Raw genomic sequence first — 230686 nt, forward strand, 5'->3', positions numbered from 1 at the left:
TCTGGTCCGCAATCATCCGGACCGAGGCCGCCTGATCTTGAGGATCTGCTGCGCAAGGGGCAGGACCGCCTGCAGTCGATGCTGCCCGGCGGCTTCGTCAGCGGCATGGGTATCGCGCTCGTGCTTGCCGTGGCGCTCGTGATCTGGGGTCTGTCCGGTTTCTTCCGCGTGCAGTCCGAAGAGCTCGGTGTCGTGCTGCGCTTCGGCAAGCATGTCCGCACCGTGCAGCCCGGCCTGAACTATCATCTGCCTTATCCGATCGAGACCGTGCTGTTGCCGAAGGCGCTGCGTGTATCGACCCTGTCGGTCGGCATGTCGATCCTGGAAGACACCGGTCGCCGCGGCCGCACCATCCGCGATGTGCCGGAAGAAAGCCTGATGCTGACCGGCGACGAGAACATCGTCGATGTCGACTTCACCGTGTTGTGGCGCATCAAGCCCGACGGTGTCGGCAACTTCCTGTTCAACATCCAGAACCCCGAAGGCACCGTCAAAGCGGTCGCCGAAAGCGTGATGCGTGAAGTTGTTGGCCGCGCCAACATTCAGCCGATCCTCACCGGCGCACGCACCACCACCGAAACCCAAGTGCAGGAACTGATGCAGAAGACGCTCGACGGCTATAGCGCCGGCGTCCTGATCCAGCAGGTCCAGCTGCAGAAGGTCGATCCGCCGGCACAGGTGATCGATGCGTTCCGTGACGTGCAGGCGGCGCAGGCCGACGCCCAGCGTCTGCAGAACGAAGCCCAGACCTATACCAACCGCGTTGTGCCAGATGCGCGCGGTCGCGCCGCGCAGATCCTGCAGGTCGCTGAAGGCTATCGCGAACAGGCGATCGCCGAAGCCAAGGGCCAGAGCGCGCGCTTCCTCAAAGTGTATGACGAGTACAAGAAGGCGCCGGACGTAACCCGTCAGCGTATCTATCTCGAAACCATGGAGCGGATCTTCGGCGGTGCCGAGAAGCTGGTCTATGACGGCGGCCAGGGCGCCGGTGCGTCGCAAGGCGTCGTGCCTTACCTTCCCTTGAATGAACTGACGCCGCGGCGTCAGCCTCCGGCGCCATCTGGTCAGCCTCAGCAGAGCGGGAGCACCCGATGAAAACCGGCATCTCAGGTATCGTTGCACTGATTGTAGTGCTGGTGCTGGTCATCGTGGGCTTCGGCTCGATCTATACGGTGCGCCAGACTGAACAGGCCCTTGTGGTGCGACTCGGCGAGCCCGTTCGCGTGGTCACCGAACCCGGTCTGAACTTCAAGATCCCGTTCATCGACAGCGTGATCTCGATCGACAAGCGTATCCTCGATCTGGAAAACCCGGCTCAGGAAATCATCGCCAACGACCAGCGTCGTCTGGTGGTCGATGCCTTCGCTCGCTACAAGATCAAGAATGCCCTGCGCTTCTACCAGAGCATCGGCTCGATCCAGGCTGCGAACATCCAGCTCACCACGCTGCTCAACGCGGCCATGCGCCGTGTGCTCGGCGAGGTCACCTTCATCCAGATCGTGCGCGACGAGCGCGAGAACCTGATGAACAAGATCCGCGAGCAGCTCGACAAGGAAGCCGACGGTTACGGCATCTCCGTCGTCGACGTTCGTATCCGCCGCGCCGATCTGCCGGAGGCGAACAGCCAGGCGGTGTATCAGCGGATGCAGACCGAGCGTCAGCGGGAAGCTGCTGAATTCCGCGCCGGCGGTGGCCAGAAGGCGCAGGAGATTCGCTCCAAGGCCGATCGTGAAGCAACGGTGATCATCGCCGATGCGAATTCGACGGCTGAACAAACCCGCGGTGCGGGCGACGGCGAGCGCAACCGTCTGTTTGCCGAATCCTACGGCCAGGATCCGGAGTTCTTCGCGTTCTACCGCTCGATGACGGCTTACGAGAACGGATTGAAGAGCAACGACACCCGCTTCCTGCTGCGGCCGGATTCGGAGTTCTTCCGCTTCTTCGCCAATCCGTCGGGAAAGCCTCCCGCGGTAAAGCCGCAGTAACAGCGTCACCGGTTAAGCTTACGCAGATACCTGTTTTGCGTTCGCTGCCACTCTGATCTAAAGGATGAGGCGCGCCATCGTGGCGCGCCTCATTTGTTTTCAGAAAAGCGCCAAGAAAACTGCCAAGAAACTGCGGCCAGGGTGCGAACGTTCGGGAGTTGAAGTCGGATGAGGTCCATAGCGTTTGCCGACTTCCTCATCGGCATCGGAATCCTGTTCGTATTCGAAGGCATCCTGTTCCTGGCATTTCCCGGATGGATGCGCCGCGCGATGAAGAGCGCGCTGCAAAGCCCTGACAATATCCTGCGCATCGCCGGTCTGGTCTCGGCCGTCGGCGGCCTGATCCTGATCTGGGCGATCCGGCGCTAGCGGCGGCTCATAATCTCTCCGGGCGTCCGAAAAAGCTCTTCCCGATCAACGCGATCGTGCACGTTTACGTCCGCATTCCGCCGCAATCCACGTCCCAGATGGGCCAGCCGGATGGCCCGCGCGAAGGCTTGCGCGATGTCGCCGTTCGGGCGCACTCTCAGCCAAATTTGCCGACTCTCTTTTGGAGACGTTTCCGACATGTCCATCGCTCATCCCTCTCTGAGCTCCGTTTCGCGCCGTGCACCGTATAGCGGCCTGCGTCCGCTCCTGACGGCGCTTTGTTTTGGCGCCGCGGTCGCCACGTTTTCCGCGCCCGCCTCGGCCCGCGGGCCGGATGGGATCGCCGACGTTGCCGAGAAGGTGATCGATTCCGTGGTCAATATCTCGACCACCTCGACTGTCGAGGCGAAGAACAGCGACAAGGGGGAGGGCGGTGGCCGCGGGGCGATGCCGCAACTGCCGCCAGGCTCGCCGTTCGAGGAGTTCTTCGATGACTTCTTCAAGAACCGCGGCGGGCGCCCCGGCGGCGACAAGAATGGCGGCCTGCAGCCGCGCAAGACCAATTCGCTGGGCTCCGGTTTCATCATCGACACCTCGGGCGTCGTGGTCACGAACAACCATGTCATCGATGGTGCCGACGAGATCACCGTCATCATGAATGACGGCACCAAGATCAAGGCGGAGCTGGTCGGCGTCGACAAGAAGACCGATCTGGCGGTGCTGAAGTTCACACCGGTGAAGCCGGTGGTTGCCGTGAAGTTCGGCGACAGTGAAAAGCTGCGGCTTGGCGAGTGGGTGATCGCCATCGGCAATCCGTTTTCGCTCGGTGGCAGCGTCACTGCGGGCATCGTCTCGGCGCGTAACCGCGAGATCAGCAACAACAGCCCCTATGACAGCTACATCCAGACCGACGCCTCGATCAATCGCGGCAATTCGGGCGGTCCGCTGTTCAACCTCGAGGGCGAAGTGGTCGGCGTGAATACGCTGATCATCTCGCCCACCGGCGGCTCCATCGGCCTCGGCTTCGCCGTGCCGTCGAAGACCGTGGTCGGCGTCATCGAGCAGCTGCGCGAATACAAGGAAGTCCGCCGCGGCTGGCTCGGCGTGCGCATCCAGCCGGTCACCGACGAGATCGCCGAGAGCCTGAACATCAAGCCGGCGCGCGGCGCGCTGATTGCCGGCGTCGACGACAAGGGCCCGGCCAAGCCTGCCGGCCTTGAGCCCGGCGATGTGGTGATCAAGTTCGACGGCCGTGATGTCAAGGAACCGAAGGACCTGTCGCGCATCGTTGCCGGCACCGCCGTCGGCAAGGCCGTCAATGTGCTGATCATTCGCAAGGGCAAGGAAGAGACCAAGCAGGTCACCCTCGGCCGTCTCGAGGATGACAAGCCGGTGCAGGCCTCGATCAAGGCCACGCCGGAAGCCGAGAAGCCGGCGACGCAGAAGGCGCTGGGCCTCGACCTCACCGGTCTCAGCAAGGATCTGCGCACCAAGTACAAGATCAAGGACAGCGTGAAGGGTGTGATCGTGACCGGCGTCGATGCCGGCTCCGACGCCGCCGAGAAGCGCCTGGCCGCCGGCGACGTCATCGTCGAGGTCGCGCAGGAAGCGGTTACCAATGCTGCCGACGTCAAGAAGCGCGTCGATGCCTTGAAGAAGGACGGCAAGAAGTCGGTGCTGCTGCTGGTGTCGAATGCCGAAGGCGAGCTGCGCTTTGTGGCGCTGAGCGTGCAGTAGGGCCCTTTCTTCTCCCTCCCTCAAGCGCGGCGAAGCCGCGCGCAGCGGGGAGGGTGGCGCGTTTGAGAGCGAAGCGAACAAACGTGACGGGTGGGGTGCCCCACGTGAGGGCGTCGCTCGTGGCACCCCCACCCCGGCCTCCACTTCGTCGATGCTGCGCATCGCCTCGTTCGGCCGACCCTCCCCGCCTAGCGAAGCTTCGCTTCGCGCGGGGGGGAGGGATGCCACAAACGCCTGCGCGTCATTCACAGATTCAACTGTCAAACAGCCACTGCTCTCCAGACATGCGTCATCGCCCCCATTGTTTGCGGCGCGGGGGCGCCGTCGTCGCTTGCATTCCCGCCCTCTTGCGAGAGGGCGTGCGGAACGCCGGGTGCCCGTTGCACCCTTGGGCCTGATGCGAATGCGGTCTTCCGCAATCTAGGGTGCATCAGGACTTTCGGAGGCGCCGAGCAAGTGCCCGACGTTCCGCCTGCGGTGTTTTTTCGGTTGCTTGCACATCTGCCATGGCGAACGGTCCCATCACCAAAATTAATGTCCCAGGGCGGAGGGACAGGGTAGCCGCAAAGCACTTGGCCGAACGCGTTTCGATTTGGTCGTCCGTCACACTGTCCAGGGGTTTGTCCATCCGAAGATCGGCCGTCTCCTTGCCAGTGGCAGTGCTGGCGCAGATCCGTCCTGCCCGAAGACAGACGTCCCTCGTGAACCGCGTAACGCCGCATCTCCGGCGTCCACCGCATCCTGCCCCGCGAACGTGACGATCGCGATCGCCCCTCTCGGTGGGGCAGGACAGAGGGGAATATAAACCTGACGGGGGTGTTGTCAACGTCGGATAGGAAAAAATGTTTGGCGTCGGCCTGTTGCCCTCACGAAAGCGGGGAGCCCAGTAAACGCCGGCGTTGCGCTTCGTCACGATGGCCTGCGTTTACTGGGTCGCCCGATCAAGTCGGGCGACGACAATTAGAGTTTGCGGCTGAAGCCACCAGAACACGTCGAGATTCCCCGCCACTCCAACTGGAGTGGCGGGGAATCTCGTCATGGGATGAACACTCCGGGAATCTTATTTTTAGGCGGGCGGCTCAGTGACCGGTTCCTTCTCGGGATAGCGCTGTTTGATCAACCAGTCGGCGGTCAGCAGCACCGCGAATGTCGCAAGTAGCAGCAGAACCAGCGTGCGAAGCGATATTGCCTGCTGCCTGTAAGCTTGCTGGAGAACGAGAAACATCGTCAGCCATGCGCCCGCATAGATGCTTCGCCAGCCGGTATGGAGAAGTTGGCGTGCGGAAAGCGGCCTGTCGGCCAGGAACGTCCGCACGCATTCCATTAGGGGCACGAGAATCCAAATCAAAGCGAAGAGCGGAACGAGACCCGATAAATCCAACGGCGGCATGATGACCGGTGCTTTCGTAACTGAAGACCGGTCGTTTGACGCTGCGGCTGCCGCAGTGGTTCAATTTACGTTTAGACTTTGGCCGTGCCTACGCGGTCACAAACGTGCTGCGCTTGTAGCCCTGCGCATACAGTAGCGCGGTGAGATCGCCGTGGTCGATCCGGGCTGCTGCCGATGCAGCCACGGCCGGCTTGGCGTGATAGGCGACGCCGAGGCCTGCATCCTGGATCATGGCGAGATCGTTGGCGCCGTCGCCGACGGCCATGGTGTCGAGATTGTCGAGATCGAAGGACTCGCGCAGCTCGACCAGCGTTGCGAGTTTCGCGGCCTTGCCGAGGATCGGCTCCGCGACGGTGCCTGTCAGCTTGCCATCCGCGACATGCAACACGTTGGCGCGGTTTTCCTGAAAGCCGACGAGCTTGGCGACCTTGGCTGTGAACAGCGTGAAGCCGCCGGAGACGAGGCAGGTATAGGCGCCATTGGCGCGCATGGTCTGCACCAGTTCGCGGCCGCCGGGTGTCAGCGTGATGTGCGAGGCCAGCACTTCGTCGACGACGCTAATGTTGAGATCCTTCAGGAGCGCGACGCGTTCGCGCAGCGCCGGCTCGAATTCGATCTCGCCGCGCATGGCGCGTTCGGTAATCGCAGCCACATGGGCCTTGAGGCCAGCGAAATCCGCGAGCTCGTCGATACATTCCTGGCCGATCATGGTGGAATCCATGTCGGCGAGAAAAAGCTTCTTGCGCCGGTCGCTGACAGGCTGCACGACAACGTCGATGGGCATGTCGCCGCGGGCTGCGCGCAGGCGGTCGCCGAGCGCGAGGATGTTGTGGTCGCTGGCAAACATGATATCTGCGGCGACGCCGTCGCTCAGCCAGTGCGCCTCGGTGTCACCCGGCAGAAGTGCGCGCAGACCGTCGACCACCGTGCTATCGAGAGCGGGATTGGCGGGGTTGCAGATCAGGGTCGCAACGAGAGACATGACGTGAGTTCCAGTCCGGACAACAGAGCGCTGCTTATCGCAGGGCCGACCGCCAGCGGCAAGTCGGCGCTGGCGCTGGCCGTGGCGCGCGCGCAAAACGGCGTGGTCATCAATACCGATAGCATGCAGGTCTATCGCGACCTGCGCGTGCTGACGGCGCGGCCGACGGTCGAGGAAGAAGCGCAGGCGTCGCACCGGCTCTATGGCACGGTCGATGCCGCGGTGAATTTCTCCGCCGGCGCCTGGGTGGAGGAGGCGGCGCGGGTGCTTGCCGAGGTGCGGACGCAAGGCAAACTGCCGATCTTCATCGGCGGCTCCGGACTATACTTCAAGGCGCTGACGCGCGGGCTCTCGGCCGTACCGCCCGTCGCCGCCGAGGTGCGCGACGATGTCCGCGCGCGTCTGGAAAGGGATGGGCCGGAGGCGCTGCATGCGCAGCTCGCTTTGGTTGATCCGGTCTCCGCCGCGCGGCTCAATCTGCGCGACCGCACGCGCGTCGCCCGCGCGCTGGAAGTCGTGGAGGCGACGGGACGTTCGCTGACCGACTGGCACAGCGAGGGCCTGCCGCCGCTGCTGCCGCCGGAGGGCGTGACCGCGCTGTTTCTGGCGCCCAAGCGCGACGAGCTTTATGCGCGGATCGATGCGCGGTTCGGGCGCATGCTGGACGAGGGCGCGCTGGACGAAGTCGCTGCCCTCGCGGCGCGCGGTCTCGATCCGCTGTTGCCCGCGATGAAGGCCCATGGCGTGCCCGCACTGATCCGGCATATCCGCGGCGAAATCTCGCGCGAGGAAGCTGCGGAGATCGGCCGCGCCGATACCCGGCACTATGCCAAGCGGCAGTTCACGTGGTTTCGGCATCAACTGCCGGAGTTCGCGTGGATGACGGTGGAGGAGGCGGGGACGAGCTTGGCCAGAGCTCTTGGCAGTTGACCCATAGGGTGGTACAATAGCTCATCTGGGAGGCTCTGAATGATCGTCGGGTTTCGCGATGATTGGTTGCGGGCCTTCTTCGTGGACGATGTCCATTCTCGCAACATTCCGGCGGACCTTGAAAGCCGGCTGTTTCGCAAGCTTCAGATGATCGACGATGCGACCACCGATCAGGATCTGCGCGTACCGCCGAGCAATCATTTCGAAAAGCTGCGCGGCAAACTTGGCGGCTTGCACTCGATCCGCGTCAACAACCAATGGCGGCTGATCTTCCGCTGGGATAGCAGCCGCGGCGAAGCGTCGGATCTTTATCTCGACGATCACAGCTATCGATGAGGTGACTCATGCTGATGACCAAACGCAAGCCGGCCACTGTCGGTGAAATCCTGGTCGAGGAATTCATGCAGCCGCTTGGCCTGACACAAGGGACATTGGCAAAGGCGATGGGTGTCCAGCGCAAGCATGTGAACGAGTTGTGCAACGATCGCCGTAACGTGACCGCGGCGACCGCGCTCATTCTCGCGCGCGTCTTCGGCAACAGCCCGGACTTCTGGCTGAACGTGCAGCGCCGCGGCGATCTTTGGGAGGCGATGAACTCGCCGCAGGAACTGGCGCGGATCGAACGTGCGACGCCTCTGGTGAAGGCGGCTTAGGCCTGCAAACTAACACTCCGTCATGGCCGGGCAGCGCGAAGCGAGCTTCGCTAGATGTCCCGGCCATCCACGTCTTCGCTTGCGGCCAAAGGCGTGGATACCCGGCATTCGCCGGGCATGACGATGGAGGGGGCGGGTGACCCGTACGTCGGCACGCATATCTGCCCGCCCGTTTTTTCCGCTCGCCGAATGCCAAAGACCCGGCTAGGCTCCAAAATCAGCGCGATCACAGCAACTTCCCTTGACATCCCCCGTTTGCTGGCTATGTTCCGCGCAAGTTATGAAAAGTCGGACCGATCCTGTGCGCAACAAAGTTACAAATCTCCTTATTATCGTGGTACCCTGGCGCACCGCCGGGGGTAGCTGACGGCTACCCACGAACCGAGCGGTGTGCACAGGGTCCTGAACGGGCCCTTTTTTATTGTCTGAACTTCAAGCTTTCCGAACCCAGCGACCATCCAGACCAAGCCGCGCCGCAGAGCGCATCCGGAGCGAACCATGAGCGACAGCAAGCCTCACGATCCCAATCAGATGACCGGCGCAGCGATGATCGTGCGCGCGCTTGCGGATCATGGCGTCAAGCACATCTTCGGCTATCCCGGCGGGGCGGTGCTGCCGATCTATGACGAGATCTACCAGCAGTCCGAGGTCGAGCACATTCTGGTCCGCCACGAGCAGGGCGCCGGCCATGCCGCGGAAGGCTATGCGCGCTCCACCGGCCTGCCGGGCGTCGTGCTGGTGACTTCGGGTCCGGGCGCCACCAATATGGTGACGCCGCTGGCCGACGCGCTGATGGATTCGATCCCGCTGGTCTGCATCACCGGACAGGTCCCGACGCATCTCATTGGTAACGACGCGTTCCAGGAATGCGACACCGTCGGCATCACGCGGCCCTGCACCAAGCACAACTGGCTGGTCCGCGACGTCAACGATCTCGCCAAGGTGCTGCATGAAGCCTTCTATGTTGCGACCACCGGCCGTCCTGGCCCGGTCGTCGTCGACGTTCCGAAGGACGTGCAGTTCGCCACCGGCACCTATCATCCACCGCGCAAGTCGGACGTTCACATCTCCTACGCACCGCGCGTGAAGGGTGATGCCAATGCGATCCGCAAGGCGGTGTCGATGCTGGCGGGTGCCAAGAAGCCGATCATCTATTCCGGCGGCGGCGTCATCAATTCCGGCCTCGCGGCATCCAAGCTGCTGCGCGAGCTGGTCGAGGTCACCGGTTTCCCGATCACCTCGACGCTGATGGGCCTCGGCGCCTATCCGGCATCCGGCCCGAACTGGCTGGGCATGCTGGGCATGCACGGCACTTATGAAGCCAACATGGCAATGCATGACTGCGACGTCATGCTGTGCGTCGGCGCGCGCTTCGACGACCGCATCACCGGCCGCACCGATGCGTTCTCGCCGAATTCGAAGAAGATCCATATCGACATCGATCCGTCGTCGATCAACAAGAACATCCGCGTCGATATCCCGATCATCGGCGATTGCGGAAACGTGCTCGGCGACATCTTGCAGGTGTTCAAATCCGAGGCGAAGAAGCCGGACACCAAGGATTGGTGGAAGACCATCGCCACCTGGCGCGCGCGCAATTCGCTGGCCTACAAGAAGAACGACGATGTGATCCTGCCGCAATATGCGATCCAGCGTCTGTTCGAGGCGACGCGCGGCCACGACACCTACATCACCACCGAAGTCGGCCAGCATCAGATGTGGGCGGCGCAGTTCTTCGGCTTCGAAGAGCCGCATCGCTGGATGACGTCCGGCGGTTTGGGCACCATGGGCTACGGCCTGCCGGCGGCGCTCGGCGTGCAGGTCGCGCATCCGGATTCGCTGGTCATCGATATCGGCGGCGACGCCTCGGTGCAGATGACGATGCAGGAAATGTCGGCGGCGGTTCAGCACGAATTGCCGATCAAGATCTTCATCCTGAACAACCAGTATATGGGCATGGTTCGCCAGTGGCAGCAGCTGCTGCATGGCAACCGGCTGTCGCATTCGTACTCGGAAGCGCTGCCTGATTTCGTCAAGCTGGCGGAAGCCTATGGCGGCGTCGGATTCCAGTGCAGCAAGCCCAGCGATCTCGACGGCGCGCTGCAGGAAATGATCAAGGTGAAGAAGCCGGTGCTGTTCGACTGCCGCGTCGCGGCGCTGGAGAACTGCTTCCCGATGATCCCGTCCGGCAAGGCGCATAACGAAATGCTGCTGCCGCTGGAAGCGAATGATGAAGCCACCGCTGCGGCCTTCGCCGGCGGCAAGGCGCTGGTGTGATGCAGATAACACAGGCCCTCATCCTGAGGAGCCGCACTCTTGTGCGGCGTCTCGAAGGATGAGTGTCCAAGCTCATGGTTCGAGACGCGCGAAGCCGCGCTCCTCACCATGAGGGATGTAACATCGTGGCGAAAGCCAAACGAGACTTCGACAGGAAACGACAATGGAACAGCCTGCCTCCGCCTATTTCATGGAAGAGCGTCACGATCCCAACGAGACGCATACGCTGACGGTGCTCGTCGCCAATGAGCCCGGCGTGCTCGCGCGCGTCATCGGTCTTTTCTCCGGCCGCGGCTACAACATCGAAAGTCTCACGGTGTCCGAGACCGAGAGCCACAAGCACGTCTCGCGCATCACCATCGTTACCACGGGCACGCCGATGGTGATCACGCAGATCAAGCATCAGCTCGATCGCATGATCCCGGTGCATCGCGTCGTCGACATGACGCTGACCGGCCGCTCCATCGAGCGTGAGCTCGCGATGGTGAAGCTGCGCGGCACCGGCGAGCATCGCGTCGAGGCGCTGCGCCTCGCCGAAGCGTTCCGCGCCCGTGTGATCGATGCGACCATTGAGAGCTTCGTGTTCGAGATCACCGGCAATACCGGCAAGATCAACCAGTTCATCGACCTGATGCGGCCGCTTGGCCTCGTCGAGATCTCGCGCACCGGCGTTGCCGCCATCAGCCGCGGACCGGAGGGGATGTAGCCTCCACGCATCGCAGTCATGAAACCTCTCGACATCGCGTTGGCCGTCGCAGTGGCCGTGATCTGGGGCGTCGGCTTCGTGCTGACCCGGATGGCGGTCGACGAGATGTCGTCGACGCTGCTCACCACGCTGCGCTTCTGCATTACGGCGCTGCCGTGCCTGTTCCTGCCGAAGCCGAAGCTGTCATGGCTGCTGATCGTCGCCACAAGCTGGCTGCTGGTGGCGCAATTTCTGGCGCAGACCTATGGCATGGCGCATGGCGTGCCGGCGGGGTTGACCTCGGTGATCGTGCAGAGCCAGGCGCTGTTCACGGTGGGGGCTGCAGCGCTGTTCCTGCGCGAATTGCCGACCCGGCAGCAGGTCGCGGGTATCGCCATCGCCATGGGCGGGCTGCTGATGATCTGCTTCACGGTCGGCTATGACTTCAGCGTGTTCCCCTTCATGGTGCTGATGACTGCGCCGGTGAGCTTTGCATTCTCCAATCTGCTGCTGCGGCGCGCGCAGGGTGTGCCGATGCTCGACCTGTTCGCCTGGATCAGCCTCGTTGCCCTGCTGCCGTTGCTGGTGGTGCTGTTCAGTGTCGATGGCGCAAGCACGACCTGGCGATCGCTGACGCATGTCTCGCTGAAGGCCTTCGCCTGTGTGTTGTTCCTCGCGCTGGTCGGCACCACGCTGGGCTACTGGATCTGGGGCCGACTGCTGCGTGACTATTCCGCGGCGCAGGTCGTGCCGTTCGCGCTGCTGGTGCCCTTCATCGGGGCGGCTGCGTCGAGCGTCACATTCGGCGAACAGTTTGGATCACTGCGGCTCGCTGGCATGATCGTCGTTGTCTGCGGCATTGCCGTGATGCTGCTGTCGAAGCGCCCACCCACGCTTGTCGAGGTGGTTTGAGGTCATGTCGCAACAACTCTTGTTCGCCTTTATCGTGTTCGCCATCGTGATGTTCTTCACGCCCGGCCCGAACAACATCATGCTGCTCGCGTCGGGGCTCAATTTCGGCTTTCGTCGCACGCTGCCGCATGTCTTCGGCGTCACCGTCGGCTTTGCCTTCATGGTCGCCGTCACGGGCCTCGGATTGGGGGCGGTCTTCACCTCCTATCCGGTGCTGCACACCGTCCTGAAATATGCCGGCGCCGCGTATCTCGTTTATCTCGCCTTTGCGATCGGGATGTCGGGTCCGCCCAACCCGGGTGACGACGAACGGCGCCGGCCGATGACGTTTTTCGGCGCAGCGCTGTTTCAATGGGTCAACGTCAAGGGCTGGGTGATGGTGATCGGCACCATCACCGCTTATGCGGCGATTGCGAACTATCCCTGGAACATCCTGCTGCAGGTCGCCCTGTCGCTGCTGCTCGGGTTCGTCTCCTGCGTCACTTGGGTGCTGTGCGGCACCTCGCTGCAATCGCTGGTAAAATCGCCTGGCGCGGTCCGGGCGTTCAATATCGTCATGGGGCTGCTGCTGCTGGCGTCCCTGTATCCGGTGCTGGTCGAGCTATGAGCCTGACGCGCAGCGTAAAATCACCGCCGCGGGCTTGTCTCGCGGCACCCGTCGCCCTAGAAACCGGCGGCAATTCATGGTCATCCACCACGCGGTGGTGACCCGTTCGAACGGGCAGCTTTGAAATATAGTTGCTGAAGAGAGGAAATACCCATGCGAGTTTATTACGATCGCGACGCCGACCTGAACCTGATCAAGGGCAAGAAGGTCTGCATCGTCGGCTATGGCAGCCAGGGCCATGCCCATGCGCTGAACCTCAAGGACAGCGGCGTCAAGGACGTCGTGATCGCGCTGCGCAAGGGCTCGGCCACCGCGAAGAAGGCGGAAGCCGCCGGCTTCAAGGTGATGGAAGTCGCCGAGGCTGCCAAGTGGGCTGACCTGATGATGATGCTCACCCCCGACGAATTGCAGGGCGACATCTATCGCGACCACATGCACGACAACATGAAGAAGGGCGCAGCGCTCGTCTTCGCACACGGCCTCAACGTGCACTTCAACCTGCTCGACCCGCGTGAAGACTTGGACGTGTTGATGATCGCGCCGAAGGGCCCCGGCCACACCGTGCGTTCGGAATATCAGCGCGGCGGCGGCGTGCCCTGCCTGATCGCCGTTCACAAGGACGTCTCGGGCAATGCCCATGACCTCGGCCTCAGCTACGCTTCGGCAGTGGGCGGCGGCCGCGCCGGCATCATCGAGACCTCGTTCAAGGAAGAGTGCGAAACCGATCTGTTCGGCGAGCAGGCCGTTCTTTGCGGCGGCACCGTCGAGCTGATCCGCGCCGGCTTCGAGACGCTGGTGGAAGCCGGTTACGCACCGGAAATGGCTTACTTCGAGTGCCTGCACGAACTGAAGCTGATCGTCGACCTGATCTATGAAGGCGGCATCGCCAACATGAACTACTCGATCTCCAACACGGCCGAATACGGCGAATACGTCACCGGCCCGCGCATCGTCACCTCGGAAACCAAGGCCGAGATGAAGCGCGTGCTCACCGACATTCAGTCCGGCAAGTTCGCCCGCGACTGGATGCTGGAAAACAAGGTCAACCAGGCCTCGTTTAAGGCAACCCGCCAGCGCAACAATGCGCATCCGATCGAGGACGTGGGCGCCAAGCTCCGCGACATGATGCCGTGGATCAAGGAAAAGGCGCTGGTCGACAAGACCAAGAACTAAGCGCTTTTCAAATCGCAGCTACCAACGGGACCGCGGCAACGCGGTCCCGTTTTAGTTTGCAGGCACTGATATGCGCGCCTGGCGCCGTTTCAGCACCGCCGCAGCGATCCTGAGCGCCATCACCACAATCAACGGCATCAGGAACCAGACATAGTTCGGCATCTGCGGAATGCGCATGCCGAAGCTCACCATGAACTGGAACCAGAGATAATAGATGCCGGTCGTATGCAGGATGCGCCATGCGCGCGGGCCGATGGCGGCCGCCGAGCGGTCGAATGACGTTGCCGCCATCGCGATGATGAAGGCGTAGCCAATGCCGCCGAAGATGTAGGAGGCGGGCGTCGTTGCTGCTGCATAGTCAGCGGGCGCCATCACGGCGAAGCAGACGATGGCGACGGCGTGGATGGCGTGAGATGCCGCAAAAGTGAGCCCAAGATAGCGGCGGTTGCGCCGCAGCCAGCGCGTACCGGATGTCGGCCAGAGCAGGGCGAGCGCGGATGCTGCGAAAGCGAGGCAGAAGAACAGCAACGAGCTGCGCGCGGTGAAGCGGATCACCATCCTGATGCCATCGACCTCGAAGCCGCGCATGCCGGCGATCCAGACGCTGAGCGCGATCAGTACAAGCGTCAGTATGGCGAGCAGCCGCCAGCCTTCGAACCAGTTGCGACGATCCAGTGTCATGACGTTCCCCTGTATTGCCATATGTAATCACTAGTTACATTCGGGGCAGGCGATCCAGTCAATTGTGTAATCAGTGATTACATTCACGATACGGTGATGCTATGCTGGCGCATGTCCAAGTCCGCAAAGCCGCCGTCCAGATCGGCATCGAAGCTGCCTGCGCGAAAACGAGCCGCCCGGCCATCGGTCGTGCCACGTGCCGCGAAGGGGCGAACGGCAACATCGCCGAAGACCTATCATCACGGCGATCTGCGCCGTGTGCTGATTGCGGCAGCGCTTGAACTGGCCGAGGAAGGTGGCGCGGATGCCGTCAGCGTGCGCGAGGCCGCGCGGCGCGCCGGCGTATCGCCGGGAGCGCCGTTCCGGCACTTCCCCAGCCGCAATGACCTTATGAGCGCGGTGGCGGAAGAGGCACAGCGCCGCTTTCGAGTCTCGATCGCCGCGGTCATCGCCGGCACGTCCGCCGACGATCCGCTGGCGCGGTTTCGCGCCTTTGGCATGGCCTATATGCGCTGGGCGATGACAAACCCGGCGCATTTCGAAGTGATCTCGAGCGGCAAGTATTTTTCCCACGACCAGTCGGAAGCGTTACGCGAGGACAATGATGAGCTGATCGCCATGACCGAGCAATTGCTAATGGATGCCCTGGCGCAGGGACAACTGCGCTCCTCCGATCTGCGCGTGATAAAGATTGCCGGCCGTGCCTTGGTCTATGGGTTTGCCCGCATGAAGATCGACGAGCATTTTCCACGCTGGGGTGTCGCGGATGCCGAGGCGGATCAGATGGCAGAGGCGATCATCACGCTGTTCGTTGATGGAATCGCAAGGCCTGTCTGAACAGCGATTCCGTTCGAATCTTTTCGGCTTCGCCTGGACGACGCGCGCGCATTTCGCTTGCAGCCGCGACAAGAGCGCGCCGATCGTCAAAAACCAATGAGGCGGCGATCCGCAATTCTCGTTGTGACCGCGGCGATGCGGTCTCGTTCTCGGCCAAATTCACGTGCCATCACATCTCAGGTGCTTTTCATGCGATCCATCGTCATCACCGGCGTCTCCACGGGCATCGGCCACGCCACGGCGAAGCTTCTGCTCGCGCGCGGCTTTCGCGTGTTCGGTAGCGTGCGCAGGCAGGCCGATGCCGAGCGGTTGCAAGCCGAGTTCGGCGCGAATTTCATCCCGCTCCTGTTTGACGTCTCGGATGAGGCCGCTGTGTTGGCCGCCGCTGCGCAGGTTCGCGCCGCGCTGAATGGCGAGACGCTTGCAGGCCTCGTCAACAATGCCGGCGTGGCCGTGCCGGGCGCACTGCTCGACCTGTCGGTCGACGAGTTTCGCCAGCAGATCGAGATCAATGTGATGGGCCCGGTGATCGTCACCAAGGCCTTCGCGCCGCTGCTTGGCGCCGATCCGGCGATGACGGGCACGCCCGGGCGCATCGTGATGATGAGTTCGGTGTCTGGCCAGTTCGGCAATCCGCTGCTGTCGCCCTATAGCGCGTCAAAATTCGCACTGGAGGGGCTGGCCGAGAGCCTGCGGCGCGAATTCATGCTGTTCGGTATCGACGTGCTGGTGATCGCGCCGGGGGCCGTGCGCACGCCGATCTGGGACAAGGCCGAGGCGATCGATATGGCGCGCTTCGATGCGTCGCCGTTTTTGCCGGCGTTAACGAAGCTGCGCGAGATGCTGATGAAGCTGGCGAAGAACGGGCTGCCACCGGAGCGGATCGGCGAGCTGGTCTACCGGGCACTGACCGCATCCCGGCCGAAGCTGCGCGTGGTGGCGTCGCCGCAGCCGGTGCAGACGTGGATCGCTGGTTGGCTGCCGCGACGCTGGCTGGACGTGATCATGGCGAAGCAGTTGGGGCTGCGGCCCAAATAGCGGGGCCATTTGTAGTCTCGACAGGGCCGCTAAAATTGGCTAACTGGTACTACCAGATTGGTAGGGTCAGCTATGCTCGCTACGGTCAGCACCGAAACCTCCGACGCCGTTCGGAAAACGCTCGAATTCGTCCGGTATCACCGGCTCGCGAAGGGCGACCGGCTGCCGTCGGAGCGGGATCTGTCGGAGCGGTTCGGGGTGACGCGCGGCTCGGTCCGCGAGGCGCTGGCGGTGCTCGATGCCATGCGCATCACCGAGCGGAAGCCCAAATCAGGGATCTATCTGCGCAACGCGCTGGAAGACAGCGGGCTCGATGCGCTGGTGCTGCAGGCGGATTTGGGCGTGACCTTCGATACGCAGGTGACGCGCGATGCGGTCGAAGCGCGGATCATCTGCGAGGAGCAGGCGTTCCGGCTGGCCTGCCAGCGCCGGACCGATGCCGATCTCGCAAAGCTGCACGGACTGCTGGATACCTATGCGGTGCTGGCCACCAACGGCTGCAACATGGCCGACGAGGACGTCGAGTTTCATCTTGCCGTGGCGGGCGCCAGCCAGAACCGCATTCTCGTGCGCACGATTACGCCCCTGATGCTGATGAGCACGCGCGGGCGTCGCCGTTACTTCGAATCCGCGGCGTTGCGCCAGCGCTCGCTCGACGATCACCGCGCTTTCGTCGCGGCCATCGAAGCGCGCGACGAAATCGCTGTCACCGCGCTCGTTCATCGCCATGTGCAGATCGCTGCCGCCGACATTGAGGCGCTGGCTGATCACGCCCCGATCGACCCGCAGGAGCAGGAGATCGCAAACACCAACACCTGACGAGCCGTTCAACAATCCCGACAAACGGGAAGGCTCGGATCGAATACGGCAACGGCCGTCACTTATGGAAACGCAAAAAGAAGGACAGAAAATGCGTATCACGATGACTTCCAGGGCCGCGCCAGCGGCCGCCAGCATCATGGCTGCGTTCGCAGCTGCGATTGCACTGGCCGCGAGCCCGGCACTGGCGCAGAAGACATACGGCCCCGGTGCCAGCGACACCGAAATCAAGATCGGCAACACGGTGCCCTATAGCGGCCCGGCCTCAGCCTACGGCATTCTCGGCAAGGCCTACGGCGCCTATTTCAAGAAGATTAACGATGAGGGCGGCATCAACGGCCGCAAGATCGTCTTCATCTCCTATGACGACGCCTATTCGCCGCCGAAGACCGTGGAGCAGACCCGCAAGCTGGTCGAGAGCGACGAGGTGATGGCGATCGTCGGCAATGTCGGCACCGCCGCGAATGCCGCGATCCAGAAATACGTCAATGCCAAGAAGACGCCGCAACTGTTTCTCGCGACCGGTGCCACCCGCTGGAACGATCCGAAGCAGTTTCCATGGACCATGGGCTGGCTGCCGAGCTACCACGCCGAAGCTGCGGCCTATGCGAAGTATCTTCTGAAGGAGAAGCCGGATGCCAAGATCGGCGTGCTCTATCAGAATGACGATTTCGGCAAGGACTATCTGAAGGGACTGAAGGAAGGTTTCGGCGACAAGGCGGCGTCAAGGATCGTGGCTGAAGCGAGCTACGAGGTTTCCGAGCCGACCATCGACTCGCAGATCGTCAAGCTGAAGGCCGCCGGCGTCGATACGCTGTTCTCCTTTGCTGTCGGAAAATTCGCCGCACAGTCGATCAAGAAAGTCGCCGAGCTCGGCTGGAAGCCGCTGCACATCGTGCCGAATGCGAGTTCGTCGGTGGGCAGCGTGATCCGTCCGGCAGGCTTCGAGAATGCGCAGGACGTTTTGTCCGCGACCTTCGCCAAGGATCCGACCGATCCGCAGTGGAAGGACGATCCGGGCATGCAGAAGTTCTACGCCTATGTCGAGAAGTACATTCCGGAAGGCAAGGCGATGGAGAGCACCGTGCTGTCCGGCTACAGCATCGCCCAGACCATGGTCGAGGCGCTGAAGCAGTGCGGCGACGATCTCACCCATGAGAACCTGATGAAGCAGGCGGCCAACCTCAAGAACGTGCAGCTCGACGGGTTGCTGCCAGGGGTGACCGTCAACACCAGCCCGACCGACTTCTCGCCCATCGACCAGTTCCAGATGATGAGCTTCAAGGGCGAGCGCTGGCAGCGCTTCGGCGAGATCATCAAGGGCGAGACGCCGACCGCGGTGCGGTAGACGAGGTCATCAAGGGCGAGTTTGCCGCGACGGCTGAGCGCTGACATCCAAAACTCCGTCGTGCCCGGCCTTGTGCCGGGCATCTACGCCTTGGCCAAGAAAGAAGACGTGGATGGCCGGGACAAGCCCGGCCATGACGCGTTTATCTTTCATCTTTCCGGAGCACGTCCGCCCCGGACCGGCACCACCTGCGTCGAAAGGTTCATTGTCCGTTCATGACGTCTGTATTACGATTTTGTGACATTCCGCAGGGTCCGGGCGCGGCGTGAGCCGGCTGGCCGTTGCCAGACAGGGCAGTTGTCTTGCCGGGTGTTCGCAGGCAAGTCATGCTGCCGTCGCCGATCTCAGTCTCTCCGGCGCAAGCCGGCCGCCGCTTCAAGGAGCGATTGGCGGCCGCTTGGCAGTATGTTCGGCAGTGGCCGCTGCGCACGGCGCTGATCGCTGCGATCCATACGCTCGGGATCTATGTTCTCGCCTCGGTCGAATATGGCCCGTTCGCCATCACGCTGGCGCTGTTCACCTGGGGTTTGCTGAATTTCCTGTTCCTCGCGCTGTTCAAGCGGCCGGGGATCAGCGCGGTGCTGTCGCTGCTGCTGGTCACGACGCTGATCGTGCTGTCGCAGTTCAAGTTCGGCATCACGCAGCTCACGCTGACCTTCCTGGATTTCCTGATCATCGATCGCGACACGATCTCGTTCCTGCATTCGATCTTCCCGCAGCTGCGGACCTGGCTCCTTATCGCCGCTGCCGTCGCGCTCCCGATCCTGTGGCTGATCTGGCGCGCCGATCCGTTCCGCCTGCGCCGCCGCAGTGCGCTGGCCGGTGCGGGTGTCTGCCTGGCGGGGATCGTCGGCCTGTCGGCAGCCAATCCTGAAAAGCCATGGGAGCCGTTCCAGGGCGTCAATCACATTTCCAATCTGGCGCGCTCGGGCGTGGTTTCGGTGTCGCATCTGACGGCAACCGGCTGGATCGAGGCGGACTCCAAGAGCCTCGTGAGTTCGGCGCAGGCCTCGCCGATGACCACCTGCGAGCCGGGCGTGAAGCGGCCGAACATCGTGATGGTGCTGGACGAGTCGTCATTCGACATCTCGGCGGCGCCGGGCATCAAGGTGCCGGCCGGCTATCACGATAACTTCAAGTCGGCGGATGGCCAGCAGCGCGCGCTGATCACCGAATCCAGCGGCGGTCCGACCTGGTACACCGAGTTCAATATCTTCACCGGGCTGTCGGCGCGCTCCTTCGGTGCGCTGAAGTTCTATGTCACCCGCATTGCCGCCGGGAAGATCTCGCGCGGCCTGCCGCAGGCGCTGCAGCGCTGCGGCTACAAGACCTTCTCGCTGTATCCGACCTACGGCAATTTCCTCAGCGCCCGCAGTTTCCAAGAGGGCGCGGGCATCGACGGCTTCATCGACATGGCGGCGATGGGCGTCAGCGAGGACATGCAGCCCGACAGGTTCTATTTCGACCAGGCCAGGGATCTCATCGCGCGCGAGAGCAAGACCGACCAGCCGGTCTTCGTGTTGGTCTATCTCACTGCCAATCATTTCCCGTGGACCACGACCTATCGCGACGACCTGACGCCCGCCGGCTGGCAGGCGCCGGGCAATACGGCGGAGGTGGATGAGTATATCCGCCGCCAGGCCATGACGGCTGCGGACTACAAGGCCTTCGTCGCGCAGCTCCAGAAGGACCATCCGACCGAGCCGTTCCTGCTGGTGCGGTTCGGCGACCATCAGCCCGCGATCGCGCAGAAACTGCTCGAACCCGATCTGCCGCAGCCGAAGCGCGCCGACCGGATCATGACGCATGATGTCAGATACTACACGACCTATTACGCCATCGACGCGCTGAACTACCGCCCCGAACTGACATCGGCACTGTCGACACTGGATGCTGCCTATCTGCCTGTGATGGTGCAGGAGGCCGCACGCGTCCCGCTCGATCCGTCCTTTGTCGAGCAGAAGAAGATCATGCTTCGCTGCAAGGGCGTGTTCTACGGCTGCAAGGGCGGCGATGAAGCCAGCCGATTCAATCGGTGGCTGATTGATGCGGGGCTGATCAAAGATCTCTGACCCGGCCGGTTGCAGCAGTGAGGGCAGGGTGTCTGTCCATCCCGTTCAGGCCAAGGTCATTGCCCGTTCATGACGATTACATTACAAATTAATGACATATCGCAGTTTCCGGCTGCGACATGCGCCCTCTGGCCGTCGCCAGCCCAGGCCTGAGGCCTCGCCGGTGGTGTTGCGTGCCGCTATGGCGCCTCCGCTCAATCCAGTACCCAGCGTCTCGCCAACTGCTGTCGCCGCGCCGACCAGCATGTGGCGGCTGTTGGCCGTGGCTGCGCCGCATTTTGGCGCGCTGCTGGTAATGGTCCAGACCGAGACCGATCTGGTGGGCCGGATCGGCTTCGTGCTGGCCTGGGCCATCCTCAACTTCTTCTGGATTGCGCTCTTGCGCCGCCCCGCGCTGTCGGGAGCGCTGTCGCTGACCCTGGTCGTCATCTTGGTGCTGCTGTCGCGGTTGAAGCACGACGTGGTGCAGATGACCGCGAACTTCGTCGACCTGATGGTGATCGATCGCGATACCGCGGCCTTCCTGTTCACGATCTTTCCGAACCTGCGCTGGTCCGCCATTGGCGCCGCCGTGGTGGTGGTGCCGCTGATGTATGCGCTGTGGTGGCTCGATCCGTTCCGCATTCGACGGCTGCCGGCGCTGGCCGCGCTGACGGCTTGCCTCGCCGCTTTGACGGGATATGCGTTGGCTTGGCCCGATGAAGCCTGGCGCGGCTATTACGATGATGGCTATCTGTCGAAATTCGCGCGCTCCGGCGTCACCGCCGTGTCGGACTTCAGCAGCTACGGTTTCATGGAGTCCGACGCGGTCATCACCGAGCGGCTGAAGTTGCCGCTGGAGGATTCCTGCCATCCGGCGGGGCGTCGTCCGCATATCATCATGGTGCATGACGAGTCGTCCTTCGACATCCGTCAGGCCGCCGGCGTGAAGACGCCGAAAGGCTATGGCAGCCACTTCAATTCATGGGATGGCAAGGCGCGCAAATTTCTCGCCGAGAGCAATGGCGGGCCGAGCTGGTTCACCGAATACAACGTGCTGGCCGGGCTGTCGTCGCGCTCGTTCGGGCCGTTCTCCTATTTCGTCACGCGGATCGCTTCGGGCCGCGTCGAGCGCGGATTACCACTGGCGCTGCGCCGCTGCGGCTATAGCACCATCTCGCTCTATCCGGCCTTTGGCGCCTTCATGAGCGCGCGCAGCTTCCAGACCACTACTGGCGTCGAGCGCTTCTATGATGCCAAGGATCTTGGCGCCAAGGGCGTCGAGCCCGACAGCTTTTTCTACGATTCAGCGGCGCGCCTGATGGCCGAGCAGCCGCCGACCAATCCGCTGTTCATGTTCGTCTATCTCGCCGCTAATCACTTTCCGTGGGAGACCAAATTTCGCCCCGACATGACGCCGGGCTGGCGTGCGCCCGGCAATGTGCCGGTGGTTGATGAATATCTGCGCCGGCAAGCGATGAGCGTCGATCACTATAGCGCGTTCGTCGCGAAGCTGAAGAAGCAGTTTCCAGCGCAACCGTTCCTGATCGTACGCTATGGCGATCATCAGCCGGAATTCGCGCCGGGCATTCTCGATCCCAACATGGATGAAGCGGGCCTCGGCAAGAAGCTGCAGAGTTACGACCCGCGCTACTACGCGACCTACTACGCCATCGACGCGATCAATTTCGAACCGGTGAAGAGCGCGACGGTGATGGACACGATCGACGGGCCGTATCTGCCGCTGGTCATTCAGGAGGCCGCGGGGATTCCGCTGGACTCGTCCTTCGAGGAGCAAAAGAAGATCATGCTTCGCTGCAAGGGACTGTTTTACGCCTGCAAGGACGGCGCGGAAGCGCGACGATTCAATCGCCTGCTGATCGATGCGGGGATGATCAAGAATTTGTAGTCTCTCTTTCTTCCCCTCTCCCCCGCGAAGCGAAGCTTCGCAAGGTGGGAGAGGGTGGATCGACCGCTCTAGCGAAGCTTTGCTTCGCGCGGGCGGTCGAGACGGGAGGGGGGCGCCACGCGCGGCGCACCTTGCGGCTACCCCTCTCCCGCCTTCGCTTCGCTCAGGCACCCTCTCCCGCAAGGGGAGAGGGGAAGAAGAACACTCTACTTCGTCCCCATCTTCTCCCACATCCACCGCGCCACGCTCTCCGGCGAACTCGTCGCATCATTGCCTGCCGCGCGCAGGTTTGCCTCGCGCATCAGCGGTAGATCGATCCTGCCAAGCAACGGCTGCAACGCGCTGCGCAGCTTCTCATCGTCCGCGCGTTTCGGCGCCAGCAGCATGATCGCGTCATAGGGAGGGATGGCGTGTTTGGGATCGGCGAGCACCACGAGATCGTATTTCGCGATCAGCCCGTCACTGGTGTAGCCGGCGATGACATCGACCTCGCCGGAGGCGACGGCGGCATACATGAAGTCCGGCTGCATGGTGCGCTGGGCCTTGAATGACAGGCCATAGGCTGCCTTCAGCCCCGCCCATTCCGGCCGCGAGAAGAATTCGTAATCGCCGGCGATGGTCATGGTGGCGCTCAGCGCCGCGAGATCGGCCGCGGTCTTGATCCCGAGCGCTCGCGCCTTCACACGCGGCATTACCAGCGCATAAGCATTGGCGAAACCGAGTTCGCCGAACAGCGTGATGCCCTGCTTGGCAAGCGTCGTCTTCAGCTCGGTCAGCAGTTGCTCGCGCGGCAGGATCTCGGTGCGGTGAAACTGGTTGGCCCACAGCGTGCCCGAATAGTCGATGTAGACATCGATATCGCCGGAGGCCAGCGCATCGTAGATCACGCTGGAGCCGAGACCCTGCCGCGTCGTGGCGGGCAGGCCGGCCGCTTGCAGCCGCTGCGACATCAGCGCGGCCAGCACATATTGTTCGGTGAAGGTCTTGGCGCCGACCACGATGCGTGTGCCGGAGCGGGCGAATGACGGCGCGAGTGTGACGATCACCAGCGCCGCGATACCGAGCACGCCGATGGCGGTGCGGATGCGGCTGCGCAGACGGATGCCGGTCTCGATCAACGCCAGCAACTGATCGACGGCCAGCGCAAGCACCGCGGCGGCGACGCAGCCGAAGATCACCAGCACCCAGTTCTGTGTCTGCAAGCCTGCAAAGATGTAGTTGCCGAGCGAGGTCTGGCCGATCGGCGTCGACAGCGTCGCAGTGCCGATTACCCACACCGCCGAGGTGCGGATGCCGGCCATCATGACGGGGAGAGCGAGCGGCAGTTCGACCATGGTCAGCGATTGCCGCGGCGTCATGCCGACGCCTTGCGCTGCCTCGGTCAATGCGGGATCGACGCCGTTCAATCCGGTGATGGTGTTGCGCAGCACCGGCAGCATCGAATACAGCGCCAGCGCCAGCACCGCGGGCAGAAAGCCGAAGGCCGAGAAGCCGACGCCGAGATATTGCAGCGACAGCGCCGCAAGCGCTAGCAATAGGGGATAGAACAAAGCCAGCAGTGCCAGGCCCGGCACTGTCTGCACGATGCTGGCGATGCCGAGCAGGGCGCCGCGCAGCACCGGCCGATGTCGCGCGACGATCGCGAGCGGCAGGCTGATGACGAGGCCGAGCGCCAGTGCGGCAAGGCTGACGCGCACGTGGCTGCCGAGATAATCCGGCAGATGCCCAAGCGCGTCGCTCCAGCGCGGATCGGTGAACAGGCTCATGTCGCGCCGCCTTGGGGCGCCGCACTATCCTTCGGCAGCAGTATCTGAAGTCGTTCTGCTTGCCGGCGCGGTGTGCCCAGCAACTCGCCGACATAGGGATCGTTGCTTTCGGATAACTGAGTGGGCGTGCCCTCCGCGAGCAGTTTGCCGGAGCGCATCACCGCGATCCGGTCCGCGAGCAGGATCGCCTCCGTCATGTCATGGGTGATCATGATGGTGGTGAGGCCGAGCTTGTGATGCAGCGCGCGGTAGTCATCGCCAAGCGCATCGCGGGTCAGCGGATCGAGCGCGCCGAACGGTTCATCCATCAGCACGATGCGCGGCTTCGCGGCGAGGGCACGCGCGACGCCGACGCGCTGGCGCTGGCCGCCGGAGAGTTCGTGCGGGAAACGGTCGCGATGCTGCTTGCGGTCGAGGCGCACGAGATCGAGCAATTCATCGACGCGATCCGCGATGTCTCTGGCGGGCGTGCCCAGCAGTCTGGGCGTGATGCCGATATTGTCGGCTATGCTCATATGCGGAAACAACCCGCCGCTTTGGAACACATAGCCGATGCGCCGGCGCAGTTCGATGGGATCGACCTGCGCGACGTCCTCGCCAGCGATGGTGATGAGTCCCGCGTCCGGCGCGATCAACCGGTTGGCCAGTCGCATCAGTGTGGTCTTGCCGGAGCCGGAGCCGCCGACCACCGCGAGGAACTCGCCTTCGGCAACATCGAGCGAAACGTCATCGACGGCTTTGATGGCCCCGCCGTCGAAGCTCTTGCTGATATGGGAGAAGCGGATGAGGGGACTCATGCGCCGGATATCTTACGCGGTGCGTCGTCGCTTACCCTCCCCTGGAGGGGGAGGGTCGCCACGTGCGAAGCACGTGGCGGGGTGGGGTGAATGGGAAGCTCCATGGATGAACATGTCACCCCACCCCGGACAACGCGACCGCTGCTGCGCATCGTTCGCGTCGCCCGACCCTCCCCCTCCAGGGGAGGGTGAAGATGGGGCGCCGTCGATGTACCGAGTTCTGAAATCATCGCTGCAAAGCTATCATGCAGCATCTGGCCCACCAACCCGGCCCCACCGTTGAATTGTCCGTCTCGCAGCGCTAAGCCAGTGCCGGAACAAAAACACTTTGGGGGACGCGCGTGCAGGCAGGTGGGACCGCGGCATCGATGGCGGTGGCGCTTGATGACGCGACGGTGGCGTTCGGTATTGCCGACAATCGCATCTATACGGCGGTGGAGAAGGCGATACTCCGGGTCGCGGATGGCGAATTTGTTGCCATCGTCGGGCCGACCGGCTGTGGCAAATCCACATTGCTCAATGTCGCTGCCGGGCTGCTGGCGCCAGCCTCAGGTGCTGTCCGGATTTTCGGTCAGCCGCTGGGCGGACTGAACGCACATGCCGGCTACCTGTTTCAGGCCGATGCGCTGTTTCCCTGGAAGACCGCCCTCGACAATGTCGCCATCGGACTGGAGATCGCAGGTGTCGTGCGCGACGAGGCGTTGTCGCGGGCGCAGGACTGGTTGACCTCGGTGGGTCTCGGCGCCTTCGCCGGGCGCTATCCGCATATGCTGTCGGGCGGCCAGCGCAAGCGCATCGGTCTTGCGCAGGTGCTGATCCGCAATCCGAAAATCCTGCTGATGGACGAGCCGTTCGGGCCGCTTGACGCACAGACCCGGCAGGTGATGGGCAACCTATTGCTGGATCTGTGGAGCAGGGACCGCAAGGCGGTGCTGTTTGTCACGCACGATCTCGAAGAGGCAATCGCGCTGGCCGACCGCGTCGTCATCATGTCGGCGGGGCCGGGCTCGCGCATCATCGGCGACTGGAAGGTGCCGCTGCCGCGGCCGCGCGATATTTTCGAAGTGCGGCTCGACAAGGAATTTCACGCGCTTCATCGCGAGATCTGGAGCGTGCTGAAGGACGAGGTGATGAAGGGCTATGCGCAGTCCGCTGGTATGGGAGCCGCGTCATGACGCGTCCCGTGCTGCTGCTGTGTCAGGTGCTCGTCGCCGTGGTCGTCATCGGGCTGTGGCACCTGCTCACCACCGTGCCGGTGTTCGGCCGCATCCTGCTGCCGCCGTTCTTCTTCTCCAACCCCTGGGATGTCGGCAGCCAGATTGTTAGCTGGTTCGCTAGCGGGATCATCTGGAAGCATCTCGGCATCACACTGCTGGAATCCGTGCTAGCCTTCGTCATTGGCTCGACGCTGGGCGTGCTGATCGGCTTCTGGTTCGCGCGCCAGCCGCGGCTCGCCGCCATCTTCGATCCCTATGTGAAGATGGCCAATGCGCTTCCGCGCGTGGTGCTGGCGCCGATCTTCGCACTGTGGCTCGGGCTCGGCATCTGGTCGAAAGTCGCGCTCGGCGTCACGCTGGTGTTCTTCATCGTGTTCTTCAACGTCTATCAGGGCGTCAAGGAAGTCTCGCCCACGGTGCTCGCCAATGGCCGCATGCTGGGCATGAGCGAGCGGCAGTTGATGCGCCATGTGTTCTGGCCGTCGGCACTGTCGTGGATGTTTTCGTCGCTGCACACCGCGGTGGGTTTTGCCGTCGTCGGCGCCGTGGTCGGCGAATATCTCGGCTCCGCGGCGGGGCTTGGCTATGTCATCCAGCAGGCGGAGGGCACATTCGATGTGGCCGGCGTGTTCGCGGGCATGTTTGTGCTATCGGCCTTTGTGATCGCCATCGATATTCTCGTGACGATGGTCGAGAAGCGCTTGCTGGTGTGGAAGCCGGTGGCGAGCGAAGGGCGGAGCTGAGACGATTCCCCCGCCCCGCAAGCGGGGCGAGGTTAAGCAGAGCCCGTGGCTTATGGCAGCGGCTTGGTGTCGTCCGGCGCCTGCGGCGGGGTCTTGATGGCGATGGCGCGGAACGGCTTGCCGTCCGGCTTGGTGCCGCCATGGGGCGTGCCCTTCGGGATGATGATGAGGTCGCCGGCCTTGACCTGAACTTCCTTGTCGCCCAGCCACACGGTCCCGGTACCTTCCAGGATATACTGGATCTCGTTGGTGTTGGGATGCATGTGCTTCACCACATTGCCGTCCTGCACCGAGATGGTCGCGCCGTCGGCCTGCATGAACATCTTGGAGCGGAAGCCGGTGGGCGAGGCCGGGCCGAGTGCATCGCCGACGAGTTCGGGGACGTGGATGACCTGGGCGGTGATGTTTTCCGCAGCCTGTGCCGGCGTGATGCCCTCGGGCACGAGATGCGTGATGAGACAACCGGCGGCGAAGGCGGCCGTGATGGAGAGTGTTGCGGTGATGCGCTTCATGAACGTTCCCCCTGGATGACAATGATTTGCCGCGCGGATGCTATGTCGCGGGACGTGGGTTGACCAGTGCCGGCTTTCCAACCGGCAGAGGCTCCTCTATCCTCCGCGCCTGATAGCAGCGGAGGAAATAATGACAACAAACATAAAAACCGGCTTGAACCGTTTATTCCCCACACGTCTTTTCCTTGCGGGTCTTCTGTCGCTGTTTCTCGTTCATCCCGCTGCAGCGCAAACCAAGGTGACCATCGCCATCGGCGGCGGGGCGTGCCTGTGCTATCTGCCGACCGTGCTGGCCAAGCAGCTTGGCGAATACGAGAAAGCGGGTCTCGCCGTCGAACTGGTCGATCTCAAGGGCGGCTCCGATGCGTTGAAAGCCGTGCTCGGCGGCAGCGCCGATGTGGTGTCCGGCTATTTCGATCATTGCGTCAATCTCGCCGCCAAGAAGCAGGAGCTGCAATCCTTCGTCGTCTACGACCGCTATCCCGGTCTCGTGCTGGTGGTGTCGCCGAAGCACACCGGCAAGATCACGTCGATCAAGGATCTCGCCGGCAAGAAAGTCGGCGTCAGTGCGCCGGGCTCGTCGACAGACTTCTTCCTGAAGTATCAGCTCAAGAAAAACGGCCTCGATCCGGCCGGCACGGCGGTGATCGGCGTCGGCCTTGGCGCGACCGCGGTGGCGGCGATGGAGCAGGGCCAGATCGAAGCCGCGGTGATGCTCGATCCTGCCGTCACCGTGCTGCAGGGCAGCCACAAAGACCTCACGATTCTCAGCGATACCCGCACGCAGAAGGACACGCTTGCGGTGTTCTCCGGCGAATATCCCGGCGGCGCGCTCTATTCGACGACGGCCTGGGTCAAGGCTCATGAGAAAGAAGTGCAGGGGCTGACCAACGCGATCATGAATACGCTGAAATGGATTCACAGCCATACGCCGGAAGAGATCATGGCGAAGATGCCCGAAGGCATTGTCGGCAAGGACAAGGAGCTCTATCTCGCGGCGCTGAAGAACACGCTCCCGATGTATTCGGAGACGGGGCTGATGGATCCGAAGGGCGCAGCTGCCGTGCTCGCCGTGTTCAGCGAAGGCTCGCCTGAGGTGGCCAAGGCCAATATCGATGTCAGCAAGACCTACACCAATAAATATGTCGAGCAGTTCGCCAAAACGATGGGGACGAATGCGAAGTAGGTTCTGCGCATGATGACGCCGGTCATTCACCGCGTCACGCAACTCGACCTCACACGCAGTGATTGGCAGTGGCCGTTCGCGCGTGAGCGGCGGGACGAGATCGACGCTCACTTCGCAGGCAAGCGCACCGAGAAGCCGCAACTATTCAATGGGCGCGTGTTGCTGGCGCGCAATGCGCAGTTCACCGGCGAGCGGTTTCGCGCGGACTATTTCGAGACCGATTTTGCGAGCTTCTTGGCGTGGCGGGATTGGCGTTGTCCCGATCCGGATGTGTTCAACGGCTTTGGCATGGGCGCGCTGCGCGCCAGCGACGGCGCCTTCGTGCTCGGCGAGATGGGGCAACATACATCCAATGCCGGACGCATCTATTTTGCGGCGGGCACGCCTGATCTGGACGACCTGCGCGGCGATGTGGTCGATATCGCGGGCAGTGTGACGCGTGAAGTCGAGGAAGAGCTCGGCCTGACAGAAGCCGATTACCGCGCCGACGCTGGCTGGTCCTGCGTCGTGACGGACTTCTCGGTGGCGATGATGCGTCTTCTCGATGCGGATCAGCCGGGTGAGGCGCTGCGCAGCATCATCGAGGCCAATCTTGCCGGTCAGGCATCGCCTGAGCTCAGCGGAATTCATCTGGTGCGCAGCGAAGCCGACTTCACCCCGACGATGCCACTGTTTGTGACAGCGTTTATGACAGCGCAACTGACGCCAGCGGTGTGATCTGCTGGTATTGCCGGGATCGGCGCGCTACGCTTGCAATCCCCTGTCCCGGAGTTGCCGATCTCATGTCTGCCAAGCCAGTTGTGTCCGCGTTGAAGTCCTATATCGAGCCGTATCGGGTCGACGGTTCGAAAGCTTTCCACCTCAAGGCGCATGACACCAATGGCAGCGGCGGACTGCACAAGGAAACCGGCAAGAAGATCATCGAGGCCAACCGCCGCCGGCTGCAGGAGCTGCAGGAAAAGCTCTATGCGCAGGATCGCTGGTCGCTGCTGCTGATCTTCCAGGGCATGGACGCCGCCGGCAAGGACAGCGCCATCGAGAGCGTGTTCGACGGCATCAATCCGCAGGGCTGCGAGGTGCATTCGTTCAAGACGCCGTCGTCGAACGAACTCGATCACGATTTCATGTGGCGCCACACCATCGCGCTGCCGCAGCGCGGTCGTATCGGCATCTTCAATCGCTCCTATTACGAGGAATGTCTTGTGGTGCGTGTGCATCCGGAGATTCTCGCCAAGCAGAAGATCCCGGCGGAGCTGGTGACGAAGGATATCTGGCGCGAGCGCTTCGAGGACATCACCGCTTTCGAGAAATACCTCGCGCGCAACGGCACCGTGGTGCTGAAATTCTTTCTCAACGTCTCCAAGGAAGAGCAGCGCGAGCGCTTCCTCGATCGTCTCGAGCAGCCGGCCAAGAACTGGAAGTTCTCATCGGCCGATATCGCCGAGCGCGCGCTGTGGGACAAGTATCAGGAGGCCTATGAGGACCTGATCAAGCATACGTCCTGCGAGGAAGCGCCATGGCATGTGGTGCCGGCGGATCGCAAATGGTTCTCGCGCGTGGTGATCGGCTCGGCCATCGTCAACGCGCTGGAGAAACTGGACCTGCACTTTCCGACCGTGGACGGCGAGGCGAAGAAGGACTTTACGCTGATCCGCGAGGCGCTGGAGAAAGAAGGGCCGCCGCGGGAAGGCAAGCCTGTGGTGAAGAAGGTCGCTAAAAAGAAGGTGGCCAAGAAGAAAGCGGCGAAGAAAACGTGATATTTTCTGGCTGTCATCCCCGCGAAGGCGGGATCCATGCACGCCGAAGAGGCCGTTCGTACGTTGTCGTCGCGACTTTGCCGTTTTGATTGGTTCGACCGTGGCTATGGGTCCCCGCCTTCGCGGGGAGGACAGCTACGGCGGGCTAGTTTAACTCAGCTTCAATTCCTTCAGCACCTTTGCCACCTTCTCTTGCGCCGCATCCGTCAGCGGCAGCACCGGGCGTGGTGGCTTCGCATCCGTCAGCCCCATCTGCTCCGCAGCCGCATACATTACGCGCAGGCTGGAAAACTGCTTGAACAGATCCCACAGCGGCTGCATCGCGCCGTTGAGGCGGCGCGCTTCGTCGGCATTGCCGGCCTGCGCTGCGCGGGTGATGGCCAGACAACTCTTTGGAAACAGGCCCGCCGCCACGCAATACCAGGCGTCGCCGCCGGCCAGCAGTGTCTCCATCGAATTCCAGTCACCGGCGTAGCCGACCGAAAAGCCTGATGGCACGGCGGCACGCATCTGCTTCAGGTGATCTGCCGCGAAGCTGGCTTCGGGGGAGGTGCCCTTCACCGCGACGACGCCGGGAATACGCGCGATGCGGCCGACGAGGTCGGGCGTGAACTTGAAATGCGTGGTGGCGAAGTTGTCGTAGATCACGATCGGCAGTTTGCTTGTCTCGGCAACCGTCCGGAAGTGCTCGAACACCTCATCCTCGGTGAGCGGCGTATAGGACACCGGGGCGAGCAGGCCTGCGGCGGCGCCGGCCGCCTTGGCATCGCGGGCGAGTTCGATCGTCTCGTCGGTGCGGAGCGCGCCGATGCCGACCAGCACGGGGACGCGGCCGTTCACCTCCGCAACGGCGGCTTCAGTGGCACGCCGACGCTCGTCGCGGGAGAGGAACGGGTAAGAACCGGTGCTGCCCAGGAGGCCAATGGAATCGACCTTGGCCGCCGCCAGCGGCGCCACCAGCCGCCGTAGCGCGGGCGTATCGACCCTGCCATTCGTATTCATCGGCGTGATCGGGAAAGCGGATAATCCCCTGGCGAAAGTCATCGTCCTGTCCTCGCAATTGCCGTTCGGTCTTAGGGCAAAAGGGTGGCTGCGAAAACGTCCAGTTGGGGATGTTCTGGCTAGGCCAGTCGGCCACGCGCCCGAGCGCCTCCCAGGAGGATTTAGGTCAGTCTTCCTGACCCTCTTAGCCGTTGCAGGGCCCCGCATTTGTCGTCTAGAACGACCTCAGGCCCTCGTCGGCAACGAACCATCAAGGGTTTTCCTTGAGACTGGTTTCGGCCGAGGATGTGGGCCTGAAGGTGTGGCAATGCTGATTCGCAGCGACATGGTTGGAGTTTCCGGGGGAGTGGCTGTTGCCGCTGGTCCCGACGCGATTCCGGCTGCGCTGCGCTCGAACCTCCTTCTTGGCGGGCTGCTTCTGCTTATCTGCCCCTGAGCGCCGTCTGGGCCGTTTGGCCTGGGTACTCAGGGGATCATGACATTCAGAACCATCGGCTCCCTCTGGCGCCCAGACAGATGCGCCCCGACCTAAGGAATATCTCATGACTTCGACCACCCCGTCCGTTCAGGACAAGTCCGACAAGGACCGCGTCATCATTTTCGACACCACCTTGCGCGACGGCGAGCAGTGCCCCGGCGCCACCATGACCTTCGAGGAAAAGCTGGAGATCGCCGCGATGCTCGACACTATGGGTGTCGACGTCATCGAGGCCGGCTTCCCGATCGCTTCCGACGGCGACTTCGAAGCCGTCAACGAGATTGCCAAGCGCACCAAGAATGCCGTGGTCTGCGGCCTGTCCCGCGCCGGCCAGAAGGATATCGACCGCTGCGCCGAGGCGATCCGCCCGGCCAAGCGCGGCCGCATCCATTCCTTCCTGTCCACCTCGCCGGTGCACATGAAGTACAAGCTGCAGATGGAGCCCGACGCGGTCCATGATCTGGTGATCTCGTCAGTGACCCGTGCCCGCAACCATACCGACGACGTCGAGTGGTCGTCGGAAGACGGCACCCGCACCGAATTCGACTTCCTGTGCCGCTGCGTCGAGTCGGCGATCAAGGCTGGTGCGACCACGATCAACATCCCCGACACCGTCGGCTATTCGGTGCCCGAGGAATATTACGACCTGTTCAAGCGCGTGCGCGAGAACGTGCCGAATTCCGACAAGGCGATCTTCTCGGTTCACTGCCACAACGACCTCGGCATGGCCGTCGCCAATTCGATGGCCGGCATCCGCGGCGGTGCGCGGCAGATCGAATGCACCATCAATGGCATCGGCGAGCGTGCCGGCAATGCTGCGCTGGAAGAGATCGTGATGGCGATGAAGGTGCGCAATGACAAATTGCCGTACTGGAATAACATCGACACCACGATGCTGATGCGCGCCTCGAAGGAAGTCTCCGCCGCAACCTCGTTCCCGGTGCAGTACAACAAGGCGATCGTCGGGCGTAACGCCTTCGCCCATGAGAGCGGCATCCATCAGGACGGCATGTTGAAGAACGCGCAGACCTACGAGATCATGCTGCCGGAGACGGTGGGCGTGAAGCAGACCTCGCTGGTGATGGGCAAGCATTCCGGCCGCCATGCCTTCATCCACAAGCTGGAGGAGATGGGCTACAAGCTGGGTCAGAACCAGTTGGAAGACGCCTTCGTGCGCTTCAAGGCGTTGGCCGACCGCAAGAAGGACATCTACGACGAAGATCTGGAAGCGCTGGTCGATCAGGAAATGACCGCCGCCCATGATCGCATCAAGCTGGTGTCGCTGACGGTGATCGCCGGCACCCACGGTCCGCAGCGCGCGACCATGAAGCTGAACATCGACGGCGTGGTGAAGATCGAGGAGGCCGAGGGCAATGGTCCGGTCGATGCGGTGTTCAACTGCATCAAGGCGCTGGTGCCGCATGAGGCCAAGCTGGAACTGTATCAGGTCCACGCCGTCACCGAAGGCACCGACGCGCAGGCGGAAGTGTCGGTGCGTCTGGCCCATGAAGGCCGATCGATGACCTCGCGTGCGGCCGATCCGGACACGCTGGTCGCTTCGGCCAAGGCCTATCTCGGTGGGTTGAACAAGATCGTCATGAAGCGCGCGCGCGACATGCCGGCGCCGGTTGCAGCCGCGAGCTGATCTCGGATAACCTCTCCCCGCTCTGCGCGGGGAGAGGTCGCGCGGTCTTACGCGCGGGTGAGGGGCGGTTCGTTGTCCTCTCATCCCTCACTTACTGACGGGTCGCACCCGCACGATTCCCCACGCTGTTAGGCCATTGCCTCGCCCCTCACCCCGCCCCTCTCCCCGTGCAGAACGGGGAGAGGGAGCAGGCGCTCCGCGTTTTGCGTTGCAGCATCGATTTCATGTTGTACCCCTGCGAAGGGGCAATGGCGTTTGCGCATTGATCTCTATATTGCTGCAACTGGCATACAAGCGGGAGCCGCTCAATGAGCTCCCACGTCATACGGGGAGAAACACATGCGCAAATTGATTTTCGCAGCAGCATCGGTTGCCGCGCTTGCATTGATAGGACCGGCCGCCGCGCAGGCGCCTATCATCATCAAATTCAGCCATGTCGTCGCGCCGAACACGCCGAAGGGCCTCGCTGCGGAGAAGTTCAAGGAACTCGCCGAGAAATACACCGACGGCAAGGTCAAGGTCGAAGTCTATCCGAACTCGCAGCTCTACAAGGACAAGGAAGAGCTGGAAGCCTTGCAGCTCGGCGCGGTGCAAATGCTGGCGCCGTCGAACTCGAAGTTCGGGCCGATCGGCGTCAAGGAGTTCGAGGTTTTCGATCTCCCCTACATCCTTCCGGACCTCGCCACCCTGCGCAAGGTGACTGACGGCCCGCTTGGCGCGCGGCTGCTCAAGCTGCTGGATTCCAAAGGCATGACCGGCCTTGCCTATTGGGACAACGGCTTCAAGCAGATGACCGCGAACAAGAAGTTGCTCACTCCCGCGGACTACAAAGGCATGAAATTCCGCATTCAGTCGTCAAAGGTGTTGGAAGCTCAATTCCGCACGCTTGGCGCGATTCCGCAGGTGATGGCGTTCTCGGAAGTGTACCAGGCGCTGCAGACGGGCGTGGTCGATGGTCAGGAGAATACGCCGTCGAACATCTACACCCAGAAAATGCATGAGGTGCAGAAGTACACTACGCTGACCAACCACGGTTACATCGGTTACGTTGTGGTGGTGAACAAGAAATTCTGGGATGGCATTCCGGCGGATACTCGCGGCCTTCTGGAAAAGGCCATGAAGGAAGCCACCGCCTATGGCAACGGCCAGTCGGCGAAGGAAAACGACGACGCACTCGCCGAGATGAAGAAGAGCGGCAAGACCGAATTTGTTACACTGACGCCGGAGCAGGATGCCGGCATGCGCAAGGCGGTGGAGTCGGTTTATACCGATGTGGCAGGCCGGGTAGGCAAGCCACTGATCGACGAATTTCTCAAGGAAACGCGCGGCGCCACCAATTAGGATTGACGATGTGAGCTTCCGCGCCCTCGGGTGCGGAAGCCACTGACGCCCCGGGGGCCGCAGTTGCCTGACTGCGGAATGGGGTTAGCGCAAGGTCACGCCGCGATCAGATCAATTGCCGGTTGACCCGCACTGGGGGACTAAATGTTTCTTCGCATCCTCGATCGGCTTGAGGAACTGCTGATCATGACATTGATCGCGGCCGCGACCGTGATCATTTTCATTGCAGTGGCACATCGCTACCTCGTCGGCATCCCGTTCTTCTATCCGTTTTTGTTTCCGATCCACCTGTCGTGGGCGCAGGAGCTGTGCATCTTGATGTTCGTGTGGATGGCGAAGTTCGGCGCCGCCTACGGCGTGCGGACCGGCATCCATGTCGGCGTCGATGTGTTGGTGAACCAACTCGACCCGCCCTGGCGCAAGACGGTGGTGATGTTCGGTCTGCTCTGCGGCGCGCTCTTCACATTTGTGGTCGGCAGCATGGGCGCGAAATTCGTCTACGGGCTGATGTACACCGATCAGGTGACGCCCGATCTCGAACTGCCAAGCTGGATCATCTATCTCTGTGTTCCGCTCGGCTCCTATCTGATGTGCTTCCGCTTCCTGCAGGTTGCTCGCAAGTTCTGGCGCACCGGCGAACTCCCACATCATGACGAGACCGACGTGGAGGGGATCGATCCCGAAGCCGCCGCCGCCAGCGCCGCGAGGATCATCCGATGATCGCTGCCATTATTTTCGGACTACTCGTTGTGCTGATGCTGACGGGCATGCCGATCTCGATCGCGCTCGGTCTCACGGTGCTGACGTTCCTGTTTTTCATGACCAACGTGCCGATCGAATCCGTCGCGCTGAAGCTGTTTACCGGCATCGAGAAGTTCGAGATCATGGCGATCCCGTTCTTCATCCTCGCCGGAAACTTCCTCACGCATGGCGGCGTCGCGCGGCGAATGATCGAATTCGCACGAACAATGATCGGCCATTGGGCCGGCGGACTGGGCATTGCAGCCACGATGGCCGCTGCGCTGTTTTCAGCGGTGTCGGGGTCGTCGCCGGCGACTGTGGTGGCGATCGGCTCGATCATGCTGCCGGCCATGCTGTCGGTCGGTTACCCGAAGCGCTTTGCTGCTGGCGTCATCGTTACCGGCGGTGCGCTCGGCAACCTGATTCCGCCCTCAATCATCATGGTGATCTACGCCGTATCGACCAGCGGCGCGGTTTACTTCGGCCCCGCCGGCGAGAAGGTCTCTTCCGCCTCGGTCGGACAATTGTTCATGGCCGGAATGGTACCGGGTGTGATCCTTGCCATCATGCTCTCCGCCACCACCTGGTATCGCGCGTGGAAGAACAACTATCCGCGCATACCCAAGGCAACCTGGGCCGAGAGCTGGCACGCCTTTCGGGAATCAGCTTGGGGCATTTCGCTGATCGTTATCGTGCTGGGAGGCATCTATCTCGGCTGGTTCACGCCGACGGAAGCCGCCGCCATGAGCGCCGTCTACGCCTTCCTGATCGAGATGTTCATCTACAAGGACATGAAGTGGAAGGACGTGCCCAAGGTTCTTCTGATCTCGGCCAGCATGAGCGCGATGATCCTCTACATCGTTACCAACGCGGTGCTGTTCTCGTTCCTGATGACCAGCGAGCAGATCCCGCAGGCGATGTCGAACTGGATCACGAACAGCGGAATCAACTGGATCACCTTCCTGCTGGTGGTGAACCTGCTGCTGCTGCTCGCGGGCAATGTGATGGAGCCGTCCTCGATCGTTCTGATCATGGCGCCGATCCTTTATCCGATCGCAGTCAAGCTCGGCATTCATCCGGTGCACTTCGGCATCATCATCGTGGTCAATATGGAAATCGGCATGTGTCATCCGCCGGTGGGACTCAATCTCTACGTCGCCTCCGGTATCGCGAAGATGGGGATCACCGAACTCTCCATTGCCGTGCTGCCGTGGCTGATCACGCTGCTGATCTTCCTCGGCCTCATCACCTACATTCCGGAACTCTCGCTGTGGCTGCCGCGATTGCTCGGGATGCTGTGACAAAAGAATTCTGAAGTGTGTTCCATCGTGAATACATATTCAGAAATCGAACACATCCGGAAAACATATGGCCAAAGCGTAAGTTGAAGGTCCGGCATCGCAGGATCATCTTCGGGTAACTTTCCAAAGGAGGTTGCCATGAAGAAGATCTTGCTCGCTGGTGCCGCTGTTGCCGTGATCGCCGGTTCTACCGCGGTCTATGCCCAGCACCGTCCATGGATGCATCATCACGTCCGGATGAATCCGGAAGACCGCGCTGCGTTCGCCGATGCGCGCATCGCTGCCGTGAAGGCCGGGCTCAAGCTGACGCCGGATCAGGAGAAGATGTGGCCGGCGGTGGAGAGCGCGGTGCGCGATTTCGCCAAGCTGCGCATCGACCGCGCCAATGCGCGCATGGAAGAGCGCAAGAACCGCGACGACGACGCGAAGCGGGCCGACACGCCGGACAATCCGGTCGCCCGCCTACAGCAGCGCGCCGGCGACATGGCCACCACGGCCGCCGCGCTGAAGAAAATCGCCGATGCCGCCGACCCGCTCTACAAGACCCTCGACGACGGCCAGAAGCGCCGACTGGCGGTGCTGACCCATATGGACCGTCGCTTTGGCGGCGGGGAGGGCGGCTGGCGTCATCGCGGCCCGCGGCCGGGCTATGAGCGCGGCAGCTTCGAAGGCGAGGGATTCGGCCCTCCCGGCTTCGATCGCCCGCGTTTCGGCGATGACGACGATCGCGGTCCCGGCGACAGATTCGAGCGCAACCCCGCGCCGGGCGCCGAGCGGCTCTGATCCGGAGCAGTTTTCCACGGTCGCAACAACGAAGAAGCCGCTGAAATCCAGCGGCTTTTTCGCATTTTTGCGATTGCGAAAAACGGTGCAATTTTTGTGACAGCGTCGCTGGACATCCCCGGATCGCTTTGCTAAACGACGCCGTCCCCACGGGGATATCCGGATCTGGATCCGGGCGCATAGCTCAGTTGGTAGAGCAGGTGACTCTTAATCACCGGGTCCTAGGTTCGAGCCCTAGTGCGCCCACCAAAAAATCTCAACAAATCAGATTGTTAGAATTTCGGTGGTCAGTCATTCCGACCGGACGTCGTCTGTCATTCTGACGGGTCACCTGCTTTTGGTCTTTCGCTGAGCCATCCATCAGCCTGACGGCCAAGCCACGAAGAAACGTCGAAAACCCGTTGAGCCTCCTCCGCGCGCTGCAGCGGTCTTTCCGGAGGTCTTTGCGAACCCGAGCCAAACCGCGGACCGAATTTTTCTATTGGTCCCGAGCCCTCTGCGGGAAGTGGCCAGGTGGAACCGCCGGGATGCGTGCACGTTCCTACATGTGGAGAAACAGCATTCTGGTGCCGTCGTGCGGCGCGCTTTGCATTCAAGTCCAATCACCAAGCAGCAAATGGGAGTTTGTCGATGCTCAGCGCCTTCATCAACGGAAAAGATATCAAAACCGGTACCGTGATTTCTGTCGTCGCCAAATCGGTGGCGCCGGGAGAAACGCTTGCGCTCGAATACCCAAACAAAAGTCGGGTGTCAGGTAAGGTGATCTCAGCTTCGCACAGCGAGCTCGAATTGGAGATCAATTCGGAGGCCTGGCGGCTGCGTCCACACGCCCCGAGCGACAGCACCATCCACAATGACCTGTCCGATAAGGATGCATCATTCTGGACGGTCCAGGCGAAGCTCTAGACTATTCGTCCTGGCCGGTTTGCGACCTCAGCGGCCCGGTTTGAAAACCGCGGTGGCCGAATTTAAGAAACGTTAGGGGCAGACGGGCCACTATCTGCAGATGAAGCTCTTTTTGTGGTTTTGCGCGGGGTCGGCGGCCGGGATTCTGGCGACGGTAATCTTGTGTCTAGCGCTCGTGCTGGGCGTCAGTCAGTTCGGAATACCCAACGATCATCCTGTGGTGAAGTACATGATCCATGGCATCGCAACGATATGCTGGGTGTTGGGAATAGGCGCCGGCCTGTATTTTCATTTTCGGCACCGATCTGGTTTTAGGCTTCCCAAGCAGTAAGGCAGCCTCAGTGGGCGGCTCTTTCATTTTGGCGACCTGGGGGCGGATCGATGGATAGTCTCAAAGCCCACGCGCGGTTCGTTTAGGATCTTCGCTAGAGGATCGTGTTTCGGAGTCGTCCGAGGGGATGCCGTCGGTTTGTGCCGGCGCTCGGCGACCATGGCGCGCTCGGCATTGGCCGCGCGCGAACCGTGCTCTTCAACAAAGCCGATCCTGGGTTCGTCGAGCAGCTTGGACTGCCATGCTTTTGTATTCGTCATCTCGCCACTCTACCCGATGGCGTGCGCCCGCAAAAGCCCGCGGGCGAGGGCGGGTGGAGACCGCACGCGCAACGCCGCCCTGGGCGGAGTATGATCGCCCCGGCGACGTTGGCTCAACACTGGGCCCTCAAATCCCCAGTTCAAATTGGTACGATGGACGTGGCTGAAAGGTTCAAGGGAGCCAGAGAAAAAACGCCCGAGGGTATCGAGCGGGTTCTGGCGGTCTGCGGTTCGGCGATATGCCGCCAGGCGTCGAAGGCCCTACCAACGAAATGAAAACCCGCCGAGCTGCGCCGGCGGGTCTCTTCTGCCTACTGGCGATACGGCTCGTCAGGGAGTGCTCCGGGCGACCCGCGGCGTCGCGGCGGGCGCAGTGGTCTTGGTTTTTTGGATTGCCTGACTGACCGGTAATTGTAGCACGATTGCCTTCTGCCCGGGCCTCAGGTCTGTGACGAGGACAATCCTGCCATTTGAGAATTCCAGCGCGTCGTGGTGATTGTGATACTGGCCCAACTCAATTTGGCGGAAACGGGCTAGCCGATCGTTCACGTTGCGGCGAAACACCCATCCGTCGACTCGGACGTTTTCTTCAAAAGCGATCTCGGTGCCAGGGCGAAGGCAGACCGCAACGTTTGGATCGTCGAAGCTTGCGAACCCTTTAGTTGTCGTCGAAGGAAATCTTGTCGATACCAACCTATCCGCCACCTCTGCGGGACGGTTAGCGACCGCGTGCAGGCTGTAATCACACATGGATGCGCTCCTATGGACGGCCACCCAGCAAATGCTGCAACATCCGTGAACCCCGTTGGTTGCAGCGCGGGGCAAAAAAAGCTGCCGGCCTAGGCGTAACCTCATTCTGACCGCGCCAAAATCCCAAGCCTAACGTCCAGATGGGCGCGTCCAGGATCGCTTCGGCCTCCGACTGCCGCCTTCATGCGTCTGGTCGAAGCGCTGCGCTATCGTTCGTGAGTATGGAGCAGGGGCCGCCGTATCATTGCGCGGTCACGGATACGCACGTCCGCGAAGTCCGGCAGGGTCGTGCGTTCGTTGCCGGGCGTCGATCTCGGATTGAGGTCGATTAGCTGTAGAAGATACCGCCATCCACGTTGAGTGCCTGGCCCGTCACGAAGGCGGAATCGTCGGAGGCGAAGAATGCGACGGGGCCGACGACGTCTTCCGGCTCGCCGAGCCGATGCAGGTCGGTGATCTTCTCGAAATAGGTGACCCGCTCCGGATCGCGCAGGTTGTTGCGGCCCATCTCGGTGAGGATGATGCCGGGGCATACGGCATTCACCGTGACGCCATGGCCGCCGAATTCCATCGACGAGACCCGCGTGAAGCCCACCACAGCGGATTTCGACGCGGCATAATGCGACTGGCCGGGGCCGCCGGTGCGCGCGGCCAGCGAGGCGATGTTGATGATGCGCCCGTATTTGCGCTCCTTCATGTGGACGACCATCGCCTGGGTCATCTGGAACACGCCGCGGACGTTCACGGCGAAGGTCTGGTCCCAGTGTTCGGGCGTGGTTTCTTCGATGGTCGCGAGACGCAGGATGCCGGCATTGTTGACGAGAACATCGACATGGCCGAGACCCGCGACCGCTTCCGCAACCGAGCGCTGGCAATCCTCGAGCTTGCTGACATCTGCCAGCACCGGAATGCACTTGCCGCCGAGCTTCTTCACATCCGTGACGGTCTCCAGCAGCGTGCTCTCCTGCGACGCGATGTCCGTCAGAGCGAGATTGTAGCCGCGCTTGGCGAGGCCAAGGGCGATGGCACGTCCGATTCCGCGGCTGGCGCCGGTGACGATGGCATGTCTGGTCATGTGATGTTCCTGCTTCTATGAAAGCTGTCGATGGATGGATTAGGCGCGTGCGCCGCGGACGGGCAGCGTGTTCATCGCCTTGACCGTCTCCTCGAAGGACACGAGATTGGCGCCGGAACCGAGCCCCGTCGCCACGATGGCGGCCGTGGCTGTCGCCAGTTTTGCGCAGTCCAGCAGGTCCCAGTCGCGGACCAGGCCGGCGATGAAGCCGCCGGTATAGGAATCGCCGCAGCCGGAGGTGTCGCGCACCGTCACCTCGAAGGCCGGTACCGTGAACTGCCGCCCGTCGCGCGTCATGATGAAAGAGCCGTGTTCGCCGAGCGAGATCGCGCAGGCACCGGCGCCCTTGCCGATGAAATACTGCGCGCAGGCCGCGGGATCGTCGGTGCCGACCAGTGCGTGGGTCTCGTCGATGCTCGGCATGAAGAAGTCCGTATAGGGCATCAGCGGTTCGACCAGTGCCAGCGTCTCGCCGCGTGCCTGGATGAGATCGACGGTGGTGATGCAGCCGGCCGCCTTGGCATCGCGCAGCAGCGCCACCGTCGGCTCGCCGTCCATCGCCAGCAGCGAGCCGACGCCGCCAAGATGCAGCACCTTGCTGCGGCAGGCGGCTTTCTGCGCTTCGGGCGAAATCTTCCAGCGCGCGGAGGCGCCGCGCGCATGTAGCACCGGGCGCGAGCCATCCGGACGGATCGGCAGGATGGTGGCGGAGGTCGGCACGCCGGCCATCCGCTCCATCACCGAAATATCGATGCCCTCGCGCTCCATCGCATTCAGCACCCAGTCGGCCTTCTCGTCGGCGCCGACCGCACCGACGGCGAGCGCCTTCAGCCCGAGGCGCGCGCAGGGCACCACGGTGCCACCCGCGGTGCCGGCGACCGTGAGCCGGATCTCATCGATCAGCGCGCGGCCGCCGCCGGCCGGGATTTCAGTGACGGGGACGCCGAGGATGTCCAGGATGTAGGTGCCGCAGACGCTGACGTCGTGGGGATGGGCCATGTGGCAAGTCTCGCAATTGTTGGTGCTGGTTTGTTAGGTCGAGGTTTTCGGCGTGCCGTCGCTGTCGCGCAGGCCGTATTGTCCCCATCGCTTCAGGATGCTGTCGATCTCGGCATCCGGCAGCAGCGGCGGCGTGCCGAGTTGCAAGCAGCCGTGATACTGCTTGGCGAGCACCTCGACCTCCACTGCAAGCCACATCGCCTTGCGCAGATTGGGGCCGATGGCGATCAGCCCGTGATGGGCGAGCAGGCAGGCGCGGCGATGGCGCAGCGCCTCCAGTGCCGCTTGCGACAGTTCCGCGGTGCCATATTGCGCATAGGGCGCGCAGGGGATGTCGTTGCCGCCGGCCGCCGCGATCATGTAGTGGATTGCGGGAATGCTGCGGTTCATGATCGCGATGATCGTGCAGAAGATCGGATGCGCGTGCACGACGGCATTCGTTTCGGGCTTGGCCTTGAGTATGTCGAGGTGGAAACGCCATTCCGTCGAGGGCACGCGGCCAGCCGGCGCCGTCCACGAGCCATCCCATTTCATCGCGACGATGTCTTCCGGCCGCATGCTGTCATAGGGAACACCGGACGGCGTCAGCAGGATGCCGTCCCCGGTGCGGACGCTGATATTGCCGGACGTGCCCTGATTGATACCGGCAGCCGACATTTCGTGGCAGGCATCGATGATGGCCTGTCGGGTTGCGACGTCTGCAGCGCTTGGATGCGTCATGGCCTGTTTCCTCGAAAGTCGTCGCTGCGGCTCTTACCGGCCGCTGCGGGCGATCGTTATATCGGTGCGAGGCGGGTCAGCGCCCCATGGCGAAGAATTCGTCGTTCGGCCGCATGCTGGTGACATTCGCCAACCGGTTCGACATGCCGAAGAAGGCGGCGATGGCAGCGATATCCCAGACGTCGTCCTCCGTGAAGTCGTGGCGCTTCAGCGCCTCGATATCGGCATCGCCGACCTCGTAAGCCTGCATCGAGACCTTCATGGCGAAATCGAGCATCGCGCGCTGCCGCGGCGTGATGTCGGCCTTGCGATAGTTCACCGCGATCTGGTCGGCAATCAGCGGGTTCTTGGCGCGGATGCGCAGGATGGCGCCATGCGCCACCACGCAATACTGGCACTGGTTGGCATTGCTGGTGGCCACCACGATCATCTCGCGCTCGGCCTTGGTGATTGGGCCTGGCTTGTCCATCAGCGCATCATGATAGGCGAAGAAGGCGCGGAATTCGTCGGGCCGGTGCGCCAGCGTCAGGAACACGTTGGGCACGAAGCCGGACTTTTCCTGCACCGCGAGGATGCGCGTGCGGATGTCCTCCGGCAGGCTGGAGATTTCGGGGACGGGGAAGCGGCTGATGGCTGAGGTGGTCATGGTTTCTGTTTCCTCTCAGGCGGTCGCGAGTGCAACCAGTCTGTCCTGGTATTCTTCAAAAGCGTCGCGTTGATCTGCAATATGGGGTTCGGCGCGGACCAGGCATGTATGCGCCGAGCAGCCCTGCCCGAATTGCGAGGTGCCGATGTCGAGCGTCAGCACGTTCGGATTGCCGGCGACTTCAAGACCAGTCTCGGCGCGCGGGGTGAACCAGGCGCCGGTCGGCAGCACCAGCACGCCGGAGCGCACGCTGTCGGTGACGTCAGCAGTGGCAAGACAGGCGCCGCGTGCATTCCAGATGCGGATGGTCTGTCCGTCGCTGATGCCGCGCGCCGCGGCGTCGTCGGGATGCAGCCGTGCCTGTTCGCGGCCGTTGCGCTTGTTGGCCACGCTGGCGACGCCGGTTTCGATCTGGCTGTGCAGCCGGCCGGCCGGTTGATGCGAGATCATGTGCAAGTCGGACGCATCGCTGCCGCTGCCGAGCCATTCCGCCGGCTCAACCCAGGCCGGATGCGACGGACAATCGGCATAACCGAGCCGGGCAAGGGTCTTGCTGCCGAGCACAATCTTGCCGCTTTCGGTCTTGAGCGCATGCGCCTCGGGATCGATGCGGAAATCGGCGAGGAAAGTGTGGTCGGCGCGCACCGGGCAGCGCGCATAGCCGTCGTGCCAGAATGTTTCGAAGTCGGGCATGTCGAAGCCGAGCCGCTCGGAAGCGTCCTGCCGGCTCGCCTCGTAGAGATGACGAACCCAGCCCATTTCGTCGCGGCCTTCGTTGAAGCGGTCGGCAACGCCGAGCTTGCCGGCAATGCGGTCGAAAATCTCGAAGTCGGGCAGCGAGTCTCCGACCGGCTTGATGGCCTGCTTCATCGCGATGATGAAGTCGGAGCGCCTGTTGCCGGCAAGGTCGTTGCGTTCGATCGATGTGGTCGCCGGTAGCACGATATCGGCGCGCTGTGCCGTCGCTGTGAACATCGGATCCTGGACGATGATGGTCTCGGGTCGCGTCCAGGCTTCGGACAGCCGGTTGAGATCCTGATGGTGATGATAGGGATTGCCGCCGGCCCAGTAGACCAGCCTTGTGTCCGGATAGATTCGCGTCTCGCCCTCATAGGTGAAGGTCGCGCCGGGATTGAGCAGCATGTCGCTGATGCGCGCCACAGGGATGAAACTGTCGATCGCGCGCGTCAATTGCGAGATGGCCGGTGACTTGCCGAGATTGAAGGGCGAGCCGACGCCGCCCAGCGAGGCATAGCCGTAGCCGACACCGCCGCCCGGCAGCCCGATCTGGCCGACGATGGAGGCGAGGCCGAGCGCGGCCCAGAACGGCTGCTCGCCATGATGCGCGCGCTGCAGGCTCCAGCTCACGGTGAGCATGCTGCGGGTATCGACGAGGCGTCGCGCCAGCTGGCGGATGCCATCGGCATCGAGCCCGCAGATCTCCGCGGCCCAGGCTGCATCCTTGCGGATGCCATCCGACGAGCCGTCGAGATAGCCGAGCAGTTGCTCGGCGCCGCTGGTGCAGCGATCAAGGAAATCCCGGGCGTGCCGGCCTGCCTTCACGATCTCGCCGGCGAGGCCCAGCATCAGCGCGGTGTCAGTGTTCGGGCGGATCGGCCACCATTCGGCATCGACCCAATCCGGCATATCGTCCTTCAGCGGCGAGACGTGAACGATGCGGATGCCGCGCTCGGCGATTTTCCTGAGATAGGATTCGAGGCGGTGGGTGCCGATGCCACCGGCCTCGGTCTGCGCAGTGCGCGGCGATAGCGCGCCGAACACCACCAGCGTGTCGGTGTGTGCGGCTATGGTGTCGAGCGTATTGGCCTGGCCGTCGCAAGCATCCGAGCTTCCCAGCGTATGGCGCAGGATCACCGGGCCTGCAGCAATGGAATACGTATCCACATGCCGGGTGAAGCCGCCGACCAGATTGAGCATGCGCTTGAGCAAAGACGACGCATGATGCAGGCGGCCCGAATTGGTCCAGCCATAGGAGCCCGCGAAGATCGACGCATTGCCGTGGGTGTTGGAGACGCGACAGATTTCGTCGGCCACCAGCGTGGTCGCCTCATCCCAGCTGACGGGCACGAACTTCTCCGCGCCGCGCTTGCGCCGATCGCTGTGCTCGCGCTTGTCGAGCCAGCCGGAGCGCACCATCGGACGCAGAACGCGGCGTTCAGGATTGGCCCATTCCGGCACCGAATGGATGATCGGCGAGGGGGCGGGATCATGGGCGAACGGCTCGATGCCCACGATCTGTTCGTCCTGCACGAGGATCGTATAGGCGCCCCAGTGACTGCAATGCGGGATCCGCTTGATCTCACTCACGCATCGTCTCCGTGTCGTTGCTCGCCGGTCCTGTCAGGATGCATGGGACAGCGGCCGTTCGATCTCGCGCCGCATCTGCGCGGCGAAGTCCGGATAGGTTTCGGCAACCTCGTCGTAAACACGCCCGCGCAGCAAAGCCAGCGTCTGCGGATCCGGCAGCGCGGTCTGTTCCGGCTGGCTTTCATGGGTGAACTGGAAGCCGGTGGCGTCCTTGATACCTGCGAGGTCGTGTCGGGGATGGATGCTCTGCAGGTCGAAGCCCGCACGCGTCTTGTCGAAGCGGAACAGCGCCTTGCTGGTCAACAGCGCGATCGGGCCGCCACTGCGGTAAACGCCATCGTCGCTGACCCCGGGCGTGCTGATGAAATCCACCTTCTCGACCAGAGCGCGCGGCGTGTGCTCCTCGCGAAACAAGATCACGCGCGGCACGACGTAATAAAGATAGGCCGATCCGAACGAGCCGGGCCATCGCACTGGCGTCTGCGGATAGTCGCCGGTGCCCACCAGATTGACATTGCCGCGGCCGTCGATCTGGCCGCCTCCGAGGAAGAAGGCATCGATGCGGCCCTGGCCAGCGCAATCGAACAGTTCGGCCGAGCCGTTGGTGAAGAAATTGTGCTCCACCGATCCGAGGATCGAGATGCGCGGGCCTTTCTCGCCGGCCTGCTGCTTTAGCGCTCGCAGCAGCATGGCGCCGGCCGCGGGGATCGGTGAGGATGCACCGACAGCGACATGCCGGACGCCGTCGAGCAGTTTGGCGATGGTGCAGATCAGGATTTCGCGCGGGTGAACCTCGCTCATCATGCGGGTTCCATCTGTGCGTTCGTCATGTAGTCGGCAAAACCCTCGGCGCTGCGCGCGGCGCGCGCATAGCGCAGGATCTCGGCCGTGTCGGTCGGATACTCGCCCCACAGGCCGTAGGGCCAAGCGCCCTTCGGCGCGACGGCGACTTCGGTGACATAGAGCGCCGGCAGCACGCCCGCTGCGCTCATTTCGCTGGCGAGCAGGCTTTCGTCAACGATGCGCTCGACAGTGACAAGCGTGGTGGCCGATGCATAGGCCATCGCGGCGAGTTCGCGGCGTCGCCCAATCCACACATTGCCGAATCGGTCGGCCATCGGTGCGTGGAAGATCGTGATGTCGGGCTTGATCGCGGGGATGAGCACGATGGGATCGCCGCCATCCGCCAGCGGATTGTCGATGACGCGCCAGTCGCTGCGGTGGTGCAGCAGGTCGCTGCCGATCAGCCCGCGCATCGGCATGAATGGGCTGCCTTTCTGCGCGGCCATCAGGCCGGCATGGATAGCGGGGCAGGTGGCGTCCTTCAATGCGATCGCGCCGTCCTTGACGGCTGCGTTGAAGCGCGGCGCGCCGCCGGCTTCGCCGAGCGATACGGCGCTGGTCTCGACCGACCGAACCAGACCGGCGCCGACGAGTTGGTCCACCTGAAGGCCACCGGTCGGCACGCAGACGAGATCGAGATTGCGTGTGTTGCGTTCAATGATCGGGCGCGTCATCGCCATCGAGACGCCGGCATAATCCACCGGCAGCGCCAGCCGGACTCCCGGCTCCACATACTTCGCCAACGCGCGAAGATCGCTTACCACAATTCGCCTCCCGATTTTATTGTTCTATATTGTAGAACATAGTTCTAAATAAAGTTAGTCGCGCCGCGCCGCGGCTGTCAATCCGTTTGTGTCGCGAAGCGCTTTGCCAATAGGGGAAAATGCAAACCCGTCGGTAAGTCGATGATGACCGACGCGTCGTCGCATCGCGCATTCACTTGACAAGACGATGCGTCACGCCAACAATAATTGGAATAACGTCTCATAATATAGAACGACCAGGGAGGTTGATGATGGCTGAGCCATTGGCGCTGCGCGTGGGACATTCCGGCGCGGGTGTTCCGGCGTCGCAGTCGGGCGGCGCAAGCGAGCGTCAGGTCATCGGTTCGCGCATCGCAGTTCGCGATGCCGAGAAACGGTACGGCCAGTTCCATGCCGTCAATCGTATCAATCTCGATATCGAACCCGGCGAATTCATCACGCTGCTCGGCCCGTCCGGCAGCGGCAAGACCACATTGCTGAACCTGCTGGCCGGTTTCCAGAGCCTCGACGGCGGCGAGATTCTCGTGGACGGCAGGCCGGTGCACAACGTGCCCACGCATAAACGCGGATTCGGCATGGTGTTCCAGAGCTATGCGCTGTTTCCCAACATGACGGTGACACAGAATGTCGCGTTCCCGCTGCGCATGGCCGGCGTTGATCGCGCCACCACCGAGCGGCGCGTCGCCGAGACGCTGGAAATCATGCGCCTGTCGGATCATGCGAACAAATCGCCGTCGGAAATGTCCGGCGGACAGCAGCAACGCGTCGCGATTGCGCGCGCCATTGTGATGCGGCCGAAGGTCGTGCTGATGGACGAGCCGCTCAGCGCGCTCGACCGTCGGCTGCGCGAATCGATCCAGATCGAGATACGCGATCTGCATCAGACGATCGGCAGCACGATCCTGTTCGTGACGCATGATCAGGGCGAAGCGCTTACCATGAGCGATCGCATTGCGGTGCTGGATGCCGGCAGGATCGTGCAGATCGGCCGCCCGCTCGAGATCTATCGTCACCCGTCCAATCGTTTTGTGGCGTCGTTTGTCGGCGAGAGCAATCTGATCGAAGCCGAGATCATGCAGAAGCGCGGCACCACAGTGACGCTGAAGAACCGCGCCGGCTATGTGTTCGATGCCGAGAGCCGCGACGCCATCGATGTCGGTCGTGTCACCGTGCTGGTGCGGCCCGAGCGCATCGCGATTGCCAATGAGCCTGTGGCGAATTCGACGCCGGTGGCCGTGATATCGGCGATCTTCCTCGGCGAGATCCTGCGCATCGAGGCGCAGATGGACGGCGGCGACACCCTGCTGATCCGCTGTACCGATACCGCAAGGCGGCGGCTGCCCGATGTCGGCGATCGCCTGCATGTGAGCTGGGGTCCGGAAGACTGCTGGGTGCTGACATGACGACGATCTCGCTGTCCGATGAGCCGAGGCATCAGGCGAGCTCTAGCCTGGCCATGAAGCTCAAGAACCCCGCGCTGCTGCTGTTGCCCGCGGTCGCTTTCCTGTCGTTCATATATCTGCTGCCGCTGATTGATCTCATTCGCATCAGCATCAGCGGGCCAAGCTGGCTGACCTATTTCCAGCGCGTCTTTGCGGTGCCGCTATATTGGGAATCGCTGGTCCGGACCATGCAGATCTCGGTCACGGTCGCATTCCTGTGCCTGTTGTTCGGCTATCCCACCGCATTGCTGATCCATCGCACCCGCGGCATCACCCGCGCGCTGATCGCCACCGCGATCGTGCTGCCATACTTCATCGCGATCCTGATCCGCACCTATGCCTGGATGGTGCTGCTCGGCCGCAACGGCCCGGTCAACAAGTTCCTGGTGTCGATCGGTATCCTGAGCGAGCCGGTTCAGCTCTTGTTTCACCGGGGCACCGTGTTAATGGGCATGACGGCGGTGCTGCTGCCGCTGATGGTGCTGACTATCTATTCAAGCGTGTCGCGGCTCGATCCCGGCCTGACGCGCGCGGCGYTGGCCAGCGGTGCCGGGCCTATCGCCGTGTTCTGGCGGGTTCTGCTGCCGCTGACGCTGCCCGGCATCGGCGCCGGCTTCCTGCTGGTTTTCGTGGCCGCGATCGGCTTCTTCATCACGCCGACGCTGCTCGGTGGCCCGGGCGACCAGATGTTCGCCATGCATATCACGCAGCAGGCGGACTCGGTGACGTCGGAAGGCTTCCTGCAGGCGCTGGGCGTCGTGCTGTTGTTGATCACGCTGCTGGTGGTCGCTATCGCCGGACGTTTCCTTGGCCTGGAATTCATCTGGGGCGGCCGCAAGCTCACCGAGACGACAGCAGGGAAGGCCGCGTCAGCGGCGGCGTCCGCCACCGCACGTCGCAGCTTCGGCAGCGCATTCGCTGACGCCATCGGCTGGCCGCTGCTCCGGCTGTTCGGCATGCTGCCGGCCAGTTGCGGCACATGGACGGTCCGGCTGATGGGTGGCGTGGTGGTCGCGCTGCTGATCCTGCCCATCATCGTGGTCATGATCATCTCGTTCAGCAGCGCCAGCTATCTGACCTTCCCGCCACCGGGCTTCTCGCTGCGCTGGTATGAGCAGTTCTTCTCCGACACCAACTGGATGCGCGCGTTCTGGACATCCGCGCTGATCGCGGCAGTCTCGGCCTTCATTGCGGTCGGTCTCGGTACATGCGCGGCGCTCGGCATCGTCAGGGGTAATGTGCGCGGCAAATCCGCGATCATGCTACTGCTGGTCAGCCCGATCATCGTGCCGCCGGTCGTGCTCGGCTTGTCGCTCTACACGCTGTTCTTGAAGTTCGATCTGGTCGGCTCGGTGTTCGGCCTTGCGGCGGCCCATGCCATCGGCGGTTTGCCGATCGTGGTGGTGATCCTGTCTGCTGCGCTGCAGGGCGTGGAATCGCGGCTCGAACAGGCCGCCTCGGTCCATGGCGCGTCGTCACTCACGGTGCTGCGGCTGGTGACGTTGCCGGCGATTGCGCCGGGCCTTGCGGCTGCGACCTTCTTTGCGTTCCTGCATTCGTTCGACGAATTGGTGCTGACCCTGTTCCTGTCGAGCGCGCAGCTGAAGACGCTTCCGTTGATGCTATGGGGCGACATCAATTACCGGCTCAATCCGGTACTGGCTGTCGTGTCCACGCTCGAAGTGCTGCTGGTCGTGGGAGGACTGTTCCTCGCGCGGCCGGTGCTCGCAACGTCGCAAAAAGCGACCTGATGACAAACGATCAAACAGGAGGAAACACACTATGCTGGGAATGAAACGTTTCAGGCTGCCGGCCTTGGCTTCGGCGGCGTTCATCGCCATGGGTACGGGTCTGGCCGTTGCCCAGACCAACGTCGTCATCATGCAGGATCCGGGCGGCGGCTATGGCGATGCGCTGCGCAAGGTGATGTACGATCCGTTCGAGAAGGAAACCGGCATCAAGGTCGTCACCGTGCAGGAAGCGCGCAGCGGTCCGCGCATCAAGGCGCAGGCCGAAGCTGGCAAGGCGCAGTGGGATCTGACCTTCATCTTCGATCAGGAAACCAAGCTGCTCGGCGACTGCTGCCTGGCTGACATCGACTATTCCAAGCTGTCGGAATCCGCGCAGAAGACCCTGGCGGCGATGCCGGACTATCTGAAGCGCAAGAAGGGCGTCGCGCTGCAGGTGATCGGCGTCGGCCTCGTCTACAACAAGGACAAGTTTAAGGGCGATAAGGCACCGCAGAACTGGGCCGACTTCTGGGACGTGAAGAAGTTTCCGGGGCGCCGTTGCATGCCAGCGTGGCCGCGCTTCACCTTCGAGGCCGCGCTGATGGCCGACGGTGTCGACAAGAGCAAGCTTTATCCGATCGACATGGAGCGTGCGCTCAAGAAGATCAAGGAGATCAAGCCGCACATCGTCAAATGGTGGACCACCGCCGCGCAGCCGCCGCAGCTGATCCTCGATGGTGAAGCCGACATGTGCCAAGCCTATACGGGGTCGATGAGCAAACTGGCGCTGGAAGGCGCTCCGATTGATCTCACCTTCAATCAGGGCTTCGTCTATTACGACTTCTTCTCGATTCCGAAGGGCGCGCCGAACTATGACAACGCGCTCAAGCTGCTGTCCTGGCGTCTCGACCCCAAGCGCGCCGCCCAGCTGACCTCCACGTTCCCGGTCGCGCTTCCTTCGAAGGTCGTGTTCGATGCTGCGACGGACAAGAACGTCGCGCGCTATTGGGCGAACAATCCAGAGAACGTCTCCAAAGCGATCGAATGGAGCCCGGACTTCTGGGGCGCGCCATCGCCCGCGGGCAATTCGACCAATGAAGAATATGCGCAGGAAAAGCTGAACGCACTGCTTGCCCAGTAAATCGCGCCATACAACAATGAGACCGGCGGCGGCCCAGCGCCGCCGGTCTGTTCGCAATAGAGAACTACCTCATATCGGCTGCTTGGATGGATAAGGCATTTATCAAGGGACTGAGGCTCCTCGAGGCGCTCGCGATGAGCGAGCAGCCGCGCGGGGTCACCGATCTCGCCAATGAGCTGAAGTTCACCAAGAGCAATGTGCATCGACTACTGGCGACGCTGCAATCGCAGGGCTTCGTTCGCCAGATTCCGCCGCACAGCACCTACGAGCTCACAACCAAGCTATGGGTGCTTGGCAACCACGTCATTCAGCGCATGGATCTCATCCGTATCGCACGCCCGGCGATGACGGCGCTGGCCGAAGTCACCGGAGAGACCGTTCATCTGTCGGTGCTCGAGGGTACCGACGTTGTCTATGTGGACAAGATTGAAAGCGCGCATCATATCCGCGCGCATACCAGCGTTGGCATGCGTGCGCCCGCATTCACCATGGCAACCGGGAAGGCGATGCTCGCGCAAATGCCGGACGAATATCTGGAGAACTTTCGCCCGCATCTCAGGCGTTATACGGATACGACGCGAACGACCATCGAGGAGTTGCGCGAAGACATCCATGCGGCACGGGCACAAGGTTACTCGTCAGTGCTGCATGGCGAATGGCGGGAAGGTATAGCCGCCTGCGCTTGCGCCATCGTTGGACGCTCCGGTGAACTCGTCGGAGCCATCGGCATGTCTGGCCCGGACATCCGGGTCAAGCGAAAGCAGATCAAGGAATACGCTGTTCACGTGATGGAAGCGGCGCGCGCCATCGGCCTGGCACTCGGCCATGTTCGTGCGATGTGAACAATGGCTGCCCATTCGAAGTCCGTGATACCGCATCGATGCTTCGGTTTGGACGCCTGAATCACGTCTAAGCCGATGCCTTCAATCGGCAAAAAACGGAAGACCGTACTTGCGAGATTACCCCGTAAGCGGACATATCCGGACATGTCAAAATCGACCCGAATGACCCACACCAGACATGGGCTGTTTCGATCTCCTGGGCACCGGCGCGCGCGGTCGCAGGAGCGCGGCGAGCACAGGGACGTCACCCGCGACGCCGCGAAATAACTGGTAGTACTCTCGCAAACCGTCGCGTTCGCTGTGAAAGCGAAAGTTGATCGACTGCCGCTATTGCGTGGTGGCCTTGGCTGAGCATCGTCGGCCACGGCCATCACCAGTGATCAACAAGGTGTCCGCTGCACGCGTTTTGCATGTCCTGCTTCGAAGTCGCTGGCGTCGAATCTACTTTCAATGGCGACAACTGAATCGCCACGATTTCGCCTCCGAGCGATCGGCCAATCTCGCAACGTCACGCAATGATTCTCGCGAGGCATTTGGGATGAATGATTTGATCCTCTGGAACGAGCTAACGCGCCGCGAACAGCGAATTATGAACAAGCTGTTCGGCGGCGGATCAGCCTATGGTGATGGTCCGATAGAAACAGTCAACCTCATGCGGCTCGGTCTGATCACCGAAAGCGGATTAACCTCGGCCGGCCTCGAGTTATTCATTGCTGCTTTCAAAGCGCAACGAGACGTCTGTCGGGCGAACTGATTGCGCGCAGAGCATCGCGTTCCGGTCCGGGCCTCATAACGTCGGATGTTTTTTTATTCGATCTTTGCAAATCAAGAGCCAGGCTTGAGCTGTCCGTTCGGCGTAGAGCGTGAGATCTCAAGCTCTTCCTCGTTCATGTCTGCCGACACATCAGCGAAAAGGGGGGTGCTCAAATAGCGCTCGCCGGTATCGGGAAGCATGCAGAGAATATTTGCCCCTTTCTCTGCCTCGGCTGCAACCTTGAGCGCGCCCGCAAAGGTTGCGCCTGAGGTAATACCCACAAAGATGCCCTCTTTGGTAGCAAGGTCCTTGCTGCAGCGAATGGCATCCGGACCGGAGATCGCTAAGATGCGATCGATGACCTTCATTGCGACGGCATCGTCGGTGAGTTTTGGGATGAAATCCGGCGTCCAGCCTTGCATCGGATGGGGCTTGAATGTCGGATGCGGAGCGGCCGGAGTTCCATCTGAGTTTCGCGACTGCGGGGTGCCACTGGCCAACAACTGCGCATCCTCTGGCTCGCAAACCACTATCTTCGTTTCGGGACGCTCCTCTGCGAGCACCCGCGCGACGCCCTTTAACGTTCCGCCCGTTCCATAGCCCGTGATCCAATAATCCAACCGTTCTCCGGAGAAATCGTCGAGTATCTCACGCGCTGTCGTACGCGAATGAATATCGGGATTGGCTTCATTCTCAAACTGCCTAGTCATGTACCAGCCATGCGCCCTGGCGAGCTCGATGGTCTTGTTGATCATGCCTACGGCGCGCTCAGCCGCGGGAGTTACGATGACCTTCGCTCCAAGGAACCGCATGAGCTTACGCCGCTCGACGCTAAATGGCTCTGCCATGGTGATCACAAGCGGGTATCCCTTGGCGGCGCAGACCATGGCAAGACCAATGCCCGTATTTCCACTTGTCGCCTCTATGACCGTCTGACCAGGCTTGAGCTCTCCGGATTTTTCGGCCGCCTCGATTACTCCGAGAGCCAATCGGTCCTTCACTGAACTAAGCGGGTTGAAGGCTTCAATTTTTACGAAGAGATTCACGCCTTCCGGCGCCAGACGATTGATCCGCACTACCGGCGTATTACCGATCGTTTCGACGATACTTTGATATTTCCGTCCCATGATGCATTTCCCGACATTGCGTTGTTTGCGACGGCTCCAATTGCCATGCATTGCGTCGAAGCTGCCCTCGGTTATTGGGGACAATCATTGGGCGCGCAAGAGTTAGCTTTCAGGGCGTACCCGACTTCACCGCCCGTCCTGATTGATCGTAGCGCGGCAAATGGACCTGTTTTGAACATTGTACCTAGCGGAACAGCCACCGCCTATGCTTTGGTAGAGGCAGATAGTTTTTCACCGAGCCAGGGAGCGTTTTTTGCCCGGCGAGCGCGTGGAACGGCGACTGGCGGCTGTGCTGGCGGCGGATGTCGCCGGCTATAGCCGGTTGATGGGTCATGCCGAGGAGCGCACGCTTGCGGAGCTAAAGACGTTTCGAAAGACGCTTGTCGATCCCAGGATCGCCACGCACTGCGGTCGCATCGTCAAGACCACTGGCGATGGCATGCTGGTCGAATTCGCCAGTGCTGTCGATGCAGCGCGCTGTTCGGTGGAAATCCAACAAGAGATGGCTCAACAAAACGCCGCCGTTCCGCCGGAACTCAGGATTGAATTTCGCATCGGCATACACGTTGGGGACATCATCATCGACGACAACGATATTTTCGGGGATGGTGTCAACATCGCAGCCCGTCTTGAGGGAATTGCCGAGCCAGGCGGCATCTGCATCTCCGATGATGCACACAGGCAAATTCGCGGCAAGCTCGACGTCGCCTTCGACGACATCGGCGAGCAGACTTTAAAGAATATTGCCGAGCCAATGCGCGTATGGCTCATACGGCTTGCCCGCGAGAGCGCTCCTGCGATCCCGTCAAATTCGTCTGCGAAACAAGTTCGAGATCTAGCGCTACCTGACAAACCGTCCATCGTCGTCCTGCCGTTCGACAACATGTCCGCGGAGGCGGGGCAGGATTACCTTGCTGATGGTATCGTCGAGGCAATTACCGCAGCTCTTTCGTGCATTCGCTCTTTTTTCGTCATCGCCCGTAGCTCAGCGTTCACCTATAAGGGCCGCGCGATAAATGCGCGCAACGTTGGTAAGGAGTTGGGCGTTGCTTATTTGCTTGAGGGTAGCGTGCAGAAAGTCGGCAATCGCCTCCGCATTATCGTTCAGCTAATCGAAACCGAGGGAGGGGCACACGTTTGGAGCTCACGCTTTGACGGCGCAGTCGACGAGTTCTTTGACCTCGAAGACCGAATAACGGAGCAGGTGGCAGGCGCTCTACAGCCCTCCATCCGCATTGCCGAGATTGAGCGGTCGCGACGCAAACGGCCGCAAGACCTGAGCAGCTATGACTATACTATGAGAGCGATGCCTCATGTCTGGGCGTTGGAGAAGGAAGAAAGCGCTAAAGCGATTGAACTCCTCGAAAAGGCGCTCGCGATTGATCCCGAATATCCCCTAGCTTTGTCGCTTGCTGGTTGGTGCCACGCCCAGCGCTCGGTCTATAACTGGGCGGACGACATCGTTGGAAGCCAGGCAATGGCGCGATCGCTCGCCGAGCGGGCAGCAGAGATGAGTGGCGATGACCCTATCATTCTGGCGGTACTCGGCGCAGTGCACACATTTGTACGCAACCATGGAACCGCGCGTATACTGCTTGAGCGAGCCGTCAGCCTCGACCCCAACGCTGCATGGGCCTGGAGTAGGCTCGGATGGCTAGAGAACTATGCCGATCAGCCTCAGAAGGCGATTGACAATTTCGAGCGCGCTCTGCGCCTGAGCCCGATTGATCCAATGAATTTCAACAACTATGTAGGAATAGCCTCTGCGCATGAAGTAGCGCAAGAATACGACAAGGCTGCCGCGTTCTATAGGCGCGCCCTCGAAGAACGGCCAAACGCTAGTTGGATTTATCGCAATTTGGCGTCGGTCCTGTCGGGAGCCGGCCGGGTCGGCGAAGCTAAACAAGCATTCGAGGAGTTGATGCTTACTTACCCCGATCTGACGATTTCAAAATTCAAACAGGCAATGGTGTTTTCGCCTGCTGTTCTGAACCGTATGGCAGAAAACCTCCGAAAGCTCGGGTTGCCTGACTAGGACGACCGGAGAGAGCCGGCCGGCATCGATACCTTTCCGAGCACATCTCGATGAGTTGACTTCCGCTTGTGGCACTTTCGGACCTGAGGCGATGTCCGACCTGAGTCCGTTATCGGCACTTAAGCGGACGTCCGCCGTCCGCTCCAAGTTTATGGGTTCACGCCCTAGTGAGGCATCCGCATCGTTGTCGCCTGATCGCTCGCCTCGTGTTGCTCAAGGCGATCGGCTTCCTGGCGGTATGCGTGCGATGCTTCGACAAGTCGCGTGACGGTGACGGCATCCATAATGGTCTTTGCCAACCGTTCGGCACGGATCGCTTGTTCTCTGAGATACTGAACCCTGGTCATCTGTTGCCCTCACACTTGCTGATACAAGTTGAGTCAATTTTGATCGTTCCCAGCCTGTCCCCTGATGCTTAACGGACCGTAAGCGGCGCTGGATTCGCAGTGAAGATTGTCCTGATTGTGGTAAACGCGGCGGCGTCGACCCTAATACTCCCGCGCAAACGGACATTCACGTTAAGCCCGAACATTTCGYCTGAGGTGGTAGGCCTGTAAATCGCCTTCACCCTCGTTATTCGCGCCGTTGCTATCCCCGGTTCAAACGGGGAGATCGCAATGTCGGAGAATGCAGGCGTCGCCAAGCGGCTGGAGAAATTTCCGGCGTTCGACGGCTTCCGGGGGATTGGCGTGGTGGTGTTTACCCAATCACGCGTTTGCTGCTACGCGAACGGGCCAAGACCGGCCGCATCTCCTTTCAAGGACTTCTATATGCGCCGGGCGCTGCGCATCTTCCCGGTCTATTACCTCGCGGTGCTCGTCTGCTACTTCATCTTCAGATTGGGTCCGGCGCATACGCTGAGCCTTCTGACCTACACGTTCAATTTCTATCATCCACTGCATGCGGTGCCGAACCCGCTGGAACACACCTGGTCATTGTCGGTGGAGGAGCGTTTCCGCTGGCCGCATCAGTTGCAACCGAGGCGCGAAGCCGTCGTGATCGGCCTCGGTGACGTGCGCGTGGTGATGGGTGTCGTCGGATCGGGACGGGCGAAGCCGGTTTGCCGGGACCATGTAGCGAAGGGCAAGTCTTGACGAAGAAGGGCAAGACTTGACGAAGCGTCGCGGCTGCTTCTCATTGGCTGGCAGCACGGCGATAGTCCATGCCTGCTTGGAGGTCTCGCCCGATGATCACGCTCTATCACTGCGCCCGCGCGCGCTCGTTCCGCCCGCTATGGACGCTTGAAGAGCTCGGGCTGCCCTATGAGCTGAAGATGCTGCCGTTCCCGCCGCGTGTCTTTGCGAAGGAATATCTCGGCATCAATCCGCTCGGCACCATCCCGCTGATGCTCGATGGCGAGACCCGGATGACGGAATCGGCGGCGATCGCGCAATATCTCGTCACCAAACATGGCCCGACGCCGCTGGCCGTCGGCATTGACGAGCCGGACTACGGCGCGTTCCTGAACTGGCTGCATTTCGGCGAGGCCACGCTGACCTTCCCGCAGGCGCTGGTGCTGCGTTATTCGAAGCTCGAGCCGGAGGAGCGCCGTCATCCGCAGGTGGTCGAGGACTATTCGAAGTTCTTTCTTGGACGGTTGCGTATGATCGAGACCATCACCACCGGCAAAGACTATGTCTGCGCCGGCCGTTTCACCGCCGCGGACGTTTCCGTCGGCTATGCACTGCTGCTGGCCAATCGCCTCGGGCTTGCATCGCAATTCGGGCCGAGCGTCACAGCCTATTGGGCGCGCTTGCAGCAGCGCGAGGGCTACCTGAGTGCGGTTGAGTCCGAGAACCGCGCCGGCGACGCGCTGGGTTTGGCGCGCCGCTTCTAAGTCGCTATACCGACCGAACCATATTCAAAACGAGCGAGCAGACCGATGGCCAATGATAGCGTAATCTTGGAGAAGAAGGGCGCCGCACTCTGGATCACCATCAACCGGCCGGAGAAGCGCAATGCCATGAATGGCGATGTCATCGCCGGCATCGCCAACGGCTATCGCACCGCCCACGAGGATGCGGGTGTACGGGTGATCGTTCTGACCGGCGCGGGCGAGAAGGCGTTCTGCGCCGGCGCTGATCTGGCGAATGCGGGTGCGGCCTTCTCGATGGATTTCTCCAAGCCCAATGGCGATCTCGCCGATCTCATGCGGCTGTCGCAAAATGCCACCAAGCCCGCCATTGCGCGCGTTAACGGCGTCTGCATGGCCGGTGGCATGGGTTTGCTCTGCATGACCGACATGGCGGTGGCCGCGGACAACGTGATCTTCGGTTTGCCCGAGGTGAAGGTCGGCGTGTTTCCCATGCAGGTGCTGGCGCTGCTGCAGTCCATTGCGCCACGCCGCCTGGTCAATGAATGGTGTATCACCGGCGAGTCGTTCGACGCGCAGACCGCGCTTGGCGCTGGCCTGCTGAATCACGTGGTGCCGGCGGCCGAGCTCGACAGCAAGGTCGACTGGCTGATCGCGCGCATCACCGACAAGTCGCCGACCGCGATCCGCCGCGGCAAATATGCGATGCGCGCCATCGCCGCGATGTCGTTCGACGAGAGCATCGCCTATACCGAAAGCCAGATCGCGCTCCTGTCGATGACTGAGGATGCGAAAGAAGGCCTCAAGGCCTTTGGCGAGAAGCGCAAGCCGGTGTGGCCGGGTAAATAGGGTGCTTCACGCCGTGCGTTTCAGCCGGTGCAGCGTTACTTCCGGCGGGCAATTCAGCCGCACCGGGAGCAGACTGGTGCCGACGCCGACGGACGTATAGCCGACCATGCCCTCATGGCGCCACGCACCGTTGCCCATATGACGCGGCAACACGGCCTCCAGCTTGATGGCGTAGCCGCCGGGCAGGCAGAGCTGGCCGCCATGGGTGTGGCCGCTCAGCATCAGATCGAAATTGTGCTCGGCCGCCTCGGCATAGGTCTCCGGCGTGTGCGACAGCAGGATCGAGAAGGCGTCCGTCGGAATTTGCGATGCGACTTTGGGGATATCGTCAGCAAGGTAGAAATGCGGATCGTCGACACCTGCGAGATAGATCCTCTCGTCGCCGCGAGCGATCGTCTCGCATTCGTTGAACATCATGCGGATGCCCATGGCTTCCAGCGCCGGCGTCATGCGGATGCTGTCGTGATTGCCGAGAACGCCATAGACGGGATCGCGCAGCCTCGCGCGGAGTTCGCCGACACCTTCGGTGGCGCGCTGATATGGCCCATAGGTCTTGCCGCGATAGTCGCCCGTCAGCACACAGATGTCGTAATCAAGATCGCCGACGAAGGAGATCAGGTGGCGCAGCGCAGCCTCGCTGAGATCGACGTGGAGATCGCTGATATGCAGGATCGTGAAGCCGTCGAACGCGGCGGGCAGGCGTGGTGAGGCGACGATATTCTCGCGCACCAACACGCGGTTGGCCTCGCGGCGGGCGCGGCCATAGAGGCCGGCGAGTTGCAGCACGGTGCGGACGATCGGTGGTGCGGTGAGCCAGTTCTCCAGATTGAAGAACAAGCGGCCCTGGCCGAACAGCTGGTGATCGCGATGGGTCTCGATCTCCAGCCGTGCCTTCACATGCGCATCCCCGATACGGTCGATCAGCGGGCGCAGCGCGCTGTCGTCGATCGGGGGATGCGGTGGCTGAGTCAACGTCGATCTAGCCGGTCGAGGCCTTGAGGCCGGCCGCCTCGATGCCCGCGACGGCTGCGATCTCGTCATTGTCCGATGTATCGCCGGAGATGCCGATGGCACCGAGCAGGCTGCCCGATGCGTCATGAATGAGAACGCCGCCCGGCACCGGGATCAGCGCGCCGCGCGCCATGGTATTCACGGCATCGATGAAGAACGGCTGTTCCTCGGCACGCTTGAGCAAAGCCCTCGAGCCGAGCCCCATGGCCAATGCGCCATAGGCTTTTCCGTGGGCGACTTCGCCGCGCATCAGGCTGGTGCCATCCTGCGCGATGGTGGCCTTCACGCAGCCGCGAGCGTCGAGCACCGTGATGACCGTGGGCTTGAGCTTCATCTCGATCACCTTGGCGAGAGCGCCATCGATGATCTTGCGGGCTGTATCGAGGGTGAGGTCGGCCATATCGGTTGTTTCCTAGTTGAGCGTGGAAGAATGGACGTTTGTTGTCGCGCCGTCGAGGCTCATGGCCAGCACGCGCGCGACATGCAGCGCATGGCGTGAGGCGCCGTCAGCGATCTGGTGCCGGCAGGATGTGCCGTCGGCGACGATCAGCGTATCGGCGTCGGCCTTGCGCACGGCGGGTAACAAGGACGCTTCGGCCATCTGAATCGAGACGTCATAGGTGTCGGCACCATAGCCGAACGCGCCCGCCATGCCGCAGCAACTGGATTCGATGGTCTCGACCTTCAGATCCGGGATCAGGCGCAAGGCCTGTTCGACCGGCTTGAACGCACCGAACGACTTTTGATGGCAATGGCCATGCACTATCGCTTTCGGCGCGATCGGCTTCAGCGGCAGTTGCAGCCGGCCGGCCTCGGCTTCGCGGACCAGGAATTCCTCGAACAGCATGGCGTGCGCGCTGACGCTCCTGGCCGTATCGTCGGAACGTAGCGACAGCAATTCATCGCGTAGCGTCAGCAGGCAACTCGGCTCCAGCCCGACGATGGGGACGCCGCGTGCCGCGAAGGGCGCATAGGTGGCGACGAGACGGTCGAGTTCGGCGCGGGCCTGATCGACAAGGCCTGCCGAAAGGAAGGTACGGCCGCAGCACAGGGCACGACTGCTGCGATCCACCGGCTTCGGCAGATGCACGCGATAGCCACCGGCGGTGAGCACGCGCAGTGCGTCGTCGAGGTTCTCGCGCTCATAAGCGCGGTTGAAGGTGTCGGCGAACAGCACGACCTCGCGGCCATCGCCGGGGCCGACGGCTTCGGCGTCCCTGTGAAACACGTCGCTGCGCCATTCCGGCAGGCTGCGTTTGGCGCTGATGCCCGCATAGCGTTCCAGCAGGTTGCGCAGCAACGGGCTCTTGTTGCGCAAATTCGCCAGCGGTGCGGCGCGTGCGGCCAGGGCAGCATAGCGCGGCAGATAGCCGACAAGGCGATCACGCAACGTGAGACCATGCTTCGTGGCGCGCGCGGCCAGAACCTCGATCTTCATCTTGGCCATATCGACGCCGGTTGGGCATTCATGGCGGCAGGCCTTGCACGACACGCAAAGTTTCATCGTGTCGGCCATGGCATCCGACGTCAGCGCATCCGGGCCAAGCTGGCCGGAGATTGCCAGCCGCAGTGTGTTGGCACGGCCGCGGGTGACGTCTTTCTCGTTGCGCGTCGCGCGATAGGACGGGCACATCACGCCGCCCTCTAACTTCCGGCATGTGCCATTGTTGTTGCACATTTCGATGGCGCCCTGGAAACCGCCGCCGGCGCCGGGCCAGGCGGACCAGTCGAGAGCAGTCTTGAGCTCGCCGACGCGATAATCCGGCGTGTAACGAAACAGCGAACGATCATCCATCTTGGGCGGATCGACGATCTTGCCGGGATTGAGGACGTTCTGCGGATCGAAGCGATGCTTCACTTCGGCAAAGTCGCTGATGATCCGCTCGCCGAACATTTCGGCGTGGAATTCCGAACGCACGAGTCCGTCGCCGTGCTCGCCGGAATGCGAGCCCTTGTATTCCCGGACCATCGCGAAGGCTTCTTCGGCGATGGCGCGCATCGCCTTGACGTCCTTGTCGAGCTTCAGGTTCAGCACCGGGCGGACATGCAGGCAGCCTTCCGAGGCGTGTGCATACATGGTGCCGGTGGTGTCGTGCTTCCTGAAGATCGCGGACAGGCGCTCGGTATAGTCGGCCAGATGCGGCAGCGGCACCGCGCAGTCCTCGATAAAGGAGACCGGCTTGCCGTCCTGCTTCATCGACATCATGACATTGAGGCCGGCCGCGCGAAACTCGGCGATGCCAGCCTGAAGCGCTGGCTCGGTGACGTCGACCACACCGCCCCATTTGCGCGGCGGGTTATTCCAGCCAAAGCCGAGATCGCCCATTAATGCGCCCAGCTCTTTCAGCTTGGCGGCATTGGCGGCCTGATCCGCTTCGGCGAACTCCACGATCAGGAGCGCATCGGGATCGCCGCGCACCGCGCTCTTGATGATCGGCTGGAACATCGCGATGTCGCGGCCGAGTGCGATCATGGTGCGGTCGACCAGTTCGACGGCGATGGGCTTGAGCTTGACCAGATGCTGGGTCGCATCCATCGCTTCATAGAAGCTGCCGAAGTGACAGACACCGAGCGCCTTGCTGCCGATGAGCGGCCACAGCTTGAGTTCGACCTGCGTGGTGAAGGCGAGGGTGCCTTCGGAGCCCACGAGGAGATGCGCCATGTTGTTGGCGGTGTTGCGCGGCGTGAGCGCATCGAGATTGTAACCGCCGACGCGGCGCTGCACCTGCGGGAAGCGCTCCGCGATTTCGGTCGCCTCGCGTTCGCCGAGCGCCAGCATGTCGCGAAACAGGGCAGGCGCATCGTCCCTGGAACTTACTTCGCCGAAATGCAGCAGGTTGCCGTCCGCCAGCGCAGCATCCATCGCGATAGTATTGTCACGCATGGTGCCGTAGCGCAGCGAGCGACCGCCGCATGAATTGTTGCCAGCCATGCCGCCGATGGTGGCGCGGGAGGCGGTGGATACATCGACCGGAAACCACAGCCCGTGTTTCTTGAGCTGCCGGTTGAGATCGTCCAGCACGATGCCGGGCTCGACGATGCAGGTGCGGTTCTCGACGTCGAGCGAGATGAGCTTGTTGAGATGCTTGGAGAGGTCGATAACGATGCCGTCATTGACGGTCTGGCCGCATTGCGAGGTACCGCCGCCGCGCGGCGTAACGATACGGCCATCGTCGCGACAGATCGCCAGCGCGCGCAGCGCCTCGTCGATGGTGCGCGGAACGACCACACCGAACGGTACGATCTGGTAGAACGAGGCATCGGTGGCATAACGGCCGCGATTGAATGGGTCGAAGAACACATCGCCGGAGACTTCACGCGCGAGCTTTGCGGCCAGCGCGCTGTCTGCAGCCGTGCTTCGAATGATTGCCGCCTTCGCCATGGATTCCCGCCTTGTCCCTCTATCGTCCTGTCTTGCATCCGGATTCCGGCTTGGCAACCCGGCGGTGCCGCGCTCCGGCAGTCGCAACAAGGAGATACGGGAGGGATAAGAAATCCTCATGGCTGCCCCACGTTTTTCTTCGGCGCTCTGGTATACCAGACGCGGGACAAGCCGTTTGAAAGGTGCTATCCGGGCGTTTCAATAAAAATGGACTCCCTGGGAAGGACGAGACATGACCGTGCACACCGGAAGGCATTTCCTGCAGATTCCTGGCCCGACCAACGTACCCGACCGGGTGCTGCGGGCGATGGATATGCCCACGCTGGACCATCGCGGTCCCGAATTCGCCGAGCTCGGCCTCCACGTCATTGCTGCGATGCAGCGTGTATTCCGGACCAAGCAGCCGGTGATCATATATCCCTCCTCGGGCACCGGCGCCTGGGAAGCCGCCATCGTCAATACGCTGTCGCCGGGCGACAAGGTGCTGATGGCCGAGACCGGCCAGTTCGCCACGCTGTGGCGGGGTCTCGCCGAGAAGTTCAAGCTCGATATCGATTTCGTGCCGGGCGACTGGCGCCACGGCGCCGATCTCGCCGAGATCGAGAAGCGTCTCGCTGCCGACAAGTCGCACGCCATCAAGGCCGTGATGATCGTGCATAACGAGACTTCGACCGGTTGCGTCACCCATCCGCAGGATGTCCGCAAGCTGCTCGATCGCGTGAAGCATCCGGCACTGCTGATGGTGGACACCGTGTCGGGCCTCGGCTCGCTCGAATATGAACATGACGCCTGGGGCATCGACGTCTCCGTCGCCGGTTCACAGAAGGGCCTGATGCTGCCGCCGGGTCTCGGCTTCAACGCCGTGTCCGACAAGGCGCTGGCGGCCTCCAAGGCCAACAGTTCGTTCCGGTCCTATTGGGACTGGGAGGAGATCATCGCCGCCAACAAGCTCGGCTCCTGGCCCTATACGCCCGCGACCAATCTGCTCTATGCGCTGAAGGAAGGCGTGGCGATGCTGGAGGAAGAGGGGCTTGATAACGTGTTCGCGCGCCACAAGCGCCACGGCGCCGCCGCCCGCGCCGCCGTCAAGGCCTGGGGCCTCGAGACGGTTTCCATCGAGTCGCATGATCACTCGCCGGCACTGACCGCTGTGCTGATGCCGGACGGGCATGACGCCGACGTGTTCCGCAAGGTGGTGCTCGAAAACTTCGACATGTCGCTCGGCACTGGTCTCAACAAGTGGAAGGGCAAGATCTTCCGCATCGGCCATATCGGCCACTTCAACGACCTGATGCTGATGGGCACGTTGTCCGGCGTCGAGATGGGTCTCGAACTCGCCAAGGTCCCGCACCGCGCTGGCGGCGTGATGGCAGCGATGGATGTGCTGACCGGAAAAAGCGTAGTGCCGATGACCAAGGCGGCGGTGGCTTGAGGCCAGCGAATTCCCGTCTTTGAGGCCTAACAATCTACTGGAGGCTGGAGCATAATCGCTCCAGCCTTTTCAACATGTTGCGGCGGAATGCTGCACCAGAGGACGAATCATATGAACGCGCCAACGCCCGCCGCTGAAGACCTGCTGTATTCCGTCGAGAACGGGATCGCGAAGATCACTTTCAATCGCCCGCAGGCGCGCAATGCCATGCTGTTCTCGATGTATGAGCGGATGGCGGAGATCTGTCAGGCGGCCAATGAGGACCGCTCGATCAAGGCGATCATCCTGACCGGCGCCGGCGACAAGGCTTTTGCCTCGGGCACCGACATCTCGCAATTCCGCGAATTCAAGACGGCCCAGGATGCGCTCGATTACGAAGCGAGGATCGACCGCGTGCTCACCGCGCTGGAGACCTGCCGGGTGCCGACCATCGCCGCGATCGCCGGTGCCTGCACCGGGGGCGGCGCCGGCATTGCCGCCTGCTGCGACCTGCGCATCGGTACGGCTGCCACGCGCATGGGCTTCCCGATTGCCCGCACCCTCGGCAACTGCCTGTCGATGTCCAATATCAGCCGCGTGATGGCGCTGGTCGGACCGGCCCGCACCAAGGACATGATCTTCACCGCCCGCCTCATCGAGGCTGATGAGGCGCTGGCGTTGGGTCTGATCAACGAGATCGTGCCCGATGTCGAGACGCTGCAGCGCCGTGCGCTGGAACTCGCGCAACTGGTGGCCAGCCATGCGCCGATCACCCTCGAAGTGACCAAGGAAGCCGTGCGCCGGCTGCGCCCGACCCTGACCCGCGAGGAGGGCAAGGATCTCGTGCTCAAGGCCTATATGAGCGAGGATTTCCGCGAGGGCATGGATGCCTTCCTGAACAAGCGCAAGCCGAAGTGGCAGGGGAAATAACGGGCGGGCGGCGGTCTCGGGCGATCGCCTCATTCCGCCGCCCGGCAGCTAAACAGGGTGCCGGCCCCTGACCAAAGTCGGCCTTCGCATGCGCGGGACATGCTTGAAGTCACGGTCAATACCCCGCACAATAGAACCAACGAAAAGTGGCGGGCAGCCAACGTCCGCGTCTACAGGGAAGAAACCAATGTCCAAGTCGATCAGGGCCACAGCTGCGCTTGCAGCCGTGCTCGCCAGCGCGCCCATCCTCTCATTGGCCACGTCGCCGGCCACGGCCTGGGAGCCCACGAAGCCCGTCGAAATCGTGGTTGCAGCGGGCGCCGGTGGCGCATCCGACCAGATGGCGCGCATGATGCAGGCTGCGATCCAGAAGAACAATCTGATGAAGGCGCCGGTGGTGGTGTCGCTCAAGGGTGGCGCATCCGGTGCGGAAGCGCTGATCTACATGAAGTCCAGCGAGGGCGACGCCAACAAGGTGCTGATCGCCTATTCGCTGATCTACATGCTGCCGCTGTCCGCCAAGATTCCGTTCAACTGGCGCGACCTCACACCGGTGTCCGTCGTCGCGATGGACCAGTTCGTGCTGTGGGACAATGCGGGTGGCGCCAAGACGGTGAAGGAATTCATCGCGGCGGCCAAGGCTGCATCGTCGCCGTTCAAGATGGGCGGCACCGGATCCAAGCGTGAAGACCATGTGCTGACCGTGTTCATGGAAAAGCAGACCGGCGCCAAGTTTTCCTATCTGCCCTACAAGTCGGGCGGCGAGGCGGCGACGCAGCTGGTCGGCAATCACACCGAAGCCAACGTCAATAACCCCAGCGAGAATCTCGAAGTCTGGCGCGCCGGCCAGGTGCGCGCGCTCTGCGTGTTCGACAAGGAACGCATCTCCTACAAGACCAAGGTCACCGAGACGCAGTCGTGGAACGACATCCCGACCTGCAAGGAAGAGGGCCTCGACGTGCAGTATCTGATGCTGCGCGCCATGTTCCTGCCCGGCAAGGTGACGCCCGAGCAGCAGGCTTTCTATGTCGACCTGTTCGAGAAGGTGACCAAGACGGCCGAATACAAGGACTACATGGAGAAGCAGGCGCTGAAGCCGATCTTCCTGAAGGGGCCGGAGATGCTCAAGTTCCTCGAAGAGGACGATGCGCTCAACAAGTCGCTGATGACCGAAGCGGGATTCGTGGCGAAGTAAGCCAATGACTGTCATGCCCCGCGAAAGCGGGGCATCCAGTAAACATCGACAGCGAGAAAGCCACTGACGGCTCCGCATACTGGATCACCCGCTTTCGCGGGTGATGACAAGTTTCTTTGATGTACGAGTGTGCATCCTTTCTCCATCCTCAGAAACCTTGCCCATGTCCAACACCGACCTCGAAATCATCGTCGAAGATCCGACCGCTCCGGAGGACGACTCGCCCTCCGTCGTCAGCACGCGCACCGTCGAGATCATCGTCTCGCTGGTCCTGCTGGCACTGGCCATCGTGCTTGGCTTTGACAACTGGCGCACCGGCATCGCTTGGGATTCCACCGGGCCTCAGCCCGGCTATTTCCCGTTCTATCTCTCGGTCATTCTCGGCGGCGCCAGCCTTTACGGGCTGATCACGACGTTCTTCGCCCGCAGTGGCGGTTCCGACACTTTCGTCACCCGCGCACAATTGCGGCGCGTGGCGCTGGTGTTCATTCCCACCGCACTGTTTTGTCTCGCCACGCAGTTTCTCGGCATCTATGTCGCGAGTTTCGTGCTGATCGCCGGCTTCATGCGCATGGTCGGCAAGATCGCGCTGTGGAAGTCGCTGCTCACCGCCTTCGTGTTCACCGCGATCATGTTCGTCACCTTCGATGTCGCCTTCGACGTCATCATGCCGAAGGGGCCGATCGAATCGGCTCTCGGTCGCTAGGACTACTGAAATGGAAGCGTTCGGACTGTTGATGCACGGCTTCGCCGTGCTGATGACCTGGAAGATCATCTCGCTGATGGTCGTCGGTCTCGTGCTCGGCATTTTTGTCGGCGTGCTGCCGGGCCTCGGCGGCCCCAACGGCGTCGCCATTCTGTTGCCGCTGACCTTCACCATGGATCCGACCTCGGCCATCGTGATGCTGTCCTGCATCTATTGGGGCGCGCTGTTCGGCGGCGCCATCACCTCGATCCTGTTCAATATCCCCGGCGAGGCGTGGTCGGTGGCCACGACCTTCGACGGCTATCCGATGGCGCAGCAGGGCAAGGCTGCGGAAGCACTTACGGCGGCGTTTACCTCGTCCTTCATCGGGTCGCTGGTGGCGGTGATGCTGATCACATTCCTGGCGCCGATGATCTCATCCTTCGCGCTGAAATTCGGGCCGCCGGAATTCTTTGCGGTCTATCTTCTGACCTTCTGCTCCTTCGTCGGCCTCGGCCGCGAGGCCAAGCACAAGACCGTCATCTCGATGGCGCTGGGCCTGCTGATCGCCGGCATCGGCATGGACACGGTGTCGGGCAATCTGCGCATGACCTTCGGCTCGGACAATCTCCTGCGCGGCATCAACTTCCTCGTCGCGGTGATCGGCCTGTTCGGCATCAGCGAAATCCTGCTCACCATGGAAGAGCGCCTCGCGCTGCGCGGACACGCCGCCAAGATCAGCCTGCGTACGGTGCTCAAGGTCTGGATGGATCTGCCGAAATACTGGGTGACGCTGCTGCGTTCGTCGGTGATCGGCTGCTGGCTCGGCATCACACCGGGTGGCGCTATTGCGGCGTCCTTCATGGGCTACAATCTCGCCAAGCGCTTCTCCAAGGATCCCGAAAGCTTCGGCAAGGGGCGCATCGAAGGCGTATTCGCGCCGGAGACCGCGGCGCACGCGTCGGGCACCGCAGCGCTGCTGCCGATGCTGGCGCTCGGCATTCCCGGTTCCGGCACCGCGGCGATCCTGCTCGGCGGCCTGATGGTGTGGGGGCTCAATCCCGGACCGCTGTTGTTCGTCGAGCACAAGGACTTTGTGTGGGGGCTGATTGCCTCGATGTATCTCGGTAATGTGGTCGGTCTCGTCATCGTGTTGACGACCGTTCCGGTCTTCGCCTCGATCCTGCGCGTGCCGTTTGCGGCAGTGGCTCCGATGATCGTGGTGTCCTGTGCTATCGGCGCCTATGCGATCCAGAATGCCATGTTCGACATCTGGCTGATGCTGGGCTTCGGCGTCGTCGGCTATGTGTTCAAGAAGATCGGTATTCCGCTGGCGCCATTCACGCTGGCACTGGTGCTCGGCAGCCGCGCTGAGGATGCATTCCGCCTCGCTATGATCGGCTCCGGCGGCAGCGTGGGCGTGTTCTGGTCCAATGGCCTCGTCGGCACCATCACTACGCTGGCGATTACGCTACTGTTCTGGCCACTGATCGATCGTGCCTTTATGGCCGTTGCGCGCATCTGGCGGCCGACGCCGGTGACGACGTAAGTCGTGCTCGCGCCTGGCTGGATGGAGGCCTAATCCGGCAGTGACGGCTGCGCCAGATATGCCAGCAGCTTTATCTCGCGGCGTCCGCGGGTGACAGTGTCGAGCACGAGGCCCGACGAAAATGAGAGCACGCCGACGATCATCAGGCCAGTCGAGAGCACGGCGGTGGGCAGCCGAGGCACCAACCCTGTTTCCAGATAGGTGACGGTGACGGGAATCGCGAGGCCGATCGAGACGATGCCGAAAAACAGGCCAATTGTGCCGAAGAAGCGCAGCGGCTTTTCCGAACGATAGAGCTTCATGATGGTGCCGAGGATCCGGAAACCGTCCTTCCACGTGCTGAGCTTGCTGATGGAGCCCTGCGGTCGCGCGAAATACGACGTCTCGATTTCAGCGACCGGCAGTGCGAGCTGCAGCGCATGAACGCTCAGTTCGGTCTCGATCTCGAAACCATCGGACAGCACCGGGAAGGATTTGACGAAGCGTCTCGAGAATACGCGATAGCCTGACAGCACATCTTTGAAGTTCTGACCGAACGTCATTGACAGAAAGCCGGTGAGCAGTGAGTTGCCGGTACGGTGGCCAAGGCGATAGGCGGCAACCTGCTGCTCGATGCGGCGGCCGACGACCATGTCGAGGCGATCGTTTAACAGCGCTTCGATCATGGTTGGTGCGGATGTCGCGTCGTAGGTCGCATCGCCATCGACGAGAACGTAGACATCGGCATCGACGTCACCGAACATGCGGCGGACGACATGACCCTTGCCTTGACGCGGCTCGCTGCGAACAATCGCACCCGCCTGCGAGGCTACTTCGCGCGTGTGATCTCTCGAGTTGTTGTCGTAGACATAAATCGTGGCGGCCGGCAGCGCCCTGCGGAAATCGTTCACGACCGTCGCGACTGCGACCTCTTCATTGAAGCAGGGGATCAGGATAGCCACGCGGGGCGGTGCGGTCATGGAGCCTTCCTGCGGGTTCGAGGGGCAGCACGATCTCCGATCGACTGCGCCTGGACGAAGATGTGCTCCCGATTAATGCAGCCTATGGCGTTAATTTTCACAGTATTTGACAGCTCGCCGCCTCAGACCACCTTGCCTTGTCGCAATTCGGCGATCTCTTCGGCGCCAAAGCCAAATTCGGCGAGTAGCTCCTCCGTCTGCTCGCCGACTTCTGGCGGCCGCGCGGCCATGTGGCTCGGCGTGCGTGACAGCGTGAAGGGCTGACCGACCAGCCTGATTTTGCGGTTCTGGTCGTTGGGAACGTCCTGCGCTAGGCCGAGGTGCTTGACCTGCGCATCGGCGAACATCTGGTCGACGGAGTAGATCGGACCGCAGGGCACGCCGGCGGCATTGAGGTCGTTGACCCATTCCTCTGTCGACCGCTTCTCGGTGCAGGCGCTGATCGCGGCGTTGAGTGCGTCGCGATTCTTCGAGCGGGCAGGGCCGGTGGCGTAATCGGGATGGGTGATCAGTTCGGGGGCGCCGATCGCCTGGGCGCAGCGCTCCCAGATCTTGCCGCCGGTGGTGGCGATGTTGATGTAGCCGTCGGAGGTCTTGAACACGCCGGTGGGAATGCTGGTCGGGTGGTTGTTGCCGGCCTGCTTGGGCACGTCCTGTTCCATCAGCCAGCGGGCGGCCTGGAAATCCAGCATGAAGATCTGGGCCTGCAACAGCGAGGTCTGGACCCACTGGCCCTGGCCGGAGACGTCGCGTTCCAGCAGGGCTGTAAGCACGCCCAGCGCGCAGAACAGCCCGGCGGTGAGATCAGCCACGGGAATGCCGACCCGCATCGGGCCTTCGCCGGGGGCGCCTGTGATCGACATCAACCCGCCCATGCCCTGGGCGATCTGATCGAAGCCCGGTCGCTTGTGATAGGGGCCGTCCTGGCCGAAGCCGGAGATACTGCCGTAGACGATGCCGGGATTGATCGCCTTCAGGCTCTCATAATCGATGCCGAGCCGGGCCTTAACATCCGGTCGGAAATTCTCGACCACGACATCGGCTTTCTCGACCAGGCGTTTGAACACCGCGAGACCGCGCGGGTCCTTCAGGTTCAGGGTCATGGCCCGCTTGTTGCGGTGCAGGTTCTGGAAGTCCGAGCCCTGCCGCGGGCCGCCGGGCTGTTCTCCCGCGGCGTCGTCGCTCAGCGCATCGATCTTGATGACATTGGCCCCCCAATCCGCGAACTGCCGCACCGCTGTCGGGCCCGAGCGGATCCGGGTGAGGTCGAGAACGGTAAAGCGGGAGAGGGCCTGCGAGGCACGCGGGAAGGGCATTCAGAAGGCTCCGGGATGACGTAAGGTTGGGCCGAGACATTACCTTTCGCGCAAACCGGCGGGCTTGTCATGCCCCTGCAACCGCCAGCGAGGCGTACAGCCATGCCCTCTCTGCGTAAAGTCCATGCAACCGGGATGTCACAACCGGTTGCAATTGCGCTCCGAACGCACGCAACAACTTGCCCCTCGATCTAACCGGTTGATTGCTAAGGTATTATTTGGAGTTTTGCGTATGTTTGGGTATTCTTTTGGGACTTATCGTTTTCGCGGTCGGCTACACGCTGGCGATGCGGGTCATGGCCGGCAGGGCGGACTTGCATGGCGAGTTTATTCAGACGGACGAGCGGATTGCCGTGGCCGCGCCGTCGCTTCTGGCCACGTAGCAAGCTATCTGCCGAAGGGATTATTGCCTGTAACGCGCCGGTAGTTAGGGGCCCGGCCCGACGAAAACATATGTGGTGCCTTTGGCGAAGCCGGAGCGTTGTCATGCCGGGCGCGCTGCAACGAGTGAGGGGCACCGTACGGAGAATTGTGCTCTCTTAAGATGGCATGCGCGCTGAAATAGGCTTGCGAAGTATTCTCATCATAGCCGATTGGCTGTGATGGAAGCGCTTTGATTTGGCGTGTGCCTAAAGCTCTCGGCAGCCGATAGATACCGCGCTATCGCTGTGCCTATCTTGTCAGTGAGAATGTGGCTAGGCGCACCATCGCTGTACAATAGCTTCGCTTTTATTCCGCCTCAGTCAGTGATTGGGCGCGACGGGGCGTTAACGCCTCGGCATCAATCTGGCTACGCGCAATTGCATTCGAGCCATTTATCATGCCGCTCGGTGAAACTACGATGGCGCTCCGGATCAAGGCGACAGATGGCGGGAAGAATGACAAAGAGCATAGTTCTAGGGGCGAGTGGTATCGTGGGCCACTATATCGTCGAGCGTCTTGTCGCAGATGGCCAGCGGCCCCTTGCTGTATCGCGTAAACAGCGTCGGGCGGTTGATGCCGATTGGCTAGTCGCGGATCTGGCGGTGCCGACGTCATTGGACTTGACTGAAGTCAGCACACTCTATTGCACGGCCCACGTCGGACTTTTAGCGGAATCGCTTCCTCACTTTGTGATTCCGAACCTCAAGCGGGTGGTAGCTTTCACCTCGACCAGCATAGTGACCAAGCGAAACTCTGAAATCGCTGAGGAGCGAGCACACGTCCGTCATTGGGAAGAAGCGGAGCGACGAGTAATTGAAGTTTGCGAGCGACTTGGCATTGTCTGGACGGTATTGCGGCCGACCATCATCTATGCGGAGGGGCGCGATGCCAATATCACCAGGCTTGCGCGATTGATTCAAAAGATCAGTTTCATGCCGCTTGCGGGCACGGGCGCTGGCCTGCGGCAGCCAGTGCATGCAGAAGATCTGGCCATTGGCGCCATCGCAGCTGCTCGAAGTCCGGCTGCAGAAAACAAAATCTACGCTGTGCCCGGCACCGAGATCCTCAGCTATCGCGAAATGATAGGACGTATTTTTGACGGATTGCACAAACGGCGTTGCATTGTTTCCGTCCCGCCATTCCTATGGCGCGCGGCATTTGCGTTGGCTGGCCCCTTCGTTCCCAACGCAAACGTGGCAATGGGGATGCGAATGTCCCAAGACATGATCTTCGACCCGAAGCCTGCCATCGCCGATTTTGACTGGAGTCCACGACCGTTTCGACCGGTGTTCAGGTAAGGACCGGAGTATCTAGCTTTTTGCCGCGAGGCTTGAACGCCTTGCCAGCAAGGCATCAGCATATACCAATGCCATCCTTAGCCGAAATGTCCTCTGATCGAATTCCTCGAATGCGCGCGCTTGACCCGCTGAACCCAGTCGTTGCGCAAATGCCGGATCGTCTAAAATGCGATTCAGCGCCGAGGCGAGTGCCTGTGCGTTGCGCGGTGGGACTGTTAGAGCCTCTTTGCCATGCCGAGCGACAAGGGGGACGGTGGTCGTCAGCATCGTATTAACCACCGGCAAGCCGGCCGCCATGGCTTCGACCTGAACAATTCCGAACGCTTCCGCGTCCGTAACCGAAGGGAATGCAAATACCTGTGCTGCATGAAATAGCCGGTGGATTTCGTCTCTCTCCAGTCGCCCGGCGAAACGTATTCGGTCGGCCACGCCAAGTTCAATTGCCAGTTTCTGTAGATTGGACAGTAGTGGGCCTTCTCCTATGATCGTAGCGTGTCCATCGATTTGGCGCATGGCGTGCAGGAGAACGTCGTAACCTTTGTAACCGACCAAACGTCCAAGGCAGACGATATGACGTGGCATGGCTTGCTGTTCACCGGCGATCGCCGTGTTCTCGGGAGACGCTTTCCGCCAGTATTCCAGATCCATGCCGTAGGGCATAATCACGCATTTGCCCGCATGGGGCCGAAGGAATTCGGAGCCGTCGATGATCGGTTGCCCGGAGACGACGATACGATCGGCGCGCGCGAGTACAGAGCGCAGCATTGGTGACACAAGCTTCTTGAGCAACGAGTAACCTACGATGTCGGCGTGCCAATAGACGACCAAAGCGACGTGTTTCGGCAGGCCAAGTAGGATTGCTGCATCGTTGAGCGGGAACGGGGCGTGGTGAACGACGAGGTCGGCGGTGCGCGTGTGGCCGATAAGGATCGGGATGTAAGCCGGTGCCAGGGGCATGGAGAACAATGTGCCAAGCGAGGCAACTGCTTCGACAGCAGTGCCATCAATCGTATAGCTACGCGCTGTACCTGATCGCCGTGCGCAAAGGATGGAATGTTCCTCGCCCGACCGTGCGCCAGCTGTCAGATGAGAGATGACAGCCGGTATTCCGCCTTCTATGTCTGGCCGATAGATCTTGTAGGAATGTAAGATACGCAACTGTCTGTCCCACAGCTATCCCCTCTGTGGGGAGTATCGCGTTGGCAGGTTATCGGCTGCTGGTGACCCGCAGGCGCAGCGCATCCGCTGCAACAGCAGCCAGCACCTATTCGTGATGGTTGAAAAAGCGAAAGCCGTGCTTCTTCACAAGCTCATCACGTTCGGCAAGCTTCAGATCCTCGCGCATCATTTCGCTCACCAGTTCGCGGAACGGTGTCTTCGGCGACCATCCGAGCTGTCGCTTTGCCTTGGAGGCGTCGCCCAGCAATGTCTCGACTTCAGCAGGGCGGAAATAGCGAGGGTCGATTGCCACGATGCACTGCCCTGTCTCTGCATCGTAGCCTCTTTCCTCGACGCCTTCACCGGCCCAGCGCACCTTGATGCCAACTTCCTCCGCGGCATAGCTGACGAAATCCCGGACGGAATACTGTTCGCCGGTGGCGATCACGTAGTCCTCAGCCTTTTCCTGCTGCAACATTAGCCACTGCATTTCGACATAGTCGCGGGCGTGTCCCCAGTCACGCTTGGCGTCGAGATTGCCAAGATGCACACGATCTTGCAGGCCCAACTTAATGCGCGCCAGCGCACGGGTAATCTTGCGCGTCACGAATGTCTCGCCGCGTAGTGGCGACTCGTGGTTGAATAGAATGCCATTGCATGCGTACATGCCGTAGGCTTCACGGTAATTCACCGTGATCCAATAGGCGTAAAGCTTGGCGACGGCATAGGGGGACCGCGGGTAGAATGGCGTAGTTTCCCTCTGCGGCGTTTCCTGTACGAGCCCATACAATTCGGACGTCGAGGCCTGATAGAAACGAGATTTGTTCTCCAGGCCGAGAATGCGCAGCGCTTCAAGAATGCGGAGCGTGCCGAGGGCATCGGAATTCGCTGTATATTCCGGTTCCTCGAATGACACTGCGACATGGCTCTGCGCTGCCAGATTGTAGACCTCGTCTGGCTGCACTTCCTCGACGATTCGGATCAAACTGGAAGAATCCGTCAGATCGCCGTGGTGTAGAGTGAAGTCCAGACCCTTCTCGTGAGGGTCGTGGTAGAGATGGTCGATGCGGTCGGTATTAATAAGCGACGTCCGGCGCTTGATGCCGTGAACCGAGTAACCCTTGGTCAACAGCAGCTCCGCCAGATAGGCACCGTCCTGTCCAGTAACGCCTGTGATCAATGCGGTCTTCTTTTTCATCGAACAAGCTCTCTCGATTGTGGGCCGGTCGCACGGTCACCAAAGCGTAGTAATTTACCCGGGCAAAAATGACAGGGCGGCCTCGCGCTCAACTCGACGTTTGCTCGCGATGGCCGTAGGGCAGATAGCGCGTCGCTTACAAGGTAGCAACACATACGAGAACTTGGCTTCTGGGCTGCAATTGGCATGCCGCAGCGTCCTCATCGATTTGGACTCGTGCAAATCGATGAGGAGCGGTATTGGGGCAGACAACCTCGAGTGTCGCGCATGCTCCTGAGGTCTCGGTTTCTGCGAAACCGGTTACAGAAATTGTGTGCTTTGATAGAGAGGGAGGCTCCAGTAATCGCAGCTTGGTTCGGCAAAAGTGGTCTGGGAAAAGCTGTAAGCCCCGTTGAGTTCCGTCGCGTTTGGCATGCGGGCTGGTAGACGGCCGAAAGGGTTTCGTAGGGTTATGCATAACTTACTGGCATTCGCGACGATCATGGATGTCGGCGTTTTCGCGGATTGGCTTCGTGGCTACGATGAACTGACCTTCGTAACGGGAGCAGGACTTGGTGCTGTGTTTGTTTTGGGCGCATTCCTGCCGTTCCCGCGAACGGTATTGCTGATCCTTTCTGGGGCAATTTTTGGCTTGCAGGCGCTCGCCGTGGTCATCCCGAGCGCAGCTTTGGGGGCCTCGCTTGCCTTCTTGCTGGCGCGCATTCTTTTTCGTGAACGGGTTTCTGAATTTATTCATAGGCGCCCTCGGTTTAGTGGCGTGGCATCCGCCGTTGATGCAGCCGGATGGCAAGTGGTGGCGATCATGCGTCTTGGTGTTCCGGTTCCGAGTGCCGTCCAGAACTACCTCTTTGCAGTCACAAAGATTGGTGTCACGCCGTTCATTTTATGTACGTTTTTGTTCACGATCCCCCAGATGGCACTGTTTGTCTATCTCGGCGCGTCAAGTCGGGCTGCTCTGTCAGAGGACTGCATTCCTATTCAGGGCCAGATTTCGTGGGCGTTTGGCTCACTGATGACGGTGCTTTTGATTATCGTCATCGGCCGCCAGTCGAATCTCAGATTGCACGCGCTCGCCGCCCACGCCCGAAAATCATCTTGATAAAGCCTACAGCTCGGCGCCCGCAGTTCGGATAGGCCCGTTTATGCTTCCGCTTTTCGGCTAAATGGACTACCTCGCTCGGTGAGAGCGGGGGGCCGCAGGATTGAGGTGAGGAAAAGCGATGGATTTGCTACCGTTCGAAGCCGCGCTAGCGGGGCGCAAAGTCCTCGTGACGGGCACGACGGGCTTCACCGGGGGGTGGGCGTCATTGTGGCTCGACCTCATCGGTGTACGCGTTGCGGGATTTTCGTTGCCGCCGGAAACCCGCCCAAATTTGTTTGGTGCGCTGGCGCTCGGGGCCGTTCCGACCACTTTCGGCGATATTACTGATCTGCCTGCGCTCACCGCTGCCGTTGACGAATTTCAGCCGGAATTGCTGCTGCACTTGGCAGCACAACCCTTGGTGCGAAAATCTTATCGCGAGCCTCTCCGAACGTTCGAGGTCAATGCCCAAGGTACGGGGAATGTGCTCGAGGTGGCCCGCCGATGTAAGAGTGTTCGGGGCGTGCTGTGCATCACGACCGACAAGGTTTACCGCAATCAAGAATGGTCGTGGCCGTACCGCGAAAATGATGAGCTTGGCGGTAAGGATCCCTACAGCGCCTCAAAGTCGGCAGCCGAGATTGTGATCCAGAGCTATGCCGCGTCGTTTAGTTGGAATAAGGGCGAAGGGCCTGCGATCGCAACAGCGCGAGGCGGGAACATTGTCGGCGGAGGCGACTGGTCCGAAGATCGACTTGTTCCTGATTTCGTTCGGGCCGTTATTGACAATAAGACGCTGACATTGCGCTACCCAGATGCCACCAGGCCATGGCAGCATGTTTTGGCCTTGGTGCAGGGGTATCTGATGCTACTGGCTGGTCTCGTATCGGATGATCCGGCCCGGTTCGCACGGGCATGGAATTTAGGGCCACTGGATCCACGGCAGTTCTCGGTGAGAGATGTTCTGGAGTTGATGGCCAATCACTGGCAGCGTCCGGCGATCGACTACATGGACAATCCAGTTCATGAGGCCGGCGCTTTGGCGCTCGACAGCAGCAATGCGCGTAACATCCTCGGCTGGATACCTCCGTGGAGCACGGAGAAAGTCATCGAGGAAACGGCGAAGTGGTACCGTGGCTATTACGCCGCGCCAGCATCGGCGGCGGCGATGAGTCGCGATCAGATCAATGCCTGGCGGGCCGCGCTGCGATGAACTTGGTAGTTGGTGCACGTGGTCGATTGGGTAGGAGTTTGATCTCCCATCTTCCCGTTTCTAAAACGGTTGCGCTGGATCGATCGGTTTATGCCGGTTGGACCCGTTCAAAGGCGGTGGGGGCTGTCGCCGACTTCCTCAAGGAATATTCAGGCGCTGACGATGTCATCTATATCGCTGCCGGCCTGACCGATCCAAAGCGATCGCTTGAGGATCATCTGCAGGTCAATCTGGATTTGGCGAGAAACATCATCGAGGGGGCTTCGCGGCAGGGAATACGGGTGGTGACGTTTGGCACGATCATGGAAGAGATTGTCGGCCGCGACACCCCAAATCCGTATTTTAGTAGCAAGCAGCGTCTCAATGACTACGTTGTCGCAGCATCTCGCGGGGAGAATGTGCTGCATGTCCGGCTTCATACGCTTTATGGCGGCGGGGCACCCGCGCCCCATATGTTTCTTGGTCAGTTATTTGATGCTATCCGGAAAAAGGAGATTTTCCGGATGTCTGCTGGCACGCAATTGCGAGAGTATCATCATGTCGAGGATGATGTCGTCGCTATCGAACAGCTAGTATCTACGGGCGCTACCGGGCCAGTTAATCTCAGTCATGGCGCCCCCGTTCAGCTATGCGCTTTAGCTCGCCATGTCTGCGAGCAGTTCGATTGCCTCGATCGTTTAGCAGTTGGTGCAATTCACGCGGCGGGAAGTGAAAACTTCGATCGGATATTCGAGCGCCCGGCAGATCTGGGCGATATCGTCTTCCGGGACACTTTAGCTGCTGTGGTTGAGGATCTCAAAATCGCAACTCGACAAGAAATAATGTAGTTTTGCCCCATGGATTGCTTGGAGAACTCAGGAAAACGGACGCTCGTATCGATTTCGATCCCGGTCCTCAACGAGGCCGATAACCTCGATGCGCTATATCAACGCCTGAACAGTGTTGCGGCGATCATGGCTCCGAAATGCGATCTGGAGTTTGTTTTCACCGACAACCATTCCGACGATGCGACTTGGCGAAAGTTGTCCGATTTTGCGGCGCGGGATTCGCGCGTGCGGGCGATACGTTTTTCCAAGAACGTCGGTTTTCAGCGATCGATTCTTGCGAATTATATGCATACGAGCGGCGATGCTGTGATGCAGATCGACGCAGACCTCCAGGATCCGCCAGAATTGCTCGAGGAGTTTTTCGGGCTCTGGCAAAGCGGAAATCGAGTGGTCTATGGTATCCGCCGGGGCCGCCGCGAAAACTTCTTTATCAATAAGTTTCGTCAATTCGGATATTGGTTCATCGACAGTATCAGCGAGTATCCCATTCCGCGCGACGTCGGCGACTTCAGGCTGATGGATCGAGCGGTGATTGATGCGCTCGTCAAATTCAAGTCGCCCAATCCATATTTGCGGGGCATCATTGCGGGGTTGGGATTCAGCCAGGTTGGGGTTGTCTATGATCGAGAGGCGCGCCTCGCTGGTGTCAGCAAATTTGGACTTTCTCGTCTAATCCGTCTTGGCCTGACCGCGATCTTCAATCACTCCGCCATACCGCTCCGGATCGCTTCGTTGATCGGTGGTGCTATGCTGGTCATGAGTGCGGTCGGAGCAGCCTATTTCGTGATCCTCAAGTTGCTGGATCCAGACTTGCCACAGGGTCTCGCAAGTATCCACGTGCTGGTTCTGTTCGGAATTGGGCTGCAATCATTCCTACTTGGAATTATTGGCGAGTACCTGCTCCGAATTTATCTGATTTTGCGGTCGGAGCCCGTAGCAATCGTGGATGAGGTCTTGAATTTTTCCAAGGCCGATTTGAAGCTGTGACGGCAGCCTGGGGAAGGCCGCCCCTCGCATCTTAGTTGGTGTGGGGTCCAAAATGGGGCCGATTCTAGCTTGCCGCAGTCCGCCTGCGTCAATTAAAAGCGGGGCCAGCGAGAGCGTGCAGCGAAGGAAAGCGCACCTATGAAAGCAGTTATTCTTGCCGGTGGGTTGGGCACTCGTATGAGTGAGGAAACCGACACCAAGCCGAAACCAATGGTCGAAGTCGGTGGGCGGCCGTTGATCTGGCATATCATGAAGACCTATAGCCGGCATGGCATCAACGAGTTCATCGTGTGTCTCGGCTACAAGGGTTACGTCATTAAAGAGTACTTCTTTAATTACTATCGCCACACGTCAAACCTTGAAATAGATCTTCGTGATGGTTCCGCCAAGGTACTGAGCTCGCAATCCGAAGACTGGAAGATCACGCTGGTCGACACCGGTGCCGAGACCATGACCGGCGGCCGACTGAAGAGAGTGCTGCCTTATCTCGCCAACGAGACCTTTTGCATGACCTACGGTGACGGTCTATCGGATATCGACATTACCAAAGAAATCGCCTTTCACCGATCGCGTGGGAAGCTAGCTACTGTGGCTGCGGTACAGCCTCCCGGGCGCTTTGGTGTCTTAGATATTGCTGATTCTGGGGTGGTCCGGGCATTCCGCGAGAAGCCGGCTGACGAGATCGGTTGGATCAACGGTGGATACTTTGTGCTCGAGCCGAAGGCGGTCGACTATATCGCCGGCGATGCCACGTCGTGGGAACAAGAGCCGCTTTTTGGTCTGGCGCGAGATGGGCAGCTGTCGGCATTCGAACATTCCGGCTTCTGGAAACCCTGTGACACGCTACGCGACAAGCGCGAAATGGAAGCGCTCTGGGATAGCGGCAATGCGCCCTGGCACACCTGGCCTGCGCGATGAGGCAAACGGCCAATCCAACTTTCTTAGTAAGGGTGCGCGCAGCGTTGCTTAGCCAAGTGCGTAATATCGTTGGCCTCACGATTTCTGTAGCCTGTATTGCCTTCATGGCGTGGCAGATCGACTTTCAAAGAGTTGGCGTAGCCATCGCTAATTTCAAGTGGCCCTATCTTCTGGTCGGGCTGGTTGCGCTGATATGCGACTATTCTATCCGCATCTTGCGCTGGTCGATCATGTTGGACGCTGCCGGAGCTCGTACGTCGTTTGCGCGTTGTGCAGCGCCGTTTCTCGGATCGATCGCTCTCAATAATGTGCTGCCAGCGCGGCTTGGTGACGTTATCCGTGCCTTCGTTTTTCCTTCCGCTCTCGGCATTACGAAGGTGGCCTCGACGGGAAGCCTCGTGCTTGAGCGTCTACTCGATCTGGCGACGCTGCTGTGTTTTCTGACGCTGGCGCTGCTCGCATTTCCGACTGCCACGGTGCCGGAAAGCATCAAGCTTTCTGCTTCGCTGTTGGCGGTGCTGACATTCGTAGGCTTGATCTCGGTCGTCGCATTCAGCGGGCTGTTTGCTAATCTGGCCTTGTATGGATCGAAACGGGATTTCGGCAAACTTACACCGCGGGTGCGAAATGTGCTGCTGGCGCTGCACTCCCTGCTGCTCGGATTTCGCGCGATGTCGAGGCCGCGCGCGTTGAGCATTGTAGTCGTTCTTTCGGCACTCGTCTGGACCGGCGAGGCGCTTTTTTTCTGGTCGTTCCTTGCCGGATTTGGAATTTCCACAAGCCCGGCTGCAGCCGGGTTGGCGATGACCATCGCTACCCTTGCCACCATGGTGCCGTCGTCACCTGGCTATATCGGGCCGTTTCATCTTGCTGCCTATGCTGCGACTACGATCTTGGGAAGTTCGCCAGAGATCTCCGCAAGCTTCGCGGTGCTGGCGCATGCTGGCATTTGGCTGCCAACGACGTTCGTCGGCGCCGTCGCGATTCTAAGCAATCCCAGCCTTTTCGCCGGTCGTAAGAAGATACTTTCGAACTCTGCCGCGATTGCGGTAGACCAGAACGAAACACTTGCAGCACCGCCGCAGTGAGATCGAGCCACGGAAAAGTAGCAAGCAGCGCCATGAACCTCCATGGTGAACATCATAGGATTGGTTGAATGAGTGCTGACTTACATGATGTCGTCCTTGTGGGTGCTGGTTTTACCGGGCTGGCCAGCGGCTATGTTCTGGCGAAGAAGGGCTATAAGGTGCTCCTCCTGGATGCGGACACCGCGGCTGGCGGGTTGGCCGGTACTTTCACGTTTTCGGACGGTGTGCGTCTGGAGAGATTTTATCACCACTGGTTCAACAATGATGTGTTTGTACCGGAACTGGTTGAGGAGTTGGGCCTTAAGGGCGACGTTGTCACGTTGCCAACTAATACCGGTATGTATTTCAACGGCCGACTATGGAAGCTGTCGACCCCGCTCGACCTGTTGAAATTTACAGCATTGCCGTTGATCGACCGGATCCGGCTTGGCTTGATCGTATTGCAGGTGCGCCGCATCAAGGATTGGCACAGCATTGAGCATCTCAGCATTCGCGAATGGCTGGAGTCACTTGCAGGCAAGCGGGTTTACGACGTTGTCTGGAAACCGCTCGTGGAATCGAAATTCTCGATCTATGCGGACGCCGTAAACGCTGTGTGGATGTGGAAGAAGCTGGTGCTGCGCGGCAGCACACGCAACGATAAGGGCGGTGAGGAACTAGCCTACTTCAAGGGCGGCTTTGGTCGTCTCGCAGACGCTATGGTGGAGGCGATTAGATCGCACGGCGGCGAGGTGCGTTTCAGTACGCGTGCCACAGGGGTGGTTACCGAGGGAGATAAGATCACACATCTCACCACAACCAGCGGTGACGTCGCTGGTAAACAATTTCTCTTCACGCCGGCATTTCCAATTATCGCTGACATTCTGCAGCAGGCTACAACGCCAGATTGGATCGATAGGCTGCGGCGGGTGCGTTATCTCGCCAATATGTGCCTGGTGTTGAGGCTGAAACATAGCTTGTCCAGCACCTATTGGCTTAATGTCAACGATCCTGGCTTCCCCTTCGTGGGCGTGATCGAGCATACCAATTTCGACGCGCCAGAGAACTACGCAGGCACGCACATCGCGTTTCTGTCGCGTTATTTGGCCAAGGAAGACCCCGTTTGGGGCTATGACGATGAACAGTATTGCCAGTTCGCGCTTGAACACCTGAAGCGCATGTTCCCGTCATTGGATCGTTCTTGGGTGGTTGATTACAAGGTCTGGCGCGCCGACTACGCTCAGCCCATCACCGAGCGGAACTACTCGCAATATGTTCCCGGTCGCGAAACTCCATTCAGGAACGCTTCCATTTCGACGATGGCCCAGATCTATCCGGAGGATCGTGGCACCAACTATGCTATCCGCGAAGGTCGTGATGTGGCACGTCACATCTCCGATCTTTTGGAAAGCGAGCGGGGATGACCCATCTGCCAACAGTGCCGGCGATATTCTGGATTACCCTGGCAACAACGTTTGGTCTGATCTTCTGGTCGACGATCGTCGGACGCCGATTTGGCGCTCTGCTTCCAAATAAGCTGCGCCCAATCGCAGAGTTCTACTTGGCGCCTTCCCTGGGACTCGCATTTCTCACTGTCGTGGCCAGTATTCTCGGGCGGTGCGTGCCTGTCGGCCACAATCTATTAGTGCCGCTCGTCGCGTTCGGGGGGGCCGCATGGGCGTTCTTTTGCGAACCGAGCAAAGTCAGAATGTTCCGGCATGCGAGCGGCGTCGGTCTTTTCGGTTTGGCTTGTGGATCTAGTCTGCTCGTGCCGCTTCTCTTTTACGGTGCGTTCAACGCGCACAACGACGCCTTTACCTATCTGGCTCACAGCGGTTGGCTGCAAAGCCACAGCTTCTCCGAAAAGATTGCACCGGAGGCTGTTACACCGCTGACGACGCAGGTTCTTCTCTACCAGCAACTTGGTTTTCGGATGGGCGCGTCCTTTGTGCTCAGCTTTGTCCAGGCTCTGTCCGGTCTGCAGTGGACATACGACGTCTACCCGGCCGTGATTATTACCAGCGTTTCCGCGTGCTGCCTCTCCATCGGATTTCCGATCGCCCGTCCGCTCCGCCGACTGAGCAGGCCTTTACGATTTCTGGTCTTGACCTTACCCGCGTTCGGCGCCGGTGGCCTGGTTTTTGCGGCCAATTTCGGATTTCTGCCGCAAATCCTGGGAATGGCGTTTGCTTGCGCTGCATTATTTTTGCTTGGTCCGGTCGTCGATTGGGTTTCGCGAGCGCGCAAGATCGATGGCGCTTTCGTCAAAGCAGGCTTCGTCGGCGCGCTACTCATCAGCGCTCTGACAATGGCCTATTCCGAGCTTGTGCCATTTGTTGGTCTTGCCTTGGTAATTTCTGTTATCGTTCTGGTCGTTCGAAATCGAAGCTGGTCGTCGGTGACCGTTTTCGGCTTGATAGTGGTGGGCATATCTCTGCTCATTCTCAACGGCGAAGTTCTGCGTGCATACAATGCGCTAAAATTACAGTCCGGTGCCGTTGTCGGCTCGCCCGTCGCCTGGAGCTTACTGGGGTTCGTTGCCCACGCGATGGGCGTGCACGGCGCCGCCTGGGACGGCTTTCAATGGACGGCGCCGCAAGCGAGCTGGGCGACTTACCTTGGGGGCATCGCACTCTTTGTCGCCTTCGTTGCCCTCATGAGTTCGCTGACTACCTATAGGACATGGACGATGGTCTGCGAGCCTGTGCTGTTGCCAGCCGCCGTCATTCTTTCAGTGTTCGGACTCGGCATTGTTTACTTCCGATACGGGGTAGTCTCGCCGTTCAATGTTGGTCGAGGGCAAAGCTGGAGCCAATTCAAGTTATCCGACTGGGCGCATCCCTTCGTTTCGGCCTTTGCGCTGCTCGCTTTTCTTTCGATCCTGCCGAAGAGAAAGACATTGTCGCGACGGCTCATCATCTCGCTTTTTATTTGCGGGTTTCTAGGGGCCGGCGCGATCGCGAAGGGGCGGATCAGGCCATATGTGCAAAGCTATGACGGCCTGCGCGACATCGCACGATTTTACACCAACTTTCGCGAGGCGGTGCTCGATGCATGTCGTTTGGACGCCCCTGTATATCTAGCGCTCTCCGATCGGGATGAGAAGTTTAGACGGATCGCTGCACTTTATTTGCCAGATCGCGAAGTCCAGGCTGACTGGGATCCAGATGTTGGCGCTTGGTTGCCAGAAAGCAAAAGGCACGAGAAACTCACGGCCGATCAATGTATCGTAGAGCGACGATCCGTAAATCAGGTTGTCGCAAGCGGTCGCGCTATTGGGCCATTGGTCGTGGGCCGTTTGAACGAAAATGGGCATATTCGGACGCTCGCAACCGTGGCCGCGCATGAGCCGGAGAGCGACGGCAAGGATTGGTGGCAATGGACTGACAAGTCTATCGTGCTTCAATTGCAATCGCTGCGCGTGCCCACGCAGTTGCAGCGAACTAGAATCACTTTCAGATATCAAGCCCGTAGCACGCAAACGATAACCCTGAGGCTTAGCGGCGACGAAGGCGCGATCTCTCGTTCGTTTGCGGTGACAAGTAACGAGCTTGGGACCTTCGATGAGGTGCTCGACGTCCGACCAACGAGCGTTAGCCAGCTCGATATGACAACAGACGGGAAGGCCACTCCTCTTGGCGCTTCAGATATGAGGCTAGCTGCCTGGCGGGTAATGAACCTCAGTATTGAACCATCTCCCTAACACGATTAATCGGGCGAAGTCGTCACTTACCTAAACGTGAAAATGCTTTCGCCGACTGCGCATAACCAACCAGGATCGACGGTGACTATCAGCATTGTGATTATCGGCATCCTCTTTGCCGTATTTGGCGTCGTTTTGCCCGGCTGGGGATTGAAGCAGATCCTCTCGACGCGTGGAATGCATTTTCGCAGTGACACGCTCTCCACGATCCTTTCATCCTTCGCTCTCGGCGTTCACATCAATGCCATACTATTTCTGGCGGCCTGGACTTTTGCGCCTCTGGATCACCCCATTAGCGTTGCCGCTGCCCTGATAACCTTGAATCTCGCTGTCACAATTGCCGGTTGGTTCTCCGCAAAAGATGTTCATTTATCGCGAGACCCTGCGGCGGTTGTCATGTTGGCAATGGGTTGCGTGATTGGGGTCTTCGCCGCATATCGGTTTCCAAGTACTCTGGACTCTATCCAAGTCTTGCAAGTCCAAAACCTGATATTGGGACGAGCGGGCGGGCAACTTGTGGCGGATGGCTCTACCGTCACCAAGTTATGGCACTTCTTTTTTGGCGGAATAGATGTGCCCGGCCAATCCGGCTTTGCTGGGCTTCTCTTTGTGCCGTCGCTGCTTCGCGTCGATATGCCTGTTGTCACCGTCGCCGCGGCCAACAAGGTTCTTCTGTTTGTGCTCGCGGCCTTCGTTTCACTTTATGCTGTACGCCAATTCCGCATAAAACCCGTATTGCTCGGTGCAACGCTTGTATTCGCGAATATGGCCCTAAGTAAGTTTGGACTTTATGGGCTGTTTGAGACCGGTAAAGATTCGATCTTCGCACTGTTGATGGCACTGGCATCGATGGCGGCTTCTTTAAACGCCGCTGACGAGCAGAATGAGCCAGGTCTCTACATGTCCAGTGCTATCTTGCTAGGTGCCATTTCCGTGCCCTACCTGATGATGTTCTGGGCGCTTTATTTCCTATTCTCCGGTGGAGCGATCCTCAAACGGTCATATAGGCTCGCAGCCTGGGCTATCGGAGCGCTCATGATATCCGTGGTTGGAATGCAAGCGTCTTTCGCGCGGCATGGACTTGTTCCCGCGCTTGCATTGGGCGTGTTTATTCTGTGGGGAATGAAGATTTTCGAGAGATGGACAAGGGGCAGAAGTTTCAAGATCAATACGCAAACTGGGATCGTATTGGGCTTTATCCCGCTGCTGTGCTTTTTCGGAATCTGGCTGGTTATGCCGATTGTCGGCAGGATCGTCATCGGCTTCGAGAATGGCATTCCGATTACGGAGTCCTATGCTCCTCTCGACGGCAAGATGTCCGCTGCTTACTTCTTGTTGGGGATGTACCCCATGAACAATCGATGGCTCGCTGTAGCGATCGTGTTGCTTTCGTCAATTTCGCCTATTTTATCTCCCCGGCTAAGGACGCCGTTCCTCCTGGCATTTTTCAGCTTTCTGCCGGTGACAACGCTTTTCGCCTTGCTGAATGTAAAGTTCAACATTTCGCTACTTTCGCATTTTAACCTTTGGGATATCACCCGAGACGCCGTTCAATGGTGTCTTGGCGTGTTTGGCGTCCTGCTTACGATACTTGGGCTGCAGGCGCGTTCTGATCGTTTTAGAAGTATTCCCGCTCTGCCTGTTCTCGTAGCAACGGTCATTTTTGTGATCGGAACCTCTCTAAATTACCAGGAGCACCTCCAGCTCTTGCGAGGTAAGCCGATGGTTACTCGGTCAGGTGGATTTGATAATCCGGTGAGCGCAGCTGCAATGGATTTTACTTGGCGGGAAGCGCGCAACAGTGCGGTCTATGTTTCGAAGGAGTCGCCATTCGCGCGCGACTTTTATTCGTACCAAATGTTTGGGGCCAGAAAGTTTGATTATTTTGATGCATTGGTCGTCAGCACGGAATCAGAACAGGTGTTTCTCGCAAACAATCGTGATCTGGCATTGGTTCTGCGAGTTACCGAAACCAAGAGATCGAGCGGATTCGTTCAGGCAGTTGCGGATGACGCCTACATGATTAAGGCCGTGAATGACGGAAAAGGAGAACTGGATCTAGGTGGGGTGCCTCCGACTATCGTAAGTATAGCAGGTGCTTACGATATCGAGGCGGGGACGCAGGGTAGCTTCCGTTGGGTATCCCCCCAGTCTGCGCTGACGATAACCAGACTGCGAAACCCAGGCCAAGTGTTCTGCACGAAGCTGCGATTTATCAACGCTTGGAGCAGCGTTGATCTGCGGGTCAGAATCGAGGGGGGCACAGCTAATGTTGAAGTACCGATAGCGAGGGGGGCGGACTTTGCCACGCCAGCCGAAGTCAGCATTTGCGCTGCTACGGATAGTCTCGGTCTCGCGAATCTAAGGCTGGTAAGCGATCAGCCGCACCAACATTTTCCGAATGATTCTCGCAATATTGCTTACGGGCTGATTTGGCCTGTCCAATAGAGTTCGGTGGGAGCACCTCTCCAGCATTTTTGCTTGGGCAACGGACATGACAAGGGGCAGCGCGTCTACCCGCAGGCCGGAATTCAGTGCGTAAGATTACGCTGCCCTCTTCGGCCCGCTTAGAAGGAAGCAACGCTCAGCCCTCGGGGGGTGAAATTTAGAACAATTGGCTTTATGTTAAAGCCATTTATCTTGTGCGTGAACGTTGCATCGCGAGCGTCCAGTACACGGAAGCGCCCCGATCTCTGTAACACGGGCAATCCGTCGATCATTCCAGCGTCATCTGCAAGCACATATGCGACGGGCTTGCTTAGAATCTGGGCGCGTATTGATGGTGAAGAATCGAACTCGGGAGCTTGCCAGTCTTCGGTGGATAGAAATTGTCGCTCTTTCAATACTCCGTAAATTAGGTACCGGAATGGATGAAGCTCACCTTCCAAGCTCACCAGCAGCCTTCCGTCGTTCGGTAGCTGCCGGAGAAAGTCGACCGTGCCCCGACTGAGTTCGGTCTTGTATCCACGCGGCCAAGCTTGGAGATCCTGACCGATCGCGATGGCGAGCGAGATACAAATCAATATTGGGCACGCGACGATGTAGGCAAAGCGTCTAAAAAATCTTAAGCTCGATATTATCAGTCCTCCGAGCGCGATCGTCGTCACGAACGGTGCCGTATACTGCGCCGCCTTAAAGAGATTCCAGCTAAATAGTCTCGTCCAGAGAGCATAGCTTCTAAAGTGTTCCGCGTTATATTTTAGAATGACGGCCGCAAATAACAAAATTGATGCTGCGAGGACGGCGCAGCCTATCGGTTGGCGTTCCAGGAAAACGACTGCGAAGAGTCCGAGAACCCCAAGCGCCGTCATTACAACGGAGAGAACTACAAAAACTCGCGGAACATGCTCAAGGACCACATCGACCAGGGGAAGTTGAATCGAGGCGAGTGTTGCGGAAAGAAGCGTATATACCGTCGAAACCTGTTCGCCGCCATGTGCGAAAGAACCCAGTTGTACCCAGACGCCCCGAACTGCCCAGGTGAAACTGTCCGGCGAGATTACAATTGCGAGCGCTAGCACGCTGCAAAAATATACAGTTAACCTGCCGATGTCCGTGATAACGATGGCCCGATAGCTCAAGAGAACGAATAGAGCGCACACTGCTGCCCCAAGCGGCGCACTTTCTGGGTAGATTGACCAAGTAGCAAAGGTCGACAATGCCAATGCGCCGCCGAGTACTGTCGCGTCTCGCCGGCTAAGGTTGGGCCACTGTTGGGTCACAGTAACGACCGTGCCCGTCGTTGCTAGCAGGAAAGCCATGCCGATCGTTTGTGGAAGAAAGGATGCGTAGGCCGGCCAAGTCGCTGCGGGCGAGATCGTGAACAAAACTGCGATCAGGGCACACGCCGGCGCAGGAAGTTTCTCGAATGCCGCCAGAGCGAAGAGGTAGACGCCGAGCGCTTGCAGCCCGAGCCCGAAGGCCAGAAACGGCGAGTAGATTTCGCCGATCTCGCGCGAAGCCAGTGACCCAAACAGGGAGAGCAGAAAGATCCCGCCGGGCCGCAGGAAATTTGATACGTGGTCCCAAAGGTTGAACTGGAGGGTGTTATAATCTGCGCCCAGATGTGGCGCTTCGCTGAATGGATGAGACGTGAGCCAGCTCCCAAGACCAAGATATTGATTGAAATCGCCGGCGTCGACCAAGATGAGCTGATGTGTCGTTCCGAGTAGCGGCCAAAGGTAATGGATCGCCGGGATGGCAAACACGACTGGCACCAGCGCGATCTCGATCGAGCGAGGCGATTGTGCTACAAGCGTTCCGAATACTACTATTCCGGATGCCACCGCCCATCCCGCGCTGGCGTTACTGGCTATTCCGTGGAACGATCCGTTTGCGACCACAAGCAGTGCTGCGGCAACTCCGGCCAGGACACTTAAAGGGGGGAGGATGCGCATGCTGATAAGCTTTCCTGAGAGCTGCTATGGACTCTAATGTGGCATGTATCGTGCCTTCGCTTGAAATGACACGCCAAGGTAGCCTGCACTGGGTAGCTGGCGCGGTTCAGGGCGACATGTGGGCGGGCGTGCTTGCTTGCTTGCTTTCAAACGCTAGTTGGCCCGTCCTTCGCGTTACCGGGCAGATCTGTCTCCCGAAGACTAGCCAAACAGTGACTTGAACCAGACGGCATAAGGCTGCGCCAGCCACCATTTCAGCGGGACGCTGCCGTGATGTCGTCGCACCAGGCTCATCGCCTCCTTATAGTGAAGTTGCCTGTTATTTCGCGTCTTTGTGGCTTGATGGACGCGGTTGACCGCAACAAAGTCGTCGACGAAGTGGGGGGCGCCGCCAGCTTTGTAGAGGCGCCACCAAAGGTCGTAATCCATCGTCATGTGCAGGCTGGAATCAACGCCGCCGACCTCTTCCCATGCCGCGCGGCGTATCAAGGTCGCAGGCTGCGCGATGATGCAGCGCTGTGCGAGGCGTCTTTCGCTGAACGGTTCGACCCAGACTGCTCTTTGTCCGCCGGTGCTTTCAATATGATTCCAGCACCGCCCGTAAACCATAGGCGCTTGCGGGGTGCTTTCTGCTACTTCGACAAGGCGCGATAGCGCTCCGGGCAAAAACCAGTCGTCGCTATTCAGCCAGCAGACATATTTTGCCCGGCCGTTGCGAATGCCTTCGTTGATCGCCGCTGCCTGTCCCGCATCACGATGGCTGCGATAACCAGAGAGATGGTCCTTACAGCGTGAGATGACCTCAAGCGATTGATCGGTCGAGCCTCCATCGAGGACGAACACTTCTACCGGCACGCCCTGGGAAAAAATGGAGGTGAGAGCCTGGTCGAGGAATGGCCCCTGGTTGAAAGAAGGCACGGCAACCGTGACCAGCGGCTCCGTTGCTTCAGGGCTTGGCATATCGGGACAGAAAGTCGCGATAGGCAAGCGCAATACCGTCCCGCAGGTTCGTCTTGGCCTGCCAGCCCAATCCCTGCATCCTCTCCACATCAAGAAGTTTGCGCGGGGTCCCGTCAGGCTTCGAGGCATCGAAAACAACCTTGCCTTCAAATCCGATGACTTCCATGACAGTATTTGCCAATTCACCAATGGTGACGTCGACGCCCGTTCCGACGTTGAACATGCCACCCTGGATCGCGTCATTTTCCATCAGAAACACGCAAGCTTCTGCCATGTCGTCGACGTAGAGAAATTCGCGCATCGGGCGTCCGGAGCCCCACACCTCATAAGCGCTGTCTCCCCGCTGTTTGGCTTCATGAGCTTTTCGGATCAGTGCGGGTAGAACATGGCTGTTGGCAAGGTCGTAATTGTCGTTCGGCCCGAACAGGTTTGTAGGCATGACCGACACATACTCGGTCTGATATTGTCGGTTGTAGTTCTCGCAAAGCTTGATGCCAGCGATTTTGGCGATCGCGTAGGGTTCGTTGGTCGCTTCGAGGGGGCCGGTGAGGAGATACTCTTCCTTGATGGGCTGCGGACAATCACGTGGGTAGATGCAGCTTGAGCCGAGAAAAAGCATCCGTTTAACATCTGCTTCAGCCGCGGCATGAATGACGTTTGCCTCGATAGCTAGGTTTTCGTAGATGAAGTCAGCGCGATAGGTGTTGTTGGCATGAATGCCCCCCACCTTGGCGGCAGCCATGAAGATGTAGTCTGGTTTTTCCAGATCAAGGAAATCCTCGACCGCAGTCTGTTTGGTCAGATCGAGCTCAGCGCTCGAGCGCCACAGCACGTTGGAATAACCGGCCTTCTGGAGCTGCCGCACAATAGCAGAGCCAACCATCCCGCGATGGCCTGCAACATAGATCTTTGCACTCTTGTCCATGACTTACTCTTGATGGCCGGGTCCGGCAAAGCTGCACTTTTTCACGAGCGTTGCACTTTGTTCAATTCGAGCCTTCCCGTATCATTTCGGGAGGCGGTTCTACAAACGTGATTTCTGGCTGCACGAACACGTATGAGGGGGAGTTCTAATGGTACGATAGCAACAGGAGTTCAAAAAGCCAAAATGTGAGTCTTCTATAGTTCATGGAGCAATTTCCGACCAGTTCGGCCGGCCGATGGCTGACAACTGGGGCGCCGTTTTTGTGCTCTCGAAGATGTGCAGATCCAGTCGTCCTGGGTTAGCTCGGATGCCGAGTGACCATTCATTGTCCGTCGCGACCATCGATAAGCGAACTCAGGCGCTTCACCTGCGCCTGTACCATTTGCGCTACCATCTGCTCAAAATTGAGCGTCGGGCGCCAGCCGAGCACGTCCCGTGCTTTTGAAGGATCTGATAGGATTTGTCCTGATTCAAGCGGTCTCACAAGTGCGGGATCGCTGAAAACACATTGCTGCCAATCGCAGCCCACGCTTCGATAGGCGACTTCACATAATTCGCTCAACGTGTGCAATTTACCCGTCCCGATCACGAAGTCGGCCGGTCTCTCCTGCTGCAGGATCATCCACATCGCGCGCACGAAATCTGGGGCATAACCCCAGTCTCTGGCGATGCCGAGATTTCCAAGCGCTAGCTTGCCGTCCTCGACAATGGGACGTCCTCGCTCATTACGGTCGGGCGAATTCGAAATCCCGAGCGAAGCGCAAGCTGCTCCGTATGCGACCTTCTGTGTGACGAAGTGCAATGGTCGGCGCTCACTCTCGTGGTTGAACAGAATCCCGCTTGTTATGTAGAGATTGTAGCTATCCCGGTAAATGGCCGCCATATGATGGGCATAGACTTTCGCCGCAGCGTAGGGGTTTACCGGATTGAAAGACGTGCTCTCGTTTTGACGATCAGCGAGGGATCTTCCGAACATTTCCGAGGAAGACGCATGGTATACGCGTGCTTCGGGGCGATTATGGCGCACCGCCTCGAACAGCCGGATCGCAGCGAGCCCATTGACCAAAAGAGTTTCCGGGGCGCGGGCCCATGATTCGCCCGGGCTGGACTGAGAGGCGAGATTGTAGATCTCGTCCGGGCCGACATCGCGAACGGCGTTGGCAACGTCGGCGCCCTCTGTGACATCGCCAAATAGAATTCCGACTTTCCCGGCCAAGTGGCTGGCGCAATTCGGGCTGTACCAGCTCTTTTGACGCGCAAGGCCGAAGACCTCGTAGCCTTTATCGACAAGCAGTTCCGCGAGATATGAGCCATCCTGCCCGGTAATACCTGTGATGAGCGCTCGCTTCATAATACGCCCTTCCTCATTTTAGGACTACGGATTCTCTCAACGCAGCCGCCCACGCAAGAAAGACGAGCTCGCGCGAGCTTTGCGAATAAGCCGTCCCAGATAGGGCGACCGGCGGTCGATTGTATCAAATGCGGTGCGCAAAAGCTCCATCGCCTGACGTCTATTGCTCCCAATCCGAAAGAGTTGGCTGGTAAACAGGACAGTCGCGGGCAACTTATATGTGTGAGGTGCGATAGCTCGAAGTCGGCTGCCACCCCACCAGCTCTCGTATAGCCTATAGGACCATCGTCCTAAAAAATAGTTCAAGCTGACATAGCCGCCATGCTTTCTGCAAATTTCGAATATTTCCTCGAAGATCTTGCCGCGCATCGCCAGGGTTTTCGCATCCTCGTGTAGACGAGACTGCGCCAGTTTGTCGATCGTATGATAGATGACGCCACCTGATGTCGCTATCCGAAGCCAATATTCGTAATCCATGGCAGTCTGCAGCGAAGCATCGAAAGGACCAACGCGTTCGGCGATGCGCCGTCGCCAGAACGCGGCTGGCTGACAGATGCAGCAATCGCTCATCAAGCGATCGAGCGAATAGTCGGCCGTCGCATAGGGCCCGGTGATTTTGCCGTCTACATCGATATAGTCGGCATCTCCATACACAAGGTCACATTCCGGATGATCGTTGAAATAGCCGACGACTTTTTTTATCGTATCTGGCAGCAAGATGTCGTCGGAGTTCAGATAGGCGAGCACCTCTCCACTGAGGAGCCCCATTCCTCGGTTGATCGCGTCGGTCTGGCCTTTGTCGCGCTCCGAGATCCATCGGATGCGATCGCCATACGACTTCAGGATCTCGACGGTATTGTCGGTCGAAGCGCCGTCCATCACCAATAGTTCTATATTGGCGTAATCCTGGCTCAGGACGCTATCGATGGATGCGCGGATGAAGCGACCTTGGTTGCGAGTCGGCATGACGATGCTGACCAGCGGCTCCTTTTTTGGACGGTTCGGGCGACTGGCTGAAACGCGAGCCAGCGCGGCACGCAACTCGTGCGCTGGGGATGACCAATTGTAAGTTTCAACCCGAAGCTTGGCTTTTTCGGAAAGGCTCTGTCTTAGACCTTCTTCCATCGTTATCCGCACAAGCAAGTTCGCCATCGCGGGAACGTCGGTCGGATCGCACGAAAGAACTGCATCGCCTCCTACTTCCGGCAGCGCCGTCGTATTGCTGCAGAGAACGGGAGTCCCATGGTGGAATGCTTCCAAGAGCGGCATTCCGAAGCCTTCGAAGAGCGAAAAATAGACCAACGCCGTTGCGTGGCGGAAAAGGGCAGCGACCTGTCGGTGAGGCACAAAGCCCAGATGTACGATAGGCAGGCTTTCAAAACCTTTGAGGGCCTTGTCCAAATCTTCCGGAGATCCAGACAATACAAGTCCGGTCCCAGGAGGCAACTTGGGAAGGGCGAGCTTGAATGCTTCAAAAAGACGGCGATGGTTCTTGTGCGCCCAAAGGTTGGCCGGCATGTAAAAGAAACAGTCGAAGGATGCAGCTGCTGCCGGCAAATCTGTTTGAGGTGGCGTATCTCGCAGCTCTTCGGGGAGAGCGGCAGGCATCAGAAAGACGTCATCGGTCATGAGCCAGCCGTTGCTGACCATTGTCTTGCGCGCGTGGCTGGTCATCGTGGCAATCGCAGCGCCGCAGGACAGAGCATAACCGAATGCCCGACGACGGGCTGCCAATACTGGCTTCGAGAAAAACTCCGGAAAAAACTCGTGCTGCATATCCGGAATGACAAAGATCTGTCGATTAACAGGCAGCGCCGGATGTTGCTCCTGAGGATAGGTTCGAATTATCGCGTCGATGCCCATGCTTCTGCAATGGCGCGTCATTTTTGCGTAGAACGTAGTGGGGTGCTCATCGAGCGCAACGAAGGCCACATTGGGCTCTTCAATCAGCAGCGCGGATGTGCCCGGCCGATGAAACATGACCAGCCTGTCTTCAGGATATAGCCTAGCCATTTCCCGGAGAACGCCTTGCACCCAAGGCACGATGCCGCCTGAAACCCCGGCGACCAGAGGGAAAAGATCAACTGCGATGTCCAGGTTTTTGGAGTTTATGCGGTCGCGTTTTTTCCATGGCAGTTTTCCTACACATTGTCCCGATGTTCGCAGCGGGTTACCCGCGGAATCAACGTCCAACTGCTGCATATCTTTCTGGGCTTCCCGCCAGAACGCCTGCAGGGCCGTCTCCGTATGCTGACTGAAAACGCCGGGAGACGATCGCAGAAACGATGACATGTTGTCGATCCAGTAGCATAGTGCTCCTGGTGTCATCGGATCTCCACTGTGACGTTCGGCGAGAAGGCGCAATTCCTCGGCGCGGCGGAAGCCGCCATTTGCCGTAAGCGTTTCTCCCCATTCTCGAGATGCGGCGAGGTTGGCATTGATCGCGTATGGCTCGGCAATCTCTGCGAGACGAATCCAAAGATCCCAATCGAAGCTCCAGCGAAGACCTCCATCGAGGTCCCCCCCCGTTGCTTTGAGGGCTACCGGATTAATGAATGTCGACGGCTGGAGGATATAGTCCAGACCTTCGATCAGAGCCCGATGGTCGTAAGCCACCGTCGTGCGGTTGAATATACCGGTTTCCTTGCCGTTGACGTCGGTGCGCAAGCCGTTGCCGAACCAGAAGCTGGCGTTGGGGCTGGCATGATAAGCGTCTGCTACAATCTGGAACGCGCCTGGCAGATAGAAGTCGTCAGCGTTAAGCCAGGCGACGATGTCGCCCGTGCATCTCGCTAGCCCTTTATTGATGGCATCGGCGGCTCCCTTATCGGCCTCGCTGACATAGCCAGCCAAGCTGGCTTTGTTCCGCTGGATAATGTCGAGTGTGTTGTCGGTCGAACCACCATCAATGATGAAATGCTCGACATTCGGCCAATTCTGAGCGGCTATGGAATCGATAGCATCCTGCAAGAACCGTCCCTGGTTAAGGGATGGAGTCACGATAGAGATTTTCGGCAGGATCTTTGACGACATATCCAGCTCTAGTGCTCCGCTCAGCTACGCTGCTCGTTGATCATTTTGGTCAGCTCGAGAATCTGCTCCAGTCTCGCGGCCCGATCAGAGTCAATCACCTTGATATGTTCTTCCAGCTCCTTGATCTTTCGATCCTGGTCGAGCAACCCCTGCACGAAACGACCCTTTGGAGTAAGAAGGGATCCTTCTTTTGGGTCCGTAATGGGTTCGATGGGCTGGCGACTTACTACGAAAAACATGTCGTACTGATGGAAAATAGGCTGCTCGAAACGGATGTAATCCGCGCCCAGCCGCTTAAAGAGGTTCGATACCGAGTCTTCCGTAAACAGGTAAAGGTGCTCATCGGACTTGAGCTGCGCCAGAAACGTGGCATTGGTGTTAATCAAGGTTTCATAATTCATCTCCTCTCGAAACCGAGGTGTTTGTATCAACAGTATACCATCCGGATTGAGCAAATTCAGTGCGTGCCGCATTGTCCCGATCGGATCAGGAAGATGTTCCAATACATCCATAAGGGCAACGACGTCGAAACTGCCGTTCGGAAGTTCGGTGGTTTCCACCGGACCAACGAAGACCGGAATGTCGAAAGTTTCCTTGGCAAAATTAACGACCCAAGGGCTCATTTCCATGCCTGAAGCGTCGTAACCTGCCTGTCTTAGCATGGCGACAAAGCTTCCATGCGAGCAGCCGAGCTCCAAGACCTTGGATCCTGGCAACTTGTATGCTTTGAGCGTCCTCAACCAGTGGAGATTTCGTTCAATAAGATCTTCCCGCGCCCGACCAAAAATGTCCGGGTGACCCAGGTCCTTACTCTGATGTTCGAGCCAGTATTGCTTTCCATAAAAGTCGGTGTCGTCGTTTTTAACTTGAAGGGCCTCGTCGGAAAGTCCTGCAAGCGCGACAAGCGTGCCGCATACCGAGCACCGGGCATATTCGGGGCTGAATCCACATAGGTTGTGACTACCGCACCAACAATCTCTGTCGGCCATTACTTTGCCTTTCTAACGCTAAAGACCGCTCCGGAGCAGTCGTGCCAATCTTGTTCCATCTCGAGTAGTGCATCCACAATCTTACGAAACGCGCGCGGAAACCCCGGATTTGAAGACAGAATTGGATATATCAGCTCTCCGAATTCGCCATTGTCCTTCTTCACGTGCCAAAGAGTGTCCATGAGAAGAAAGATGCTTGTATTGTAGCGCGGCAGAATAGGAATGTGGCTCTCGACAGTTAAGCCGGCCTTATTGAAACTATCCACCCACATCTCGACTTTGAGAGGATTTGCTAAGTGATGGTATTTCAGAAAGTCGGCGTGCAAATGGTCGGCGGCCTTTTGAAAGCCGGCCTGCGATATCATCGTGGGCAAAAGCGACCAATCCACGAAACGATTTGTCACGATGCTGCAGGAGAGTGTCCCTCCGGGCTTTAAGCATCGAGTAATTTCGAGCAGTACGCCGTTGAGATTGTCCATATGTTCGAGTGAGCAATTAGCAAACGCATTGTCAAAGCTAGCGTCCGGCTCGGGGATTCTGTCGGCAATTGTCGTATGGACCGTATTATATACGCCACTTTGACGGCCCCTTTCGGCAGCTTCCTTGTCCATGTCAACGCCAACGACATTGTTGGCGTGGGGCCAAATAAGTTTGAAGTAGCGGCCGTCGCCACAGCCGACGTCTAGAATGCGACCATCGATGCGATGATGTTTGTACGCCGCATACTCCCAAGCTCGCCAATGACTCAGCGGTGGGATGTATGGATAAAGGCTTGCGACTGCATCATAACCTTTGAGGATTTCCGCCGCAGGAAGAATCCTCGTTGGTACATTACTTTGCGTCAGGGGTGTCGAAGGCATATTCAAAGCTTCCCGGTAAATCGGCTATTCCATGATGAGTGAGGGGAGGGCCGTCATGCGCGGGACGCCACCCGATCGCGAGCACGCCAGCTCTAGGCATATGACAAAGGCGCTCGATGTGCGAAAAAATTCCCTCATGGTTGAGTTCGCTCACTCGGTCATACGTTGCACCGTCTATTGTTGCTAGCCCTACTTCGAAGGTGTATTCGCCCAACTCCAGCTTCAGCTCGATTGTCTGACGACATCGAATGACTGTCCCCTTGGGCAGATGGCTCGGAGCGTTGACGTAGTGCTCAAGTGCTCCTTTTCCGTGGACGTTTATTCCGCGTTCGTTTTGGAGCACGATCCCGGCAAGGGGAACAGAAATTGGCCTTTCGATGAGGAATTCATAATAGAAGACGGCTGTCTCACCTTGGCCGAAGCTTGCGCATTGATGGTTATTGACGTCGCAAACGGTATACCGCAGGCAAGTCGCCCAGCCATCACCGATCTGTGTAAGAGACGTTGCGTCAACGAAGTTATGATCGTCTGGCCAGAAATCCAAGCCTGAAACGAGTGGCGCGCCAACGGCGGATTTTGCTACCTGCGCGCCATCTGGCTCTATTTCGATTTTCAAGAGCCGTTTCTGATGAAGATGGTAATATTTCTTCGAAGCTTCGGTCGCGTCTCCGATAAAGCTGGTCTTCCCGTGATCCAGAAGAATGGCGCGGTCGCAAAATTGTTCAATGTCTGTCATCGCGTGGGACACGAGCAGGACCGCCGCGCCGGAGGCGCGAATTTCCTCGAGGCGCGCATAGCACTTCTGGCGAAAAAACACGTCGCCGACTGCAAGTGCTTCATCGATGATGACGATGGATGCGTCGATATGCGCCTGCACCGCGAACGCCAGCCGCACGAACATTCCGCTGGAATAGGTCTTGACTGGCTGATCGATGAAATCGCCAATATCCGCGAACGCAGCGATCTGATCATAGCGAGCTTCGATCTGGTCGCGATTTAGTCCGAGGATTCTGGCGTTCAAAAGGACGTTCTCGCGGCCGCTGAATTCGGGATTGAAGCCGCTTCCTAGTTCGAGCAGTGCCGCGACCCGTCCCGTAACGTTCACCTCGCCGGCGGTCGGCGACAATGTGCCCGCGATAATCTGCAACAGGGTGCTCTTGCCGCTGCCGTTACGGCCGATGATGCCAAGTGTCTCGCCGGGGCGGACCTCGAACGAAATTCCCTGCAACGCCCAGAACGCGCGGTGATAGACCGGCGCCTCGTCCCTTTTCTTCAGTCCGGCATATGAGGCCATCTTCGACAGGCGTGGGATGACCAACTGCTTCAGTCGATCACGGGGATTCTCGTAGATGTCGTAGCGCTTGGCCAAATCGCGAACTTGAATGACGGCTTTGTCAGAGGACATCGGCGAATCCCGTTCGGGTCTTCTGAAACCAGGCAAAGCCGAGATAGAAAATTGCGAGACCCGCGATGAAGCTAATCCCCCAGGCGAACCAGTCGATTGTGTTCCCCCACAGCAACGAGTCCCGGAGCTGAATCACTGGCAGGGTGATGGGGTTGAAGTTGAGAAGAGTCTGGTAGACCTTCGGGAGAGCAGTGATCGGATAGAAGACCGGCGCTAAAAACAACGCGACGGTAGTCAGCATGCCAATGATTTGCGCAAAATCGCGCAGATAGACCCCTAGAGAAGCGAGAAGCCAGCTAAAGCCGAGGATCATCAACAACATCGGTAATAGCAGGATCGGCACCAACAATCCTGTCGCGTGCAATGACGTTCCCGATAGCAAGCAGAAAACGGTCAGCACGGCAAAGCTGATGAGGAAATTTCCAAGTGCCGAACCAATCGTCATGAGTGGAAGAATTTCAAGCGGGAACACGACCTTCTTGACGTAATTCGCGTTGACCACAATGAGCGTGGGGGCCCGGATCAGACACTCGGCGAACAACGCATGTACGATCAGTCCGGAAAAAAGCACGATGGCAAAATCGACCCGGCTTTCGTCCTGTGCGCCCCAGCGAGCTTTGAATGCGACGCTGAAGACAAAGGTGTAGATGGCCAGCATCAGAAGTGGGTTAAACAGCGACCAGGCGATGCCAAAAATCGACCCCTTATAGCGCCCGATGAAGTCCCGTTTCATCAGTTCCCACAAAAGCCCGCCATTCGCGTAAAAGGACCGCGCCGCTGGAGCCAGACCGATCGGATAATTTTTCATTTCAGCACTAAGTTCCGACGCCTTGGTCTAGTCCGCCATACTCAAGCATTCGCCCGATGTGTGAAACGAGCAGATCAATTTCGATGTGGTTATGAACGAGCTTATCCCTAGCCGAACGGCCGGTTGCTCAGGGCACCGCCGTCATTAGGCCGGGTCGTATACCGATGCCGGCGACATTAGGTATTGACCAAGCTGCGGTTACACAGATCGCCGGTGATTTGCCCTCAGACGTGTTAATAGCGCTGTCGGTGATGATGCTATTAACAATGACGTTCATAGCAGAACTTCAATAGAACGGACAACTCTCGTTCTGCCTCCAGCGGCAGCCGTAGCGCACATCACGAATTTTTTTATTGTTCAAATAAATCAATTGCTTATGTTTATTTTCTGTCTCCCCGCCAAGGTTGCTTTATGCGCAGGATAGCGGTTTCGACAGTTGAGGTTCGGAGAGCTTGGAATTCGCACCGGAAAATCTGCCGATCCAGGGTTGAGTTGGCCATCAGCTAAATATAGGGGTTGTTCTGTTGGACGAGCGCTGGCAGCGGAGGTGCCCAATGAGCAGGCGGGAAATGGTGCTTCCACGCCGGTTGCGGCCGCTCGATTCGGACCTGCTCGTTATAGTTCGATCTCCAACGCTTTTGCCTCTGGGTGCTTTGCGTCCTTAAAGCTCAGTGGAATTGCTTGAAAACGGAGCCAGCGTTGATCGCGGCTTTGCCGGGCAGCGCTGGTCGCGCGGATGGCGTTCGCCTCCTTGTCGGTTGACTGGTATTGCAGTCATATCGACGTAGCTCGCGGCTGTGCGAGTGGAGTCTGTAAACGTAAGAGGCGCCGCACATGAATGAATTGCCCAATCACTCAAATGGCAAGAAACCGGACATCGTTGCGCTTCTTAAATCCAAATTGATCACTGACGCCCTGCCGCTTTGGTCAGGCAAGGGCTGGGATTTACAGTCAGGCGGCTTCATTGAGCGTCTTGATTGTGATGGTAAGGCCGATCTCGCTGCCCCCCGTCGTGTCCGTGTGCAGGCTCGCCAGATCTATTGTTTCGCCAAGGCCGCGCAGCTTGGCTGGTATCCGCAGGGCGCCGAGATTGCCCGCAAGGGTCTCGATTACACGTTGGCCAAGGCGAAGGCGCCGGATGGCAAGCCGGGCTTCGTGCATATTCTCGCGCCAGATGGCTCGGTGCTGAATCCGCTGCGCGACACCTATGACCACGCTTTCGTCCTGCTGGCACTGGCGACGGTCTATCAGCTGGATCGCGATGCAAAGATGCGCGCCGAGATCGACGAATTGATGCAGTTCATCGATACTCAACTGCGCTCGCCCGACGGCGGTTATCTCGAGGGCGTGCCGGCTTCGATGCCGCGGCGCCAGAATCCGCAGATGCATCTGCTGGAGGCCTTCATCGCGGGTTTTGACGCGACCCATGATCTGGCGTTCCAGGCGCGGGCCGGTAATCTGTTCGGTCTGTTCACGTCGAACCTGTTCGATGCGAAGAAAGACGTGCTCGGCGAATATTTCGAACAGGATTGGTCGCGGATCGAGCCGGTCAGCGTTGAGCCCGGCCATCAGGCGGAATGGGTCTGGCTGCTCAAGGGCTTTGAGCGCATCACCGGCTGTCCGACCGGCAAGCAGCGTGCCGCGTTACTTGAATCCGCGCTGCGCTATCGCGATGCCACCGGCTGTCTGGTGGACGAAGGCGACGCCCAGGGCAATATCGTGAAGGCAACACGGCGCTGCTGGCCGCAGACCGAGATCATCAAGGCCTTCGTCGCGCAGGCGGAGTCAGGCGTCGAGGGCGCGGCCGACGAGGCACGGGCGGCGCTGATGCGGCTGGACAAATATTATCTGCAGTATCCCGTCAAAGGCGGCTGGTACGATCAGTTTGACGGTGAGGGACGCTCGCTGGTCGATACGATCCCGGCGTCATCCTTCTATCACATTCTATGCGCGGTCGCCGAAGCCGAACGGGTGCTCGGCGCCTGACTATCTGTGCGATCTAGCGGATGACTTCGTTCGGATCCGTCGGCTTGGTCCGAAACACTACGAAATGCGACATCGTGAAATTCACGATGAAGCTGACCAAAATGGCCAGAAGCTTGGCGGCATAGACCGGCATGAAGTGCGACAGCACCACGAGCGTGGTGGTGGTCGCGATCACGCCTAATACACCCGAGGCGACGAAGCTGAGATAATCCTTCCGTCGCAACACGCGGCCGGATTCGGCGCGGAACGTGATCATGGTGTTCATCACGTAGGAACACGATACGGCCACCAGCCAGGCTATGACATTGGCGGGCACCAGCGGCAGCTTCAGCACCTGATAGGCGAGGGTGAAGATGGCCAGATCGATGAGGGCGTTGCCGAGGCCAATCACGCCGAAGCTGATGATCTTCGACACCGTGGGGCGCGACAGCCAGGTCTCGACAATTTGTGGTAAAATCAGTCTCACGGCAGCAGGCATCCTCGATCTGGGCGGCTGCATAGCAGGATCGCCCAGGGAAGTCCGGCTTTTTATGATGCGCCGCGGCAGTCCTGCGCGGTCAGTTCCCGCGCTCGTCCGCGATGATCTTGCCGTCATTGGGCAGCGAGGCCGGCGCCACCAGCTCCACGGCGCCACCGAGCTTGCTGACGGCCCTGAGCGTGGCTGTGACGGCCTCCTGCAGGCTAGGCTTGTCCTGGACCGCCGCTTCGGCTTTCAGCACCATGGCATCATTTTCACCGTCTCTGGACACGACCAGCCGTAGCCGGCCGAGTTCCGGGTGCCGCTTGCCGATTTCGGCGACCTGTTCGGGGCGCACGAACATGCCCTTGACCTTGGTGGCCTGATCGGCGCGGCCCATCCAGCCCCGGATGCGCATATTGCTGCGGCCGCAGGCGCTGGGGCCGGGCAGGGCGGCCGTCAGGTCGCCCAGAGCCAGCCGGATCCAGGGGTGGTGGGGGTCCAGTGAGGTCACCACGATTTCGCCGACATCGCCCTCGGCCACGGGTTCGCCGGTCCCGGGGGTCACGATTTCCAGGATCAGGTCCTCGTTGACGATCAGGCCATCGCGGGCGGTGCTCTCATAGGCGATGAAGCCCAGATCGGCTGTGGCGAAGGCCTGATAGGCCTCGACACCGCGCGATGCGATCTCGGCCTGCAGCGAGGGCGGGAAGGCTGCGCCAGACACCATGGCGCGCTTGATGGACGAGACGTCGCGATTGGCCGCCTTCGCGGCATCGAGCAGGATCTTCAGAAAATCCGACGTGCCGCTATAGGCTGATGGACGATAGGCCTCGATCAGTTCGAGTTGTTGTTCGGTATTGCCGGGACCGGCGGGAATCACAGCGCAGCCGAGCGCCCGCGCGGCGCCGTCGAAGATGAAGCCGCCGGGGGTCAGGTGATAGCTGAAAGTATTCAGCACCACGTCGCCCGCGCGGAAACCGGCGGCATAGAGCGCCCGCGCGCCGCGCCAGGGATCGGCCTGTTTCGACTCCGGCTCGAAAATGGGCCCCGGCGAGGTGAACAACCGGCCGAACGAGCCGGTCGCGCCTGACACGAAGCCGCCGAACGGTGGGCTGGCCTTGTGCAGGGCCGGCAGGTCGGATTTGCGCAGCACCGGCAATTGCGCCAGCGCGGCGCGGCTGACGATCGCAGCGGGATCGATGCCCTTGAGATGCTCCGCATAAGCGGGCGCCTGCATCGCGTGGCGCAGCACATCCGGCAGGCGCGAAAACAGATTGGCCTGGCGCTGCGACGGATCGCAATTTTCGAGTGTGTCGAAGTGGCGCATCTGGGTGTGTCCTGGTGGTTTGGCGTCGTCGCGGTTATTCCGGTAGCCTGTGGCGCCGTGCTAGTGGGAAATCATGTTGTCAGAACGTATCGTCCAATGGCTCGACAGCTTCGGCCAGCTTGATTTTCCTGCTGCCGTCGTGCTGGCCGCATTGGTGGTTGCCTCTTCGTTTTTGCCGGTCCCGCGAACATTCATCGTGTTCGGTGCCGGTGCTGCGTTCGGCTTGCGCTCTCTCGTCGTCATTGTTCCAGTCGCCGCGGCTGCATCCGCTCTGGCCTTCATGCTGGCGCGCTCCATCCTGCGCGGTTGGGTGGAACGGCAGACCGAAAAACGCGCGGCCTGGCGCCTCATTGCCCAGGCCGTCGATGACGAGGGCTGGCGCATCGTCGCACTGATGCGGTTCGGCGGACCATTGCCCAATTCGGTGCAAAATTATCTGTTCGGTTTGACAAATATCGGACTGCTCCCGTTTGCCCTGGTCACTTTCGTGTTCACGCTGCCGCAGATCGTGCTTTACGTGTATCTCGGTGCGTCCGGACGGGCGTTGTTGCTCGATGATGGACCAATGCCGCTCAACCGCGTGCTGATTGCCATGGCCCTGGTCATTGTGCTTGTCATCCTGTTGCTGGTGTCGCGCCGCATTCGCGCGATCCTTGCGCGCAAGACCGGCATCGCGACCTGCGGGACCGTGAGCAGCTAAAGCCATCGCTTCCTGCGCTTGAAGCTCTTCAGATTCTTGAAGCTCTTGCGCTGGTCGCCGGCGCCGCCGAGATAGAATTCCTTCACGTCCTCATTGTCGCGCAGCTCATCGGCGGTGCCGTCGAGCACCACCTTGCCCTGTTCCATGATGTAGCCGTGGCTGGCGACGGAGAGTGCCGCGCGCGCGTTCTGTTCGACCAGCAGAATGGTAACGCCGAGATCGCGGTTGATCTTCTTGATGATCGCGAACACCTCTTTCACAAGCAGTGGCGACAGGCCCATGGAGGGTTCGTCCATCAGGATCATCTTCGGCCGCGCCATCAGCGCTCGGCCGATCGCCAGCATCTGCTGCTCGCCGCCCGAGAGATAGCCGGCCAAGCCTGTTCTTTCCTTCAGCCGCGGGAAGTAATCGTAGACCATGTCGATATCGGCGGAGACCTCGTTGTCCCTGCGCGTGAAGGCGCCGAGCCGTAGGTTTTCCAGTGACGTCATGTCGGACACGATGCGGCGGCCTTCCATCACCTGGAAGATGCCGCGGCGGACGATCTTGTCGGGATCGATGCCGTCGATCCGTTCATTGTCGAACAGGATTTCGCCGCGCGTGACTTCGCCATCTTCCGTTTTCAGGAGGCCGGAGATCGCCTTCAATGTGGTCGACTTGCCGGCACCATTGGCGCCGAGCAGCGCGACGATGGCGCCCTTCGGCACCTCCATGCTCAAGCCGCGCAGCACAAGGATCACGTCGTCATAGACGACCTCGATGTTGCGGATGTCGAGCAGGGGGGCGGTGGCCTGTGTCGCTGTCGGGCGGGTGCTGGTATCGATGGTTGGCTGCACAGGATGAACTCCGAATTCCGGTTCTAGCCGACCTCTCCCCGCTTGCGGGGAGAGGTCGGATCGCGAGCGATAGCGAGCAATCCGGGTGAGGGGGACTCTCCGCTAGCTCAGAGCCTGCTGAGGCTCCCCCTCATCCGACGCGGACTAGGTCCGCGCCACCTTCTCCCCGCCTAGCGAAGCTCCGCTTCGCCGGGCGGGGAGAAGGGAGGACTACCACCCATGCCATTCCGGCTTGCGCGGCAGTTCCACGGTCTTGACCTTCTCGAGCTTGATCGTGCCCTTGGCCATCAGGTCGTTCAGATCGCCATCGGTCGCGCCGGAGACCTTCGAGCGATACAGATCGACCTTGGTGGTCGGGCGGTGATCCTTGTCGGTCCAGGTCGAGGGATTGCAGACACCTTCCATGCCGGCCGGCACCCAATCCTTCTTCTGATAGAAGCCCTTGGCGACGTTCTCGCCGGTGGCGCCGCCGTTCTTCGCGGCCCAGTCCAGCGCTTCCTTCATGTAGAGCGAGGTGCAGACCGCCGCGATGTAGTGCACCGGGCGATAGATCTTGCCCGAAGGATCGGAGATCTTGGAAATCTCCTGCACCGTCTTCATGCCCGGCGCGTTGCCGCCCCAGCTCACCGCCGTGCGCAGCGGGAAGATCACGCCGTCGGCAGCATCGCCTGCGGCCTTTGCGGCGTTCTCGTCCATGCCCCACACATTGCTCATGAACTGCACGTCGACGCCGGCGGCCTTGCAGGCCTTCATCACCGAGATGTTCGAAGCTGCGGTGTTGCCGAGATAAGCGTAGTTGGCGCCGGCGCTCTTCAGGCTGAGGCACTGCGCGCTGTAGTCACCGGGCGCGAGTGCGAAGACCAATGGCGGCAGGACTTCAAAGCCGAGTTCGGCAGCAAGCGCTTCACCCGCGGCCTTCGGCGCGTTGGGGTAGGGATGATTGGCGCCCATATGGACATATTTCGGCTTGCCCGACTTGCCCTTGGACTTCCAGTCCTCTGCGGCCCAGGTCAGTTCGGCGCGCAGCGCGTCCGAATAGGACGGGCCGTAGAAGAAGTTATACGGCGCAGGCTTCGCCTTGCCGCCGGCGCCGGTCGGGTCGGTCAGCGCGGCCGAATAGGAGCCCGAGATATCCGGGATCTTGTCCTGGGCGAGGAAGCCGGTGAGCGCTTCGGTATCTGCCGTGCCCCAGCCCATGATCGCCGCGACCTTGTCGGCGCCCGACCACTTCTTGTACAGCGCGATGGCGCGTGGCACCTGATAGCCATAGTCGTTGCTATCGAGATTGACCTGCTTGCCGCCGACGCCGCCATTCTTGTTGATCCAGGCATAGGTATCGACCACGCCCTGGCCGTAGGGCGTACCGACGTCGGAGGTGCCGCCGGAATAATCGGCGAGGTGGCCGACGGCGATCTGCGCCTGCGCACTGGCGGACGCGCCCGCGATGAGAAGGGCAATGGATGCGGACGTTAGAAATGTTTTCATCGTCATGAGCATTCTCCCGTTGGATTTTATATTTTGTCGTTTCGTCCAGTCCGTCCCGTTCTCAATGCGAGAACGGGTAGAGTTTCCAGTAGGTCTTGATCTGCCGCCAGCGATGCGCGAGTCCGTCGGGTTCGAACACCAGAAACGCGATGATGATGAGGCCGATGGCGATCTCGCGCAGAAAGGTCAGGTTGTTGTTGAGCGCCAGCGCCTTGTCGATGACGCCGCCCTTCAACTCCATGCTGATCCATTCCATCGCTTCGGGCACCAGCACCACGAAGGCCGTGCCCATCAGCGTGCCCATGATCGAGCCGGTACCGCCGATGATGACCATTGCCAGGAACAGGATCGAGCGCTCGATGCCGAAACCCTCGTTGGAGACCACGAGCTGGTTATGCGCGTACAGCGCGCCGGCGATGCCGGCGAAGAACGCCGCGAGGCCGAAGGACAGCGTGCGATATTTGGTGAGATTGATGCCCATGATCTCGGCCGAGAGATAGTGATCACGCACAGCCACCAGCGCGCGGCCGTCGCGCGAGCGCATCAGGTTGGTAACGAGCAGATAGCTCGCCACCACATAGGCCAGCACCACATAGAAATACTGCCGGTCGCCGCGCAGCATATAGTCGAAGATCGAGAACGCTTTGGCCGTCGCCGGCACCGAGCCGCCGCTGAACCAGTCGGCGCGGGAGAAGAAGTCGAGCAGAATGTATTGCGCGGCCAGCGTGGCGATAACGAGGTACAGCCCCTTCAACCGCGCCGCCGGCAGGCCGAAAATGAGTCCCACAATGGCCGTTACCACGCCGGCGATGGGAATCGAGAAAAACACCGGGATCGGATAGTTGTTGGAGATATAGGCCGAGGTGAAAGCGCCGAACAGGAAGAAGGCGGCGTGGCCGATGGAGATCTGTCCGGTAAAACCGACCAGGATATTGAGCCCGAGCGCCGCGATGCCGTAGATGCCGATCATGATCAGCTGGCTGAGCCAGTATTCGCTGAGCAGTTGCGGCGCGAAGCAGATCAGCACCACGCCGAGGATCGCCGCGTTGCGGCTGGTGGTGGTCGGAAAGATTGTGGTGTCGACCGCATAGCTGGTGCGGAAGTCGCCGGCCGGGATGAGGGAGGGGCTGGCCATGTGTTACACCCGCTCGATGTCTTTGGTGCCGAACAGGCCGTAAGGCTTGATCATCAGGATGATGATGAGCACGTAGAACGGCGCGACCTCATAGAGATTGCCCCAGTGCAGATATTCGCTGTCGATGAATTGCGCGAAGTTCTCTAGCAGCCCGATGATGATGCCGCCGACCACCGCGCCGCCGATACTGTCGAGACCGCCGAGGATGACCGCCGGAAACACCTTGATGCCGTAGATCGACAAGCCGGATGACACGCCGTTGACGACGGCGACGACGACGCCGGCGACCGCGGAGACCATGGCCGAGATCGCCCAGGCCATCGCGAATACGGTTTTGACGGAAATGCCCAGCGATTGCGCCACCTGCTGGTTGAACGCAGTGGCGCGCATCGCCAGACCCCACTTGGACACTTTGAAGAACCACGCCATGCCGATCATCATCGCGACGGAGACAACCAGGCTCATCACGTAGACGGTCTGGATCTGTAGGCTACCGATCGTCACCGACTGGCTGGTGAAGACACGCGGGAATGGCTGCGGGTTGACGCCATAGATCCATTTCAGTGCCGCCTGAAACACGGCGGACAGCGCGATGGTCACCATGATCACCGAGATGACCGGCTCGCCGACCAGCGGCCGCAGGATCACGACCTGGATCAGGATGCCGAAGGCGAACATGAACACCAGCGTCATCGGCATGCCCAGCCAGAACGGCACCTGGTATTTGGTCAGCAGCGTCCAGCACACCCACGCACCGATCAGTAGTAACTCGCCCTGCGCGAAGTTTACGACCTGGGTGGCTTTGTAGATCAGCACGAACGACATCGCGACCACGCCATAAAGCGTGCCGACCACGAGGCCGTTGACGAGAAGCTGGAGGAGGAACTGCGTGTTCATGCGATGGCCGGAGTGCTAACCTCTCCCCGCTTGCGGGGAGAGGTCGGCGCGCAGCGCCGGGTGAGGGGAGCTTCCACATGCGCAAGGCCAATGCGGTCAGAACCACACGTGCCAGAAGGCTGCGGCGAGATTCGACCGATGCCGAGAATGCGCTTTGGTATCGCCTTCGCGCACGTTCCTTGGACGGGCACAAATTTGTGCGACAAGAGTCGATCGGCAACTACATCGTCGATCTGATCTGCCGGGAGCGGCGCCTGATCGTTGAGGTGGATGGTGGGCAACACGCTGACAATGTGCGCGATGTTGCCCGTGACCAGTGGCTGGTCGAGCATCATTACCGGGTGCTCAGATTCTGGAACCATGATGTCTTGGACAATATCGAGGGTGTTCTCGAAGTCATTGCGACGGCGCTTGCGGAAGCTCCCCCTCACCCGGATCGCAAGAGCGATCCGACCTCTCCCCGCAAGCGGGGAGAGGATAGCTAGAACCGAGACGCCGCAGTTTCTTAACCTCCCCCCGCTTGCGGGGAGAGGTCGGCAGGCGCGCGTTAGCGCGCGTGCCGAGTGAGGGGGGCTATCGGTAAAGCTCAGGTTCTTCATTCCGCCGCCTGCATGCGCGCGCCATCCCGCGCCATGTCCACCACGACCAATCTCGTGCGGATGCGCTGGGAGGTGCCGTCCTGGAAGCGGATGGTGGTGTCGACGGGGATATCCCGGGCGCCGCCATAGATGCCGTCGATGATATCGGCGTATTTCTCGTTGATGACGCTGCGGCGGACTTTTCGCGTGCGGGTCAGCTCGCCGTCGTCGGCGTCGAGCTCCTTGTACAGCAGCAGGAATTTGGCGATCCGCTGCGCGGGCGGCAGCGTGGCATTGACCGTCTCGACTTCCTTGCGGATCATCTCATAGACCTCGGGGCGTGACGACAGGTCCGTATAGGTCGTGAACGAGATGCGGTTCTTCTCGGCCCATTTCGAGATGATCGAGAAGCGGATGCAGATCATCGCCGCAAGCGCGTCGCGGTTGTCGCCCAGCACCACCGTCTCGGCGATATAGGGCGAGAATTTCAGTTTGTTCTCGATATATTGCGGGGAGAAGCGCTCGCCGCGCGCGGTCTGCGCCAGATCCTTGATGCGGTCGATGACCACGAGTTGCTTGTTGTCATTGAAATAGCCGGCATCGCCGGAATGCATCCAGCCATCGCGCAGATCGGCGGCGGAGGCCTCGGGCGATTTGTAATAGCCGAGGAACATGTTGGGGTGCCTGACAACGATCTCGCCGACGCCCTGCACATCGGGATCGCGGACTTCGATCTCGATGCCGCTGCCCATCGCGATGCCGGTGGTGTCGGGATCGACGGCATCCGGCGGATGCAGTGTGAAGGCGCCGAGCGTCTCGGTCTGGCCATAGAGCGTGCGCAGCGGCACGCCCATAGCGCGGAAGAATTTGAATGTGTCCGGGCCCAGCGCGGCGCCGCCGGTGGCGGCCGAGCGCAGCCGTGTGAAGCCGAGACGATCACGCAGGGCACGGAACAGCAGCGTATCGGCGACGGCCGAGCGCTTGCCTTGCGCGAGTGCGGATAGCCCGGATTTCATGCCGAGTTCATACAGGCTCTGCTTCAGCGGCGATGAATCCATCACCCGTGCGCGCACGTCCGCTGCGATGCCTTCCCAGACCCGCGGCGCGAACAGCACGAAGGTCGGCGCGATCTCGCGAAAATCGTTCATCATGGTGTCGGCCTGCTCGACGAAGTTGACCTTCATCCGGCTCAGGAGACCTTTGCCGAGTGCGTAGACCTGTTCCATGATCCAGGGCAGCGGCAGTACCGAAACATATTCGTCGTCCGGTCCCTTCGGATCGAACGACAGATACACCGCGCAGTGGCCGAGCACGCGGCCTGCGGCGAGCATCGCGAGCTTTGGGTTCGATGTCGTGCCTGACGTGGTGCAGAGGATCGCGACATCCTCGCCCTGCGTCGCATCGACCAGTTGATCGTAGAGGCCCGGCTCGCGCGCCGCACGGTCGCGGCCCATCTGGGCGAGCCTGTCGGCTTCCAGCAGACGTGGATCATCGTATTTTCGCATGCCGCGCGGATCGCTGTAGACGATGTGCTTCAGCGCAGGGACTCGCTCGGCGAGGGTGAGCAGCTTGTCGACCTGTTCTTCATCCTCGGCGAACACGATCTTGGCTTCGCCGTAGTTCAGCAGATAGGCGGCTTCCTCATCGAGCACGTCGCGATAGAGACCGAGGCTCATGCCACCGATGGCATGCGCGGCGATCTCGGCAGCGACCCAGTCCGGCCGGTTATCGCCGATAATGCCGATGACATCACCACGCGCGATGCCGAGCTCGACCATGCCGAGCGTGAAATCCTTCACCCGGGCATGGTAATCGTTCCAGGTGAACTCCCGCCACAGGCCGAAATCCTTCTCGCGCAGCGCGATCTCTTGGCCATGTTCTTTGGCGTTGAGGCGCAGCAGCTTCGGATAGGTATCTGCCTGTTTGACGCGTCCGGCATAGTCCATCATGCGGCACTCTCCGCAGCGATAGGCGCATGGTCGGGATCGACGAGGGCTTCGTCTTCTTCACCGAGATAGGCGCGCTTGACGTGTGGATCGGCGAGCACGGCAGCCGGATCGCCCTCGGCGATCTTGCGGCCGAAATCCAGCACCATCACGCGATGGGAGATGTCCATCACGACGCCCATGTCGTGCTCGATCATCATCACCGTCATCCCGTATTCTTCATTGAGATCGACGATATAACGCGCCATGTCTTCCTTCTCCTCGAAGTTCATGCCGGCCATCGGCTCGTCGAGGAGGATAAGGTTCGGCTCCAGCGCCATCGCGCGGGCGAGTTCGACGCGTTTGCGGAGACCATAGGGAAGGGTTCCGGCGGTCGCCTTGCGCACGCTCTGCAGATCGAGGAAGTCGATGATCTCCTCCACCTTGCGGCGATGCTCGAGCTCTTCCTTGCGCGCGCCGGTCAGCCAGTACAGCGAGCCGGTGAGGAAGTTGTTCTTCAGGAGGTGATGGCGGCCGACCATGATGTTGTCGAGCACGCTCATATGATGAAACAGCGCGAGGTTCTGAAAGGTGCGGCCGATGCCGAGGCCGGGACGGGCGTTGGGGTTGAGCCCGGTGATATCCTTGCCGTGATAGAACAGCTGGCCTTCGGTGGGGCGATAGCGGCCGGAGATGCAGTTGACGATGGAGGTCTTGCCGGCGCCGTTCGGCCCGATGATCGAGAACAGCTCGCCGTCATTGACAGCGAAGCTCACATCGGTGAGCGCGCGAACGCCACCAAAGCGCAGTGACACCCCGCGCACGTCCAGAGCAATCGCCACTCAAATCCTCCCAGATACGGCGCTTGTCGCGCTCTTTATCCACGTTCCTCGGATGGTCCCGAGCCTATATCGCCCGGTGACGCTAAGCCATTCTACTAATGACCTTTCGCGGTGGTCTTCCCTACGTCAAATCGGTATCCTGAAATGTCTCGCGGCGGACAATCTGCCTGCCAATTTGTCGCGCGAGCGTTCTTTTGCGCTGCAACATTCGAAGTGAAGCGGACCCTATGATTGCTGCAGATCATCTCAAGCGCATCGCGGCCTGGGCGCGGGACCTGAACGAGAAGGAGATCGAGGTCGCGCGCGCCGGCATCGTCGAGAAGTCGTTCAAGGCGAATGAATTCGTCTGCATGCGCGGTGACCAGTTTGAATACTGGACCGGCGTTGTCAGCGGTCTGGCGAAGATCGGCACCATCTCGCGCAGCGGCAAGGAAGTCAGCATCACCGGCCTGACGGCGGGCGCGTGGTTCGGCGAGGGCAGCGTGCTGAAGAACGAACCGCGACGTTACGACATTGTGCCGCTACGCGACTCCAAGCTGGCGTTCATGGAGCGTCCGGCATTCATGTGGCTGTTCGAGAACAGTGTCGGCTTTAACCGCTTCCTGGTCTCGCTGTTGAACGAACGGCTCGGTCAGTTCATCGCACTGACGGAATATGGCCGCAGGCTCGATTCTACCGGGCGGCTCGCGCGCTGCATTGCCTCGCTGTTCAACCCGATCCTCTATCGCGACGCGACCAGGCATCTGGACATCACCCAGGAAGAGCTCGGTGCAATCAGCGGCATTTCGCGGCAGAGGGCGAACCAGTGCCTGCAGACGCTGGAGAAGGAGGGTCTGCTGCGGCTCGAATATGGCGGCGTGACAGTGGTCGATCTAGAGAAGCTGGGTAGCTACGGCGATTAGGGATTCCCTCGCCCCGCTTGCGGGGAGAGGGTGGCGTGGACGAAGTCCGCGACGGGTGAGGGGGAGCCAGCGAGTGAAACACTGGCTCCCCCTCACCCGAAGCCTCGCTGACGCTCGGCTCCGACCTCTCCCCGCAAGCGGGGCGAGGTAAGGAAGTCGGCGCTTACACTTCCAACCATTCCCTGCGCACGGCGTCATTGGCCTTGAGTTCGGCCGGCGTTCCCTCGAACACGATGCGGCCGTGCCCCATCACATAGACCCGATGCGAGATGCGCAGCGCGATGGAGAGCTTCTGCTCGACCAGCAGGATCGCCACGCCGCGGCGCGCGATCTCGGCGATGAGGTCGCCGACCTGCTGGACGATGATCGGTGCGAGGCCTTCGGTGGGCTCGTCGATCATCACCAGTTCAGGATCGCCCATCAGCGTCCGGCAGATCGTCAGCATCTGCTTCTCGCCGCCCGACATTACGCCCGCGGCGGTATCGGCGCGGGCTGCGAGGTTCGGAAACATGTCCAGCATATCGTCGAGTTTCCACTGGCCCGGCTTGCGCGGATCCTTGATGCCCAGCATCAGGTTCTGCCGCACTGTCAGGCCCGGGAAGATGTCGCGATGCTCCGGCACATAGCCGAGGCCAAGATGCGCGATCTTGAAGCTCGGCAGGCCGGCGATGTCCTTGCCCTTGAACTTGATAGAGCCATGCGGCGGTACTTCGCCCATGATCGCCTTGACGGTGGTCGAGCGGCCGACGCCGTTGCGGCCGAGCAGAGACACCACTTCGCCGGCATCGATATGCAGGTCGACGCCCTGCAGGATGTGGCTCTTGCCGTAATAGGCGTGCAGATCCGTGACTTCCAGCATCAGGCAGCCTCCTCGCCGAGATAGGCTTCCTTGACCTTGGGATTGCCGCGGATCTCCTCCGGCGTGCCCGAGGCGATGATCTGGCCATAGACCAGAACCGAGATGCGGTCGGCGAGGCCGAACACCACGCTCATGTCGTGTTCGACGATCAGGAGCGTGCGGCCCTCGGTGAGCCGCCGGATCAGTGCCACCGCGCGTTCGGTCTCGGCGTGGCTCATGCCGGCGGTAGGCTCGTCCAGCAGGATGACATCGGCGCCGCCTGCAATGGTGATGCCGATTTCGAGCGCGCGCTGTTCGGCATAGGTCAAGAGACCCGCGGGCACGTCGCGGCGCGACACGAGGTTGATATCCTGCAGGATCTGCGCGGTGCGGTCGCGCACCTCGGGCAGGTTGTCGACATTCTTCCAGAACGCGTAACGATGGCCGGTGGCCCAGAGTACGGCGCAGCGCAGGTTTTCCCACACGCTCATCTTGGCGAACACGTTGGTGACCTGGAACGAGCGCGACAATCCGCGCCGGTTGATCTGGAACGGCGGCAGGCCGGAGATCACCTGATCGCGCAGCAGGATGCTGCCGACTGATGGCTTCATATAGCCTGATATCAGATTGAACAGCGTCGACTTGCCGGCGCCGTTGGGGCCGATCAGCGCGTGGCGTTCGCCTTGCGCGACCGTCAGGTTGACGTTGCGGATCACGGAGGTGATGCCGAAGGTCTTCTCGACGCCGCGCAATTCAATGGCGGTGCTCATGCGGCCACTCCCTTCTCGCGCGCGGCGGTCAGGGCATCGTCCCAACTGCYGGCGACGCGGGCCCAGGTCTTGCGCGCGATGATGAAGCCGCCGATCAGCAGCACGGCGGCAACGGCCCAGATCGCGGGGTTCGCTGCATCGAATGGAATCCCGAAGGCTTTGATATGCGAATCCTCGCCGGGATTGACGGTGAAGTGGACCGTGGTCTCGATCGCCAGCATCAGGCCGGTGATCATCGCCAGCGTCGGTACGAAGGCGACGAGATAGCTTGGCAGCACGCGGCTGAGCGTGCCGCCTTTCAGCAGCGGCCGGTGCATCATCAGCAGGCCTGTAATGCCGCCGGGCGCGAACATCACCACGGCGATGAAAATCAGGCCGAAATAGAGCTGCCAGACCTGCGTGAGATCGGAGAGGCCGAGCGACAGCAGCGTGACGAAGATCGCGCCGACGATCGGACCGATGAAGAAGCCGACGCCGCCGATATAGGTGGCGAACAACACGGTGCCCGATTGCACGGCGCCGAGATAGGCCGAATTGGCGATCTCGAAATTGATCGCGGCCAGCGCGCCAGCAATACCTGCGAACAGGCCGGAGAAGCAGAAGGCGATATAGCGGATGATGTGCGGATCGTAGCCGACGAACTGCACGCGTTCGGGATTGTCGCGTACGGCGTTGCACATGCGCCCGAGCGGCGTGCGGGTGAGGGCATACATCGCGATGACGGCGATCAGCGTCCAGGCCGCGACCAGATAATAGATCTGGATCTGCGGACCGAAGCTCCAGTCGAACAGGCGCAGGACTTTGGTGCGATTAGCGGAGACGCCGGCTTCACCGCCGAAGAAGGTGCGCAGGATCAGCGCCGACGACGCCACCAGTTCTGCGACACCGAGCGAGATCATCGCAAAGGCCGTACCGGAGCGCCGCGTCGACACCCAGCCGAGCAGCATGGCGAAGACGAGGCCGGCCGCGCCGCCGACCAAAGGCACCAGCGGCAGCGGGATCGCGAACTTGTTCCTGGCGATGATGTTGATGGCGTGGATCGCTAGAAAGCCGCCGAGGCCGTAATAGACGGCATGGCCGAACGACAGCATGCCGGTCTGGCCGAGCAGGATATTGTAGGACAGCGAGAAGATGATCGAGATGCCGATTAGGCTGAAGGTGGTCAGCGATCCGCCCGACGAGAACAGTTTCGGCAGCACCAGCAGCGCCAGCGCGGCGGCGATCCAGATGCCGTAGAACTTCAGCCGGTCGGAGGCGGCGGGGCGGGGCGGCGCGATGGTTGCCGGAATCTTGGCTAAGGCGTCGCTCATGTGTCGCGTGTTCCCAGCAGGCCCATCGGGCGGAAGATCAGGATCAGCACCAGCAGCAGATAGGGCATGATCGGCGCGATCTGGGCGACGGTGACGTTCCAGATGTCGGACAGCCAGGTGGCGGCGTAGTCAGGGCTGAGCGGGCCGAAGGCGCCGGCCAGCGAGCCGTTCATCGATACAGCGAAGGTCTGCACGAGGCCGATCAGCAATGAGGCGATGAAGGCACCAGGCAGCGAGCCGAGGCCGCCGACGACCACGACCACGAACAGGATCGGACCCAGCAGACCGGCCATGTTGGATTGCGTGACAAGTGCCGGGCCTGCGATCACGCCAGCAACGGCAGCCAGCGCGGTGCCGACGCCGAATACCAGCATGAAGATGCGCCCGACATTGTGTCCGAGATGGCCGACCATATGCGGATGCGTCAGCGCCGCCTGTACGATCAGGCCGATACGCGTGCGCTTCAGCACCACCAGCAATCCGATGAAGATCACGATGGAGACGACCAGCATGAAGATCTTGAAGGCCGGGTAGTTGGTGGAGAACAGCGTGAAGGCCGGGAAGTCGAGCAGCGGCGGTACGCGGAAATCAACCGGGCTCTTGCCCCAGATAATCTGCACGATCTCCTCAATGGCGAACGCAAGCCCGAAGGTGAACAGCAGCTCGGCGACGTGGCCGTTCTTGTGGACGTGACGCAGGCCATAGCGTTCGACGGCGGCGCCGAGCGCGCCGGCCAGCAGCGGCGCAAGGATCAGCGCCGGCCAGAAGCCGAACCAGCGGCTGATCTGAAAGCCGAAGAACGCGCCGAGCATATAGAAACTGGCATGGGCGAAGTTCAGCACGCCGAGCATGCTGAAGATCACCGTCAGGCCTGAGGCCATCAGGAATAGCAGCATGCCGTAGAGGACGCCGTTGAGCGTGGAGATGACGATCAGTTCAAGCACGAAGTATCTGCCTCTCGGGTGAGGAGTGTGCCGGAGTGCGGCGGCGTCTTAACCTCTCCCCGCTTGCGGGGAGAGGTCGGATTGCGCAGCAATCCGGGTGAGGGGGAGGCAGTGAGTGAAACTGAGAGTCCCCCTCATCCGTCCCGAACTTGCTCTGCAAGTTCGGTCCACCTTCTCCCCGCAGGCGGGGAGAAGGCAGGGCTTACGGCCGTTCCATCTTGCAGGTTGTCGGCAGCACCGTCTGCGGCGTGTCGATCTTGGCGGCCAGCTTCCAGCCCCAGCCGGTCTTTTCCTCGTCGAACGGCTCCTTGTCGGTGCGCTCGCCGAACGAGGCGATATACATCGGCTGGAAGAACTGATGGTCGTCCTTGCGCATGTTGCCCTTGCCGCCGTCGAACACCTCGAACTCCATGCCTTCGAGCGCTGCAGCCACCTTCACCGGATCGAGCGACTTCGCTTTCTCGGCGGCCGCGGCGAACATGCGCATCTCGTTCACAGCGCGCGGATAGAACAGGCTGAAGTCATATTTCGCGCGCAGTGCCTTTTCGAACACGTCGGCCGAGGCGTGGCCGAGATTCGGGATGCCTTCGGCGATCTGGAATACCTGATGATTCAGGCCGGCCTGTTTGATGGCGGTCGGGCCACCGGTGCCGCCGGCATAATAGGTGAACCAGCTCACCTTCAGGCCTGCGTCAGCCGCAGCCTTCAGCAAGAGGGCAAAATCCTGACCCCAGTTGCCGGTGATGACGCTGTCGGCACCAGATGCCTTGATCTTCGCGATATAGGGCGCGAAGTCGGTGATCTTCAGCAGCGGATGCAGCTCGTCGCCGACGATCTTCACGTCGGGCCGCTTGGCGCCGAGCATGGCGCGCGCCTGGCTGCGCACCGACTGACCGAACGAGTAATCCTGATTGATCAGGTAGACGTTCTTCACCGCAGGCACGGTCTTGATGTAGTTGGTGAGCGCTTCCATCTTGATGTCTGAATTGGCATCCCAGCGGAAATGCCAGAAGCTGCATTTCTCGTTGGTCAACACCGGATCGACGGCGGCATAGTTGAAGTACAGCACTTCCTTGCCAGGATTGCGGTCATTGAACTTGGTGACGAAATCCGACAGCGCACCGGCGACCGACGAGCCGTTGCCCTGGGTGATGTAGCGAATGCCGCCATCGATCGCCTTCTGTGCCTGGATCAGGCTCTCTTGCGGATTGGTCTTGTTGTCGAGCGGGACGATCTCGACCTTCTTGCCGAGAATGCCGCCCTTGGCGTTCAGCTCGTCGGCGAGAAACTGGAAGGTCTTGAGGCCGACTTCGCCGACGCTGGCGCCGCCGCCGGACAGTGGATCGATATAACCGATCTTCACGGTCTCCTGCGCCATCGCCGAGCCGCCGAGCATCGGCAGCGCAATGGACGCAATGAGGGCTAGTTTGCGCATGGTGTTTCTCCCTGGAAGCATTTGTGCTGGCCGTTTTCGCGACGCCGAATCTTTTGATCCATCCGTCGCTGGCCTTATGCCGGGAGTGTGAGCCATGGCCGCCGAAGCTGCAAGCCTCACTTGCTGCCTCACTTGGTCGTAGGCGCGGCCTTCGCTTTCTTGGATATCGCAGCGTCGCCAATGATTTCCGCGGCGCGCAATTCGTCGATGTCCGCTGCGCTGAGGCCCAGGAGATCGCGCAGGACTTCCTCATTGTGCTGGCCGAGCGTCGGCGCCAGCCGGGTGATCGGGTAGGGCAGTTTCGCACTGCCTTCGCGATAGGCAACGGAGGGCAGCAGATGCGGGCCCATAAATACCTTGGTCACAGGCTGCCAATGTCCGACTGCGAGCAGGTGCGGATCCCCGGCCAGATCCAGCGGCAGTCGCGCGGTACCCGCGGGCACGCCGGCGTCCTGCAGCGTCACCATGGCCAGATCCGGTCGCACCGTCGTCGTCCAGTGCCGGACCGCGACCTCAATACGGTCCTCCTCGGCGCGGCGGCCCTCGGTGGTGGCAAGTGCAGCATCTTCAGCCAGGTCGTTGCGATGCATGACCTTGCACAGCGCTCGCCATTCGTCGTCGCTGCGCACGGCAATGGTGATCCACTGATCTTCGCCGAGACAGGGAAAGCAACCGTTCGGCACGAAGCGCGGATGCCGGTTGCCGATGCGCGGGCCGGATTTGCCGGTGGCTGATTGCTCGATGACCGAGGGTGCGACAAGAGGCAGCAGGGCTTCCGTCGCACTGAGATCGATGTGCTGGCCGAGGCCGGTATTCTTCTGATGCATGAAGCCGAGCATCAATGCTGCTGCGGCGCTGACGCCGCCGAAGGGATCGCCGAGCGCGGCATGCAGCATGGTCGGCGGATCGCCTTCGCGGCCGGTGACAGATGGCAGGCCTGAGGCCTGCTCCAGCGTCGAACCATAGGCGCGCACGCCGCTCCATGGACCGGTCATGCCGAAGGCGGGCATCGTCACGACGACGAGGCGTGGATTGATCTTGTGCATCGCTGCGGCGTCGAGACCCATGCGTGGCAGCACGTCGGCGGCATAATTGTCGATCACCGCGTCGGCGCCGGCGAGCAGTTGTTTCAGCAGCTCCTTGCCGCGGGGATTGGTGAGATCCAGCGTGATGCCGCGCTTGTTGCGGTTCATCTGCTGAAACCAGTAGATTTTCTCGTAGGTGCGTTCCGGAAAATACGGGCCGCGCGGATCGGTGCCGCGAAACCAGTCCGGATACTGGCAGGACTCGACCTTGATGACGTCGGCGCCGAGATCGCCCATCTGCCGCGTTGCCGATGGTCCGGCCCAGCCCATGGTGAGATCGATAATGCGCAGGCCTTTCAACGGCTGCGGATCGTCCGGTGTTGCCTGCCGCGTCGCTACGCGCTGATGCGTGGGCAGGGCGTCGATCGTGTCATCGCCGGCAAATGGCACGCGGCCATTCGGCTTCGGCCGCGAACCGGTGAGTGTCTGCGGCAGCACCGGCGCATCGAATGATGCCGTTCCAATCTCGACTTTCGCGAAGGCGCCGCGATCGCGGTAGTATTGCTGCTTCAGCAGCGTCTCCATGTCCGGCACGACAGCGAGCGGAAGACGCAGCTTGATGCCCATCTCGAACCATTCGTTGGCGCTCTTGTGCATCAGGATGGGCTGGAAGATATCGAACAGCGCTTTGGAATTGTTGGTGCGCGCGAGACCGTCGTTGAACTGCGGCTCTGTCTCCAGTTCGGGAAGGCCGAGCATCACGCAGAACGCAGCCCATTGCGCCGGCGTCACGACCGTGATGCCGAGCCAGCCGTCCTTGGTTGGGAAATTGCCGACGGGATAGCCGCGGCCGAACCGGTTGATGGCCATGCGTGGCCGCGTGAAGCCGACTTCCAGTGCGAGTCCTGTGTCGAATTCGCTGATCTGCAACATCGCCTCATGCGCGCTGACCGCAAAGCGCCGCGCGCCGGTGTTGCGACCATACATGCCGGCCAGTGTCGGAATGAACGCGGTGAGGCCGGCCATGACGGCGATCTGGCCGTCGCGCGGCAGCACCGGCGGGCCTTCCTGCGCACCGACCAGCTTCACGCTGCCCGCGAGACTGCGACAGACGGAGTCCGTCGTCTGATAATTGCTGTAGAGGCCGTGTTCGCCGAACCACGAGATCGCGGTGATCGCGAGGCCGGGTTGCTCGTTGCGCAGATCATCATGCGTCAGGAGTGAGTTCGGAATCTCCGAAGGCGCGCGCGCGTCGATCAGCAGGTCGCATGTCGCAAGCAACGCGCGGATACGCGCGACATCGTCGGACTTGTTGAGATCGGCAATGACACTGCGTTTGTTGGTATTCAGCCAGGCGAAATATCCGCTCTCGCGGCGGCCATCGCCGGCATCGACGAGCGGCGGGTATTGCCGCGCATGATCGCCGCCCGGCGGTTCGATCTTGATGACCTCGGCGCCGAAATCGGAAAACAGTTTGCCGCAGTAATCCAGCGTATCGCCGGATCCGATTTCCGCGACACGCAAATCCGATAGTGGCAAGTTTGGCATTTCCGCCCGATCATTTTTTTATGTGTCGGGGCATCATGTCGAGATGTGTGCGGGCGTCAAGTCATTCGGCGCGCGCTGCAGCCTTGTCGAGCGCGATCGACATCGCCGAGATCAGCGGCTTCATGAAGAACGCATCATTGGCTGGATAGATGTCGGCCTCGAGGCCGTACAATTTCAATTCATCAGACACGACGGGACCAACCGATGCGATCGGTGTCTTTGCAAGTGCACTGCGCAATTGATCCTCGCGGCCGTGCGCCTTCGCTGCATCGACGAGACGGCGCACCTGACCCGAACTCGTCAGCGCGATGGCATCGACGCGGCCGGCTTCCATTTCGTCGATGGCCGAGAGGATGTTCGTTTCAGCGGCCTTGGAGTCGTAGACGTAAGGCAGCACGGGATCGACCTCGGCGCCGCAGGCGGTGATCGCTGATATCAGAACGCTGTGCTCCTTCTCGGGATAGAGCTGCAGGCCGAGGCGATGGCCTTTGAGATCGAGCCGCGACAGCATTTCGGCGACGCCTTCGGAGGTCGGCTTCTCGGTGGTGATGTCAGCCTCGAGGCCGATCTCGCGCAAGGCGCGCCCGGGCTTCGGACCGCGTGCGAATTTGCGGGATTTGCCGACCGCCGCCACGAACTCTTTTTCGATGCCGCGGTGGCGCACGATTTTCATCATCCGGCGAAGCCCTTCGCCGGTCATTAAAACGAGGTCGTCGAACGGGTTAGCGATGAATCGGCCAATCCAGGCCTCGACCGGGGCGGAATCCGGCGCATCCTCGATGGTGAACATCGGACATTGCAGCACATTGGCGCCCTGTTCGGTCAGCAGGCGGGAGAATTGCGCTTCCTCGCGGGTCTCCAGGATCAGGATGCGGTAACCGTTGAGCTTGTCAGCCATCTCTGTTTTCTGCCTGTTTTCGCACGTTAATTCGCTGGCAATAACGTCCATATTGCAGCGCGCAATTGGATTGGCGCAAGGCCGCCGCGGATGATAGAGCAGGGCCTCAATTCCAGTTCACTTGAAGCAGATCAGCCCGTCCCATGTCCCATCAATTCGTCCTGACCCTGTCCTGTCCAGACCGCCCTGGCATTGTGTCCGCTGTATCGACCTTCCTGGCCCAAAATGGCCAGAACATTCTCGATGCCCAGCAGTTCAACGATGTCGAGACCGGCCACTTCTTCATGCGCGTCGTGTTCAACGCCGCGGATGTGAATGTCGAGCTGGCGGCGTTGAAGACCGGCTTCGGCGCCATCGCCGAGCGCTTCAAGATGGACTGGCAGATGCGCGACCGGGCGACCCGTCGCCGCGTCATGCTGCTGGTGTCGAAGTCCGATCACTGCCTCGTCGATATTCTGTATCGCTGGCGCACGGGCGATCTCGACATGATCCCGACCGCGATCGTCTCGAACCATCCGCGCGAGGCCTTCAAGGATCTCGATTTCGGCGACATCCCGTTCCACCACATGCCGATCACCAAGGAGACCAAGCGCGAGCAGGAGCAGGCGATCTGGGATCTGGTCGGCACGACCGAGACCGAGCTCGTGGTGCTGGCGCGTTACATGCAGATCCTCTCCGACGAGATGTCGGCGAAACTCTCCGGCAAGTGCATCAACATCCACCACTCGTTCCTGCCGGGCTTCAAGGGCGCGCGACCCTATCACCAGGCACATGCGCGCGGCGTCAAGCTGATCGGCGCCACCGCGCATTACGTGACCAGCGATCTCGACGAAGGTCCGATCATCGATCAGGACGTCGAGCGCATCAGCCATCGCGACACGCCGGAAGAACTCGTCGCCAAGGGCCGCGACATCGAGCGCCGCGTGCTGGCGCGCGCCATGCGCTATCACCTTGAGGATCGCGTGATCCTCAACGGTATGAAGACCGTTGTTTTCATGAACTGAGCGACGCCGTCGCGGCGCCGCACGATAGCGCGATCAGCGAACGGCTTCTGCAGAGGGCGATGTGGCGGGGTCGGGCCCGGTCATGGCGCCGGATTGCTGCTGCTCGTGCCGCTTCGCATAGGCTTCGTATTCCGGGCTGCCCGGACGCGGCGGCGCATCGGCGGGCAGGCCGCCAGCCCATGCCGGGATCAGGTCGGCCATGCCGCCGGCCATGAATGAACTGATCGAGCCACAACCGCCAAGACTGCAGGACAGCAGTACAAGACAGACAAAAGCGGGGACGCGGCGGGCTACTGGCATGGCGGCAACATCATTTGAGGCGGTCTGCGGAATATAGCAGATCTGCGACGTGCTTGCCGAGAATTGAAGGCAAATCAACGGTCGAATATTACCGAGCGTGGCTGGGCGGCCTCAGTGTTCCGGCAATCTCGCTGCCAAAAAGCCGGCCAGCTCGTCCAGTCGCTTGCGGTGAGAAATAATGAGGCGACGACGCGGTAGCATCATGCCATATTGGATTCGAGTGCATGAACTCACCGCGCTCTCTGCGTTAAATTGCAACGGGTGGCGGGTAGGATGCGGGTTTTGAATCAACGAGTGGCGCGCTGCTGGCTCGCCCGCCTTGTCACCGCAACGGCGCTGGTCCTGACGACGCTGCCGGTGGCAGCGCAGGACGCCACATGGCTGAACGCCCCCGGCAGCGGCGACTTCAACACGGTAGCGAACTGGGCCCCGGCCGCGGTGCCGACCGGCACCGCGTTCTTCGGCACGTCCGGCGTCGCCGCGCTGTCATTTTCGGCCTCTACGACCCTCGGCGGCTGGACCTTCAATGCCGGTGCTTCGGCTTACAGCTTCACCGTCGGCAGCAGTCTCTTTTTCGTCGGCGCCGGCATCGTCGTCAACGGCGGCTCAGTCGACATCACCAACAACAGCGTCATGACTTTCGCCAACTCCAGCACGGCCGGCAGTGCCACCATCGCCAACAACTTCCAACTGCAATTCATTAACACCAGCACGGCCGGCAACGCGGCTATCACCAATGGCGCGGCGGGTACCACGGATTTCGGCGGATCGACCGGCCCCCTTGGCGACAACAAGCTCAGCGCCGGCTCGATCAACGGCGGCGGCACTTTCAGACTGGGCCAAAACGAACTGACGGTCGGTGGCAACAACTTCTCCACCAACGTCACCGGCGTCATCGCCGACGGCGGCACCGGCGGCTCGCTGGTGAAGACCGGCGCCGGCACCATGATCCTGTCCGGGATCAACACCTACACCGGCGGCACGACCTTTGCCGGCGGCACTATCAGTGTCGCGCAGGATGCCAGCCTCGGCGCTGGCGCGGGTGCGCTGACCTTCAATGGCGGCACGCTGCAGACGACTGCCGGCTTTTCATCCGCGCGCAGCATTGCTTTGGGCACTGGCGGCGGCACCCTGCAGGTCGATACCGGCACTCTCGAACTGTCCGGCAATATCGCGGACAGCGGCGGGACGCCTGGCGCATTGACCAAGACCGGCGCCGGTACACTGTCGCTCACCGGCAACAGCATTTATACGGGCGCCACCAATATTCTTGCCGGCACGCTGCTCGCGAGCGGCTCGCTCAGCCCGGACAGCGCCTATGCGATCGCGGCCGGCGCCACGCTGGCCCTCGACAGCCCGTTCCAGTTCATCGGCTCGCTGGCCGGCGCCGGCAACGTAACCAATGCCAACGCCGCCGATGCGGTTCTGGTCGTCGGCCTCAACAACAGCAGCACGACCTTTGCCGGTGTGATCAAGGATGGCGCGGCGGCGAAGATGTCGCTGTGGATCGACGGCACCGGCGTCACGACACTGACCGGCGCCAACACCTATACCGGCGGCACCGCGATCTGCTTCTGCTCGACGCTGCAGATCGGCAATGGCGGCACCACCGGTTCGATCGTCGGCGATGTCGCCAACGGCGGCACGCTGATCTTCAATCGCTCGAACTTCTACAGCTTCGACGGAGTCATTTCCGACAGCGGCGCCGACCAGGGCAAACTGGTGAAGACCGGTGCGGGCAACACCGTGCTGAGCGGGATCAACACCTATACCGGGACGACGACGGTCGACGCCGGCACGCTCAGCGTCAACGGTTCAATCGCGTCGTCGTCGCTGACCACGGTGAATTCAGGCGGCACGCTCGGCGGCAACGGTTTTGTCGGCGACACGCTGATCAATGGCGGCACGCTGGCGCCCGGCAACTCGATCGGCACGCTCAATGTCACTGGCAGCCTGACGATGACGGCGGCATCGACCTATCTGGTGCAGATCTCCGGAGCATCATCGGACAAGACCATCGTCACCGGCACCGCGACGCTGGCCGGCAAACTCGCAGTCGATCCGCTGGCGCGCATCGCCGCGACGACGACCTATACGATCCTCAATGCCGGCACGATCAGCGGCAGCTTCGACACGATAACCGTGATCAACAGCTTCGCGCGCAATGCGCGGCTGAGCTATGTGGGCAACGATGTGTTCCTGACCGTCGATCCCGGCCTGCTCAGCCCGAACCTGCCGGACAGTGCCGGCCGTAATCAGAAAGGCGTCGCAACCGCCATCGACAATGCGCTCATGAGCGGCGGCACGATGCCGGACCAGTTCAACGCGCTGTTTGCGCTCATCGGCGATGCACTGCGCAACGCGCTGACCCAGACCTCGGGCGAGACGGCGACGGGATCGCAGCAGACGACGTTCAACGCCATGACGCAGTTCATGGGCTTGATGACCGATCCGTTCAGCGCGGGCAGGGGCTTTGATACGCCGGGCGCTATGGGCTACGCGGATGCGCGCAAGCCGCGTGATGCCTTCGCGATGTTGACCAAGGCGCCGCCGCGCGCGCCGTCCTTCGAGACACGCTGGAGCGTCTGGGCGTCGGGCTTCGGCGGATCGCAGACCACCGACGGCAATGCGGCGACGGGATCGAACACCGCGCGCAGCAGCATCGGCGGCACCGCTGTCGGCGCCGATGTGCTGTTGTCGCCGAACACGGTGGCCGGATTCTCGCTGGCGGGCGCCGGCACCAATTTCTCCGTGGCCAATGGCGGCAGCGGTCATTCGGACATGTTCCAGGCCGGTGCCTTCGTGCGCCACAGCGTGTCGTCTGCCTATATCACCGCCGCGGCCGCCTATGGCTGGCAGGACATCACCACCGATCGCATCGTGACCGTCGCTGGTCTTGATCGCCTGCATGCGCAATTCAATGCGAATTCCTATTCGGCGCGGGTCGAAGGCGGTAACCGCACTGTGAGTTCATGGCTCGGCGGCGTCGGCGTGACGCCCTATGTCGCCGCGCAGGTGATCGCATTCGACCTGCCGTCCTATGCGGAAACCGTCAATGGCGGCGCCAGCACCTTTGCGCTGAACTACGCGGGCAAGACAGTGACATCGACCCGCAGCGAACTCGGCCTGCGCACCGACAAGTCCTTCGCCGTCAACGATGCGATCCTGACGCTGCGTGGCCGCGCCGCGTGGGCGCATGACTTCAACAGCGATCGCAGCGTGGCCGCTACGTTCCAGTCGCTGCCAGGCGCATCGTTCACGGTGTCCGGCGCAGCGCCGGCACGCGATGCGGCGCTGACCACCGCCTCGGCCGAGATGGCATGGAGTAACGGCCTGTCGTTCGCGGCGACGTTCGAGGGCGAGTTCTCGGATGTCACGCGCAGCTATGCCGGCAAGGGTGTTGCGCGCTATACGTGGTAACAGGTGCCGAGGGCGCGGTGCGCTGCGCGCATTCGTTCGGCAGGAATTTGAAAATAATCCTTGACGTCATTCCAATGCAGATTATATTCCCTTGCATCCCGCTCCACTTGAGGGAGCGTTACCGGGACGCCGACTGGCGCGGGGCGGGATGTGGCGCCTGCGGGCGGGAGGAAGACGTTTCCTCACGCACTCGGGAGGCCTTGGGTCACCGTCCGGCCCCACTACGGGGGTCTGCCACTCATGCTGGCTGGACGTGGCATTGGTGAACGGCGGGAAACCGTCGGGATAAGCGGACTGCGGAGGTCTGCGCCTTTGCCCGGAAGAACGGTCCCGGGGACAGAAATCGCCACGATGGAGCGTCGAAAGGCGTTTCCGCGGCCTCTGCTGTCCGGCGATCCGGACACTACGCTGCGGCACTGTACCCAAGTCGCGCCTTTCGGCGCTTCATCTCCCTCATTCTTGAGGGAGGCCACCGGGACCGCCACGCACGCGCACAGGCGCGGGCAAGGACGGCGCGTGGCCGCACTCAGCCATGTCGTCTCACGCCGTGGTCTTGCGCTTCGATGCAGCGGGTTTGCGAACCTGTACCGCGTTGACCGCCGGTGCCTGTGCCAGCAGGCGGCCCAGCATGTCGATCAGCTTTTCGACTTCCTTCTCATCGAGGCAATCCAGCAGGACCCGTTCGCGGTCCAGCGCCAGCTCGATGATCCGGTCATGCAGCGCGCGGCCGGATTTGGTCAGGATGACGACGCGCCTGTTGTCGCCGGCCAGATCGGTCACTGTCACGCTGCCGTTATCGACCAGAGATTTAAGGGTGCGACTGACGAGACCCTTGTCGAGATCGAAATACTGGCAAATCTGTTGTGCGGTGCACGCGTCTTCGCTGGCGAGCTTCGAGAGGATTCGCCATTCCGTGACGCCGACGCCGAATTCGCGCCGATAGGCACTCGAGGCACCCGCGGCGAGCTTGTTGCCCAGGAAATTGATGAGCGCCGGTACATATCGTCCATGGTTGATCACCGGCTTTGTCATCTGGATACGATCTGCAATCTGAAATGAACGGAAATCGAGCGGCCCGTGAATGCTTGGCTAGACTTTAGCAGCATGCCACGATGCGTCAGCATTACGCAGTTCAACAGACCGCGTTGTGTTGTCAACCCAGGCGTTGACAGGTCAACATGGCTCCGTTATCGCGGGCGATCATCATCGCGGGCGACAGCGTATGGGGACTATGACTTCACGGCCTTGAAGAGCCGGCATCACCTACAGAGGAGGAATTAATGCTGAGGAATTTGATTTCCGCGACCGTGACCGCTGTCAGCGTGCTGTCCATCGGCGGGCTCGCGCAGGCGCAGGAGACCGTCAAGATCGGCCTGATCGTGCCCATGACTGGCGGCCAGGCTTCGACCGGCCAGCAGATCAACAATGCCATCAAGCTCTATCAGCAGAAAAACGGCGACACTGTTGCCGGCAAGAAGGTCGAAATCATCCTCAAGGATGACGCGGCGCTGCCTGACAACACCAAGCGCCTCGCGCAGGAACTGATCGTCAACGAGAAGGTCAACATCATCGCCGGCTTCGGCGTGACACCGGCTGCGTTGGCCGCTGCGCCGCTCGCGACCCAGGCGAAGGTGCCGGAAATCGTGATGGCTGCCGGCACCTCGATCATCACCGAGCGTTCGCCCTATATCGTGCGCACCTCGTTCACGCTGGCGCAGTCCTCCACCATCATCGGCGACTGGGCCGCCAAGAACGGCATCAAGAAGGTCGCGACGCTGACCTCCGACTACGCACCGGGCAACGACGCACTGCAGTTCTTCAAGGAGCACTTCACCGCCGGTGGCGGCGAGATCGTCGAAGAGGTCAAGGTGCCGCTGGCCAATCCCGATTTCGCGCCGTTCCTGCAGCGCATGAAGGACAGCAAGCCCGACGCGGTGTTCGTGTTCGTGCCCGCCGGGCAGGGCGGCAACTTCATGAAGCAGTATGCCGAGCGTGGCCTCGACAAGTCCGGCATCAAGGTGATCGGACCCGGCGACGTGATGGACGACGACCTGCTGAACAACATGGGCGATGCAGCCTTGGGCGCCGTGACTGCGCATCTGTATTCGGCAGCGCATCCCTCGGCGATGAACAAGGAGTTCGTTGCGGCCTACAAGAAGGCCTACAACACCCGTCCGGGCTTCATGGCCGTCGGCGGCTGGGACGGCATCCATCTCGTCTACGAGGCACTGAAGAAGACCGGCGGCAAGGCCGACGGCGACAGTCTGATCGCGGCGATGAAGGGCATGAAGTGGGAGAGCCCCCGCGGCCCGATCTCGATCGATCCGGAGACCCGCGACATCGTGCAGAACATCTATATCCGCAAGGTCGAGAAGGTGGACGGCGAACTCTACAACATCGAATTCGCGACCTTCGAGGCGGTGAAGGATCCCGGCAAGACGAAGAAATAAGTATCAAGCTTGACGTGACGCGACGTCGCTAATGGTCTCCCTCCCCCCGCGCGAAGCAAAGCTTCGCTAGACGGGGAGGGTCGGCCGAGCGAAGCGGAGGCCGGGGTGGGAGTGCCCCGAGCTCTGCAGAGTATGCGCCACCCCCACCCGACCGGCCTTGCGGCCGGCCACCCTCCCCGCAAGGGGGAGGGACAAGAAAGTGCGAAGACTGCATGACCCTTCTCACCATTCTGTTCGACGGCGTCGCCTACGGCATGTTGCTGTTCGTGCTGGCGTGCGGGCTGGCGGTGACGCTGGGTCTGATGAACTTCGTCAACCTCGCGCATGGCGCCTTCGCCATGGCAGGCGGCTATGCCTGCGCGATCCTGGTCAATCGCGCCGGCCTGCCATTCTTCGCGGCTTTGCCGATTGCTTTCGTGGTGAGCGCTGCGATCGGCGCCGTGCTGGAGCGATCGCTATATCGCCACCTCTATACGCGCAGCCATCTGGATCAGGTGCTGTTCACCATCGGCCTCGTCTTCATGTCCGTGACGGCGATGGACTACTTCATGGGCTCGGCGCAGACCTTTATCCATCTCCCGGATTATCTGCAGGGTCAGATCAATCTGTTCGGCCTTGGCGTCGGTCGCTATCGCCTGATGATCATCGTGATCTGCGGATTGCTCACCATCGCATTGCAGATGATCCTGTCGAAGACGCGCTTCGGTAGCCGGCTGCGCGCCGCGGTCGACGATCCGCGGGCTGCGTCAGGTTTGGGCATCAACGTCCCGCAGGTCTTCGCGCTGACCTTCGCGTTCGGCTGCGGATTGGCTGGCATGGGCGGCGCACTTGGCGCGGAAATCCTCGGCCTCGATCCGTATTTCCCGCTGAAGTTCATGATCTACTTCCTGATCGTGGTGACGGTCGGCGGCTCGTCTAGCATCACCGGGCCATTCCTGGCTTCGCTGCTGCTGGGCATCGGCGACGTCGCCGGCAAATATTACGTGCCGAAGCTCGGCGCCTTCGTGATCTACACCATGATGATCGTGATCCTGATCTGGCGCCCCAACGGCCTGTTCGGCCGCACCGCGGCGCGGTGAGGGGATCATGACAGCGAATAGCACCACCCATCCGGAAGTCGGCACCTTCGCCATGGCGCGCGCGCAATGGCGCTGGCCCGAAGTCGTGTTCTGGCTGCTCGCTGCCGGTTGCATCCTGCTGTTCCCGAACCGCTACCTGATCCTCACCGAGATCGCCTGGCTCGCGCTGTTTGCGCTGTCGCTGGATTTGATCCTCGGCTATGCCGGCATCGTCTCGCTTGGCCATGCGGCCTTCTTCGGCTTCGGCGGCTATGCGGCGGGGCTGCTCGCATTGCATGGCATCGTCACCGAACCGGTGATTGCATTGGTAGTTGCTGGTCTTGCCGCGATGGCGCTTGGCTTCGTGACGAGCTTCCTCGTCATGCGCGGGTCAGATCTGACGCGGCTGATGGTGACGCTCGGTATTGCGCTGTTGCTGCGCGAGCTCGCCAACCGCTTTTCAAATATCACCGGCGGATCCGATGGCCTTCAGGGCATCGAGATGGCGCCGATTCTCGGCCAGTTCTCGTTCGACATCTTCGGCAAGGTCGGCTTCATCTATTGTCTCTGCGTGCTGTTCGTCTTGTTCCTGCTGGCGCGACGCATCGTGCATTCGCCGTTCGGCCTGTCGCTGCGAGCGATCCGCAACAATCCGCTGCGCGCCTCGGCGATTGGCATTCCCGTCAATCGCCGGCTGATCGCGATCTACACCATCGCCGCCTTCTATGCGGGCGTTGCCGGTGCACTCTCGACGCAGACGACGGCGCTCGCCTCGCTCGACGGTTTTGCCTTCGATCGCTCGGCTGACCTGATGCTGGTCCTGATCATCGGCGGCACCGGCTATCTCTATGGCGGCTTGATCGGTGCGGTGATCTTCAAACTGCTGCAGGAGCTGTTCTCGACGTTGACGCCGCAATACTGGCAGTTCTGGATCGGCGCCGTGCTGGTGGTCATCGTGCTGATCGGCCGCGACCGCATGCATCGCTGGGCGATGTTCCTGCCGCGCCTGATCGCAAGCAAGTTCAGCCGCGCCAAGACGCCGGTCGTTGCGCCGGAAGGTGAGGCGCCATGACCATCGCGCTGGAAACCGTCAATCTCGAAAAATCTTTCGGTGGCCTCCGCGTCACCCGCGATCTGTCGCTGAAGATCGAGGCCGGCGCGCGTCACGCGCTGATCGGCCCGAACGGTGCCGGCAAGACAACCGTGATCAATCTTCTGACGGGCGTGCTCAAGCCCAATTCCGGCCGCATCTTGCTCGAGGGCAACGACATCACCGGGCTGCCGGTGCATAAGCGCGTGTTGCGCGGGCTGTCCCGGACATTCCAGATCAATCAGCTCTATCCCGACATGACTCCGCTGGAGACGGTCGGTCTTGCTGCGTCCGAACATCTCGGCCATGGCAGCGACTGGTGGCGTCGCATGGGCACCCGCAGTGACGTCAATGACGCGATCGCGGAAAACCTCGCGCGCTTTCATCTGCTCGACGTCATGAATGAACCGACGGCGACATTGCCCTATGGCAAGCAGCGCCTGCTCGAGATCGCCGTCGCCATTGCCACCAAGCCGCGCGTGCTGCTGCTCGACGAGCCGGCTGCGGGTGTGCCGGAAAGCGAGCGCCACGATATTCTCTCGGCCGTCGCCAGCCTGCCGCGCGACGTCACCGTGTTGCTGATCGAGCACGACATGGATCTGGTATTCTCCTTTGCCGATCGCATCTCTGTGCTGGTCGCGGGCGCCATGCTGGTGGAAGGCCCGCCGGACGAAGTGGCGCGCGATCCGCGCGTCAAGGCCGTGTATCTGGGCGAGGGCGCCGATGTCTGACCTTCTCGACATCAATGACCTGCGCGCGGGCTATGGCGAAGCCGTCGTCATTCCGAAGATGACGCTGCAACTCGGCGAAAGCCAGGTGCTGGCACTGCTCGGACGCAACGGCACCGGCAAGACTACGCTGATCAATTCCATTGTCGGCGTCACCCGCCGCTTCAGCGGCACGCTGAAGCTCGGCGGAAAAGACATCACGTCGCTGCGGCCGGACCAGCGCGCCCGCGCCGGCATCGGCTGGGTGCCGCAGGAGCGCAATATCTTCCGCTCGCTCACCGTGGAAGAAAACATGACCGCCGTGGCGCAGCCTGGGCCATGGGACGTCAAGAAGATCTACGAGATGTTTCCGCGGCTCGAAGAGCGCAAGAACAATTTCGGCAATCAGCTGTCCGGCGGTGAACAGCAGATGCTGGCGATCGGCCGGGCACTGACGCTCAATCCGCAGGTGCTGCTGCTGGATGAACCGACCGAAGGCCTTGCACCGATCATCGTCGATGAGTTGCTGGCAGCGCTGGGCAAGATCACCCGTGCCGGCGGCATCTGCTCCATCATCGTGGAACAGAATGCACAAAAAATACTCGGGCTCGCCGATCGTGTCGTGATATTGGAACGCGGCACCATCGTGCATGATGCGACGAGTGCAGCGTTGAAATCCGATCCTGCGGTGCTGGAGCATTTCCTCGGCGTCGCCGGCGCTGCCGGCAGCAAGAACAAACACACGGCCGGCACACCCGGCTGATCTGCAAACCGAGCATTCTGGAGTAACGACTATGCAGAGAACCAAAGCCCCGTTCCGTGCCGACGAAGTCGGCAGCCTGTTGCGGCCCGCATCGATCAAGGAAGCGCGCGCCAAGCTGGAGAAGGGCGAGATTTCGGCCGACGATCTGCGCAAGGTCGAAGACATCGAGATCGAGAAGGTCGTGCATCGCCAGGCCTCGACCGGCCTCAAGCTCGCCACCGACGGCGAGTTCCGTCGTTCGTGGTGGCACTTCGATTTCCTCGCCAAGCTGACCGGCTGCGAACTCTATCATCCCGACACCGGCATCCAGTTCACCGGCGTCGAGACCCGTCATGACTCGGTGCGCGTGATCGGCAAGGTCGATTTCCCCGACGATCATCCGATGCTGGCGCACTTCAAGTTTCTGAAGAAGCATTGCGACACCGCGGGCGTCACCGCGAAAATGACCATCCCGTCGCCGGCAGTTCTGCATTTCCGCGGCGGTCGCAAGGCGATCTCGAAGGAGGTCTATCCGGATATCGAAGTGTTCTTCGAGGATCTCGCCAAGGCCTATCGCAAGGCGGTGAAGGCGTTCTACGACGCCGGCTGCCGCTACCTGCAGTTCGACGACACGGTCTGGGCCTATCTCTGCTCGGAAGATGAACTGAACAAGGTCCGCGCGCGCGGCGAGGATGCCGACAATCTGCAGCAGATCTATTCGCGCATCATCAATTACGCGATCGCCGAGCGTCCTGCGGATATGGTGATCACCACGCATGTCTGCCGCGGCAACTTCCGCTCCACCTGGATTTCGTCGGGCGGCTACGAGCCAGTGGCTGAAACGCTGCTCGCTGGTACCAATTACGACGGCTACTTCCTCGAATACGATTCGGACCGTGCCGGCGGCTTCGAACCGCTGCGCTTCCTGCCCAAGGGCAACAAGGTCGTCGTGGTCGGTGTCATCACCTCGAAGTTCGGTGAGCTCGAGAAGAAGGAAGACATCAAGGCGCGCCTGCAAGAGGCTTCGAAGTTCGCGCCGCTCGAGCAGCTGGCCGTGTCGCCGCAATGCGGCTTCGCCTCCACCGAGGAAGGCAACATCCTCAGCGAGGATGAGCAGTGGGCGAAGCTCAAGCTCGCGGTCGATGTCGCGAACGAGTTGTGGGGCAAGTAAGCCCGCTGTCGCCTGACCGGCGGCTCGCCAACAAAAATGCCCGGCTTTTGCCGGGCATTTGCATTTAGTCTCCTGACGATGAGCTCTCAGGACTTGCCGCGGCCCACGCTTTCATAGGTGAAGCCGGCCTTCTCCATCTCCTCGGGACGGTAGATGTTGCGCAGGTCCACGATGACCGGCTGCTTCATCTTCTGCTTCACTTGCGCGAGGTCGAGTGCGCGGAACTGTTCCCATTCGGTCACAATCACCAGCGCGTCGGCGCCAGTCGCGCATGCATAGGCATCGTCGCAATAGGTGATATCCGGCAGTTCGTGCCTGGCCTGTTCCATGCCGACGGGATCGTAGGCCTGCACGGTCGCGCCGAGATCCTGAAGCGCGGTGATCAAGGGGATCGACGGCGCCTCGCGCATGTCGTCGGTATTGGGCTTGAATGTCAGTCCGAGCACGCCGACGGTCTTGCCGCGCAGATTGCCGCCAAGCGCGGCAGACACCTTCCGGGCCATGGCGCGCTTGCGGTTATCGTTGACGGTGAGGACGGCCTCGACGATCCGCAACGGCGCGTCGTAGTCCTGACCGGTCTTCACCAGTGCGCGGGTATCCTTCGGAAAACACGAGCCACCGAAGCCGGGACCTGCATGCAGGAACTTCGCGCCAATGCGGTTATCGAGACCGATGCCACGCGCGACGTCCTGGACATCCGCGCCGGTCCGCTCCGCCAGGTCAGCGATTTCATTGATGAAGGTGATCTTGGTCGCGAGGAACGCGTTGGCGGCGTATTTGATCAGCTCGGCCGTGCGCCGACCCGTATACATGATGGGCGCCTGATTGAGATAAAGCGGGCGATAGATCTCCGAGATCACCGTGCGCGCGCGCTCGTCGTCGGTCCCGACAACGATGCGGTCGGGATGCTTGAAGTCGCGGATCGCGGCGCCCTCGCGCAGGAATTCCGGGTTTGACGCCACGGCGACGTCGGCGTCGGGATTGGTTTCCCTGATGATACGTTCCACATCGTCGCCGGTGCCGACCGGCACGGTCGACTTGGTGATCACCACGGTAAAATCGCGCAGGTTGGCGGCGATCTCGCGCGCGGCGGCATGCACGTAGCTGAGATCGGCGTGGCCATCACCACGGCGGGACGGGGTTCCAACCGCGATGAACACGGCATCCGCCATCTTCACGGCTTCACTGAGGTCGAGACTGAAGCCGAGCCGGCCGCTTTTCACATTGCTGGCGACCAGCGCGTCCAGGCCGGGCTCGAAGATCGGGATCTCGCCACGGAGCAGGGCGTCGATCTTGCTGCTGTCCTTGTCCACGCAGATCACGTTATGGCCGAAATCGGCGAAGCAGGCGCCGGACACAAGGCCGACGTAACCGGTGCCGATCATCGCAATGCGCATGGAGAAAGCCCGTTTTGAGTGATCGAGAGGCGAGAATTTGAACTTGGCACATCCTAGCAGAAGCGCGCGACTTTCACACGACGGCAGGCGGATCGAAGGGGGCATTTCATCTGTGGGCAGACTGTGCTAAAGAGTGGGCCAAGCATAATTCTGCCCACTTCCGGTCACATCCCCGCACATGAAGAACGATCAGATCCTCGGAATCATCTCGGATTTCTGCCGACAGGCGGAGATGGCGGAGTCGACCTTCGGTCGCCGGGCCGTCAACGACGGCAAGCTGGTGAATCGCCTGCGTGAGGGAAAACGCATCACCATCGATACGCTGGAGCGGATTCAGGCCTTCATCGCCCAGTCGATGCCGGAGGGCGTGCCGCCGCCACGCGGGCTCGAGCCGCCGATCGAACGGCGTGATCCGCGCAGCAATTTCCGCTTCTTCGAGAACCGTCAGAAATACCTGCTGTTTGTCCATACCTGCTCGGAAAAGCGGGTGATTGCCGATCGCGTCGGGCTCGAATTGGCCAGCATCCATCCGCGCCCGCCAGCGCTGCGGGTGTTCGATGCGGGCGTCGGTGACGGTACGGTGCTGGCGCGGGTGATGCGCTCGATGCACGGCCGTTTCCCGCATATGCCATTCTATATCGCCGGCAAGGAGCTCAGTCTCGAGGACGTCCGGCTGACCCTGGATAAGGTGCCCGATCGGCTGTTCGAACATCCAGCCACGGTCTTCGTGCTGACCAACATGCACTATGCCGAGGCGCCCACACTGACCCCGGCATCGCCGGCCGCCGCAGCCGCCATGATCTGGCACGAAGTTCCGCTGCGGGGGGCTTCGTCCGGCGAATTCGCCGACCAGATCGCCGGACTTGGAGCTTTTCTTGAGGACAACTGGCGGGCCAGCATCAACCCCCGATCAGGCATGCCGACCTATGAACGGCCCGTGGCGCTGGTGGTTTATCGCGAGGATCACCGGTTCCTGCTGGATTCTATTATCCCCCGCGCAGGGCGCACGGAGGCCAATTTTGACCTGATTATCGCCTCCCAGCCCTATCGGGCGAAGTCTTCGGTGCAATTTCGGGCCAAACGGATTATGGCGCCGCTGGCCCGGGCCCTGCGGGCAGGTGGGCGACTGATCGGTATCCACTCGCATGGGCAGGACCCCGGTATGGAGATCGTCCAAGCCGTCTGGCCCAAAGAAAACCCTTTCGCCGTGAGCCGTCATGAGCTATTGCGCGCAGTGAAATACGAGCTGGGCTCAGCCGGCCGCGATCTGAACTTCAATGCCTATTCCGACCAGCGGTCGATCTTTCGCTACGCCATGGAGGCGCTGCCGAACGAGGTGACCGGATCAATCGGAACTTCGACGGCTTTTGCAGCGTGGAACGCGGCGGTTTACGTGGCTCAAATCGAGGATGACCGTTTGACGGAAGTGACGGAGAGCGGCCGTTACCTGGATGCCACCCGAGAAGTTTTGCGCAAGCACAACGGTCTCTGGTTCTACGACGAATCCTACGTCATCTCGCGGCGTCGCGACTGACATTTCTGGAACAATGTGACAAAGGCTGCCGGGCTCCGGCGCAACCTAGAGGACCAGTTGATGCGCGCGTCTTATCTCTTCACCAGTGAATCGGTTTCCGAAGGCCATCCCGACAAGGTCTGCGACCGTATCTCCGACGAGATCGTCGATCTGTTCTTCCGCGAAGGCCCGAAGGCGGGCATTGATCCTTGGGATATTCGCGCTGCCTGCGAAACCCTCGCCACCACCAACAAGGTTGTGATCGCCGGCGAGACCCGCGGTCCATCCACCGTCACCAACGACCACATCGAAGCCGTCGTTCGCGCTGCCATCAAGGACATCGGCTACGAGCAGGACGGTTTCCACTGGAAGACCGCCGACGTCGAGATTCTGCTGCATCCGCAGTCGGCCGATATCGCACAGGGCGTCGATGCCAAGCAGCCGACCAATGCCGAAGAAGGCGCTGGCGACCAGGGCATCATGTTCGGTTACGCTACCAACGAAACGCCCGAGCTGATGCCGGCACCGATCTTCTACGCGCACAAGATCCTGCGCCTGATCTCGGAAGCCCGTCATGCCGGTACCGAAAAGGTGCTCGGTCCGGACTCCAAGAGCCAGGTCACCGTGCAGTACGAAAACGGTAAGCCGGTTGGCGTGCGCGAAATCGTCGTCTCGCATCAGCATCTCGTCGAGGACATGACCTCGAACCAGGTGCGCGAACGCGTCGAGCCCTATGTCCGCAAGGCGCTGCCGGATGGCTGGATCAGCGACAAGACGATCTGGCACATCAACCCAACCGGCAAGTTCTTCATCGGCGGTCCCGATGGCGACGCAGGTCTCACCGGCCGCAAGATCATCGTCGACACCTACGGCGGCGCAGCCCCGCATGGTGGCGGTGCATTCTCGGGTAAGGACTCCACCAAGGTGGACCGTTCGGCCGCTTACGCTGCGCGTTACGTCGCCAAGAACATCGTCGCCGCAGGCCTCGCCGACAAGGCGACGCTGCAGCTCGCTTACGCCATCGGCGTAGCGCGCCCGCTGTCGATCTATGTCGATACCCACGGCACCGGCAAGGTCGCTGACGATGCCATCGAGAAGGCCGTTGCTGCCGCGATGGATCTGACGCCGCGCGGCATCCGCAAGCATCTCGACCTTAACAAGCCGATCTACGCCCGCACGTCGGCCTACGGTCATTTCGGTCGCACGCCGGATGCCGACGGCGGCTTCTCCTGGGAGAAGACCGACCTCGTCGATGCGCTGAAGCGCAACGTCTGATCTTACTTTCCCTCTCCCCCGGCGAAGCTTTGCGCAGCGGGAGAGGGTGCCTTCGCGAAGCGAAGGCGGGAGAGGGCCCACGACCAGCCCCCTCTCCGAACCGAGTATGTCGTGACCGTCTGTGCAGCCCTCTCCCGCGAGGGGAGAGGGCGCAATTATGAGCGTCCGCGAGAACCTCTCGCACTATAGGAACAAGGATTCAAATATGACCGCCCCCAACGGTTTCACCGACTACATCGTCAAAGACATCAACCTAGCCGCCTTCGGCCGCAAGGAGCTCTCGATCGCCGAGACCGAGATGCCCGGCTTGATGGCCACCCGCGAGGAATACGGCCCGAAGCAGGTGCTGAAGGGCGCCCGCATCGCCGGCTCGCTGCACATGACCATCCAGACCGGCGTGCTGATCGAGACGCTGAAGGCACTCGGCGCCGACATCCGCTGGGTCTCGTGCAATATCTATTCGACCCAGGATCACGCCGCAGCCGCGATCGCCGCTGCCGGCATTCCGGTGTTCGCCATCAAGGGTGAAACCCTGACCGAATACTGGGACTACACCGCAAAACTGTTCGACTGGCATGGCGGCGGTCACCCCAACATGATCCTCGATGACGGCGGCGACGCCACCATGTATGTCCATCTCGGCCTCAAGGCAGAGAACGGCGACACGGCGTTCCTGGACAAGCCCGCTTCGGAAGAAGAGGAAGTGTTCTTCGCGCTGCTCAAGAAGCAGCTCAAGGAAAAGCCGAAGGGCTATTTCAAGGCGATTGCCGAGAGCATCAAGGGCGTCTCGGAAGAGACGACCACGGGCGTGCATCGCCTGTACGACATGCAGAAGGCTGGCACGCTGCTGTGGCCCGCGATCAACGTCAACGACTCCGTCACCAAGTCGAAGTTCGACAACCTCTATGGCTGCCGTGAATCGCTGGTCGACGGCATTCGCCGCGGCACCGACGTGATGATGTCGGGTAAGGTCGCGATGGTCGCCGGCTTCGGCGACGTCGGCAAGGGCTCGGCCGCTTCGCTGCGCCAGGCTGGCTGCCGCGTGATGGTCTCCGAAGTCGATCCGATCTGCGCGCTGCAGGCGGCGATGGAAGGCTACCAGGTCGTTACGATGGAAGATGCCGCGCCCCAGGCCGACATCTTCGTCACCGCGACCGGCAACAAGGACATCATCACCATCGAGCATATGCGCGCGATGAAGGATCGTGCCATCGTCTGTAACATCGGTCACTTCGATAACGAGATCCAGATCGCGTCGCTGAAGAACCTGAAGTGGGACAACATCAAGCCGCAGGTCGACGAAATCACGTTCCCCGACGGTCACCGCATCATCATGCTGTCGGAAGGCCGCCTCGTGAACCTCGGCAATGCCATGGGTCACCCGTCCTTCGTGATGTCGGCATCCTTCACCAACCAGACGCTGGCGCAGATCGAACTCTATGCCAACAACAAGGACGGCAAGTACAAGAAGGAAGTCTATGTGCTGCCGAAGTCGCTCGACGAGAAGGTGGCGATGCTGCATCTCGCCAAGATCGGCGTGAACCTGACCAAGCTGCGCAAGGACCAGGCCGACTATATCGGCGTGAAGCAGGAAGGCCCGTTCAAGTCGGATCACTACCGCTACTGAGTTCGGCGTGACGAACTGAATAAGAAAAGCCCCGGAGCGATCCGGGGCTTTTTGTTGATGTTCGATACAAGCTTGGGCCCTCATCCTGAGGAGCGGTCGTCTTGGACCGCGTCTCGAAGGATGGAGACAAACGCATCATGGACGCGTGCGAAGAGCGCGCTCCTCACAATGAGGACGGAGTTATCTTGCACCGGATGTCGCTGCGCTCATCCGGCTACGCACTTCCTTCGTTTGCAGGTTCCGACAGTCAGTAGTTCGCTGCGATCGCTGGTGATTTATAGAAGCTGTAGCCAAAGCCGGCCTTCAGGGTCCAGTTAGACGTCCGGCTATCTGGTTCCAGCGAGCCGTCGAGTGCCACGGCCGACGCGCCATATCGAAAGCTCAGAAAGTCGACGCCGGCGTTGGCATGCCATTCTCGCGTGATGGCGTAGTCCGCTGAGAGCCCAGCCATGTAGACGGCCGAACTGCCGAGGTCATAGGTCAACGGATCGATCAGCGCGCCACCGTTGAACGAAGTCGCCATTTTCGGGGCGAGTGTCGTCCCGACCAAACCGGAGGCAGACAGAACTATCCGATCGGTCGCAGCCCACTGAACCAGCAAGCCTCCGCCGACATAGCCGTGCTCGTAAAGTTCGCTATATCCGAATGGTCCAGATCTGTTGCTAAGGTCGCGGTCCCAGCTGCGATAGCCTGCTCCGAGATAGGGGGTGACCGTCCAATTGGCTGCGACGTCGAAGCCCTTTCCGAGTCGAATGTCCAAAGTCCTGATATCGGCGCCGCTGCGATCCGCGATCACGGGACCGCCCGATGCCCCGTACTCGGTCCGTCCTTGGATCCATGTAAACGCGCCCATGACGTAGATGTTTGTCACATCGCCCATCGACCCCATGGCAGACAGCCCAAGTTGAAGACCGGGTAGCCAGCCATGTTCACTGCTAAATCGCGGAATTGTCGGCGTGGTCTCGTAATAGTCAACGCGATGTCCCACGATCCCCAAGCCGACCTGCGTATTGGCGATCAGGATCGGATTGATCCACACGCTGGCATACAGAGGGGTCTTGACCAGCATATCGGCGGCGGAAGCATTGCCGCCGATCGCCATCAGTACTGCACAGCACAAGGCACATTTCAACTTGGAGCCCATCGGGCGCCTCCTTGACTACACAATGCCTAAAAACTTAAGGTTGAATATAATTGTAGTACACGTTCTTCGTTTTGGCAACACGACAGCCGTAGCCCGCCTGAGTTGTAGCCAGCATGAGCCAAACGATATGCGGGGCTGTCGAGATCTCTGAAACGCCGACCCCGGATGTCGCTTCGCTGATCCGACTGCGAGCTCGCTATTAGCACTAACCCATCAACCGTCATTGTGCCGCGGCATTCCAGTTCTTCGTTTCCACAAACGAAAGAAGACTGGATTGCATCGTCGCAGGGGCTCCTCGCAATGACGGCTGAGGAGACCCCGTTTCACCTCAGCCCAACATCTCCCGCACCATTGGAATAACCTCGCGTCCATACAGCTGGATGCATGTCATCAGCTTTTCGTGCGGTAGCGGGCCGGCGCTGTATTTCAGGTCGAAGCGCGAGATGCCGAGGGCTTTCGCTGTCTTCGCGATCTTCTTCGCGACTGTCTCTGGGGATCCGACATAGAGCGAGCCGTGTTCGGCTTCCTGATCGAATTCGCGGCGCTGCATCGGTGGCCAGCCGCGCTCCTTGCCGATGCGATCGCGCATTGCTTTGTAGTCGGACCACAGTTCTTCGCGCGCCTGCTCGTCGCTGGCGGCGACATAGCCCGGCGAATGCACGCCGATCGGCTTCACCGGTCGATCAATCTGTGCGTAGGCGCGATGATAGAGATCGACATAGGGTTTGAACCGCTCCGGCTCGCCGCCGATGATCGCCAGCATCAGAGGCATGTCATAGCGCACCGCGCGAACGACTGACTCAGGACTGCCGCCGACGCCAATCCAGGTCTTGAGCGTGCCGGTCTCGACGGGCGGATAGACGCGCTGATTGGTGAGCGGCGGGCGGGTCGTGCCGCTCCAGGTCACTTCCGACTCGGACGCCAGCGCTGCGAACAGATCGAGCTTGTCCTCGAACAGCGTCTCGTACTGGTCGAGCTTGAAGCCGAACAGCGGGAAGGATTCGGTGAACGAGCCGCGGCCGAGGATGACCTCGGCGCGGCCGTTCGATGCGGCATCCACGGTGGCAAAGCGCTGGAAAACGCGGATCGGATCGTCGGAGCTCAGCACGGTCACGGCGGATCCGAGGCGAATACGCTTGGTGCGTGCGGCGATGGCCGCGAGCACGACTTCGGGCGCGGATACGGCGAAGTCGGCGCGGTGATGCTCGCCGACACCGAAGAAATCGACACCAAGCTGGTCGGCCAGCACCGCTTCATCGATGACGTTACGGATCACCTGTGCGTGCGACAGCATCTCGCCGTCCGCACCGCGTGTGACGTCGCCAAATGTATCGAGACCGAGTTCGAGAGGCATGAGCGGTTTCCCTGACGAGCGCTGAAACGAAAAAGGCCGCGCGTGACGCGCGGCCTTTCGCAGTAAAGGCGTGCCTGACTTACTTGGGTTTGGTGATTTCGAACTTCAAGGTGCCGATGCCATCGACGCCGCATTCGACCTTGTCGCCCGGCTGAAGCGCCGCCACGCCGGCAGGGGTGCCGGTCAGGATGACGTCGCCGGCGCCGAGTTCGACCTGCAGCGAGAGCTTGGAAATGATCTCGGCGATGTTCCAGATCATCTCGGACAGGTCGCCCTTCTGGCGTTCGGTACCGTTCACCGAGAGCCAGATCTTACCCTTGGAGGGGTGGCCGACCTTCGAAGCGGGGACGAGCGCGCCTGACGGCGCCGACATGTCGAACGACTTGCCGATTTCCCAGGGCTGCTCTTTCTTGCGCGAGATGGTCTGGAGGTCGCGGCGGGTGAGATCGACGCTGACGCCATAGCCCCAGACGTGATCGAGTGCCTTTTCCGGCGAGATGTTGAGGCCGCCGCTCTTCAGCGCGACAACGAGTTCGACCTCGTGCTGCATGTCCTTGGTCAGTGTCGGGTAGGGGATCTCGCTGCCATCCGGTACGATCATATCGGCGTGCTTGGCGAAGAAGAAGGGAGGGTTGCGTTCATCATTGCCGAGTTCGCGGATGTGCTCGAGATAGTTGCGTCCCACGCACCAGACACGGCGCACCGGGAATTTCGAAGTCTCGCCCTGAACGGCGATGGCGGCCTGCGGCGGAGGGGCGATAACGAACGATGCGGTCATGGACGGCTCTCGGGCTGGTTGTGAAGGCTGGGATCAAAACGGATGCCGCGCTTGCGCGGCAGAAAACAGAAGCAAGTCTTACGCGGACGCATGAAGCGGTGCCAGCGGCGAAGCATCACGATGTTGCAAGCGGAAGAACGACGCGTAGCGTCCGCCACGGCGCAGCAGGTCGTCGTGGCGGCCGCGCTCGACGATCTCGCCACCCTCGACCACAAGAATGGCGTCGGCATGCATGATGGTGTGCAGGCGATGCGCAATGACGATCGTGGTACGATTCTGGCAGAGATGCTCGATGGCTTCCTGCACCGATTTTTCGGATTCGGAATCCAGCGCTGCGGTAGCTTCATCCAGCAGGATGACCGGCGCGTTCTTCACCAGCGCGCGCGCAATGGCGATGCGTTGGCGCTGGCCGCCGGAGAGTTGTGCGCCATGCTCGCCGACCGGCGTCTCGTATCCGAGCGGGAAGCCCATGATGAAATCATGCGCGCAGGCGGCCTTGGCTGCCGCGACGATCTCGTCTTCCGTGGCGCCCGGTTTGCCGAAGGCGATGTTCTCGCGGATCGTGCCGCGGAACAGATAGACGTCCTGGCCGACATAGGCCGTCTGGCCACGCAGCGAGCGCCGTGACACCTGGCCGATCGACTGGCCGTCGATGGTGATGTCGCCTTCGCTGACTTCGTAGAGTCGCAGTAGCAGTGCCAGCACCGTGGACTTGCCGCCGCCGGACGGACCGACTAGCGCGGTAACCTTGCCGGGCTCGGCGACGAAGCTCATGCGGTTGAGCACGACCTCGTTGGGGCGATAGCGGAACGTCACGTCATGCAGCTCGACGCGCGCATCGGTCAGTTTGAGCGCCGGCTTGTGGTCGTCATTCGGCTCGGAAGCCGGACTGTCCACGATCTCCAGCAGTGTATGCGCGCCAATGATCTGACTGTTGAGATCGATGTTCAGCCGCGCCAGCCGCTTCGCCGGCTCATAGGCCAGCAGGAAGGCGGTGACAAAGGAAAAGAATTGCCCGGGTGTCGCGCCCATCGCCACCACGCGATAACCGCCATACATCAGCGACGCCGCGATGGCGAAGCCGCCGAGGGTTTCCATCAGTGGGCTGGAGCGGCTGGAAACACGCGCCATCTTGTTGGCGTTCTGCTCGACGGCCGTGATGCTCGCTTCCATGCGTTGCTGCATGGTCTGTTCGAGCGTGAAGGCCTTCACCGTGCGGATGCCCTGCAGCGATTCCTGCATCACTTCCAGAATCTCGGTGGTGCCGGTGAACTGGTTGCGGGCGAGCCCCTTGATGCGGCGGACCAGCTTGCGCAGCACCAGCATCGCGGGCGGCGCGACCAGGAAACCGAACAGCGCCATATAGGGATCCTGCATCACCATCACGCCGACTAGCGCGATCAGCGACAGCAGATCGCGGCCGACGGCGTTGATCAGCAGGCTGAGCACCTGGGTCACCGAATTGGCGCCGGCGGTGAGCCGCTGCAGGAATTCCGACGAATGTCGCTCCGAGAAAAAACCGATACTCTCGTTCATCAGCTTGGCAAAAAGCCGGCGCTGATTGTTCGCGACGATGGCGTTGGAGATCTTCGAGAGAATGACGGTATGGCCGTAGGTCGAGGCGCCCTTGATCAGAAAGATCACCACCACGAAACCCGAGAACAGCGCGATCCGCTCGATGCTCTTGTCCACATAGGCCTGGTTGATGACCTCGCCGAGCATGTAGGCGGCGCCCGCGGTGGTGGCGGCGGAGACGGCCATCAGCAGGAAGGCTAAGAGGTAGCGCCGCCAATAGGTGACCGCCTGTTCGGCGACCAAGCGGCGGATCAGCGCCCAGGCGCCGTAAGGATCGTCAGTGACTTTGCGAGTAATCTTGGCCATCCGCGGTCCAGCGACGGCGCCGGGCAGGGATTTGCCGAGGCGTCAGGGTCAGCTTGCGAAACAGCCGCCTGATTGCCCGTTAAATCGCGGTTTTTCAAGCCAAAATCGGGCTTGCCAAGACTTTGTTAACCCGTTGGCCCGGCGGCATCTGCCGCCGGATTCGGGTTGATTTTGTCCCGGAATCTCTCGAAAAGCACGGCACGCGACGGGTACGCGCCGTGCTTCCGGTTGGCGGGGTGTAACCCGATCAGAACCGGTAATTCACACCCGCTTTCATGGTGTGGAACCTGGTATCGACCGCGATGCTGGAGTTGGAGGAGAAACCATTGGCGACGTCGTTGACGGCGGTGGAGAACAGCGTGCTCCGGCCGAGATCCACATAGAGATATTCGGTCTTGAACGACCACTGCGGGGCGAATGCGTATTCGAGGCCCGCGCCGGCGGTCCAGCCCCACTGTGTCTGGCCGGCTGACACCGCCGCAACCTGGCCGAGCACACCATTCGGGCCGGTCAGAGTAAAGTTCCCGTTGGTGTTGACCCGGCCATAGGCGCCGCCGCCGGTGCCGTACAGGAACACGCGGTCCCATGCATAGCCGAGCCGGCCGCGAATCGTGCCGAACCATTCGACTTCGGAGCCGGTGCCGAATGCTGCGGACGTGGTCACGCCGTTATTGTTCAGCGTCTGATTGCCCTCGAAGCGGCCCTTGATGCCGGACCACTGGAAGTCAGTCTCGATGCCGACGACGAAGCCGCCGTTGTATTGATAGTTGTAGCCAGCCTGTCCACCGCCGAAGAAACCGCTCGAGGTCAGGCTGAAATTGCCGTTGGTGCTGGCAACGAGCGCGGCTGCCTCGGCCTGCAACTGCCGCTGTGTAGCCTGGAACGGATAGTCGAACTTGTCGCCGCCGAAACCGACATTGGCGCCGACATAGAAGCCGGTCCAGGAGAACACCTGGACGGGCGCGACTGGCGCCTTCACCGGATAGGGCATGTCGGCCGCAACGGCAGGAACGGCTGCACCGATAAGCAGTGCTGCGCCAGCGAATACTCTCTTCATGATCAGGCCCCTCAGTTTCTTGCGCGCGGCAAGTGATTTCCGATGCATCGCCGTCATCGGCGATCGCATGTGAAGTGTCGTCGAGCCAAGGCATCTGCGAATGATGCCGGGACTCGCGGCTTCCACGTGCACAATGACAGGGCTGGCGGAGAGGTCTTGTTCATGCGCGTAGCAGATTTTAGTTCTCGCGCACTGCCACTAAACTTCGCGTCGATGTGGCGTTGTCGCAACAGCACATATGCGCACTACACCAATACGGTCGCAGGATTCCGTTTTGCATTGACGAGCATTCGTGCGTGATGAGATCGTCTGGTGCTGCTACACTAATGGTCGGAAGCGAGTTGGACGTATGCATCAAGCCAGTTTCGTCTCAGATGGGTTTGGTCCGGAATTACCGGATCACCAGAAATTCGCGCTGTGGTGCGAAAACATGGAAGCGCTCACCTGCTGCGTGGACATCACACGTGCTGAAGATCGGCCGTTCTCGGCGTTCGTGCACTGGGCAGATTATTCGAATGTGCGGGTCACCCGGTTCGGCGGCACGTTCAGTCGAATCCGGCGATCCAGAACGGCAATCTCGCGCGGACCGGACGATGATTTCTGTTTGATGTTTCATCGAGGCGAGGGGACGCTGGTTGTCGATCAGGTGGGGCGCGAGACGGCCTTGTCGTCTGACCGCGCATTTATTGGTACAAACGGACGTCCGGCCGATTTGCGGTCGGATGCGAATTTTTCGTCGACGACGCTGACTGTCAGTAGGGAGCGCCTGTTGCCCCTCATTGGCAATGTCGACGATCTCCTGATCCAGCCGCTCGACGAACGGCGCGCAGTCGTGGCCCATTTGCGGCGCTACATCGAAATCTCTGTCGATCTCTTGCGCGAGCCGCATGATTCGGAGCTCGACAGCCATATCAGCACGACCCTCCTGGATCTGACTGCGCTGGCGCTTGGCGCGCGCGGTGACGCCGCGCAACTCGCTTCGATGCGCGGTCTGCGCGCGTCACGAACGCAGGAGATTATTGCTGAGATCGACCGCCATTTCGCCGATCCGGATTTTTCAGTGGGGCAGGTCGCGCGTCGGTTGGATTTGTCGCCGCGCTATCTCCAGGACCTTCTGCAAGATACCGGATCGAGTTTCACCGAACGCCTTCTGGAGCGCCGTCTGCAACATGCAATGCGTTTGCTGACGAGCGAGCAGGGTGATCGGCTGAAGATCAGTGAAATCGCGCTAGCCAGTGGCTTCAACGAGATCTCATACTTCAATCAGCGATTTCGTCGGCGTTTCGGCGAGACGCCGACGCAGTGCCGGCGCTGATCTAACTACTCAGGCCGATTTCGCCATCAGTTCGATGCCATGGCGCTCGCGGGCGAGCTTCTCTTCCCAGGCCAGCGCGTGGCGGGCGATGGTTTCGAGATCGTCGTATTGGGGCGTCCAGTCGAGCGTCGCGCGGATTCGGGTGGTATCGGCGATCATGGTCATGATGTCGCCGTCGCGGCGCGGGGCGTATTGAACCGCGAAATTTCGGCCCGATGCACGGCGCACGGCTTCGATGGTTTCCAGCACCGAATAGCCGCGGCCATAGCCGCAATTGAGGGTTGTGGATGCGCCGCCTTCGCGCAGGTAGCTCAATGCGGCGCGGTGGGCCTGGACGAGATCGCTCACGTGGATGAAGTCGCGGATGCAGCTTCCGTCGGGCGTCGGATAATCGGTTCCGAATACGTCGATCTTGCTGCGCTGACCGGTGGCGGCCTCGACGGCGATCTTGAGCAGATGCGTCGCGCCCATGGTGGCGAGGCCTGTGCGGCCCTGCGGATCGGCGCCGGCGACGTTGAAGTAACGCAGCGCGACAAACTCCATGCCATAGGCCGGTGCGATGTCGTGCAGCATGATCTCGGTCATCAGCTTCGATGATCCGTAAGGCGACAGCGGACGCGTTGGGGCATCTTCTGCCACCGGCGTGAAATCGGGATTGCCGTAGACGGCAGCGGTCGATGAGAAGATAAATTTTTTGACGCCGCATTTCACTGCCGCGCTGAGCAGGTTGCGTGTCGTCATCGTGTTGTTGCGATAGTAGGCAAGCGGGTCGCGCATCGATTCCGGCACGACGACAGAGCCCGCAAAATGGATGATGGCGTCGATGCCATGGGCAGCAATGACGCCCTCGACAAGGTTCTCATCAGCGACATCGCCGATAAACAGCGGAACGCCCTCGGGGAGATATGTTGAGAAGCCCGTCGACAAATTGTCGATCACGACCACGCTCTCGCCGGCTTCCACCAGCGCATGGACCATGTGACTTCCGATATAACCGGCGCCGCCGGTGACAAGGACGGTCATTGGATTTACTCACTCTCCCGTTTTGGGAACGCTATCGCGCCCGGGATGAAGAGTGGGTTTCGACGGCCGGCAACTGGCCACTATGCTTAATGTTGCGTATAGGAAATCGGGCGAAATGGAGTCACCTGTGCCGATTGCGGGCAAAACGGCCGATAAACTGCAGCTGATCGTCACGAATCTGCACTGGCGCTACTCCGGTGTGACGGCGACCAATCGCATGGTGGCGCCGAAACTCGCAGACATGTTCGATGCGGCTTGGCTTGGATCCGACGCGCCCGCCGGCATTGCGCGCATGGATATCGGTGACCTCATGAAATTGTGGCTGCGCCGCAAGCCTGTGATCTGGCACGCGCGGCGCAACAACGAGATGATTGTCGGCGTTCTGCTCAAGGCGCTCGGGTGGCCGCTGAAACTGCTCTTCACCTCGGCAGCGCAACGCCATCATACCTGGATCACACGCTGGCTGATCAGCCGGATGGACGCCATCATCGCGACGAGCGATATTTCCGCGTCATATCTGAAACGGTCTGCGACGGTGGTGACGCATGGTGTGGATACCGACCGCTACGCGCCGCCCATCGATCGCCGAGCGGCGTTTGCCGAGGCGAAGCTACCGGGGCGCTATGCAATCGGCTGCTTCGGCCGCGTGCGCGCGCAGAAGGGCACCGATCTGTTTGTCGAGACGATGTGCGAGTTGTTGCCGCGCTATCCCGATTTCATCGCCGTCATCGTCGGCGCAATCACGCCGGACCAGATCGGCTTTGCCAATGACCTCAAGAAGAAGATCGCCGATGCCGGTCTGCAGTCGCGCATCGTTATCACCGGCGAGTTGCCGATCGAAGAGGTCGAGCGATGGTATCAACGCCTGACGATCTACGCTTTCACTTCGCGCAATGAAGGCTTCGGTCTGACGCTGATCGAGGCGATGTCGGCGGGGGCCGCGCTGGTCGCAACGCGTGCGGGCGCCGCGGAGATCGTGGTCGAGGAGGGCGTGACCGGCAAGCTCGTGCCGACCGGCGATGCAGTGGCACTCATGCTGGCATTGGAGCCGCTGATGCGCGATCCCGATGCCCCTGCAGCCATGGGTGAACGTGCACGCCAGCGTGTGCTCGACAAATTCAGTCTCGATGCAGAAGCGCGCGGAATCGCGGAAGTTTATCGCAGGCTGCTCTGACCCTGCAGGATATCCGCAACGAACGCGTCCAAGTCACCGCCGGCAAACAGGAAGCCGGGTAGATGCGCGGCCTTGGCCGCTTCGATATCCGTATCGCGGTCGCCGATGGCAAAACTGCCTTTGCGTTGCACAGGCCAGTGCTGCATCAGATCGAGGATCATGCCCGGGCTCGGCTTGCGCCAGTGATGATCTTCCAGATAGCCCGCAACTGATCCGGCCGGATGGTGCGGGCAATAGCGGACGTCATCGATGCGGGCGCCTTGTGCGGCGAGTTCGGAGCGCATCCACTTAAACAGCGTATTGAGTTCGTCTTCGGTGAAATAACCGCGTGCGACGCCGGACTGGTTGGAAAACAGGAAGACGAAATAGCCGGCATCGTTGAGCCGGCGAATGGCCTTGGCCGCGTTCGGCATCCAGCGGATGCGATCGGCCGTGCCCATATAGCCGTCGTCGTAATTGATAACGCCGTCGCGATCCAGAAACGCTGCGGGCTTTGTTTGCGTGGTCGTCATATCTGCGCGCTTCTATTGGATGCCTCGGCCATCACGCCTTGAATGATCCCGGCAACGTCTTCGGCCGGAATGTCGCGCATGCAGGCGTGGTTGTTCATGGTGCAGACCGGCCTGTGGCAGGGTTGGCACGGGACAATGGTCTTGGTCTGCACGGTGGCCGCCAGCGGATTGAGGGGACCCCATAGCTGCGGGCTGGTCGGTCCGAAAATGCCGATGGTCGGCGTGCCGACAGCCGCAGCAATATGCATCAGGCCGGAATCATTGGCCACGGCGACATTGGCGGCGGCCATGCCGATCACGCCATTGCGCAGGTCGCCCGTGGTGAGGTCGCGAGCGCGGGGACCGGCGGCGGCAATGATTTCGTTGGCGAGGTCCTTCTCGCCCGGGCCGCCGATGACCCAGACGTCCAGCCCGCGCGCGACCAGCAGTTTTGCGGCCTCGGCATAATAGGTCCAGCGCTTGGAGGAACCGACCGAGCCGGGACCGAGCGCGACCGCCGGACCGGTTCCCAGCCCATTGGTCTGCCGCCAGCGCGCGATCTCGTCGGCGGGCACGCGGAACTGGGGCACCGGCCATTCCGGCGGCAGTGGCGTGCCGTCCGGCAGCGCTAGCGCGCATTTCTTGTCGATCATGCGCGGCAGTTTCTTTTCGCCCCAGCGCCACTGGTTGATCAGGCCGAAGCGCGCCTCGCCGACAAAGCCGATGCGCTCCGGGATGCCCGCCAGAGCGGGTGCCACAGCCGATTTCCAGGTCCGCGGCATCACCAGCGCGGTGCCATAGTTCCGTGCGCGCAGGGTGGCCGCCAGTTCCCATTGCTTGGCGAGCGCGAGCTGGCTGCGAGGCAGGTCCCAGACGATGCCTGCGCGCACGCCCGGCATGTAGTCGACCAGCGGGGCGACCAGTCTGGTCACCAGTAAATCGACCGGCCGGTTCGGCCAGCGCTCTTTCAAGACCCGGACGACCGTATGACCCCGGACGAAATCACCGATCCACATATAGGGCACGATCAGGATCGGCCGGGTATCGTCCGGATCGACCATCACGCCCTGGTATGGGGAATTTACGTTCATTCTTTCAAGGACTTCGCTGTTCTGCCGCGGGCTATATCCGGCTCACGTCGGTACCCGCTCCATTCGGACAGGTAAAGCCATTTGGGATGTTTCCAACCATGTCCCCATGGCGGCGACGAACATCCCATTGCCCAAGTTGCCTGTGGGGCAGGGTTGAGGCAAAGGTGGGTCAATCATGAGATCGGGGACTTCATGCTGCTTGTGACCGGGGGAGCCGGTTTTATCGGATCGAATGTGGTGGCCGCGTTGAATGACGCCGGCCGCGCGGACGTGGCCGTCTGCGATGTGCTCGGCCATGATGGAAAATGGCGTAATCTTGCCAAGCGGCAACTTGCAGATGTAGTGCCGCCAGCCGAGCTGATGGACTGGCTGAAGGGCCGCAAGCTCGATGCGGTCATTCATCTCGGCGCGATTTCGGAAACCACCGCGACCGACGGTGATCTGGTCATCGAGACGAATTTCCGCCTCTCGATGCGCCTGCTGGACTGGTGCACGGCCAATGCGACGCCGCTGATTTATGCATCGTCCGCTTCGACCTATGGCGATGGTGCGCAGGGCTTTCGCGACGAGCAGACCGTTCCCGAACTCAAAAAACTACGGCCGATGAACCTCTACGGCTGGAGCAAGCACCTGTTCGACCTCGCGGTGGCCGAGCGCGTCGCCAAGGGCGAAAAGATGCCGCCGCAATGGGCCGGCCTGAAGTTCTTCAACGTGTTCGGGCCGAACGAGTACCACAAGGGCTCGATGATGAGCGTGCTGGCGCGGCGCTTCGACGACATCAAGGCCGGCCGCGGCATCCAGCTGTTCAAGTCGCATCGCGAAGGTATTGCCGATGGCGATCAGCGCCGCGACTTCATCTATGTCGAGGACGTCGTCCGCGTGATGATGTGGCTGCTGGCGTCGCCCAGTGTCAGTGGCATCTTCAATGTCGGCACCGGAACCGCACGCAGCTTCAAGGAACTGATGCTGGCTGCCTATACTGCACTCGGCACCAGGCCGAACATCGACTATATCGACATGCCCGAGCAGATTCGCGGCAGCTATCAGTACTTTACGCAGAGCGAAGTCGATCGGTTGCGCGGCGCCGGCTATAACGGCGGTTTTACAACATTGGAAGATGCGGTCTCGCATTATGTGAAGGGCTTCCTCGACCAGCCCGATCGCTTCCGTTGACGGCACAACAGGTACCGGTGTGATGTTTGATTTCGACGCCCTGTCGCACGCGATTGCCGACCAGACAGTGCTATGCGTCGGCGATCTGATGCTCGACGAATTCGTCTATGGCGAGGTGTCGCGGATTTCGCCGGAAGCGCCTGCGCCGGTCATCGCGGTCCAGCGCAGCGAGATCAATATTGGCGGCGCCGGCAATGTCGCACGTAATATTGCAGCCCTCGGCGCGAAATGCATCTTTGTCGGTCTGGTCGGTGAGGACGATGCCGGTGCAACGCTCAAGAATGCGCTCGCGCAGGAGTCTCTGATCGAAACATTGCTGGTCGCGGATTCATCGCGCCCGACGACACGCAAGGTGCGCTTCGTGTCCGAGCATTTCTCAACACATATGCTGCGCGCCGACTGGGAACTGGCTACACCGGCGTCTGCGGTCATCGAGAAGCAATTGATCGATACGATTCTGCCGCAGCTCGCGCGTGTCGACATCGTACTGCTGTCCGACTACGCCAAGGGCGTGCTGACCGCGCGGGTGATCCGCAACGTCATCGACGCGGCGAAGAAGCTCGGCAAGCGCGTCATCGTCGATCCCAAGAGCGCAAATTTTGCGATCTATCGCGGCGCGACCTTGCTGACGCCGAACCGCAAGGAATTCGCCGAGGCAACGCGCAGCCGTGCAGACAGCGACATCAACATCGCGACCGCCGCGCAGGAAGCGATGATTCTGGCGGACTGCGCCGCGATGCTGGTGACCCAGAGCGAGCATGGCATGACGCTGGTGCCGCGCGATGGCGAGCCCATCCATGTGCCGGCGCTGCCGGTCAAGGTGCGCGACGTCTCGGGTGCCGGCGACACGGTGGCGGCGATGCTGGCTGTAGCGCTGGCGGCCGGGGCAGACTGGGAAGCGGCATTGCGCGCGGCAACCGCCGCGGCAGCGGTCGCTGTCAGCAAGAAGGGGACGGCGGTGGTCACACCGTCCGAACTGCGTCGCCGGATTTTGCCGCATGCATTTCTGGCCGCTGAAGAGAAAATCGTGGCATCGACTGAGCTCGATGCGCAACTGGCCGACTGGCGCAAGCAGCAGTTGCGGATCGGTTTCACCAATGGCTGTTTCGATATCCTGCATCCCGGTCATGTAAAGGTTCTGACGGCAGCGCGCGCGACTTGCGATCGCCTGATCGTCGGCCTCAACAGCGACGCGTCGGTGAAGCGTCTGAAGGGCGAGGGGCGCCCGGTGCAGGACGAACGCGCCCGCGCAGAAGTGCTTGCGGCGCTGGAAGCGGTCGATCTGGTCGTGATTTTCGAAGAGGATACCCCACTGAACCTGATTACGCAGATCGCGCCGGCGACGCTGGTCAAAGGCGGCGATTACACGCGAGAGCAGGTGGTCGGCCATGAGGTTGTCGCCGCCAACGGCGGAGAGGTGATCCTGATCGATATCCTGCAAGGCCACAGCACGACGTCGCTGGTCGAGCGCGCGCGCAGCGGACAGTCATGACACGCATCACACAGTTTTCTGCCCGCAACTGGCTGATTGCGACGCATGACGCCATCGTCACGGCGGCCGCGGTCGTTCTCAGCTTCGTGCTGCGTTTCGATGGCGAAAATCTGTGGGATCGGCTGCCGCTGCTCCTGAAGATCCTGCCGTATTTCGTCGTCTTCAGCTTTTTCGTCTGTTACCTGTTCAATCTGACGACGACGAAGTGGCGCTTCATTTCGCTGCCCGACCTGCTGAATATCATCAAGGCATCCACGGTGCTGACGGGCGCACTTCTGGTGCTCGACTACATCTTCCTGGCGCCGAACGTGTACGGCACGTTCTTCCTCGGCAAGACAACGATCATTATCTACTGGTTCATCCAGATCTTCTTTCTGAGCGGATCGCGACTGGCCTATCGCTATTTCCGTTATACGCGTACGCGCAATCAGGCGCGCGCGATGGATGCGTCGCCGGCACTGCTGATTGGTCGTGCGGCCGATGCCGAGGTGTTCTTGCGCGGTATTGAGAGTGGTGCCGTCAAGCGCATGTGGCCGGTCGGCATCTTGTCGCCGGCGATGTCCGATCGTGGACAGGCGATCCGAGGTGTGCCGGTCCTGGGTGGCATCGATGATCTCGGTAATGTCGTTGATGACTTCAGCACGCGGCAACGCCCGATCGAACGGATCGTGATGACGCCGTCGGCGTTTGAAGCAGAGGCGTTACCTGAGTCGGTATTGATGCGTGCGCGCAAGCTCGGGCTGACGGTTAGCCGGATTCCGTCGCTCGAGGAAAGCCGCGATACGCCGCAATTGGCGCCGGTGGCAGTCGAGGATCTGTTGCTGCGGCCGAGCGTCAAGATCGACTATGCCCGACTGGAGAATTTCGTGCGCGGCAAGGCGATCGTCGTGACCGGCGGTGGCGGCTCGATCGGCTACGAGATCTGCGACCGCGTCATCACGTTCGGCGCGGCACGGCTGCTCATTATCGAGAATTCAGAACCGGCGCTTCATGCGGCTATGGAAAAGCTGGCGGCCAAAGTCACCAGCGCAGCGATCGAGGGCCGCATCGCCGATGTCAGGGACCGCGAGCGCATTCATCAATTGATGATCGCCTTCAAGCCGGATGCGGTGTTTCACGCAGCCGCGCTGAAACATGTGCCGATCCTGGAGCGTGACTGGGGCGAGGGTGTCAAGACCAACATCTTCGGTTCTGTGAATGTCGCCGATGCGGCGCTCGCATCGGGCGCTGATGCGATGGTGATGATCTCGACCGACAAGGCAATCGAGCCGGTGTCGATGCTCGGCCTCACCAAGCGTTTTGCCGAGATGTATTGCCAGGCGCTCGATGGCGACGCCATCAGCGGCAGTGACGCCAAATCACCCATGCGGCTAATCTCGGTGCGGTTCGGTAATGTTCTGGCGTCGAATGGGTCCGTCGTGCCGAAGTTCAAGGCGCAGATCGAAGCCGGTGGGCCGGTGACGGTGACGCACCCCGATATGGTGCGCTACTTCATGACCATCCGCGAGGCCTGCGATCTGGTCGTCACCGCGGCAACCCATGCGATGAACGCGCAGCATGCGGATGCATCGGTCTATGTGCTCAGCATGGGACAGCCGGTGAAGATCGTCGATCTCGCCGACCGCATGATCCGGCTGTCCGGCCTTCAGCCCGGCTACGACATCGATATCGTGTTCACCGGTGTTCGACCGGGCGAGCGGCTCAACGAGATATTGTTCGCCGAGCAGGAGCCAACCAGCGAGATCGGTATCGCCGGCATCGTCGCTGCCCGCCCGAATGAACTGCCGCTGGAGACGCTGAACAGCTGGCTCGCGATCTTGCGGAAAGCCATTGAGGCGGATCAACACGAGGTCGCTGTGGCGACGCTGAAGGATGCGGTGCCGGAATATCGGGCGGCGGCACAGTGAGTCTGCGTCAGCGGCGCGGCGTCGAGAATGCCCGCAATGCCGTGGCGACGGCGATGCTGCCAAGGACAAGCAGAGCTGTGTCGGCGACGCCTGAGCGGAAATAGATCGACAGTCCGGCCAGGGCCGCCAGGCCGATATTGAGCACGAACACCGTTCGCACCACCTCGATCACGGCGAAGCCATTGTCCGTCGCGCGCTGATAGAAGTGCGAACGATGGGCCAGCCACACCGGTTCGCGTTTTGCCAACCGCCGCAGCAGGGTGATGGTCGCATCGGCAAGGTAATACAGCGGCAGCAGGATGGCGGCAGCCAGATGGTGCGCATAGGCGAGTTGCAGGAAGCACCAGGCCAGCAACAGCCCGATGGGGAGGCTGCCGACGTCGCCCAGAAACATCTTCGCAACGGGCCGATTGAACGGCGCGAAGCCGAGTGTGGCGCCGCAAAGCGCAGCGGCAATGAGCGCCGTCGATAACGGCAGTTGCCCGGAGAAGCCGATCAGCACCAGCGCCGTGGTGATCGGAATCACTTCGGCCACTGTGATCCAGTCGAGTCCATCCATGAAATTCACGAGATTGACGAACCAGAGTGCGGCCAGCAGCAGCAAGCCGCGTTCGATCCAGAGAGGCAGGTCCGGTGTAATCTGCAGTGTCGGGGGCAGAGCAAACAGGATCGCGGCAATACTGACGGCTTGCAGCAGCAGTCGCGGCGTCACGGAAATGGGACGCAGATCATCAATCGCGCCGATGGTCGCGATCAGGATCGTTGCCCCGAACAGTACCCACAGCGCCGGTGTCGCTGAAACGGAAAGACTTGCAATCGAGCACCCGGCAACCAGCAGCGCGACTGATATCACCGCGATGCCGGCGCCTTGCGGTGTCGGCACTTTGTGGGACGATCGGGCATTCGGTCGCGCCATTGCATAGCGGATGAGCAGCGGATGAATAGCGTTGATGCAAACCGCGGACAGAACGGCGGCTACAACCAGAGCGACGAAGGTTGTAATCAATTCGAATGACGACATCGGGATGACATTGATCGCAGGAAAGACATGCGTTGCGGGGAAGATTTGGGTCGCAATGAGACAAATAGTTCGGAGTTATGCACGGCGGCTCTTCTTACCCTGTTTTCATGGCATAGCTAGCGGCGAAGGCCGCGCTTCTGACGCAATCGGATGCTGCGATGCCGAAGTGTTGCAACATCATCGCCTGGATGGCTAATGGAATGCGACACGGATCGTCATGCAACATGGCGGTTTCTGGCGAATGTCTGGGGACACGATGTCTGAACAACCCATCCTTGTCACCGGTGCTGCCGGCTTCATCGGTTTCCACGTGACGCGGCAGTTGCTGGCCGAAGGCCGAACGGTCGTTGGTCTCGATAGCGTCAACAGCTATTACGATCCGGCGCTGAAGGAGGCGCGGCTGAAGCTGCTGGAGGGCCAGCCTCGCTTTACCTTTGTGAGAGCGAATCTGGCAGATCGTCCCGCGATCTCGGCGCTGTTTGGCGAATACAAATTCCCTGTTGTCATTCATCTCGCTGCGCAGGCGGGTGTGCGCTATTCCATCGATCAGCCGCACGCCTATGCCGATGCCAATCTCGAGGGTTTTCTCAATATCCTCGAAGGATGCCGGCACAATGGCTGTGAACATCTGCTTTATGCGTCGTCATCGTCGGTCTATGGCGCTAACAAGAAGAAACCGTTTTCCGTCAGCGACAGGGTAGACAATCCGATCAGCCTTTATGCCGCGACGAAGAAGGCCAACGAGTTGATGGCGCATTCCTACAGCCATCTCTATCGCCTGCCGACCACCGGGCTGCGTTTCTTCACCGTCTATGGTCCCTGGGGTCGGCCGGATATGGCGATCTTCCTGTTTACCAAGGCGATTCTCGACAAGCAGCCGATCAAGCTCTTCAATCACGGCAACATGCGACGCGACTTCACCTATGTCGACGACGTTGTCGGTGCTATCGGGCGGCTGATTGATCATGTGCCGACGGGTAGCGAGGACGAGGCGCCAGCGCGAATCTACAACGTCGGTAACCACAAGCCAGAGGATCTTTTGCATGTGGTCTCGGTTCTTGAGAAGGAACTAGGGCTTGAGGCGATCAAGACGATGCTGCCGATGCAGCCGGGCGATGTGCCTGAGACTTTTGCCGATGTGGACGATCTGATGCGTGACGTCGGCTTCAAACCGGATACCTCGATCGAGGAGGGGATTCGGCAATTCGTGACGTGGTATCGCAGCCACTACGGTAATCTGAACGCGAAGGGTTGAGAGCGACTGATGAGCAAGCGCATTATTCCCCTGATCATGTGTGGCGGTGCCGGTACGCGCCTGTGGCCGTCGTCGCGTGAGGGGCGCCCGAAGCAATTTCTGCCATTGTTCGGACCGCGCTCGACCTTTCAGGACACCGTGATTCGTGTATCCGATACTGGCTTGTTCGATCGTCCCATTGTCATCACGAGTGCCGCCTATCGGTTCATGGTGCGCGAACAACTCGCCGAGATCGGGCTCGATGCAGACATTTTGCTCGAGCCGGCGCGGCGCGATTCAGGCCCGGCCATTGCCGCCGGTGCCGCGTTCGCCCAAACCCGCGATGAGGACGCGGTCGTGCTTGCGCTTGCCGCTGATCACGTGGTGCGCGACGTCCCGGCTTTCGTGGCGGCGTGCCGGGCTGGGCTGGTGGTTGCCGATGCCGGCCACATTGTGACGTTCGGCGTTCAGCCGGAGCGTCCAGCCACCGAATACGGCTATATTTCACCAGGCCAGTCGCTTTCTGACAAGGTGAAGAGCGTCGCCAAATTCGTCGAGAAGCCGGACCTGCAGACGGCAACCGGTTATATTGAGGCCGGCTATCTCTGGAACAGCGGCAACTTCATGTTTCGGGCGGGGATGCTGCTCGATGAATATCGTGGTGTCGACGCCGATAGTGTCGAGACCATCATCAGCGCTGTGGCGAAGGCCGGCCGCGATCTCGGCTTCTTTACGCTCGATGCGGACGCTTTCGGGAAGGCAAAATCGATCTCTGTCGACTATGCCGTGATGGAGAAGACGAGGAAGGCGGCCGTGGTGCCGGTGTCCTGCGGCTGGTCGGATGTCGGCTCGTGGCTCGCAGTGTGGGAGCTGTCCGACAAGGATGCGCAGGGCAATGCCGCGCAGGGTGTGGCGGTGTTCGAGGACTCGCGCAACTGCAACGTGGCCAGCGATGGTCCGGTGGTGGCGCTGGAGGGCGTTGACGATCTCGTGGTGGTGGCGACGCACGACGCCGTGCTGGTCTCCCGCCAGAAGGATGCCAACGGCTTGAAACGGCTTGTGGCGAAGCTGAAGGTCACGGCGCCGCAGGTCACCGAGGATCATCTCAAGGTGCATCGCCCATGGGGATCTGTGCAGGCTCTTGAGGATGGCGAGCGCTATCAGGTGAAACGTCTCGTGGTGAAAGCCGGCGAGCGGCTGTCACTCCAGATGCACCACCATCGCTCCGAGCACTGGATCGTGGTGCGTGGCAGCGCGAAGGTGACGATCAACGATCTGATCAAGACCGTCCACGAGAACGAATCGATCTACATCCCGCTCGGTGCCACGCATCGTCTGGAAAACCCCGGCAAGATTCCGCTCGAGCTGATCGAGGTGCAGACGGGCAGCTATCTCGGCGAGGACGACATCGTTCGCATCGAGGATGACTACAAGCGGAACTAGCGGCCGTCGGGCGATACTCGCCCGAATCGATGCACCCACAGCGTGCATTCGCCTGAATTGGTGCCGGTGAGGGGTTACCGCGATCCCTTCATGCCGTATCTTTTTCCATTTTACGAAATAGCGATGGTTGCCACAATTGGGCGCGCTCTGGCCCGCCCAGCGCGCATTCATCGTCCTAGGGGCAGTTCTGCCACTCACGAAATCGTGTTAACCTGTTGTTAGGTATTGATAAATACCTGAAATCAGGGACGAAAATGACAGTGCCGTGACGGATAAGCGGACCGTGCCGCCTCCGGACGAGGTAATGCATTCTTGCAACAATGAGTCAGTTTTCGATCCAAAATGTGGCTTTCGGATTGCGGCAAGTTCCGTTTCTTGTTAGCGCTCAATCCATGAAGCAGATCGCAAAGATTTTCCTTGTAGTTGTATTGCTGGGATCGAGCGGCAAGTTCGCTCATGCAGCCGAGCCATTTTTCATTCTTGACGCCATCAATCAGGCGGTAAAGACGAACCCAGGTGTCGGCGAGGCGTCTGCCAATCGCCGCGCCACCGAAGCCGAACTTCGCCAGAGCCAAGGTACTTTGCTGCCTCAGATCAGGCTGCAGGCGAATACCGGCCCCGAGATGTTGAACCGGGCGATCGTTCCTGCGCCGGCCGGCAATGGCTCTTATGTCAACGGCAGCGAGGCGTCGGTAACGGTGCGCCAGCTGGTGTTCGACGGCTTTGCGTCAATCAACGACATCTGGCGTCAGGCTGCGCGCGTCGATGCTGCGGCGTTCCGGGTGCTTGAACGGACCGAACTGATCGCGCTCGATGCGGCCGAAGCCTATGTCGATGTGACGCGCTATTTGCGTCTGGTCGCTTTGGCCGAACAAAATCTCAAGGTTCATCTCGAATTGCGCGCCAATGTCCGTGCGCGTTTCGCTGGCGGTCGCGCCGGTGAGGGCGATACCCAGCAGGCGGAAGAGCGGGTGGCTGCAGCAGAGGCCGTGTTGTCGGATTTCCGCCTCAGCCTCGATTTTGCGCGCGCCAAGTATCGCAAGACCGTCGGTCTTGAGCCGTTCAATGTGCGTTTTCCCGGTCGCTTGCCGGATATGCCGGCAACCAAGAACGAGTCGCTTGACGTCGCCTTCAAGTACAATCCGACGATCCGCGCCGCTGGTGCAGATGTCGATGCGGCCAAGCGCGCTTTCGACTCGACCGCCGGCGCATTCGTTCCGAACGTCGCCCTGGAAGGCCGCGCGCTGCGCGGCAAGGACTCGATCACCTATCCGGGCAACCGCGACGAAGTCAGCGGCAAGGTTGTTGTGAGCTGGGATATCTTCCGCGGCGGTCAGGATGCGTGGAAGCGCGCCGAAGCTGGCGAACGCATGATCGAGCAGCAACAGCGCCATGCACGCCTGCAGCGTGATGCGCTGGAGTCGCTCGACAAGGCATGGGCTGCGCGGACGATCACGACGGAGCGTGCAGCAGCGCTGGTGCGTGAAGTTGAAGCCGCTCGCCGTACTTTCGTGGCCTACAACAAGGAATATGAGCTCGGCCAGCGCACGCTGATCGATCTGCTCAACTCGCAGAACCAGTACTTCAACGCCAACGTCTCGCTGGTGTCTGCACGCGGCGTCACCGTGTTCGCCGACTATCAGTTGCTGGCGGCCATGGGACAGCTGCTGTCCTATCTGAAGACCGGCAAGCCGCCGGAGTCTGAGCCGATCGAGAGCCGTGCATCCGGTCTTATCCCGTATCGCCTGCCGCCGATCCTGCTGACGGCGCCGGAGCCGGGATCCGAACCGCTTAATACGGTTCTGCCCTTCCAGACCTGGAATTCGCCTTTCGCACCGGCGCTGGAACCGAAAGCCGTGCTGTTCGGTGATCGCTGGGCCTCGCAAGATCTGTCGAACGCCAACGCATTGTTCGTGACATCGGGCCAGGTCCGGCAGGGCAGCGTGTCGGCCGATGCTTCTGCGGGGCGCCGTTAACCAGTTAAGTACGCAGATTCATAATCCGCGGTCGGGTTTACCGTAAGTTCAGCAATTCGTCTGAACCGCGAAATAGTACAGGCGCTCCGCAAGGATCGCCTGTAAAGCTGGCAAGTCATATTTTGTAAGGCCAGTAGATCCGCGCACGGGTCATACAAGGCGCCTGGAATTTCCGAGGCTGCATTGAACATTCGCTCACCCCAGTTCGATATTGCAATGGACCTGCCGACTGCGCCCGTAGCGGAGGTCGAGCATCAGCATGCCGATCCCTTAACGGACAGCCTGCTTTATCTCGCCGCTCACCACGGCAGAGCTGTCAGCCGCAGTGCACTCCTTGCCGGTCTCCCGGTCGAGCGCGGCGTGCTGACAACGGCACTGTATGAGCGTGCCGCGCAGCGGGCGGGCCTCGAGGCCGAACTGAACGAGCGACCGCTCAAGGATATCCCTGCGCTGGTCCTGCCTGCTGTGCTTCTGTTTCACGATGGTTCTACGCGGATTCTGCGCGGCATCGATCTGGCGAGTGGCCGTCTGACATTGGCACCCCCCGTCGGCGACGGTGCGATCGCCATGGAGCGGATCGAAGCCGTCGAAGAGAAATATGCCGGCTTCGTCTATTTCGTCCGTCCGGCGTCCGTCAGCGATCCGCGCGCTGTCGCCGCCGGCGATCTGCCGAAGGCTCACTGGTTCTGGTCCGTCGTCAGCCGGTTCGGCTCCAACTACAGCCATGTCGCCATTGCAGCTTTCATCGTCAACATGCTGGCGCTCGCCGCGCCGCTGTTTACCATGAGCGTGTATGACCGCGTCATCCCGAATGGCGCGATCCCGTCGCTAGTCGCACTTGGTGTCGGCCTGTCGCTGGCGATTGCTTTCGACTTCCTGCTCAAGGTGGTTCGCAGCCGCATCATCGACATGACCGGCAAGAAGATCGACGTGGTGCTGGCGTCGAACATCTTCGAACATGTGATGGCGCTGAAGATGGACAAGCGTCCGCCCTCGGTCGGCATTCTCGCCAATCAGATGCGCGACTTCGACTCGGTGCGGGAATTCTTCACGTCGGGCACGGTCGTGTCAGCGACCGATATGATATTCGCGATCATCTTCATCGCAGTGCTGTTCGTGATTGCCGGGCCGCTGGCCTGGATCCCGCTGGCGATGCTGCCTGTGATGATCCTCGTCGGTCTCTTGATCCAGCGGCCGCTCGATCGTGCGATGAAGCGCCTGCAGGCAGAATCGGCCGCGCGCCACGGCATTCTTATCGAATCGCTGAACGGCATCGAGACCGTTCGCGCAGTTGCTGGCGAGAGCCGGGTGCAGACAGTGTGGGAACGTTCCGTCGCCGCGACGGCGCGTTCAAGCGAAGGCGTGCAGTTCTGGTCGTCGCTGGCAATGACCAGTGCGAGCGTGGCGACGCAGCTGTGCAGCCTGTTGCTGGTCGTGGTCGGCGTGTTCCTCATTCTCGATGGCAAGCTGTCGGTCGGTGCGCTGGTTGCGGCCAATATGTTGTCGGGCCGCATTCTCGGTCCCATCGCGGGCATCGCGGCTGTGATGACGCGCGCGACGCAGACCATGTCGGCCCTGCGGTCGATCGATCGCCTGATGGCGACGGAGCGCGAGCGGCCGCCGGAAAAGATCTTCGTGGCCCGCGAGATCACCAAGGGCAGCATCGAATTCCGCAATGTCAGCTTTTCCTATCCGAACAGCCCGGCCAAAGCGCTCGACGGCATCTCTTTCCACGTGAAGCCTGGCGAGAAGATCGGCATCATCGGCCGGGTCGGCTCAGGCAAGACCACGGTCGGCCGTCTGGCGACGGCGTTCTATCCGCCGAGCGAAGGCAGCATCCTGGTCGACGGCATCGATATCCGGCAATACGACCCGGCGGACCTGCGCGCCGGCATCGGTTTCGTGCTGCAGGACACCGATCTGTTCTACGGCAAGCTGCGCGACAACATCACGCTGGGCCGTCCCGATGCGACCGATGAGGAAGTGCTCGCGGCTGCACGGCTGTCCGGCGTCGAGACCTTCATCGCCGGTCATCCGCAGGGCTACGATATGATGGTTGCCGAAGGCGGCCGTAGCCTGTCGGGCGGCCAGAAACAGGCGATCGGCCTCGCGCGTGTGCTGATCCGCAAGCCGCGCGTGTTGTTTCTCGACGAACCCACAGCGCATTTCGATGTGCGCAGTGAAGGTGAATTCCTCGATCGCCTCAAGACGCTCGCCAAGGGTGAGATGTCGATCATCGTCTCGACGCATCGTCCGTCGCTCCTGTCGCTGGTCGATCGCATTCTCGTGTTCGACAACGGCAAGATCGTCGCCGACGGTCCCGCCGATCAGATCCTGACGCGCTTGCGTCCGCAGCCTCCTCAAGCCGCGGGGAGGCCTGTCAATGTCGCAGTCTGATTTCGCATTTTCGAACGACGTTCGTGCGGCCATGGAAATGCGCACGCCGCGCACGGCGCGGATGTTGTTGATGACCGTCACCGGTCTGCTCGTCGTGTTCCTGCTGTGGGCACACTTCGCCGTGCTGGATGAAGTGAAGCGCGGCAATGGCAAGGTGGTGCCGTCGCGCCAGACCCAGGTGGTGCAATCGCTTGAAGGCGGCATCATCAGCGAATTGCTGATTCAGGAAGGCGCCATCGTCAGAAAGGATCAGCCGCTGGCGCGCATCGAAGATACCAACTTCGCGGCGCAGTTTGGCGAAATCCGCGAGCGGCGCGGTGCCATGGCTGCCCGCGTGATCCGACTGGAAGCGGAGACCTTCGGCAAGACCAGCGTCGAGTTTCCGGAAGATCTCACGAAGCTTGCACCGCGTGCGGTTCAGACCGAACGTAGCGTGTTCGACGCCCATATGCGCAAGCTTGCGCAGGACATCGACGTGATTGCGCAGCAGGAATGGCAGAAGAAAAAGGAAATCGATGAGCTCCGTGCGTCGGAAACCCGCTTCTCCGAGACGCTGACGCTGCTGACCCGCGAAACCTTGCTGACGCGCCGGCTCTATGAGCAGAAGGTTGTTCCCGAGATCGAGATGCTGCGGTCCGACCGGCAGGCCACCGACATGCGCGGCCAGCTCGCGGTGGTGCAGGCAACCATGGTCAAGACGGAGGCCGCCGTGAAGGAAGCGCAGTCGCGACTTCTCAATATCACCACGGCATTTCGTTCCACGGCGGAAGATGATCTCGCGAAATCGCGCGGCGATCTCGCGGTGCTCGACGAAAACATCAAGTCCGCGCAGGATCGCGTTCGGCGCACCGAATTGCGGTCGCCGGTCTACGGCATCGTTAACAGACTCAACGTCACCACCATCGGTGCGGTCGTTGCACCAGGCGCCAGCGTGATGGAGATCGTGCCGCTTGAGGATACGCTGCTGGTCGAGGGGCGCATTCGTCCGCAGGACATCGCCTTCATCCGTCCGGACCATGAAGCGGTGGTGAAGCTCAGCGCCTACGACTCTTCGGTCTATGGATCGCTTCACGGCCGGGTCGAACGTATCAGCGCCGATACCATCACCGACGAGAAGGGTGACAAGAATGAGCGCGGCGAGACGTTCTACCGCGTCATGGTGCGCACCGAAAAGAACCACCTCGGCACTGCCGAGCAGCCGCTGCCGATCATTCCCGGCATGGTAGCGACAGTGGAAGTCCTGACCGGCAAGAAGTCGGTGCTGGATTATCTCGTGAAGCCTGCGCGCATGCTGCGTGACGAGGCGTTTCGTGAACGCTGATAGCACTACGGAGCATCTCCGCTGCTCCGTATGTTACCTTGCTCCCAGTCCATCAGAGTCAACGAACTCTTAAAACGCAGGCTTCGCTAAAATTCGAGCGAATGCGTTGGTAGGCGATTGAGCGCGTTCAACGACATACCCGCACAGGTTGACGTGTTTTAACCGGCCTGAAGCAGCCCCCGATTTATCCCTGATGCCACAAGATCCGGACGGGGATCGACGCAATGACGTCGGCCGATGCTCCGGACAACGGGGCGTCAGTCATGTTGCGTATCGATCAGACGCGGGCATTCCCGCGTGCGCTGGGGTTCGTGCTCGCCGGTGTTGTAAGCGTCAGCGCTTGCGATGGAGCATTTGCAAAGTCACGCGCGAAGAAGACGGTGCTTGAGCGCCCCGTGATGGAATCGGCGATCGCGGGCATGACCGCGCCGCCGGTTCGGTTCTTCACGATCAACCAGGTGCTGGCCAAGCGTGACAGCGAGAACCGTGCAAAGCCCGGTAATATCGAACTCGCATCCTTGGACGTGTCGCAGGGATCAGATGCCAAGGTGATCAGCGATGCGCCGTCTCCGGCCGTGATCCTGCCTGCCACCAGCGAGGAGCCGTTCGGCCTGTTCACGTTCCGCGCGCCTGAAGGGCTGCTATGGACGAAATGGCGCGGTGTGGAAGAGCGTATGCGCGCCGACTTGAAATCGATCGAGGATTGCAAGGCTGATAGTGAGAACTGCGCCGCCGGTGCGCGCAAGTTTGTCGCCGTCACGCGTTCCGCCGCCGAGTTGGGTCTGCGCACACGCGTCGAGGCGATCAATCGCGACGTCAACTATGCGATCCGCTATGTCGGAGACTATCAGCAACACGGCGTCGCCGATCTGTGGAGTTCGCCGCTTGAGACGCTATCTGCGGGCATCGGCGATTGCGAAGATTATGCGATCGCCAAATTCGCCATGCTCGTCGCAACGGGCGTGCCGGAGGCCGATATCAAGATGATGCTGGTGCGCGACATGGCGGTGCGCCAGGACCATGCGGTGCTGACCGTCCGTGTCGATGGCCGCTGGCTGGTTCTCGACAATCGCTACTCCCGACTGTCGGAAACACGTGATCTGCCGCATTTCATGCCGCTTTTCGCTATCGACCACAAAGGCGTCAGCCTGTTCGCCGCGCCCTATGCCGCGCGTCCGCATCACGAGAGCGAGACCGACATGTTGCCCGCGGCCGAGGTGGACGGCTTCGGCGGGGGCTCTTCCTTGCCGCTGGCGCTCTGAGATAGTTCGACAACACAACGTCGATAATCGGCCTGATATCGACGTTTTATGCGCTTCGCGATCTTGTACTTCCGTGCATCTTGGGCTCTTAATGCGCCAGGGCGAGGTCGACGAGGGGATTGAGATGCGCTTCAAGCACACGCTGTTGGGTTTGTTGGTGGCGGCCGGAATGGCTTCCGGTGCAACTGTCTCGCATGCCGAAGGCCTGCTTCCAGGCGCTGCCTTCTCCGTCGATTGTCAGAATGGGGGGGTCTACAAGCTGACCTCCGGCCGTGTGACCTTTCCCGGTGATATCGTCACCGGCCATCTGTACCTGACCCCGCACCGTGCGATGCCTGTTCGCCTGATCCCGATGGGTGAGGGATATCGCTATGCAGGTCGTGGCGTATGGCTGGATGGCATTCGCGAGCACGCGCTTCTGTATCGGGCCAAGTATAGCCCGGTCGCGTGCGTCGTTACCCGCATCTAGACTTTTATCCTATCAATTATCTCCTGCGATAGCAGTCCTGCGATAGCGAGTTGCGTATCTGCGCAGCTTGCTGATTCACGTCTGTGTCCGGAGAACAAGTCCGCGATCCCAGAGATTCGCGGAATGCGCACGGCAAATGGCGACCCTGCCATCTGGCCGTGACACGAATGCGCTTTAAGCAACTGTCCCATTTCGAAATTTACTCGCGAAGGGCGATCACCACGCGGCGGTTCGCGCCGCTGTCGATATCGGCTCGCGAAAGCAAATTCAGGCGCCCGTCCAATATTGGCGGACGTGCCTGTGGTTGTGAGCTGATTTCGTTGTTCAGTGCGATATGAGAAGTCATCTTATCAAGTATAAAATAAGTCGTTTTTTCGAATACTTTCTTATTTTTACAATAGATACGCCGCGATTTGTGGATTTTTCCGGGCATTCCCAAAAATAGACTGTCTAGAATAAGTATTACTGTGGAATGGTTCATCTTTATTAATACGCTGTTTCATTTTTGAACTTAACCAATGCAACGAAAACGCTTCAAATTTTACAGGTATTCATTGACGTCTCTACGTTCTTAAGAATATTTTAACCCTCGCAGGACTTGGACGTTTTTCGGTCCGATCAGCTTGAGGTTGTAGTCATGAACGCTCCCGTATTGCTCGCGCAGCTCGCCGGTTCCACCACGCAGACCCCGCCGTCTCCGAAGAACCTGAAGCTCGAGAAGCCGCAAAATGGGCAGGCGATTTCGGTCCATCTCGACGGGAACACCAAGCTCGATTTTGCTGATATCGCGAGCGAGAAGCTGACCTTCGTCAAGGTCGGTGAAAAGCTGATCATCCTGTTCGACAATCAGTCGACGGTGACTGTCGATCCGGTGTTCGACTCGATGGGCAAGCCGCTCACCGATCTCGCATTCGACATGGGCTCCGATCGCACGCTGACAGGCGAGCAGTTCGCGCAAACATTTCCGATCACCACCGATCAGTCCGTTCTGCCCGCAGCCGGCGGTGCAACGGGCCCGACAGGCGGCGCGAATTTCGGTGATGCGACCGTTGGCGCGCTCGGTGCTTCGGGCGCGCGTCTCGCGCTGCTGACGGGCGAAGACACTGGCGGCGGCTTCGACAATCTGGACGATGGAACGCCTAATCCGTCGCCGATTCCCGGCGGCGTGACGGCGGTGACACTGAACGAAGACGGTTTTGCGGAAGGTAATCTCGGCGGCACCGGTGACACGGGCGGCACCGCGACGTCCGTGACCGGTTCGCTCAATGTCGATTTCGGTACCGATGGTTCGAATCGCAGCTTCGCGTTCTCGCTCAATCAGCCGACGCTCGCCGGCCTGACCTCGGATGGTCAGACCGTTCAGCTCGCTTTCACCACCGTGAACGGCCAGCCCGTGCTGATCGGCTATGTCGGTGGCGATTTCAATGTCGCCGCCAATCAGGTCTTCACGGTGTCCCTGGATGCTTCATCGCTGCAGGGCAACTATACCTTCACGCTGTTGCGTCCGCTCGATCATCCGATCGGCGGTACCGAAGACACGATCAATCTCTCGATCAACGTGATCGCGACGGATGGTAGTGGCGACACTGTGGCCGTCACGATTCCGATCGGCATCAACGACGATACGCCAGTGATCGGCACGCCTGCCGATGCCGCGCTGACGGATCCGCTGTCCGGCAATCCGGCGACGCAGACGGGCTCGCTGGGAATCTCCTGGGGTGCCGATCGCTACAACGATCATGTCGATGGCGGCGTATCCGCGACCACCGGCGCAACGGGCGACCGCTCGGTCGTGTTTGCCAACACGCAGGTGACGGCCACCGGCGACGGCGCAACGGCCATCGGTACGCTGACGTCGCATGGCGAGACCGTCCACTACGTGCTGCTCGAAAACGGCACTGTGCTGGTTGCCTATACAGGCGCGACCGCGCCGACCAGCCTCGCCGATCTACAGCAGAGCGGCACGCCGAGCGGTGAAGGCGAGGGTGGCGAAGGTGGAATTGCCAACAACGTCGTCTTCGTCGTGACCCTGTCCGACGCCAGCAATAGCGGCAGCTATGTCGTCACCCAGTATCGTTCGCTGGATCACGATAATGGTTCAGCCACGTTCCAGAACATCGATCTGGCCTTCAACTTCACTGCGACGGACAGCGATGGCGATACGGTCAACGGCACGCTGCATGCGGTGATCGCGGATACGGTGCCGGTTGTGACCGGTCCGGCCGACGCAAGCACACTGAGCGAAGGCAACGGCGAAACGCCGCCGAGCGAAGGTGGCGGGGACATGCCCTCCTTGCTGGTGGTCGGCGGTTCGTTTACGCCGAAGGACACGGGCGCCGTATCGCTGCACATCGATTGGCGTTCGGACAATCAGAATCCGACGGCTGCGGGCGGCGCGCATGATCGCTCGGTCACATTTACCGCTGCGACGCAAACCGCTCTCGAGAACCTCGGCCTGACCTCCGACGGTGTGACGATCATCTACACGATCTCCGCGGGTGGCACGTTATTGACGGCGACGACTGCGGCTAGCGAAGGCCATAGCGCGCGCACGATCTTCACCGTTCAACTGTCTGACAGCGGAAATGGCAGCTACGACTTCACCTTGCTGGACAATCTGGACCATCGGGGCAGCTCCGAAGGCAGCCAGGCGCTGACATTTGGCTTCATTGCGACCGACAGCGATGGCGACTCGACGGTTCCAGCGAGTTTCACGGTCAATATCACCGACGAAACCTTGTCTTTCTCCGCTGAAGGAGTCGTGCCCCAGTACGTCGATGAAGAAGGCAATGCCGGCGACAGCTATCCTTCCAATCCGGGCGATCTGGCGGGCGAAGGCAAGACGGCAACGGCATCGCTGAACATTTCGTGGGGAGCAGACGACGGCAACAGCTCCGTGAGCGGCGGCTTCAGCGGCACGCAGGTCAATGGCGATCGTTCGGTCGTCTTTGCGGACAACGCGATTGCTGCGCTTCAAAATCAGAATCTCACGTCGAACGGCGTCACGCTGCAGTATGTCCTGTCGACCGATGGTACGACGCTGACGGCCTATCAGGGTTCAGGCCGTCTCGATGGCGACAAGGTGTTCGCCGTCACGCTGTCCGATCAGGGTAACGGTTCCTACAATTTCACGATGCTGGGTCATCTCGATCACCCGATTTCGGGCGTTGAAGACGATCTGACGCCGGTGTTCAGTTTCACGGCGCGCGACGGCGACGGCGACGCGATCTCGTCGAGCTTCTCGGTGACGATCAACGACGACGCGCCAGTGGTGCCAGTCACCACGCCGGTCAATCTGATCATCAATGGTGACTTCTCCGCCGGCGACTGGTCGGGCGTCGCGAGCTGGGGCAACTACAGCACCAATGTCACCGGCTGGACCATCACCGGCGACCGTCTCGAGCGCGTCAATAGTGGCTATCTCGGCGCGACCTTGCCGAATGGCGGTCACATGGTGGATCTGGAAGCCTCGCCCGGCGACCTGACCCTGTCCCAGACCATTGGCGGCATGACCACCGGCCAGACCTATCATCTGTCCTTCGCGATTGGCGAAGCGACGGGGCCGTATGGTGCACATCTGGAAGTGTATTGGAACGGCACCCTGGTTGGCAGTTATTCGCCGCAAACCGGCGCGATGCAGAACATTGATCTGACTGTCGTTGCCGATGGCACCAGTAACACGCTGTCGTTCAAGGAAACGGGCGCCATCGATAACAGCGGCACCTTCCTTGCTAATGTCAGCCTGACGGCGGCAGCGGTCGGCATCGTCGATGAAGATGGTTTGGCCAACGGCGTGGCAGGCGGTGTCGGCGATGTCGCCGGTCAGGCGACCGTGGTCACTCATGCGCTGAATATTTCTTGGGGCTCAGACAACGGCAACAGCGTCGTCGATGGCGGCATCACGGCCTTGCCGGTGAATGGTGACCGCGCCGTTACTTTCGATGCGTCGAACGTGAGCGCGCTGTCGGCCCTGGGTCTGACCCACAACGGCACCGTGATCACCTATCAAATCTCTGCCGACGGCACCAAGCTGATCGCCTTGGCAGGAGAGCAAGAGATCTTCCACGTCGCGCTGTCGGACGTTGACAGCGGCTCCTACACTTTCACGCTGATCGGCACCATCGATCACCCGCTGCATTCGGTCGAAGACAATGTGACGCTGAACTTCGCAGTTCGTGCGACTGACAGCGATGGCGACAGCATTCCCACGTCATTCGCCGTTCTGGTCAACGACGATGCCCCTTCGATCGGCAAGATCGGCGATCAGACGATTGCAGAAAGCACCAGCACCGAGTTCTCCAATACCTTCCTGACTCAGACTCTGTCTGACGTTTCGTTGAATATCTCGTGGGGCGCGGACGACAACAATTCCGGCGCGTTCAATCGCTCTGTCGCCTTCGATGCCGCGCTCGCTGGTACGGCACCGAGCGGTCTGACTTCGAACGGCGTTGCCTTGATCTATGTGCTGTCGGCTGACGGCACCGGGCTGACGGCCTATCGTTTTGACGGCACCAATTATATCGGAGTCGGTGGCGGCAATCTCGGTACCTCGCCATCGGATGCTGCACGCGTGTTCAGCGTGCAACTGTCGGATCTCGGCAACGGCAGCTACACGTTCAAGCTCTACGACAATCTCGATCACAAGACGGGCGATGGGACATCGCTCAATCTCTCGTTCGGTTTCACCGCGACCGACAGCGACGGCGATACGACTCCGATCTCGAATTTCACCGTTGTCGTCACCGATAATGTCCCGCTGCTGGTCGGTAATGCCGACGTCGGCGCGCTCACGGAAACGGGGCTGCCGGCTGTCTCGTCGACGTTTGGCAATCTTGGCATCGACTGGAATGCCGATGATCGTGGTTCGGCCCATCTTGAATTCGCAAAGGATTCCAACGGCCTGGCCATCGTTCCGCAGGGGGTGACCTCGGACGGTGTTGCGCTTGCCTACATTGTGCGTCTCGCGGCCAACGGTGTTGATGAAGAGCTCGTCGCCTACAAGGTCGGCGACACTGTGGACCATCCGGTGTTCATCGTCGCGCTGAATGGTCTGGTCAATCCGGCCTTCGCTGCCACGCTGTTCCAGAATCTCGACCATGTCGGCGCTGGTAACGACAGCAGCCTGACGCTCACCTTCACGGCGCATGCGATCGATGGCGATGGCGATACGGTTGATCGCACCTTCACGATCACAGTCGCGGACACCAAGGCGACCGTTGGGACACCCGAGTCGGCTCGGGCGGATGAGGACGCGTTCGGCAATCCGGCGGGCCTCAGCCTGATCACGGACAGTGCTATCGACACCGATAACAACAACCGCACCGTCGGCGGAAAGCTCAACGTTTCCTGGGGCAGTGACGATTCCAATACGGTCGTCAATGGCGGCATCACCGGCGCTCCGGTGGCCGGCGATCGCGCCGTGACATTCGACGCGTCGAATATCACGACGCTGCTTGGCCTGAACCTGACGCATAACGGAGCTGCGCTGAGCTATCAGATCAGTGCTGACGGCCAGACCCTGACTGCGAAGGCGAATGGCGAAGAGATTTTCAACGTCAAGCTGTCTGACGTCGACAGCGGCTCATATATTTTCACACTGACGCGCAATCTCGATCATGCGGACCGGTCCGGCGAGGACAATCTGCCTCTGTCGTTCAAGTTCAACGCGACCGACTCGGACGGCGATGTCACGGCCGGCAATTTCACCGTCGAAGTGAACGACGATAGCCCGGTGATCGGCACCCCGGCCTCGGCCCAGGCCGACGATAGTTCACTCGGCAATGTGGCGGGTCTGTCGATCATCACCGACTCGAGCGTCGATACCGACAACAGCAGCAAGACCGTTGGCGGCAAACTCAATATCTCCTGGGGTGCCGACGACGGCAACAATCTCGGCAATGTCGGCATTACCGGTGCTGCCTCGGTCAACGGCGATCGCGCTGTGACGTTCGATGTGAACGCGACCAATACGGCACTTAACGCGCTTCATCTGACCCATGACGGTACGTCTCTGGTCTATAGCTACAGCTCGGGTAATTCGCTGCTGACGGCGAAGGCCAATGGCGCGACCGTGTTCACGGTGCAGCTATCGGATGACGGTTCGGGTAAATACATCTTCACGCTTGTCGACAGCCTCGATCATCCGACCCACGGCACGGCAGATAATCTCAATCTGACCTTCAGTTTCATCGCCACCGACAGCGATGGCGACAAGGCGACCTCCACCTTTGCGGTCGCCGTCAACGACGATCTTCCGACCATCGGCAGCCCGGCTGCATCACGAGTCGATGAGGACGATCTGTCGGCCGGAAATCATGATGGCCTTGCGCCGATCACCGATGTGACGGTCGATACCGACAGCAGCCGACTGACCGTGGGCGGCAAGCTCGGCATTTCGTGGGGGGCTGATGACGGCAACAGCTCCGTCAATGGCGGCATCAATGGCGCGTCAGTGAATGGCGACCGCGCCGTCACCTTCGATAGCGCGACGACGGCTGCGCTGACCTCGCAGCATCTCTCTCAGGGCGGCGTTGAGCTGACCTATGTCATCAGCAACAACGGCACGGTGCTGAAGGGCATGGCCGGTACGGCGGAAGTGTTCAGCGTCACGCTGTCCGACCAGAACGACGGTTCGTACATCTTTACGCTCAAGGGCAAGCTCGACCATCCGGATACGACAACCGAAGACAATATCGATCTGACCTTCAACTTCACCGCGACGGACAGCGACGGCGATACGGCCACGTCATCCTTCAAGGTCACCGTCAACGATGACGCACCGACTGCCGCTGGCGAAACCGCTACGGTGGCGGAAGCGTCGCCAGCAGTGGGCACTGGCAATATCATTCTGGCTTTCGATCGCTCCGGAAGCATGAATGACGATCCGGATGGCTCGGGTGGTTTCTCGTCGCGGCTTGCGCTGGCGAAGGCTGCAGCCATTAATCTCTTGAATACGAGCAATGCTGATCAGGTTCTGATTGTGACATTCTCGGACAACGCCACGTCCTCGGCTTGGATGACCAAGGCGCAGGCGATCGCGTATATCAACAGCAATTCGTTCCCGGGAACGAACGGCGGCACGGACTACGACAACGCCACGGCCGCAATCCAGGGCGCCACGATTCCGTCTGGCGGTACCTCGGTCTACTTCTTCACCGATGGCCAGCCGACAGGTAGCGGCGGTCTCAACAGCACGGAACGTGCTGCATGGGAAAGCTTCCTGCAAAGCAAGAGCATGACGTCCTACGCCGTCGGCGTGGGTAACGGCATCGGCGCCAACGATCCCGACCTCAACGATGTCGCCTATCCCGGCTCACCGCTGATCATCACAACGGCCAACGATCCGGCGCTGCTCGGCACCATCACGCCGACGCTGCCGACCTCGGTTACCGGCAATATTCTCAGCAATGACCACTTCGGCGCCGATGGTGGGCGGATTCTGTCCATCACGATCGGCAGCGTCACCTATACCTGGAATGGCGCGTCGACCATCACCAAGAGCGGCGGGGAAACCGGTACGATCCCCGGCAATGCGTTGTCGATCGACACAGGCATCAACGGTCATCTGAACTTCAACTTCTCGACCGGCGCCTGGAGCTACAACGCGCCGGCCCAGCTCGTGACCAACACGACCGAAACGTTCTCCTACACATTGATCGATGGCGATAAGGACACCGCCGGCGCCAATCTGGTCATCAGCGTCACCGCGGTGAATGACGCGCCGACCAACACCGTTCCGACCGCGCGCGTTGTGAATGAAGACACGGCGATCGTTTTCAGTTCCGGCAACAGCAACGCGATATCGATCGCGGATGCCGATCACAACGGTGGCAACGAAACCGTCACGCTGTCGGTGTTGCACGGCAATCTGACGTTGTCAGGTCTGAGCGGTCTCACCGTGACCGGAAATGGCACGGGCAATGTAACCGTCACAGGCACGGTTGCGGCAATCAATTCCGCGCTGAACGGCCTGAGCTATCTGCCGTCCAACAACTACAACGGCGCTGATACACTAACGATCGTGACCAACGACAACGGTAACAATGGCGTGGGAGGCGCCAAGAGCGACACCGATACAATCGCCATTACCATCAACCCGGTGAACGATGCGCCCGTGATCACGCCGGAAACGCGTGAAGTTTCGTATATCGAGAACGGTAACGATCTGAAGCTGCTGTCGAACGCAGTGATCACCGATCCGGACAACCCGACCTCGCTCAATGGCGGCTTCATCTCCGTTACGCTCGGCAACACCGTTGCCGGCGACCAGCTGCAGATTGCCGACAACAGCAGCGTCCGCCTGCAGGGCAGCAATGTGCAGGTTTCCAACGGGTTTGGCGGCTGGACCACGATCGGAACGATTTCATCTGGCGGCTTCGGCGGTACGTCCGTCACCATCACCCTGAATTCGAATGCCGATGTGGCTGATGTGCAGACAGTCGTGCGCAGCCTGGCGTTCTATTCGAGCTCCGACAATCCGACCGGCGTGGACCGCACGGCGACCGTCACCTTCAACGATGGCGGCCATGACGGAAGCGGCGGCCCATTGTCCGACACCTCGACGGTGACCATTCATGTCACTCCCGTCAACGACGTGCCGGTGATCGCTGGCGGTTCCGAGCGCTCGGTTTCGGTGGCGGAGAACACCACAGGAGTGACCACCGTAACGTCCACCGATCCTGACGGTGGCACGCCGACTTACTCGATTGTGCAGACCGCAGGCACCGACTTCGCGAAGTTCACGATCAATCCGGTCACCGGAGCGCTCAGCTTCAACGCAGCGCCCGATTACGAGAATCCGACCGATGTTGGCGGCACCAACGGCAACAACACCTACGAGGTTGACGTCCGAGTGTCGGACGGCAATGGCGGCACGGCCGTTCAGACCATCAACGTCACCGTCACCAATGTGAACGAGGCGCCGGTGCTGGCGCCGAACTCGAATTCCGTCAGCTACACGGAAAACGGCAACGCGCTGAAGCTGATGCCGACTGCATCTGTGACCGATCCGGATGGCCCGTCGAGCTTCGTGGGCGGTTCGATCACCGCCTCGCTCAGTGCGACCGCGGTCAACGGCGACCAACTGGTATTCGCCGGCAGTAGCGGCGTCTCGTTGGTCGGCAACGTCATCTGGGTTGGTTTCACCGTGGTCGGAACCGTGAGCGGTTACGGATCTGCAAACATGACGATTAGCCTCGCGGCTGGCGCCACCGACGGCAATGTCGAAACGGTGCTGAAGGCGATCGCCTATCAGTCGAGCTCTGAGAACCCGACGGGTGCGGATCGTACGGCGACCGTCACCTTCAATGACGGCGGCAATGACGGCAGCGGTCCGGCGTTGTCCGATACGTCGACTGTCACCATCCATGTGACGCCGGTGAACGATGCACCGCTGGCCGTCAACGACATGGGCTCGGCCACGGAGAAGGGCGGCGTTGCCAATGCCACCGGCGGCAGCAATGCCACCGGCAATGTGCTGAGCAACGACAGCGATGTCGATGATCTCCAGACCTCGCTGGTGGTTTCCGGCGTGCGCGTCGGCACCGCCGGCAGCACCGGGACCGTCGGTTCGACTCTGACCGGCGCGCATGGCTCGCTGGTGCTCAATGCCAACGGTACCTACACCTATGTCATCGACGAGACCGATGCGCAGGTGCAGGCACTGAACGTCAATGGCACCATCACCGATACTTTCACCTATACGGTCCGGGACCCGAGCGGTGCGACCGATACGGCCCAGCTCACGATCACCATCAACGGTGCCAATGATGCACCGGTGGCGACCGACGATACGGGCAGCGCCACCGAAARGGGCGGCGTCAGCAACGGCAGCGGCGGTGTCACTGCGACGGGCAATGTGCGGACCAACGACGGCGATATCGACAACACGACGTCCTCGCTGGTCATTTCCGCCGTTCGCACCGGCGGGGAAGCCGGTACGGGCACGGCGGGCACGGTCGGTTCGTCACTGGCTGGCCAGTATGGCAGCCTCAAGCTCAATTCCGACGGCAGCTACACCTACACGGTCACGGAAACGAACAACACGGTCCAGGCTCTGAACGTCGGTCAGTCTGTCACCGAAACCTTCACCTATACGGTGCGCGATGCGGGTGGTCTTACCGACACAGCCCAGCTCGTGATCACGATCAATGGCGCCAACGACGCGGCTGTCATCACCGGTAACGTCACCGGCTCGGTGACGGAAGCGAGCGGCGTTGCCAATGCTACGCCCGGAATCCCGACCGCGACCGGCGATCTCAACGCGACCGATGTGGACAATGCTGCGACCTTCACGGTGCAGAGCAATGTCACGACCAGCTACGGCACCTTCTCGATCGGTGCCGACGGCGCCTGGACCTATAACCTGAACAACGCCAACAGCACAGTTCAGGGCCTGAACAACGGCGGCACGCTTCACGACCTGATCACCGTCACAACGGCGGACGGCACCTCCAAGCAGATCGACGTGACCATCAACGGCGCCAACGACGCTGCAACCGTGTCTTCCGCAACGGTGAACCTCACCGAGACGAATGCCGCTGCGTCCATCAGCGCTACCGGCTCGCTGACGATCACTGACGTCGACAACCCTGCGACCTTTGTTGCCCAGAACAATGTTTCGGGCACCTATGGCAAGTTCTCCATCACCTCTGCAGGTGCATGGACCTACACCGCCAGCAACGCCCATGACGAGTTCCAGGTCGGTCAGACCTATACCGACACCTTCACGGTGAGCGCAGCGGACGGCACGCAGACCAGCGTGACGATCAAGATCGCCGGCACCAATGACGCGCCTGTGCTGACCGTGACCAATGGTGTCAGCGACGATATCGGCGACGGTTTCCAGAGCGGCGGCTATACCGGCTCGACTGGCAGCCCGAACCTGTGGACCACCAACTGGACCGAAGTCGGTGACAACAACTCATCAAGCAACGGCGACATCCGAATTTCATCCAGCGGCGGTAACTCTTACGTCCGACTGGGTGATAGCGACGGTTCAAATTCATCCTTGCAACGCACGGTCGATCTCAGCGGGACGTCGTCGGCCACGCTGACCTTCGACTATCGGCGCGTTGATCTCGATAGTTCGAGTGACCAGGTTTTCGTGCAGGTCTCGACCGATGGCGTGAACTTCACGCAGATTGCTGTGATCGGTGGTGGAAACTTCGATGACAATGGCTTCTTGAGCGCCAGCATCGATCTCTCAGCCTACCGTTCGAGCACAACGACGATTCGCTTTGTGGCGTCGGGTGGGCTTGGCGACAACGATTACGTCTATCTCGATAACGTCAATATCTCCTACAGCAACGAGCCGACTTTCACCGAGAACGGCTCGGCGGTCGCGATTATCAGCAACGCGACGCTGTCCGACGTCGACGATGCAAACATGGCGTCGGCCACGGTTGTCCTGACCAACAAGCAGGCCGGTGATCAGCTCTGGATCAACAGCACGGCTCTGTCGAACGGTTCGACCGGCACCGTGAACGGTGTGTCCTACCTGGTGGCGGAATCCGCTGGCGCAATCACCATTACCTTCAGCGGGTCCGCGACCAAGGCGGCCTATGAGCTGGCCATCGAGGCGGTGAAATACGCCAGCACCAGCGAGAATCCGTCCACGACGGATCGCTCGTTCCAGATCACCGTCAATGACGGACACGACAATTCCAATACCGGAACGGCTGTCGTCCACGTCATTGCCGTCAACGACGTACCGCTGGCGGTGAACGACACCGGCATGGCGACTGAAAAGGGCGGCGTGGCCAATGGCACCGGCGGCAGCAATGCCACCGGCAATGTGCTGAGCAACGACACCGATGCCGAGACTGCCAGCGCATTGCTGGTCGTCTCGTCCATTCGCACCGGTACGGAAGCCGGCAGCGGCACGTCCGGCACGGTTGGTTCGTCGCTGCTGGGCACTTATGGCACGCTGACGCTGAATGCCGACGGTACCTACAGTTACGCTCTCAATGACGGCCTCCCGGCGGTTCAGGCGCTGAATGTCGGCGGCACACTGACTGAAACCTTCACTTATACTGTGAAAGATACAGGCAATCTGACCGACACTGCGCAGCTGGTGATCACCATCAACGGCACCAACGACGCCGCGGTCATCACGGGGGCGACCTCTGGTACGGCCCTCGAGGAGGGCTACCTCTCCGCTGGATCTCCGGCGTCGGGCGATCTCAACTCGACCGATATCGATAACGCCGCCGATGCCTGGACCGCCGTCGCTACGGCTACTGCGACGGCCAGTGGTTATGGCAAGTACACGATCGATGCGACCGGGCACTGGACCTACACCGTCAACGACGCGAATACGACGGTGAATGCGCTGCAAGTCGGTCAGCATCTCACCGATACCTTCACCGTCCATACGGTGGATGGCACCGCGCAGGTTGTTACGGTCACGATCAACGGCGCCAATGATGCGCCTGTTGCAAATGACGACAACCTCTTTGGCGCGGGCGTGGCCCAGAATGTCATCACGACGTTCTCGACCGGCCTGCTGCTTGCCAATGATACGGATCCCGAGGGCGACACGCTCAAGGTGCATTATGTCAGCGAGACGTCCGGCGCCGGTGCCAAGCTCACGCTGGATAAAGCAACGGGCATCATCACCTATGATCCCGCCACCTACGATCCGGCGGATCAGAATTCGATCTATATCAAAATTCTGCAGCAGCTTGCCGTCGGGCAAACCATGACCGACAGCTTCACATATGTGATCGACGACGGTCATGGCGCGCTGATTTCGGCAACGGGGCATCTCACCATCGTCGGCACCAACGATGCGCCGGTGATTACGTCCGTCGCAAGCGACGCCAAGGGAACGGTGGTGGAAGACGCCGTAGTCAATGCCGTCAGCGGCCAGTTGACCGCTTTCGATATCGACAATGATGCGAATGATGCGCCCCAAAGCTGGACGATTTCCGGTACGCCAGCCTATGGCACCATCGCGATCGATGCGACCGGCAAGTGGACCTACACGCTGAATAACAGCTTGCCGGGAGTCCAGGCTCTGGCCGATGGGCAGCAGGTCACAGAAGTCTTCACCGCAACGGTGACTGATAACCATGGCGCCACGGCAACCCAGACGGTGACGGTCACGGTGACCGGCACGAACGACGCGCCGGTGCTCACCGGCGATCGCACCGCGACCGTGGCGGAAGGCGGCACCTACACGATCCTCGCCGCCGATCTCGGTTTCGCGGATCCGGACGACGTCGAGTCCGGCGAGACGTTCACTGCATCGTCGCTCGTCCACGGTACGCTGCTGGTCAACGGCGTGAGCGCGACGACGTTCACGGGCACGCAACTGGCGGCCGGTCAGGTCTCGTTCAAGCACGATGGTAGCGAGACCGGTTCGGCAAGCTTCCAGATCAAGGTCGAGGACGGCAACGAGGATAACTCGACGCCGGTCAGTCAGGCCTTCACCCTCACCGTAACGCCGGTGAATGACGGCGCGGCCTCGATCTCGATCACCGATACGACCCAGACCGCGACCGCGCCGAAGGTCGGCGATGTCCTGCAGGCCAATCTGGGCACCGACCCGGATGGTACGCAGAGCAACATCGTCTATCACTGGCAGAATGACGGTCAGAACATCGTTGGCGCGACAGGTGCGACGTATACGCTGACGTCGGGCGATGTCGGTCACCAGATCTCGGTCAACGTGACCTATACCGACGGCCAGAGCTTCAACGAGAATGTGACAAGCTCCAAGACCGCGGCCGTGATCGGGGGCAACAACGCGCCGGTGTTTACGACCAGCGATATCGCCGGTGGCGTTGTCGAGGATGCTGGAACGACACAGGGTTCAAGCGTGGTCGTGAATGGCAACTTCGATAACTTCGACTACTCGACGTCGTTTGTCGCCGGGTGGACTCAAGTCGCCTCGAACTGGGGCGCGTCTTTCTATGCGAACCGCGCGGGCATGAACTTCACCAGCTTGGGGCTGATCGAATACGGCGGCAACACCAGTTTCAGCCAGAGCGGAATGGCGACGACCGTCGGCGCCAGCTATCTCGTCGACTTCTGGGTGCGGGAATTTTCGGCCACCGAGACCCTCTACGTCCAGTGGAACGGCGCTACGGTTGCGGCTGCCGCCGATGCAAGTGGCGGCTGGAAAGAATACAAGGTCGTTGTGACCGGCACAGGCAGCGACACGATCACATTCCTTGCCGACGATCCAAATTACGGCGGCATGTATCTCGACGACGTCTCGGTGACGAAGTTCACGGCCAACACGACGCAGACCGCGTCGGGTGTGCTGCATTTCACCGACGAGGCTCTCGACACCCATACGGCCAGCTTCACGCAGGGCAGCACGCTTAACTCCGCAGGAACGGCCTATCTCGGCACGTTCAGCCTCGATCCCAGCGTGACGGAATCGAGTGGCACCGACTCGATCGGCTGGCACTTCTCGGCCAGCAACAGCGCCCTGCAGTCCCTCGCGGCCGGACAGACGGTGACACAGACTTATGAGGTTGCCGTCACCGACAATCACGCCAGCACGACCGTGAAGGAAGTCACGGTTACGCTGACCGGTGTCAACGACGCCCCGGTGTTCGGATCGGGCACCGCCACGGGAGTCGTGGCGCAATCGACCCTACCGACGGGCAATCTGCTGACGAATGGCGGATTCGATACCGGCAATACCAGCGGCTGGACGGTGGTGGCGCAGCCCAATACTTACGCGCAGGCTGACAGCACGTTCAATTTTGCCAGCGGCAACACTTGGAATTTCGACGTCTATGGCACCAACCCCGCAACCAGAGAAGGCATCGCGACGATTTCGCAGTCGATCAGCACCGTCGCCGGTCAGCACTATCTGCTGGCATTCGACTATGCGGGAGCCTATGGGCTGAGCCCGGATTCGACGCTGAAGGTCTCGTGGGCCGGCTCGCAGATCATCGCGTTGAGCGGCATCCAGAATACCAACACCGATAGCGGCGTTGGTTCGCCCTATACCTATCTGGTCACGGGTGATGGCAACTCCGACGCGCTGACCTTTGCCTTCGACGCGAAGAACCAGGACCTGCGTATCGACAGCGTCTCGCTGGTCCGGGCCGAAGTCGCACAGGGCTCGATCAGCTTCAGCGACGTCGATCTGACCGACAACGCGCATACGGTGTCGGTGGCGAGCAAGACCGCGAACCCCTATGGCTACATGACCGCGACGGTCGATGAAGTCACGCATCAGGTGAACTGGACCTTCGTGGTGAAGGATTCCGAGATTGCGGGCCTCGCCGTCGGCCAAAGCGTCAACGAAACCTACACTCTGACGCTCGACGATCATCATGGCGGCGTCGTCACCAAGGACGTCACCGTCACGGTGAACGGCTTGCCTGGAGCTCCCGTCATCACCGGCATCACCCCCGCCAGCGATAGCGGCACGGTCGGTGACAACATCACCAACGATACGACGCCGTCCTTCGTCGGCACGGCGCTGGCCTACTCGACCGTCACGGTCAAGGATGGCGCCACGGTCCTCGGCACCACCACCGCGGACGCGACTGGCGCCTGGACCTTCACGCCCGATGCGGGGCATGCGTTGTCGTCGACCACGCACAGCACCATCACCGCGACCGCGACCGATGTCGCGGGACACGTCAGTGCTGCTTCCGCCAACTACACACTGACGATTGACACCTCGGCGCCCAGCAGCCTGGCGGGAACGACGCTGGATCTGACCGACGCCAGCGACAGCGCGGGTGCCAGCAACAGCGACAACATCACCAAGGTTACGACGCCGACCATCACGGTGGGGCATCTCAACGGCATCCCAATGTCAGTTGGTGACGTCATCCAGATCATTGATACCAATCACGGCAACGCCGTGGTGGGCAGCTACACCGTCCAGGCAGGCGATCTGAATGGCAGCAGCCAATGGAATAGCGCCGGTGGCGGTGCTGGCGGCGTCAAGGATATCGTCCTCACAACCCTTGATGATGGTGCGCATAACTTCACTGTGCAGTTGGTCGACAAGGCCGGCAACACCGGCACCCAGGGCGGCACGTTGACGGTGACGGAAGACACCACGGCGCCGAGTGCGCCGAGCATTAGCGTTATCGACAATGTCGGTAATATCCAGAGCACGAACCTGGCGGACGGCGCGTTCAGCGACGATACGCAGCTTGTGGTGCACGTCAGTCTGACGGGTACAGGGGCTGTCGCGGGCGACACGGTGCAGCTCTCGAACAACACCACGGCACTGGGCGGTGCGGTGACGTTAACGGGCGCGAATATCACCGCCGGCTTCGTCGATATCACGACGCCGACGCTGACCAACGGATCGTCCTACAACCTGAGAGCTGCGATTACGGACGTGGCAGGTAATGTCGGCGCATTGTCCACCAACGGTGCAAATGACGTGACGATCGATACGACCAAGCCGACGGTGAGCGGCGAGGCCATCACCAGCGCGACCGGTATCCAGAATGGCTATCTCAATGGCGGCGATGTCGTGAGCATCACCGTCAACATGAGCGAGGTTGTGACGGTGACCGGCACGCCACAATTGGGGCTGAATATCAACGGCGCCACGGTGCAGGCAAACTACGCATCGGGCAGCGGCAGTTCGACGTTGGTGTTCACCTACACGATCGTGGCAGGTCAGAACGACAGCAACGGCATCAGCATCAACACCAATGCGCTGAGTTTGAACAGTGGCACGATCCGCGACGCGGCTGGAAACGACGCGACGCTGACCTTCGGTACGGTTTCGGACAACGCCAGCTACAAGGTCGATGCGATCGCTCCGAATGCTCCGACCGGACTGCAATACACTACGAGCGGTACCGATCGCTTCTTCTGGAATGCGGCGACGGACAACACAGGCGGATCGGGGATTGATCACTATCTCTATGAAACCGACACCGGAACACTGACGTCACCTGTTGGTAATTTCACTTCTACAACGGCTCTTTCCGTCAGCTATGCTCCGAGCGGAACCGCTGGCCGTACCGTTTTCGTTGAGTCGGTCGACGTTGCCGGTAATGTTAGTGCCGCCTCGCGGATAACGTTCACGGCTCCCGCCGGGACCTCTGGCGAGGCTATCAACCTCGCACTGACCGCTCCGACCGACCACGTCGGCTTGGTCTCGCTCACCATCGCCGGTCTCGCCGCCGGCTGGACTCTGAGCGAGGGTACGCACAACGCTGACGGAACCTGGTCGATCCTGACCAGCGACCCGTCGTCGCTCTCGGTCACGTCGCCCGACGGCTACACTGGCGCGCTGGTTCTCCACGTTACCGAAACCTGGACCAACGCCGACGGCAGCACGGGCACTGCCTATGTCGCCGACAACGTCGAAGCCTATGCCAAGGGTGCGCCGATCTTTGCCTGGTCGGGCGACGATACGCTCACCGCGTCGAGCGGGGACGACACGTTGGTGTTCGCCAACAAGATCGGCACCGACGTTGTGCACCACTTCGATACCGTGCACGATAAGATCGATCTGATCGGCTTCGCCGGCTTTTCGAGCTTCGCGGACGTTCAAGCGCATCTCGGCACCGATGCGGCAGGTAACGCCATCATCACGCTCGGCGATGGTCAAACGATCACCTTGAACGGCGTCAGTGCTGCGTCGCTCAGCGCGGACGACTTCCTGTTCAACGAGACCCCACTCACGCACAATGCGGGCGATATCGTACTCAGCAATGGTGCACTGATGCCGTTCAGCGGTGTGCTCGACAACACCGGCAGCATCCACCTCGCTTCGACCGGTGGTGAAACCGCCTTTGAGATTGTGCAGCGTGGTCTCACGCTGCTCGGTGGCGGAACGGTAACGCTGTCCGATAGTTCGTCGAATGTCATCTTCGGCAGCGCCGACGATGTCACGCTGACCAATGTCGACAACACTATCTCCGGCGCGGGCCAGCTCGGCGATGGCCATCTCACACTGGTCAACGAAGGCACGATCGTTGCCGACGGCAGCAATGCGCTCGTCATCGATACTGGCGACAACGCGGTCATCAACAGCGGCACACTGGAAGCAACCGGCACCGGTGGGCTCAATGTGCACAGTGATGTCGTCAACAATGGTCTGGTGTGGGCTAACGGCGGCGACCTGGACTTCGATGGCAATGTAACCGGCAGTGGTTCAGCGCTGTTGTCAGGCCATGCCAGCATCGAACTCGGCGGTGCGTTCAACGAGCACATCCTATTCGATGGCACGGCCGAAGGCACGCTGGTGCTCGATCATTCGGCCGACTTCGGCGGCTTGGTATCCGGCTTCGATGGCAACGACACCATTGATCTCGCCGACATCCTCGGGAGCACGGCTTCGGTGAACTACACCGAAAACGCTCAAGGCACCGGTGGTGTTCTGACGGTGACGGATGGCGCTCACACAGCCAACATCGCATTTGCCGGACAGTATTCGACTGCAGACTTCCACCTCAGCAGCGATGCCAGCAACCATGTGTTGGTCCAGCTCGAAAGCCAGGCCCGTCAATTGACGAACGCAGCCTGATTTTTGCGACAGCCGGGAAGGCACAACAAAAATCGCCGGAGGATAACTTCCGGCGATTTTATTTAATGGGTGTTATAAATGAAGGAATGGCCGCACGGGCCAGTGAGATCGGACTTGCCTGTCAGATCTTCTGCCCCGCTGGAGCCTTCGGCCCCGCGGGCACACCTCCGCCACTCCCGCCCACATCGATCCTGATCCGCTGCACCTCCGTGCGCCCGGCCGGATACTTCACCTCGATGGTCACTTCATCGCTGCCAACGAAGTCCGCCTTCGACTGATAGAAGGCGATGAACCCTGGCACTTCCAAAGCGAGGCACTGCTTGTAGTTGGTGGCGCTGACCTTGCCGCGCTTGATACTGACGGTACCGTTCGCGGGTGGGGTCACCATGCGCAAGGCGGGGAGGGTGCCCGAGGTGCAGTCGGGTTGGACGTTGAGATAAACGCCGACCTGGAAGTTGCGCGCGGTCGGGCCCTTGGCGGTCCGCTCGACGACAGTCGGTGTCGTGGCAGGCGGCGCTGGCGAGGGCGTCTGTGCCCAAACGGCGGTTCCGGCACCGGTTCCCGCCAGAGTGCTTATGACGAGACTCAGCGCGACAACCGGCTTGCGAAACATGGAATTTCTCTCGATTGGCAGGTAATAACAGCGCGTCGCGACATCCCAAGGATGCAGCAAAAGTGCTGTTATATCAATGGATCGGAGGTTCGCGGGCCGGATCGATGAGGGGCGTTTGGCCGGTCTCACGACTTGGTGTAATTCTTTGAATCAAAACGTGTTTGGGTAGCTCCGCGGGGCAATCGCCACATCTGTGGCGGGCATGCTAGGAGAACCCACGGCGCCAGTATGGTGAATCGCCGCGCCGGCTCTTTAAGAATTCTGAGGTTTGTTGAATGGTGTCGAAAGAAACTTCCGCAGCGAAGGATGTGGTGCGCACGCTGCGTGTCGGCGTCGTGGGCGCAGGTGTCATGGGCACCAATCATGGCCGCGTGCTGGCCGGGCTGCCGGGCATCGAAATGGTCGGCATCGTCGATCCCATGCTCGAACACCGCACCCGCGCCGAGAAACTGATCGGCTGCAAGACCTTTGCTGATCTGGACGCGCTGCTGGCCGCTGGCGTCGATGCCGTGACCATCGCAGCGCCCACTCACTTGCATCACGAAGTCGCGCTCGCCTGCATCGCCAAGGGCATTCACGTGCTCGTCGAGAAGCCGATTGCGTCCACCGTGGAAGAGGGACGCGAGATCGTCGATGCCGCGCAAAGGGCTGGCGTGACTCTGATGATCGGCCATGTCGAGCGTTTCAACCCCGCCGTCGCCACCATCAAGAAGGCGATCGAGGGCGAGGACATTCTGTCGATCGGTATCACGCGGGTCGGCCCGTTCCCGCCGCGCATGTCCAATGTCGGCGTTGTCATCGATCTCGCCGTGCATGACATCGACCTGATCCGCTGGTTCACCGAGAGCGACATCGTCGAGGTGCAGCCGCAGCTCGCCTCCGCCGTCGCCGAGCGCGAAGACATCGCGCTGCTGCAGTTCCGCACGGCGTCGGGCGTGCTCGCTCATATCAACACCAACTGGCTGACGCCGTTCAAGGCGCGTACCGTCACGGTCGCGACGCGCGGCAAATATGTGATGGGCGATCTGCTGACCCGGCAGGTCACCGAATGTTTCGGCTTCAAGACCGATGGCAGCTATTCGATGCGCCACCTGCCGGTCGGGCAGGACGAACCGTTGCGCGCGGAATTGATGGCGTTTCTCGATGCCGTGCGCACCGGCGGCGTGCCGGCTGTGACCGGCGAGGAGGGCGTTGCCTCCCTCGAAATCGCGATCCAGTGCCTGGAAGCGCCAAAGAAGCGCGCGGCTACGGCGACGCGTCCGGCGCCCCGCAAGGTGGTTGGCTGACGCAAGCGCGGCCCGGCGCATGCGTGCGCTGGCGTCCAATACCCAGACTTCAACACGACACTCTGCAGGCCAGGCATCATGAACCAGCACACCCGCATCGACCCCGTTCCCTTCATCGACCTCAATGCGCAGCGTCAGCGGCTCGGATCGTCGATCGACGAGGCGGTCACCCGCGTGCTCAATCACTGCCAGTTCATCAATGGTCCGGAAGTCGCCAAGCTCGAAGCAGAACTCGCCAAATATTGCGGTGCCAAGCATGTGATCAGCTGCGCCAGCGGCACGGACGCGCTGATGATGGTGCTGATGGCCAAGAAGATCGGCCCGGGCGATGCCGTGCTGTGTCCGTCCTTCACCTTCTGCGCCACCGGCGAGGCTGTGGCGCTGGTCGGTGCGTCGCCTGTGTTTGTCGAAGTCGACGAGGTCACGTTCAACATCAGCCCTGAGTCTGTGCAGCGCGGCATTGCCGCGGCCAGGAAGGCCGGCTTGAAGCCCCGGGCGATCATCCCGGTCGATCTGTTCGGCCAGCCCGCCGATCTCGACGCAATCAACGCCATCGCCGAAGCCGAGGGCCTGTTTGTGCTGGAAGACGCCGCGCAGGCCTTCGGTGCCACCTATAAGGGCAAGCGCATCGGCACCTCGGCGCTGGCCACCACCACCAGCTTCTTCCCGGCCAAGCCGCTTGGCTGTTTCGGCGACGGCGGCGCGATCTTTACCGATGACGACCAGCTCGCCGAGGACCTGCGCAGCATCCGTATCCATGGCCAGGGCTCCGACAAATACGACAATGTCCGGCTGGGGATCACCGGCCGCCTCGACACCATCCAGGCCGCGGTGCTGTTGGAAAAGCTGAAGATCTTCGACGACGAAATCGCCGCCCGCAACAAAGTAGCCGACCGCTACGCCCGCAGCCTCGGCAATCTCGTCACCGTGCCGCGGGTCGCCGAGGGCAATACGTCGATCTGGGCCTGCTACGTGATCCGTCTGCCCAAGGGCACCGACCGCGACGCCTTTGCCAATGCGCTGAAGGCGCAGGGCGTGCCATCAGCGATCTATTACGCGAAGTCGATGCATATGCAGACGGCCTATAAGGACTATCCGGTCGTCGATGGAGGTTTGCCGGTCTGTGAGGCGCTGTCGGCAGATGTCATCAGCTTGCCAGTGCATGCCTATCTCGGCGAGGCTACCCAGGATCGTGTCATCCAGGCTGTGCGCGACGCGCTGGCGACCTAAGTTGAGCATTTTGCACCGCCGCTTCATGTTGTAGAAGCGGCTGATGCTGGGACGCATTTTCACCGTCGGCGGATATACGCTCCTCTCGCGGATCACCGGTTTCGCGCGCGACATCATGCTCGCGGCGATCCTTGGCGCCGGGCCGGTGGCTGACGCCTTCTTCGTGGCGCTGCGGCTGCCCAATCACTTCCGCGCCATTTTCGCCGAAGGCGCGTTCAATGCCGCTTTCGTCCCGGCCTATGCCCATGTGACCGGTAAGGGCGGCCCGGCATCGGCGCATCTGTTTGCCGACCGCATTTTCACGCTGCTGTTTGCATCACAGGTCGTGCTGCTCATCCTGGCCATTCTGTTCATGCCGCAGGCCATGAGCATCCTGGCGCCGGGCTTCACCGATGATCCCGCGCAGCGTCATCTCGCCATCGAGCTGACACGCATCACCTTTCCCTATCTGCTGCTGATCACGCTGGTGACGCTCTATGGCGGCATGCTGAACGTCATGCAGCGCTTTGCCAGTGCCGCGGCGGCCTCGATCTTCCTCAATATCTCCATGATGGCGACGCTGGCGCTGGCTGCGTTCTTTCCGAGTGCAGGTCACGCGGCGGCCTGGGGTGTGCTGATTTCGGGCTTTCTGCAATATTTCCTGCTCGCCGGAGACTTGCAGCGCCATGGCGGGCTACCGCGTTTCGCGCCGCTGCGCCTCGACGAGGACGTGCGCGGCTTCTTCCGCGCGCTCGGCCCGGCGACGCTCGGCTCAATGGGCACGCAAGTCGCATTGTTTGCCGACACCATCATCGCGACCTTCCTGCCGGTCGGCGCGCTGTCGGCGCTGTATTACGCCGACCGTCTCAACCAGTTGCCGATCGGGGTGATCGGCATCGCCATCGGCACGGTGCTCTTGCCGGAAATGTCGCGGCGGATGGCGGCAGACGATCACGTCGGCGCCATGAGCGCGCAACGCCGCGCCTTCCTGTTCACGCTGTTGTTCTCGCTGCCCTTCGTCGCTGCATTCCTCGTGGTGCCCGATGTCATAATGCGCGCGATGTTTGCCCGCGGGGCCTTCACCAAGGCCGATGCTGCCGTCGCTGCGGCGACGCTCGCCGCCTATGCCATCGCACTCATCCCCTTCGTGATGATCCGCAGCGCCGTCGCAACCTTCAACGCCCGCAAGGACACCACGACGCCGATGATTGCCGCGCTCACCGGTATCGCAGTCAACGTCGCGCTGAAGATTCTGCTGATGGGACCTCTGGCGCAGATCGGCCTCGCGCTTGCTACCGCGGCGGGAGCCTGGATCAATCTGTTGCTGGTCATCTTCTTCGCTATGCGGGCCGGCTATCTCGAATTCGATCGAGCGTTCCTGCTGGCGCTGGGCAAATTCGCGTTGACCGGCGTGGTCCTCGCTGTGGTGCTGTGGGGGACCACGCGTCTTGCGGCGGAGCAGTTTGCGGGCCTCACCAGCCTCCGCGACGAAGCGACGCTGGGAGTTCTCATCACCGTGACCGTCCTGGTCTATTCGGCATTGGTCCTGATGCTTTTCGGCAAAAGCTGGCTGCGCAGCCTGGTCCGCGCCAGATAGCTCGCTTTATCGTGTCCCAAAGTCGGGCAGGGCGACGCTCTGTGCCACTTGCCGCCATCCTCCCGCAGTGTAGATTGAGTCTAAACTGCATGCGGAGGAACGATGGCCCCCATCAAATTCGGCGTCGGACAGAGTGTCCTGCGCAAAGAAGACGACGCCCTCATTCGTGGCCGTGGCCGCTATACCGACGATCATGCGCCCGTCACGCTGCATGCCCTCGTGCTGCGCTCGCCGCATGCCCATGCCAATTTCACCATCGATGTCAGCAAGGCGCGCACACTTCCGGGTGTCGCTGCGATTCTGACGGCGGAAGACACCAAGGACCTCGGCGGTCTGCCCTGCCTGTTCAATCTCGAAGATCATCCTTTCACCGGGCCGGATTATCCGATCCTCGCCGCCGGGGAAGTCCGCCATGTCGGCGACGCCGTGGCCTTCGTCGTTGCGGAGACTGTAGCGCAGGCGCGTGATGCGATTGAGGCGATCGAGGTCGACTGGAAGCCGCTGCCGTCCGTGAACGGCCTGGTCAATGCCGTCGCCAAGGGCGCGCCGCAGGTATGGGCCAAGCATGCCGGCAATGTGCTGTTCGATGTGCCGATCGGCGACAAGAGGGCGGTTGATGCGGTGTTCGCCAAGGCACCCTTGATCGCCGACGTGAAGATCGTCAATCCACGCGTCATCATCAATTATATGGAGACGCGGGCGGCGATCTGTGAATACGACGCCAAGCGCGATTACATGACGCTGACCATCGGCAGCCAGGGCAGCCATCGTCTGCGCGACATCCTCTGCGATAACGTGCTGAAGATGCCCAAGGACAAGATGCGCGTGATCTGTCCCGATGTCGGCGGTGGTTTCGGCACGCGGCTGTTTCCCTATCGCGAATATGCGCTGGTGGCCTTTGCCGCCAAGAAGCTCGGCAAGAATGTGAAGTGGGCGGCGGACCGTACCGATCACTTCCTCGGCGACGCGCAGGGCCGTGACAACGTTACCCATGCACGCATGGCGCTGAGCGAGGACGGCAAGTTTCTCGCCATGGATGTCGACCTGATGGCCGACATGGGCGCCTATCTGTCGACTTTTGGGCCGTACATTCCGCATGGCGGCGCCGGCATGTTGCCGGGGCTCTACGACATCCAGGCCTTCCACTGCCGCGTCCGCACGGTGTTCACCAATTCTGTGCCGGTGGATGCCTATCGCGGCGCCGGCCGTCCGGAGGCAGCCTATGTCGTCGAGCGTCTCGTCGATCAATGCGCGCGCAAGCTCGGCATGACGCCGGATGCGATCCGCCGCAAGAATTTCATTTCGCCGAAGGCGATGCCGTACAAGACCGCGACCGGCAAGGTGTACGACTCCGGCGATTTCACCGCGCATATGAAACGCGCGATGGATGTCGCGGGCTGGAAGGAATTTCCAAAGCGGGCCAAGGCCGCGAAGAAGGAGGGTCTGGTTCGCGGTATCGGCATGGCCACCTATGTGGAAGTCTGCGGCACCATGGGCGACGAGACCGCCAACGTTGCTGTTGGCGCCGATGGTGACATCACGATCCTGATCGGCACCCAATCCACAGGACAGGGCCACCACACCGCCTACGCGCAGATCGTTGCCGAACAGTTCGGCGTGGCGCCGGATCGCGTGCACATCATTCAGGGCGACACGGCGAAGGTGGCGACCGGTCTCGGCACCGGCGGCTCCGCATCGATCCCGACCGGTGGCGTCAGCGTGCAGCGCGCCACCAGGCAGCTCGGTATCAACCTAAAGGAGCTGGCGGCGGATGTGCTGGAAACCAGCGCCGCCGACCTCGAGATCGATGGCGGCGTGGTGAAGATCGCCGGCACCGACCGCTCTGTGTCATTCGCCGATCTCGCGAAGAAGGCCGATCCGTCGAAGCTCAATGCGTCGGAAACCTTCAGCAGCGCCGACGGCACGTTCCCGAACGGCACCCATCTGGTCGAGGTCGAGGTCGATCCTGCGACCGGCAAGATCGCCATTGTCAATTACGTCATCGTCGACGATTTCGGCATCACGCTGAATCCGTTGCTGCTGGCCGGCCAGGTGCATGGCGGCACCATGCAGGGCATCGGCCAGGCGCTGATGGAGCAGGCGGTCTATGATCCCGAGGACGGCCAGCTCGTCACTGGCACTTTCATGGACTATGCGCTGCCGCGCGCGGCCGACGGCGCGCCGATTTCGTTCGAGACCCACAACATCCCCTGCGTGACCAATCCGCTGGGGGTGAAGGGGGCGGGCGAAGCCGGCGCCATCGGCTCTTGTCCGGCCGTGATGAACGCCATCATCGATGGCCTCTATCGCGAATACAAAATCGAGCACATCGACATGCCTGCAACCCCGGAGCGGGTCTGGATGGCGATCCGCGAGCACGAACGGCTCCACACGCTGTAGGGCGCCGCCGCCGGGAATAGCCGGATGGCGGCGGGGTTCATCTACATGTTGCGAACTAGTCCTAATTGAATTCCAAACAGGGGTATTGGTTGATGAAACGTGCGCTTCTCGTTGTCGGAGCTTTGCTGTTGAGTGTGGGGGCGGTCTCGGCCCAGCAAGAGATCGTCAAGGAACGCCAGACGCTGATGAAATCCAATGGTCGCGCTCTTGGCGGCACGCTCAGTGCGATGGCCAAGGGCGACAAGCCCTATGATCAGGCCGCGGTCGAGGCCGCGCTGACCGTGCTGGACGAAACCGCCAAGAAGCTGCCGACACTGTTTCCGGACAGCACCAAGGGTCTGAAGGCCGAGGGTGACTATTCGACGTCGCCGAAGGTCTGGGAAGACAAGGCCGGTTTCGATGCCCACATCGTCACCTTCGCCAAGGCCGTCACCGACGCTAAGGCCAAGATCAAGGATCTCGACAGCCTCAAGGCGAATGTCGGCGGCATCGGCAAGGCATGCGGCGGCTGCCACGAGACGTTCAGACTGAAGATCTGAGCTCGATTGTGAACTCTGAATGAAAGGGCGAACGCCGCAGCGCTCGCCCTTTTGTTCAACCATCGTCGATTCGAATGTTACTTCGTGACCTGTCCGCGGATCTCGCCGCCTTTGTTGGCCTCAGTGTGGATGTTGACATAGTACTTGCCGGCCAACAGGTCGGCGGCCTGTGCGTCGGTCAGCGTGGCGCTGCCTTCGGAGCCGGATGTGGCTGGTGTGATCGGTACGGCCACTCCGGCATTCTTGCCGGCTTCGGCGGGGCCGTGGAAATGCGCCATGGTCGCAGGACCCGTGAGGCCGGAATAGGTCAGCTTCCAGGTCAGCTTCTTGGTAGCGGGATCGAAGTCGATATCGGCGGTGCCCTTGCCGGCGCTGGTATTGGCGGGCACTTCGGAAGCGCTGTTGAGGGTCGCCTTCATCTTGTCGGCGCAAGCGGGGCCGGCGAGGGCGATGCTGGTGCCGAGCGCGAGGGACGCGAGCATGATCGAACGAGGTGACATGGGTTTCTCCCTGATGATGGTGAGGTCGTCATGGCTGGAAACATCCGAGACGCCAATTCATTCCCCCGGGAGCCTAAGGGATGGATCACGGTTTCGTTCCGGCAGCGGCTGTTCGACGCGCTTTATGTGCTGAAGTTTGACCCGGATACCAATTGGACATGCACGTGCTGAAACGGCTTTTCATTCTCGCATTTGTCGCGGCTGTCATCGGCCTCGGCGTGTTCTGGTGGCTGACGATTCCCGTAACGGTGGCTGCGAGCACGCTCCCGCCGCACACGCCCAATCCCGGCAATGGCGCAGTGGTCTTCAATGCCGGTGGCTGCTCGTCATGCCATGCGACGCCGGCGCAGCAGGATCGGCTCAAGCTCGGGGGCGGGCTCCCGCTGACATCGCCGTTCGGTACGTTCTATGTGCCCAACATCTCGCCCGATCCCACGGCCGGTATCGGCCGCTGGAGCGAGGCTGATTTTGTGACGGCGCTGCTGAAGGGCACGTCGCCGAACGGCTCGCATTACTTTCCGGCTTTTCCCTACACGTCCTACCAGCAGATGAAGGTGGAGGATATCAGGGACCTGTTCGCTTTTCTGAAGACGCTGCCACCGGTGGCCAGCAAGGCGCCGGATCATGCGGTGCCATTTCCATTTAACATCCGCCGCAACCTCGGCGTCTGGAAGCTGCTGTTCCTCGATGGCAAACCCTTCGAGGCGGATGCTTCGAAGTCGCCGCAGTGGAATCGCGGCAGCTATCTGGTGAATGCGCTGGGCCACTGCGCCGAGTGCCACAGCCCGCGCAATGCATTGGGCGGCATCGTGACGGCACAGCGCTTTGCCGGCGGTCCGAACCCCGACGGCGAGGGTTGGGTGCCCAACATCACCCAGAAGCGTCTCGGTGACTGGAGCGAAAAGGACATCGCGTATTTCCTGGAGACCGGGCAGACGCCGGACGGCGACACCGCCGGTGGCTCCATGGCCCGCGTGATCCGCAATACCTCCCAGTTGAGCGCAGACGACCGCTCGGCGATGGCGCTCTATCTGAAATCGCTCCCTGCGGTGGAGGGGCCCATTAGGCCCGCCAAAAAGGGCTAAACCCGCGCAAGGTTGGGTTGTGGCGAGGTGCAGCCTTGCATGGAAACCCGCCAAGCCATGTCGCATCGGCGGTTTTCGTGAGGAGGCTCACGTGATTGTGTGCTGCAACATGAAGACCCCCACGATTCCCCTGATCTCCATTTCCCCGAACTCATGAACATCTTCAAAGCCGTGTCGCTGAAGATTGCCAGCACCATGGCGTTTGCCATCATGGGCGCGCAGGGTCGCTATCTCGGCAGCGAAGTGCCGCTCGGCGAGATCGTGTTCGCCCGCGGGTTGTTTGCGCTGATCCCGATCGTGCTGTTTTTCGGCTGGCGCGGCCAATTGCGCGGCGCGCTGCGCACCAACCGCGTCTCCGCGCATCTGGTGCGCGGTTCGTTCAGCGTGATCGGGACGTTCTGCACCTTCGGCGCGCTGGCGCGATTGCCGATCGCGGACGTGACCGCCATTGCCTTCATCGCGCCGCTGATCACCGTGGTGTTCGCCGCGATCTTCCTGAAAGAGCAGGTCCATGCCTATCGCTGGTCAGCGGTGGCAATCGGTTTTTCCGGCGTGATCCTGATGCTGTCGCCGTATTTCCACGATCACGCAGTGCTGACCACGTCGATGATCATCGGTCTGTCGCTGGCGCTGCTCAATGCCTTCTCGTCGGGCGGTGCGACCATCCAGATCCGCCGGCTGACCGCAACGGAGTCCTCATCCGCGATTGTCATCTTCATGACGCTGATCGTGATGGCGGCGTCGCTGCTCACGGCGCCATTCGGCTGGCGCTGGCCGACGAGTTTCGAATTGGCGCTGCTGATCGGCATCGGCATTTCCGGTGGGCTCGGGCAGATGCTGTTCACCGAGAGCTATCGCTATGCGCCGGCGTCCTTCCTTGCACCGTTCGACTACACGGCGATGTTGTGGGCCTTCTTGCTCGGCTTCTGGATGTTCGGCGAAGTGCCGACGCCTTACGTGGTCGGCGGCGCGGTAATCGTCGCGGGCGCAGGCATCTTCGTCATCCTGCGCGAGCGCCATCTCGGCCTGAAGCGGCTGCGCGACACGCCAATGTCGCCGATTTCCACCATGGCCGACGATGAAGCCGACCCGGATGCGCCCATCGCTGTCCGCGCAAAGTCACGCTGATTTTTCGCTCAATTTTGTTGCAATGCACACTGCGCTTTGCTGGCAAGCTGTGCCATTTCGATTTTAGAACGCGCGCAAAACACGGGGCCTTGCTCCTGCCACGCGGCTGGATTTATATGCATTTGCTGCTTTCACGCGGCACCCCGTGCATGACGGGCTCATGAGGCGAAATGACCGCGCAAGGGTGCTTGCCGGACGTGTCGTTCCTTCCCAGATAGACCCGGCTGCACAGAATTTTCTGACGACAGACGTTCTCGCAATCAAAGAGGTTACCAATGGTCAACCGCCTGCAATTCTACATCGATGGCGCCTGGGTCGATCCCGTCGTCAAAAAGACCACCCCTGTCGTCAATCCGGCGACTGAAGATGCGATGTACGACATTGCGCTGGGCTCCAAGGCCGACGTCGACAAGGCTGTCGCCGCTGCCAAGCGCGCTTTCGAGACATTCTCCCAGACCACCCGTGAAGAGCGCATCGCGCTGCTCGAAAAGATCATCGCGGTCTACAAGACCCGCATGTCGGATATCGGTGCGTCGGTCTCCGACGAAATGGGCGCTCCGCTGCCGATGGCCGAGAAGCTGCAGGCCGGTGCCGGCCTCGGTCATCTCGTAGCCACGCTCGACGTGCTGAAGACCTACAAGTTCGACGAGGCGCACAACGCCGCCATGATCACGAAGGAGCCGATTGGCGTCGTTGGCATGATCACCCCGTGGAATTGGCCGCTGAACCAGATTGCCTGCAAGGTCGCGCCTGCGCTCGCCGCCGGCTGCACCATGCTCTTGAAGCCGTCGGAATATACCCCGACCTCAGCGCTGATCTTCGCGGAAATCCTCCATGAAGCCGGCGTGCCGAAGGGCGTGTTCAACCTCGTCAACGGTCTCGGCCCGGATGTCGGCGTCGCCATGAGCGAACATCCCGATATCGACATGATCTCCTTCACCGGTTCGACCCGCGCCGGCATCGACGTTGCCAAGCGCGCCGCGAATACCGTGAAGCGCGTCAGCCAGGAGCTCGGTGGCAAGTCGCCGAATGTGATCCTTGACGGCGCCGACTTCGTGAAGGCCGTCACCGGCGGCGTCGCGCACATGTTCAACAATTCCGGACAGTCGTGCAACGCGCCGAGCCGCATGATCGTGCCGCAGGCGAAGATGAAGGAAATCGCCGCCATCGCGAAGGCCCAGGCGGACAAGACTAAGGCCGGCGATCCGCGCGCTGATGGCACCGTCATCGGTCCGGTGGTCAATCGCGGCCAGTGGGACAAGATCCAGGGCCTGATCCAGAAGGGCATCGAGGAAGGCGCCACGCTGGTCGCCGGTGGCCCCGGTCTGCCGGAAGGCGTCAACAAGGGCTTCTATGTGCGTCCGACGATCTTCGCCGACGTCACCGAGAACATGACCATCGCGCGCGAGGAAATCTTCGGGCCGGTGCTCGTGATCATGGGGTCCAAGGACGAAGCCGATGCGCTCCGCATCGCAAATGACACCCCGTACGGCCTCGCTGGCTACGTCTCAGCTGACACGGTCGAGAACGCCCGCAAGTTCGGCCGCCGCATCCGCGCCGGCAACGTCAACCTGCAGGGTGCTCCGAACGACCGCACCGCGCCGTTCGGCGGCTACAAGCAGTCGGGCAACGGCCGCGAATGGGGTAAGCACGGTCTTGAGGACTTCCTCGAGGTCAAGGCAATCGCTGGCTACACCGCGGCGTAAGACCGCGTCGTTGAAGCGCAAGCTTCGTGACTAAAAACGCCGGCATGGAGCCATCCATGCCGGCGTTTTTGTTTCTACGATGGTCTCTCCGCCGTCATTGCGAGGAGCGAAGCGACGCGGCAATCCAGAAGGCCACAAGCGTGGAAAGACTGGATTGCTTCGCTACGCTCGCAATGACGTTGAGAGGGCGGTGTACCCGTCAGCCCCCCAACGCCCCCTGCGTGTTTACATACACCGCATAGATCGACTGGCTCGATGCCATGAACAGCCGGTTGCGTTTCACGCCGCCGAAACAGACATTGGCACAGCGCTCGGGCAGCGCGATGCGGCCGATCTGTTCGCCGTCGGGCGCGAAGATGAAGACACCGTCTAGCTCCGGCTTGCCCATGCCCCAGCCGCACCACAGATTGCCATCGATATCGCAACGCATGCCGTCGGGCGTGCCCGGGCCCGCATCGATCAGCACGCGCTTGTTCTTCAACGTCTTGCTGTCGGCGGCGACGTCGTAAGCGAGAATCTTGCGGTTCGGCACGCCGCGGGATTCCACGACATAGAGCAGCTTTTCATCCGGCGAAAAACACAACCCGTTAGGACCCAGCACATCATCGACAACAATGGTGGATTTCAGCGTGTCGCCATCGATACGGTAGATGTTCTGTCCGATTTCGGATGGCGCCTTGTTGCCCTCATAGTCGCTCATCAGACCGAAGGGGGGATCCGTGAACCAGATCGAGCCGTCGGACTTCACCACGACGTCATTCGGCGAGTTCAGTTTCTTGCCTTCGAAATTATCCATCAGCACCGTGATGGAACCGTCATATTCAGTGCGGGTGATGCGGTGCCCGTGTTCGCAGGTGATCAGGCGCCCCCGGCGATCCCGCGTATTGCCATTGCCGTAATTCGATGGTTTGCGGAAATCGCTGATCGCGCCGGTTTCCTCTTCCCATTTGATAATGCGGTTGTTGGGAATGTCCGAACACAACAGATAGCGGCCGTCACCGAAATAGACCGGCCCTTCGGCCCAGCGCATGCCGGTGGCGATGCGTTCAATGGCGCCGAGCTTGATCCAGTATTTTTCGAAGCGGGGATCGAGGGCGTGAATGGCGGGGTCGGGATAATAGGTCGCTGGCTGCCAGCCGCGCGATGTTATGTCGGACATTGGCGTCTCGTTCTCTGTCGTTTCCTCGGATGCGTTTGCTAACATCGGCGAGGGTAGGCGGCAAGCAATGCCGGTTCCACTGCCTTGCCGTTGCGCCTGTACCGCGCCATACTTGTCTGACAACTGACAACATTACGAGGGACGGAATGAAGATCTTGATGACGGGCGCATCTGGCGGAATCGGCACGCGCTTGCGGGAATTGCTCCCGCTGATCTATCCGGACCTCGTGCTGAGCGATCTCACAACGCCGCCAAATCTCAAGCCAAACGAAAATTTCAAGCAGGCCGATCTGGCCGATCTCGCCGCGGTGGAGGCGATCTGCGAGAGCGTGGACGGCATCCTGCATTTCGGCGGCTTCTCGGTGGAGGGACCTTGGGACACCATCCTGCAGGCCAATATCATCGGCGGCTACAATCTGTTCGAGGCCGCGCGCAAGAAGGGCGTCAAGCGCATCGTCTTCGCGTCGTCGAACCATGCGGTCGGCTTCTATCCACGCCACAGCAAGATCCCGCCGGATGTCACGGCGCGACCGGACAGCCGCTACGGCGTCAGCAAGGTGTTCGGCGAGGCGGTGGGCTCGCTCTATGCCGACAAATACGGGCTGTCGGTGACATGTCTGCGGATCGGCAATTTCGGTGATCGGCCGCTGGATCAGCGCCGGCTGTCGATCTGGCTGAAGCCTGAGGATCTGGTGCAGCTCTGCCAGATCGGGCTCGAACATCCCGCGATCCATTTCGAGGTGCTGTATGGCGCATCCTATAACGAGCGCGCCTGGTGGGATAACTCCCGCGCCTATGAACTCGGTTATCGCCCGATCGGTAAAGCCGAGGATCACCGCGAACACGCGATGGCGGAACAGGCGAAGATGAAACCCGATCCGGTCGGTGATTTCTATCAGGGCGGCGCATTTTGCAGCGCCGAATTCGCCGGCGATTTCAGCAAGGTGTGGGAGCCGAAATAGGGGCCCAGCCAGTCCGTCCCGCGCATTGACAAGAATTTTGGCGGCTTCATAAGAAGCATTCAAAACAAGCTTGGAATGGGAACGCGACATGGCCGACGGATTGCGCAAGGGGCTGACCAGTTACGGCGATGCCGGGTTCTCGCTGTTCCTGCGCAAGGCCTTCATCAAGGCCATGGGCTATTCCGACGATGCGCTGGATCGACCCATCGTCGGCATCACCAACACCCATAGCGATTACAATCCGTGCCACGGCAATTCGCCCCAGATCATCGAGGCGGTGAAGCGCGGCGTGATGCTGGCCGGCGCGCTACCGATGGTGTTTCCGACCATCTCGATCGGCGAAAGCTTCGCCCATCCGACCTCGATGTATCTGCGCAACCTGATGGCGATGGATACCGAGGAGATGATCAAGGCGCAGCCGATGGATGCGGTCGTCGTGATCGGCGGCTGCGACAAGACGTTGCCGGCGCAGATCATGGCGGCGCTCTCAGTGGACCTGCCGACGGTCGTGATCCCGGTCGGCCCGATGGTGGTCGGCCATCACAAGGGCGAGGTGCTCGGCGCCTGCACCGATTGCCGACGCATGTGGGGCAAGTTCCGTGCCGGCGAGATCGACCAGCAGGAAATCGACGACGTCAATGCGCGCCTCGCGCCGTCGGTCGGCACCTGCATGGTGATGGGCACGGCCTCGACCATGGCCTGCATCACCGAAGCCATGGGCCTGTCGTTGCCGATGAGCGCGACAATCCCGGCGCCCCATGCCGAGCGCTTCCGGTCCGCCGAAGCCAGCGGCAAGGTTGCCGCGACGCTCGCCAAGAACAAGGGGCCGAAGCCGAGTGAATTTCTGACGCCGGGTTCGTTCCGCAATGCCCAGGTGGTGCTGCAGGCGATCGGCGGCTCGACCAACGGCCTCATTCATCTCACCGCGATGGCCAACCGCACGCCGAACCGGATCGATCTCGCCGCTTTCGACGAGCTTGGCCGCGACGTGCCGGTGCTGGTCGATCTGAAGCCGTCAGGCGATCACTATATGGAGCACTTCCATCACGCGGGCGGCGTGCCCAAGCTGATGGCGCAGCTCGGCGATCTCATCGATCTCGACGCGAAATCCGTCACCGGCGAGACGTTGCGCGAGATCGTGGCGAATGCCGAAGAAGTGCCGGGCCAGGACGTGATCCGCTCGAAGGACAATCCGATCAAGCGCGAAGGCGGGCTGGCAATCCTGCACGGTAATCTGGCGCCGCGCAGCGCGGTCATCAAGCATTCCGCTGCGTCGCCCAAGCTGATGCAGCACACCGGCCGTGCTGTTGTGTTCGAGTCCGTCGAGGACATGACCAACCGCGTCGATGACCTTGATCTCGATGTCACTGCGGATGACGTGCTGGTGCTGCGCAATGCCGGTCCCAAGGGCGCACCGGGCATGCCTGAGGCCGGCTATCTGCCAATCCCCATGAAGCTGGCGCGTGCCGGCGTGAAGGACATGGTGCGTATTTCAGACGCGCGCATGAGCGGTACAGCCTTCGGCACCATTGTGCTGCACATCACGCCGGAGAGCGCCGTGGGTGGCCCGCTGGCGCTTGTGAAGAACGGCGACATGATCCGTCTGGATGTGGCGAAACGGTCGATCGATCTGTTGGTCGACGATGCCGAGCTTGCGAAGCGCCAGGCTGCGCTCCCGCCAGCGAAGACGCCGGACTGGGCGAAGCGCGGCTATGCGCATCTGTTTCACACCACGATCCTGCAGGCCGATGACGGCTGCGATTTCGACTTCATGACGGCGAAGGGGAAGGGTTGACGCTAGCCGGCAGCCGCCGACACCTCTTTCGCTGTCGGCATCGACGGCCCGGCGCCCATCCGCTGTACGCAAAGCGAGGCGGCGACATTAGCATAGCCAATGGCGCTCTGCAGTGAATGTCCATCCGCAAGCTTTGCGGCAACAGCCCCCACGAAACAGTCGCCGGCACCGGTGGTGTCAATGGCCTTCACGATGCGGGCGGCTTCGAGGTGGACCCGGCCATCGATCAGCGCGATCGCGCCGCGCTTGCCCAGCGTGATGCAGATGTTCGGCCGATGATCGGTTTGCAATGTCGATGCGGCGGCGATGAAGCGCGCATCGGGATCGGTGTCGTGCAGTTCGAGACTTGCAAGCAGGCCGAGTTCGCTTTCATTGAGGATCAGAATATCCACCAGAGCCATCAGCTCACGGTCAATCGGCATCGCCGGTGCCGGATTGAGAATCGTCGTTGCACCGGATGCGCGCGCCCGCGTGAAGAAAGCCGTGATGGCCGGCAGCGGAATCTCGAATTGGCTGACGGCGACATCGCCTTTTCGGAGTGCGGGCGCGGCGACATCGGCCGCACTCACCAGCGCGTTGGCGCCGGGAATGACAATGATGGTGTTGTCGGCATTTGCGACGGTAATGATCGCCGCTCCGGTGCCAACGCCAGTGACTTCGCGCACGTGAGCGAGATCGACGCCCTGCATGGCCAGAAATGCCCTGGTGTCGCGGCCAAAGGCATCCGCGCCGGTACAGCCGATCAGCATGGTCGCTGCACCAAGTTTCGCCGCAGCCACGGCCTGATTGGCGCCCTTGCCGCCGGGAAAATACAATACCTCGCGCCCTGCCACGGTTTCGCCGGTCGCCGGATGGCGGTCGGCGGTCGCGACCACATCCATATTGATGCTGCCGGCAACGATAATCCGGCCCATGGTGGTCACACCTGCGCCCGATATTCCTCACGCACCGCTGCGATGTCAGCCAATGTCGGTAGTCCCGCTTCGTTACCAAGTCGCTGGATCTTGAAGGTCGATGCGGCCCGCGCGAATTTGAAATGCTCGGCCCAGCTATGGCCGGGATTGGCCAGATACGAATAGACGTAAGCGCCGTGGAACACGTCGCCGGCTCCATTGGTATCGATCACCTTCTCGCGCGGGATCGGCAGTGCGGGCAGTGTATGTACGGTGCCGGCTTCGTCATACCAGAGCAGGCCCTTCTCGCCGAGCGTGACGCCGCCGACGCGGCAGCCGCGGCTCTTGAGATAGTCGAGCATTTTCTCCGGCGTCAGATCCATCTGCTCGCACAGACGTTCGGCGACGATGGCGACGTCGATGAACTCCAGCAGCTCATGGGTGTTGGTGCGCAAGCCGCCGCCATCGAGTGAGGTGAGGATGCCAGCCTCGCGGCAGAGCTTCGCGTAGTGGATCGCGGCATCGGGCTGATGGCCGTCGATATGCAGCGCGCGGCAGGCGCCGAGATTGAGCAGCGGGAAGGGATGGATATGTTCGTCGTCACGGCAGCGGACGATGGCACGCTTGCCGTCTTTCGGCATGATGAAGGACAGCGACGAACTCGCCACTTTGCGCGGATGGACCTCGATGGCGTATTTCGCCGACATGTCCATGAACATGCGGCCGAGCCAGTCATTGGCGACGGTGGCGATAAGATCGGGCACGATGCCCAGCTTGGCGCAGCAGAAGGCGGCGGTGACCGCATTGCCGCCGAACGACACGGCATAGTCGGAGGCGACATGTTTCTCGTCGCCGGTCGGCATATGGTCGGTAATGAACGTGACGTCGATATAGGTCTGTCCGATAAAGAGTGCCTTCATGAATCCGTCCGTCTCGCCTGAGGGATGGCTGCACCGTCCGGAGACGGCGCATCAGTCAGCTTAACAGCGGTTGCGACGAGGTCACCACCGAAATTGTGCGATGCCGCAGGATGCCGCAGCCGGGCGGAGTCGGTTTTCAGCATTGCGGCTCGAAAACTGGCATAGTTCGATCACAACAACGCCACGAAGAGGGGAGGGATGCGATGATCGCCGGGCTGGATCACGTCGTCATTTTGCTGGAGGACCTGGAGGTGGGGATCGCCACCTATCAGACCCTGTTCGCCCGCGCGCCCGCCTGGCGCAGCACCAGCGACGGTGCGGCCATGGCGATCTTCACGGTGGCCAACATGTCGGTCGAGCTGATGGCGCCTGTCGGTCACGGCCCGGCCGCCGATCGCATCAGGGCCGTGCTGCCGGAGCAGGGTGCGACGCTGGCCAGTATCTGTTTCCGGACTGGCGATATCGCTGGGATGCATCGCCGGCTCGATCGCCTGGCGCTGAAGCCTGATCCCATCGCCGAGGTCGAGAGCAGGGATACCGAGACCGGCGCCACACTCTCCTGGAAGCGTACCCGTGCGGCGACGGACGCGACGCGCGGTGTCCGGCAATTCTTTCTCGAACTGTCCGACGAGCGTCCGGTGTCGCCCCCGGTGGGCGATGCGCCGTTCCTTGGCCTCGACCATATCGTTGTCGCCACGCAGGATCCGGAGCGCGCCGCTGCGCTCTATGGCGCGCGACTGGGCCTCGACATGGCACTGGATCGCTCCAATCCGGAGTGGGGCCATCTGATGTTCTTCCGCTGCGGCGATCTGATCGTCGAGGTCGTGCATCGCCCCGACGACAAGGCCGACAAGAATCGCGACAAGCTCTGGGGCATGACCTGGCGCGTCGCTGACGCGGATGCCGTCCGCGAGCGCTTGCTCGCCGCGCATGTCAACGTGTCGGAGGTGCGTAGTGGCCGCAAGCCGGGCACCCGTGTTGTCAGCCTCCGCGATGGCACCTGCGGAATTCCGACGCTGCTGATCGAGCGGACGGGGAAGGATGTGTAGAGGTGTAGGATGGGTAGAGCGTCTTCGCGAAACCCATCATTTAAACGCATGAAAGCGATGGGTTTCGCTGCGCTCTACCCATCCTACGTATTGCCACCTACCGCCACAACATCGAACAGCCCTGCCACAGCAGCACCAGCGAGATCACCAGCAGCAGGGCATAGGCGATGTTGTAGAACAGATTGGTGGGCGTGTGTTTCACCAGCCAGATGCCCATGAAGTTCGCGATGATGGCCATCGGCAGCAGCGCCAGCGATGTCGCGAAATTGCCGGCGTGGAATTGGCCGAGTGCGAAATAGGGCACGATCTTCAGCGCATTGACGACGGCGAAGAAGATCGTCGTGGTCCCGACCAGCACCAGCTTCGGCAGCCGCTGCGGCAGCACATAGACCTGAAATGGCGGGCCGCCGGCCTGAGTCATGAAGGATGTGAAACCCGATACCGCGCCCCAGAATACGCCACCGGCCGGGCCCATGCGGGTCGGTTCGATTCTGGCGCGCTTGCGCCAGACGTCGATCACGAAGATGAGGCCGATCAGACCGACGGTGATACGCACGGCATTGTCGGAAATATAAGAGGCAAGCAGCCACGCCAGCGTCATGCCGGCGACGGCGCCCGGCAACATGATCTTCAGATTCGAGGCGTCCCACTCGCGGCGATAGACATAGATCGAGATCAGGTCCTGCGTGATCAGCACCGGCAGCAGCAAGGCGGCCGCTTCCAGCGGTGGCAGATACAGCGCCAGTAGCGGCGTGGCGGCAATGCCGACGCCGGAGAAGCCGCCTTTGGAGAGGCCAAGGAAAATCACCGCCGGAATGGCGACGGCATAGAAGAACGGGTCTGTGATGATGGCAGGCACAAGCAGGTCCGGTTGGGGCAGGGCAGTGATAGCGACGGCACCTGCAAAAGGCGATGCCCGTTTGCGTATATGGCCCGGAACATGCTTTGTTCTCAAGCGGGCAAACGCATGCTACACGCGATAGACGTGCGGCTGTTGCGTCATTCCGCTGAGCGACGGGATCCGGGTTTGGCAAAAACAACTAAAAAAGCGCCGAAGAAAGCATTGAAGTGGCAGCGTGACCCGGAAGGGATGCGTCTGCGCATTCTCGAGGCTGCCAAGAAGGAATTCGCGAGCAAGGGCCTAGCCGGTGCGCGCGTCGATCGCATCGCTGCGCAGGCCGGCGCCAACAAACGCATGCTCTACTATCACGTCGGCAACAAGGATGCGCTCTATCTTGCGGTACTCGAAGGTGCCTATGAGCAGATCCGCGCCGAAGAACGCACGCTCGATCTCGAACATCTCGATCCGCCTGAGGCCATCGAGAGCCTGATCGCCTTCACCTGGAACTACTTTATCCGCAACCCGGAATTCCTCGCGCTGCTCAACACCGAGAATCTGGAGCGCGCGAAGCACATCAAGCGCTCCACGAAGGTGAAGTCGATGCATTCGCCCTTCGTGGAGATGATCCGCACAGTGGTGTTGCGCGGCGTCGCGTCAGGCGATTTCAAAGTCGCGATGGATCCGGTGCAGCTCTACATTTCCATCGCCGCGCTGAGCTTTTTCTATATCGGCAACAACGCCACGCTCAGCGTGATTTTCGGCCGGGATCTCCTGGCGAAGGAGGCGAGGGACGAGCGGCTGGCCCATATGGTGGCACTCGTCCTGGCGGCGCTCACCGGGCGTTCGGTCGCCGAATTCCAGTTGCCCCCGGCATCGGTTGTCCACACCCCGACGCGCCAAAGCGCCTGAAATTATTGTGTAATTTTCGCTAGTTAAGCGCCCAATTGACAATGGCGAAGCCATGCGCTGTATTTATCCAACGAGTTAAATGCGACCGCGAAGCCGGCATCTGGGAGACGAGACGCGTGAGTGAGAAGAAAGCACCCGGCGGTGTATCGAAGCTGCTGAACGCCTCATGGCTGCGCCCGTTCCTGTTGCTGGTGATGATCGTTGTCGGCTGGGATCTCGCGATCCGCATCTTCAACATTCCCGCCTATCAGATCCCTGCGCCCGGCGACGTCGTGAAGGTGCTCTACACCGATTGGCCCGAGCTGCTCGCGCAGTCAGGGCCGACGACTTACGCGACACTGCTCGGCTTCCTTGCATCCGCCGTGTTCGGCATCCCGATTGCCATGCTGATCGCCGGTTCGCGGACCGTCGAAAGCTATGTCTATCCGCTGCTGGTGTTCTCGCAGTCGATTCCCAAAGTCGCCATCGCGCCCTTGTTCGTGGTGTGGTTCGGCTTCGGTATTGTGCCGAAGATCATTGCAGCCTTCCTGCTTGGCTTCTTTCCGGTCGTCGTGTCGGCGGTGCAGGGCTTCAAGTCGGTCGATCCCGACATGGTCGATCTTGCCCGCGCCATGAAGGGCAGCCGCTTGCGCGTGTTCTGCGCTGTGAACCTGCCACACGCGCTGCCGGCGATCTTCTCCGGTCTTAAGGTGTCCGTCACGCTCGCCGTCGTCGGCGCGGTGGTCGGTGAATTCGTCGGCTCCAATTCCGGCATCGGTTATGTGCTGCAGCGCTCGATCGGCACCTTCGATCTGCCGACGATGTTTGCGGCTCTCGTGATCCTCGCGCTGCTCGGCGTCATTCTGTTCTGGCTGGTCGATCGCATCGAACGTTTTGCGATTCCCTGGCACGTCAGTCAGCGCGCGGATGTCTTCATCGGGTCCTGATCGGGGACGCGCAATTTCCAAACAAGCGGTCCGGCGAAACGGGCCGCGATCACCTGCTTCAATGGGAGGCTAAAAATGCTGAAATGGGTTACTGCTGTTTCGACTGCCGCGATCACCGTCACGCTCGCACTCGCCACGCCGGCGGCTGCGGCCGACAAGGTGACGCTGATGCTCAACTGGTATGTCTATGGTGAGCATTCGCCGTTCTATTACGGCAAGGCCAAGGGCATCTATGAAGCCGAAGGCATCGATCTCGACATCCAGGAAGGCCGCGGTTCGGCGGCCACCGTGCAGGCCGTTGCCGCCAAGAGCGTGAACTTCGGCTATGTCGACGTTCCCACCATGATGCGCGCAGCCGTGAAGGGCGCCCCGGTGATCGCCACCGGCGTGCTGCTGCAGACCTCGGCCATGTCGGTGATGGGCTTCGTCGACAAGAACATCAGGAAGCCGGACGACATCAAGGGCAAGACCGTGGCGATCACGCCGGCGGATTCCATGACCCAGATCTGGCCGCTGTTCCTCAAGAAGGCGGGCCTCAAGGAATCCGATTTCAAGACCGTCGCCGGCGACGGACAGACCAAGCTCAACGCCGTCATCAACGGCCAGGCTGACCTGCTGCTCGGCTACGTCATGGACCAGTCCATGAAGATCAAGGATGCCACCGGCAAGGATGTGTATCCGATCAAGTTCGCCGATTACGGCATTCATCTGGTGTCGTCGGGCATCATCACCAATACCGACTATGCCAAGGCCAATCCGGATCTCGTGAAGCGCTTCATGTCGGCCACCACCAAGGCCGTCGAAGCTGCGTCGAAGGAGCCGAAGGCTGCCGCGCAGTCGATCCTCGATGCCAACCCGAAGGGCGGCAAGATCGAGACCCTGACCCAGGGCTTCGAACTCACCATCCCGCTCTACACCACGCCGGAAACCAAGGGTAAGCGCCCGTTCCAGGTCACCGATCAGAACATGAAGGAATCGGTAGAGCTGATGGTCGAATATGGCGGTCTGGAAGCCAAGGCCAAGGAAAATCCGAAGGCCTTCTACACCAACGAATATCTGCCGAAGTAACCGGCCCGGTTATCTCGACCGAACTGACGAAATCAACAGGACCAGCCGTAATGACTGCAGCGATGAGGACCATGAGCGTCGATCAACCGAGTGCGCATCTTCGCGTCGTATCCGAGCAGTCCGCACCATCGAAGGCGTCGGGGATCAATCTCTCCGGCGTCTCCAAGACCTATGGGACCGGCGACGGCCAGGTGCAGTCGCTGCGTCCCCTGGACTTCCACATCAATGACGGCGAATTCTTCGTCGTGGTCGGTCCATCCGGGTGCGGCAAGTCCACGCTGCTTAAGCTGATCTCCGGCCTTCTTGCGCCGACATCAGGCGAAATCCACGTCGACGGCAAGAAAGTCACCGAGCCTCATGGCGATGTCGGTATCGTGTTCCAGAATGCGCTGCTGCTGCCGTGGCGGAACATCATCAACAACGTGTTGATGCCCATCGACATGAAGAATCTGCCGCGCGAGAAATATATCCCGCGCGCGAAAGAGCTTCTGAAGATGGTCGGCCTCGAAGGCTTCGAGAAGAAGCTGCCGTGGCAACTCTCCGGCGGCATGCAGCAACGCGCCTCGATCTGCCGTGCGCTGGTGCACGATCCCAAAATCATGATGATGGACGAGCCGTTCGGCGCGCTCGACGCCATGACGCGCGAGAAGATGAATGTCGAGCTGTCGCGCATCCAGCGCACCACCGGCAAGACGATTCTCCTCATCACCCATTCGATCCCGGAAGCGGTTTTCCTTGCCGACAAGGTGCTGGTCATGACCGAGCGCCCCGGCGGCATTGCCGCGATCTATGACGTGCCGCTCGGCCGCGAGCGCACGCTCGATGCGATGTCGAACCCGATCTTCACCGATCTGGTCGCGCGCATCCGCAAGCACTTCATGACCAACAGCACGCTGGACTAGCGCCCATGTCCATGTCGGCACGGATCGCCTTGCGAGACATTACGCTGTTCGAGCGCCACGTGGCATTCGTGCGGCCGTTTCGCTTTGGCGCCGTGACGGTCAATGCCGCGCCGCAGGCTTTCGTGCGGGTTGAGCTGGAGGTCGAAGGCAAGGGCGTGTTCGTTGGCGCCTCAGCCGAGCTGATGGTGCCGAAGTGGTTCGACAAGCGGCCGCATCTGGCCATCGACGACACAGTGAACGAACTGCGGCAGTCGCTGGTCATCGCGAAAGAGCTCTATCGCGCGCAGTCGGGTTTCATTTCGGCCTTCGGTCTGCATGCGGCCTGCATCGGCGACCAGATGACGGCCTGCGCCGAACTCGACATTCCACCGCTGGCTGCAAGCTTCGGTCCGGCGGAAATCGACAAGGCTGTGCTCGACGCACTGCTGCGTGGCTTGGGCACGGATTTCTTCACGGGCATGAAGGCCAACGTCGCCGGTCTTACCGCGCGTCTTGCTCCCGATCTTGGCGCCGACGACATCGCGACGTTCCTGGCCAGCCGTCACCGGCTTGAGCGCGTCGCGCTGCGCCACACCGTTGGCCTCGATGATGTGATCGAAGGCGAGGGCGGTGTCGCCGACCCCCGTGAGAATAGCGGCGCGCGTTACTTCAAGCTGAAGATGAACGGCGATCCCGCGGCAGACGCCGCACGTTTGACCCGGATCGGCAACGCGCTGACGAAGCTGCCTTACGATTATCAGGTGACGCTCGACGCCAACGAGCAATATGCCGATCTCAACGCGCTCGGCGCGCTGGTCGATCGCCTCGACAATGACAGCGCACTGGCGCCGATTGCATCCAGGCTACTTTACATCGAACAGCCGATGCCGCGAGACATCACGCGCGAGTCGCCGCTCGGCAATTTGTCGTCGCGCAATTTCATCATTGATGAGGCTGACGACAATTGGGATGCATTCCCCGCCGCCAAGGCGCTGGGCTATCGCGGCATCTCCTCGAAATCCTGCAAGGGCTTCTACAAGTCGATTGCGAATGCGACCCGTGCTGCCGCGTGGAGCGCGCAGGGTGTCGACCATTTCATCACCGGCGAGGATCTCACCTGCCAGGCCGGGCTCGGGGTGCAGCAGGATCTCGCGCTTGGCGCGCTGATCGGCGCCACCCATGCCGAGCGCAACGGCCATCACTACGTTGATGGTTTCGGCACCGCGCCCGCGGAGGAGGCCGAGGCATTCCTGAATGCCCATCCCGATCTCTACCGCCGCGACGGCGACACCATCCGTCTGTCGATTCACGACGGCGATCTTCTTACGGGATCGCTGACCTCTGCCGGATTTGCATCCGGCGCACATCCGGACTGGTCGGCGCTGGCGCCACTCCAGCTCGCTTCATCCGATCATTCTCAAACTAAAGTTCTCCAGGAGTCCTGACTATGGCTGTCCATCGCCTCGGCATCATCATGAACGGCATCACCGGCCGTATGGGTCTCAACCAGCATCTCGTGCGCTCGATCGTCGCGATCCGTGCGCAGGGCGGCGTGACCCTGAAGAACGGCGACCGCATGATGCCGGATCCGATCCTGGTCGGTCGCAATGCCGAGAAGATCGAAGGCCTCGCCAAGAAGTACGGCATCGAGCGCTGGACCACTGATCTCGACAAGGCTTTCGCCGACAAGAACGACAGCATCTTCTTCGATGCGGCGACCACGCAGGCACGCCCGGGTCTGCTCAACCGCGCCATCGAGGCCGGCAAGCACATCTATTGCGAGAAGCCGATCGCGACCAATCTCGAAGCCGCGCTCGACGTCATCAAGAAGGCCAACGCCAAGGGTCTCAAGCACGGTACCGTGCAGGACAAGCTGTTCCTGCCCGGCCTAAAGAAGCTCGCGATGCTCCGTGACTCTGGCTTCTTCGGCAAGATGCTCTCGGTACGCGGCGAGTTCGGCTACTGGGTGTTCGAAGGCGATTGGCAAGAAGCCCAGCGCCCGTCCTGGAACTACCGCGCTGAAGACGGCGGCGGCATGATCCTCGATATGGTCTGCCACTGGCGTTACGTGCTCGACAACCTGTTCGGCGAAGTCGAGAGCCTGACCTGCCTCGGCACCACCGACATTCCGGCGCGCTGGGACGAGCAAGGCAAGAAGTACACGGCAACTGCCGACGACTCGGCCTATGCGACCTTCAAGCTGAAGGGCGGCGTCATCGCCCATATGAACATGTCCTGGGCGACGCGCGTCTATCGCGATGATCTCGTGACCTTCCAGGTCGACGGCACCCACGGTTCGGCCGTGGCCGGTCTCACCGAGTGCATGATCCAGGCCCGTCAGGCGACGCCGCGCCCGATCTGGAATCCCGACGAGAAGCGGACCCACGATTTCTATGCCGACTGGCAGAAGGTTCCGGACAACGCCGTCTACGACAACGGCTTCAAGGAGCAGTGGGAAATGTTCATCCGTCACGTCTGTGAGGATGCGCCCTACAAGTACACGCTGCTCGAAGGTGCCAAGGGCGTGCAGCTCGTCGAATGCGCGCTGGAAAGCTGGAAGGAGCGCCGCTGGATCGACGTTCCCACACTCAAGGTCTGAGGTCCGCCATGAACAAGCCAGTCATGCCCACGTCGACTGCGTCGTCGCTGTCGCTGAAGCTGCCGAAGGCCGATCGTTCGATCGAGACCTATCGTCTCGCAGCGTCGCGCACGTTTCCGGCCAAGCTGGAAGGCACGCTGAACCGCATCGCCTTCTCGGCGGCGCATATCGTCGCCGACCCGCTGGCGGAGTGCGATCCGTGGCTCAATCAGACCATCGATTGGGACCGCACCATCGCATTTCGTGAACACGTCTGGGATCTCGGTCTCGGCGTCGCAGAAGCGATGGACACCGCTCAGCGCGGCATGGGTATGGACTGGCCGACCTCGCTCGAACTCATCACGCGCTCCGTCGCGGCGGCCAAGCCGCGCGGCGCGCTTGTGTTCTCCGGCGCCGGCACCGATCACCTCGCGGTGGAAGATGCCAAGTCGATCGACGACGTGATCAAGGCCTATGAACAGCAGTTCGAAGCGATCGAGAAGGTCGGCGGCCGCATCATCCTGATGGCGTCGCGTGCGCTGGCCAAGCTCGGCAAGAGCGCCGAGGATTACGGCCGCGTCTATGACCGCATCCTGTCGCAGTCGGCGCAGCCCGTCATCATCCACTGGCTCGGCGACATGTTCGATCCGGCACTGGCGAATTACTGGGGCACGTCCAGCCTCGACACCGCCATGGACATCGCCGTCGACGTCATCAACCGTAACGCCGCCAAGGTCGATGGCGTCAAGGTGTCGCTGCTCGATGCACAGCGCGAGATCGACATGCGTCGTCGCCTTGATCCCAAGGTCAAGATGTATACCGGCGACGATTTCAACTATGCCGAACTGATCGCCGGCGACGACAAGGGCTTCTCGCACGCGCTGCTCGGCATCTTCGATGCCATCGCGCCGGCGGCATCCTATGCGCTGTCGCGTCTGGCGGCAGGCGACGAGGCCGGCTTCCACGACGTGCTTGGTCCCACCGTGTCGCTGTCGCGTCACATCTTCAAGGCGCCGACGCGGTTCTACAAGACGGGCATCGTGTTCATGGCCTATCTCAACGGCCATCAGGATCACTTCACCATGATCGGCGGGCAGGAGAGCACGCGCTCGACGCAGCATCTCGCCGAACTGTTCCGTCTCGCCGACAAGGCCGGTCTTTTGGCCAATCCCGAACTGGCGACGCAGCGCATGAAGGCGATCATGGCCACCCGTGGGATCGAAGCCTGAGATGCGTGACTTTTCCAACGACCATCGCTGGCTGTCGCTGAACACGGCGACGGTCCGCAAGCAGGGTGACTTTGTCGCGATCGCCGAAGCCTGTGCGCGTCACAAGATCCGCGGCGTCTCGCCGTGGCGCGATCAGGTGGCCGCCGTCGGTCTGGACAAGGCCGTGAAGGCGGTGCGGGATCACGACCTCGAACTGTCCGGCTATTGCCGCGGCGGCATGTTCGTCTCGGACGAAGCCCATCGCCAGCAGCAGCGCGACGACAACAAGCGCTGCGTCGATGAAGCGGTGGCATTGGGCTCACCGTGCATCGTGCTGGTCGTCGGCGGCCTGCCGCAATATTCGCGGCCGGGCTCTGCGCCGTCGAAGAACATCATCAATGCGCGTGCGCAGGTCGATGATGGCATCGCCGAGATGATGGAATATGCGAGGCAGGCGAAGATGCCGCTGGCCATCGAGCCGCTGCATCCGGCTTATGCGGCCGACCGAGCCTGCGTGAACACCACCGAACAGGCGCTCGACATCTGCGACCGTCTCGATCCCAACCGCACCGGCATGCTCGGCGTCGCCCTCGACGTCTATCACATCTGGTGGGACCCCGAACTGCATGCCCAGATCGCGCGGGCAGGGCAGGATCGTCTGCTCGCATTTCACGTCTGCGACTGGCTGGTCCCGACCAAGGACATCCTCAACGACCGCGGCATGATGGGCGACGGCGTCATCGATATCAAATCCGCCCGCGCGGCTGTCGAGGCGCAGGGCTTCGCCGGTTACTCCGAGATCGAGATCTTCTCGGAGAACTGGTGGAGCAAGTCGATGGACGAGGTGCTGACGACCTGCATTGAGCGTCACAAGACGGTGGTGTAACTCACGGTGTAGTGCCGAAACGCACGAACCTCTCAATTGTCATTCCGGGCTCGCGCAAGAGCGCGCCCCGGGAATGACCATTGAGAGGGTAGAGCTTAGACATTTTTTCCTATATATCTTGACAATATACCTAGAAGGACTGTCCTCCGCTCATCAGTTCGCGAGGGCGCTTCTAGAGGCGTCTTGAGGTGGAGCTGGGATTGCGGCGTCTACGGGCGGGAGGAGACGTTCCCTCGCGCACTCGGGAGGCCCTGGGTAGCCGTCCGGGCCCACTACAGGCTCTGACGGAAACGGCTGGACTGGGACAAGCAAAAGCGGGGAAACCGGCCGGCGCCACGTCCCAGGAAGCACGGTCCCGGGGGCAGAAATCGCCCGTAGCAGTCGCAGACTGCGTAAACTTGTCTGCGGTGTGGCGTTGCGCGGTTGCGGATTACCGGCGTTCCGGCGGAGCGGATCGCGATAAAAACCACCCTTTGTGCCTCACGGCGCGCTGCCACCCCTCATCTTGAGGGGACCGCATAACTCGGGCGCATTGGCGTCGCGAGAATGCAACACTGTGGCGGCCAGATACCACCTGCAGTCATTCTCCGGATGCGATGCACCATTTTCTTGACACGAATAGAGGTGAGTGCTTACTCACGACGCTATGAGCACACTTCGAATGACCCATGACCTCAGGCGCGAGCTGATCCTCAGCGCGGCGAAGCGATGCTTTGCGCGCAATGGATTTGCCGGCACTACGACCAAGAGCGTGGCGGCTGCGGCGTCGATTTCGGAAGGCTTGCTGTTCAAGCACTTCCCGACCAAGTCGGCGCTCTATGCCGAGATCCTGGCGGAGGAATGCGAAGCCGATCCCGGACTGAACAAGCTGCTCGGTCTGCCGCCGTCGACCGAGACGCTGGTGATTTTGATTCGCGGCATGGTCGGGCACTTCCTCGACATTCCGCGCGATCCCGATCCCGATCATGAAGAGGCACAGCGCCTGCGGCTAATGGTCATCAGCCAGTTGCAGGACGGCGAATTCGCCCGGCTGCTGTTTGACAAGATCGGCGAGCTGATCGGCCCGACCTTTACGGCGTCACTTGAAGACGCTGTCCGGACAAACGACGCGGTCCGGATCGGAAAAGAGCCGATGGGTCTTTTCTGGTTCGCGCACCACACCGCGATGATGGCGGCATTATCGCGCCTTCCCTCGGTTCCCTGTTTGCCTTATGCCAGCACCGCCGACAACGAGCGGCAACTTTGTGAGTTTATTCTCCGCGGTATCGGACTGAAAGACACGGCGATCGCGACGTATATCGATCGCGAGCTTCCGGCGTACCTGATGCCAGCGACTACGACAGAAAGCGCATGACATGACACTCACGACCGAACCCAACAGCACTACGGCGCCGCGTGCGACTGTCGAGAAGCCCCGTCCGCGTCCGCGGATGGTGCGTTGGTTCATCATCGTCGGCATCCTGCTGGCGATCCTGGTGGGCGGCCTGGTGGGCTTCAACGCGTTCCGCGCCCACATGATCAAGCAGTTCTTCGCCACCATGAAGCCGCCGCCGACTGTGGTGAGTGTTGCGGATGCCAAGTCCGAAGTAGTGCCCAACCTGATCAGCGCCGTCGGCGATCTCGCCGCTGTGCATCAGGTCAACGTCACCTCCGACGTCAACGGCCGCATTACCGACATCCAGTTCACCGCGGGCGCGACCGTCAAGGCCGGCCAGCCGCTGGTGCAACTGTTCGACGGTCCGGACCAGGGCGACCTCGCCAACTTCAAGGCGGCTGCCACCGTGGCGCGCATCAATCTCGACCGCGCCAAACAGCTCGCCGAGCGTCAGGTTGGTCCGCAGGCCACCGTCGACACCACGCAGGCGGCGTATGATCAGGCACAGGCCAATATCGCCAAGACCGAAGCGGTGATTTCGCAGAAGCAGGTGCGCGCGCCGTTTGATGGCGTGCTTGGCACGCGTCGGGTCGAAGTCGGCCAGTACCTGACGGCCGGCACGCAGATCGTGTCGCTCACCGACCTGTCCGCCGTCTATAACAACTTCACGGTCACGGAAAAAGACTCCGGCAAGCTGCAGGTCGGTCAGGCTGTGCGCATTTCGGTGGACGCTTATCCGGGCCGCAAGTTCGAGGGCAAGATCACCACGATCGAGCCGCAGATCAGTGCGGATACGCGCAACATTCGTGTTCAGGCGACGCTGCAGAATCCGGAAGGCATCCTGAAGCCAGGCATGTTCGCGACCACGACCGTCGTGCTGCCAGACAAACCGGCTGTGATCACCGTGCCGGAAACCGCAGTCGACTACACGCTCTATGGTGACTCGGTTTACCTGATCACCGAAAAGAAGACCGACGATGGCAAGACCGAGCTCTCGGCGGTGCGCACCTTCGTGCGCACTGGCGACCGCATCGATGGCCGTGCGGTGATCACGCAGGGCCTGAAAGCCGGTGATCGCGTCGTGGCGGTCGGACAGCTCAAGTTGCAGTCCGGCGCGCTGGTGTCGATCTCGACCGATCCATTGCCGCAGATTCCGGCGAAGCCGCCGCTGAACTGAAACCCGATGGACGGGCCGCGACATGCGGTCCGTCCCGGTTCATCTGAATGAATTTTCTCGCATCGTCGCGCGGCCTGTAATGGCTGGCAGACGGTGCCGATGACGGAGCGACCGCAATGGTCTTCACGGATATCTTCATCAAGCGCCCGGTGCTGGCGCTGGTCGTCAGCCTGCTGATCCTGCTGATCGGTTTCAAGGCTGCAACCAGCCTGCCGATCCGTCAGTATCCGAAACTGTCGAACACCGTGATCACCGTCACCACGGTGTATCCCGGCGCGTCGCCGGACCTGATGCAGGGCTTTATCACCACGCCGATCGAGCAGGCCGTCGCGGCTGCTGAAGGCATCGACTACATGACGTCGGCGTCGACGCAGGGCCAGAGCCTGATCTCGGTCTATATCAAGCTCAACGTCGATCCCAATGCCGCGCTCACCGAAGTGCTGTCGAAGGTCAATTCGGTCAAATATCTGATCCCGCGCGAAGCGAATGACCCCGTCATTCTGAAGTCCACGGGATCGACGACGGCGGTGATGTATCTCGGCTTCTCCAGTGAGGAACTGTCCGGCTCGGCGATCTCCGACTACCTGACGCGCGCGGTGCAGCCGATCCTGTCGACGGTGGACGGCGTAGCGTCGGCCGAAATCCTCGGCGGTCAGACCTTCGCCATGCGCCTGTGGCTCGATCCGCTGCGCATGCAGGGCCGCGGTGTATCTCCGGACGATGTCGCTGCGGCGATCCGCGCCAACAACTTCCAGGCGGCAGCCGGTCAGACCAAGGGCTATTACATCGTCTCCAACGTGACGGCGAATACCGACCTGCAGAACGTCGAGCAATTCAAGCGCATGACGGTGAAAGCCAAGGACGGCGGCTTTGTCCGTATGGAGGATATCGCCACCATCGAGCTTGCCGCGCAGAGTACGGACGCGAGCGTGGCGTTTAGTGGCGAGCGCGCGATCTTTATCGGCGTGCAGGCGACACCGCTCGGCAATCCGCTCAACATCGTCAAGGGCGTGCGCGCGCTGTTCCCCGAACTCGAGCGTAACCTGCCGCCATCGCTGAAGATGAAGGTCGCCTACGACTCCACCAAGTTCATCACGTCGTCGATCGAGGAAGTTCAGAACACGCTGATCGAAGCCGTCGGTATCGTGATCGTGGTGATCTTCCTGTTCCTGGCTTCGTTCCGCTCGGTCATCATTCCGGTGGTGACGATTCCGCTGTCGCTGGTCGGCGTCTGCAGCCTCATGCTCGTCATGGGCTTCAGCATCAATCTGCTGACCTTGCTGGCGATGGTGCTCGCCATCGGCCTCGTGGTCGACGACGCCATCGTGGTGGTGGAGAACATCCACCGCCATCTCGAGGAGGGCAAATCGCCGGTGCAGGCGTCGCTCGAAGGCGCGCGCGAGATCGTTGGTCCGGTCATCTCCATGACCATCACGCTGGCGGCGGTGTATGCGCCGATCGGCTTCATCGGCGGTTTGACCGGTGCGCTGTTCCGCGAATTCGCCTTCACCCTGGCGGGCTCGGTGATCGTATCCGGCGTTATCGCGCTGACACTGTCACCGATGATGTGCTCGGTGCTGTTGAAGCAGGAAGAGCCGGGCTGGTTCGCCAAGAAGGTGGACAAGGTGTTCGGCGCCACCACGCGCTGGTATGGCCGGCAGCTCGATCGCTCGCTGGACTATCGCCCCATCACGGCCATGTTCGCCGTTGTGATCCTCGGTCTCGTCGGCTTCATGTACATGAATACGTCGAAGGAGCTGGCGCCCGAGGAAGATCAGGGCATTCTGTTTGCGGTGACCAAGGCACCGAAATACGCCAATATCGACTACGCGGATTTCTATGGCGATCGCATGGACGAGGCGTTCAAGAAGTTCCCGGAAACCGATCTGCGCTTCATCATCAACGGCACCAACGGTCCGAGCAACGGTATCGCCGGCATGCTGTTGAAGCCGTGGGACGAACGCAAGCGTTCGTCCACGCAGCTGAAGCCGCTGGTGCAGGCCGAACTCAGCAAGATCGAGGGTGTCAACGCCTTCGCATTCAACCTTCCGGCGCTGCCGGGCGGTCCCGGCGGTCTGCCGATCCAGATGGTGATCAGCTCGACCAACGGCTTCCAGTCGGTCTATGAGGAGATGGTCAAGTTGAAGGACACCGCGCGCAAGAGCGGCCTGTTCATCGTCAGCGACAGCGATCTCGATTTCAATCAGCCGGTGGTGCGCGTCTCCATCGATCGCTCCAAGGCCAACGACCTCGGCATTACGATGTCGAGCATCGGCAATACGCTGGCGACGCTGCTCGGCGGCAACTACACCAACCGCTTCAACCTCGAGGGGCGCTCCTATCAGGTGATCCCGCAGGTGCCGCGCGGCATGCGGCTCTCGCAGGATTCTTTGGCGAACTACTATGTGCCGACGATCACGGGTCAGCAGGTGCCGTTATCGACGCTGGTGAAGGTCGAAACGGGCACCAACCCGAACGCACTGTCGCACTACAACCAGCTGAATTCGGCGACCTTTCAGGCGGTGCCGATGCCCGGCGTGACGGTGGGGCAGGCGGTCGACTTCCTTGAAGGCGCCGCCAAGCAACTGCCGTCGGGCTTCAATCACGACTACCTCGCCGACAGCCGACAATATGTGCAGGAAGGCAACCAGCTCGCGGTGGCGTTCGGCGTCGCGCTGATCATCATCTTCCTGGTGCTGGCAGCGCAGTTCGAAAGTCTGCGCGATCCGCTCGTGATCATGATTACGGTGCCGATGGCGATCCTGGGCGCGTTGATCCCGCTGTTCTTCGGCATGGCGACGATCAACATCTACACCCAGGTTGGCTTGCTGACGCTGGTCGGTCTCATCTCGAAGCACGGCATCCTGATGGTGGAGTTCGCCAACGAACTGCAGCTCAAGGAAGGTCTCGATCGTCGTTCGGCTATCGAGATGGCTGCCCGCGTGCGTCTGCGTCCGATCCTGATGACCACGGCAGCAATGGTCACCGGCCTGTTGCCGTTGCTCACCGCGGCGGGGGCTGGTGCAGCGAGCCGCTTCTCGATCGGCCTCGTGGTCGTCTCCGGCATGATGATCGGCACGCTGTTCACGTTGTTCGTGCTGCCCGCGGTTTACGTGGCCATCGCCACCGATCACCGCGCCGGCAAAGAGACGGAGCGCGCCAAGCAGATCGAGGAATTCGATCTGGAGCATACGCGGACGGCCTGATCGCACGGGCGCGGCCTTGCGAAGCTGAGCTTGCGGGGACACATGGTTTGAGGTTGGATGGCGGATCGCTTCATGCGATCCGCCATTATCTTTTGGCGGCCCGCATGGCCTCCACAGGACCCATCCCATGACGCGCGATTTTCCGGCCGGCAATTATCGCTATCTTCCCGCAGTTTTTCAGTATTCCAGCGGCGTTGCCGCCAATGCGGATTTCGAGATCGAGCGCGTTCGTTTCGACACGTGGCTGCCATTGGCCGATGGGTTTGCGCGTATTGCCGATTACATTCTCGCGGCGGATCGCCCGCTGACATCGTTCTGCGCCTGCGAGTTGCGCTCGCCTGCAGTGGTGGACGAAGCTGGCTTCCGGACTTTCAACGAGCACTATGTCAAGACGCTTGCTGAATGGGGCATCTTCGACGGCACGAACAATCCCGTCGCGCGCAGCAATGTGTGCCTCGAGATCGATCCGCCGAGCGAGCCGTCGTTTTACGCGTTCTCGTTCACGCGGCCGTCGTTCGGTGCCAAGCCGACTTTCGTGATTGCGGGTGGTGCTGAAGCGCGCGGCGGTCCTGGAACATATCGCGAGCGCATCACGCGCTATCGCGAGACCTCGCCGGACGCATTCCGGGAGAAAACGCGGATGACCATGAGCAATATGGAGGAGCGTCTGGGCGAATTCGGCTTCTCGTGGAAGGACACGACTGCGACGCAGATCTACACGGTACAGGACTTCCATCCCGTGGTGGCCGATGAGCTGGTCAAGCGCGGTGCGTCGCGGCAGGGCATGACTTGGCATTTTGCGCGGCCGCCGGTGGTCGATCTCGAATTCGAGATGGATACGCGGCGTGTGATGCGTGAATTCGTGATCTGACCGTCAGGCAGCGCGCGCTGATGCGCTCAGATGCTTGGCGACGATGCGCAGGTCGTCGACGAAATGCGCATATTCGCGCGCCTTGGCATCCTCGTCGGGCAGTCGTAGCAGATAGGATGGATGCACGGTCACGAGAACCTGTGTGCCGTCGTCAGCCTGGATAATCTGGCCACGGGTCTTGCCGATCGGCGTGATCTTGCCGAGCACGCTTTGCGCGGCTGTCGCGCCCATCGCGACGACGAGCTCGGGTTTCACGGACGCTTTTTCGCGCTCATACCAGGGACGGCACGCCTTGATTTCCGGCGTTGCCGGCTTCTGGTGCAGACGGAATTTTCCGCGCGGCACGAATTTGAAATGCTTTACGGCATTGGTGACATAGACTTTGTCTCTGACAATGCCGGCTTCCTTCAGCGCCTTGTCGAGCATCTGTCCGGCTGGTCCGACGAATGGCTTGCCGGCAAGGTCTTCCTTGTCGCCGGGCTGTTCGCCGACCATCATCACCGACGCATGTTGTGGTCCCTCGCCAAATACAGTCTGCGTCGCGTCTTTCCACAAATGGCAGGCACGGCAATCGGCGGCTTCGTCGCGCAATGCGGCAAGACTTTCCTTCCCGCTATGTTCGGCCGTTTTGGTCGCATGCGACTTGACCATGGTCTCCTCCCGACGTTGTGGTTTCTTGGGCGCGCTGGCTTCAGCCGCGATCATGTCACCTGTGATGCGTTCAGCTTGCGCGATCAGGGGCTTGATCAGCGCGGCTTCGGGCAGGTTGCGCCAGTATTTTTTCGGCATCTCGTTCTGCATCGCCTTGGTCTTCAACCGCGCCGGATTGAAGATGTTGGCGTAATAGGTCAGCCATACCTCTTCGAGCCGATCCTTGGTCGGCGCATCGGCTTTGCTGACGCCGGGCGTGATGGAAATCGCGTGGCCGTCCCAATGTGCGCAGAGATCCGGCGTCAGGATCGACCATGCCATGTCGGCGAAGCGCCGCGCGAAGAAGGGCGCGGCGAGTTCGACGATGTGATGTTCGGGCTCGAACCAGGCGACGAAATGCGATTTTGGCTCGCGGCCGATTTCGCGAAACCGCACGAAAGCATGCATCTTGTGTTCGTCGCGCCGGACGGCCTTGGCCATCGCCTGCAATTTAGCGATGTCGGAATCGATCGCGACGTGGATCAGATCGGGATTGTCGCGTAGCCGCCACAACAGACGATAGAGCAGGGCGAAGCGTTCGGGATCGCGATGCAGGATTGCGGTTTGCGCCAGTTCGACGAATTTGGCCGAGACGTTGAAAGTGCCTTGCGTGGCGTCAGAGAGCGACGTCTCGGGCAAGGCAGAAAATAGTTCAAGTTCAGCACCAGCGACGATCCATCTCACGTGAGTGGGAGCAATGTCATTCAGCACGAGTTGTCGTGCCGCCTTGCGCCAGCCTTCAAAGTCGGTGTCGCTCTCCAGCACGATACTGTGCATCAGGTCTCCTGAAATGAAAGTCTAAAACCCAAATCCCAATTGCGTCGCCTTCGGCTTGAACCGCTCCGCCAGTCTCGCGCCGTCCAGCAAATTCACGGCCGGGCGATGATCCGGAAGAACGATGAAAGGCAGTGCCTTGTTCCGCGGAATATGCAGGCGCGCGAGATCGCCGACGCGGATCGACGAGATCCGGCGCGTTTCGATGATCCGCTGCACGGCCTTGGCGCCGAAACCGGGCACGCGCAAAAGGTCTTCGCGGCTGGCGCGGTTGACGTCGAGCGGGAAGCGCTCGCGGTGTCGCAGCGCCCAGGCGAGCTTCGGATCCATCTCCAGCGACAGCATGCCGTCGTTGTCATCGACGATCTCGTCGGCATCAAAGCCATAGAAGCGCATCAGCCAGTCGGCCTGATACAGCCGATGCTCGCGGATCAGCGGCGGCGCGCGCAGCGGCAGCGAACGGCTTGCATCGGGGATCGGGCTGAAGGCGGAGTAATAGACGCGCTTCAGATTGTAGGACCCGTACAGATTGGCCGAGGTCCGGATAATGGTTGAATCATTGGCGTTGTCGGCGCCGACGATCATCTGCGTGCTCTGGCCGGCCGGCGCAAAACGCGGCCCGACTTTGCCGCGCGGCGTCGGCTTGCGTCCCTCGCGGGCTTCATCGAGCTTCAACCGCAATCGACCCATGGTGCGACGAATGGCGCGGACGTCTTTCTCCGGCGCCAGCTTGGCGAGGCTGTCTTCCTCGGGCACCTCGATATTGATGGAGAGGCGGTCGGCATATTTTCCGGCCTCGGTGATCAGCGCGTCGTCGGCTTCCGGAATGGTCTTGAGATGGATATAGCCGCGGAAATGATGCTCCTCGCGCAGTTTCCGCGCGACGGCGACAACCTGTTCCATCGTGTAATCGGCGCTGCGGATGATGCCCGAGGAAAGAAACAGTCCCTCGATGTAATTGCGCCGGTAGAAATCCAGCGTCAGTTGCACCACTTCGTCGACGGTGAAGCGGGCGCGCGTCACGTTGCTGGAGGCCCGGTTGACGCAATAAAGGCAATCGTAATTGCAGGCATTGGTGAGCAGGATCTTCAGCAGCGAGATGCAGCGGCCGTCCGGCGCATAGGAATGACAGATCCCCATGCCTGCATCGGTCGAGCCGATGCCTTTGCCGTCGCGGGAGTCCCGTTTCTCGGTACCGCTGGACGCACAGGACGCGTCGTATTTCGCGGCATCCGCCAGGATCTCCAGCTTGCGCTTCACGTCCATGTTCAAAAATCCCTTTGATTTCAAATGCTAAAAAAGTGGCTGATGATCCCGATTGACTCGGCTTGCCATCTTAGCTTTATATTAGAACATATCATGAACAAATGGGCCGGCAATGGGTTCACTAAAAACCCGTGATGGCAAAACAATTTCGAGGAGCGGCGCATGACCGGCGCACGCATGACCACGCTCGCGCAATTGCGCGGCAGCATCGAACGCATCGAGACCCACAGCGATACCTATGCGCCGGATCGCGTGTCGCTCGGTCATGCCGAGGCGGACGCGGCGCTGCAAGGCGGCCTCGCGCGTGGCACCATGCATGAGGTGTTCGCCGAAGGCCGGCACAGCGCGGCGGCCACGGGCTTTGTCGCCGGCCTCGCGCATCGTGTCTCGGCAAAGCGGCCGCTGCTGTGGATCCGGCAGGATTTCTCCGAACGCGAATGCGGCGCGCTGGCCATGAGCGGCTGGCGCGAGCTCGGTCTCGATCCGCGCTTGCTGGTCACCGTGCGCGCGCCCGATGTCGAGACGGCATTGCGGACCACGGCTGATGCGCTGGCCTGCGACGCGCTGGGCAGCGTCGTGCTCGAGACCTGGGGCGACAGCAAACAGTTCGATCTCGTCGCCAGCCGCAAGCTCACGCTGGCGGCGCGCGGTTCGGGCGTCACTTGTCTGTTGCTGCGGACTGCAGGCGTTCCGGTCTCGAGTACGGCAGAGACGCGCTGGATCATCCGCTCCGCGCATTCGCCGCCATTCAGGCCCTGGCAATCATGGGGCGTGCCCATGCTCGACGTGCAACTGGTTCGAAATCGTCACGGCCCGAACGGGCAATGGATCATGGAATGGAGGTGTGATGAGTGCGTTTTCCGTGACACATCGGCGCATCCTCAGCCTGTGGCTGCCGCGCCTGCCAACCGATCGCATCAAACGTCAGCTCGCGCGCAACGGCGCGCCAGCTAATCTGCAAGCAAGTATTGTCGTCGCCAAGCAAAGCAATGCGCTGCAGATTTCCGCGCTGGACGATGCCGCGGCGAAGCTCGGCCTTGAACCAGGTCTGCCGCTCGCCAATGCCCGTGCGGTCTGTCCGGACATTCAGGTGTTCGATGCTGATCCTGTCGCCGATACGCAGGTACTGACCGACATCGCCGATTGGTGCGACCGCTTCACGCCACTGGTAGCGCTGGATCTGCCGCATGGCCTGTTTCTCGACATCACCGGCTGTGCCCATCTGTTCGGTGGCGAGGCCGCACTGATGGAGCAGCTCTGCGTGGCGCTGTCGCGGCAGGGTTTTATTGTCAGTGCAGCGATTGCGGGGACATCGACATGCGCGCGCACGCTCAGTCGATATACACATGGCTGGATCATCGCCGCGGGCGAGGAGGCCAAGGCAGTGACGCCGCTGCCGCTGTTCACGCTCGGCGCCGATGAGGCGATCATCCGTGGATTGCGCCGCGCCGGCTTGAAGACCATCGGCGATGTCGCCTCGCGGTCGCGCCCCGAAATCACTGCGCGCTTCGGCGCGGAATTCACGACGCTGCTGGAACAGGCGCTGGGGCACAGCGATGCGCCGATCTCGCCGCGCAAGCCGCTGCCGGATTATATCGTCGAGCAACGCTTCGCCGAACCGATCGCCACCGATGGTGTGATTACGCTGACACTGGCCAAGCTGGCACGCACGTTGATCGATGCGATGGACAGGCAGGGCAAGGGCGCGCGGCGGCTGGAAGCGGCGTTCTTTCGCACCGACGGCGCGGTGCGGGTGATCACTGCGGAAACCGGCCTGCCGGTGACTAAGGGCGAGGTGATCGACCGGTTGTTCCGCGAGCGACTGGACGCGATTGCCGATCCGCTCGATCCCGGTTTCGGCTTCGATATGATCCGCCTGTCGGCCAGCCGCACGGAAATCGTCGTGCAGCAGCAGCGCGACCTCGATGCCAATGTGCATGCGAACGATGAACTGGCCGACCTGATCGACCGTATTGCTGCGCGGATCGGGCCGCGGCGTGTGCTGGTTTATCTGCCCGTCGAGAGCCACATTCCCGAACGCGCGATGCTGGGGGTGCCGGCACAGCATCATCTGGCTGCCGCCATGCAGGCAGCATGGCCAGTGCGTGAAGACGAACCGCCATTGCGGCCGTTACGGTTGTTCGAGCAGCCTGAGGTGATCGACGTCCCGCTTGCGGAGTTTCCAGACAAGCCGCCTAAGAAATTCACCTGGCGACGGGTGTCTCACAACGTCATTCATGTGGAAGGCCCGGAGCGTGTGTCGATGGAGTGGTGGCGTGCGCAGGAGGCGAAGCCGACGCGCGATTACTTTCGCGTCGAGGATGAGGCAGGTCAACGTTTCTGGCTCTTCCGCGACGGGCTTTATGGTGAAATAAGAGACGCGGACGATCAAGCCGTTTCGCCGCAATGGTTCGTGCATGGGCTGTTCGCATGAGCACGGGCGGCGTCGGCGCGACTGATTATGCCGAGATTGGCGTCACCAGCAATTTCTCGTTCCTGCGCGGTGCGTCGCATCCGCAGAACTATGTGCATCAGGCCAGTGCCGAGCGGCTTTATGCCATTGGCATTGCCGATCACAATACCATGGCCGGAGTGGTGCGTGCCTTTGCCGAGCTGGACCACAAGGATCTTGTCTACAAACCCAAGCTTCTGATCGGCACACGGCTGGTCTTCAATGACGGTACGCCTGACATCCTTGCCTATCCGTGCGACCGCGCTGCCTATGGCCGACTGTGCCGGTTGCTCAGCATGGGCAAGTTGCGCGGCAACAAGGGTGAATGCCTGCTGCAGCTCGGCGATCTCGCGGAGCTCAGCGAAGGGGTGTTGCTTGTTCTAATGCCGACCTATCGGATCGACAGTGATCTTGTCCTGTGCACGCTCGATGCACTATCGGGCCTGCCGGCGGAAGGCGTCTGGCTTGGTGCCAGTCCGTTTCATCGGGGCGATGACAAACGCCGTCTGGCCAAGCTGCAGCGCATCGCAGCCACTGCGCGCGTGCCCCTGATTGCCACCAATGACGTGCTCTATCACACGCCGGAGCGCCGCATCCTGCAGGACGTGGTCAGTTGCATCCGCGAAAAGACAACCATCGAGCAGGCCGGTCGCGTACTGGAAATGAATGCCGAACGGCATCTCAAGCCGGCTGCTGAGATGGCTCGGCTGTTTCGCGATTATCCGGATGCGATCCGTGAAACCATCCGTTTTGCCGATCGCATCACGTTTTCATTGAACCAACTCCAATACCAATATCCCGACGAACCGGTGCCGCCGGGAAAGACCGCGCAGCAGCATCTCGCGGATCTGACCTGGGAGGGATATGCCCGGCATTTCCCGAATAGTGTCGATGAGACGCTCGAAGCCACCTTACGCAAGGAGCTCGCGCTCATCGCCGAGCTCGGTTACGCGCATTACTTCCTGACCGTCCACGACATTGTGCGCTATGCGCGCAGCCAGAACATCCTGTGTCAGGGCAGGGGCTCGGCGGCCAATTCAGCGGTTTGCTATATGCTCGACATCACCTCGGTGAATCCCGCCGAGGTTGATCTCCTGTTCGAGCGCTTCATCTCCAAGGAACGGCTTGAGCCGCCGGACATCGACGTCGATTTCGAGCACGTCCGGCGCGAAGAGGTGATGCAGTATGTCTACAAAAGATACGGCCGTCATCGCGCGGCAATCATCGCCACTGTCATCCACTACCGGCCGCGCTCGGCAATCCGCGATGTCGGCAAGGCGCTGGGGCTGACCGAGGACGTCACCTCGGCGCTGGCCGACACCGTCTGGGGCAGTTGGGGCAAGGGTCTCAACGAGATGCAGGTCAAGCAGGCCGGTCTCGATCCATCCAATCCGATGATCATGCGCGCTGTCGAGCTGGCCACCGAGCTGATCGAATTTCCGCGCCACCTGTCGCAGCATGTGGGCGGCTATGTGCTGACGCAGGATCGGCTCGACACCTATGTGCCGATCGGCAATGCGGCGATGGACGACCGCACCTTCATCGAATGGGACAAGGACGATGTCGACACGATGAAGATGATGAAGGTCGACGTGCTCGCGCTGGGCATGCTGACCTGCATTCGGAAATGTTTTGACCTGATCTTTCGTCATAAGAGCAGGCGCTACGAACTCAAGGACATTAAGGCTGAGGCCGACGACGCTCCGCCCGTTTTCAGAATGCTTCAGCGCGGCGAATCCCTCGGCGTCTTCCAGGTCGAGAGCCGCGCCCAGATGAACATGCTGCCGCGCCTGAAGCCGCGCACCTTCTACGATCTCGTCATCGAAGTCGCGATTGTTCGCCCGGGCCCGATCCAGGGCAACATGGTGCATCCCTATCTCAAGCGGCGGGCGATGAACCCTGATGATATCGAATATCCATTTCCGAAGGGGGGCAACAAGGACGAACTGAAGAATGTCCTGCACAAGACCCTTGGCGTGCCACTGTTTCAGGAACAGGCGATGCGCATTGCCATCCAAGCGGCACATTTTACTTCAGAAGAGGCCAATGGTCTGCGCCGCGCCATGGCGACGTTCCGCAATGTCGGCACCATGCATACGTTCGAGGCGAAGATGGTCGGCAAGATGGTCGACCGCGGCTACGATCCGGTATTTTCCCAGAGCTGCTTCGATCAGATCAAAGGTTTTGGCAGCTACGGTTTTCCGGAGAGCCATGCGGCGAGCTTCGCGCAACTTGTCTATGTCTCGTCATGGCTGAAACATTATCATCCGGATGCATTCTGCTGCGGGCTGTTGAACTCACAGCCGATGGGGTTTTATGCGCCGTCGCAGATCGTGCGCGATGCGCGCGACAACGGCGTCGATGTGCGGGAGATCGATGTGTCCTTCAGTCATTCGCAGAATACGCTAGAAGAACCGAGCGGAGACTATTGCGCCGTTCGCCTCGGCTTTCGCCAGATCGATGGATTCAAATGGGCGGATCCGGATGAGAAGCGCGAACGTGAAAAAGCTGGCAAGCCGCCGGGAGAAGATTGGGGCAAGCGCATCGTTGCCGCGCGAGAGCTACAGCCTTTCACCTCGCTGGAAGATTTTGCCCGCGATACCGCTTTGCCAAAACGCGCGCTGATCATGCTCGCCGATGCCGATGCATTTCGCTCCATCGGCCTGGATCGTCGTGCAGCATTATGGGCGGTAAGGCGCTTGCCGGATGACGTGCCGCTACCACTGTTCCAGATTGCGAGTGCCCGCGAACAGCCGGACGAACATGCGGCACCGCTGCCGCAGATGCCTTTGCCCGAACAGGTGGTCGCCGATTATCAGACTATCCGGCTGTCACTGAAGGGACATCCGATGGAGTTCCTGCGCGCGAATTTCACGCGGGAAAAAGTGGTGACCTGCGCGAGCATTGTGGATGCCAATGACAGACGGCGCGTGCGTTGTGCCGGCGTCGTGCTGGTGCGGCAGCGGCCGGGCAGCGCCAATGGCGTGGTCTTCATGACGCTGGAGGACGAGACCGGTATCGCCAATATCGTCGTATGGCCGAAGGTGATGGAGGAGTTTCGCAGGGAGGTCATGGGCTCCAGGCTCATTCTGGTCGAGGGTACGATTCAGAGCAGCCCGGACAAGGTCGTGCATCTCGTCGCCGAACGGCTGATCGATCGCTCGGACGATCTGAAGCACCTTGGCAATGATGCACTCGGCACACCGCAGCAGGCGCTGTCAGGTCCGGAACCGATCAATGACGATCGCCGCGAGCATCCCGACAATCCCGCACAACGCATTCGCCATCCGCGCAATGTCCGGATCCTGCCGCGCTCGCGGGATTTCCATTAAGCGCTGTTCAGAAACCATTCAGCCGTTCTTACCTATTCAGGTGATGCACCGACTGGCGGTCCGCCGGGCGGCCGGTGCAGGAAAGTAATAGTGGCATAGGCGCCGATCCATGAACCGACGGCGGCGAACCCCACATACATCCAGTTTTCGGTATAGCTGATGACGGCATAGGACGAGAGTACATACCAGACGCTGCTCCAGGTGGCCGCAGGGATGCGCCGACGGGCCACCACCGCAGAGGTGAACATCACATAGACCGCGTCGGTGGCAGCCGTGGCCAGCACCACGGCGCCGGCTGTCAATGGATCGATGGTGGCCATGCTCTCTCCTCCATGCTTGTACAAGATGATGCGATGACGGATGTGGTCACCTGGAAGCGTGAGCTGAATCGGTGGCGTGGGAAAGGGGGAGGACGTTGATGTACGGCATTCGTGAACTGCTCGGCGACCTCTGGAGGCAGGCTGGCGGTGATATTGCGGCGCTCCAGCGTGTCGCGCTGACCGGCAATGAGCCGCAATTGCCGTCGTCATTCCATGTCGGTGCAGCCGCTCAGGTCAGTATCGCTGCGGCCGGAATGGCGGCTGCCGAGATCTGGCGGCTACGCAGCGGACAGACGCAGACTGTCTCTGTCGACATGCGCCATGCCATCGTCGAATGCCGCAGCGAGCGCTATCTGCGCTGCGACGGTAATCCGCCGCCGCCCGCCTGGGATGCGATCGCTGGTGTCTACAAGACCGGCGATGGCAAGTTCGTGCGGCTGCATACCAATTTCCCGCATCATCGCGACGCTGTCTGCCAGGTGCTGTCATGCGCGCCGGAGCGTGAAGCGGTGCAGGCGGCTCTGATGCAATGGAACGGCGAGGCCTTCGAGACCGCAGCCTATGCAGCCGGCGGCGTCGTGGCGCTGATGCGCTCCCATGACGAATGGATGGCGCTGCCGCAGGCTACAGCCGTTGCTGAACTGCCGCTCGTCGAGATCATCCGGATTGGCGACGCCGAACCGAAGCTGTGGCCGATCGGCGCCCGGCCGCTTGCCGGTTTGCGCGTGCTCGATCTCTCACGCGTTATCGCCGGTCCCGTCGCTGGTCGCACGCTTGCGGCCCATGGCGCGGATGTGATGCTGGTCTCCAGCCCCGATCTGCCGGCGATCCCGTGGCTCACCATCGATACCGGCCGCGGCAAGCTCTCGAGCTTCGTGGATCTCCAGAGCGGGCAGGGGCGCGACACCTTGCGAGGATTGCTCGCGCAGGCGGATATCTTCTCGCAGGGCTACCGCCCGCAATCGCTCGCGGCGCTCGGCTTCTCGCCGGAGGAGGCGGCCCGTGTCAGTCCCGGTATCGTCTATGTCTCGCTCTCCGCCTATGGCCGTTCCGGGCCGTGGGCCGGGCGCCGCGGCTTCGACTCCCTCGTCCAATGCGCGACCGGCTTCAACCATGCCGAAGGGCAGGCGGCCGGCGTCGATGGGCCCAGGGAGTTACCGGCCCAGATGCTGGATCACGCCACCGGCTACTTAATGGCGTTCGGCGCCATGATCGCCCGTGCACGTCAGGCGCGTGAAGGCGGTAGCTGGCACGTGCAGGTCTCTCTTGCCCGCACCGGTCAATGGCTGTGGGATATGGGAAGGATCGCGGATGGTCTCGCGGTCGAAGACTTGAAGGGAGAGATGGTCAAAGCCTTTACTGAGGATATGCCGTCCGGATTTGGCCAGTTGTCGGCGGTCCGTCATGCAGCCGTGTTATCGCGAACCCCGGCATCGTGGGTGCGTCCAGCCATGCCCCTCGGCAGCCATCCGGCGGTATGGCCGTCCGGCAATTGAAACCCATTTGCAGGATTTCAAAATTTTAACGAAGATTCGTAAGTGCACACGCGTTTTTAGATTGTCTGAACGCCCAGATGCGCACTATTAGCGCGTGAATGGGACAAATCGCCGCGGAATAAGTGCGTTTCCTACCAAGGACTGGACAGTGACGAATTTAGATCAACGATCTCAGCTGTTTAGCGGAAAACGCCTGATCGCGGGCGGTTGCATTGCTGCTATGCTGGTCGCCGCAGGCGTCGGCTACGTGCGGCTGTCCACCCCGTCGAAGGGGCATTCCGACGTTTCGAGCCAGTCGCGAAAGAACCCGCAGCGTTATGCAACGTCGCCGTCGGAATGGGCGAGCCTGACCATCGAGCCGGTCACTGTGCGTGCCTTCCGCGCCGAACACGTCACCGAGGGCAAGATTGCCGTCGATGAGGACCGCTCGACCCCGATCTTCTCACCCTATGCCGGCCGCGTCACCAAGC

The 230686-nt window shown here is 61.0% G+C and carries 181 protein-coding genes and 1 tRNA gene (2 of these 182 running past the window's edge); 111 read left to right on the forward strand and 71 right to left on the reverse strand.

The window, feature by feature from the left end:
* From hflK to AC1DUY_RS11765, 4 genes are all read left to right on the forward strand, one after another.
* Positions 1-1095 carry the 3' portion of an FtsH protease activity modulator HflK gene (gene hflK / locus AC1DUY_RS11750; protein WP_089268263.1) on the forward strand. The gene continues 60 nt to the left of window position 1, outside the view, so the window shows 1095 of its 1155 coding nt (coding positions 61-1155); its start codon lies off the left edge, out of view; the stop codon is at positions 1093-1095.
* Positions 1092-1985, forward strand: a complete 894-nt coding sequence (gene hflC / locus AC1DUY_RS11755; RefSeq protein ID WP_478114405.1) for a protease modulator HflC — start codon at positions 1092-1094, stop codon at positions 1983-1985. Before hflK ends, hflC begins: the two co-directional genes overlap by 4 nt.
* A gap of 168 nt (positions 1986-2153) precedes the next feature.
* The gene (locus AC1DUY_RS11760) at positions 2154-2354 is read left to right on the forward strand and encodes a DUF2065 domain-containing protein (protein ID WP_068734021.1); all 201 of its coding nucleotides are present in this window, start codon (positions 2154-2156) and stop codon (positions 2352-2354) included.
* 198 nt (positions 2355-2552) lie between these two features.
* On the forward strand, positions 2553-4091 hold the full coding sequence (locus AC1DUY_RS11765) for a Do family serine endopeptidase (protein ID WP_089268265.1): 1539 nt from the start codon (positions 2553-2555) through the stop codon (positions 4089-4091).
* A 1066-nt stretch (positions 4092-5157) separates the two neighbouring features.
* On the opposite strand, the gene AC1DUY_RS11770 is transcribed toward AC1DUY_RS11765, so the two are convergent.
* Both AC1DUY_RS11770 and serB read right to left on the reverse strand, forming a co-directional pair.
* Positions 5158-5481 carry a hypothetical protein gene (locus AC1DUY_RS11770; RefSeq protein ID WP_139285909.1) on the reverse strand — a complete coding sequence of 108 codons (324 nt, stop codon included), beginning with the start codon at positions 5479-5481 and terminating at the stop codon, positions 5158-5160.
* Positions 5482-5569: 88 nt separating this feature from the next.
* Positions 5570-6463: a phosphoserine phosphatase SerB gene (gene serB, locus AC1DUY_RS11775; protein ID WP_478114408.1), complete on the reverse strand. Its 894-nt coding sequence runs from the start codon at positions 6461-6463 to the stop codon at positions 5570-5572.
* A 3-nt stretch (positions 6464-6466) separates the two neighbouring features.
* Between serB and miaA the strand changes: the two genes are divergently transcribed.
* The 8 genes from miaA to ilvC all read left to right on the forward strand — a co-directional run bounded on the left by miaA (position 6467) and on the right by ilvC (position 13700).
* Entirely contained in the window at positions 6467-7393 is a 927-nt protein-coding gene (gene miaA / locus AC1DUY_RS11780; RefSeq protein WP_478114410.1) for a tRNA (adenosine(37)-N6)-dimethylallyltransferase MiaA, read from the forward strand.
* A 39-nt stretch (positions 7394-7432) separates the two neighbouring features.
* A complete protein-coding gene (locus AC1DUY_RS11785; RefSeq protein WP_175365601.1) occupies positions 7433-7729 on the forward strand; it encodes a type II toxin-antitoxin system RelE/ParE family toxin in 297 nt (98 codons plus the stop codon).
* Positions 7730-7737: 8 nt separating this feature from the next.
* Positions 7738-8046, forward strand: coding sequence for a HigA family addiction module antitoxin (locus AC1DUY_RS11790; protein WP_089267874.1), 309 nt, complete (start codon positions 7738-7740; stop codon positions 8044-8046).
* 498 nt (positions 8047-8544) lie between these two features.
* On the forward strand, positions 8545-10323 hold the full coding sequence (locus tag AC1DUY_RS11795) for an acetolactate synthase 3 large subunit (RefSeq protein ID WP_478114413.1): 1779 nt from the start codon (positions 8545-8547) through the stop codon (positions 10321-10323).
* 163 nt (positions 10324-10486) lie between these two features.
* Entirely contained in the window at positions 10487-11029 is a 543-nt protein-coding gene (ilvN, locus tag AC1DUY_RS11800) for an acetolactate synthase small subunit (RefSeq protein ID WP_068738461.1), read from the forward strand.
* Between the two features lie 18 nt (positions 11030-11047).
* Positions 11048-11920 (forward strand): EamA family transporter, encoded by an 873-nt coding sequence (locus AC1DUY_RS11805; protein WP_478114415.1) that lies wholly within the window; start codon positions 11048-11050, stop codon positions 11918-11920.
* 4 nt (positions 11921-11924) lie between these two features.
* Entirely contained in the window at positions 11925-12527 is a 603-nt protein-coding gene (locus AC1DUY_RS11810) for a LysE family translocator (protein WP_478114417.1), read from the forward strand.
* A 153-nt stretch (positions 12528-12680) separates the two neighbouring features.
* Positions 12681-13700 (forward strand): ketol-acid reductoisomerase, encoded by a 1020-nt coding sequence (gene ilvC, locus AC1DUY_RS11815; RefSeq protein WP_478114419.1) that lies wholly within the window; start codon positions 12681-12683, stop codon positions 13698-13700.
* A gap of 51 nt (positions 13701-13751) precedes the next feature.
* On the opposite strand, the gene AC1DUY_RS11820 is transcribed toward ilvC, so the two are convergent.
* The gene (locus tag AC1DUY_RS11820; RefSeq protein WP_175365596.1) at positions 13752-14381 is read right to left on the reverse strand and encodes a ferric reductase-like transmembrane domain-containing protein; all 630 of its coding nucleotides are present in this window, start codon (positions 14379-14381) and stop codon (positions 13752-13754) included.
* Positions 14382-14492: 111 nt separating this feature from the next.
* On the opposite strand from AC1DUY_RS11820, the gene AC1DUY_RS11825 reads away from it, so the two are divergent.
* The 6 genes from AC1DUY_RS11825 (at position 14493) to AC1DUY_RS11850 (ending at position 22383) form a co-directional block, all read left to right on the forward strand.
* Complete coding sequence (locus tag AC1DUY_RS11825) at positions 14493-15218, forward strand: TetR/AcrR family transcriptional regulator (protein WP_478114421.1); 726 nt, start codon at positions 14493-14495, stop codon at positions 15216-15218.
* A 189-nt stretch (positions 15219-15407) separates the two neighbouring features.
* Complete coding sequence (locus AC1DUY_RS11830) at positions 15408-16256, forward strand: SDR family NAD(P)-dependent oxidoreductase (protein ID WP_120290410.1); 849 nt, start codon at positions 15408-15410, stop codon at positions 16254-16256.
* 72 nt (positions 16257-16328) lie between these two features.
* A complete protein-coding gene (locus tag AC1DUY_RS11835; protein ID WP_478114426.1) occupies positions 16329-17075 on the forward strand; it encodes a FadR/GntR family transcriptional regulator in 747 nt (248 codons plus the stop codon).
* A 91-nt stretch (positions 17076-17166) separates the two neighbouring features.
* The gene (locus AC1DUY_RS11840) at positions 17167-18423 is read left to right on the forward strand and encodes an ABC transporter substrate-binding protein (RefSeq protein ID WP_175366851.1); all 1257 of its coding nucleotides are present in this window, start codon (positions 17167-17169) and stop codon (positions 18421-18423) included.
* 326 nt (positions 18424-18749) lie between these two features.
* Positions 18750-20495, forward strand: coding sequence for a sulfatase-like hydrolase/transferase (locus tag AC1DUY_RS11845; protein WP_175366850.1), 1746 nt, complete (start codon positions 18750-18752; stop codon positions 20493-20495).
* Positions 20496-20676: 181 nt separating this feature from the next.
* The gene (locus tag AC1DUY_RS11850) at positions 20677-22383 is read left to right on the forward strand and encodes a sulfatase-like hydrolase/transferase (RefSeq protein WP_478114653.1); all 1707 of its coding nucleotides are present in this window, start codon (positions 20677-20679) and stop codon (positions 22381-22383) included.
* A 206-nt stretch (positions 22384-22589) separates the two neighbouring features.
* Here AC1DUY_RS11850 and AC1DUY_RS11855 read toward each other — a convergent pair whose 3' ends face one another.
* Together AC1DUY_RS11855 and AC1DUY_RS11860 are read right to left on the reverse strand one after the other, a co-directional pair.
* Positions 22590-24149 (reverse strand): ABC transporter permease/substrate-binding protein, encoded by a 1560-nt coding sequence (locus tag AC1DUY_RS11855; protein WP_478114429.1) that lies wholly within the window; start codon positions 24147-24149, stop codon positions 22590-22592.
* A complete protein-coding gene (locus AC1DUY_RS11860; RefSeq protein WP_478114431.1) occupies positions 24146-24946 on the reverse strand; it encodes an ATP-binding cassette domain-containing protein in 801 nt (266 codons plus the stop codon). The genes AC1DUY_RS11855 and AC1DUY_RS11860 overlap by 4 nt, the downstream gene beginning before the upstream one ends.
* A 368-nt stretch (positions 24947-25314) precedes the next feature.
* Between AC1DUY_RS11860 and AC1DUY_RS11865 the strand changes: the two genes are divergently transcribed.
* Entirely contained in the window at positions 25315-26121 is an 807-nt protein-coding gene (locus AC1DUY_RS11865) for an ABC transporter ATP-binding protein (protein WP_478114655.1), read from the forward strand.
* A complete protein-coding gene (locus AC1DUY_RS11870) occupies positions 26118-26906 on the forward strand; it encodes an ABC transporter permease (RefSeq protein ID WP_439068901.1) in 789 nt (262 codons plus the stop codon). The genes AC1DUY_RS11865 and AC1DUY_RS11870 overlap by 4 nt, the downstream gene beginning before the upstream one ends.
* 50 nt (positions 26907-26956) lie before the next feature.
* On the opposite strand, the gene AC1DUY_RS11875 is transcribed toward AC1DUY_RS11870, so the two are convergent.
* Entirely contained in the window at positions 26957-27418 is a 462-nt protein-coding gene (locus tag AC1DUY_RS11875) for a cupin domain-containing protein (RefSeq protein WP_068738428.1), read from the reverse strand.
* Positions 27419-27548: 130 nt separating this feature from the next.
* Between AC1DUY_RS11875 and AC1DUY_RS11880 the strand changes: the two genes are divergently transcribed.
* The 3 genes from AC1DUY_RS11880 (at position 27549) to AC1DUY_RS11890 (ending at position 30361) form a co-directional block, all read left to right on the forward strand.
* Positions 27549-28604 carry an ABC transporter substrate-binding protein gene (locus AC1DUY_RS11880; protein WP_439068902.1) on the forward strand — a complete coding sequence of 352 codons (1056 nt, stop codon included), beginning with the start codon at positions 27549-27551 and terminating at the stop codon, positions 28602-28604.
* 9 nt (positions 28605-28613) lie between these two features.
* Positions 28614-29321: an NUDIX hydrolase gene (locus tag AC1DUY_RS11885; RefSeq protein ID WP_478114434.1), complete on the forward strand. Its 708-nt coding sequence runs from the start codon at positions 28614-28616 to the stop codon at positions 29319-29321.
* A gap of 65 nt (positions 29322-29386) precedes the next feature.
* Entirely contained in the window at positions 29387-30361 is a 975-nt protein-coding gene (locus AC1DUY_RS11890; RefSeq protein WP_439076465.1) for a polyphosphate kinase 2 family protein, read from the forward strand.
* A 150-nt stretch (positions 30362-30511) separates the two neighbouring features.
* Here AC1DUY_RS11890 and AC1DUY_RS11895 read toward each other — a convergent pair whose 3' ends face one another.
* Positions 30512-31405 carry a dihydrodipicolinate synthase family protein gene (locus tag AC1DUY_RS11895; RefSeq protein WP_478114436.1) on the reverse strand — a complete coding sequence of 298 codons (894 nt, stop codon included), beginning with the start codon at positions 31403-31405 and terminating at the stop codon, positions 30512-30514.
* 500 nt (positions 31406-31905) lie between these two features.
* Between AC1DUY_RS11895 and AC1DUY_RS11900 the strand changes: the two genes are divergently transcribed.
* The 7 genes from AC1DUY_RS11900 (at position 31906) to AC1DUY_RS11930 (ending at position 38558) form a co-directional block, all read left to right on the forward strand.
* Positions 31906-33486: a 2-isopropylmalate synthase gene (locus AC1DUY_RS11900; protein WP_093760326.1), complete on the forward strand. Its 1581-nt coding sequence runs from the start codon at positions 31906-31908 to the stop codon at positions 33484-33486.
* Positions 33487-33825: 339 nt separating this feature from the next.
* Complete coding sequence (locus AC1DUY_RS11905; RefSeq protein WP_068738418.1) at positions 33826-34827, forward strand: TRAP transporter substrate-binding protein; 1002 nt, start codon at positions 33826-33828, stop codon at positions 34825-34827.
* A gap of 144 nt (positions 34828-34971) precedes the next feature.
* Complete coding sequence (locus tag AC1DUY_RS11910) at positions 34972-35547, forward strand: TRAP transporter small permease (protein WP_068738416.1); 576 nt, start codon at positions 34972-34974, stop codon at positions 35545-35547.
* Positions 35544-36869, forward strand: coding sequence for a TRAP transporter large permease (locus AC1DUY_RS11915; protein WP_068738414.1), 1326 nt, complete (start codon positions 35544-35546; stop codon positions 36867-36869). Before AC1DUY_RS11910 ends, AC1DUY_RS11915 begins: the two co-directional genes overlap by 4 nt.
* Positions 36870-37007: 138 nt before the next feature.
* On the forward strand, positions 37008-37652 hold the full coding sequence (locus tag AC1DUY_RS11920; protein WP_478114440.1) for a Spy/CpxP family protein refolding chaperone: 645 nt from the start codon (positions 37008-37010) through the stop codon (positions 37650-37652).
* A gap of 173 nt (positions 37653-37825) precedes the next feature.
* A tRNA-Lys gene (locus AC1DUY_RS11925) sits at positions 37826-37901 on the forward strand.
* Positions 37902-38282: 381 nt separating this feature from the next.
* Positions 38283-38558, forward strand: a complete 276-nt coding sequence (locus AC1DUY_RS11930) for a hypothetical protein (RefSeq protein WP_093760270.1) — start codon at positions 38283-38285, stop codon at positions 38556-38558.
* Positions 38559-38912: 354 nt separating this feature from the next.
* Here AC1DUY_RS11930 and AC1DUY_RS11935 read toward each other — a convergent pair whose 3' ends face one another.
* From AC1DUY_RS11935 to AC1DUY_RS11975, 9 genes are all read right to left on the reverse strand, one after another.
* On the reverse strand, positions 38913-39149 hold the full coding sequence (locus tag AC1DUY_RS11935) for a hypothetical protein (protein WP_231077535.1): 237 nt from the start codon (positions 39147-39149) through the stop codon (positions 38913-38915).
* Positions 39150-39479: 330 nt separating this feature from the next.
* Entirely contained in the window at positions 39480-39899 is a 420-nt protein-coding gene (locus AC1DUY_RS11940) for a hypothetical protein (RefSeq protein ID WP_478114442.1), read from the reverse strand.
* 328 nt (positions 39900-40227) lie between these two features.
* A complete protein-coding gene (locus AC1DUY_RS11945) occupies positions 40228-40974 on the reverse strand; it encodes an SDR family NAD(P)-dependent oxidoreductase (protein WP_478114444.1) in 747 nt (248 codons plus the stop codon).
* A 39-nt stretch (positions 40975-41013) separates the two neighbouring features.
* Positions 41014-41973, reverse strand: a complete 960-nt coding sequence (locus AC1DUY_RS11950) for a sugar kinase (protein WP_439063392.1) — start codon at positions 41971-41973, stop codon at positions 41014-41016.
* Between the two features lie 33 nt (positions 41974-42006).
* Positions 42007-42693: an L-fuculose-phosphate aldolase gene (locus AC1DUY_RS11955; protein ID WP_320447563.1), complete on the reverse strand. Its 687-nt coding sequence runs from the start codon at positions 42691-42693 to the stop codon at positions 42007-42009.
* Positions 42694-42769: 76 nt separating this feature from the next.
* Entirely contained in the window at positions 42770-43339 is a 570-nt protein-coding gene (locus AC1DUY_RS11960) for a peroxidase-related enzyme (protein ID WP_093760256.1), read from the reverse strand.
* A 15-nt stretch (positions 43340-43354) separates the two neighbouring features.
* Entirely contained in the window at positions 43355-45667 is a 2313-nt protein-coding gene (locus tag AC1DUY_RS11965; RefSeq protein ID WP_478114447.1) for a molybdopterin-dependent oxidoreductase, read from the reverse strand.
* Positions 45668-45700: 33 nt separating this feature from the next.
* Positions 45701-46468 carry a CoA-transferase gene (locus tag AC1DUY_RS11970; protein WP_478114449.1) on the reverse strand — a complete coding sequence of 256 codons (768 nt, stop codon included), beginning with the start codon at positions 46466-46468 and terminating at the stop codon, positions 45701-45703.
* Positions 46468-47274, reverse strand: a complete 807-nt coding sequence (locus tag AC1DUY_RS11975; RefSeq protein WP_478114451.1) for a CoA transferase subunit A — start codon at positions 47272-47274, stop codon at positions 46468-46470. The genes AC1DUY_RS11970 and AC1DUY_RS11975 overlap by 1 nt, the downstream gene beginning before the upstream one ends.
* Before the next feature lie 251 nt (positions 47275-47525).
* Here AC1DUY_RS11975 and AC1DUY_RS11980 point away from each other — a divergent pair, with 251 nt between their 5' ends.
* The 5 genes from AC1DUY_RS11980 (at position 47526) to AC1DUY_RS12000 (ending at position 53183) form a co-directional block, all read left to right on the forward strand.
* Positions 47526-48677 (forward strand): ABC transporter ATP-binding protein, encoded by a 1152-nt coding sequence (locus tag AC1DUY_RS11980; RefSeq protein ID WP_478114453.1) that lies wholly within the window; start codon positions 47526-47528, stop codon positions 48675-48677.
* Entirely contained in the window at positions 48674-50467 is a 1794-nt protein-coding gene (locus AC1DUY_RS11985; protein WP_478114455.1) for an ABC transporter permease subunit, read from the forward strand. Before AC1DUY_RS11980 ends, AC1DUY_RS11985 begins: the two co-directional genes overlap by 4 nt.
* Before the next feature lie 31 nt (positions 50468-50498).
* Positions 50499-51587: an extracellular solute-binding protein gene (locus AC1DUY_RS11990; RefSeq protein WP_478114457.1), complete on the forward strand. Its 1089-nt coding sequence runs from the start codon at positions 50499-50501 to the stop codon at positions 51585-51587.
* An 86-nt stretch (positions 51588-51673) separates the two neighbouring features.
* Positions 51674-52429 carry an IclR family transcriptional regulator gene (locus AC1DUY_RS11995; protein WP_441229124.1) on the forward strand — a complete coding sequence of 252 codons (756 nt, stop codon included), beginning with the start codon at positions 51674-51676 and terminating at the stop codon, positions 52427-52429.
* Between the two features lie 313 nt (positions 52430-52742).
* Positions 52743-53183 carry a hypothetical protein gene (locus tag AC1DUY_RS12000; protein ID WP_441229125.1) on the forward strand — a complete coding sequence of 147 codons (441 nt, stop codon included), beginning with the start codon at positions 52743-52745 and terminating at the stop codon, positions 53181-53183.
* Positions 53184-53254: 71 nt separating this feature from the next.
* On the opposite strand, the gene cysK is transcribed toward AC1DUY_RS12000, so the two are convergent.
* On the reverse strand, positions 53255-54310 hold the full coding sequence (cysK, locus tag AC1DUY_RS12005; RefSeq protein ID WP_175366775.1) for a cysteine synthase A: 1056 nt from the start codon (positions 54308-54310) through the stop codon (positions 53255-53257).
* A 253-nt stretch (positions 54311-54563) separates the two neighbouring features.
* On the opposite strand from cysK, the gene AC1DUY_RS12010 reads away from it, so the two are divergent.
* Positions 54564-56345 (forward strand): adenylate/guanylate cyclase domain-containing protein, encoded by a 1782-nt coding sequence (locus AC1DUY_RS12010; protein WP_231077522.1) that lies wholly within the window; start codon positions 54564-54566, stop codon positions 56343-56345.
* A 164-nt stretch (positions 56346-56509) separates the two neighbouring features.
* Here the strand turns inward: AC1DUY_RS12010 and AC1DUY_RS12015 are convergent, their stop codons facing one another.
* Entirely contained in the window at positions 56510-56692 is a 183-nt protein-coding gene (locus tag AC1DUY_RS12015; RefSeq protein ID WP_309946426.1) for a hypothetical protein, read from the reverse strand.
* Positions 56693-56962: 270 nt separating this feature from the next.
* Between AC1DUY_RS12015 and AC1DUY_RS12020 the strand changes: the two genes are divergently transcribed.
* The 3 genes from AC1DUY_RS12020 to AC1DUY_RS12030 all read left to right on the forward strand — a co-directional run bounded on the left by AC1DUY_RS12020 (position 56963) and on the right by AC1DUY_RS12030 (position 59007).
* A complete protein-coding gene (locus AC1DUY_RS12020) occupies positions 56963-57439 on the forward strand; it encodes a hypothetical protein (protein WP_478114461.1) in 477 nt (158 codons plus the stop codon).
* A gap of 92 nt (positions 57440-57531) precedes the next feature.
* Positions 57532-58182 carry a glutathione S-transferase family protein gene (locus tag AC1DUY_RS12025; RefSeq protein WP_478114463.1) on the forward strand — a complete coding sequence of 217 codons (651 nt, stop codon included), beginning with the start codon at positions 57532-57534 and terminating at the stop codon, positions 58180-58182.
* Positions 58183-58227: 45 nt separating this feature from the next.
* Positions 58228-59007 carry an enoyl-CoA hydratase/isomerase family protein gene (locus AC1DUY_RS12030; protein ID WP_478114465.1) on the forward strand — a complete coding sequence of 260 codons (780 nt, stop codon included), beginning with the start codon at positions 58228-58230 and terminating at the stop codon, positions 59005-59007.
* A 6-nt stretch (positions 59008-59013) separates the two neighbouring features.
* On the opposite strand, the gene AC1DUY_RS12035 is transcribed toward AC1DUY_RS12030, so the two are convergent.
* The 3 genes from AC1DUY_RS12035 to AC1DUY_RS12045 are packed head-to-tail and all read right to left on the reverse strand — an operon-like array spanning position 59014 to position 63400.
* Positions 59014-59979, reverse strand: coding sequence for a metallophosphoesterase (locus AC1DUY_RS12035; RefSeq protein ID WP_478114467.1), 966 nt, complete (start codon positions 59977-59979; stop codon positions 59014-59016).
* A 7-nt stretch (positions 59980-59986) separates the two neighbouring features.
* Positions 59987-60418, reverse strand: coding sequence for a GlcG/HbpS family heme-binding protein (locus AC1DUY_RS12040; protein WP_478114469.1), 432 nt, complete (start codon positions 60416-60418; stop codon positions 59987-59989).
* Positions 60419-60430: 12 nt separating this feature from the next.
* Positions 60431-63400 carry an FAD-binding and (Fe-S)-binding domain-containing protein gene (locus AC1DUY_RS12045; protein WP_478114471.1) on the reverse strand — a complete coding sequence of 990 codons (2970 nt, stop codon included), beginning with the start codon at positions 63398-63400 and terminating at the stop codon, positions 60431-60433.
* Positions 63401-63632: 232 nt separating this feature from the next.
* On the opposite strand from AC1DUY_RS12045, the gene AC1DUY_RS12050 reads away from it, so the two are divergent.
* From AC1DUY_RS12050 to AC1DUY_RS12070, 5 genes are all read left to right on the forward strand, one after another.
* The gene (locus AC1DUY_RS12050) at positions 63633-64832 is read left to right on the forward strand and encodes a pyridoxal-phosphate-dependent aminotransferase family protein (RefSeq protein WP_441276807.1); all 1200 of its coding nucleotides are present in this window, start codon (positions 63633-63635) and stop codon (positions 64830-64832) included.
* Positions 64833-64943: 111 nt separating this feature from the next.
* Positions 64944-65741, forward strand: a complete 798-nt coding sequence (locus tag AC1DUY_RS12055) for an enoyl-CoA hydratase/isomerase family protein (protein ID WP_441276808.1) — start codon at positions 64944-64946, stop codon at positions 65739-65741.
* Between the two features lie 187 nt (positions 65742-65928).
* On the forward strand, positions 65929-66936 hold the full coding sequence (locus AC1DUY_RS12060) for a Bug family tripartite tricarboxylate transporter substrate binding protein (RefSeq protein WP_120290508.1): 1008 nt from the start codon (positions 65929-65931) through the stop codon (positions 66934-66936).
* Between the two features lie 163 nt (positions 66937-67099).
* Positions 67100-67642: a tripartite tricarboxylate transporter TctB family protein gene (locus tag AC1DUY_RS12065; RefSeq protein ID WP_441276809.1), complete on the forward strand. Its 543-nt coding sequence runs from the start codon at positions 67100-67102 to the stop codon at positions 67640-67642.
* Positions 67643-67652: 10 nt separating this feature from the next.
* Positions 67653-69170: a tripartite tricarboxylate transporter permease gene (locus AC1DUY_RS12070; protein WP_478114474.1), complete on the forward strand. Its 1518-nt coding sequence runs from the start codon at positions 67653-67655 to the stop codon at positions 69168-69170.
* 29 nt (positions 69171-69199) lie between these two features.
* Here the strand turns inward: AC1DUY_RS12070 and AC1DUY_RS12075 are convergent, their stop codons facing one another.
* Together AC1DUY_RS12075 and AC1DUY_RS12080 are read right to left on the reverse strand one after the other, a co-directional pair.
* Positions 69200-70129, reverse strand: a complete 930-nt coding sequence (locus tag AC1DUY_RS12075) for a glycosyltransferase family 2 protein (protein ID WP_478114476.1) — start codon at positions 70127-70129, stop codon at positions 69200-69202.
* Positions 70130-70251: 122 nt separating this feature from the next.
* Positions 70252-71445: a CaiB/BaiF CoA transferase family protein gene (locus tag AC1DUY_RS12080; protein ID WP_478114478.1), complete on the reverse strand. Its 1194-nt coding sequence runs from the start codon at positions 71443-71445 to the stop codon at positions 70252-70254.
* A gap of 248 nt (positions 71446-71693) precedes the next feature.
* Between AC1DUY_RS12080 and AC1DUY_RS12085 the strand changes: the two genes are divergently transcribed.
* Complete coding sequence (locus AC1DUY_RS12085) at positions 71694-71828, forward strand: hypothetical protein (protein WP_441229136.1); 135 nt, start codon at positions 71694-71696, stop codon at positions 71826-71828.
* A gap of 531 nt (positions 71829-72359) precedes the next feature.
* Positions 72360-73166: an SDR family oxidoreductase gene (locus AC1DUY_RS12090; protein WP_441229137.1), complete on the forward strand. Its 807-nt coding sequence runs from the start codon at positions 72360-72362 to the stop codon at positions 73164-73166.
* Positions 73167-73178: 12 nt separating this feature from the next.
* On the opposite strand, the gene AC1DUY_RS12095 is transcribed toward AC1DUY_RS12090, so the two are convergent.
* Together AC1DUY_RS12095 and gmd are read right to left on the reverse strand one after the other, a co-directional pair.
* The gene (locus AC1DUY_RS12095) at positions 73179-74324 is read right to left on the reverse strand and encodes a glycosyltransferase (protein ID WP_441229138.1); all 1146 of its coding nucleotides are present in this window, start codon (positions 74322-74324) and stop codon (positions 73179-73181) included.
* Between the two features lie 106 nt (positions 74325-74430).
* Positions 74431-75522, reverse strand: a complete 1092-nt coding sequence (gene gmd, locus AC1DUY_RS12100; protein WP_441229139.1) for a GDP-mannose 4,6-dehydratase — start codon at positions 75520-75522, stop codon at positions 74431-74433.
* 451 nt (positions 75523-75973) lie between these two features.
* Here gmd and AC1DUY_RS12105 point away from each other — a divergent pair, with 451 nt between their 5' ends.
* The 9 genes from AC1DUY_RS12105 to AC1DUY_RS12145 all read left to right on the forward strand — a co-directional run bounded on the left by AC1DUY_RS12105 (position 75974) and on the right by AC1DUY_RS12145 (position 87766).
* Positions 75974-76621 carry a TVP38/TMEM64 family protein gene (locus AC1DUY_RS12105; protein ID WP_478114482.1) on the forward strand — a complete coding sequence of 216 codons (648 nt, stop codon included), beginning with the start codon at positions 75974-75976 and terminating at the stop codon, positions 76619-76621.
* Positions 76622-76742: 121 nt separating this feature from the next.
* Positions 76743-77816, forward strand: a complete 1074-nt coding sequence (gene rfbG / locus AC1DUY_RS12110) for a CDP-glucose 4,6-dehydratase (protein WP_478114484.1) — start codon at positions 76743-76745, stop codon at positions 77814-77816.
* Complete coding sequence (locus AC1DUY_RS12115) at positions 77813-78643, forward strand: NAD-dependent epimerase/dehydratase family protein (protein ID WP_478114486.1); 831 nt, start codon at positions 77813-77815, stop codon at positions 78641-78643. Before rfbG ends, AC1DUY_RS12115 begins: the two co-directional genes overlap by 4 nt.
* Before the next feature lie 9 nt (positions 78644-78652).
* Positions 78653-79630: a glycosyltransferase family 2 protein gene (locus tag AC1DUY_RS12120; RefSeq protein WP_441229143.1), complete on the forward strand. Its 978-nt coding sequence runs from the start codon at positions 78653-78655 to the stop codon at positions 79628-79630.
* 138 nt (positions 79631-79768) lie between these two features.
* Positions 79769-80548 carry a glucose-1-phosphate cytidylyltransferase gene (rfbF, locus tag AC1DUY_RS12125; RefSeq protein ID WP_441229144.1) on the forward strand — a complete coding sequence of 260 codons (780 nt, stop codon included), beginning with the start codon at positions 79769-79771 and terminating at the stop codon, positions 80546-80548.
* A 56-nt stretch (positions 80549-80604) separates the two neighbouring features.
* Entirely contained in the window at positions 80605-81636 is a 1032-nt protein-coding gene (locus AC1DUY_RS12130) for a lysylphosphatidylglycerol synthase transmembrane domain-containing protein (RefSeq protein ID WP_478114489.1), read from the forward strand.
* A 68-nt stretch (positions 81637-81704) separates the two neighbouring features.
* Positions 81705-83039: an NAD(P)/FAD-dependent oxidoreductase gene (locus AC1DUY_RS12135; protein WP_441229146.1), complete on the forward strand. Its 1335-nt coding sequence runs from the start codon at positions 81705-81707 to the stop codon at positions 83037-83039.
* Positions 83036-85318: a hypothetical protein gene (locus AC1DUY_RS12140; RefSeq protein ID WP_478114491.1), complete on the forward strand. Its 2283-nt coding sequence runs from the start codon at positions 83036-83038 to the stop codon at positions 85316-85318. The genes AC1DUY_RS12135 and AC1DUY_RS12140 overlap by 4 nt, the downstream gene beginning before the upstream one ends.
* A gap of 81 nt (positions 85319-85399) precedes the next feature.
* The gene (locus AC1DUY_RS12145; RefSeq protein WP_478114493.1) at positions 85400-87766 is read left to right on the forward strand and encodes a hypothetical protein; all 2367 of its coding nucleotides are present in this window, start codon (positions 85400-85402) and stop codon (positions 87764-87766) included.
* A 119-nt stretch (positions 87767-87885) separates the two neighbouring features.
* Here AC1DUY_RS12145 and AC1DUY_RS12150 read toward each other — a convergent pair whose 3' ends face one another.
* From AC1DUY_RS12150 to AC1DUY_RS12190, 9 genes are all read right to left on the reverse strand, one after another.
* Positions 87886-89715, reverse strand: coding sequence for a hypothetical protein (locus AC1DUY_RS12150; protein ID WP_441229149.1), 1830 nt, complete (start codon positions 89713-89715; stop codon positions 87886-87888).
* Positions 89716-89916: 201 nt separating this feature from the next.
* Positions 89917-90702 carry a glycosyltransferase family 2 protein gene (locus AC1DUY_RS12155; protein ID WP_441229150.1) on the reverse strand — a complete coding sequence of 262 codons (786 nt, stop codon included), beginning with the start codon at positions 90700-90702 and terminating at the stop codon, positions 89917-89919.
* Positions 90662-91600 carry a GDP-L-fucose synthase family protein gene (locus AC1DUY_RS12160; RefSeq protein ID WP_441229151.1) on the reverse strand — a complete coding sequence of 313 codons (939 nt, stop codon included), beginning with the start codon at positions 91598-91600 and terminating at the stop codon, positions 90662-90664. Before AC1DUY_RS12160 ends, AC1DUY_RS12155 begins: the two co-directional genes overlap by 41 nt.
* Before the next feature lie 322 nt (positions 91601-91922).
* Positions 91923-92951 carry a GDP-mannose 4,6-dehydratase gene (locus AC1DUY_RS12165; protein ID WP_441229152.1) on the reverse strand — a complete coding sequence of 343 codons (1029 nt, stop codon included), beginning with the start codon at positions 92949-92951 and terminating at the stop codon, positions 91923-91925.
* Positions 92952-92987: 36 nt separating this feature from the next.
* Entirely contained in the window at positions 92988-95984 is a 2997-nt protein-coding gene (locus tag AC1DUY_RS12170; protein ID WP_441229153.1) for a glycosyltransferase, read from the reverse strand.
* A 20-nt stretch (positions 95985-96004) separates the two neighbouring features.
* A complete protein-coding gene (locus AC1DUY_RS12175) occupies positions 96005-96973 on the reverse strand; it encodes a class I SAM-dependent methyltransferase (RefSeq protein ID WP_441229154.1) in 969 nt (322 codons plus the stop codon).
* Complete coding sequence (locus AC1DUY_RS12180) at positions 96973-97833, reverse strand: class I SAM-dependent methyltransferase (RefSeq protein WP_441229155.1); 861 nt, start codon at positions 97831-97833, stop codon at positions 96973-96975. The genes AC1DUY_RS12175 and AC1DUY_RS12180 overlap by 1 nt, the downstream gene beginning before the upstream one ends.
* Entirely contained in the window at positions 97805-99238 is a 1434-nt protein-coding gene (locus AC1DUY_RS12185) for an ABC transporter ATP-binding protein (RefSeq protein ID WP_441229156.1), read from the reverse strand. Before AC1DUY_RS12185 ends, AC1DUY_RS12180 begins: the two co-directional genes overlap by 29 nt.
* Entirely contained in the window at positions 99228-100046 is an 819-nt protein-coding gene (locus tag AC1DUY_RS12190; protein ID WP_441229157.1) for an ABC transporter permease, read from the reverse strand. Before AC1DUY_RS12190 ends, AC1DUY_RS12185 begins: the two co-directional genes overlap by 11 nt.
* A gap of 834 nt (positions 100047-100880) precedes the next feature.
* Between AC1DUY_RS12190 and AC1DUY_RS12195 the strand changes: the two genes are divergently transcribed.
* Positions 100881-102032 (forward strand): AGE family epimerase/isomerase, encoded by a 1152-nt coding sequence (locus tag AC1DUY_RS12195; RefSeq protein WP_441229158.1) that lies wholly within the window; start codon positions 100881-100883, stop codon positions 102030-102032.
* A gap of 13 nt (positions 102033-102045) precedes the next feature.
* Here the strand turns inward: AC1DUY_RS12195 and AC1DUY_RS12200 are convergent, their stop codons facing one another.
* Together AC1DUY_RS12200 and AC1DUY_RS12205 are read right to left on the reverse strand one after the other, a co-directional pair.
* Positions 102046-102498: a GtrA family protein gene (locus AC1DUY_RS12200; RefSeq protein ID WP_441229159.1), complete on the reverse strand. Its 453-nt coding sequence runs from the start codon at positions 102496-102498 to the stop codon at positions 102046-102048.
* Between the two features lie 91 nt (positions 102499-102589).
* Positions 102590-103819 (reverse strand): phenylacetate--CoA ligase family protein, encoded by a 1230-nt coding sequence (locus AC1DUY_RS12205; protein ID WP_478114499.1) that lies wholly within the window; start codon positions 103817-103819, stop codon positions 102590-102592.
* A gap of 73 nt (positions 103820-103892) precedes the next feature.
* Between AC1DUY_RS12205 and AC1DUY_RS12210 the strand changes: the two genes are divergently transcribed.
* Positions 103893-104519: a VTT domain-containing protein gene (locus AC1DUY_RS12210; RefSeq protein WP_441229161.1), complete on the forward strand. Its 627-nt coding sequence runs from the start codon at positions 103893-103895 to the stop codon at positions 104517-104519.
* Here AC1DUY_RS12210 and AC1DUY_RS12215 read toward each other — a convergent pair.
* From AC1DUY_RS12215 to AC1DUY_RS12230, 4 genes are all read right to left on the reverse strand, one after another.
* On the reverse strand, positions 104516-105355 hold the full coding sequence (locus AC1DUY_RS12215) for an ABC transporter ATP-binding protein (protein WP_441229162.1): 840 nt from the start codon (positions 105353-105355) through the stop codon (positions 104516-104518). The genes AC1DUY_RS12210 and AC1DUY_RS12215 overlap by 4 nt on opposite strands.
* Before the next feature lie 210 nt (positions 105356-105565).
* Positions 105566-106846, reverse strand: a complete 1281-nt coding sequence (locus AC1DUY_RS12220) for an ABC transporter substrate-binding protein (RefSeq protein ID WP_478114501.1) — start codon at positions 106844-106846, stop codon at positions 105566-105568.
* A gap of 55 nt (positions 106847-106901) precedes the next feature.
* The gene (locus tag AC1DUY_RS12225; protein ID WP_441229164.1) at positions 106902-107975 is read right to left on the reverse strand and encodes a branched-chain amino acid ABC transporter permease; all 1074 of its coding nucleotides are present in this window, start codon (positions 107973-107975) and stop codon (positions 106902-106904) included.
* A 3-nt stretch (positions 107976-107978) separates the two neighbouring features.
* Positions 107979-108872, reverse strand: coding sequence for a branched-chain amino acid ABC transporter permease (locus AC1DUY_RS12230; protein WP_089268124.1), 894 nt, complete (start codon positions 108870-108872; stop codon positions 107979-107981).
* A 77-nt stretch (positions 108873-108949) separates the two neighbouring features.
* Here AC1DUY_RS12230 and AC1DUY_RS12235 point away from each other — a divergent pair, with 77 nt between their 5' ends.
* Positions 108950-109357 (forward strand): endonuclease domain-containing protein, encoded by a 408-nt coding sequence (locus tag AC1DUY_RS12235; RefSeq protein WP_478114504.1) that lies wholly within the window; start codon positions 108950-108952, stop codon positions 109355-109357.
* A 110-nt stretch (positions 109358-109467) separates the two neighbouring features.
* On the opposite strand, the gene AC1DUY_RS12240 is transcribed toward AC1DUY_RS12235, so the two are convergent.
* Both AC1DUY_RS12240 and AC1DUY_RS12245 read right to left on the reverse strand, forming a co-directional pair.
* A complete protein-coding gene (locus AC1DUY_RS12240) occupies positions 109468-111399 on the reverse strand; it encodes an AMP-binding protein (protein WP_478114506.1) in 1932 nt (643 codons plus the stop codon).
* A complete protein-coding gene (locus AC1DUY_RS12245; RefSeq protein ID WP_478114508.1) occupies positions 111396-112217 on the reverse strand; it encodes an ABC transporter ATP-binding protein in 822 nt (273 codons plus the stop codon). The genes AC1DUY_RS12240 and AC1DUY_RS12245 overlap by 4 nt, the downstream gene beginning before the upstream one ends.
* Before the next feature lie 227 nt (positions 112218-112444).
* Here AC1DUY_RS12245 and AC1DUY_RS12250 point away from each other — a divergent pair, with 227 nt between their 5' ends.
* The gene (locus AC1DUY_RS12250; RefSeq protein ID WP_478114510.1) at positions 112445-113119 is read left to right on the forward strand and encodes a Crp/Fnr family transcriptional regulator; all 675 of its coding nucleotides are present in this window, start codon (positions 112445-112447) and stop codon (positions 113117-113119) included.
* A gap of 163 nt (positions 113120-113282) precedes the next feature.
* Here AC1DUY_RS12250 and AC1DUY_RS12255 read toward each other — a convergent pair whose 3' ends face one another.
* The 7 genes from AC1DUY_RS12255 to AC1DUY_RS12285 form a co-directional block, all read right to left on the reverse strand.
* On the reverse strand, positions 113283-113978 hold the full coding sequence (locus AC1DUY_RS12255; protein ID WP_478114512.1) for an ABC transporter ATP-binding protein: 696 nt from the start codon (positions 113976-113978) through the stop codon (positions 113283-113285).
* A complete protein-coding gene (locus AC1DUY_RS12260; RefSeq protein WP_092147550.1) occupies positions 113978-114727 on the reverse strand; it encodes an ABC transporter ATP-binding protein in 750 nt (249 codons plus the stop codon). The genes AC1DUY_RS12255 and AC1DUY_RS12260 overlap by 1 nt, the downstream gene beginning before the upstream one ends.
* The gene (locus AC1DUY_RS12265) at positions 114724-116037 is read right to left on the reverse strand and encodes a branched-chain amino acid ABC transporter permease (RefSeq protein WP_478114514.1); all 1314 of its coding nucleotides are present in this window, start codon (positions 116035-116037) and stop codon (positions 114724-114726) included. Before AC1DUY_RS12265 ends, AC1DUY_RS12260 begins: the two co-directional genes overlap by 4 nt.
* A complete protein-coding gene (locus AC1DUY_RS12270; RefSeq protein ID WP_068738207.1) occupies positions 116034-116981 on the reverse strand; it encodes a branched-chain amino acid ABC transporter permease in 948 nt (315 codons plus the stop codon). Before AC1DUY_RS12270 ends, AC1DUY_RS12265 begins: the two co-directional genes overlap by 4 nt.
* Positions 116982-117183: 202 nt before the next feature.
* Entirely contained in the window at positions 117184-118416 is a 1233-nt protein-coding gene (locus AC1DUY_RS12275; RefSeq protein ID WP_093760115.1) for a branched-chain amino acid ABC transporter substrate-binding protein, read from the reverse strand.
* Between the two features lie 128 nt (positions 118417-118544).
* Positions 118545-120989, reverse strand: coding sequence for a CaiB/BaiF CoA-transferase family protein (locus AC1DUY_RS12280; protein ID WP_478114517.1), 2445 nt, complete (start codon positions 120987-120989; stop codon positions 118545-118547).
* A 61-nt stretch (positions 120990-121050) separates the two neighbouring features.
* Positions 121051-121887 carry a uroporphyrinogen-III synthase gene (locus AC1DUY_RS12285; RefSeq protein WP_478114519.1) on the reverse strand — a complete coding sequence of 279 codons (837 nt, stop codon included), beginning with the start codon at positions 121885-121887 and terminating at the stop codon, positions 121051-121053.
* 143 nt (positions 121888-122030) lie between these two features.
* Between AC1DUY_RS12285 and purU the strand changes: the two genes are divergently transcribed.
* On the forward strand, positions 122031-122891 hold the full coding sequence (gene purU / locus AC1DUY_RS12290; protein ID WP_184515047.1) for a formyltetrahydrofolate deformylase: 861 nt from the start codon (positions 122031-122033) through the stop codon (positions 122889-122891).
* Positions 122892-122924: 33 nt separating this feature from the next.
* On the opposite strand, the gene AC1DUY_RS12295 is transcribed toward purU, so the two are convergent.
* Positions 122925-123191: a hypothetical protein gene (locus AC1DUY_RS12295; RefSeq protein WP_139212653.1), complete on the reverse strand. Its 267-nt coding sequence runs from the start codon at positions 123189-123191 to the stop codon at positions 122925-122927.
* A 282-nt stretch (positions 123192-123473) separates the two neighbouring features.
* On the opposite strand from AC1DUY_RS12295, the gene AC1DUY_RS12300 reads away from it, so the two are divergent.
* Positions 123474-126611 carry an autotransporter outer membrane beta-barrel domain-containing protein gene (locus AC1DUY_RS12300; RefSeq protein WP_478114522.1) on the forward strand — a complete coding sequence of 1046 codons (3138 nt, stop codon included), beginning with the start codon at positions 123474-123476 and terminating at the stop codon, positions 126609-126611.
* A 540-nt stretch (positions 126612-127151) separates the two neighbouring features.
* Here the strand turns inward: AC1DUY_RS12300 and AC1DUY_RS12305 are convergent.
* Positions 127152-127643: a MarR family winged helix-turn-helix transcriptional regulator gene (locus tag AC1DUY_RS12305; protein ID WP_068738189.1), complete on the reverse strand. Its 492-nt coding sequence runs from the start codon at positions 127641-127643 to the stop codon at positions 127152-127154.
* Between the two features lie 248 nt (positions 127644-127891).
* Between AC1DUY_RS12305 and AC1DUY_RS12310 the strand changes: the two genes are divergently transcribed.
* The 6 genes from AC1DUY_RS12310 (at position 127892) to AC1DUY_RS12335 (ending at position 133829) form a co-directional block, all read left to right on the forward strand.
* On the forward strand, positions 127892-129061 hold the full coding sequence (locus tag AC1DUY_RS12310) for an ABC transporter substrate-binding protein (protein WP_175366718.1): 1170 nt from the start codon (positions 127892-127894) through the stop codon (positions 129059-129061).
* Between the two features lie 212 nt (positions 129062-129273).
* Positions 129274-130140 carry a branched-chain amino acid ABC transporter permease gene (locus AC1DUY_RS12315; protein WP_068738185.1) on the forward strand — a complete coding sequence of 289 codons (867 nt, stop codon included), beginning with the start codon at positions 129274-129276 and terminating at the stop codon, positions 130138-130140.
* A 7-nt stretch (positions 130141-130147) separates the two neighbouring features.
* Positions 130148-131191, forward strand: a complete 1044-nt coding sequence (locus tag AC1DUY_RS12320; RefSeq protein WP_478114526.1) for a branched-chain amino acid ABC transporter permease — start codon at positions 130148-130150, stop codon at positions 131189-131191.
* Entirely contained in the window at positions 131188-131940 is a 753-nt protein-coding gene (locus AC1DUY_RS12325; RefSeq protein ID WP_089268231.1) for an ABC transporter ATP-binding protein, read from the forward strand. Before AC1DUY_RS12320 ends, AC1DUY_RS12325 begins: the two co-directional genes overlap by 4 nt.
* Positions 131933-132679, forward strand: a complete 747-nt coding sequence (locus AC1DUY_RS12330; RefSeq protein ID WP_120290649.1) for an ABC transporter ATP-binding protein — start codon at positions 131933-131935, stop codon at positions 132677-132679. The genes AC1DUY_RS12325 and AC1DUY_RS12330 overlap by 8 nt, the downstream gene beginning before the upstream one ends.
* A gap of 31 nt (positions 132680-132710) precedes the next feature.
* Positions 132711-133829 (forward strand): cobalamin-independent methionine synthase II family protein, encoded by a 1119-nt coding sequence (locus tag AC1DUY_RS12335; protein WP_478114528.1) that lies wholly within the window; start codon positions 132711-132713, stop codon positions 133827-133829.
* A gap of 86 nt (positions 133830-133915) precedes the next feature.
* Here AC1DUY_RS12335 and AC1DUY_RS12340 read toward each other — a convergent pair whose 3' ends face one another.
* Positions 133916-135226 carry a UDP-glucose dehydrogenase family protein gene (locus AC1DUY_RS12340; protein WP_478114530.1) on the reverse strand — a complete coding sequence of 437 codons (1311 nt, stop codon included), beginning with the start codon at positions 135224-135226 and terminating at the stop codon, positions 133916-133918.
* A 178-nt stretch (positions 135227-135404) separates the two neighbouring features.
* On the opposite strand from AC1DUY_RS12340, the gene AC1DUY_RS12345 reads away from it, so the two are divergent.
* From AC1DUY_RS12345 to ahcY, 3 genes are all read left to right on the forward strand, one after another.
* On the forward strand, positions 135405-136760 hold the full coding sequence (locus AC1DUY_RS12345) for a hypothetical protein (RefSeq protein WP_089268228.1): 1356 nt from the start codon (positions 135405-135407) through the stop codon (positions 136758-136760).
* Between the two features lie 60 nt (positions 136761-136820).
* Complete coding sequence (metK, locus tag AC1DUY_RS12350) at positions 136821-138014, forward strand: methionine adenosyltransferase (protein ID WP_089268239.1); 1194 nt, start codon at positions 136821-136823, stop codon at positions 138012-138014.
* Positions 138015-138219: 205 nt separating this feature from the next.
* Positions 138220-139641: an adenosylhomocysteinase gene (gene ahcY / locus AC1DUY_RS12355; protein WP_320443641.1), complete on the forward strand. Its 1422-nt coding sequence runs from the start codon at positions 138220-138222 to the stop codon at positions 139639-139641.
* A gap of 247 nt (positions 139642-139888) precedes the next feature.
* Here the strand turns inward: ahcY and AC1DUY_RS12360 are convergent, their stop codons facing one another.
* The 5 genes from AC1DUY_RS12360 to AC1DUY_RS12380 form a co-directional block, all read right to left on the reverse strand.
* Positions 139889-140743: a hypothetical protein gene (locus tag AC1DUY_RS12360; RefSeq protein WP_478114533.1), complete on the reverse strand. Its 855-nt coding sequence runs from the start codon at positions 140741-140743 to the stop codon at positions 139889-139891.
* Positions 140744-141113: 370 nt separating this feature from the next.
* Positions 141114-142139 (reverse strand): LLM class flavin-dependent oxidoreductase, encoded by a 1026-nt coding sequence (locus AC1DUY_RS12365; protein ID WP_478114535.1) that lies wholly within the window; start codon positions 142137-142139, stop codon positions 141114-141116.
* A gap of 79 nt (positions 142140-142218) precedes the next feature.
* Positions 142219-142917, reverse strand: a complete 699-nt coding sequence (locus AC1DUY_RS12370; RefSeq protein WP_231077432.1) for a fumarylacetoacetate hydrolase family protein — start codon at positions 142915-142917, stop codon at positions 142219-142221.
* A gap of 78 nt (positions 142918-142995) precedes the next feature.
* Positions 142996-144798, reverse strand: coding sequence for an ABC transporter ATP-binding protein (locus AC1DUY_RS12375; RefSeq protein ID WP_093761976.1), 1803 nt, complete (start codon positions 144796-144798; stop codon positions 142996-142998).
* A 247-nt stretch (positions 144799-145045) separates the two neighbouring features.
* Positions 145046-145855 (reverse strand): outer membrane protein, encoded by an 810-nt coding sequence (locus AC1DUY_RS12380; protein ID WP_478114538.1) that lies wholly within the window; start codon positions 145853-145855, stop codon positions 145046-145048.
* Between the two features lie 292 nt (positions 145856-146147).
* On the opposite strand from AC1DUY_RS12380, the gene AC1DUY_RS12385 reads away from it, so the two are divergent.
* A complete protein-coding gene (locus AC1DUY_RS12385) occupies positions 146148-147170 on the forward strand; it encodes an AraC family transcriptional regulator (protein WP_478114540.1) in 1023 nt (340 codons plus the stop codon).
* A 9-nt stretch (positions 147171-147179) separates the two neighbouring features.
* Here AC1DUY_RS12385 and galE read toward each other — a convergent pair whose 3' ends face one another.
* Positions 147180-148193: a UDP-glucose 4-epimerase GalE gene (gene galE / locus AC1DUY_RS12390; RefSeq protein WP_175366707.1), complete on the reverse strand. Its 1014-nt coding sequence runs from the start codon at positions 148191-148193 to the stop codon at positions 147180-147182.
* Between the two features lie 115 nt (positions 148194-148308).
* Here galE and AC1DUY_RS12395 point away from each other — a divergent pair, with 115 nt between their 5' ends.
* Entirely contained in the window at positions 148309-149367 is a 1059-nt protein-coding gene (locus AC1DUY_RS12395; protein WP_478114542.1) for a glycosyltransferase family 4 protein, read from the forward strand.
* On the opposite strand, the gene AC1DUY_RS12400 is transcribed toward AC1DUY_RS12395, so the two are convergent.
* Entirely contained in the window at positions 149349-149879 is a 531-nt protein-coding gene (locus tag AC1DUY_RS12400) for a D-glycero-alpha-D-manno-heptose-1,7-bisphosphate 7-phosphatase (RefSeq protein ID WP_439057847.1), read from the reverse strand. The genes AC1DUY_RS12395 and AC1DUY_RS12400 overlap by 19 nt on opposite strands.
* The gene (waaF, locus tag AC1DUY_RS12405) at positions 149876-150949 is read right to left on the reverse strand and encodes a lipopolysaccharide heptosyltransferase II (RefSeq protein ID WP_478114545.1); all 1074 of its coding nucleotides are present in this window, start codon (positions 150947-150949) and stop codon (positions 149876-149878) included. Before waaF ends, AC1DUY_RS12400 begins: the two co-directional genes overlap by 4 nt.
* 192 nt (positions 150950-151141) lie before the next feature.
* Here waaF and rfaD point away from each other — a divergent pair, with 192 nt between their 5' ends.
* Genes rfaD through AC1DUY_RS12420 form a run of 3 tightly spaced genes read left to right on the forward strand, consistent with a single transcriptional unit; the run spans position 151142 to position 155521 of the window.
* Positions 151142-152122, forward strand: a complete 981-nt coding sequence (rfaD, locus tag AC1DUY_RS12410; RefSeq protein WP_478114547.1) for an ADP-glyceromanno-heptose 6-epimerase — start codon at positions 151142-151144, stop codon at positions 152120-152122.
* A 22-nt stretch (positions 152123-152144) separates the two neighbouring features.
* Positions 152145-153614 carry a D-glycero-beta-D-manno-heptose-7-phosphate kinase gene (gene rfaE1, locus AC1DUY_RS12415; protein ID WP_478114549.1) on the forward strand — a complete coding sequence of 490 codons (1470 nt, stop codon included), beginning with the start codon at positions 152145-152147 and terminating at the stop codon, positions 153612-153614.
* Positions 153611-155521: an SDR family NAD(P)-dependent oxidoreductase gene (locus AC1DUY_RS12420; protein ID WP_439068183.1), complete on the forward strand. Its 1911-nt coding sequence runs from the start codon at positions 153611-153613 to the stop codon at positions 155519-155521. Before rfaE1 ends, AC1DUY_RS12420 begins: the two co-directional genes overlap by 4 nt.
* Before the next feature lie 7 nt (positions 155522-155528).
* Here the strand turns inward: AC1DUY_RS12420 and AC1DUY_RS12425 are convergent, their stop codons facing one another.
* Positions 155529-156542, reverse strand: coding sequence for an MraY family glycosyltransferase (locus AC1DUY_RS12425; RefSeq protein WP_478114551.1), 1014 nt, complete (start codon positions 156540-156542; stop codon positions 155529-155531).
* Between the two features lie 256 nt (positions 156543-156798).
* Between AC1DUY_RS12425 and AC1DUY_RS12430 the strand changes: the two genes are divergently transcribed.
* The 7 genes from AC1DUY_RS12430 (at position 156799) to AC1DUY_RS12460 (ending at position 166644) form a co-directional block, all read left to right on the forward strand.
* Positions 156799-157797: an NAD-dependent epimerase gene (locus AC1DUY_RS12430; RefSeq protein WP_439068185.1), complete on the forward strand. Its 999-nt coding sequence runs from the start codon at positions 156799-156801 to the stop codon at positions 157795-157797.
* A gap of 9 nt (positions 157798-157806) precedes the next feature.
* Positions 157807-159219 carry a mannose-1-phosphate guanylyltransferase/mannose-6-phosphate isomerase gene (locus tag AC1DUY_RS12435; protein WP_478114553.1) on the forward strand — a complete coding sequence of 471 codons (1413 nt, stop codon included), beginning with the start codon at positions 157807-157809 and terminating at the stop codon, positions 159217-159219.
* A gap of 392 nt (positions 159220-159611) precedes the next feature.
* Positions 159612-161195, forward strand: a complete 1584-nt coding sequence (locus tag AC1DUY_RS12440; RefSeq protein WP_478114555.1) for a TolC family outer membrane protein — start codon at positions 159612-159614, stop codon at positions 161193-161195.
* A gap of 216 nt (positions 161196-161411) precedes the next feature.
* A complete protein-coding gene (locus AC1DUY_RS12445) occupies positions 161412-163592 on the forward strand; it encodes a type I secretion system permease/ATPase (RefSeq protein WP_478114557.1) in 2181 nt (726 codons plus the stop codon).
* A complete protein-coding gene (locus tag AC1DUY_RS12450; protein ID WP_116660556.1) occupies positions 163579-164913 on the forward strand; it encodes an HlyD family type I secretion periplasmic adaptor subunit in 1335 nt (444 codons plus the stop codon). The genes AC1DUY_RS12445 and AC1DUY_RS12450 overlap by 14 nt, the downstream gene beginning before the upstream one ends.
* Before the next feature lie 224 nt (positions 164914-165137).
* Positions 165138-166175 (forward strand): transglutaminase-like cysteine peptidase, encoded by a 1038-nt coding sequence (locus tag AC1DUY_RS12455; RefSeq protein ID WP_478114560.1) that lies wholly within the window; start codon positions 165138-165140, stop codon positions 166173-166175.
* Between the two features lie 124 nt (positions 166176-166299).
* A complete protein-coding gene (locus AC1DUY_RS12460) occupies positions 166300-166644 on the forward strand; it encodes a hypothetical protein (RefSeq protein WP_478114562.1) in 345 nt (114 codons plus the stop codon).
* Between the two features lie 199 nt (positions 166645-166843).
* Here the strand turns inward: AC1DUY_RS12460 and AC1DUY_RS12465 are convergent, their stop codons facing one another.
* The gene (locus AC1DUY_RS12465; RefSeq protein ID WP_478114564.1) at positions 166844-167125 is read right to left on the reverse strand and encodes a hypothetical protein; all 282 of its coding nucleotides are present in this window, start codon (positions 167123-167125) and stop codon (positions 166844-166846) included.
* A 156-nt stretch (positions 167126-167281) separates the two neighbouring features.
* Between AC1DUY_RS12465 and AC1DUY_RS12470 the strand changes: the two genes are divergently transcribed.
* Positions 167282-185119 carry a T1SS-143 repeat domain-containing protein gene (locus AC1DUY_RS12470; protein WP_478114566.1) on the forward strand — a complete coding sequence of 5946 codons (17838 nt, stop codon included), beginning with the start codon at positions 167282-167284 and terminating at the stop codon, positions 185117-185119.
* 121 nt (positions 185120-185240) lie between these two features.
* On the opposite strand, the gene AC1DUY_RS12475 is transcribed toward AC1DUY_RS12470, so the two are convergent.
* Positions 185241-185732: a hypothetical protein gene (locus AC1DUY_RS12475; RefSeq protein WP_478114568.1), complete on the reverse strand. Its 492-nt coding sequence runs from the start codon at positions 185730-185732 to the stop codon at positions 185241-185243.
* Between the two features lie 275 nt (positions 185733-186007).
* On the opposite strand from AC1DUY_RS12475, the gene AC1DUY_RS12480 reads away from it, so the two are divergent.
* From AC1DUY_RS12480 to AC1DUY_RS12500, 5 genes are all read left to right on the forward strand, one after another.
* Entirely contained in the window at positions 186008-187018 is a 1011-nt protein-coding gene (locus tag AC1DUY_RS12480) for a Gfo/Idh/MocA family protein (RefSeq protein WP_478114570.1), read from the forward strand.
* A gap of 78 nt (positions 187019-187096) precedes the next feature.
* Complete coding sequence (locus AC1DUY_RS12485) at positions 187097-188248, forward strand: DegT/DnrJ/EryC1/StrS family aminotransferase (protein WP_478114572.1); 1152 nt, start codon at positions 187097-187099, stop codon at positions 188246-188248.
* 43 nt (positions 188249-188291) lie between these two features.
* On the forward strand, positions 188292-189824 hold the full coding sequence (gene murJ, locus AC1DUY_RS12490; protein WP_478114574.1) for a murein biosynthesis integral membrane protein MurJ: 1533 nt from the start codon (positions 188292-188294) through the stop codon (positions 189822-189824).
* A 102-nt stretch (positions 189825-189926) separates the two neighbouring features.
* Positions 189927-192224, forward strand: a complete 2298-nt coding sequence (locus tag AC1DUY_RS12495) for a xanthine dehydrogenase family protein molybdopterin-binding subunit (protein ID WP_478114576.1) — start codon at positions 189927-189929, stop codon at positions 192222-192224.
* A 92-nt stretch (positions 192225-192316) separates the two neighbouring features.
* Positions 192317-192763: a c-type cytochrome gene (locus AC1DUY_RS12500; protein WP_439057874.1), complete on the forward strand. Its 447-nt coding sequence runs from the start codon at positions 192317-192319 to the stop codon at positions 192761-192763.
* A 77-nt stretch (positions 192764-192840) separates the two neighbouring features.
* Here the strand turns inward: AC1DUY_RS12500 and AC1DUY_RS12505 are convergent, their stop codons facing one another.
* Positions 192841-193263 carry a CHRD domain-containing protein gene (locus AC1DUY_RS12505; RefSeq protein ID WP_184515328.1) on the reverse strand — a complete coding sequence of 141 codons (423 nt, stop codon included), beginning with the start codon at positions 193261-193263 and terminating at the stop codon, positions 192841-192843.
* A 164-nt stretch (positions 193264-193427) separates the two neighbouring features.
* On the opposite strand from AC1DUY_RS12505, the gene AC1DUY_RS12510 reads away from it, so the two are divergent.
* The 3 genes from AC1DUY_RS12510 (at position 193428) to AC1DUY_RS12520 (ending at position 197182) form a co-directional block, all read left to right on the forward strand.
* Entirely contained in the window at positions 193428-194348 is a 921-nt protein-coding gene (locus tag AC1DUY_RS12510; protein WP_309949122.1) for a c-type cytochrome, read from the forward strand.
* Positions 194349-194501: 153 nt separating this feature from the next.
* Entirely contained in the window at positions 194502-195476 is a 975-nt protein-coding gene (locus AC1DUY_RS12515; protein WP_120290695.1) for a DMT family transporter, read from the forward strand.
* A gap of 275 nt (positions 195477-195751) precedes the next feature.
* Positions 195752-197182 (forward strand): aldehyde dehydrogenase family protein, encoded by a 1431-nt coding sequence (locus AC1DUY_RS12520; protein WP_068738114.1) that lies wholly within the window; start codon positions 195752-195754, stop codon positions 197180-197182.
* Positions 197183-197381: 199 nt separating this feature from the next.
* On the opposite strand, the gene AC1DUY_RS12525 is transcribed toward AC1DUY_RS12520, so the two are convergent.
* Positions 197382-198341, reverse strand: a complete 960-nt coding sequence (locus AC1DUY_RS12525) for an SMP-30/gluconolactonase/LRE family protein (RefSeq protein WP_478114580.1) — start codon at positions 198339-198341, stop codon at positions 197382-197384.
* Between the two features lie 146 nt (positions 198342-198487).
* On the opposite strand from AC1DUY_RS12525, the gene AC1DUY_RS12530 reads away from it, so the two are divergent.
* Together AC1DUY_RS12530 and AC1DUY_RS12535 are read left to right on the forward strand one after the other, a co-directional pair.
* Positions 198488-199303, forward strand: a complete 816-nt coding sequence (locus AC1DUY_RS12530; protein WP_246297536.1) for an NAD-dependent epimerase/dehydratase family protein — start codon at positions 198488-198490, stop codon at positions 199301-199303.
* Positions 199304-199391: 88 nt separating this feature from the next.
* Positions 199392-201098: an IlvD/Edd family dehydratase gene (locus tag AC1DUY_RS12535; RefSeq protein ID WP_175366689.1), complete on the forward strand. Its 1707-nt coding sequence runs from the start codon at positions 199392-199394 to the stop codon at positions 201096-201098.
* Positions 201099-201100: 2 nt separating this feature from the next.
* Here AC1DUY_RS12535 and AC1DUY_RS12540 read toward each other — a convergent pair whose 3' ends face one another.
* Together AC1DUY_RS12540 and AC1DUY_RS12545 are read right to left on the reverse strand one after the other, a co-directional pair.
* On the reverse strand, positions 201101-202012 hold the full coding sequence (locus tag AC1DUY_RS12540) for a ribokinase (RefSeq protein WP_439075158.1): 912 nt from the start codon (positions 202010-202012) through the stop codon (positions 201101-201103).
* A 5-nt stretch (positions 202013-202017) separates the two neighbouring features.
* Positions 202018-202911 (reverse strand): sugar kinase, encoded by an 894-nt coding sequence (locus tag AC1DUY_RS12545; protein ID WP_120291164.1) that lies wholly within the window; start codon positions 202909-202911, stop codon positions 202018-202020.
* Between the two features lie 203 nt (positions 202912-203114).
* Between AC1DUY_RS12545 and AC1DUY_RS12550 the strand changes: the two genes are divergently transcribed.
* Positions 203115-203960, forward strand: a complete 846-nt coding sequence (locus AC1DUY_RS12550) for a VOC family protein (protein WP_175366687.1) — start codon at positions 203115-203117, stop codon at positions 203958-203960.
* Between the two features lie 97 nt (positions 203961-204057).
* On the opposite strand, the gene AC1DUY_RS12555 is transcribed toward AC1DUY_RS12550, so the two are convergent.
* Positions 204058-204819, reverse strand: coding sequence for a sulfite exporter TauE/SafE family protein (locus AC1DUY_RS12555; RefSeq protein WP_120291166.1), 762 nt, complete (start codon positions 204817-204819; stop codon positions 204058-204060).
* 231 nt (positions 204820-205050) lie between these two features.
* On the opposite strand from AC1DUY_RS12555, the gene AC1DUY_RS12560 reads away from it, so the two are divergent.
* The 12 genes from AC1DUY_RS12560 to cnbZ all read left to right on the forward strand — a co-directional run bounded on the left by AC1DUY_RS12560 (position 205051) and on the right by cnbZ (position 219886).
* Positions 205051-205710, forward strand: a complete 660-nt coding sequence (locus tag AC1DUY_RS12560) for a TetR/AcrR family transcriptional regulator (RefSeq protein ID WP_439062636.1) — start codon at positions 205051-205053, stop codon at positions 205708-205710.
* Positions 205711-205904: 194 nt separating this feature from the next.
* On the forward strand, positions 205905-206636 hold the full coding sequence (locus tag AC1DUY_RS12565; RefSeq protein ID WP_246297556.1) for an ABC transporter permease: 732 nt from the start codon (positions 205905-205907) through the stop codon (positions 206634-206636).
* 75 nt (positions 206637-206711) lie between these two features.
* Entirely contained in the window at positions 206712-207704 is a 993-nt protein-coding gene (locus AC1DUY_RS12570; RefSeq protein WP_089266958.1) for an ABC transporter substrate-binding protein, read from the forward strand.
* A 71-nt stretch (positions 207705-207775) separates the two neighbouring features.
* Positions 207776-208606, forward strand: a complete 831-nt coding sequence (locus AC1DUY_RS12575) for an ABC transporter ATP-binding protein (RefSeq protein ID WP_439075159.1) — start codon at positions 207776-207778, stop codon at positions 208604-208606.
* 11 nt (positions 208607-208617) lie between these two features.
* Complete coding sequence (locus AC1DUY_RS12580) at positions 208618-210030, forward strand: hypothetical protein (protein ID WP_478114659.1); 1413 nt, start codon at positions 208618-208620, stop codon at positions 210028-210030.
* A 2-nt stretch (positions 210031-210032) separates the two neighbouring features.
* Positions 210033-211184, forward strand: coding sequence for a Gfo/Idh/MocA family protein (locus tag AC1DUY_RS12585; protein ID WP_089266960.1), 1152 nt, complete (start codon positions 210033-210035; stop codon positions 211182-211184).
* 8 nt (positions 211185-211192) lie between these two features.
* On the forward strand, positions 211193-212392 hold the full coding sequence (locus AC1DUY_RS12590) for a dihydrodipicolinate synthase family protein (protein ID WP_478114586.1): 1200 nt from the start codon (positions 211193-211195) through the stop codon (positions 212390-212392).
* Position 212393: 1 nt separating this feature from the next.
* The gene (locus AC1DUY_RS12595; RefSeq protein ID WP_439093738.1) at positions 212394-213257 is read left to right on the forward strand and encodes a sugar phosphate isomerase/epimerase family protein; all 864 of its coding nucleotides are present in this window, start codon (positions 212394-212396) and stop codon (positions 213255-213257) included.
* A 646-nt stretch (positions 213258-213903) separates the two neighbouring features.
* On the forward strand, positions 213904-214611 hold the full coding sequence (locus tag AC1DUY_RS12600) for a TetR/AcrR family transcriptional regulator (RefSeq protein WP_439061344.1): 708 nt from the start codon (positions 213904-213906) through the stop codon (positions 214609-214611).
* Position 214612: 1 nt separating this feature from the next.
* Positions 214613-215809, forward strand: coding sequence for an efflux RND transporter periplasmic adaptor subunit (locus AC1DUY_RS12605; protein ID WP_089266964.1), 1197 nt, complete (start codon positions 214613-214615; stop codon positions 215807-215809).
* Between the two features lie 116 nt (positions 215810-215925).
* Complete coding sequence (locus tag AC1DUY_RS12610; protein ID WP_478114589.1) at positions 215926-219015, forward strand: MexW/MexI family multidrug efflux RND transporter permease subunit; 3090 nt, start codon at positions 215926-215928, stop codon at positions 219013-219015.
* A gap of 127 nt (positions 219016-219142) precedes the next feature.
* The gene (gene cnbZ, locus AC1DUY_RS12615) at positions 219143-219886 is read left to right on the forward strand and encodes a 2-amino-5-chloromuconate deaminase CnbZ (RefSeq protein WP_478114591.1); all 744 of its coding nucleotides are present in this window, start codon (positions 219143-219145) and stop codon (positions 219884-219886) included.
* A gap of 3 nt (positions 219887-219889) precedes the next feature.
* On the opposite strand, the gene AC1DUY_RS12620 is transcribed toward cnbZ, so the two are convergent.
* The gene (locus AC1DUY_RS12620; RefSeq protein WP_478114593.1) at positions 219890-221353 is read right to left on the reverse strand and encodes a UdgX family uracil-DNA binding protein; all 1464 of its coding nucleotides are present in this window, start codon (positions 221351-221353) and stop codon (positions 219890-219892) included.
* Between the two features lie 21 nt (positions 221354-221374).
* The gene (locus AC1DUY_RS12625; RefSeq protein ID WP_093761895.1) at positions 221375-222616 is read right to left on the reverse strand and encodes a putative DNA modification/repair radical SAM protein; all 1242 of its coding nucleotides are present in this window, start codon (positions 222614-222616) and stop codon (positions 221375-221377) included.
* Between the two features lie 162 nt (positions 222617-222778).
* Between AC1DUY_RS12625 and AC1DUY_RS12630 the strand changes: the two genes are divergently transcribed.
* Genes AC1DUY_RS12630 through AC1DUY_RS12640 form a run of 3 tightly spaced genes read left to right on the forward strand, consistent with a single transcriptional unit; the run spans position 222779 to position 228400 of the window.
* Complete coding sequence (locus AC1DUY_RS12630) at positions 222779-223570, forward strand: ImuA family protein (protein WP_478114596.1); 792 nt, start codon at positions 222779-222781, stop codon at positions 223568-223570.
* Positions 223464-225050 (forward strand): Y-family DNA polymerase, encoded by a 1587-nt coding sequence (locus AC1DUY_RS12635; protein WP_478114598.1) that lies wholly within the window; start codon positions 223464-223466, stop codon positions 225048-225050. The genes AC1DUY_RS12630 and AC1DUY_RS12635 overlap by 107 nt, the downstream gene beginning before the upstream one ends.
* The gene (locus tag AC1DUY_RS12640; RefSeq protein WP_478114600.1) at positions 225047-228400 is read left to right on the forward strand and encodes an error-prone DNA polymerase; all 3354 of its coding nucleotides are present in this window, start codon (positions 225047-225049) and stop codon (positions 228398-228400) included. Before AC1DUY_RS12635 ends, AC1DUY_RS12640 begins: the two co-directional genes overlap by 4 nt.
* Before the next feature lie 32 nt (positions 228401-228432).
* On the opposite strand, the gene AC1DUY_RS12645 is transcribed toward AC1DUY_RS12640, so the two are convergent.
* The gene (locus AC1DUY_RS12645; protein ID WP_089266972.1) at positions 228433-228720 is read right to left on the reverse strand and encodes a hypothetical protein; all 288 of its coding nucleotides are present in this window, start codon (positions 228718-228720) and stop codon (positions 228433-228435) included.
* Positions 228721-228818: 98 nt separating this feature from the next.
* Between AC1DUY_RS12645 and AC1DUY_RS12650 the strand changes: the two genes are divergently transcribed.
* Positions 228819-230216, forward strand: a complete 1398-nt coding sequence (locus AC1DUY_RS12650; RefSeq protein ID WP_478114602.1) for a CoA transferase — start codon at positions 228819-228821, stop codon at positions 230214-230216.
* A gap of 220 nt (positions 230217-230436) precedes the next feature.
* A protein-coding gene (locus AC1DUY_RS12655) for an efflux RND transporter periplasmic adaptor subunit (RefSeq protein WP_478114604.1) crosses the window boundary here: on the forward strand, positions 230437-230686 show its 5' portion. 920 nt of this gene lie beyond the right edge of the window; the window shows 250 of its 1170 coding nt (coding positions 1-250); the start codon lies at positions 230437-230439; its stop codon lies off the right edge, out of view.

The sequence above is a fragment of the Tardiphaga sp. P4_G1 genome (assembly GCF_056401215.1).

Coding starts and splice junctions, on each gene's coding strand:
- AC1DUY_RS11820 (WP_175365596.1), bottom strand. CDS start 14,381: ATGACACTGGATCGTCGCAACTGGTTCGAAGGCTGGCGGCTGCTCGCC.
- AC1DUY_RS11910 (WP_068738416.1), top strand. CDS start 34,972: ATGTTTCTTCGCATCCTCGATCGGCTTGAGGAACTGCTGATCATGACA.
- AC1DUY_RS12605 (WP_089266964.1), top strand. CDS start 214,613: ATGACACTCACGACCGAACCCAACAGCACTACGGCGCCGCGTGCGACT.
- AC1DUY_RS12230 (WP_089268124.1), bottom strand. CDS start 108,872: ATGAACACGCAGTTCCTCCTCCAGCTTCTCGTCAACGGCCTCGTGGTC.
- AC1DUY_RS11785 (WP_175365601.1), top strand. CDS start 7,433: ATGATCGTCGGGTTTCGCGATGATTGGTTGCGGGCCTTCTTCGTGGAC.
- AC1DUY_RS12250 (WP_478114510.1), top strand. CDS start 112,445: ATGATTGCTGCAGATCATCTCAAGCGCATCGCGGCCTGGGCGCGGGAC.
- AC1DUY_RS11795 (WP_478114413.1), top strand. CDS start 8,545: ATGAGCGACAGCAAGCCTCACGATCCCAATCAGATGACCGGCGCAGCG.
- AC1DUY_RS11840 (WP_175366851.1), top strand. CDS start 17,167: ATGCGTATCACGATGACTTCCAGGGCCGCGCCAGCGGCCGCCAGCATC.
- AC1DUY_RS12335 (WP_478114528.1), top strand. CDS start 132,711: ATGCAGAGAACCAAAGCCCCGTTCCGTGCCGACGAAGTCGGCAGCCTG.
- AC1DUY_RS11805 (WP_478114415.1), top strand. CDS start 11,048: ATGAAACCTCTCGACATCGCGTTGGCCGTCGCAGTGGCCGTGATCTGG.
- AC1DUY_RS12460 (WP_478114562.1), top strand. CDS start 166,300: ATGCGCTTCAAGCACACGCTGTTGGGTTTGTTGGTGGCGGCCGGAATG.
- AC1DUY_RS12530 (WP_246297536.1), top strand. CDS start 198,488: ATGAAGATCTTGATGACGGGCGCATCTGGCGGAATCGGCACGCGCTTG.
- AC1DUY_RS11990 (WP_478114457.1), top strand. CDS start 50,499: ATGCTGGGAATGAAACGTTTCAGGCTGCCGGCCTTGGCTTCGGCGGCG.
- AC1DUY_RS11860 (WP_478114431.1), bottom strand. CDS start 24,946: ATGAGTCCCCTCATCCGCTTCTCCCATATCAGCAAGAGCTTCGACGGC.
- AC1DUY_RS12080 (WP_478114478.1), bottom strand. CDS start 71,445: ATGCCCTTCCCGCGTGCCTCGCAGGCCCTCTCCCGCTTTACCGTTCTC.
- AC1DUY_RS11885 (WP_478114434.1), top strand. CDS start 28,614: ATGATGACGCCGGTCATTCACCGCGTCACGCAACTCGACCTCACACGC.
- AC1DUY_RS11895 (WP_478114436.1), bottom strand. CDS start 31,405: ATGACTTTCGCCAGGGGATTATCCGCTTTCCCGATCACGCCGATGAAT.
- AC1DUY_RS12560 (WP_439062636.1), top strand. CDS start 205,051: ATGCGTCTGCGCATTCTCGAGGCTGCCAAGAAGGAATTCGCGAGCAAG.
- AC1DUY_RS12295 (WP_139212653.1), bottom strand. CDS start 123,191: ATGCCAGTAGCCCGCCGCGTCCCCGCTTTTGTCTGTCTTGTACTGCTG.
- AC1DUY_RS12065 (WP_441276809.1), top strand. CDS start 67,100: ATGTCCAACACCGACCTCGAAATCATCGTCGAAGATCCGACCGCTCCG.
- AC1DUY_RS12420 (WP_439068183.1), top strand. CDS start 153,611: ATGACACGCATCACACAGTTTTCTGCCCGCAACTGGCTGATTGCGACG.
- AC1DUY_RS12285 (WP_478114519.1), bottom strand. CDS start 121,887: ATGGCTGACAAGCTCAACGGTTACCGCATCCTGATCCTGGAGACCCGC.
- AC1DUY_RS11915 (WP_068738414.1), top strand. CDS start 35,544: ATGATCGCTGCCATTATTTTCGGACTACTCGTTGTGCTGATGCTGACG.
- rfbF (WP_441229144.1), top strand. CDS start 79,769: ATGAAAGCAGTTATTCTTGCCGGTGGGTTGGGCACTCGTATGAGTGAG.
- AC1DUY_RS12445 (WP_478114557.1), top strand. CDS start 161,412: ATGGACCTGCCGACTGCGCCCGTAGCGGAGGTCGAGCATCAGCATGCC.
- ilvN (WP_068738461.1), top strand. CDS start 10,487: ATGGAACAGCCTGCCTCCGCCTATTTCATGGAAGAGCGTCACGATCCC.
- AC1DUY_RS12375 (WP_093761976.1), bottom strand. CDS start 144,798: ATGGCCAAGATTACTCGCAAAGTCACTGACGATCCTTACGGCGCCTGG.
- AC1DUY_RS12330 (WP_120290649.1), top strand. CDS start 131,933: ATGTCTGACCTTCTCGACATCAATGACCTGCGCGCGGGCTATGGCGAA.
- AC1DUY_RS11970 (WP_478114449.1), bottom strand. CDS start 46,468: ATGAGCGAGGTTCACCCGCGCGAAATCCTGATCTGCACCATCGCCAAA.
- AC1DUY_RS12575 (WP_439075159.1), top strand. CDS start 207,776: ATGAGCGTCGATCAACCGAGTGCGCATCTTCGCGTCGTATCCGAGCAG.
- AC1DUY_RS12040 (WP_478114469.1), bottom strand. CDS start 60,418: ATGGCCGACCTCACCCTCGATACAGCCCGCAAGATCATCGATGGCGCT.
- AC1DUY_RS11920 (WP_478114440.1), top strand. CDS start 37,008: ATGAAGAAGATCTTGCTCGCTGGTGCCGCTGTTGCCGTGATCGCCGGT.
- AC1DUY_RS12520 (WP_068738114.1), top strand. CDS start 195,752: ATGGTCAACCGCCTGCAATTCTACATCGATGGCGCCTGGGTCGATCCC.
- rfbG (WP_478114484.1), top strand. CDS start 76,743: ATGGATTTGCTACCGTTCGAAGCCGCGCTAGCGGGGCGCAAAGTCCTC.
- AC1DUY_RS11875 (WP_068738428.1), bottom strand. CDS start 27,418: ATGAAGCGCATCACCGCAACACTCTCCATCACGGCCGCCTTCGCCGCC.
- AC1DUY_RS12225 (WP_441229164.1), bottom strand. CDS start 107,975: ATGGCCAGCCCCTCCCTCATCCCGGCCGGCGACTTCCGCACCAGCTAT.
- waaF (WP_478114545.1), bottom strand. CDS start 150,949: ATGAACGTAAATTCCCCATACCAGGGCGTGATGGTCGATCCGGACGAT.
- AC1DUY_RS12310 (WP_175366718.1), top strand. CDS start 127,892: ATGCTGAGGAATTTGATTTCCGCGACCGTGACCGCTGTCAGCGTGCTG.
- AC1DUY_RS11865 (WP_478114655.1), top strand. CDS start 25,315: ATGGCGGTGGCGCTTGATGACGCGACGGTGGCGTTCGGTATTGCCGAC.
- AC1DUY_RS12455 (WP_478114560.1), top strand. CDS start 165,138: ATGACGTCGGCCGATGCTCCGGACAACGGGGCGTCAGTCATGTTGCGT.
- hflC (WP_478114405.1), top strand. CDS start 1,092: ATGAAAACCGGCATCTCAGGTATCGTTGCACTGATTGTAGTGCTGGTG.
- AC1DUY_RS11765 (WP_089268265.1), top strand. CDS start 2,553: ATGTCCATCGCTCATCCCTCTCTGAGCTCCGTTTCGCGCCGTGCACCG.
- AC1DUY_RS12120 (WP_441229143.1), top strand. CDS start 78,653: ATGGATTGCTTGGAGAACTCAGGAAAACGGACGCTCGTATCGATTTCG.
- AC1DUY_RS11890 (WP_439076465.1), top strand. CDS start 29,387: ATGTCTGCCAAGCCAGTTGTGTCCGCGTTGAAGTCCTATATCGAGCCG.
- AC1DUY_RS11855 (WP_478114429.1), bottom strand. CDS start 24,149: ATGAGCCTGTTCACCGATCCGCGCTGGAGCGACGCGCTTGGGCATCTG.
- AC1DUY_RS12600 (WP_439061344.1), top strand. CDS start 213,904: ATGAGCACACTTCGAATGACCCATGACCTCAGGCGCGAGCTGATCCTC.
- AC1DUY_RS12360 (WP_478114533.1), bottom strand. CDS start 140,743: ATGGCGATCGGCGGCAATGCTTCCGCCGCCGATATGCTGGTCAAGACC.
- galE (WP_175366707.1), bottom strand. CDS start 148,193: ATGACCGTCCTTGTCACCGGCGGCGCCGGTTATATCGGAAGTCACATG.
- AC1DUY_RS12045 (WP_478114471.1), bottom strand. CDS start 63,400: ATGGCGAAGGCGGCAATCATTCGAAGCACGGCTGCAGACAGCGCGCTG.
- AC1DUY_RS12545 (WP_120291164.1), bottom strand. CDS start 202,911: ATGAAGGCACTCTTTATCGGACAGACCTATATCGACGTCACGTTCATT.
- AC1DUY_RS12515 (WP_120290695.1), top strand. CDS start 194,502: ATGAACATCTTCAAAGCCGTGTCGCTGAAGATTGCCAGCACCATGGCG.
- AC1DUY_RS11905 (WP_068738418.1), top strand. CDS start 33,826: ATGCGCAAATTGATTTTCGCAGCAGCATCGGTTGCCGCGCTTGCATTG.
- AC1DUY_RS12620 (WP_478114593.1), bottom strand. CDS start 221,353: ATGCACAGTATCGTGCTGGAGAGCGACACCGACTTTGAAGGCTGGCGC.
- AC1DUY_RS12195 (WP_441229158.1), top strand. CDS start 100,881: ATGAATGAATTGCCCAATCACTCAAATGGCAAGAAACCGGACATCGTT.
- AC1DUY_RS12550 (WP_175366687.1), top strand. CDS start 203,115: ATGATCGCCGGGCTGGATCACGTCGTCATTTTGCTGGAGGACCTGGAG.
- AC1DUY_RS12440 (WP_478114555.1), top strand. CDS start 159,612: ATGAAGCAGATCGCAAAGATTTTCCTTGTAGTTGTATTGCTGGGATCG.
- AC1DUY_RS12540 (WP_439075158.1), bottom strand. CDS start 202,012: ATGGGCCGGATTATCGTTGCCGGCAGCATCAATATGGATGTGGTCGCG.
- AC1DUY_RS11900 (WP_093760326.1), top strand. CDS start 31,906: ATGACTTCGACCACCCCGTCCGTTCAGGACAAGTCCGACAAGGACCGC.
- AC1DUY_RS12630 (WP_478114596.1), top strand. CDS start 222,779: ATGACCGGCGCACGCATGACCACGCTCGCGCAATTGCGCGGCAGCATC.
- AC1DUY_RS12535 (WP_175366689.1), top strand. CDS start 199,392: ATGGCCGACGGATTGCGCAAGGGGCTGACCAGTTACGGCGATGCCGGG.
- AC1DUY_RS12340 (WP_478114530.1), bottom strand. CDS start 135,226: ATGCGCATTGCGATGATCGGCACCGGTTACGTCGGCCTTGTGTCCGGC.
- AC1DUY_RS12105 (WP_478114482.1), top strand. CDS start 75,974: ATGCATAACTTACTGGCATTCGCGACGATCATGGATGTCGGCGTTTTC.
- rfaD (WP_478114547.1), top strand. CDS start 151,142: ATGCTGCTTGTGACCGGGGGAGCCGGTTTTATCGGATCGAATGTGGTG.
- AC1DUY_RS12115 (WP_478114486.1), top strand. CDS start 77,813: ATGAACTTGGTAGTTGGTGCACGTGGTCGATTGGGTAGGAGTTTGATC.
- AC1DUY_RS12190 (WP_441229157.1), bottom strand. CDS start 100,046: ATGAAAAATTATCCGATCGGTCTGGCTCCAGCGGCGCGGTCCTTTTAC.
- AC1DUY_RS11835 (WP_478114426.1), top strand. CDS start 16,329: ATGCTCGCTACGGTCAGCACCGAAACCTCCGACGCCGTTCGGAAAACG.
- cnbZ (WP_478114591.1), top strand. CDS start 219,143: ATGACGCGCGATTTTCCGGCCGGCAATTATCGCTATCTTCCCGCAGTT.
- AC1DUY_RS12580 (WP_478114659.1), top strand. CDS start 208,618: ATGTCGGCACGGATCGCCTTGCGAGACATTACGCTGTTCGAGCGCCAC.
- AC1DUY_RS12160 (WP_441229151.1), bottom strand. CDS start 91,600: ATGGACAAGAGTGCAAAGATCTATGTTGCAGGCCATCGCGGGATGGTT.
- AC1DUY_RS12425 (WP_478114551.1), bottom strand. CDS start 156,542: ATGTCGTCATTCGAATTGATTACAACCTTCGTCGCTCTGGTTGTAGCC.
- AC1DUY_RS12570 (WP_089266958.1), top strand. CDS start 206,712: ATGCTGAAATGGGTTACTGCTGTTTCGACTGCCGCGATCACCGTCACG.
- ahcY (WP_320443641.1), top strand. CDS start 138,220: ATGACCGCCCCCAACGGTTTCACCGACTACATCGTCAAAGACATCAAC.
- AC1DUY_RS12050 (WP_441276807.1), top strand. CDS start 63,633: ATGACCGTGCACACCGGAAGGCATTTCCTGCAGATTCCTGGCCCGACC.
- AC1DUY_RS12175 (WP_441229154.1), bottom strand. CDS start 96,973: ATGGCCGACAGAGATTGTTGGTGCGGTAGTCACAACCTATGTGGATTC.
- AC1DUY_RS12305 (WP_068738189.1), bottom strand. CDS start 127,643: ATGACAAAGCCGGTGATCAACCATGGACGATATGTACCGGCGCTCATC.
- AC1DUY_RS12260 (WP_092147550.1), bottom strand. CDS start 114,727: ATGAGCACCGCCATTGAATTGCGCGGCGTCGAGAAGACCTTCGGCATC.
- AC1DUY_RS12480 (WP_478114570.1), top strand. CDS start 186,008: ATGGTGTCGAAAGAAACTTCCGCAGCGAAGGATGTGGTGCGCACGCTG.
- AC1DUY_RS11770 (WP_139285909.1), bottom strand. CDS start 5,481: ATGCCGCCGTTGGATTTATCGGGTCTCGTTCCGCTCTTCGCTTTGATT.
- AC1DUY_RS12365 (WP_478114535.1), bottom strand. CDS start 142,139: ATGCCTCTCGAACTCGGTCTCGATACATTTGGCGACGTCACACGCGGT.
- AC1DUY_RS12315 (WP_068738185.1), top strand. CDS start 129,274: ATGACCCTTCTCACCATTCTGTTCGACGGCGTCGCCTACGGCATGTTG.
- AC1DUY_RS12020 (WP_478114461.1), top strand. CDS start 56,963: ATGTCGGAGAATGCAGGCGTCGCCAAGCGGCTGGAGAAATTTCCGGCG.
- AC1DUY_RS12325 (WP_089268231.1), top strand. CDS start 131,188: ATGACCATCGCGCTGGAAACCGTCAATCTCGAAAAATCTTTCGGTGGC.
- AC1DUY_RS11930 (WP_093760270.1), top strand. CDS start 38,283: ATGCTCAGCGCCTTCATCAACGGAAAAGATATCAAAACCGGTACCGTG.
- AC1DUY_RS11980 (WP_478114453.1), top strand. CDS start 47,526: ATGGCTGAGCCATTGGCGCTGCGCGTGGGACATTCCGGCGCGGGTGTT.
- AC1DUY_RS11950 (WP_439063392.1), bottom strand. CDS start 41,973: ATGGCCCATCCCCACGACGTCAGCGTCTGCGGCACCTACATCCTGGAC.
- AC1DUY_RS11830 (WP_120290410.1), top strand. CDS start 15,408: ATGCGATCCATCGTCATCACCGGCGTCTCCACGGGCATCGGCCACGCC.
- AC1DUY_RS12345 (WP_089268228.1), top strand. CDS start 135,405: ATGAAGAACGATCAGATCCTCGGAATCATCTCGGATTTCTGCCGACAG.
- AC1DUY_RS12450 (WP_116660556.1), top strand. CDS start 163,579: ATGTCGCAGTCTGATTTCGCATTTTCGAACGACGTTCGTGCGGCCATG.
- AC1DUY_RS12635 (WP_478114598.1), top strand. CDS start 223,464: ATGAGTGCGTTTTCCGTGACACATCGGCGCATCCTCAGCCTGTGGCTG.
- AC1DUY_RS11880 (WP_439068902.1), top strand. CDS start 27,549: ATGACAACAAACATAAAAACCGGCTTGAACCGTTTATTCCCCACACGT.
- AC1DUY_RS11940 (WP_478114442.1), bottom strand. CDS start 39,899: ATGTGTGATTACAGCCTGCACGCGGTCGCTAACCGTCCCGCAGAGGTG.
- AC1DUY_RS12075 (WP_478114476.1), bottom strand. CDS start 70,129: ATGACCGCACCGCCCCGCGTGGCTATCCTGATCCCCTGCTTCAATGAA.
- AC1DUY_RS12170 (WP_441229153.1), bottom strand. CDS start 95,984: ATGTCGTCAAAGATCCTGCCGAAAATCTCTATCGTGACTCCATCCCTT.
- AC1DUY_RS12500 (WP_439057874.1), top strand. CDS start 192,317: ATGAAACGTGCGCTTCTCGTTGTCGGAGCTTTGCTGTTGAGTGTGGGG.
- AC1DUY_RS11945 (WP_478114444.1), bottom strand. CDS start 40,974: ATGACCAGACATGCCATCGTCACCGGCGCCAGCCGCGGAATCGGACGT.
- AC1DUY_RS12465 (WP_478114564.1), bottom strand. CDS start 167,125: ATGAACCATTCCACAGTAATACTTATTCTAGACAGTCTATTTTTGGGA.
- AC1DUY_RS12015 (WP_309946426.1), bottom strand. CDS start 56,692: ATGACCAGGGTTCAGTATCTCAGAGAACAAGCGATCCGTGCCGAACGG.
- serB (WP_478114408.1), bottom strand. CDS start 6,463: ATGTCTCTCGTTGCGACCCTGATCTGCAACCCCGCCAATCCCGCTCTC.
- gmd (WP_441229139.1), bottom strand. CDS start 75,522: ATGAAAAAGAAGACCGCATTGATCACAGGCGTTACTGGACAGGACGGT.
- AC1DUY_RS12640 (WP_478114600.1), top strand. CDS start 225,047: ATGAGCACGGGCGGCGTCGGCGCGACTGATTATGCCGAGATTGGCGTC.
- AC1DUY_RS12595 (WP_439093738.1), top strand. CDS start 212,394: ATGCGTGACTTTTCCAACGACCATCGCTGGCTGTCGCTGAACACGGCG.
- AC1DUY_RS12370 (WP_231077432.1), bottom strand. CDS start 142,917: ATGACCGCATCGTTCGTTATCGCCCCTCCGCCGCAGGCCGCCATCGCC.
- AC1DUY_RS12025 (WP_478114463.1), top strand. CDS start 57,532: ATGATCACGCTCTATCACTGCGCCCGCGCGCGCTCGTTCCGCCCGCTA.
- AC1DUY_RS12585 (WP_089266960.1), top strand. CDS start 210,033: ATGGCTGTCCATCGCCTCGGCATCATCATGAACGGCATCACCGGCCGT.
- AC1DUY_RS12060 (WP_120290508.1), top strand. CDS start 65,929: ATGTCCAAGTCGATCAGGGCCACAGCTGCGCTTGCAGCCGTGCTCGCC.
- AC1DUY_RS12400 (WP_439057847.1), bottom strand. CDS start 149,879: ATGACGACCACGCAAACAAAGCCCGCAGCGTTTCTGGATCGCGACGGC.
- purU (WP_184515047.1), top strand. CDS start 122,031: ATGTCCCATCAATTCGTCCTGACCCTGTCCTGTCCAGACCGCCCTGGC.
- AC1DUY_RS12395 (WP_478114542.1), top strand. CDS start 148,309: ATGGAGTCACCTGTGCCGATTGCGGGCAAAACGGCCGATAAACTGCAG.
- AC1DUY_RS12210 (WP_441229161.1), top strand. CDS start 103,893: ATGTTGTCAGAACGTATCGTCCAATGGCTCGACAGCTTCGGCCAGCTT.
- AC1DUY_RS12645 (WP_089266972.1), bottom strand. CDS start 228,720: ATGGCCACCATCGATCCATTGACAGCCGGCGCCGTGGTGCTGGCCACG.
- AC1DUY_RS12525 (WP_478114580.1), bottom strand. CDS start 198,341: ATGTCCGACATAACATCGCGCGGCTGGCAGCCAGCGACCTATTATCCC.
- murJ (WP_478114574.1), top strand. CDS start 188,292: ATGCTGGGACGCATTTTCACCGTCGGCGGATATACGCTCCTCTCGCGG.
- AC1DUY_RS12320 (WP_478114526.1), top strand. CDS start 130,148: ATGACAGCGAATAGCACCACCCATCCGGAAGTCGGCACCTTCGCCATG.
- AC1DUY_RS12430 (WP_439068185.1), top strand. CDS start 156,799: ATGTCTGAACAACCCATCCTTGTCACCGGTGCTGCCGGCTTCATCGGT.
- AC1DUY_RS12435 (WP_478114553.1), top strand. CDS start 157,807: ATGAGCAAGCGCATTATTCCCCTGATCATGTGTGGCGGTGCCGGTACG.
- AC1DUY_RS12255 (WP_478114512.1), bottom strand. CDS start 113,978: ATGCTGGAAGTCACGGATCTGCACGCCTATTACGGCAAGAGCCACATC.
- AC1DUY_RS11845 (WP_175366850.1), top strand. CDS start 18,750: ATGCTGCCGTCGCCGATCTCAGTCTCTCCGGCGCAAGCCGGCCGCCGC.
- AC1DUY_RS12055 (WP_441276808.1), top strand. CDS start 64,944: ATGAACGCGCCAACGCCCGCCGCTGAAGACCTGCTGTATTCCGTCGAG.
- AC1DUY_RS12485 (WP_478114572.1), top strand. CDS start 187,097: ATGAACCAGCACACCCGCATCGACCCCGTTCCCTTCATCGACCTCAAT.
- AC1DUY_RS12275 (WP_093760115.1), bottom strand. CDS start 118,416: ATGCGCAAACTAGCCCTCATTGCGTCCATTGCGCTGCCGATGCTCGGC.
- AC1DUY_RS11810 (WP_478114417.1), top strand. CDS start 11,925: ATGTCGCAACAACTCTTGTTCGCCTTTATCGTGTTCGCCATCGTGATG.
- AC1DUY_RS12380 (WP_478114538.1), bottom strand. CDS start 145,855: ATGAAGAGAGTATTCGCTGGCGCAGCACTGCTTATCGGTGCAGCCGTT.
- AC1DUY_RS12220 (WP_478114501.1), bottom strand. CDS start 106,846: ATGACGATGAAAACATTTCTAACGTCCGCATCCATTGCCCTTCTCATC.
- AC1DUY_RS12495 (WP_478114576.1), top strand. CDS start 189,927: ATGGCCCCCATCAAATTCGGCGTCGGACAGAGTGTCCTGCGCAAAGAA.
- AC1DUY_RS11825 (WP_478114421.1), top strand. CDS start 14,493: ATGTCCAAGTCCGCAAAGCCGCCGTCCAGATCGGCATCGAAGCTGCCT.
- ilvC (WP_478114419.1), top strand. CDS start 12,681: ATGCGAGTTTATTACGATCGCGACGCCGACCTGAACCTGATCAAGGGC.
- AC1DUY_RS12590 (WP_478114586.1), top strand. CDS start 211,193: ATGAACAAGCCAGTCATGCCCACGTCGACTGCGTCGTCGCTGTCGCTG.
- AC1DUY_RS12625 (WP_093761895.1), bottom strand. CDS start 222,616: ATGGACGTGAAGCGCAAGCTGGAGATCCTGGCGGATGCCGCGAAATAC.
- AC1DUY_RS12475 (WP_478114568.1), bottom strand. CDS start 185,732: ATGTTTCGCAAGCCGGTTGTCGCGCTGAGTCTCGTCATAAGCACTCTG.
- AC1DUY_RS12150 (WP_441229149.1), bottom strand. CDS start 89,715: ATGCGCATCCTCCCCCCTTTAAGTGTCCTGGCCGGAGTTGCCGCAGCA.
- AC1DUY_RS12030 (WP_478114465.1), top strand. CDS start 58,228: ATGGCCAATGATAGCGTAATCTTGGAGAAGAAGGGCGCCGCACTCTGG.
- AC1DUY_RS11760 (WP_068734021.1), top strand. CDS start 2,154: ATGAGGTCCATAGCGTTTGCCGACTTCCTCATCGGCATCGGAATCCTG.
- metK (WP_089268239.1), top strand. CDS start 136,821: ATGCGCGCGTCTTATCTCTTCACCAGTGAATCGGTTTCCGAAGGCCAT.
- AC1DUY_RS12280 (WP_478114517.1), bottom strand. CDS start 120,989: ATGCCAAACTTGCCACTATCGGATTTGCGTGTCGCGGAAATCGGATCC.
- AC1DUY_RS12650 (WP_478114602.1), top strand. CDS start 228,819: ATGTACGGCATTCGTGAACTGCTCGGCGACCTCTGGAGGCAGGCTGGC.
- AC1DUY_RS11870 (WP_439068901.1), top strand. CDS start 26,118: ATGACGCGTCCCGTGCTGCTGCTGTGTCAGGTGCTCGTCGCCGTGGTC.
- AC1DUY_RS12165 (WP_441229152.1), bottom strand. CDS start 92,951: ATGAAGCGAGCGCTCATCACAGGTATTACCGGGCAGGATGGCTCATAT.
- AC1DUY_RS12610 (WP_478114589.1), top strand. CDS start 215,926: ATGGTCTTCACGGATATCTTCATCAAGCGCCCGGTGCTGGCGCTGGTC.
- AC1DUY_RS12135 (WP_441229146.1), top strand. CDS start 81,705: ATGAGTGCTGACTTACATGATGTCGTCCTTGTGGGTGCTGGTTTTACC.
- AC1DUY_RS12180 (WP_441229155.1), bottom strand. CDS start 97,833: ATGCCTTCGACACCCCTGACGCAAAGTAATGTACCAACGAGGATTCTT.
- AC1DUY_RS11935 (WP_231077535.1), bottom strand. CDS start 39,149: ATGACGAATACAAAAGCATGGCAGTCCAAGCTGCTCGACGAACCCAGG.
- AC1DUY_RS11995 (WP_441229124.1), top strand. CDS start 51,674: ATGGATAAGGCATTTATCAAGGGACTGAGGCTCCTCGAGGCGCTCGCG.
- AC1DUY_RS11960 (WP_093760256.1), bottom strand. CDS start 43,339: ATGACCACCTCAGCCATCAGCCGCTTCCCCGTCCCCGAAATCTCCAGC.
- rfaE1 (WP_478114549.1), top strand. CDS start 152,145: ATGTTTGATTTCGACGCCCTGTCGCACGCGATTGCCGACCAGACAGTG.
- AC1DUY_RS11850 (WP_478114653.1), top strand. CDS start 20,677: ATGGCGCCTCCGCTCAATCCAGTACCCAGCGTCTCGCCAACTGCTGTC.
- AC1DUY_RS12185 (WP_441229156.1), bottom strand. CDS start 99,238: ATGTCCTCTGACAAAGCCGTCATTCAAGTTCGCGATTTGGCCAAGCGC.
- AC1DUY_RS12235 (WP_478114504.1), top strand. CDS start 108,950: ATGCGCAAGGCCAATGCGGTCAGAACCACACGTGCCAGAAGGCTGCGG.
- cysK (WP_175366775.1), bottom strand. CDS start 54,310: ATGGGACGGAAATATCAAAGTATCGTCGAAACGATCGGTAATACGCCG.
- AC1DUY_RS11790 (WP_089267874.1), top strand. CDS start 7,738: ATGCTGATGACCAAACGCAAGCCGGCCACTGTCGGTGAAATCCTGGTC.
- AC1DUY_RS12240 (WP_478114506.1), bottom strand. CDS start 111,399: ATGATGGACTATGCCGGACGCGTCAAACAGGCAGATACCTATCCGAAG.
- AC1DUY_RS12140 (WP_478114491.1), top strand. CDS start 83,036: ATGACCCATCTGCCAACAGTGCCGGCGATATTCTGGATTACCCTGGCA.
- AC1DUY_RS11955 (WP_320447563.1), bottom strand. CDS start 42,693: ATGACGCATCCAAGCGCTGCAGACGTCGCAACCCGACAGGCCATCATC.
- AC1DUY_RS12505 (WP_184515328.1), bottom strand. CDS start 193,263: ATGTCACCTCGTTCGATCATGCTCGCGTCCCTCGCGCTCGGCACCAGC.
- AC1DUY_RS12205 (WP_478114499.1), bottom strand. CDS start 103,819: ATGCGCCACTTCGACACACTCGAAAATTGCGATCCGTCGCAGCGCCAG.
- AC1DUY_RS12565 (WP_246297556.1), top strand. CDS start 205,905: ATGATCGTTGTCGGCTGGGATCTCGCGATCCGCATCTTCAACATTCCC.
- AC1DUY_RS12070 (WP_478114474.1), top strand. CDS start 67,653: ATGGAAGCGTTCGGACTGTTGATGCACGGCTTCGCCGTGCTGATGACC.